The sequence below is a fragment of the Streptomyces sp. PsTaAH-124 genome (assembly GCF_000373685.1).
Lineage (GTDB): Bacteria > Actinomycetota > Actinomycetes > Streptomycetales > Streptomycetaceae > Streptomyces > Streptomyces andamanensis.
The window spans coordinates 1-230686 of the sequence record NZ_KB892202.1 but is presented as its reverse complement, the minus strand read 5'-3'; the positions used below and the strand labels follow the sequence as shown (position 1 = coordinate 230686).

Here is a 230686-nt window from a genome sequence, read left to right as displayed (position 1 = left end):
TGACCGCGCCGGGCCATCCCTGGGCCCGGCGGCGGCGTCCGCTGGAGGCGGCGGAACTGGCCGCGACCCCGCTGATCCTGCGCGAGACGGGCTCCGGGACCCGGCAGGTGCTGGACGCGGCACTGGGCGGGCTGGCCCGGCCGCTGATCGAACTCTCCTCCACCACGGCGGTGAAGGCCGCGGCCGTCAGCGGCGCGGGCCCGGCCGTCCTCAGCGAACTGGCCGTCGGCGACGAGCTGACCCTGCGCCGCCTGGTGACCGTCCCGGTCCGGGACGTCGCCCTCCGCCGCGACCTGCGCGCGGTCTGGCCCACCGGCCACCGCCCGACGGGCCCGGCCCGGGACCTGCTGTCCCTGACCCGGACCTGACCTGGACCGATCCGGGCCTGAGCAGGGCCTGATCCGGACCCGGCCTGATCCCGGCCGGGCCGGACCTGGATCCGGCCGGGAGCCGGTTGGGCGGGTTGCGCCGGGGGCGTTCGAGCGGGCGAGCCCGGTTCGTGCGGGGGAGGGTCCTTGTCCGGCGGGCGGTCGCCGGGGGTGCGGCGTGGGCGCGCTGTGGGTGCGGCGCGGGGGAGTGCTTCCCCGCTCAGTCGCGGCCCGTCCCGGCAGCAGCCGCCGTGACCAGGGCGCCCATCACGCGGGTGTCCTCGGCCATCTCCGGGTGCCACTGGACCCCCAGGGCCCAGGGCGCGCCGGGCGGTGGTTCGAGCGCCTCGACCGTGCCGTCCTGGGCGTGCGCGGAGGCGACGAGGCCGGCGGCCAGGCGGTCGACGGCCTGGTGGTGGTAGGCCGGGACGGTCGTGGGTTCCGGGACGGCCGCCGCGTACCGGGTGCCGGGCACCGGGACGACCGGGTGGGCGCCGAAGACGCCGACGGCCCCGGCGTGCCCGTCCAGGTGCTGCACCAGGGTGCCGCCCAGCGCCACGTTCAGCAGCTGCATGCCCCGGCAGATGCCGAGCAGCGGCACCCCGGCCGCCAGCGCGGCCCCGATCAGGGCGAGTTCCCAGGCGTCCCGGGCCCGCGCGGGCGGCCCCGTGCGAGGGTCGGGCGCGGCACCGTACCGTACGGGCTCCACGTCCGGGCCGCCCGCGATCACCAGGCCGTCCAGCCGCTCCACGGCCGCCGCCGCCCGCTCGGGCGCGTCCGGCGGCAGCATCGCGGCGAGTCCGCCCGCGCGCTGCACCAGCCGCGGGTAGCCGGCCGGCAGCAGCGCGGCCTCCAGCTCCCACACGCCCCAGCGCGCGCCCGGCTCCAGATACGTACTGACGCCGATCAGCGGTCGTCGTGCGCTCGTCGCGGTCATCCGGCCCTCCCGGCTCGCAATGGTGTGCGCCCATACCTAACGCACCCGGGCGCCCTGACGCACCCACGCGCGCGTGCCCGCGTCCCGGCGCCCCCGGACGCCCACGCGCGCGTGCCCACGCCCTCGCCCCCGCGACCCGCCGCACGGTGCCCGCCCGCCGGTCCGGCCGGCCCGCCCCGTTCACGCCAGGAAGCCCCGCAGCAGCGCCGCCGTCCCCGCGCAGTGCTCCCGCGCCCGCTCCCGTGCGCCGTCCGCGTCCCCGGCCAGCACCGCGGCCACCAGCGCGGCGTGCTGGCGCTGCGAGTGCTCCAGGTTGCGCACCAGCAGCGGGATGCAGTCCAGCAGGTCGTTCACCGTGGCCCGGACCGCCGCGTACTGGGCGGCCAGCGTCGGCGAGCCGGACAGCTCGGCCAGCGTCAGGTGCAGCAGCGTGTCCCGGCGCCGGTACTCCGCGGGCGGTACGTCCCGGGTGTGCTCCAGCGCCGCCCGCAGCCGCCGCTCCTGGTCGTCCGTCAGCCCGTGCGCGGCGCACAGCCCGGCCGCGCCCGCCTCCAGCACCTCGCGAAACCGCAGGACGTCCTCCAGGTCGACCGCGGCCACCCGCCGCCGCAGCTCGTCCCCGCCGTCCGTGCCGTCCTTCCCCCTGTCCGCGCGCGGGCGCACGAACGTACCGCCGTAGCGCCCCCGCCGTGCTTCCACGAGCCCCTGCTCATGGAGCACCTTCAGCACCTCGCGCAGGGTCACCCGGCTGATCCCCAGCCGGGCGGCCAGCTCGCGCTCGGCCGGCAGCCGCTCACCCGCCGGCACCAGCCCCAGCCGCACCACCAGCAGGATCTGCTCCAGCGCCTCCTCGAAGCCGTTGCCCGCGCGCACCGGCCGCAGCAGCGCCGTGAGCCGGTCCCCGCCCGCCCCGGTCGAACCCGTGTCCCCAGCCATCCGGCCGCGCCCCCTTCCCAGCCAATGGTCCAGAGCCATACCTTATGGCGCACGGCGTCGGCCGAACGGCCGGCGAAGCCCGAGGAGGCCCGCCCGTGGCAGACCGCACACCCCCGCTCACCGTCGAGGAACTGCGGACGCTCGTCGCGGGCGGCGACATCGACACCGTCGTCCTGGCCTTCCCGGACATGCAGGGACGGCTCCAGGGCAAGCGCTTCGCCGCCCGCTTCTTCCTCGACGAGGTCCTGCGGCACGGCACCGAGGGCTGCACCTACCTCCTCGCCGTCGACGCCGAGATGAACACCGTCGACGGCTACGCCCTGTCCTCCTGGGACCGCGGCTACGGCGACTTCGCCATGCACCCCGACCTCGCCACCCTGCGCCGCCTCCCCTGGAACCCGGGCACCGCCCTGGCCGTCGCCGACCTCGCCTGGCACGACGGCTCCCCGGTGACCGTCGCCCCCCGGCAGATCCTGCGCCGCCAGCTGGACCGGCTCGCCGAGCACGGCTGGCGGGCCCAGGCCGGGACCGAGCTGGAGTTCATCGTCTTCCAGGACACCTACGAACAGGCCTGGGACGGCGGCTACCGCGGCCTCACCCCGGCCAACCGGTACAACGTCGACTACTCGATCCTCGGCACCGGCCGCGTCGAACCGCTGCTGCGCCGCCTGCGCAACGACATGGCGGGCGCCGGTCTCACCGTCGAGTCCGCCAAGGGCGAGTGCAACCTGGGCCAGCACGAGATCACCTTCCGCTACGACGAGGCCCTGGTCACCTGCGACCAGCACGCCGTCTACAAGACCGGCGCCAAGGAGATCGCCGCCCAGGAGGGCGTCTCGCTCACCTTCATGGCCAAGTACGACGCACGCGAGGGCAACTCCTGCCACATCCACCTCTCCCTCACCGACGCCGACGGCACCGGCGTGATGGCCGGCCCGGAACCGGGGGAGATGTCCGAGGTCATGCGGCACTTCCTCGCCGGACAGCTCGCCGCGCTGCGCGACTTCTCCCTGCTCTACGCGCCCGGCATCAACTCCTACAAGCGGTTCCAGCCCGGCTCCTTCGCCCCCACCGCGGTCGCCTGGGGCCACGACAACCGCACCTGTGCGCTGCGCGTCGTCGGCCACGGCCCCTCGCTGCGCTTCGAGAACCGGCTGCCCGGCGGCGACGTCAACCCGCACCTGGCCGTCGCCGGACTCGTCGCCGCGGGCCTGTACGGCCTCGAACAGCGGCTGCCGCTGCCCGAGCCGTGTCCCGGCAACGCCTACACCGCGGACTACGCGCACGTCCCCACGACCCTGCGCGAGGCGGCCGAGCTGTGGGAGAACAGCCCGATCGCGAAGGCCGCCTTCGGCGACGAGGTCGTCGCGCACTACCGCAACATGGCGCGCGTCGAACTCGACGCGTTCGACGCCGCGGTCACCGACTGGGAGCTGCGCCGCTCCTTCGAACGCATGTGAGAGGCCCCGCCTTGCCGAACGAGTTCCAGCCCGAGCACGCACCCGAACTCCTGGTCCTCGACCCGGCCACCGAGGAGACGGTCGCCGTCGTCCCCGCCGCCGACGCCACCGACGTGGACCGCGCCGTCGTCCGCGCGAGCGCCGCCCAGCGCTCCTGGGCGGGCGCCGCCCCCGCCGACCGGGCCCGGCTGCTGCGCCGCTTCGCCGACGTCGTCGACGCCCACGCCGAGGAACTGGCCCAGCTGGAGGTCCGCGAGGCCGGCCATCTCGTCGGCGACGCCCGCTGGGAGGCCGGCAACGTCCGCGACCTGCTGCTGTACGCGGCCGGCGGCGCCGAACGGCTGCTCGGCCGGCAGATCCCCGTGCCCGGCGGCTGGGACGTCACCTTCCTCGAACCGCTCGGCGTCGTCGGTGTGATCGCCCCCTGGAACTTCCCCATGCCGATCGCCGCCTGGGGCTCCTTCCCGGCCCTGGCCGCGGGCAACGCAGTCCTGCTCAAACCCGCCGAGACCACCCCGCTCACCGCGCTGCGCCTGGCGGAACTCGCCCTGGAGGCGGGCCTGCCCGAGCACCTGTTCCAGGTACTGCCCGGACACGGCCGCGTCGCGGGCCGCGCGCTGGTCGACCACCCCGGCGTGGCGAAGATCGTCTTCACCGGTTCCACCCGCACCGGCCGCGAGATCATGGAGCGCTGCGCCCGGCACGTCAAACCCGTCACCCTCGAACTGGGCGGCAAGAGCCCCAACATCGTCTTCGCCGACGCCGACCTGAGGGCCGCCGCCGACCCGTCCTCCTTCCTGGACAACGCCGGACAGGACTGCTGCGCCCGCACCCGCGTCCTCGTCCAGGAGTCCGCCTACGACGAGGTGCACGCGCTGCTCGCCGAGGCGCTGGCCGCCGTCGTGGTGGGCGACCCGGCCGACGAGAAGACCGGGATGGGCCCGCTGATCTCCCGCGCACAGCGGGACCGCGTACGGGCCTACGCGCCGCCCGGCGCACCGGCGCTGCGCGGCACCGCGCCCGGCGGACCCGGCTTCTGGTTCCCGCCGACCGTGCTCACCGGGGAGCGGCCGGACTCCGCCGCCGCCCGCGAGGAGATCTTCGGCCCGGTCGCCGTCCTGCTGTCCTTCACCGACGAACAGGACGCGATCCGCCTCGCGAACGACACCCCGTACGGCCTGTCCGGCTCCGTGTGGACGCGGGACGTGGGCCGCGCCCTGCGCGTCGCCCAGGGCGTCCGGGCCGGGAACCTGTCCGTCAACTCGCATGCCAGCGTGCGCTACTGGACACCGTTCGGCGGGGCCAAGCAGTCCGGTCTCGGCCGCGAACTCGGCCCCGACGCCCTGACCGCCTTCACCGAGACCAAGAACGTCTTCCTCAGCACGGAGGGGCCCGCACAGTGAGCGAAGAGACAGCGGAAGAGACCGCGGAAGAGACAGCGAAGGAGACAGCTCCCGCGGCCGTCTGCCGGCGGCTGGTCGGCCGTACCGCCGTCGTCACCGGCGCGGGCAGCGGCATCGGCCTCGCCGCCGCGCGCCGGCTCGCCGCCGAGGGCGCGCACGTCGTCTGCGGCGACATCGACGAGCGGAGCGGCAAGGCCGCGGCCGAGGCCGTCGGCGGACTGTTCGTCCAGGTCGACGTCACCGACCCCGGCCAGGTCGAGGCGCTGTTCCGGGCGGCGTACGACACCTACGGCAGCGTCGACGTCGCCTTCAACAACGCCGGTATCTCCCCGCCCGACGACGACTCCATCCTGGAGACCGGCCTGGAGGCGTGGAAGCGCGTCCAGGACGTCAACCTCACCTCCGTCTACCTGTGCTGCAAGGCGGCCCTGCCCTACATGCGGCACCAGGGCCGGGGCTCCATCATCAACACCGCCTCCTTCGTGGCCCGGATGGGCGCCGCCACCTCGCAGATCTCCTACACCGCCTCCAAGGGCGGCGTGCTGGCCATGTCCCGGGAACTGGGCGTGCAGTTCGCCCGTGAGGGCATCCGGGTGAACGCGCTGTGCCCCGGACCGGTCAACACCCCTCTGTTGCGGGAGCTGTTCGCCAAGGACCCGGAGCGCGCCGCGCGCCGCCTCGTGCACATTCCGCTCGGCCGGTTCGCCGAGGCCGAGGAGATCGCCGCCGCCGTCGCCTTCCTCGCCAGCGACGACTCCTCCTTCGTCAACGCCACCGACTTCCTGGTGGACGGCGGCATCTCGGGGGCGTACGTCACCCCGCTCTAGGGCCTGTCCGGGGGAAGCGGCCCGGGTGTCGGCCCGGATCCCCGGGCGGGTCGTCGTCGCGCTCACCACCCGGCGGCCACCTGTGACGGCGGGGCGATCCGCCCTACAGTGCCGGGGTGAGCATGACGCCCCCGGCCGGCTGGTACCGCGACCCGTCGGCCCCGCACCTGGAACGCTGGTGGGACGGGACCGCCTGGAGCGAGCACCGGCGCTCACCGGAGACCGTGCCGCTCCCGCTGGTCGTCCCGGCCGCCCGGCGCCCGGCACGCGCCAGGGCGGTGGCGCTGGCCGCCGCCGGGTCCGTCCTGGCCGCCGCGATCGTCACCGGGGCGGTCCTGCTCCACGACGGCGGTGGCGGCGGTGACCGTGGTGACGGCGCGACGCGCACCGCCCCCGGCGGCCCGGCCGCCACGGACACCGCCACCGCTCCTGCCCCGGCCACCCCGGCCACCCCGCCGGACTCGTCCGGTCCGTCCGGCGCGTCCGTGGTGGTCGACCAGCTCAACGGCATCACCCTGCCGCTCCCCGCCGGCTGGGAGGCACCGCGCAACGTCTCCCAGGACGACGTCGTCATGACCACCCACGGCGTCTACGACTGCCCGGCGGGGCGCGGGCTGTGCCGGCACGGCCTGGTCAGCACCCTGACCCCCGCCTCGTCCGACGACGCCCGGCCGAAGACCCTGGCCCGGAACGACATCGCCGACGCGGCCGACGCCGCCTACGGGCGGAACGCGGCGGGCGACACCCCCTACGACGGCATCACCGCCCACCAGGACGTCGCCGCCGGGCCGGTGGCCGTCGCGGGCCGGGCGGGCTACTTCGTGCGCCGCCGGGTCCGTACCGCCAAGGGTCCCGGCGGCTACGTGGAGTCGCTGGCCTTCTCCTCCAGCACGGGCGTCGAGGCGCCCGTCGTTGTCCGCTTCGTCCTCGACGCGGGCCCGGACGGGCCGCCCCTGGCCGACATCGACCGGATCACCAAGGGCATCCGGCCGATCGGCGCCACCGGCGCGGACGGCGGTGTGGGCAGCAGCATCGGCCCGTCGTCGGACTGAGCCCGACCGGACCCCGGAGGGCGGACCGGACCCCGGAGAGCCGACCGGGCCTCAGAGGAAGGTGTGGCCCTCGCCGCGGTACGTCGGCACGGTCGCCGTCACCCGGTCGCCCTCGACGAGGTGCAGCGCGTCGAACCGCTCGCACAGCTCACCGGCCTTGGCGTGCCGGAACCACACCTTGTCGCCGATCAGCAGGTCGTCCGCGGGCGGGCCGAGCAGCGGGGTCTGCACCTCGCCGGGCCCCTCCTGCGGGTCGTAGCGCAGACCCTCGGGCAGATACGGCACCGGCAGCCGGTCCGCTCCGGCCGCCCCCGACGCGGGGTAGCCGCCGCCGAGCACGGTGACCACCCCGACCCCCGGGCGCCGCACCACGGGCTGGGCGAACAGCGCCGCCGGACGGCCCCGGAAGGACGTGTAGTTGTCGAACAGGCGCGGCACGTAGAGCCCCGAACCCGCGGCGATCTCGGTCACCGCCGCCTCCGCCGCGGTGTGCTGCACACTGCCCGTGCCGCCGCCGTTGACGAACTCCAGGTCCGGCGCCACCGCGCGGACCGCCCGCACCACGGCGGCCCGCCGCTCGGCCAGTTCGCGGCGCGCCGCCGACTGCATCAGCCGGATCGCCCGCGACCGCAGCGGCCGCCCCGCCACCGCGTCGCCCACGCCCGCGACATGTCCCTCGTACGCCATGATCCCGACCAGCCGGAACCCCGGCCGCCGGGCCACCGCGCGGGCCATCTCGGCGATCTGGGCGGGGGAGTGCAGCGGGGAGCGGAGCGCGCCGACGCGGAACCGGCCGCCCAACATCCGCAGCGACGTGTCCAGTTCCAGGCACACCCGCACGGTCTCGCCGCCGCCCTCGCGACAGGCGTCGATCAGGTCGAGCTGGGCCGGGTCGTCGACCATCACCGTGACGGCGGCGGCCGGCTTGGGATCGGAGGCCAGTTCGGCGAAACCGGCGCGGTCGGCGGACGGATAGGCGAGCAGGACGTCCTCGAACCCGGACCGGGCCAGCCACAGCGACTCGGCGAGCGTGAACGACATGATGCCCGCGAAGCCGTCCTTGGCCAGGGCCCGTTCGAGCAGGGCCCGGCAGCGCACGGACTTGCTGGCCACCCGGACCGGTTTGCCGCCGGCCCGGCGCAGCAGATCGTCGGCGTTGGCGTCGAAGGCGTCCAGGTCGACGATCGCGACGGGGGCGTCGAGATGGGCGGTGGCCCGGTCGTAGCGGGCCCGGTCGGCGGCGCGTGCGGTCATGCACGCAGCCTGCCAGACAGGATTACCGCAGGGTAGGGGGACGTTACGGGCAGATCCCCCCGGGCCCGCGGTCCGGTTCCCGCCGTCGCGCGCCCAGCCCGTAGAGTGACGCGCACGTGCGGCACGGGGGCGGCACGATCCCGGCCGCGCAGGCGAGCCGGGATGGCTCCTCGTCCGTACGGGTATGCGTGTCCGGTGACGACCAGTCGGCGCCGGGCGGGGCGACGAGGACGACGGCCGGGCACGAGAGCACGGCTCCGGCACAGCGAAACGGGGGGTGCATGAGCACGGAAGCACGCCACGCTCCGATACCTCCGCGCCCCGCGCACCCGCCCCGCACTCCGGCGCATCCGGCCGACGAACCCCGCGCTCCCCGAAGCGACGCCACGACGCCCCCGGGCATCCAGCCGGTGCAGCCGGTGCCGACCGCCTCTCCGGCGCCGGGCGCGCGTCCGGCCCAGGGTGCGGCCACGGCCGTGGGCGGGGCCGTGGGTGGGGCCGTGGATGGTGCCGTCCCGGACAGTCCGCCTCCGCCGCCCGCCTCGGCCCGCTTTCCCGACGCCCCGCCCCGCGTCGGACGCGCGGACGCCGTGCGCGGCGGCGGGGCCGCCCCGTCCGCCGGGGGCGGCGCGGGGGCGCGGGCCGCCTCCCCGCGCGCGCCGCATTTCTCGGCGGGCGCCACGACCGCCACCGGCGGCGAGGACGGCCACCCGCGACCGTCCTGCGCCCCGCACCACCCGGCCCGCCCGACGGCACCGTCGACCGCCGTGCCCCCGCCCGTGCCCCGGCGCGCGGTGCCGGTGCCCGGCGGCGCCCCGGCGCAGCCGGCCGACAGGTCCGCCCCGAACACGGGGACCGTCCCCCCGCACGGCACGCGGCGCGCGGCCGGTGGGCCCCCGGGCTCCGACACCGGCCCGGACCAGGGGCCGCTCCCGGCCGCCGGGCCTCCTCCCGGCGCGGACGCCGCCCCCCGTACCCCGGCCGTCCCGGGCGCCCCCTTCATGCCGACGACGCCCGGCCACGGCGTACCGCCCGCTCCGGCCGCCCGGCCGTCCCGCCCCGGGCCGCCGCGCCCGGCCGTTCCGCCCGCCCGGTACCCCGGCCGCCCCGGCCCACGACCGGCCCACGACGATTTCCCCGGCACCGGAACCGCCACCCGGACCGGCACCGGCACCAACAACGGCACCGGCGAGGCCCCCGCCGCGCCCGGCCCCGCGCTGCCGTGGACCACCTCCGGCGCGTCCGGCACACCCGCGGCTCCCGGCTCACCCTCGGCACCCGGGAGGCGTACGGCATCCGTCGCCCCGACCGCCCCCGGCGCGTACCCCGGCCCGGCGCGCCCCTACGTCCTGTTCGGCGAGCCGGAGGGCTACGACGCGCGCGGGCGCGGGCGTGCCCTCGGGGTGCGGATCCGGCCCCGGGCCGCGCTGGCCGCCGCGTGCGTGGTCCTCGGACTCGGACTCATCGGCGGTGCCCTGACCGGCAGTTGGCTCACCGGCGACTCGGGCGACGGCGGCGGCGCCGGTACCTTCGCCGCGGCGGGCACCCTGTGGCACAGCATCCCGGTCGACCGGCTCTTCCCGCCCACCGTGGACGGCCGGGGCGCCGGACCCGGCGGCGCCGACCGCACCTGGACCCGGATCGCCGTCGCCCCCGACAGCGGCTGCGCCGACGCCTTCGACCCGCTGCTGCGCAAGGCCCTCTCCCCGGTCGGCTGCACCCGCCTGCTGCGCGCCACCTACACCGACGCCACCCAGAGCTTCGTCACCACGGTCGGTCTGCTCTTCACCAAGGCCGACGCCCCGGCCATGCGTTCCCTGGCCGTCCGCTTCCGCGACGAGGGGCTCGACCGGCGCACCGACCTGCTGCCCCGCCCCTATGCCGCACCGGGCACCGTCGCCGCCGCCTTCGGCGACCGGCAGCGCGCGTCCTGGACGGTGTCCGTGCTGACGGAGGCCCCCGTGGTGGTCTACGCCGTCTCCGGCTGGGCCGACGGCCGCGCGGCCGACGCACCGCAGCCCGCCGCCGACGCGATGAAGGCGGGCGCCGCCACGCCCGCCGCCCAGGCGGGACTCGGCCACGAGGCGAAGGGCCTGGCCGACCGCATCGAACGCGGCTTCCGCACCACCGCGGGCCAGGCCACGGAGAAGCCCTCGTGAGCCCCGCCGTCCGGCGCCGCGGCGGCGCCCTGAGCCTGTTCCTGGCCGCCGCGCTCACGCTCGTCCCGGCCACCGCCGCGCACGCGGACGGCATCCGCGCCCAGCAGTGGGCCCTGGACGCCCTGCACACCCAGGACCTGTGGCACCACACCCGGGGCAAGGGCGTCACCGTCGCCGTCCTGGACACCGGCGTCGAGGCCGACCACCCCGACCTCGCGGGCAACGTCCTGCCGGTCAAGGACCTGATCGGGTTCGGCGCGCGGCGCGGTGACGGCACCTGGGCCCGGCACGGCACCGCCATGGCCGGCATCATCGCCGGGCACGGACACGGCTCCGGCGGCTCCGACGGCGTCATGGGCATCGCCCCCGAGGCGAAGATCCTCCCCGTCCGGGTGATCCTGGAGGACGACGACAAGGCACGCGCCCAGGCGCGCACCACCCGGGGCAACGCGCTCGCCGACGGCATCCGCTGGGCCGCCGACCACGGCGCCGATGTCATCAACCTCTCCCTCGGCGACGACTCGGACTCCGCGCACCCCGAGCCCGCCGAGGACGAGGCCGTCCAGTACGCGCTGAGGAAGGGCACCGTCGTCGTCGCGTCGGCGGGCAACGCCGGCGACAAGGGCGACCACGTCTCCTACCCGGCCGCCTACCCGGGCGTGATCGCGGTGACCGCCGTGGACCGCTACGGCACCCGGGCCGCTTTCTCCACCCGCCGCTGGTACGCCGCCGTCAGCGCGCCCGGCGTCGACATCGTCATCGCCGACCCGGACCACAAGTACTACAAGGGCTGGGGCACGAGCGCGGCCTCCGCCTTCGTCTCGGGCGTCGTCGCCCTCGTCGAGGCGGCGCACCCGGGGCTGGCCCCGGCCCAGATCAAGAAGGTCCTGGAGGACACGGCCCGGGACGCCCCGGTCGGCGGACGCGACGACTCCCGCGGCTTCGGCATGATCGACCCCGTCGCCGCCGTCGAGGCCGCCGGCCGGCTGAAGCCCGCGGGCCTGCGCACGGCGGCCTACGGCGGACGGTACTTCGGCCCCGGCCCCGACCCGGCGGGCTCGGACGGCGGGACCGACTGGGCGGGCCTCCTCGCGGGCGGCACAGGCGGCGTGCTGCTGGTCGCGGCGGTCCTCCTGTGGCGCGGCCGGCGCGCACGCGACACCGCAGACTCCGCCGACACCGCCGTCGGCTTCCAGCCGTAGGCCCCCGGCTTTCAGCCGTATACCCCCGGGCTTCCGGCCGCAGGAACCACAGGAACCGCAGGAACCGCAGGAACCAGGGGCGAGCCCCCTGACGCGGTCAGCCTGCGACGGACGGCGCGGCGGCCGGGGAAGGGGAAGGGGGAGGTGGGGGAGTACCCGGGGCGAACACCGACACCGCCGCCCGCGCCGCCTCCTCCACCAGCAGGACGCCCTCCTCCTTCGTCGCGTTGCCGTGCGACAGCACCGCCACCAGCCGGTCGGCGCCGCCCGTCGTCACCCGGCCGATGCTGTTGACCACCCACAGCCCGGTGGTGCCGCGCGGCAGCCAGCCGTTCTTCAGGGCCCAGGCGGAGCCGTCGGCCGCGGCGGACACTCCCCAGTCCTGGCCCTGCGCGATCCGCCCCATCAGCCTCTGGACGTACGCGCGCGAAGCGGCGTCCAGGGGCGATCCGGCCGTCCCGAAGACCTGCCGGAGCAGGGTGACCTGGTCGGCGGCGGTGGTCCGGGTCAGCCCCCACAGCGGGCCCTCGCCGCCCGTGGTCCCCGTCAGCCCGAGCCGGCGGTGCGCCGCGTCCAGCCCGGCGGCCCCGCCGATGCCCCGCCACAGCGCCGAGGCCGCGTCGTTGTCGCTGTGCCCGATCATGGCGGCCGCGTACGTCCGCTCCCGTGCGCTCGGCGGCCGTCCCGCGTCCTGCGCCCGCAGCAGCACGGCGGCCAGGATGCCGACCTTGACGATGCTCGCCGTCTCGAATGCCCCGTCCCCGTACCGGGCGCACTCCCCGGAGGCCGGGTCGCGGACCGCCACCGAGACGGCGGCACCGTCGCCCACCGCCACGGACCGCATCGCCGCCCCCAGCAGCGCGCCGCGGTCCGCCACCGGCTCCCGCACGGCCCCACCTCCGCCCTCCCGCCCGACCCCGCCGCCGACGGTACGCGGCCCCGGATAGGCTCGGAGCCGTGGCGAACAAGAACATCCCGGACCCCGGATTCTCCGACGACGACGGCTCGGCCGACCCCGCGCTGAGCGCGGCGCTCGCCGCCTGGGCCGAGGACCGCACCGCCGTGGACGGTGTGCTGCGCGCCCTCAGGGGCGCCCGGCTGCTGGTGCCCGTCGTGGCCGTCCTCGGCGAGGTGGAGGAGGACGAGAACGGGCTGCGCCGCGAGAAGACCAGCGACATGGCCGTACCGACCCTGAAGGCCGGACACCGCACCGCGCTGCCCGCCTTCACCTCCACCGCCTCGCTGGCCCGCTGGGACCCGGCGGCCCGCCCGGTCGCCGTACCGCTGCATCAGGCGCTCCAGGCCGCCGCGCACGAGAAGGCCGACACGGTGGTGCTGGACCTGGCCGGGCCGGTGGCGTTCGAGCTGACCGGGGCCGCGCTGCGCGCGCTCGCGGAGGGCCGTACGACGGCCGATCCGCTCGCCGACCCGGCGGTCCTGGCGGCCGTACGGGACGCGGTGGCCGCCGAACCGGCGGTGCTGAGCGCCCGCCTGGGGCCGGGGCAGGCGGACGGCACCCTCGCGCTCGTCCTCGACCCGGCCGCCACCCAGGCCCCGGCCGACACCGCCCGCGCGGTCGCCGGCCGCCTGGCCGCCAGCGACGCGCTGAGGGCCCGCCTGGTGCGCGGCCTCGACCTGGCACTGCTGCCGGTCGGGGCGACGCCGCCGGGCGAGCCCTTGTACGTGCGGGGGTAGTCCCCGCTACCCGCGGGGAAGCCCTCGTACGCCTCCCGCGGCCGCGGCGCGCGGGTCAGCCGTAGACCGGGCCCGTGTACTTCTCGCCCGGACCCTGGCCCGGCTCGTCCGGCACGACCGACGCCTCGCGGAACGCCAGCTGCAACGACTTCAGGCCGTCCCGCAGCGGCGCCGCGTGGAAGGAGCTGATCTCGGTCGCGCTCGCGTCCAGCAGCCCGGCGAGCGCCGTCACCAGCTTGCGGGCCTCGTCCAGGTCCTTGTACGTGTCGCCCTCGTCCGTCAGGCCGAGTTTCACCGCGGCGGCGCTCATCAGGTTGACGGCGACCGTCACGATCACCTCGACCGCGGGGACCTCCGCGATGTCTCGGGTCATGGCGTCGAAATCGGGGGTCTCAGGAGGGGTCTCACTCATGCCCCACACGATAGGCGGTCCCGCCCGCCGCGCCCCGATTGGCCCTGGTCCGGCCGGCCTGCTAATCTGGTGGGCGACCGGCTGGACACGCATGCCCCACGGCGAGCGGGCCCGGCCCACAAGTGGAGGCTTCGAGCTCCCACCCGACCGCCCCCCGGGCGGCGGGTCACCGGTCAGACGGCCCCGTCCCAGCGGCGGCGATCCGTCCGAATGCGCGCCCCGCGGCCATCGCGGCGGTCGCTCCGGTAGTTCGAGGAGCCCCGCCTGTGATCGTCCGGGGCATTTTTGTTGCTGCGGCGCGGTTAGGTCTTACGAACACAGACGTACGCGGCTGTCCGCCAGACCGCCGCGTGGTGCTACCGAGGAGGATCCATCAGCGCCGAGCCCCGCATCAACGACCGGATTCGCGTTCCCGAGGTGCGACTTGTCGGTCCCAGTGGCGAGCAGGTGGGCATCGTCCCGCTGGCCAAGGCACTGGAGCTTGCGCAGGAGTACGACCTGGACCTGGTCGAGGTCGCGGCGAACGCCCGTCCGCCCGTGTGCAAGCTCATGGACTACGGGAAGTTCAAGTACGAGTCGGCCATGAAGGCCCGTGAGGCGCGCAAGAACCAGGCGCACACGGTCATCAAGGAGATGAAGCTCCGGCCGAAGATCGACCCGCACGACTATGACACCAAGAAGGGTCACGTCGTCCGGTTCCTCAAGCAGGGCGACAAGGTCAAGATCACGATCATGTTCCGTGGTCGCGAGCAGTCCCGGCCCGAGCTGGGCTACCGGCTGCTCCAGCGTCTCGCGGAGGACGTCCAGGACCTCGGGTTCATCGAGTCGAACCCGAAGCAGGACGGACGCAACATGATCATGGTCCTCGGTCCGCACAAGAAGAAGACCGAGGCGATGGCCGAGGCCCGCCAGGCGCAGGAAGCCCGCAAGGCAGACGCGAAGGCCAACCCCGGCAAGTCGCAGAACGCCGCGGACGCCGAGACGCCTGCCGAGGAGCCCGCCGAGGAGCACGCCGAGGCGTGACCTCCGGGGACCCCGCGTCCCAGGTTGTAACCGAAACAAGAGCGACGCTCCACCGTGCCCGGTTCTCGCGACCGGGCACCGGAGCGCCACCGACGAGGAGAGAACGGCGCTATGCCGAAGAACAAGTCGCACAGCGGTGCCAGCAAGCGCTTCAAGGTCACCGGCTCCGGCAAGGTGCTCCGTGAGCGCGCCGGCAAGCGCCACCTGCTCGAGCACAAGTCGTCCCGTCTGACGCGTCGCCTCACCGGCAACGCCGAGATGGCCCCGGGCGACGCCAAGAAGATCAAGAAGCTTCTCGGCAAGTGACGCAGCGGCGCCCGATCGGCTGATCAGGCGCACCGCACGTCAGGACCGGGACCCAATCGTTTCCGGGCCGTGTGAAGACCCCCACGGCCCCGCTACAAGGAGTCAAACAAGTGGCACGCGTCAAGCGGGCAGTCAACGCCCACAAGAAGCGCCGGGCGATCCTCGAGCAGGCCTCCGGCTACCGCGGTCAGCGCTCGCGCCTGTACCGCAAGGCCAAGGAGCAGGTCACCCACTCGCTGGTCTACAACTACAACGACCGCAAGAAGCGCAAGGGTGACTTCCGCCAGCTGTGGATCCAGCGCATCAACGCCGCTGCCCGCGCCAACGGCATCACGTACAACCGCTTCATCCAGGGTCTGAAGGCCGCCAACGTCGAGGTCGACCGCAAGATCCTCGCCGAGCTGGCCGTGAACGACGCGAACGCGTTCGCCGCGCTCGTCGAGGTCGCGCAGAAGGCTCTGCCCAGCGACGTCAACGCGCCGAAGGCCGCGTGACGCCGCACCGGACCTGAGCCGGTGACCTAAGGACCCGCAGGCTTCACGGCTTGCGGGTCCTGCTGTTGGGGGCCCACGCGCGGCGCACCCGCCACGAGACTTCCTCCGAGAGCAATTCTCCCGAGAGCAATTCGTCCGAAAGCAAGAGGATGCCGCCCGCCACTCCCGAGCTGATCTCCGCCCGCTCCGCCCGCGTCAGCGCCGCCCGGCGGCTCGCCAAGCGGAACTTCCGGGGCAAGGACCGGCTGTTCCTCGCCGAGGGACCGCAGGCCGTGCGGGAGGCCGCCGCGCACCGGACACCGGCCGGCGACGCCACGCTCGTGGAGCTGTTCGCCACCGTCGAGGCCGCCGAGCGCTACCCCGACATCGTGGGCGAGGTCCGCGCCGCCGGTGCCCGGGTGCACCTCGCCGCCGACGACGTCATCGCCGACATCTCCACCACCGTCACCCCGCAGGGACTCGTCGGCATCTGCCGGTTCCTGGACACCCCGTTCGAGGAGATCCTCGCCGCCCGGCCCCGCCTCGTCGCCGTCCTCGCCCACGTACGCGACCCCGGCAACGCCGGTACCGTGCTGCGCTGCGCGGACGCCGCCGGAGCCGACGCCGTCGTCCTCACCGACGCCTCCGTCGACCTGTACAACCCGAAGGCCGTACGCGCCTCCGTCGGCTCGCTGTTCCATCTGCCGGTCGCCGTCGGCGTCCCCGTCGAAGAGGCGGTCGCCGGGCTGAAGGGCACCGGGGTGCGCATCCTCGCCGCCGACGGCGCGGGCGGCGACGACCTCGACGACGAGCTGGACAAGGGCACCATGGGCGGCCCCACCGCCTGGGTCTTCGGCAACGAGGCCTGGGGGCTGCCCGAGGAGACCCGGGCCCTGGCCGACGCCGTCGTGCGCGTCCCCATCCACGGCAGGGCGGAGAGCCTGAACCTCGCCACCGCCGCCGCCGTGTGCCTCTACGCGTCGGCCCGCGCACAGCGCGCCCCCGGAGGATGCCGCTCCGTCACGTCCGGCTAGGGCCTGTCGTCAAATTGCCGTCGTCCGCCCGGAGGGCGGGCCTCGCGGCGTCAGGTGCGTGCTCTCGGCGTGCCGGGACCCGACCCGCGTACTGGACGTACTCGGGTCGGGTCCCGGTGCGGCGAGAGTGCGTGCATGGCGTCGCGGGGCAGGCGGGAATTTGACGACAGGCCCTAGTAGTAGGGTGACCAGCTCGGGGGCCCGCTGCACCATCGGGAAGGTGGGGTAAGGGATGAGTGTCGGCACGAGCGGGGCGATTCCGGACACACACGGCGTACCCCGGCCGTCCGTGCCACCGGACGCGGCCGCCGCGGGGACGGGACCCGACCCCGACGAGCTGCCCGACGGCCTGGTGATCGCCGACGAAACCGGCCGCGTCACCTGTTTCAACGCCGCGGCCGCCCGCATCACCGCCGTCCCCGCCGACCAGGCCCTCGGCCGGCACCTGGAGAAGGCCCTGCCGCTGGAGGACCTGGAGGGCCGCCGCTGGTGGCAGCTCACGGACCCCTACGGCGGCCTCGCCATCCGGGTCGCCCAGCCCGAGCGCAACCTGCTGCTGCCCGGCGGCCGCGAGGTCCTGGTCTCCGCCCGGTACGTCCGCGACCGCCCCGCCGGACCGGTCCGCCGCGTCGTCGTCTGCCTGCGGGACACCGAGGCCCGCCGCCGCACTGAGCGCAGCCACGCCGAGCTGATCGCCACCGTCGCCCACGAACTGCGCTCCCCGCTGACCTCGGTCAAGGGCTTCACCGCGACGCTGCTCGCCAAGTGGGAGCGGTTCACCGACGACCAGAAGCGGCTGATGCTGGAGACGGTGGACGCCGACGCCGACCGCGTCACCCGGCTCATCGCCGAACTGCTCGACATCTCCCGCATCGACTCCGGCCGCCTGGAGGTGCGCCGCCAGCTCGTCGACATAGGGGCGGCGGTCGGCCGCCACGTCCAGGCGTACGTGGCCGCGGGCCAGCCCGCCGACCGGTTCCTGGTCCGCCTGGAGCAGCCGCTGCCCGTCCTGTGGGCCGACCCCGACAAGATCGACCAGGTGCTGAGCAACCTCATCGAAAACGCGGTGCGCCACGGCGAGGGAACCGTCACCATTGACGTCACGCCCGTGGTGTCCCCCCGAGAGGGAGAGGACGCCGGCACGTCGGTCACGGTGAGCGACGAGGGGCCCGGCATCCCGGAGGAGTCCATGAACCGCGTCTTCACCCGCTTCTGGCGGGGCAGCAAGCGCGGTGGCACCGGACTCGGGCTCTACATCGTCAAGGGCATCGTGGAGGCCCACGGCGGCACCATCACGGTCGGCCGCGCGCCGGGCGCCGGCGCGCGGTTCCGATTTACCCTGCCCGTGGGCACCCCGGCACACCTGCTCTGAGCACCGGCCGAGGACCCACGGGCGCATTCGCTTTCCCCCGCCCCGTTAGACTCGGCCTTTGGCACCTTTGCGTCCCAGAAACGGAGACGATTCGTCCATGGGTCGGTGACGGGGACCGTCAGCCTGGTGGCACCTCCCAGCGGCAGCTGGAAGACAATCGGAAGCACGGGAAGAGATGTCGGCACCGAATAAGTCGTACGACCCTGTCGAGGTCGAGGCGTTGAAACCGGAAGAGATCGAGCGCATGCGGGACGAGGCGCTCGCCGCCTTCGCCGCCGCGGACTCGCTCGACGCGCTCCACGAGGCCAAGGTCGCCCACACCGGCCCGGCCTCGCCGCTGGCGCTCGCCAACCGGGAGATCGGCGCCCTGCCCCCGCACGCCAAGGCGGACGCGGGCAAGCGCGTCGGCATGGCCCGCGGCGCGGTGAACAAGGCCCTCGCCGCCCGCCAGGGCGAGCTGGAGGCCGAGCGGGACACCCGCGTGCTGGTCGAGGAGGCCGTCGACGTCACGCTGCCCTACGACCGCGTACCGGCCGGCGCCCGCCACCCGCTGACCACGCTCTCGGAGCGCATCGAGGACATCTTCGTCGCCATGGGCTACGAGGTCGCCGAGGGCCCCGAGGTCGAGGCGGAGTGGTTCAACTTCGACGCCCTGAACATCGGCCCGGACCACCCGGCGCGCAGCGAGCACGACACGTTCTTCGTGCGCGGCGCCGGCGAGGGCTCCGGCGCCGCCGACTCCGGTCTCGTCCTGCGCACCCACACCTCGCCCGTGCAGGCCCGCTCCCTGCTGGAGCGCGAGCTGCCGGTCTATGTGATCTGCCCCGGCCGGGTGTACCGCACCGACGAGCTGGACGCCACCCACACCCCGGTCTTCCACCAGGTCGAGCTGCTGGCCGTGGACGAGGGCCTGACCATGGCCGACCTCAAGGGCACCCTGGATCACATGGTCCAGTCGCTGTTCGGCGAGGGCATGAAGACCCGGCTGCGGCCGAACTTCTTCCCGTTCACCGAGCCGTCCGCCGAGATGGACATGGTGTGCTACGTCTGCCGCGGCGAGTCCGTCGGCAACCCCGACCGCCCCTGCCGCACCTGCTCCTCCGAGGGCTGGATCGAGCTGGGCGGCTGCGGCATGGTCAACCCCCGGGTGCTCACCGCCTGCGGTGTGGACCCCGAGAAGTACAGCGGATTCGCCTTCGGGTTCGGCATCGAGCGGATGCTGATGTTCCGCCACAACGTCGAAGACATGCGAGACATGGTCGAGGGTGACGTCCGGTTCACCCGGCCGTTCGGGATGGAGATCTGATGCGGGTCCCGCTTTCTTGGCTGCGGGAGTACGTCGACCTGCCGGCGACGGAGACCGGGCGCGACGTCCAGGCCAAGCTCATTCCGGCCGGCCTGGAGGTCGAGACCGTCGAGCAGCTCGGCGCCGACCTCAAGGGGCCGCTCGTCGTCGGCCAGGTGCTCACCATCGAGGAGCTGGAGGGCTTCAAGAAGCCGATCCGCTTCTGCACCGTCGACGTCGGCCGGGCCAACGGCACCGGCGAGCCGCAGGAGATCGTCTGCGGCGCCCGCAACTTCGCCGTCGGCGACAAGGTCGTCGTCGTGCTGCCCGGCGCCACCCTGCCCGGCGGCTTCTCGATCAGCGCCCGCAAGACCTACGGCAGGGTCTCGCACGGCATGATCTGCTCCACCGACGAACTCGGCATGGGCGACGACGGCACGCACGGCATCATCGTGCTGCCGCCCGAGCACGAGGTGGGCACCGACGCCATCGAGCTGCTACAGCTCGTCGACGAGGTGCTGGACATCGCGGTCACCCCCGACCGCGGCTACTGCCTGTCGATCCGCGGCGTGGCCCGCGAGGCCGCCATCGCCTACGGCCGCCCGCTGCTCGACCCGGCCCTGCTGGACGTACCGGCGCCGAACGCCTTCGGGCACCCGGTGAAGATCGCCGACCCGTTCGGCTGCGACCGCTTCACCGCGCGCACGGTGACCGGCCTCGACCCCGAGGCGCGCTCCCCGATCTGGCTGCGCCGCCGCCTCCAGAAGGCCGGCATGCGCCCGATCTCGCTCGCCGTGGACATCACCAACTACGTGATGCTGGAGCTGGGCCAGCCGCTGCACGCCTACGACCGCTCCCGCGTCCAGGGCACCATCGGTGTGCGCCGGGCCGAGCGCGGCGAGCAGCTCACCACGCTCGACGGCGTCACGCGCACGCTGTCCGCCGAGGACCTGGTCATCACCGACGACCGCGGCCCGATCGGGCTCGCGGGCGTCATGGGCGGCGCCAACACCGAGATCGACGACACCGAGGGCACCACCACCGAGGTCGTCGTCGAGGCCGCGCACTTCGACCCGGTCGCCGTCGCGCGCACCGCCCGTCGGCACAAGCTGTCCTCCGAGGCGTCCCGCCGCTTCGAGCGCGGGGTCGACCCGCAGGCCGCCTCCGCCGCCGCCCAGCGCACCGTGGACCTGCTGGTCCTGCTCGCGGGCGGCACCGCCGAGGCGGGCGTCACCGAGATCGTCGCGCCGGCCGCGCCGCGCACCATCACGATCCCGGCCGACCACCCGGACAAGGTCGCGGGCGTCGCCTACGGCCGGGAGACCGTCGTACGGCGGCTCCAGCAGGTCGGCTGCGACGTGTACGGCCAGGACGAGCTGATCGTCACGGTGCCGTCCTGGCGGCCCGACCTGACCGACCCGAACGACCTGGCCGAAGAGGTCATCCGGCTGGAGGGCTACGAGAACCTGCCCTCCACGCTGCCCCGCCCGCTGCCCGGCCGCGGCCTGACCGAACGTCAGCGGCTGCACCGCCGCGTCGGCCGCGCGCTGGCCGGGGCCGGTTACGTCGAGGCGCTGAACTACCCGTTCATCGGCGAGGCCGTCCTCGACCAGCTCGGCCTGGAGGCCGACGACCCGCGCCGCCGCCGGGTCACCCTCGTCAACCCGCTCTCCGACGAGGAGCCCGCCCTGCGCACGACGCTGCTGCCGGGGCTGCTCGGCGCGCTGCGCCGCAACGACGGGCGCGGCGGCCACGACCTGGCCCTGTTCGAGACCGGCCTGGTCTTCCGGCCCACCGGCGAGGAGCCGGCGGCGGCCGTGCTGCCCGCCGACCGCAGGCCCACCGACGAGCAGCTCGCCGCCCTGGACGCGGCGCTGCCGCGCCAGCCCCGCCGGGCCGCCGTGGTGCTCGCCGGAGCCCGCGAGCAGACCGGCTGGTGGGGCAAGGGCCGCCCGTCCGACTGGGCGGACGCCGTCGAGGCGGCACGCACCGTTGCCCGCGAGGCCGGGGTGGAACTGAGCGTCCGCGCCGACCAGCACACCCCCTGGCATCCCGGCCGGTGCGCCGCGCTGTACGCCGAGGTGGACGGCGCCGAGACGCTCGTCGGCCACGCCGGCGAGCTGCACCCGCGGGTGGTCAAGGCGATGCACCTGCCGGAGCGCACCTGCGCGACGGAGATCGACCTCGACCTGCTCCAGCGGGCCGGGGAGGGCCTGTTGCAGGCGCCGCGGATCTCCACGTTCCCGGTGGCCACCCAGGACGTCGCCCTGGTCGTGGACCGGCCGGTCCCGGCCGCCGAGGTCGAGGCCGCGCTGCGCGAGGGCGCGGGTGAACTCCTGGAGTCCCTGCGGCTGTTCGACATCTACGAGAACGCCGAGCAGCTCGGCGAGGGACGCAAGTCGCTGGCGTACGCCCTGCGCTTCCGCGCCCCCGACCGCACCCTGACGGTGGACGAGGCGTCCGCCGCCCGCGACGCCGCGGTGGCCCTGGCCGCCGAGCGCACCGGTGCGGAGCTGCGGAGCTAGGCCCCGGCCCCCGGCTCACTCGTTCGGGTGGCAGGGCCGGTGATCCGGCCCTGCACCCTTTCGAGATCGACAGAATCGGACCGGCCCCCTCGGGGCCGGTCCGCGCTGTCAGCGCCTCTTGGGGGGCCATGGTCATGATCCGCATCAGGGCTGGCTCTCCGCGCGGGGTGCGCTCCGGCGCCGTCTTCCTGGCCGTGGGCACCTGCACCGGCCTCTTCCTGCGCGCCCGGCGGACCATGCTGCGCGAGCTGCGCCAGGCGCGCGCGGTCGCGGGCGCCGCGCAGAGCGCGCTGCTGCGCCCCCTGCCGCCCCGGATCGCCGGGCTCGACGTGGCGGCGGCCCAGCTCTCCGCGGACCGGGGCGCGGCCGTCGGCGGTGACCTGTACGAGGTGAGCGCCACCGAGCACGGCGTACGCCTGGTCATGGGCGACGTCCGCGGCCACGGCCTCGCCGCTCTCGGCACCGCCGCCATCGTGCTCGGCAGCTTCCGTGAGGCCGCCCACGACGAACCCGACCTCGCCGGAGTGCTGCGCCGCCTGGACCGGGCGCTGGCCCGCCACCGGCGCGACCGGGACGATCCGAGCCGACCGGCCGCCGAGGACTTCGTCACCGTGCTCCTGGCGGAGATCGCCGAGGACGGCTCCCTGCGCGCCCTCAACTGCGGGCACCCGTGGCCGTACCGGCTGAGCGGGACGGCGGCCCAGCCCGTGTCCCGGGCCGAACCGCTGCCGCCGCTGGGCCTGTTCCCGCTGCCGGCCGCGCTGCCCGCGACGGACCTCGGCCCGCTGCGGCCCGGCGAGACCCTGCTCCTGCACACCGACGGAGTGGCGGACGCCCGGGACGCCCGGGGCCGGTTCTTCCCGCTGCGGGCGGTGCTCGCGCAGACCGCCCGCCTCGGCCCGCTCCCGGCGCCCGTGCTGCTGCGGGCCGTCTTCACCCGGCTGCTGGGACACACCGGCCCCTGCCCCGCGGACGACGCGGCCGTCCTCGTGATCCGCAACGGCCGGGGCGACGGAAGCGGCACGACTCCGCCGTAGCGCCGCGCCGTTGGCCGCCGCCCGCCCCGCCTCGGAGCGTCGGGCAGACGGCGGGGCGGGCGGCGTGTGGCGGGCCGCCGCACTGTACGAGGGGGAGGCGGCGGCCCGGCCGGCCTCTTGACGAGGCATCTCAGTCAACCGGCCGCCCACGCTGAGCGACAGCGCGCGCACCGTGCGGATGCGCGCACTCCGTTCACACCCCGTGTGAACCGCCGCGCACTACGCTGTCCGCACCGAGCCACCCGGGGGGCCGACATGCAGCCCAACACACTGCTCGACGCGATCCTCGACGAGGCGGGCGTCTCGCACGCAGGTCTCGCCGCGCACGTCAACCAGGCCGGCCGGGCGCGCGGTCTCGCGCTCCGCTACGAACACACCGCCGTGGCGCGCTGGCTGAAGGGCCAGCGGCCCCGGGGCCAGGTGCCCGACCTGATCTGCGAGGTGCTGGCCGCCCGGCTGCACCGCACCGTCACCCTCGACGACATCGGCCTGGGCGTGCCCGGCGAGCCGTCCGCCGCGCACGGCACCTCCCTGTCCGGCTTCGTCGAGCGGGCCACCGCCCTGTGGCGCTGCGACGAGCAGCGGCGCCCGCACCTCCTGGGCGCACCCGCCGTCACCGGCACCCCCGCGGTGATGCCGGTGTGGGAGTGGGAGAACCCGCCCGAGGACGTCGACGTCTCCCGGGGCGGCCGGCACCGGGTCACCGCGGCCGACATCGAGATGCTGCGCGCGGCCCGCGCGCACTACGAGCAGATGTACCGCAAGACCGGCGGGGTGGCGACGCACGGCCGGATCGTGGGCTTCCTCACCGCCGAGGCGGCCCCGCTGCTGCGCGGCGGCTACACCGACGCCACCGGCCGCCTGCTGCACCGGGCCACCGGCGGTCTGGTCGCCGTCGCGGGCATCTGCGCCTACGACTCCGACGCGCACGGCCTGGCCCAGCGCTACTTCCACCAGGCGCTGCGTCTGGCCAAGGCCAGCGGGGACCGGGGCCTGGGCGCGTACGTGATAGCGCTGCTGGTCAACCAGGCGCTGTTCATGACGGAGTACCGGCAGGCCGTCGCCTTCGCCGAGGCGGCGCTGCGCACGGCGGGCCGGCACATCACGCCCGCCCTCGCCTCCGACCTCCACGCGATGCAGGGCAAGGCGTACGCCCACCTCGGGGACGGCAGCGGCGCGCTGTCCTGCATCGCCCGCGCCGAGCAGGCCGCCGAACGCATCCGGCGCGGGCACGAACCCGACGAGACCGGCTATGTCCAGCCGGGTCTGGTCAATGTGCAGGTGGCGGAGGCGCTGCTCAGCCTCGGGGAACTGGCCGCCGCCGAGGAGCACGCGGCGGCGGCCGTGCACAACCCGGCGCACGACCGGGGCCGGGTGCACCGGCTCGCCATGCTGAGCACGGTCGAACTGCGCCGCGGGGACGCGGACAAGGCGGTGGCGACGGCGGTGCTGATGACCGAGCAGGCCCGCGGGATGGAGTCCCAGCGGCTGCGGGACCGGCTGCGGGCGGTGCGCGGGCATCTGCTGCGCAGCGGCTGCGCGGGCACCGCCGAGGCGGCCGAACTCATCGACGGGGCGCTGCGCGTGCCCCTGTCCACCGGGGTCACGGCCCGCTGACCCTGCGCCCGCCGCTGCTCCGCGCGCGGCTCGCCGTGCGCCTGCCTGCCGTAGGAGCCCGGCTGCGATATTGCCACTGACCCGACGGAAGGTGGCAGAACCGTGCAGTGGACGAAAGAGAACGAACAAAAGGTGTATGAAAACCGCTGGTTCACCGTCAACCTCGCGGATGTGGCGCTCCCGGACGGCCGGCATCTCGACCACTTCCTGATACGGCTGCGGCCGGTGGCCGCCGCCACCGTGGTGAACGAGGCGGGCGAGGTCCTGCTCCTGTGGCGCCACCGCTTCATCACCGACAGCTGGGGCTGGGAACTCGCGGCGGGTGTCGTCGAGGACGGCGAGGACATCGCCCGCGCCGCCGCCCGGGAACTGGAGGAGGAGACCGGCTGGCGGCCGGGCCGCCTGCACCATCTGATGACCGTCGAACCGTCCAACGGCCTCACCGACGCCCGGCACCACATCTACTGGTCCGACGAGGGCGAGTACACCGGAGAGCCGGTGGACGCCTTCGAGTCCGAGCGCCGCGAATGGGTCCCGCTCAAACTCGTCCCCGACCTGATCGCCCGCGGCGAGGTCCCGGCCGCCGGGATGGCCGCCGCGCTGCTCCTGCTGCACCACCGCGCGGGCGGCTGAACGCCGCGGGCCCGGCAGCCTTCCCGGTGCCGGGCCCGCATCCGGCGCCGCGGCTCCCGCGCGCCCGCCGCAGAGGTACGTACGTCAGCCGTAGGTGTAGAACCCCGACCCGCTCTTGCGCCCGAGCCGGCCCGCGTCCACCATCCGCTGGAGCAGCGGGGGAGCGGCGTACAGGGGCTCCTTGTACTCCTCGTACATCGAGTACGCGACGGAGGCGACCGTGTCCAGGCCGATCAGGTCGGACAGCTTCAGCGGGCCCATCGGGTGGGCGCAGCCCAGCTCCATGCCGTTGTCGATGTCCTCGCGGCTGGCGATGCCCGACTCGAACATCCGGATCGCGGAGAGCAGATAGGGGATCAGCAGCGCGTTGACCACGAAGCCGGAGCGGTCCTGGGCGCGGATCGCGTGCTTGCCGAGCACCTTCTCGGTGAACAGCTGCGCCCGGCTCAGGGTGCCCTCGGAGGTGGTGAGCGCCGGGATCAGCTCGACCAGCTGCTGCACGGGGGCCGGGTTGAAGAAGTGGATGCCGATGACGTGGTCGGGGCGGGCGGTGGCGACCGCCAGCTTGACCAGCGGGATCGAGGAGGTGTTGGACGCCAGGATCGCGTCCGGGCGGGTCACCACCTGATCGAGGACCTGGAAGATCTCGGTCTTGACCTGCTCGTTCTCCACCACGGCCTCGATCACCAGATCGCGGTCGGCGAACTCGCCGAGGTCGGTGGTGAAGGAGAGGCGCGCCTGGGTGGCGTCCCGCTCCTCCTCGCTGATCTTGCCGCGCTCGGCCGCCTTGGCCAGGGAGTTGAACAGCCGGGTCCGGCCGATCTCCAGGGCCTCGCCGGTGGTCTCGGCGACCTTCACGTCCAGGCCGGCCCGTGCGCACACCTCGGCGATGCCCGCACCCATCTGGCCGCAGCCCACCACTCCGACGCGTTCGATGTCGGTCACATCGTCCCTTTCGCTGCTGATCTTCGGCGTGTGGCAGGCGGCCCATGTGTGCGGTGCCTGCTCCGATCGAGCACGTTACCCCCGTCGTGCCGCCGATCGGCGGGCCGGGTCGTGCATGCTGTCCCGGTGCACGGTCCGTGACGGCGCGGATCCACGGCGTACTGGGGGTTTGCGGATGGGCCGAGTGACACGGAGGGCGTTCACCGTGGCCGCCCTGTCGACGCTGGCGGTGTCGCCGGGCGCGACGGCGGCGCCCCAGCCGCCCGGCACGCCCGCGGGCGCCCGCGGCGGGCGCACCACCACCGAGATGCGCGGCATGTGGCTGGCGACCGTGGCCAACCGGGACTGGCCCTCGCGCACCGGACTGACCGTGGCCCGCCAGCGCGGCGAGCTGACCGCGCTGCTCGACGCGGCGGTGCGCCGCCGCCTCAACACGGTGATCTTCCAGGCGCGGCCCGCCGCCGACGCGCTGTGGCCCTCGCCCTACGAGCCCTGGTCGCGGTTCCTCACCGGCACCCAGGGCAAGGACCCCGGCTGGGACCCGCTGGGCACCGCCGTCACGGAGGCGCACGCCCGGGGGCTCCGGCTGCACGTCTGGTTCAACCCGTACCGGGTGGCGCTGGAGGAGGACCCGTCCCGGCTCGCCGCCTCCCACCCGGCCCGCAAGCACCCCGGCTGGACGGTGCCCTACGGCGGGAAGCTCTACTACAACCCGGGGCTGCCCGAGGTGCGCGCCTTCGTGCAGGAGGCGATGCTCGACGCGGTCCGCCGCTATCCCGTCGACGGCGTCCACTTCGACGACTACTTCTACCCGTACCCGGTGGCCGGGCGGACCTTCGACGACGCCGCCGCGTACGCCCGCCACGGCGGCGGCTTCGCGAGCAGGGCCGCCTGGCGGCGCGACAACATCGACCGGCTGGTGCGGGAGATGGCGGCCGGCGTCGCCCGGACCAGGCCCGGCACCCGGTTCGGGATCAGCCCGTTCGGTGTCTGGCGCAACGGCTCGACGGACTCACGCGGTTCGGCCACCAGGGCGGGCGTCCAGACGTACGACGACCTGTACGCGGACACCCGCCGCTGGGTGCGCGAGGGCTGGATCGACTACATCGTCCCGCAGCTGTACTGGAACATCGGCCAGAGCGCCGCCGACTACGCCGCGCTGGTGCCCTGGTGGGCCGAGGTGGCGCGGGGCAGCCGCACCCAGCTGTACGTGGGCGAGGCGCTGTACAAGGAGGGGGACGCGAGTCAGGGCACCGCCTGGCGGGACCCGGACGAGCTGTCCCGGCACCTCACCCTGGCGAAGAAGTACCCGCAGGTGCGCGGGCATGTGTTCTTCTCCGCCAAGGAGGTCGCCGCCGACCCGGCCGGGGCGATGGCGCGGGTCGTCGCCGGTCACTACCGGCAGCCGGCGCGGCCCCCGCACTGAGCCGGGGCCGTCCGGCGGGATTCTCTGGACGCGGATCCGCCCGGACCCGGTCGCGGCGCAACGCGTCCGGGCGGCCGGGCTCGCGCGGCGGATCCGCGCCGGTCACCGCTGGTGCTGGTGCTAGTGCTGGTGCCGGGGTTCCTCGTGATGACGGATCTGGCAGTCGGGGCCCGGTGACATCACGGCCTCGTGCCCGTCCTCGAACCGGACGCGGTAGGGCGGGCTGCCCTCCGTGCCCATCACTTCGACCACTTCGCTGACCTGGTCGTGCTGGCCGACCACCCGGCCGTGCTGCACGAGCTGGTCGCCTTTGGCTGCGCGCATCTGCGGGGCCTCCTCACCATGCGGGGGAGCTGCGGTCCTCGCTCCCGAGTCTACGGCGCGGAGCGCGGCCGGAACCTGGTGTGCGACCGGCGCCGGTGCGGCCCGGTCAGCCGCGCGCCCGCTGGGTGACGGCGATGCACACGAGCACGGCGGCGGCCGTCAGGGGGGCGGCCGGCGTCAGATGCTCGCCGAGCAGCAGCACCGACCACACCAGTGTGAGCAGCGGCTGGGCCAGCTGCAACTGGCTGGCCTTGGGGATGCCGATGGCCGCCATGCCCCGGTACCAGACGACCAGCCCGAGGAACTGCGAGCCCAGCGTCACCCACAGCAGCCCGGCCACCGCGTGCGCCCCCAGCCGCACCGGCTCGTACGCCAGCGCCAGCGCGGCCCCCGGCACGGTCACCGGCAGGCACAGCACCAGTGCCCAGCCGATCACCTGCCAGCCCGGCATGATCCGGGCCAGCCGCCCGCCCTCGGTGTAGCCCGCCGCGCACACCAGCAGCGCCGCGAACAGATACCCGTCGGCGGCCGACAGCGCGCCGCCGCTCTGCTGCACGGTGAAGGCGACCACGGCCGCCGCGCCCGCCAGCGCCGCCGCCCAGAACGTCCGCGAGGGCCGGGCACCGACCCGCAGGGCCGACAGCAGCGCCGTGGTGAGCGGGAGCAGGCCCACGACGACCGCCGCGTGCGCCGTCGTCGACGTCCGCAGGGCCAGCGTGGTCAGCAGCGGGAAGCCGAGGACGACCCCGGCACCCACCACCGCGAGTCCCGGCCAGTGGCGGCGCGCGGGCAGCGGCACCCCCGTCGCGAGCAGGCAGCCGCCCGCGACGAGCGCGGCGAGCACGCTGCGCACGGCCACCAGCGACCACGGCCCGAAGCCCTCCAGGCCCCACGCGGTGGCCGGGAAGGTGAGCGAGAAGGCGACGACGCCGAGGCCCGCCTGGAGGAGACCGGACCGGGGCCCGGAGGAGGCCGGCGAAGCGGCCTGGCCGTCGACCGCTATCCGGCCGCGCGCGGTAGCGCTACTCTGTGCTTCCATGCATGAGCGTAGCAGTGTGGGAGAGCTGGCCCAGCGCCTTAGGCAGGAGCTGGACCGCTACTCGCCCGGTGGAAAGCTCCCGTCCAGCAGGGCGCTGGTGGAGCGCTACCGGGTGAGCCCGGTGACCGTCTCCCGCGCCCTGGCGCACCTGGCGGCCGAGGGTCTGGTCGTCACCCGTCCCGGCGCCGGGGCGTTCCGCGCCGCGCGGCCGGCCGCCCCCGCCGCCGTCGGGGACACCTCCTGGCAGGCCGTCGCGCTCAGCGCGGACGGCGCCGCCGACCTCGTACCGCGCACGGTGGACGCCTCCGGTGTGACCGCCACGCTCGCCGTGCCGCCGCCCGGCGTGATCGAGTTCAGCGGCGGTTATCCGCACCCCTCGCTCCAGCCCGAACGGGCCATGTCCGCCGCGCTCGCCCGCGCGGGCCGCCGCCCCGGCGCGTGGGGGCGGCCCCCGCTGGAGGGCCTTCCCGAGCTGCGCGAGTGGTTCGCGCGGAGCATCGGCGGCCCCGGCGGCACGGTCACCGCGGCCGGGATCCTGATCGCGGCGGGCGGGCAGTCGGCGCTCACCACCGCCCTGCGCGCCCTGGCGCCGCCCGGCGCGCCGGTGCTGGTGGAGTCTCCGACCTATCCGGGCATGCTGGCCATCGCCCGGTCGGCGGGGCTGCGGCCCGTCCCGGTGCCGGTGGACGCCGACGGGGTGCGCCCCGAGCTGCTGGCCGACGCGTTCCGGGCGAGCGGCGCGCGGGTCTTCGTCTGCCAGCCGCTGTTCCAGAACCCCACCGGCGCGGTGCTCGCCCGCGACCGGCGCGCCGCGGTGCTGCGGACCGCCCGCGCGGCCGGGGCGTTCGTCGTCGAGGACGACTTCGTACGGCATCTGGTGCACGAGGACGCGGGACCACCGCCGCCCCCGCTGGCCGCCGACGACACGGACGGCGTGGTGGTGCACGTCGCCTCGCTGACCAAGGCGACCTCGCCCAGCTTCCGGGTGAGCGCGCTGGCCGCGCGCGGCCCGGTCCTGGAGCGGCTGCGCGCGATCCAGGTGGTCGACGCCTTCTTCGTGCCCCGGCCGCTCCAGGAGGCGGCCCTCGAACTGGTCGGCTCGCCCGCCTGGCCGCGCCATCTGCGGGCGCTGTCGGCCGAGTTGCGCGTCCGCCGGGACGCCATGGTGAGCGCGCTGCGGCTGCACCTGCCCGAACTGGCCCCCGACCACGTCCCGTCCGGCGGCTACCACCTGTGGCCGCGCCTGCCGGACGGCGCGGACGAGACCGCCCTGACCGCCGCCGCGCTGCGGGCGGGCGTCGCCTTCACCCCGGGCCGCCCCTACTTCTGTGCCGAACCCCCGGCCGCGCACGCCCGGTTGAGCTTCGCCGCGGTCGGCGGGAGCGCCGAGATCGCCGAGGGAGTACGCCGCCTGCGCAGCGCCTGTTCCGAAGTGCTCGGCTGAGCAACCGGCAACCGGCAACCGGCAACCGGCAACCGGTACGGAACCGGGGCCGGGGGAGGGCGCGCCCCCGGCCCCGCGTGCCGTGAAACCCGCTCGACACCCGGGGACCCGGGCTGGCAGCCTCCCGCCATGACCGACATCCCACAGCCGGCCGACGGCTACGAGATCTCCGCCGACCCCGCCCGCATCGACGCCGCCCGGGTGCACCGCTGGCTCTCCACGGACGCGTACTGGGCGCTCGGCCGCCCGCGCGAGACACAGGACCGGGCCATCGCGGGATCCCTGAACTTCGGGGTGTTCGACACGGCCCGCGGCGAGCAGGTCGGCTACGCCCGGGTCGTCACCGACCTGACCACCTTCGCCTGGCTGTGCGACGTGTACATCGATCCGGCCGTGCGCGGCAAGGGCCTCGGCAGTGCGCTCGTCGCCGCTGTGCGCGAACACCTGCGGCCCCTCGGGGTGCGCCGGATCGTGCTGGCCACGGACGATGCGCACGGCGTCTACGAGAAGCTCGGCTTCCGGCCGCTGGAGCGGCCCGGCCAGTGGATGGCGCTCGCCCTGGGCTGACCGGCGCCCTCAGTCCGCGCCCGCGCCCGGAGCGGCCCGGGTGGCCGCGCTGTCCGGGCCGCCAGGGCTGTCCGAGCCGTCGGGGCCGTCCGGCCCGTCCGGGCCGGTCGGGCACCGGGTGTAGTCGGTGGTGAGCACCAGGTCCTTCGCCGGGCCGCCCACCCGCCACACCGTGCGCCAGTGGTCGGCGTCCCGGACGGTGAACTCGCCCCGGTAGAGGTCCGCCGAGCAGGGATGGTCGGCGACGTACCGGCCCGAGGACAGGTCCAGGTCGTGGAAGGGCCGCCCGTCCGCGAACCGCACGTCCGCGCCGCCCGGCGCGGCGCCGGGCAGGAAGCGCAGGGTGCGCTCGGCGGGGCGGGCCGTGCCCCGCCACTCGAAGGTGCCCGACTCGTGGTGCAGCAGCCCGCCGCCCTCCAGCGCACCGAAGTCGGTCACCCCGGTGAAGGCGCCCTCGTCACCGGTGGCCAGGTCGCGCACCGCCCGCTCGACCCGCCACCGCCCGGCCAGATAGGCCAGCGCGTCCGGCACCGGCCAGTACTCGCCCATCGTCCCCGCCTCCGTCCGCGCGCCGCCGCGCTCCGCCTGGGTCATCCCCTTCAGGATGCGGCAGGGACGGACGCGGATCCTGACCGCCCCTCGCCGAGCGGCAGCAGCCCCCGCTCGGCGAAGACCTTCTTGGCCACGAAGGTGGCGTTGAGGGACTTGGGGAAGCCGCAGTACCCGGCCGCGTGCAGCATCGCCTCGGTGATCTGCTCCGGGGTGAGGCCCACGTTGAGGGCCGCGTTCACGTGCACCTCCAGCTGGGGCTCGCAGCCGCCGAGCGCGGTCAGCATGCCCAGCGTCACCAACTGGCGGTCGCGCGGCGCCAGTTCCTCGCGGGCATAGATCTCGCCGAAGCCCCAGGAGACGATCTGGTGGCCCAGCTCGGGGCTGATGTCGGCGAGCGAGTCGACGACCCGCTGCCCCGCCTCGCCGTCGACGCTCCGCAGTACCTCGAGCCCGTGGGCGAAGCGCTCGTCCCGGGTGGTGTGCTCGCTCATGTCCGCTCTTCCGTCCCCGTCCGCCGCTCGTGCAGCAGCCGTTCATAGTGATCGATCTTGTCGTCCAGCGTGTGGGCGTTGCGCCGCAGTGCCCGGATGCGGTCGGCCAGGCCGGCACGGTGCTCGCGGAGCATCGCCAGCCGCTCGGGCACCGTCGCGTCGCCCTGGGCCCGCAGCGTCGCGAAGCGCTGCATGTCGGCGATCGACATGCCCGTCTCGCGCAGCCGCAGCAGGAACTCCAGCCAGGCCAGGTCCGCCGCCTCGTACCGCCGCTGGTTGCCGGTGGTGCGGCCGACCCGCTGGATCAGGCCGGCCCGCTCGTAGTAGCGCAGGGTGTCGTGCGAGAGGCCCGTGCGCTCAGCGACCTGGGCGATGGTCAGAGTCGTTCCCCGTCCCGCCGGGACGGGCTGTCCGCTGGTCATGGAAGAACCGTAGAACCTGGAGCGCGCTCCAGGTCAAGCATGGCCTCGGGGGCGTCCGCGGCGGCCCCGGCGGGCGCCGGGCGCGGACCCGTCGGCCCGCGCCGATTCAATTAACCCCCGGATCATTTTCCTGACGGTTCGAGTTTCCCTGACGGAAACAGGATGCCGGAGAATACTGCTGCGCATTCGAGTTCGCGGCACCATTTCCGGGCGACGGTACAGCCGACGGGAAGTCCGGGTGTCCGGCCGGCGAATCACCGACGCGCGGAGAGTCAACTCCCCTCCTCCGACGAGACGCCGCACGTGCCGAATTCCCCGGGAGCCTGCCGAGAATGGACCGCCCAACCCTGCCGAGCAGCCCTCGCGGAGCCGCGCGGCGACGAGCGGACGGGAACGGCGCCCCGGTCTCCGTACGCCGGTGGCGGCGCCCCGGGCAGTCCGCCGCCCTGCTCGCCGCCCTGCTCACCGCCGTCGTGTGCTGCGCCGCCGACGCGGTCGCGGGCAGCTACCCCTTCGGGCCCCGCACCCGCGACGTCAACGACCTGGGCAACCAGTACGTGCCCTTCCACGCCCACCTGTGGGACCTGCTGCACGGCCGGGCCGACGGCGGACTGCTCGTCAACTGGCAGTCCGGCTACGGCTCCAGCTTCCTGCCCGACCTGGGGACCTACCTCAGCAGCCCGTTCGCGCCGCTGGTCGCGCTGTTCCCGCGCGACGAGATCGACCTCGCCGTCTACACCGTCACCGTCCTGAAGACCGCCGCCGCCGGTGCCGCCATGGCCTGGCTGCTGCTGCGCCTGCGCCCCGGCCGCTGGTGGGCCGCCGGGCTGCTGGGCGCCGCCTACGCCCTGTGCGGCTGGTCCCTGGCGGACGCCTCCTACAACCCGATGTGGCTCGACGGTCTGATCGCGCTGCCCCTGCTGTGCCTGGTCGGCGAATGGGCGCGGGCCGGACGGCGCCGGCTGCTGGGCGTGGTGATCGTGGCGCTCGCCTGGACGGCCAACTTCTACACCGCCTACATGGCCACGCTCGGCGCCGGACTGGTGCTGCTGCTGCGCCTGTGGCTCGGCGGCGTGCCGCGCCGGCGCGCGCTGACCGCCGCGGGCCGCGCCGCCGCCACCGTCGTCCTCGGCGTGGGCCTGTCCGCGCCGCTGGTCGCGGTGGTCTACCTCGGCACCAAGCACGCCTACCCGGGCCGGGTCACCCACTTCTCGCCGGTGCCCACCGAGGACGTGCTGGCCCGGCTGCTGCCCACCACGTACGGCTTCGGCAGCCCCGCCCTGTTCGTGGGCACCACGGCCCTGCTGCTCGTCCTCGCGCTGCCTTTCCACCGCGCGGCACCCCGGCGGGTGCGCGTCGGCTGGCCCGCGCTGGTGGCCGTCGTGGCGCTGTCGATGCAGTGGACGCCGACCCATCTGGCCTGGCACGCCTTCGCCACCCCGAACGGCAGCCCGTACCGCCAGGCGTTCGTGCTCTGCGCCCTGCTGGTGACCGCAGCCTGGTACACCCTGTCCTACGGCGTCCCGGCCCCGCGCGCGCTGGGCGCGGCGGCGGCGCTGCTCGCCCTGATCGCCGCCGTGGCGAGCGGCAGCGGCCTGGTGCGCCCCTTCGCCTGGCCGATCCTGCTCACGGCCGCCGTCGGCGCCCTCGGCGGCCTCCTGCTGCTCGGCCGCGCGGAACGGGCGGAGCGAGCGGACGCGGCGGAGCAAGCGGACAGGGCGGAGCGGGCGGACGGGGCGGCGGCCGGGACGGACGAAGCCGCGACCGCCGCCATCGACGCGACCGTCGCCACCGACGACGCCGCCGGACCCCCGGCGCCCGCGTCCGCGACGGCCGCCGCCGCGAGGCGCCACCGCGCCGTCCTCGTCGGCCTCGCCGTGGTGCTGCTGACCGGCGCCCAGCTGGGCGAGGCCACCGCGACCTCCGCCGTGGCGACCCGGCTGCGCCTGGGCCACCTGGACGACTACGCGCCCTGGGGGACCCGGCAGCAGCGGCAGGCGGACGTGATCGCGCGGGCCGAGGACTGGCCCCGCTACCGCACCGACCCGGGCCGGGAGCAGACCGTGGGCAACGACCCGATGATGGTGGGCGGCCAGGGCGCCCAGTACTACAGCAGTCTCACCGCGGACGTGCTCAGCCGGATGCTCACCGCCCTCGGCGACGGCTGGACCTCGCGCGGCCGCAACCTCCAGAGCCTGGACAACGCCGTCACGGACGCGGTCTTCTCCGTGGGCGCCCGGGTGCACTCCCCGCCCGACCAGCACCAGCGCTGGAACCCGCGCGACCGCGGCGCGCCGACCGTGTCCCGCCAAGACGTGCCCGCGCTGGTCACCGTCCGGCCGGCCGGTGCCGCCGCAGCCGCCCGCGCCGGTGTCGCGGCCTTCGGTCCCTCGCCGTACCGCAACCAGGAGCGGGTGCTGGGCGCCCGCGTCTACACCGTGCCCGGCTTCACCGTGCGCACCGCGGCGGGGGAGCGGCAGGACCTCGGCGGCGGCGCGGGCGGCGGCGACGTACGGATCGAGGCGGCGCGCCGAGGCACCGCCGGGACGGGCGGCGCGGCGAAGCCGTCGATCACCGCGAGCTGCCCGGCCGGCAGCGAGGTCTATCTGTGGGCGCCGCACTTCTCCGGCACCGCCCGGCTCACCGCCGCCCCGGCGGGCGCCGCCGGACCGGGCGCCGCCTACGGCCCGACCGGCCGGTTCGCGTCGGACGGCGCCAAGATCGCCGCCATGCAGCGGCTCGGCCGGGTCCCGGCGTCCGGGCGGCTGCGGGTCGAACTGGCGCCCAGCAGGACCGGGACCGTCCCGGACGGCGCGGTCGGCTGCCTGGACACCGCCCGGCTGGCCGCCGCCGTACGGCACCTCAAGGCCACCGGCGCGAGCGAGGTGAGCGTCTCCGGCGGCACGCTGCACGCCCGGCTCCCGGCCGGCAGCACCGGCACCGCCGTCGTCGCGGCGCCCCGGATCGCCGGCTGGCGGTGCGCCGCCGACGGAAAGGCCCCGGTGCCCGCCGAGCAGTACTACGGCCTGATCGCCGTGCCGCTGGACGGCTCCGCGACCGGCCTCACCTGCACCTTCCATCCGCCGGGCCTGCGCCTGGGGGCCGCCGTCGGCGGTGCCTCGCTGCTGGTCCTGGCCCTCCTGGGCGTCCTCGGCGCCGTCCGCCGCAGGCGGCCCGCCCACCGTCCCGCCCCGTCCCGTACGCCCACCCACCCGCGCGAGCGCACGACCAGCGCTCTGTGACACCGTCCTCCCTGGGGGGAGAACCATGCTCATCTCGATCGTCGCACCCTGCTACAACGAGGAAGACGTCATAGAACGCTTCCACGAGGCCGTCCAGCAGGTCGCCGACGACCTGCTGCCGCTCGGCCACGACATGGAGTTCGTGTACGTCGACGACGGCAGCCGCGACCGCACGCTCCCGCTGCTCCAGCAACTGGCCGCCGCCGACCCGCGGGTGCGCTACGTCTCCTTCAGCCGCAACTTCGGCAAGGAGGCGGCCCTGCTGGCGGGCCTGCGCCACGCCACGGGGGACTCCGTGGTCGTCATGGACGCCGACCTCCAGCACCCGCCGGAGCTGATCCGCCGCATGGTCGAGCTGCGCGGCCAGGGCTGGGACCAGGTCCTGGCCCGGCGCAGCCGGAAGGGCGACCGGGTCACCCGCACCCTCACCGCCCGCCTGTACTACCGGCTGGTCAACCGCCTGGTCGACGTGGAACTCAAGGACGGCGTGGGCGACTTCCGGCTGCTGTCGCGGCGCGTGGTGGACGCGGTGCTGGAGCTGACCGAGTACAACCGCTTCTCCAAGGGCCTGTTCGCCTGGGTGGGCTTCCCCACCACCACCTTCGAGTACGAGAACGCGGTGCGTGAGCACGGCAGCAGCTCCTGGACGCTGAAGTCGCTGCTGAACTACGGTCTGGACGGGCTGCTCTCGTTCAACAACAGGCCGCTGCGCGCAGCCCTGCACCTGGGCATGTGGCTGCTGCTGTGCGCGGGCGTCTACACCGCGTGGATCGTGGGCGCGGCGCTCGTCAACGGCGTGCAGACCCCGGGCTATGTCACCATCATCGCGGCCGTCACGGCGCTCGCGGGCGTGCAGATGGTCATGCTGGGGGTCATCGGGGAGTACACCGGCCGCATCTACTACGAGGTCAAGGGGCGCCCGCACTTCCTGGTGAAGGAGAGCAACGTGGAGCGGACGAAGGATCTCATTCCCTGATGCGTAACCCGATGGCGAGGCAGGTCGTCACTTTCGCCGTGGTCGGCGCCCTGAACACGGCGACGTACTACCTTCTCTATCTGTTGTTCCTCACACGCCTGCCGTATCTCCTCGCGCATGTCCTGGCGTTCTTCCTCAGCATGATCGGCTCTTTCTTCCTGAACGCGCGTTTCACTTATCGCACCCGGCCGACCTGGCGGAAATTCCTGCTGTTCCCGCTCACCAACGCGGCCAATTTCGTGATCACCACGGCGGGGGTCTATGTGATCGTCGACGTGCTGCACGCCGGGAGCCGGTTCGCCCCGCTGCTCGCGTCGGCGGCGGCGATCCCGGTGACCTTCGTCGTCTCCCGGTGGATCATGCTTCCCAAGGGGGACCCGGTCCAGGAAGGCCGGATTGCATAAACGTGCATCGCTACGTATAGTCATGCCATCGAGGAGGAGGGCTCATGGCTGTACGTGTGGCGATCGCCGGAGCGAGTGGATACGCGGGCGGAGAAGCGCTGCGTCTGCTGCTCGCGCACCCCGGGGTCGAGATCGGTGCCCTGACCGGCAACTCCAACGCCGGTCAACGGCTCGGCACGCTCCAGCCGCACCTGCTGCCGCTGGCCGACCGGGTGCTCGCGCCCACCACGCCCGAGGCGCTGTCCGGCCATGACGTCGTCTTCCTCGCCCTGCCGCACGGCCAGTCCGCCGCCGTCGCCGAGCAGCTCGGCCCGGATGTCCTCGTCATCGACATGGGCGCCGACTTCCGGCTGAAGGACCCGGCCGACTGGGAGCGCTTCTACGGCTCCGCGCACGCCGGGACCTGGCCCTACGGCCTCCCCGAACTGCCGGGCGGCCGCGCCGCGCTGGAGGGGTCCAAGCGCATCGCGGTGCCCGGTTGCTACCCCACCGCCGCCTCCCTCGCCCTGGTCCCCGCCTACGCGGCCGGACTCGTCGAGAACGAGGCGGTGATCGTCGCCGCCTCCGGCACCTCCGGCGCGGGCAAGGCCCCCAAGGCACACCTGCTCGGCTCCGAGGTCATGGGCTCCATGTCCCCCTACGGCGTGGGCGGCGGCCACCGGCACACCCCCGAGATGATGCAGAACCTCGGCGCGGCGGCGGGCGAGCCGGTCACGGTCTCCTTCACCCCGACCCTCGCCCCGATGCCCCGCGGCATCCTCGCCACGTGCAGCGCGAAGGCCCGGGAGGGCGTCGGCGCGGAGTCGGTGCGCGCCGCCTACGAGAAGGCGTACGCCGACGAGCCCTTCGTCCGCCTCCTGCCCGAGGGGCAGTGGCCCGCCACCGGCGCGGTGTACGGCTCCAACGCGGTGCAGATCCAGGTGGCGTACGACCCCGCCGCGCACCGCGTCATCGCGATCAGCGCCCTGGACAACCTGACCAAGGGCACCGCGGGCGGCGCGGTGCAGAGCATGAACATCGCCCTCGGGCTCGATGAGTCCACCGGACTTTCGACGATCGGAGTCGCACCGTGAGCGTCACGGCAGCCAAGGGATTCCAGGCGGCGGGCATCGCCGCCGGGATCAAGGAGAACGGCAACCCGGACCTGGCCCTCGTGGTCAACACCGGGCCGCGCCGCGCCGCCGCGGGCGTCTTCACCGCCAACCGCGTCAAGGCCGCCCCGGTGCTGTGGTCCGAGCAGGTCCTGAAGTCCGGCCGGCTCTCCGCGGTGGTCCTCAACTCCGGCGGCGCCAACGCCTGTACGGGTCCCAAGGGCTTCCAGGACACCCACGCCACCGCGGAGAAGGCCGCCGAGGTGCTCGGGGTCGGCGCCGGTGAGGTCGCCGTCTGCTCCACCGGCCTGATCGGTGTGCTGCTGCCGATGGACAAGCTGCTGCCGGGCGTCGCGAGCGCGGCCGCGGCGCTGAGCGAGCACGGCGGCGAGAAGGCCGCCATCGCCATCAAGACCACCGACACGGTGCACAAGACGTCCGTGGTCTCCCGCGCGGGCTGGACGGTGGGCGGCATGGCAAAGGGCGCGGGTATGCTCGCGCCGGGCCTCGCCACCATGCTCGTCGTCCTCACCACCGACGCCGACCTGGACAGCGCCGCCCTGGACCGGGCGCTGCGCGCGGCAACCCGGGTCACCTTCGACCGGGTCGACTCCGACGGCTGCATGTCCACCAACGACACCGTGCTGCTGCTCGCCTCCGGCGCCTCCGGCACCGTCCCGGCCGAGGACGACTTCGCCGACGCCGTGCGCGCCGTCTGCGCCGACCTCGGCCGCCAGCTCATCGGGGACGCCGAGGGCGCCAGCAAGGACATCCAGGTCGAGGTGGTGGGCGCCGCCACCGAGGAGGACGCCGTCGAGGTGGGCCGCTCCATCGCCCGCAACAACCTCCTCAAGTGCGCCCTGCACGGCGAGGACCCCAACTGGGGCCGCGTCCTGTCCGCGATCGGCACCACCCGGGCCGCCTTCGAGCCCGACCGGCTCAACGTCGCCATCAACGGCGTGTGGGTGTGCAAGAACGGCGGCGTGGGCGAGGACCGCGACAAGGTCGACATGCGTTACCGCGAGGTGCACATCGTCGCCGACCTCGCGGCGGGCACCGAGACCGCCACCATCTGGACCAACGACCTCACCGCGGACTACGTCCACGAGAACAGCGCGTACTCCTCATGACCACGACCCGCAGGCACACGGCCCTGCCGAAGGCGAAGATCCTCATCGAGGCGCTGCCCTGGCTGACCCGCCACCACGGCAGGACGGTGGTCATCAAGTTCGGCGGCAACGCGATGGTCGACGAGGAGCTGAAGGCGGCGTTCGCGCAGGACGTGGTGTTCCTGCGGCACGCCGGTCTCAAGCCGGTCGTCGTGCACGGCGGCGGCCCGCAGATCAGCGCGGCCCTGGACCGGCACGGCATCGTCAGCGAGTTCAAGGCGGGCCTGCGCGTCACCAGCGAGGAGGCCATGGACGTCGTACGGATGGTGCTGGCCGGGCAGGTCCAGCGCGAGCTGGTCGGTCTGCTCAACCAGCACGGTCCGCTCGCCGTCGGCCTCACCGGCGAGGACGCGCACACCATCACCGCCACCCGGCACGTCCCCGAGATCGACGGCGAACCGGTCGACATCGGACGGGTCGGGGAGATCACCGCCATCGACACCGGCGCCATCGAGGCCCTGCTCGCCGACGGCCGTATCCCGGTCGTCTCCTCGATCGCCCGCTCCGAGGACGACGGACATGTCTACAACGTCAATGCTGATACGGCGGCTGCGGCACTCGCTGCGGCACTGGGCGCCGAGACCCTCATGGTCCTCACCGACGTCGAGGGCCTCTACGAGGACTGGCCGCACTCCGACGAGGTGATCAGCAGGCTCACCGCGAGCCAGCTGGAGAAGCTGCTGCCGGACCTGTCCGCCGGCATGGTGCCGAAGATGCGGGGCTGTCTGCACGCCGTGCGCGGCGGGGTGAACACCGCCCGCGTCATCGACGGCCGGGTCCAGCACTCGATCCTGCTGGAGATCTTCACCGACGAGGGCATCGGCACGATGGTCGTGCCGGACGAAGAGGGGGAGTCGTGAGCAACGCGGAACTGACCGCCCGCTGGCAGGGCGCGCTGATGAACAACTACGGCACGCCGCGCCTGCCCCTGGTCCGCGGCGCGGGCACCCGGCTGTGGGACGCCGACGGCAAGGAGTACGTGGACTTCGTCGGCGGCATCGCCGTCAACGCGCTCGGCCACGCCCACCCGGCGGTCGTCGAGGCCGTGAGCCGGCAGATCGCCTCGCTCGGCCATGTCTCCAACCTGTTCGTCGCCGAGCCGCCCGTCGCCCTCGCCGAACGGCTCCTCCAGCACTTCGGCCGCGACGGCAAGGTGTTCTTCTGCAACTCCGGCGCCGAGGCCAACGAGGGCGCCTTCAAGATCGGCCGGCTCACCGGGCGCACCGGCATGGTCGCCACCGAGGGCGGTTTCCACGGCCGCACCATGGGCGCCCTGGCGCTGACCGGCCAGCCCGGCAAGCAGGAGCCCTTCCTGCCGCTGCCCGGCGACGTCACCCATGTGCCCTACGGCGACGCGCAGGCGCTGGCCGCCGCGGTCACCGAGGACACCGCCCTGGTGATCATCGAGCCGGTCCAGGGCGAGAACGGCGTGGTCGTCCCGCCCCCCGGCTATCTGAAGGCGGCCCGCGCCATCACCGCCGCCACCGGCGCGCTGCTCGTGCTGGACGAGGTGCAGACCGGCGTCGGCCGCACCGGGCACTGGTTCGAGTACCAGGCCCACGAGGGCGTCCTGCCGGATGTCGTCACCCTCGCCAAGGGGCTGGGCGGCGGGCTGCCGCTCGGCGCGACCGTCGCCTTCGGCCGGGCCGCCGAGCTGCTCCAGCCGGGCCAGCACGGCACCACCTTCGGCGGCAACCCGGTGGCCTGCGCCGCCGGGCTCGCCGTCCTGGACACCATCGCGGGCGAAGGGCTGCTGGACAACGTCAAGCGGCAGAGCGAGCGGCTGCGCGAGGGCGTCGAGTCCCTCGGCCACCCGCTCGTCGACCACGTCAGGGGCGCGGGCCTGCTCCTGGGTATCGTGCTCACCGGGCCGCACGCGCCGCGGGCGCAGCAGGCGGCCCAGGAGGCCGGCTTCCTCGTGAACGCGCCCGCACCCGACGTCGTCCGGCTGATGCCGCCGCTGAACCTCGGCGACGACGACGTGGACGCGTTCCTGCGGGCACTGCCCGGCATCCTGGACACCACCGACGGGGACGCATGATCCGGAGAATGGGACGACGATGAGTCAGGCACAGGACCACGGGCACACCGACGCGTCGGGCGCCGGGCCCGCCCTGCCGCAGACCCGCACCGCACGCCACCGCCGGATCGTGGACATCCTCAACCGGCAACCGGTGCGCTCGCAGAGCCAGTTGGCGAAGCTGCTGGCGGACGACGGGCTGAGCGTCACCCAGGCGACGCTCTCCCGCGACCTCGACGAGCTGAACGCGGTGAAGATCCGCAACAACGAGGGCGACCTCATCTACGCGGTCCCCAGCGAGGGCGGCTTCCGCACCCCGCGCGCGCCGCTGGGCGAGTCCGCCAAGGAGGAGCGGATGCGGCGGCTCTCCCAGGAGCTGCTGATCTCGGCGGAGGCGTCGGCGAACCTCGTGGTCCTGCGCACCCCGCCGGGCGCCGCCCAGTTCCTGGCCTCCGCGATCGACCAGGCGGAGCTCCAGGACATCCTGGGCACCATCGCGGGCGACGACACCCTGATGCTGATCAGCCGCGACCCGACCGGCGGCCAGGCGCTCGCCGACCATCTGCTGCGCCTGGCCCAGAACGGCCACTGACCGCCGGTGCCGCTCAGCCCGCCTTCGCGGGCGTGGGCGGCAGCGGCAGCGGGAGCCCCGGCAGCCCGTCCAGGCTGGTGGCGATGTGCTCCTTCTTGGTGAAGTACGCGTCCAGCGACTCGTCGTCCTCGCGGGCGAACCGCCTGCGGTGCAGGTCGCGGTCCTCGTCGTAGGTCATGAAGGGCACCGCGTAGCCGCAGGTGTCCCGGATCAGCGCGGCGTGCACGACGACGATCGCGCGCAGTCCGTGCGACGCCGGGTCGATGCCGGGGAAGCGGGCGAGCAGGTCCGGGAAGCGTGGATCGTCGCGGAAGACGGGCTCGCCCCTGCCGTGCACCCGCACGATGTTGGGCGGCCCCTGGAAGGCGCACCACATCAGGGTGATGCGGCCGTTCTCGCGCAGGTGCGCGACGGTCTCCGCGTTGGACCCGGCGAAGTCCAGATACGCCACGGTGTGCCCGTCGAGCACCGCGAGGGAGCCCTTGAGGCCCTTGGGGGAGAGGTTGACCGTGCCGTCGCCGGAGAGCGGCGCGGTCGCGGTGAAGAAGAGGGGCTGCTCCTCGATGAAGGTGCGCAGCCTGCCGTCGATGCGCTCATACGTCTTTCCCATGTCCACCCATTATCCGGGCAACTCTTTCGACTGTCTAAGGAATTGTGGGCTCCGGAACGCCCCGGCCCCCGCCGGTCCGGCCTGCCTCGATTGACTAGCCATGCAGAGATCTGCATAATCATGCATGCCGAGTACGGCTCGTCCACCTACCCTCTCCCTAGGAGCAGCGCAAGTGAGCAGCAACAGCGGTGACGTACGGCTCTGGGGCGGCCGGTTCGCCGACGGACCCGCCGAGGCCCTGGCGAAACTGTCCGCGTCCGTCCACTTCGACTGGCGGCTCGCGCCCTACGACATCGCCGGTTCGCGCGCCCACGCGCGCGTGCTGCACCGGGCGGGCCTGCTCACCGAGGACGAGCTGACCCGGATGACCGCCGGACTCGACCGGCTGGAGGCCGACGTCGCGGACGGCTCCTTCACCGGCACCGTCGCCGACGAGGACGTCCACACCGCCCTGGAGCGCGGCCTGCTGGAGCGCCTCGGCCCCGACCTCGGCGGCAAGCTGCGCGCCGGCCGCTCCCGCAACGACCAGGTCGCCACCCTCTTCCGCATGTACCTGCGCGACCACGCCCGGATCATCGGCGGCCTGATCGCCGACCTCCAGGACGCGCTGATCGGCCTGGCCGAGGCCCACCCGGACGTGGCGATGCCCGGCCGCACCCACCTCCAGCACGCCCAGCCGGTCCTCTTCGCCCACCATGTGCTCGCCCACGCGCAGGCCCTGTCCCGGGACGCCGAGCGGCTGCGCCAGTGGGACGAGCGGACCGCCGTGTCGCCGTACGGCTCGGGCGCCCTGGCCGGCTCCTCCCTCGGCCTGGACCCCGAGGCGGTCGCCCGCGACCTCGGCTTCGAGCACGGCAGCGCGGCCAACTCCATCGACGGCACCGCCTCGCGCGACTTCGCCGCCGAGTTCGCCTTCGTCACCGCCATGATCGGCGTGAACCTCTCCCGCATCGCCGAGGAGATCATCATCTGGAACACGAAGGAGTTCTCCTTCGTCACGCTGCACGACGCGTTCTCCACCGGCTCCTCGATCATGCCGCAGAAGAAGAACCCCGACATCGCGGAGCTGGCGCGCGGCAAGTCCGGCCGTCTCATCGGCAATCTGACCGGGCTGATGGCCACCCTCAAGGCCCTGCCGCTCGCCTACAACCGCGACCTCCAGGAGGACAAGGAGCCCGTCTTCGACTCCTGCGACCAGCTGGAGGTCCTGCTGCCCGCCTTCACCGGCATGACGGCCACCCTCACCGTCCACCGCGAGCGCATGGAGGAGCTGGCCCCGGCCGGCTTCTCGCTGGCCACCGACATCGCGGAGTGGCTGGTCAAGCAGGGCGTGCCGTTCCGGGTGGCGCACGAGGTCGCCGGTGAGTGCGTGAAGGCCGCCGAGGCCGAGGGCAAGGAACTGGACGAACTGACCGACGAGCAGTTCGCCGGGATCTCCGCCCACCTCACCCCCGAGGTGCGCACGGTCCTCGACGTGCCCGGCGCCCTCGCCTCCCGCGACGGCCGCGGCGGCACCGCCCCGAGCGCGGTCGCGGTCCAGCTCGCCGAGATCAAGGCCGACGTGGCCGCCCAGCACGCCTGGGCCGACGCCAAGAAGTAGCCGGTACGTGCCCGAGGGGGCATCGCGGGTACGTTGGGTCGCAGTACGGAGCCGACCCGAACGGAGCCCGCGATGCCCTTCGCGCGACTGGCCGCAGCCACCACCCCCACCTGCCACCTCGGCCTGGGTCTGGCCGCCGTGGGGCGCCCCGGATACATCAACCTCGGCCGGGACCGCGACCTCGGCGCGGACCGCTCCGTGGACGCCCTGCGCGCCCGTACGCACGAACTCCTGGACGCCGCCTACGCCCAGGGGGTGCGCTATCTGGACGCCGCCCGCTCCTACGGCCGCTCCGAGGAGTTCCTCGCCGACTGGCTGCGCGCCCGCCCGGAGATCGACGACGTCGTCGTCGGCAGCAAGTGGGGCTACACCTACACGGCCGACTGGCGCACCGACGCCGAACAGCACGAGGTCAAGGACCACAGCGCGGCCACCTACGCGCGCCAGCGCGCCGAGAGCGCCGCGCTGCTCGGCGACCGGCTCGACCTGTACCAGATCCACTCGGTGACCCCGGACAGCCCCGCCCTGACCGACAAGGAACTGCACGCCCGGCTCGCCGAGGCCGCCGCCTCGGGGCTGACCGTCGGTTTCTCCACCAGCGGCCCCGCCCAGGCCGACGCGATCCGGGCCGCCCTCGCCGTGACCGTGGACGGCGAGCCGCTGTTCCGTACCGTCCAGTCGACGTACAACGCCCTGGAGACCTCCGCCGGGCCCGCCCTCGCCGAGGCGCACGACGCGGGGCTCACCGTGATCGTCAAGGAGGGCATGGCGAACGGCCGGCTGGCCGGCCCCGACGCGCCCGAGGCCCTGCGCGAGGTGGCCCGGAGCACCGGTCACGGCTGCGACGCGGTCGCCCTCGCCCTGATCCTGCGCCGCCCCTGGGCGGGCGTGGTGCTCTCCGGCGCCGCCACCGTCGACCAGCTCGTCTCCAACCTGCACGCCCCGGCCGTCGACCTGGACGACGAGCAGGCGGCCCGCCTCGACGCCCTGGCCGAGGAGCCGCAGGCGTACTGGCGGCAGCGCGGCCGGCTCCCCTGGCACTGACCTCCCACGGCCCACAGCCCTCGACCCACGGCCCACAGCCCTCGGCCACAGCGCCGGGGCCGGACTGCTGAGACGTGCATGCCGCCCATGAGACATCAATGTCTCATTCGGTGTATGGTTGTCTCATGGCTGTCGATCGTGACCACGTGCTGCGCACTGCCGCGGCCCTGCTGACCCGCAAGTCCACCGCGACGATGGACGAGGTCGCCAGGGCCGCCGGGATCAGCCGCGCCACGCTGCACCGGCACTTCGCCGGACGCGACGCGCTCGTGCGGGCACTGGAGGCGCTCGGCATCCAGGAGTGCGAGGCCGCGCTGGACGCGGCCCGCCCGGACGAGGGGCCCGCGCGCGACGCGGTGCACCGGCTGGTCCGCGCGATCGAGCCCGCGGCCGGCCTGCTGTCCTTCCTCTACACCGAGAACCAGCTGTTCGAGGGCGGGGAGGTGAACGCGGGCTGGGCCCGGATCGACGAGCGGATCGAGACCCTGTTCCGGCGCGGCCAGGACAGCGGGGAGTTCCGCATCGACCTCACCCCGGCCTGGCTCACCGAGGCACTGTTCGGCCTGCTGGCCTCCGCCGCCTGGGCGGTGACCGAGGGCCGGGTGGCCCCCAAGGACTTCACGTACATGACGGTCGAGCTGCTGCTCGGCGGCGCACTGCGCGCGGACGCACCACGGAGAGAGGAACCATGACCAGCACCCTGCGGCCGGCCCGCACGACGGAGACGGAGAAGCGACCGGGCCGCTGGCTCGCGCTCGGCGTCCTCGTCCTGGCCGTGCTGCTGGTGGCCGTCGACGCGACCGTCCTCGGTCTCGCGACCCCGTACATCAGTGAGGACCTCAAGCCCTCCGGCACCCAGCTGCTGTGGATAGGCGACGTCTACTCGTTCGTCATCGCCGGTCTTCTGGTCTCCATGGGCAGCCTGGGCGACCGCATCGGACGCAAGCGCATCCTGCTCTGCGGCGCCGTCGCCTTCGGTCTGATCTCCGTGCTCAACGCCTACGCGACCTCGCCGGAGCTGATGATCCTGGCGCGGGCGCTGCTCGGTGTCGCCGGTGCCACCCTGATGCCGGCCACGCTCGCCCTGATCCGCAACCTCTTCCACGACCCGCGCGAGCGCAGCCTCGCGGTCGGCATCTGGGGCGCGGCCGCCTCGGCGGGCATGGCCGTGGGCCCCATCGTCGGCGGGTTCCTGCTCGAACACTTCTGGTGGGGCTCGGTCTTCCTGATCAACCTGCCGGTGATGGCCGTGCTCGTCCTGGTCGGCATCCGGCTGCTGCCCGAGTCCCGCAACCCGAATCCGGGCCCCTGGGACCTGGCCAGCGTCGTGCTGTCACTGGTCGGCATGATCGCCACCGTGTACGCGGTCAAGGAGGCCGCGGCGCACGGGTTCACCTGGCCGGTCCTCGGCGCGGGCCTGCTCGGCGTGGCCGGGCTGTACGGCTTCGTCCGCCGCCAGCTCACGATGCCCGTGCCGCTGCTGGACATGCGGCTGTTCCGCAGCCGCGGCTTCAGCGGCGCGGTCCTCGCCGACCTGCTGACCGTCCTCGGCATGTCCGGGCTGGTCTTCTTCCTCTCCCAGTATCTGCAACTGGTCCAGGGCAGGAGGCCGTTCGAGGCGGGCCTGGCCGAGCTGCCGGCCGCCGTCGGCGCGGTGGCGGCCGGTCTGGTGGCGGGCACCGCGGCCCGGCGCTTCTCGGTGCGGGCGGTGGTCTCCGGCGGGCTGGCCGCGGTCGGCCTGTCCCTGGCCGCGCTGACCACGCTCAGCGGCGCGACCGGTTATCCGCTGCTGGGCGCGGCGCTGCTGGTGGTCGGCGTCGGCGCCGGACTCTCCTTCACGGTGACCGCCGACGTGATCCTCTCCAGCGTGCCCAAGGACCAGGCGGGCGCCGCCTCGGCGGTCTCGGAGACGGCGTACGAACTCGGCGCGGCCCTGGGCATCGCCCTGCTCGGCTCCATCGTGACCGCCGCCTACCGCGGCTTCACCGGCCCGGCGGGCACTCCCGCGCAGGCCCACGAGTCCCTGGGCGGCGCCGTGGAGGCGGCGGCCGGCCTGCCCGCCCCCACCGCCGAGGCCCTGCTGTCCGCGGCCCGCGACTCCTTCGTCCACGGCCTCCACCTGGCCTCGGGCGCGGGCGCGGCCGTCCTGCTCACCGCCGCGGCAGCAGCCTGGTTCCTCCTGAAGAACCAGAAACTCTGATCACTCCGGCAGGGTGAGCGCCCCCAAAGGGGCGCGGGGAACGGCGCGAGCAACCACAACGCACCCGCACCCGCAGACGAAACCGCACGCCCTACGGCGCCCACCCGCCCGATCGCCGAAGGCTCACGCCGCCTTCGCCTTGGTGGCGTACATGTCCACGTACTCCTGCCCCGACAACCGCATGACCTCGGTCATCACCGAGTCCGTCACCGCCCGCAGCACATACCGGTCACGGTCCATGCCCTCGTAGCGGGAGAACTCCATCGGCTCACCGAAGCGCACGGTGACCTTGCCCGGCCGGGGCAGCCCCGAGCCGCCCGGCTGGAGCTTGTCGGTGCCGATCATCGCGAACGGCACGACGGGCGCGCCGGTCATCAGCGTCAGCCGCGCGATACCGGTGCGCCCCCGGTACAGCCGCCCGTCGGGGGAGCGGGTGCCCTCGGGATAGATGCCGAAGACCTTCCGCTCCTCCAGCACCCGGCGGCCGGTCATCAGCGCGGCCACCCCGCCCCGGCCGCCGTCGCGGTCGACCGGGATCATGCCGACACCGGTGAAGAACCAGGCCATCAGCCGGCCCTTGAACCCCTTGCCCGTGACGTACTCGTCCTTGCCGATGAAGAAGACCTGCCGGTCGCAGACGACCGGCAGGATCATCGAGTCGATGAACGTCAGGTGGTTGCCCGCCAGGATGACCGGACCGTCGCCGGGAATGCGCTCCGCGCCCTCCACTCGCATGCGGAACACCAGGCGCATGATCGGTCCGAGCACTGCCTTGATGAACGCGAAGCGGGACAACGGGCCCTCCGGTGCCAAGGGATGCGGTATGTGTCTGTGCAGGTGAGGACGATACTCGCGGCGCGGCCCGGAATGCACATCGGGCGCACCACCTCTTACCCACTGTTGACGTGCGTTCACCTGCGCGGGAGCCGTGTTGCGACGAGATGAACGGCGTACGGCGGTGTGACCGAGGTTACGGGGTGTCATCCCGCGTCACCCGCGCGTTCCGCTCGGCGTCTCCCGTCCGTCACCCCCTCCCCCCTACGATCGGCGCGCACCGACGGGACGAGACCGGACGAGACCAGGAGGCGGTTCATGGGCAGGCAGCAGCCGGAACGGCAGGCGGACACGCGCGAGTCCGGCGAGCGCACGGGCGGGACCGGGCGCCGGGCGCTGCTCGGCGCGGCGGTGCTCGGCGCCGGCGGAGCGGTCCTCGGCATGCCGGGCACGGCGAGCGCCGCGCAGGGCGGACCGGAGCGGGGCGCGGCCGCGCGGCCGGCCGGCCACCGGGGCGGCCTGAAGAGCCTGCCCGTGCCGACGGTCATCGGCCACCGGGGCGCCAGCGGCTACCGGCCCGAGCACACCTTCGGCTCCTACGAGCTCGCCCTCGACCTCGGCGCCCATGTCGTCGAGGCCGGTGACCTGGTGCCCACCCGCGACGGCCACCTCGTGTGCCGGCACGAGCCGGAGATCGGCGGCACCACGGACGTCGCCGACCACCCGGAGTTCGCCGGCCGCAAGACCACCAAGGTGCTCGACGGGGTGCCCACCACCGGCTGGTTCACCGAGGACTTCACCCTCGCCGAGCTGAAGCGGCTGCGCGCGGTCGAGCGCATCCCGGCCAACCGCCCGCACAACACCCTCTACAACGGACGCTGGGAGATCCCCACCTTCGAAGAGGTCCTGAAGTGGCAGGACGAGCAGACCCGCCGCCGCGGCCGCCAGGTGTGGATCTACCCCGAGACCAAGCACCCCACCTACTTCCGCAAGCTGGGCCTCGGCCTGGAGGAGCGGGTGGCGAAGCTGCTGCGCAAGTACGGCAAGGACGGCCGGAACTCGCCGGTCATCCTCCAGTCCTTCGAGCCGACCAGCATCCAGCGGCTCAACCGGCTCGTGGACAACCCGCTGGCCGTGCTGCTGTCGGACGCGGGCAGCCGCCCGTACGACTTCGTCGAGGCGGGCGACCCGCGCACGGTCGCCGACCTCATCACCCCCAAGGGCCTGCGGGAGATCGCCGGCTACGCGCAGGGCATCGGCCCGACCGTGGACCTGGTCATCCCCAAGGAGGCCGACGGCAACCTCGGCCGGCCCAGCACCCTGGTGCGCGACGCGCACGCCGTGGGCCTGGTCCTGCACCCCTACACCATGCGCAACGAGAACCCGTTCCTGCCGCCGAAGTTCCGCAAGGGCACCGCCAAGGACGCCTACGGCGACTCCTTCGGACTGTTCCAGGAATACTTCGCGACCGGTATCGACGGCATCTTCACCGACAACGCGGACACCGGCCTCCTCGCCCGCGAGGACTTCCTGGCCGGACGGTCCGTCAACCGCTGACCCGGCCCGCCCTCGTCGGTGTGAACGCAGGCCGCCCCGGCAACCCGCCGCCGGGGCGGCCGCGTCGTGCCGCATATGACAGACGACCTGCTCGCCGCCCTGCGCCCGCTGCTCGTCGCCGAGGCATCGGCGGAGGCACATGCCGCCGGTACGGAACCCGGCGACCTGGAACAGGCGGTCTGGCTCAGGCTGCTGGAGCACCTGGAGGCGGACGGGCCGCCCCGCGACCCCGGGAACTGGCTGCGCCGCGCGGTCCGCTCCGAGGCACGCAGGACACGACGCACCGTCAGCGTCGAGCGGCCGTACGGCCCGGAGCCCGCCGAGGACAGCGAGCGCGGCCCCGAACCCATGGCGCTGGCCGCCGCGCGGGAGCGCGCCCTGCGCGAGGCGGTGCGCCGGCTGCCCGGCCGCTGCCCCCGGCTGCTGGAGGCGCTGCTGTCCCCGCGGGACCTCACCTACCGGGAGATCGCGGGGGAGTTGGGTATCTCACAGGGCAGTCTCGGACCGGAACGTTCCAGATGTCTGGGATGTCTACGGCGTTTGCTGGCTCCGGAGGTTGCGGCGCGACAAGCCCGGGGATAGGAGTGGGGGACGACAGGTGATCAGGTGAGCGGGAGGCGTGCGCACATGGGCATGAGCGTGACCATCTCGGAGGCGGCCGAGCAGGACGCGGAGCAGATCTTGAAGCTCCAGTACCTGTGCTTCCAGAGCGAGGCGGCGCTGTACGGCAACTACCGCATCGACCCGCTCGTCGAGACCCTGGACGCGCTGCGCCACGAGGTCGCCGACGAGTGCGTCTTCGTGGCCCGCCTCGGTGACGAGGTGGTCGGCTCGGTGCGCGGGCGGGTGACCGAGGACGGCGCCGCCGACATCGGCAAGCTCTGCGTCCACCCCCGCCTCCAGGGGCACGGCATCGGCGCCCGGCTGCTCGGCGCGGTCGAGGCGGCCCTGGCCGAGGAGCGCCAGGTCACCCGGTTCCGGCTGCACACCGGCCGCCGCAGCGAGGGCAACCTGCGGCTGTACCGGCGCGTCGGCTACCGCACGGTGGGCGCCTTCGACGCCCCCGACGGCGTACCGATGATCCTCCTGGAGAAGGCGGCCGGGACCTACGTGGCGACCGCCTAGGACAGATCCTGGCCGCCCGGGACCGGGCGGCGCGGGCGGTTCAGGCGGTGGAGGCGGCGGCCGTCTGCTCCTGCCTGCGGGCCTTGCGCAGCCAGTACAGGGCCGACAGCGGGAGCAGCACCGGGATGAAGAGGTATCCGGCGCCGTAGTCGGACCACACGGTCGCGTCCGGGAACGCGGACGGTTCGGCCAGCGTCCAGGTCCCGACGGTCAGCACACCCACCAGTTCGGCGGCGCAGCACACCAGCGCCGCCGTACGGGCCTTCTCGCCGCCGCGCACCAGCGAGTACGTGATGAAGCCGTACACCAGGCCCGCCACCGCCGACAGCGTGTACGCCAGCGGCGCGCGGCCGAAGTCGGTCGCGATCTGGTAGGCGGAGCGGGACACCGCGCCGACGACCATCACGCCGTACAGCCAGACGAGCAGGATGCCCGGTCCGCTGATCAGCCGGGTCCGCGCGGGCCCGGTCTGCTTCTCCCCGGTCTGCTTCTCCTCGGCCGTGGTCATCTCAGCCTCCCCAGATGTCGTAGAGCCGTACTTCCAGGACGGCGAGGACCACACCGCCGGCCGCGACCGTCACCGAACCCCAGCGGGTGCGCTCCGTCAGCGACATGAACCCGGCCGCCGGGACGCAGGCGAAGGCGCCCAGCAGATACGCCACGAAGATCGTCGTCCCCTGGTCCGGCTTCTCGCCCCGCGCCAGTGCCACGATCCCGATCACCAGCTGGACCAGGGCCAGCAGTGTGACCACGGCCATGCCGATGAAGTGCCAGTCCTTCGTCGGCTGGTCACGGTGGGCGGCCCAGCCGCACCAGGCGGCGAGCAGCAACGCGGCGACGCCGGTCACCAGCGTCAGGGCAGCAAGCATGCTGTGACCCTATTACGGGGCGAAGGCCCCACCGCGCCCGCCCCGGCGCCCCCGCCCGGGGCCGGTCCCGGCGCCCCGCCCGCGCGGCCGTGGCGTTGGCCACAGCGCACCGGGCGCACCGGCCGGCACGCCGTCCCGCCTGACCTCGGGCCGAGCCCGTCCCCGCTGGTCACAGGCGTGCGCCGGGCCTGAGCCGGTCGCCGCCGGAGGGCGTCCATGAACGTCCACGATGCGGACGAGGGTGCCGTGTCAGCAGCGTCGGTCTGGTTTACTGATCGCATGACCACGACGAGCTGCCGCATCCCTGCGACCGAGGCGACGATGACGCCCGGTGCTCGTTGTATGTGTCCCGCGCGTCGAATGTGCGCCTTCTAGAGGGCCCCTGCACCACCTGAGCCTCGCGCCCCGAAGCGAGCGCCCGCTCCTGTCCTCCGCCCGCCCCTGGGCGCGGACGGCCGAGCCCGTGCCTCCGTGCGCACGTTTCCCCCGCCCAGAGCGGGGCAAGTGCCGCGTTCCGGCCGCACCCGACCATGAACGCCGTGCCCGGCGCCCACGACGCGCCGCGCACTCGACAGTGACGGAACCACTCGTGATCACCACATCGGGCCTCACCAAGGTCTACCGCTCACGCGGACGCGAGGTCACCGCCCTCGACGGCGTCGACCTGCACGTCCGCGAAGGCGAGGTGTACGGCGTCATCGGCCAGTCCGGCGCCGGCAAGTCCTCGCTGATCCGCTGCGTCAACCTGCTGGAGCGGCCCACCTCCGGCACGGTCACCGTCGCGGGCCAGGACCTCACCGCCCTCGCCGGACGCGGACCGCGGGCCGGCAAGGAGCTGCGCCGGGCGCGCAGCCGGATCGGCATGGTCTTCCAGCACTTCAACCTGCTCTCCTCGCGCACCGTGCGGGACAACGTCGAACTGCCCCTGGAGATCCTCGGCAGGACCGGCAGGGAGCGCACCCGCCGGGCGCTCGAACTGCTCGACCTGGTCGGCCTCGCCGACAAGGCCGGGGCCTACCCCGCCCAGCTCTCCGGCGGCCAGAAGCAGCGTGTCGGCATCGCCCGCGCCCTGGCCGGCGACCCCAAGGTGCTGCTCTCCGACGAGGCCACCAGCGCGCTCGACCCGGAGACCACCCGCTCCATCCTCCAGCTGCTGCGCGACCTGAACCAGCAGCTCGGCCTGACCGTCCTGCTGATCACCCACGAGATGGACGTCGTGAAGTCGATCTGCGACTCCGCCGCGCTGATGGAGCGGGGCCGTGTCGTCGAGTCCGGCACCGTGAGCGAACTGCTCGCCACCCCCGGTTCCCAGCTCGCCTCCGCGCTGTTCCCGGTGGGCGGCGAGGCCACCGGCGAGGAGCGCACCGTCCTGGACGTCACCTTCCACGGCGAGGCCGCCACCCAGCCGGTCATCTCCCAGCTGTCCCGTACCTACAACATCGACATATCGATCCTCGGCGCCGCCATCGACACCGTCGGCGGTCTCCAGGTCGGCCGGATGCGCATCGAGCTGCCGGGCCGCTACGAGGACAACGTCGTACCGGTCGGCTTCCTGCGCGAGCAGGGTCTACAGATCGACGTCGTCGGCCAGGCCGACCCGCTGGTGAAGGAAGGCGTCCGATGACCTGGTCCGAGATGCACCCGCTGCTGACCCAGGCGTGTTGGGACACGCTCTACATGGTCGGCTGGTCCACGGTGATCGCCGTCGTCGGCGGTCTCCCGCTCGGCGTCCTGCTGGTCCTCACCGACCGGGGCGGCCTGCTCCAGAACCTCCTCGCCAACAAGGTGATCGGCCAGGTGGTGAACGTCGCCCGCTCGATGCCGTTCATCATCCTCATCGTCGCCCTGCTGGACTTCACCCGCTGGATCACCGGCACCACCATCGGCCGCGACGCCGCCATCGTGCCGCTGGCCATCGGCGCCATCCCGTTCTTCGCCCGGCTGGTGGAGACCTCCGTGCGCGAGGTGGACGGCGGGCTCGTCGAGGCCGTGCAGTCCATGGGCGGCAACACCTGGACGGTCGTGCGCAAGGTCCTCGTGCCCGAGTCGCTGCCGTCCCTGATCTCCGGCACCACCACCACGGTCGTCGCCCTCATCGGCTACACCGCGATGGCCGGCACGGTCGGCGCCGGCGGCCTCGGCGACATCGCCATCCGCTACGGCTACCAGCGCTTCGAGACCCAGCTGATGTGGATCACCGTCGGCATCCTCGCCGTGGTCATCTCGCTGATCCAGTTCGCCGGCGACTTCGCCGCCCGCTCCCTGCACCGGCGCGGCGGCCGGTCCGGACCGGCGCCCCGGCTGCGGCTGCTGCGCTCCGGCGGCTCCGCCACGGCCGACGTGAGCAAGGCGGCCTGACCCCTCAGCCGCCGCCGCTCCCGCACCCGTACTCGCACTCGTACGCGCACCCGACTCCCCGTTCACCCCCTACGGGGCCGCACCACCCAAGGAAAGGCACTTTTCGTGCGTAACACCGCCAAGATCACCTCTGCCGTCCTGGCCGCCGGAGCCCTCACCCTCGGGCTCACCGCCTGCGGCGGCTCCGACTCCGATTCCGGCAAGAGCGACGCGAACGCCACGCTGACCGTCGCCGCCACGCCCACCCCGCAGGGCGAGATCCTCACCTACGTCAAGGACCACCTCGCGCAGAAGGCCGGCCTCAAGCTGGAGGTCAAGGAGTTCACGGACTACGTGACCCCCAACACGGCCGTCCAGCAGGGCCAGGTCGACGCCAACTACTTCCAGCACAAGCCGTACCTCGACGACTTCAACAAGAAGAACGGCACCGACATCGTCCCGGTCCCCGGCGGCACCGTGCACCTGGAACCGCTCGGCGTCTACTCCAAGACCTACAAGAAGCTCACGGACCTCAAGCAGGGCGCCAGCATCGCGCTGCCCAACGACACCACCAACGAGGCCCGCGCGCTCAAGCTCCTGGAAGCCAACGGCCTGCTCAAGCTGAAGGCGGGCGCCGGGTACGAGGCGACCCCCAAGGACGTCACCGACAACCCCAAGGGCCTGAAGTTCAAGGAGCTGGAGGCGGCCCAGCTGCCCCGCTCCCTCGGCGACGTGGACGCCGCGGTGATCAACGGCAACTACGCCCTGGAGGCCAAGCTCAGCCCGGCCAAGGACGCCCTGGCCGCCGAGTCCGCCAAGGGCAACCCGTACGCCAACTTCCTCGCCGTGAAGAAGGGCAACGAGAAGGACCCGCGGGTCGAGAAGCTCGCCAAGCTCCTCACCTCGCCCGAGGTCAAGAAGTTCATCGAGGACAAGTACGACGGCGCCGTCGTCCCGGCGTTCTGATCCGTCCCGGCACCGCCGCACCCGGGGTCCGCTTCCGCACAGGGGGCGGACCCCGTGGTGCGTCCGGGGGCGCCGATGCTGCATGCTGGGCAGTTCAGCAGGCCCTGACGGTATTTCCGAAGGTTACGGAGCGGCGCCATGACTAGCACCTTCCCCAACATCTCCATCAGCACGGAGCGGTTGGTGCTGCGCCCCCTCGACGAGGACGACGTCCCCGCGCTGGCCGCGATGATGAACGACGAACAGGTCGCGGCCTGGACCGACATCCCCCAGCCCTTCACCGAGGCGTCCGCCCGCCACTGGATCGGCCGCTACGCCCCCGCCGAACGCACCGCGGGCCGCGGGCTCGACCTCGCGGTCACCGAGTTCCTCACCCAGCGGCTGGTCGGTGTCGTCCAGCTGGCCAAGACCGACTGGCACGTCCGCGCCACCGAACTCTCGTACATCATCGCCCCCTGGGCGCGCGGCGAGGGCTACGCCTCCGAAGCCGCCCTGGCCACCGCCCAGTGGCTCTTCGGCGACCAGAAGTTCGAACGCATCGAACTGCGCACCGCCGCCGACAACACCGCCTCCCAGCAGGTCGCCCAGAAGATCGGCTGCATCAGCGAGGGCGTGCTGCGCAACGCCTGCATAGCCCACCTGCGCACCCAGGACGGCACCTGGACCGACGTACGCACCGACTTCATCGTGTGGAGCCTGCTGCCGGAGGACCTGGACGGCACCGACGAGGAACTCGCCGACAGCAGCGGTTTCACGTCGTTCCCTGACTGGAACTGACCCGGCCGCGCCGCACCGCCCCGCCGCCCACCGCGCGGTCCCGGCGCCGCACCAGGTAACCTCACGGAGCCCGCACACGGGCGTCGCCCGTGACGACCCGCTTCACCCCCTGGAGACTGACAACGATGGCCGACCGGGTCACGGTGATCGGCTGGGACGGTACGCCGCTGACCGAGGCGGCGCGCGGCGCGCTCGGCGCCGCCACCCTCGTGGCGGGCGCGGCGCACCACCTGGCGCTCCCTGAAGTACCCCCCGCCGCCGAGCGCATCCGCCTCGGCAGCGTCGCCCTGGCCGCCCGCCGCATCGCCGGGCACCGCGGCACCGCCGTCGTCCTCGCCGACGGCGACCCCGGCTTCTTCGGCGTCGTCCGCACCCTGCGCGACCCCGAGTTCGGCCTGGAGGTCGAGGTCGCCCCCGCCGTCTCCTCGGTGGCCGCCGCCTTCGCCCGCGCCGGTATGCCCTGGGACGACGCCCAGGTGGTCGTCGCCCACAAACGCACCCTGCGCCGCGCGGTGAACGTATGCCGCGCCCACACCAAGGTCGCCGTACTGACCGCACCCGGCGCCGGCCCCGCCGAACTGGGCCTGCTCCTCGACGGGGTGCACCGCACCTTCGTCATCTGCGAGGAACTGGGCACCGAGCGCGAACAGGTCACCGTCGTCACCTCCGACAAGGCCGCCGACCACACCTGGCGCGACCCGAACGTCGTCATTGTCATCGGCGGAATCGCCGGAATCGGCGGCACCGGCGGCACCGGCGGCAACGGGGCCCGCATCGGCGCCGGGGACGGCGGCTGGATCGCCGGACGCGATCCGGCCGACCCGGTGCGCGGCTGGACCCGGCCCGCCGACGCCTACGACGGACCCCTCGGCGAGGGCGAGACCGAGCTGCTGCGCGCCGCGCAACTGGCCCGGCTCGGCCCGCGCGTCGGCGACCTCGTGTGGGACATCGGCTGCGGCGGCGGCGCGTTCGCCACCGAGGCCGCGCGCGCCGGCGCCGCCGTCATCGCCGTCGACCGCGACCCGGAGGCCTGCGCCCGCACCGAGGCCGCCGCCCGCCGGTTCGGCGTCCAGGTGCAGGTGGTGCACGGCACCGCCCCGCACGTCCTGGAGAACCTGCCCGAACCGGACGTCGTACGGGTCGGCGGCGGGGGAGCGGCCGTTGTCGACGCGGTCGCCGACCGGCGCCCGCAGCGCATCGTCGCGCACGCCGCCAACCGCGACACGGCCGAACGCGTCGGCCGCGGGCTGACCGAACACGGGTACCAGGTCGAGTGCGCCCTGCTCCAGGCCGTCGAACTCGACACCCGCGCCTGGACGGAGACGGAGCGGAGCGTCGCGTTCCTGCTCAGCGGGGTCGCGGACCACGCCCCGTGATCGGATTGTCGGACCGCGCGCGGTAGGCTGGCCGATCGTTGTACCGCACTGGGGGCTCTGGAGCTTCGTTCTCAATGTCCGGAAAACCCACCCGTTGTGCGGGGGGTGCGGTACGGCACAACCGGAGGACGCGCAACGTGGCGCAGTCCACAGCGGGCCGTGGCGGAAGACGCTGTCACGGCGGGCGGACGACCGCGACAATGCCACTCAATGGCTTTGTCGCCTTTTTTGGGTGGGTCGTTCGTGCCGCTGGGCACGGACGCTCGTTCTTCACTGGGGGGCGGTCGGTGCGCCGTTCCCGGTGAGCTGGTCGTAGGAGCACTAACCGATGGGCGAGGGGTACGCATGACCGACACCGGCCAGGTTCCGGGCGAGGGACTGCCGGAGAGCGCAGGCATGGTGGAACAGCCGGGCGTCCCCGCACACGGCGCGTACACCTACCTCTCCGAGTCTCCCGCCGAGGACGAAGACCTGCTGCTGCCGGGCTCCCAGGGCGCGTGGGGCAACGAAGTGCCCCCGCCCGCCCCGGAACCGGTCGTCGAGGCCGTCCACCAGCCGGGCCCGCACGAGACGTCCGGCCGCGACAGCGGCTCGGTCGACCTGAGCGGCGTCCTGCACCCCGACCCCCTGGCGACCCAGCCGGCCGCCCCGGCACCGGCCCCGCGCCGGCCGCTGCACCTCGGCCCGCCGACCCCCGACGCCTCCGCCAGCCCGGTGCGCTCGCTGGCCGACCGCGGCCCGGCCGACGCGCCGGTCCGGCAGTCCGGCCCGGCCCCCGCTGTCCCGGGGCCCGAGTACCTCGACGCGGCGCAGGCGGCTCCGGCCCCCGCCGTGAGCCTGCACGGCGCCCCGCAGGGCGCCGCCCCCTGGGGCGCCCCGGCCGCGCCCACCGCTGCTCCTACGGCACCGCAGGCGCCCGCGGCGGCCCCGGCCGGTGACACGGTCGCTCCGGACGCCGAGCCGGTCGGCCCGGCCCAGGCCGCCGTCGCCCGGCTCACCGCCCAGGCGGGCGCACCGGCCCCGGCCCCGGACGCCCCCGCGGAGGCGGGGCACGCCCCCGAGGCGCAGCAGCCGGAACAGCACGAACCCACCGAACAGCACGAGGCGGCGCCCGAGGCCGTCGCCGTCACGCCGGGTCCCGGCGCGGAACCGGCGCCCGAGGGCGAGCCCGCGCCCGTACCGGAGACCCCCGGGGCCGCCGAGGACACCGCCGCCGAGGGCGTACCGGCGCAGGAGGCCGTCGCCGTCCCCGCCGGGACGGACCCCGCCGCGCCGGACGCACAGGTCCGGACGACCGGTCAGGCACCCGAGCCCGCCGGGACCGAGGAGGCCGCCGCGCAGCCTCAGCAGCCGGCCGAGGCCCAGCAGGACGAGACACAGCAGGTCGCGCCCGCCGCTTTGGTGGCGGACAGCGTGCCCGCGCCCGAAGCGGCGGCCGGGCAGCCCGCGCTCGACGAGACCGCTGTACCCGAGCAGACCGCTGTACCCGAGCAGTCCGCCGTGCCCGAGCCCGGCCGGCACGTAGAGGCTCCCGCTCCCGTGCCGGTGGCCGCCGCAGAGCCGGTCCCCGCGCCCGAGCAGGCGCCCGCCCCGGATCAGCCCGTCCCCGCCGAGGCGGCCCCGGAGCCCGAGCAGGCCGTCGAGCCCGTACCGGCACCGGCGCAGGCCCCGGCCGCTCCCGTCGAGGCCGAGGCCGTACCTCCGCAGGTACCGCACCCCGGTGCTCCCGAGGCGTCCGCAGAACAGACGGCAGAACAGACGGCCGAGCACACGGCCGAGCACACGGCCGAGCAGGAACAGCCGGTCACGGCCCCCGCCCCGCAGCCCGCCGATGCCGCCACCCCGAACCCGGAAGCCGAGACCGGCACCCAGAACCAGGAAGCCCGGATCCCCGAGGCAGCCGAGGCGCCCGAGGACACCCAGGCGCCCGAAGCCGTCGACGGCCCTCCGCAGCTGGTCCCCGCCCCCGAGGAGACCGCCCAGGTCCAGGCCCCGGCCGACGCCTCCGCCGTCGCGCCCGCCGCCCGACCGGACCAGGCCCAGGCCGCCCCGGTCGCCGACGCCCCGGCTCCCGGGGCCGTCACCGAGCCGGTCACCCCCGAGGCGCCCGCCGTGTCTGAGGCCCAGGCAGTGCCTCAGGCACCGGAAGCCTCCCAGGCCCCGGAACCCACCCAGGCTTCGGAACCCGACGCCGCCCCCACCGCAGAGGCCCCGGCCCCGGCCCCGGATGTCCAGCTCCCGTCCACCGGCGAACCCGAGTCCCTGTCGGCCGCCCCCCACGCCGAACAGCCCCCCGCCGCCCCGCAGCAGTCGCCCGTCGCCGCACCGGAGCAGGAAGCGCCCGCTGCGCCGCAGCCGGTCCAGGTGCCGGTGCCACAGCCTGTCGCCGAGGTCCCGCAGGAACCCGTGGTGGCGGTCCCGGCGCCCCGTTCCGGTGACACCGAGCCCGTGGCCACCGCCGCGACCGCCGCCCCCGTCGAGCCCGACCCCGAGGTGGTCCAGCAGGCGGACGACCTGGAGACCCGGGGCGCCGGTCAGGAAGAACACGAGGAGCACGAGCACCGGGCCGCCGAGGCTGCTGAGGTCGCCGAGGGCGCCGAGGGGCAGCCGGAGGACGGCCCCGCCCCCGAGGCGGAGGCCCCCCGGCACGTGGGACCGGCCGCGCCCGGCTACGACGACGCCGAGCGCGAGGCCGTGCTCAAGGTGATGCGCGAACGCCGCGACATCCGCAACGGCTTCCGCGACGACCCCATCCCGCACGAGGTGCTGCTCCGGGTGCTGGAGGCGGCCCACACCGCGCCCAGCGTCGGCCACTCCCAGCCCTGGGACTTCGTCGTCATCCGCTCCGCCGACACCCGCCGGGCGATGCACGAACTGGCCGAGCGGCAGCGCGAGGCGTACGCCAAGTCGCTGCCCAAGGGCCGCGCCAAGCAGTTCAAGGAACTGAAGATCGAGGCCATCCTCGACACCCCGGTGAACATCGTCGTCACCGCCGACCCCACCCGCGGCGGCCGGCACACCCTGGGCCGCCACACCCAGCCGCAGATGGCGCCGTACTCCGCGGCGCTCGCCGTGGAGAACCTGTGGCTCGCCGCCCGCGCCGAGGGCCTGGGAGTCGGCTGGGTCAGCTTCTTCGACGAGCGGGAGATGGTCCGCACCCTCGGCCTGCCCGAGCACCTGGAGGTCATCGCCTACCTGTGCGTCGGCTACGTCGACGAGTTCCCGGACGAGCCCGAGCTGATGCAGGCCGGCTGGTCCAAGCGGCGCCCGCTGTCCTGGGTGGTGCACGAGGAGACGTACGGGCGGCGCGCGCTGCCCGGCGAGGACCCGCACGACCTGCTCGCCGAGACCGTCGCGCAGATCCGGCCGCTGGACGCCAAGGCGCTCGGCGAGGCCTGGGAGCGGCAGAAGCGCATGACCAAGCCGGCCGGTGCGCTCGGCATGCTGGAGATCATCTCGGCCCAGCTGTCCGGCCTGTCCCGGCAGTGCCCGCCGCCGATCCCGGAGCCCGCGGCCGTCGCCGTCTTCGCCGGTGACCACGGCGTGCACGCCCAGGGCGTCACGCCTTGGCCGCAGGAGGTCACCGCCCAGATGGTGGCGAACTTCCTCGGCGGGGGAGCGGTCTGCAACGCCTTCGCCAACCAGGTGGGAGCCGAGGTCTGCGTGGTCGACGTGGGCGTCGCCGCCGACCTCCCGGCCACCCCGGGCCTGCTGCCCCGCAAGGTGCGCGCGGGCACGTCCGACATGACCACCGGGCCCGCCATGACCCGCGAGGAGGCCAAGAAGGCCATCGAGGTCGGCATCGAGACCGCCCGCGACCTGGTGGCGGCCGGCAACAAGGCGCTGCTCACCGGCGAGATGGGCATCGCCAACACCACCGCCTCGGCCGCCCTCATCTCGGTCTACACCGGCGTCGACCCCGCCGAGGTCACCGGCCGCGGCACCGGCATCAACGACGAGACGCTGGCCCACAAGACCGAGGTGGTCCGCCGCGCCCTCGACGTGCACCGGCCCGACCCGGCCGACCCGATCGGCGTGCTCGCCGCGATCGGCGGCTTCGAGCACGCGGCCATCGTCGGTCTGCTGCTGGGCGGCGCGTCGCTGCGTACGCCGGTGATCCTGGACGGGGTCAGCGCGGGCGCCGCCGCCCTGGTGGCCCGCGCCATCGCCCCGGAGGTGCTGGCCGCCTGCATCGCCGGGCACCGCAGCGCCGAACCGGGCCATGTCGCCGCCCTCAACAAGCTCGGTCTGCGCCCCCTGGTCGACCTGGACCTGCGCCTGGGCGAGGGCACGGGCGCGCTGCTCGCGCTGCCGCTGGTGCAGAGCACGGCGCGGGCGATGCACGAGGTGGCGACGTTCGACTCGGCGGGCGTCACCGAGAAGTGACCCGGGAGTCCTGAGCCGGGCGGGTACGCGGCCCCTGCGTACCCCCCGGCCCCGCCGTACCCTGAACCCACGGTTAAAATCCGCACGTCAGGGCCGCTCCGGAGCCGTAGCGCCCGTCATCGTCGCACCGCTTCGACCGCATCCCCACGTCGCCCACCGCCGCCGCGACCGCCGTCCGGACGAGGAGCCGCACCACCATGGCCGAACACCCCGCCTACCCCGTAGGACTCCGCCTGTCCGGCCGCCGCGTGGTCGTCCTCGGCGGCGGCCAGGTCGCCCAGCGCCGGTTGCCGGCCCTCATCGCGGCCGGTGCGGACGTCCTCCTGGTCTCGCCCGCGGCCACGGCCTCCGTGGAGGCGATGGCGGACGCCGGTGAGCTCTCCTGGCTGCGGCGCCCGTACCAGGACGGCGACCTCGCCGACGCCTGGTACGCGCTGATCGCCACCAGTGACCACGACGCCAACACCCGGGCCTCCGCCGAGGCCGAACGGGCACGCGTGTGGTGCGTGCGCGCGGACGACGCCGACGCGGCGACCGCCTGGACCCCGGCCACCGGCCACAGCGAGGGCGTCACCGTGGCCGTGCTCACCACCCGGGCCAGCGGACGCGACCCCCGGCACACCGCCGCCGTCCGCGACGCCGTCGTCGAGGGACTGCGCGACGGCACCCTGGTCGCCCCGCACCACCGCACCCGCACCCCCGGCGTCGCGCTGGTCGGCGGCGGCCCCGGCGACCCGGACCTGATCACGGTGCGCGGGCGCCGGCTGCTCGCCGAGGCGGACGTCGTCATCGCCGACCGGCTCGGACCGCGCGACCTGCTGGCCGAACTCCCGCCGCACGTCGAGGTGATCGACGCCGCGAAGATCCCCTACGGCCGCTCCATGGCCCAGGAGGCCATCAACAACGCGCTCGTCGAGCACGTCAAGCAGGGCAAGTCGGTGGTCCGGCTCAAGGGCGGCGACCCGTACGTCTTCGGCCGGGGCATGGAGGAGGTCATCGCGCTCACCGAGGCGGGGATCCCGTGCACGGTGGTGCCGGGCATCTCCAGTTCCGTCTCGGTGCCGGGCGCGGCCGGCATTCCGGTCACGCACCGCGGCGTCGCCCATGAGTTCACCGTGGTCAGCGGCCACGTGGCGCCCGACGACCCGCGCTCCCTGGTCGACTGGGCCAGCCTGGCGAAGCTCACCGGCACCCTCGTGATCCTCATGGGCGTCGACAAGATAGGCAGGATCGCCGAGACCCTGGTGGCCCACGGCAAGTCCCCCGACACCCCGGTCGCCCTCGTCCAGGAGGGCACCACCGCCGCCCAGCGCCGCGTCGACGCGACCCTCGCGACCGTCGCCGGGACCGTACGCGCCCAGGACGTGCGCCCGCCGGCCGTCATCGTCGTCGGCCCGGTCGTCACGGTCGGCCCCGCCCCCGCCGCCTGACGGCACCCTCTCCCACCGCACCAGGACAAGGCAGCAGCTCCCCGTGGCCGAACTCATCACCGTCGACGACCCCGCCGACCCCCGCCTGCACGACTACACCGGCCTGACCGACGTGGAGCTGCGCCGTCGGCGCGAACCCGCCGAGGGCCTGTTCATCGCCGAGGGCGAGAAGGTCATCCGCCGGGCCGCCGACGCCGGGTACGAGATGCGCTCGATGCTGCTGTCCGCCAAGTGGGCCGACGCCCTGCGCGACGTCCTCGACACGCTCGACGCGCCCGTCTACGTGGTCGCCCCCGACCTGGCCGAAGAGGTCACCGGCTACCACGTGCACCGGGGTGCGCTGGCCTCCATGCGGCGCAAGCCGCTGCCCGCCGCCGCCGACCTCCTGGCCACCGCCCGCCGGGTCGCGGTCATGGAGGCGGTCAACGACCACACCAACATCGGCGCGATCTTCCGTTCGGCCGCCGCCCTCGGCATGGACGCGGTACTGCTCTCGCCGGACTGCGCCGACCCGCTCTACCGCCGCAGCGTCAAGGTCTCGATGGGCGCTGTCTTCTCCGTGCCGTACGCCCGCCTCGACACCTGGCCGCAGGGTCTTGACGCGGTCCGCGAGGCCGGCTTCGCCCTGCTCGCGCTCACCCCCGACGCACAGGCCCGCTCCCTGGACGAGACGGCCCCGCACCGGATGGAACGGGTCGCGCTGATGCTCGGCGCGGAGGGCGACGGGCTCTCCCGCCGCGCCCTGGCCGCCGCCGACACCTGGGTCCGTATCCCGATGTCCCACGGCGTCGACTCCCTGAACGTCGGCGCGGCGGCGGCCGTCGCCTTCTACGCCGTCACGGCAGGCCGCCCGGAGGCGTAGCCCGCCCGCAGGCGTAGCCCGTCAGGAGATGCGGCCCGTACGGAGTCGCGGCCCGCGCGCGACGTGTGCCGCCGGGCCGGGGTCAGTGTCCCGGTGCGGCGGCGGTCTCCGCCGCCTGCCCGTGCTGCTGCTCCACCCGTACGCCGCCCCGCTCGACGCCGAGCCCCCGGGACGGCCCCTGGCAGCCCTGGGCCGCCGCGATCCCGAGCGCGACCAGCAGCGTCACCACCACGAACACGAACAGCCGCTGCCGCAGCAGCCGCGGGTTGGCCGGGCGCAGACCGGTGGACGTGCCGCGCGGGCGCGGGCGGCCGGGACCGCCGCGGGTGCCGGGACGGTTGCCGCCGCCGGGCCGGGACCCGCCCCTGGACGCCGGGACCGGCCGCCCGCCCGCCCGGGACGACGCGCCGGTGGCACGCGGGCCACCGCCGTCCCGGGGAGCGCCGCCCCGCCCGGCCGGGGCGCCGCCGCGCGGCGCGGGCGTCCGGGGCGCGGCAGCCTGCTGCCGCCGCTGCCCGCGCGCCTCGGGATGCCCGCCGCGCTGCTGCTCGGCCGGTCCGCCCCGCCGCTGCTCGGAGTACGGCGACCGCTGGCCCTCGGGACGGGCGGCGCGCTGCTGCTCCGGGTAGGTGGCGCGCTGCTGGTCGGGGTAGGTGTCGGCCATCCGGCCGGTCGGCCGGTCCGCCTCGGCGGCGCGCGGCGAGGGCGGCCGGGGCTCGCCCAGGCCCTGCGCCTCGCGGGCGGCGATCTCCTTGAGCCGCAGCGACAGTTGGAGCGTGCTGGGCCGGTCCTCGGGATCCTTGGCCAGGCACGCCCGCACGAGCGGGGCCAGCGCGTCGGGCACCCCCTGGAGATGCGGCTCCTCGTGCACCACGCGGTACAGCATCACCTCGGAGCTGCCGTGCCCGAACGGCGAGTCGCCCGTCGACGCGTACGCCAGCGTCGCGCCCAGCGAGAACACGTCGGTCGCCGGGGTGACGGCGGCGCCGCGCACCTGCTCCGGGGCGAGGAAGCCGGGGGAGCCGACCGCCGTGCCCACATGGGTGAGCGTCGAGGCGCCGGTCGCCCAGGCGATGCCGAAGTCGATGATCCGCGGGCCCTTGGGCGACAGCAGGATGTTGGACGGCTTCAGATCCCGGTGCACCACACCGGCCTCGTGGACCGCGACCAGACCCTCCGACAGGGCGGCCCCGACCGCGGCCGCCTCGGCGGCGCCCAGCGCGCCCTCGTCGGCCACCTTGTCGTGCAGGGAGGGGCCGGGCACGTACTGCGTGGCGAACCACGGCCGGTCCGCCTCCAGATCCGCGGCCACCAGCCGGGCGGTGCACCCGCCCCGGATCCGCCGGGCCGCCGAGACCTCGCGCGCGAACCGGGAGCGGAACTCCTGGTCCTCCGCCAGATCCGGCCGGATGACCTTCAGCGCGACCCGCTGGCCCTTCCGGTCGGAGCCGAGATAGACGACGCCCATCCCGCCCGCGCCGAGCCGTCGGTGAAGCCTGAACGAGCCGACGACGCGCGGGTCCTCGCGCCTCAGGCGCATCATCGCCATGTTCATCCCCGCTGCCCGGTCCCTGTGACGAGCCACAGCTTACGTTTCCGGGACCGCTCGCGCGCAGAGGCCGCGCCCTCTCGACCCGATCGATTGTCACTGCCGTGCGCGAGAGTTGAGGGGCGGTCAGCGCACGGGCGACCCGCCGGAGCCGCCCGCGGACAAGATCCCAACCGCCCGCGCCGACAGGGGGGTTGGAGATCACGGAGGCCGCCCGCCGGTCCCGGCCGGGACCGCGCGGGAGACGGCCGGGAGAGACCGTGCGGCGTCGTGGCGGGCGGTCGGACGGCGGGCGCACGCGGGGGTCCGGCCCCACCCGGAAGTGAGCGATGTCACCGTCCGTGTCCGGAAATGCCGGGCAGTCCGGGCACCCTCTCCGGGATGACCCGGAGACGGAGGAGGACGTCTCCACCCAGGGGAGTACGCCCCCGGGCACGGCTCATCCTCCGGGAGGCCCGCCAATCGGTACGAGGGCATGACGCCCTGCATCCGCCCCGCCCCTAGATTTGAGGTCAAGCGGCGGGTGCAGCACTCGTCCCCCGAGGTCAGACACCCGCCGCTGCCGATGACAACCGAGACGGTCAGGAGAGGGACCATGGCCCACACGGCACCGCGGACCGCGTTCCGCGTCCCGGGACGCTTCACGCGCCCCCGCCGCACGGGCCGTCGCCACCCGCTGGTGGCGACCGTGATGGCCCTTCCCCTGGCGGCCCTGCTCCTGCTCGTCTTCGACGGGTGGGACACCGTGGCCACACAGGCGTCGTCCGTGGGAGTGATGCTGGGGCGCTGAGCGGCGCCCCAGGCCCGGAAGAGCGGTCCGGGCGGGGACATCGACCCATGAAACCCCGTGGGGACGGGGGTGCGGCGGACGGCAGAATGCCGGCGCAGCTGGGGAGCTGCGCCGGCATTGCCGTGTCCGGCCCCGCCCGCCCACGGGCCACACCCACCGACCTCACTCGCGGGCCTCGCTCACGGACCTCCCTCTCGGACACCGCCGAGGCCCCCGCCCGGCCCGGTGCCCCCGCCCGCGACACCACCCCGTAGGCTCACCGCCCGGCGCCTCACCCGGCCGCCATGCCCGACGCCGCCCGCACCCGGACACGGTGCCCAGCCGCCGCACCCGGACACCAGGGGGAGCCCGTGACCGCCACCACCGCCCCCGTCCCCGTCGGCCCGCCCCCCGCGCTGGCCGCGCAGGTCATCAGGGCCGCCCACCCCGGCGCGCCCGGCTGCGCCCGCCCGACGACCGTCCTGGCCGACCGCCCCGACGCCACGGTGGTCCGGCACTGCGGGACCGTCGCGAAGGCGCACGCACCCGGCACGGACCCCGCCGCGTTCGCCCACCGTCTGGCCCTGGCCGCCCACCTGCCGGACATCCTGCTGCCCCCGCTCGGCCCCGCGCCCGCGGTGTCGGGCGACCGCCTCGTCACCTTCTGGCCGCACGGCACGCCCGTCGACCCCGAGGTCCCGGAGGCCGCACCCTGGGAAGCCACCGCCGCACTCCTCGCCCGCCTCCACCGCACCCCCGTGCCGCCCGGACTGCCGCCCATGCGCGGCCCGGAGAAGACCGCCCGCGCCGTCGCCCGGCTGCGCGCCGCCGCCCCCGGCCACCCGGCCACCGGCCCGGTCCTGCGGGCGTGGGCCGCCCTGCCCGCCTGGGCGCGCGCCGAGGCACCCGCGCCCGGTCCCGCCGCCGTCTGCCACGGCGACCTGCACCTGGGCCAGCTCGTACGCCATCCGGTGCCCGGCGGTCCCTGGCTGCTGATCGACGTCGATGACCTCGGCACCGGAGCGCCCGCCTGGGACCTGGCCCGTCCCGCCGCCTGGTTCGCCTGCGGGCTGCTCCCGCCGGACGACTGGACCCGCTTCCTCACCGCCTACCGGACGGCGGGCGGCCCCGCCGTGCCGCCCGACGGCGACCCGTGGGCCGCCCTGGACACCGCCGCCCGCGCCCTGACCGTGCAGAGCGCCGCACGGGCCGTCGCCAAGGCGGCGGCGGCCGGCCGCGCCCTGGACGAGGTGGAGCGGGCCGTGGTCGACGCCTGCGGCCGAATGGCGCCGCCGCCCGGCGAGTTGGCGGGCGGACCGCACCAGTAGGGTGCAACCGACCGCGGCCGGACGGAGTCTGTCCAGGCGGTACCCCGAAGCAGGACCCACCGGTGAGGAGTTGAGCCGAGCATGCAGTGTCCGAAGTGCCACGCGCCGATGCACACCTACAACCGCAACGGCATCCAGATCGAGCAGTGCAGCGGCTGCCGCGGCATCTTCCTCGACTACGGCGAGCTGGAGGCACTGACCCGCCTGGAGTCCCAGTGGTCGCAGCCCGCCCCGCCGCCGCCCGCCCCGCAGGGCTACCCGGCCCCGCAGGCGTACCCCGCCCCGCCCGCCCCGGCCTGGGGCGCGCCGCACGGCGGTCACGGGCACTACGGACACGGCCACAAGCGCAAGAGCTTCGGCCACATGCTCTTCTCCAGCTGAGCCCCGGCACGCGAAAGCCCCCGGCCGTACGGAACGGCCGGGGGCTTGCTGCGGTGTGGACGATACTGGGATTGAACCAGTGACCTCTTCCGTGTCAGGGAAGCGCTCTCCCGCTGAGCTAATCGNNCNNGNCAGAACCTCGCCGTACGAGACGGCCGGTCCAGTGGACGATACTGGGATTGAACCAGTGACCTCTTCCGTGTCAGGGAAGCGCTCTCCCGCTGAGCTAATCGTCCTTGGAGGTGGAGACGGGATTTGAACCCGTGTAGACGGCTTTGCAGGCCGTTGCCTCGCCTCTCGGCCACTCCACCAGGAGTGCAGGGGACCGGGAGTCCCCTCTTTCCTGCGAGCGGACGACGAGGCTCGAACTCGCGACCTCAACCTTGGCAAGGTTGCGCTCTACCAACTGAGCTACGTCCGCCTGTCGGTGCGGTCCGCTTGCGCGTCCCGGCGACGTGTTGAACTCTAGCGGATTCCCGGGCCAGTACAAAAACGCGTTTGCGCAGCGTGCTGCGGTGCGTCCCCCCGAGGACCTGGTCAGGCCCCCCGCAGGACACGCACGGGCCATCCGGTGGACACCGGTCCTAGACTCGGTGCCGTGCTCGACCTGCCTCCTCTGGCGCGCTTCGGCGACCGCCTCGCCACCGGCCTGACCGATGTCACCGACGACCCCGCGGCCCTGGACTCCACCGGCTTCTGGGCGGTCGCCGCCGACTACGAGGGCCGTCTGACCTGCGCCCGCTTCCGCGACGTACGGCACGCGCCCGTGCCCGCCCCGGTGCCCGGCGCCTGGCGCGGACCAGCCGCCGCCGACTGGACCTCCTCGCTCGACCGCCGCGCGTACACCGCGGGCGTGCGCCGGGTGCGCGAGCACATCGCGGCCGGCGAGGTCTACCAGGTGAACCTCTGCCGGGTGCTGTCCGCGCCGGTCCGCCCCGACGCCGACGTGGACGCGCTCACCGCCGTCCTGGCCCGCGGCAACCCGGCCCCGTACGCCGGAACGATTCGCCTGCCGGAGCACGGCGTGGAGATCGCCACCGCCTCCCCGGAGCTGTTCCTGCGCCGCGCGGGCCGCACCGCGGAGTCGGGCCCGATCAAGGGCACCGCCCGCACCGAGGACGAACTCCTCGACAAGGACCACGCCGAGAACGTGATGATCGTGGACCTGGTCCGCAACGACCTCGGCCGGGTCTGCACCACCGGCAGTGTCACCGTCCCCGACCTGTGCGCCGTCGAGAAGCACCCCGGCCTGGTCCACCTCGTCTCCACCGTCCGCGGCGAACTGCGCCCCGGCACCGGCTGGCCCGGACTGCTCGCCGCCGCCTTCCCGGCCGGTTCGATCACCGGCGCCCCCAAGTCGAGCGCCCTGCGGATCATCGACGCCCTGGAGACCGCGCCCCGCGGACCGTACTGCGGCGGCATCGGCTGGGTCGACGCCGACCGGGGCACCGGCGAACTCGCCGTCGGCATCCGCACCTTCTGGATCGACCGGCCCGGCGGCGGCGCCGGAACGGGCGCCGTGCTGCGCTTCGGCGCGGGCGCCGGCATCACCTGGGACTCCGATCCCGAGGGGGAGTGGCGGGAGACCGAACTGAAGGCGGCCCGGCTGCTCGCGATAGCGTCGGGCACCCACGAGCACGGCGGAGAGGACACGGCACTGTGAAGGTATGGCTCGACGGCGCACTGCGGGACCTGGAGTCCGCGCGCGTCTCCGCCCTGGACCACGGGCTGACCGTGGGCGACGGCGTCTTCGAGACGGTCAAGGCCACCGACGGGAAGCCGTTCGCGCTCACCCGCCATCTGGACCGGCTGACCCGCTCGGCCCGCGGCCTCGGGCTGCCCGGCCCGGACCTCGACGAGGTCCGCCGCGCCTGCGCCGCCGTCCTCGGTGCCCACGCCGTGCCGCTCGGCCGGCTGCGCATCACCTACACCGGCGGCCACGGCCCCCTCGGCTCCGACCGGGGCGAGCACCCGCCCACCCTCGTCGTCGCCCTCGGGGAGGCCGCCCGCCGCCCCGACTCCACCGCCGCCGTCACCGTCCCCTTCACCCGCAACGAGCGCGGCGCCCTCACCGGCCTGAAGACCACCTCCTACGCGGAGAACGTCGTCGCCCTCGCCCGCGCCCGCGCCGAGGGCGCCTCCGAGGCCCTGTTCGGCAACACCGTCGGACAGCTCTGCGAGGGCACCGGGTCCAACGTCTTCGTCGTCCTCGACGGCGAGCTCCACACCCCGCCGCTCGCCTCCGGCTGCCTCGCCGGTGTCACCCGCGCGCTCGTCCTCGACTGGACCGGGGCCCGCGAGAGCGACCTGCCGCTCGACGTCCTGGACCGCGCCGAGGAGGTCTTCCTCACCTCCACCCTGCGCGACGTGCAGGCCGTCCACCGCGTCGACGGCCGCGCGCTGCCCGGCACGGCGGGCCCGGTGACGGCCAAGGCCATGCGGATCTTCGACGAGCGGTCCGGGGACGACCTCGACCCGTGACCGGGCGGCGGTCGCCGGACATCGCGCGCGTCGCGGAAAAAGAGCTGACGCGGGCCGCCGGGGCGGGTAGAAATCCCCTGATGACCACCACCCTGCGGCCCACCGAGCCGCTCCAGCAGCACCCCGACGGAACTCGCTCGCGCCGCTACCAGGTCTGCGTGAACAGCCGCCCCGTCGGCGTGCTCCACCTGGCGACCCACCCCGTCTTCGGGCCCGCCGTCGCCCGGATCCTCGACCTGCGCATCGACGAGCCCGACCGGGGCCGGGGGCGCGGCACGGTGGCCGCGCTGGCCGCCGAGGAGGTCGCCCGCGACTGGGGCTGCCGGCGCGTCGAGATCGCCGTGCCCGCCGCCGAGGAGGCCGCTCTGCGGCTCGTCGCCGCGCTCGGCTACGTCCCGCGCAACCGCGGCATGGAGAAGCGACTCGGCGCCACCGCGCCCGAACTGCCCGCCGGAACCCGCGGCCGGCCGCTCACGGACGCCGAGTACGGCCCGTGGCTGGAGCACGGCAAGGCCGTCTACGCGCAGAGCTGGATCGACCGGGGCGTACCGGCCGACGAGGCGCACGCCAAGTCGGAGGCCGACCACGCCCGGCTGCTGCCCCAGGGCCCGGCCACACCGGACATGCTGATCAGCGTCCTGGAACACGAGGGCACCCCGGTCGGCACCCTGTGGGTCGCGCTCGACGAGGAGAGGGCGTTCGTCTACGACGTCGAGGCCGACGCCCGCTTCCGCGGCCGGGGCCACGGCCGCTCCCTGATGCTGCTCGCCGAGGCCCAGGCCATCGCCGCGGGCCGGTCCGTCCTCGGCCTGAACGTCTTCACCGGCAACACCCCGGCCGAGCGCCTCTACGACTCCCTCGGCTACCGCACGACCCTGCACTCCCTCTACAAGGAACTGCCCTAGCCGCACGGTCGCGGGGGCGGGCGAGGGGTCAGGCCGTGTCCCGGCCGCCCCGGTCCTGCTGCGCCAGCAGCCGGTCGGCGATCTCCTCGACGCGCTCGCGCAGCCCCTCCTGGCCGGTGCCGCCGTCCAGGCGCTCGCCGCCGATCACATACGTCGGTGTGCCCGTCACCCCGATCGCCTTGCCCTCGGCCTGGTCGGCGTCCACCATCAGGATGTGCCGGCCGTCGATCAGCGCGGTGTCGAACTCCTCGGCGTCCAGGCCCAGTTCACGGGCCACCTCGACCAGCAGCGGCTCGCCCCGGCGGTCCAGCTCCGCCACCCGGGCGAGCACCGCCTCCACGTACGGCCACAGCCGCCCCTGCTCGGCGGCCTCCTCGGCGGCCTGCGCGGCGGCGAAGGCGTGCCGGTGCTTGTCCAGCGGGAAGTGCCGCAGCCGCAGCTCCAGCCGGTCGCCGTAGCGGGCGCGCAGGGCATGCAGGTCGTCCAGCGCCGTACGGCAGTCGGGGCACTGGAGCTCGCACCAGACGTCGAGGACCGGGACCGTGGATGCGGGGGAGGTGTCGCTCATGCCACCAGTCTCCCAGGCCCGCGGCGCGGCACCCAATCCCCGCCCGCCGCGACCGGCGCCCCCGCCCGGCTGTCGGCCCCCGCCTGACCGTCGGCCCCCGCCCCGCCGGACACCGCCCCTGACCGGCACCTGCGGAGGAGGCGACCCGGAGATCTCCCTGATCTCGGTCCCGGACGTGGCCCGCGGCCCGGTGGCAGGTGCAGGATGGAAGGGACGAAGGGCCCGGACCGGCTGCCCCGGCCGCCCCGACCGCAGAGCACCGCCTGGAGGACCGGATGATTGCCGAGACCGTCTGTTGCGCCGTCTCCGCGGCCGGGCTGGGCATCGCCGCGGTCACCGCCTACCGCAAGCGGTTCCTCGCGGCCGCCCGGGTCGCCGCCTACTCGCTGGTCCCGGTGGGCCTGGTGATGACCGGGGCCGTCGGCTGGCTGGCCCGCACCGCCTTCAGCCCCACCGCCTGGGCCGGATTCGCCCTGCTCGGCTGCGCCTGGGTGCTCTTCGCGACGACCCGCGCCGTCGAGCGCCGCCGGGGCGGCACCCGCAAGGAGCGCAGAGCGGCGGCCCGCGCCGCGGCACCGGAAGCGGTGGCTCCGGCGGCCTCCGCGCCCTCCCTCGGCGGCGCCCGCAAGCCCGCCGCCCGCCCGTCCGGCGCCCAGGGCTCCCGCCCGGCCTCCGCGTCCGGCGGCGGCGACGACTTCAGCGACATCGAGGCCATCCTCAAGAAGCACGGCATCTGACATCCGAGCGACGCCGGTCCCGGAAACGATCAAGCTCGGACCCGATCCGGAGCGAAGATCACGGAATCCCGCGACGACCCGGACATTCGGTGCGTGTTGATCGCGCCGCGGGTCCTGGCTGGGCCATCATCACCGCGACATGGTGGACACGACCCAGAGCGAGGCCGCGCCGCAGAAGGACAAGCCGCGCGGCTGCCTCTTCGCCCTATCCCAGCCACCGCTGATGATCTTCCTTGCGGTGATCGGGTGTCTGCTGCTCATGGCTGCGTTGCACGACCTGCTGCTGCTGTGAGCCGTACCGTGGTTCCTCGGCGTCACCCGCCGGGGGCCACGACCCACCGGAGCGTCCCCGGCTCAGCCCGCCGCCTCCTTGCGCCGCGCGCGGTACGCGGCCACATGCAGCCGGTTGCCGCAGGTGCGGCTGTCGCAGTAGCGCCGCGAGCGGTTGCGGGACAGGTCGACGAAGGCCCGCCGGCAGTCGGGCGCCTCGCACCGGCGCAGCCGCTCCTGCTCCCCGGCCACCACGAAGAACGCCAGCGCCATCCCGCAGTCCGCCGCCAGATGATCGGCGACCGAGGCTCCGGGGGCGAAGTAGTGCACATGCCAGTCGTAGCCGTCGTGGTCCGTCAGCCGGGGCGTGGTGCCCGCCGCCGCCACCAGCTCGTTGATCATCCCGGCGGCCGTACGGGAGTCCGGGGCGGAGAAGATCCCCGCGAACCGGCCGCGGATGCGGCGCACCGCCGAGAGATCGAACGCGGAGAGCACCCCGACATCGCTCATGTCGTGCCGGCGTACGAAATCCGTCAGCGCGGCGAGATCCGCCAGCCCGTCCGGCGCCGAGTCGTCCTCCGGTGCGGTGTTCACCAGATCCACCACGGTGTCGAGCGCGCACCGGGTGTCGTGGGTGATCAGCACGTTTCGCTCCCTGGCCTGGGGATCGGGCTCACGCCCGCCGATGCAGGCCGATGGTAGCGGCCCCGCCGTCACCCGAGCAGCGCACAGACACGCCACGACGGCCCCCTGCCGTCCCCTGCCGCCCCCGGACGCGCGCGAGCGCACCGGCGGCGGCCCCCCGAGGGGAACCGGCGCCGGTGCGCCCTGTGTGCGGTCGTCCTGGCCCGAGCCGTCTCCCCGAGTGGACGGCAACGGGCAGCTCGAAGGGCCTCGGCGGCTACCGCTAACTCTCCGCGAGGATGTGCGACAGCTCCTGATCGAGATCGAAGTGCCGGTGTTCCGTGCCCGGGGGCACGGCCGCGTCCGTCCGCTTCAGGAAGGACTCCAGGGCCCGCGCCGGGGCCTCGAGCAGTGCCTCGCCCTCCGGAGAGCTCAGGGCGATGCACACGACGCCCTGACCATGACTGCGCGACGGCCAGACTCGGACGTCGCCGGTGCCCGTGGGACGGTGAAGCCCCTCGGCGAGGAGGTCGCGGGCGAACACCCACTCGACGGTCTCCTCGGCTCCGGTGTGGAAGGTGGCGTGCACGGCGTAGGGGTCGGCCGTGTCGTACCGCAGGCCTGCGGGGACAGGCAGGGAGGACTCGCTCGACACAACGAGGCGCAGGTGCAGCTCGCAGCTGACCGTGGTGTTCATAAGCGCCAGGGCCTTTCGCTCAGTGTGCGCTCGGGGATTCGCACGTCGGCGAAATCGACATGCCACCTACGGTGCCGTTGTAAACCCCTCTGAGGGTTTTGCCTGGCTTTACGTAACTCTTCCGGCCGAGAACCCGTTCGGGCGGTACGGCCATTCCGGTGACCGGATTCTCTCCGGTAGGTTCGGACATATGAATACGGGGAGTGACGAGCCGGCCGAGGTTGCCGCGACGCCGGACGGAGCGACGATGGAGAAGGGACCCGAAGAGTCCCGCGACCCCCGCGACCCCCACGGCAGGGCCGGGACGGACGGGGCGCCGGACCGCCGGGGCCTCGGGTCCCGCGCGCCCGAGTTCGTCCGGTCCCGGCGCGTGCTCCACGTCAGCTGGCAGGTCGGCGTCTTCGTCGTCGGCCTGGCGGTCGTCGTCACCGGCGTCATCCTGCTCCCGCTGCCCGGACCGGGCTGGGTGGTCATCTTCGGCGGCATGGCGATCTGGGCGACCGAGTTCGTCTGGGCCCAGCTCGTGCTGCGCTGGACCAAACGCAAGGTCACCGAGGCTGCCCAGCGGGCCCTCGACCCCAGGGTGCGCCGCCGCAACATCGCTTTGACCGTGGCCGGACTCGTGATCATCGCGGTGCTCGGCGGGATCTACCTGTGGAAGTTCGGCCTGGTCATGCCCTGGAGCATCAAGCACCAGTGACCCGGACCGGCCGCCGGTGACCGGCCCGCGAGACCTCCCGGCCCCCGCGGAACCCTCCCGGACCCTGGTCCGGGGCACCGGCTGACATGCGGTAATGTTCTTCCTGCACCCGGGGCGATTAGCTCAGTGGAAGAGCGCTTCGTTCACACCGAAGAGGTCACTGGTTCGAACCCAGTATCGCCCACCCCGGTCCCACGGCCCGTACCTGAACACAGGACGGGCCGTCGGTGTATGCGCACCGAGGGACGCCGATCCATGAAGGCGGACTTTACGGTCCCGCTTTCACCGCCGCGTCCCACCACCGTGTCTCTTTCCGCCGGGAGTTCCGCGAGCGGACTCGCGATGAAAATCTCCTGACGTTTTCCAATACCCCGTCATATTCCCTCGGACGTACAGCACAAGAGGAACCGGCGCCCGTCCCGCGGCCCCGGCCCGGCACCGGGAAAGCGGCCCCCGGGCAGCGGCGCACCGGGCAGACTGAGGACCATGGACTGGACCCACTACCGCTTCCTCAGCCGGTGGCCCCTGCCCGCCCCGCCCGCCACCGTGTACGCGGCCCTGGAACGGGTCGAGGACTACCCGCGGTGGTGGCCGCAGGTGCGCGAGGTCCGCCCGACCGACGCCACCGCAGGCGTCGTCCGGATCCGCTCCCTGCTGCCGTACGACATGACGTTCACCGCCCGCGAGGCGCGCCGCGACCCGGCCGCCGGGATCCTGGAGGTGGCGATGACCGGGGACATCGACGGCTGGGCGCGCTGGACCCTCACCGCCCACGGCACCGGCACCCTGGCCCGCTACGACCAGGTCGTCGACGTGCACAAACCGCTGCTCAGACGCCTCGCGGTGCCCGGCCGCCCCGTCTTCCGGCTCAACCACCGGCTGATGATGAGCGCCGGACGGCGCGGACTGGCCGCGCATCTGGCGACGGTTTGAACGAAGGCCCCCCGGACCTGTATGGTTCAGTCCGTTCCCGGGCGATTAGCTCAGTGGGAGAGCGCTTCGTTCACACCGAAGAGGTCACTGGTTCGAACCCAGTATCGCCCACCGGGAAAGGCCGGTCCGCAGCAGCGGACCGGCCTTCTTCATGTCACCGCCCGCCGCGCCGCCCTGGCGCCGCGGAACCGCACCGCCTCAAGCCGCCGCCGGCAGTTCCGGGCGCAGTGGCCAGGCCGGATCCACGGTCTCCTCCGTGCCGGTACGCGCGAACCACGCTTGCAGGCCCCGGGCCTGCGCCGCGTGCCAGCCCGTCTGCAACGCGTGCAGCTCGGCGGGGGACAGCCGCTCCAGCCGGGCCGCGAACCGGCGGCCGAGCGCCCGGACCACCTCCAGCGCGGCCAGCGCGTCCGCCGCCGCGTCATGCGCCTCCGCCAGCGTCACCTCGTAGTGCGCGCACAGATCGGTGAGCGTGCGCCGGCCCTTGCGGTAGCGGTCCAGGTGCTTGTCCAGCACCCGCGGATCCAGCACGCTCAGCGGCGACGACTCCAGCCAGCGCCCCAGCGAGGATGCCCGGTGCCGCCGCAACTCCCGGTCCAGCAGCGTCAGATCGAACGGCGCGTTCATCACCACGAGCGGGCGGCCCAGCGCGGCCTGTTCCGCCAGCTCCTCGGCTATCTCGTACATCACCGGCGCGGGCCAGCGCCCGTTGCGGTGCAGATGATCCTCCGTCAGACCGTGCACCGCCGTCGCCGCCTGGGGCACCGGCACCCCCGGATTCACCAGCCAGCGCACCGTCCTGGGCCGCGCGCCCGGCGCGTCCTGGACGACGACGGCGGCCGACACGATGCGGTCGGTCTCGACGTCGACGCCCGTGGTCTCCGTGTCGAAGGCGGCCAGCGGCCCCTCGTACCAGCAGCACGTCATGTCGACCACAACTCCTCGCTCAAACAAGGCGGCTGACGTGCCGTCCGCCACCCGAACCGGTGATACCCGGGCTGTTTGCGGCGTACGCCGGAAGGAGACAACAGCAGTACGGGTCTTTGCAGTTCACGGACCCGCTCCGCGAACCGAGGCGCGCGCACCCCGTTCGGTACGTCTCTCTGGATTCCCCTGGTTCTCTCGACTCCCCTGGTTCGGAAGGCTGTCGGTCATGGTGACGGCGCAGCCCGAGCGGAGCGGGCTGCTGCCCGGACGCGCGGGCACCCGACGCGGCACACTCGCCACCACCGCCTGCATGGAGACCTTGCAGGTGGGCTATCTGCACGCCGTCGCCGCCGCGGCCGGCTGCTCCCTGTCCCAGCCCTTCCCGGACAACGGCATCGACTGGCACGTCAGCCACAGCGCCCCCGGACACACCGTCGACGACGAGGTGACCGTCAAGGTGCAGCTCAAGTGCACCTACCAGCTCCCGCCCCACCCGCCGGGCCCGACCTTCGCCTTCACCCTGGACAACGCCCACCTGGCGAAGCTCGCCCGCACCCCGGTCTCGGTGCACAAGATCCTGGTCGTGATGATCGTGCCGCGCTCCCAGGACCAATGGCTGCGGGCCGGACACGACCGGCTCGACCTGAGGCACTGCTGCTACTGGGTCAACCTCGCCGGCCATCCGATCACCGGCCGCCACCGCACCACCGTACGGATACCGACCGCGCGCATCTTCGACGACCGGGCCCTGTGCGAGATCATGACGCGGGTCGGGACCGGAGGCAGACCATGACGCACCGACCCCCGGACCAGCCGTCGCGCGCCGCGCGCCCGCACCCCGCCACCGCGCCCCCGGCCGGTGCCCCGCACCCCGCCGACGTCGACCCGGCCGTGCTCGCCGCCCTGCTGCACCGGCACGGCTGGCAGCGGCGCGGCGGCGCCACGGGACACTACGGCCGCTGGACACCGCCCGGCCCCGGCTCCGCCGCCACCAGCCTGCTGGTGCCCGTCAGCCGCGCCTTCCCCGACAGCGACGACCTGCTCGGCGAGGCGCTGGACGCCCTCGCCCACGCCCGCACACCGTCCGCGTACGCCGTCCTGGCCGCCCTCGCCGTGCCCGGCGACGAGATCCACTGGTGGCGTGACGAACCGGGCGGCCCGGCCGGCACCGCCGCCTGGACCGCCGCGGAACGGCTGCGCGCCGCCGCCCGGCAGACCCTCCTCGCCGCCGCGCTCGCCACCCGCGCCCGCACCGGCTACCACGGCGCACGGCACCGCCGCCCGGCCGCCGCCTGCCTCGACCACGTCCTGGTCGGCTCCGGCAGTGGCGGCACCGGCCTGACCGCGCTCGTCCCCGTGGACCCCGCCCGGCCGCTCGCCGTCCGGCTCCACCGGGCCGTCCACGCCGTCCGCGAGGCCGTCGATCACCGCCGGGCCACCGGCGCCCTGGACGCCTTCGACGGCGCGGTGCGGGCCGGTGCCAGCCGCGAGCTGACCGAGGCGCTGATCGCGCTGGTGCGCGGCAGCGAGGGCGCCCGGATCGCGGTCGACTGGGCACCCGCCGCGGGCGTACCCGAGCACTGCGGGACCGGGCCGGTCGCGTTCTCACCGGGCGACCTGCCCGTGCTGCGCGAGGCCGGTGCCCGCTATCTGCGCGCCGAGCCGTCCGTGCCGGTGCGGATCACCGGCGCGGTGGTCCGGCTGCGCAGACCCCGGCCCTACGGCGAGGGCACCGCGCGGCTGCGCGTCCTCGCGGGCGCCGAGGTGCCCTACGTCCGTGTCGTCCTCGCCGAGGAGGACTACCGCACCGCCGGGCACGCGCACCTGGCCGGACTTCCGGTGCGGATGCGCGGCAGACTGGAGAGCCGCGGCGGCTTCCGCCAGGTCACGGGCGCCTGCGAGGTCGTCCCCGTGCGGGTGGACGACGAGGAGCGGGACCGGCTGATGAAATGGCTGGGGGAGGGGCCCGGGGACCCGGATCTCTTCGGCGGACCGGAGGCCGGAGCGGACGGCGCCCCGCGGGGCTGACGACAACCGCTTCGCGGAGGGCGCCTCCGTCTCGGTACCATCCCAGTCATGCGCGCGCTCCCGGTATGGCGCCGCACCCCCTTCAGTCAGGAGAGACCGGTGTCAGACGTCCGTGTGATCATCCAACGCGATTCCGAGCGGGAAGAGCGCACGGTGACGACGGGCACCACGGCCGCCGACCTCTTCGCCGGCGAGCGCTCGATCGTCGCCGCGCGCGTGGGCGGCGAGCTGAAGGACCTGGCGTACGAGGTCGCGGACGGCGAGACCGTCGAGGGCGTGGAGATCTCCTCCGAGGACGGTCTGAACATCCTGCGCCACTCCACCGCGCACGTCATGGCGCAGGCCGTGCAGGAGCTGTTCCCCGAGGCCAAGCTGGGCATCGGCCCGCCGGTCAAGGACGGCTTCTACTACGACTTCGACGTCGAGCGGCCCTTCCACCCCGATGACCTCAAGGCCATCGAGAAGAAGATGCAGGAGATCCAGAAGCGCGGGCAGCGGTTCGCCCGCCGGGTGGTCACCGACGCCGAGGCCCGCGAGGAGCTGGCCGGCGAGCCGTACAAGCTGGAGCTGATCGGCCTCAAGGGCTCCGCCTCCGCCGAGGACGGCGCGGACGTCGAGGTCGGCGCCGGTGAGCTGACGATCTACGACAACCTGGACGCCAAGACCGGCGAGCTGTGCTGGAAGGACCTCTGCCGCGGTCCCCACCTGCCCACCACCCGGCTCATCCCGGCGTTCAAGCTGATGCGCAACGCCGCCGCCTACTGGCGCGGCAGCGAGAAGAACCCGATGCTCCAGCGCATCTACGGCACCGCCTGGCCGTCCAAGGACGAGCTGAAGCAGTACCTGGAGTTCCTCGCCGAGGCCGAGAAGCGCGACCACCGCAAGCTGGGCAACGAGCTGGACCTCTTCTCCATCCCCGAGCAGATCGGCTCCGGCCTCGCCGTCTTCCACCCCAAGGGCGGCATCATCCGCCGGGTCATGGAGGACTACTCGCGCCGCCGCCACGAGGAGGAGGGCTACGAGTTCGTCTACACCCCGCACGCGACGAAGGGGAAGCTCTTCGAGACCTCGGGCCACCTGGACTGGTACGCCGACGGCATGTACCCGCCCATGCAGCTCGACGAGGGCGTGGACTACTACCTCAAGCCCATGAACTGCCCGATGCACAACCTGATCTTCGACGCGCGCGGCCGGTCCTACCGCGAACTGCCGCTGCGCCTCTTCGAGTTCGGGACGGTGTACCGGTACGAGAAGTCGGGCGTCGTGCACGGCCTGACCCGCGCCCGCGGCTTCACCCAGGACGACGCGCACATCTACTGCACCCGCGAGCAGATGGCCGACGAGCTCGACAAGACGCTCACCTTCGTGCTGAACCTGCTGCGCGACTACGGTCTGACCGACTTCTACCTGGAGCTGTCGACCAAGGACCCGGAGAAGTTCGTCGGCTCGGACGAGGCGTGGGAAGAGGCCACCGAGACCCTGCGCCAGGTCGCCGAGAAGCAGGGCCTGCCGCTGGTCCCGGACCCGGGCGGCGCCGCCTTCTACGGCCCGAAGATCTCCGTCCAGGCCAAGGACGCCATCGGCCGCACCTGGCAGATGTCGACGGTCCAGCTCGACTTCAACCTGCCCGAGCGCTTCGACCTGGAGTACACCGCGGCGGACGGCTCCAAGCAGCGCCCGGTCATGATCCACCGCGCGCTGTTCGGCTCCATCGAGCGGTTCTTCGCGGTGCTCCTGGAGCACTACGCGGGCGCCTTCCCGGCGTGGCTGGCCCCGGTCCAGGCGGTCGGCATCCCGATCGGCGACGCGCACGTCGACTATCTGCACACGTTCGCCGCCGGGGCCAGGAAGAAGGGCCTGCGGGTGGAGGTCGACTCCTCCTCGGACCGGATGCAGAAGAAGATCAGGAACGCGCAGAAGCAGAAGGTGCCGTTCATGGTCATCGCGGGCGACGAGGACATGGCGAACAACGCCGTCTCCTTCCGCTACCGCGACGGCTCGCAGGACAACGGCATCCCCTTCGACGAGGCCATCGCCAGGATCGCGAAGGTCGTCGAGGAGCGCACGCAGGTCTGACCCACGGGAGCAGGCCCCCGGGAGGCACGGCTTCCCGGGGGCCTGCTCCGTCCCCGGGCGGCACGCCATATGCTGCACGCATGACGAGTGAGCCGGAGCAGCAGATCGGAGTGGGGACGCAGGACGCGTTCCAGCGCCTGTGGACGCCCCACCGGATGGCCTACATCCAGGGCGAGAACAAGCCGACCGGTCCAGGGGCCAAGGACGGCTGCCCCTTCTGCGCGATCCCGGCCAAGTCCGACGAGGACGGCCTGATCGTCCGGCGCGGCGAGCAGGTGTACGCGGTGCTCAACCTCTACCCGTACAACGGCGGCCATCTGATGACGGTGCCCTACCGCCATGTCGCCGACTACACCGACCTCACCGCGGCGGAGACCGCCGAGCTGGGGGAGCTGACCAAGCAGGCGATGCGGGCCCTGCGCGCGGCCTCCGGAGCGCACGGGTTCAACATCGGCATGAACCAGGGCTCGGTGGCGGGCGCGGGCATCGCCGCCCATCTGCACCAGCACATCGTGCCCCGCTGGGGCGGCGACACCAACTTCATGCCGGTGGTCGGGCACACCCGGGTACTGCCCCAACTGCTCGCCGACACCCGCAAGATGCTCGCGGAGGCCTGGCCCGAGTAGTCCCGGGCCCGGCCCCCGCCATGCGTGTCGGTGCGTGTCGCGCGGGTGCTACGCGTCGTACAGATCGGCTTTCCTGGGCGAGGCGTCCTGGACCATGCCGCTGAGCACCGAGGAGCGGTTGCCGAACTTCTCGACGTCCACGCCGTTGTCCCGCAGGACCTTCAGCGCCGCCGTGTGCACCACCCGCAGCACGGGCGTGGCGGCGCGCAGCGCGTCGTCGGCCATGAAGCGGTGGCGCCAGGGCTGGTCGGCCCAGGCGTGCCGCAGTCCGAACGGCTCGGGCAGGGCGAGGCTTCCGCCGAGCCAGTTGAGCAGCGGCGGGTACCAGGTCAGCGGGGCGCGGGCGGCGAGCCGTACCACCTCGTCGGTGTCGATCAGGGGCAGCTTGACCTTGCGGGTCTCCCAGAACCGGAAGGCCTTCTGCACCTCCTTCTCCTTGGCCGCGGGCTTGCCGTTGAAGAGCGGATTGACCGGGCCGAGGGCGTGGCCGGTGACCTCGATGCGCAGCGTGTTGTGCAGCACGGTCACGGTGATCATCATGGTGATCACCAGATGGCCGTCCCAGAGCGTCCACTGGACGCCGAGGTAGTGCCGGTCGCCGCTGCCGAACTGCTGCTTGTTGCAGATGTCCTGCACGGCGTGGCTGCGGACGGTGTACGCGTCCACGTCGGTGCCGCCGGGCCGGGCGACCTCCTTGGCGTTCTCCCCGATGGGGGTGACGATCCAGTGGGTGATCGTCGGCTTGGTGAAGCCGCCGGTGTTGATGGAGGTGCGCTCCAGCATGCCGAGGCCGCCCTGGATGGCGTTGATCACGTCCCAGCTGCGGAACGGGTGGAACTCCTTGCCCGGTTCGGCCGAGACCAGGTCCTCGGCGAGCTGCCAGCTGCCCCAGCGGGTGCCCATGCCGAGTATGCCCTTGGGGCCGGCGTAGAAGACCGAGTTGGAGCGCTGTTCGGCACTGAGCCGGGCGAGTTCCTTGCGGATCTGCTCGGCGGCGTCACCGGGGTTGCCGGGGACGGCTTCGGGGATCTTGGCACCGACACCGCCGCCCGAGAGCATGCCGGACCAGCGTTCGCGCAGGTCGCGGGCGGTGCGCTCACAGATCCGCTTGGCCCAGAACCAGCCGGCGACCGGCATGACGACGGCCGCGCGCGCGTACCAGGCCCAGAAGCCGTGGAAGGGCATCTTGACCAGGAAGAGGACGGCGAGTGCGCCCATGGCGACCAGCAGGGTGGTGGCGAGCATCCCGGCCCGCTTGTCCTCGCGGCGGCTCATGGTGGTGCGCAGGACGAACACCAGCAGCCAGACCAGGAAGCCGGGCAGGAACAGCACCCCGCACAGCACCGTCACGGCCGAGAGCCAGTTGTCGCGCTCGCGGCGGATGCGCTGGGCGGCCAGGCAGTGCTCCACGACGACCTGGGGCTCGATGCCGAAGGACTGGATGAGCGGCTTGCGCCCGGCGCCGAGCATGCGGTCGATCACGGCGCGGGAGAACGCCTCGCCGAGCCGGGGGCGGAAGATCTTCGCCCAGGGGCGCGGCGGTTTGACCGTGGACTGGTGCCAGTCGTTGTCGGCTTCCTTGATCTTCTCCACTTCGTCGTCCCGGTAGGCGGCGGCGGCCAGCGCGAAGGTGGCCGCCGTCTGTCCCGCCGCGCCCGAGAGGGGAATCTGAGCCCCTGGACTGAAATCGAATCCGTCCGTCACCGCCGCCCCCACTGCCGCCGATTCTGCATCTGCGGCCTTCCCGACTTCCCTGCCTCGCACACCTGTTGATCAGGTCATCAGCGTATCCGCACCCGCCCTTCCGCACAGGTGGACGGCCGAAGCCGCCCACCTGTGCGGAGCGCGGTGCCCCGTACTGCCCCGCGCGAGCGCTCCGTTGTGCGCCCGGCGCGTCGACTATGAGGCTTCGCGCTCCTGTTGGCGCAGCCGGTCGGCGATCTGCTGCGGCATCGGTTCATGGCGGGCGTAGCGGCGCTCGAAACGGGCCGTGCCGTGCGACAGGGACCGCAGGTCGATCGCGTACCGGCCGATCTCGATCTCGGGCACCTCGGCCCGCACCAGGGTCCGGCCGCCGCTGATCTGCTCGGTGCCCAGCACCCGGCCGCGCCGTCCGGACAGATCGCTCATCACGGCGCCCACGTAGTCGTCGCCGACCAGGACGCTCATCTCGGCCACCGGTTCGAGCAGATGGATCCGGGCGTCGGCCGCGGCCTCCCGCAGCGCCAGCGCGCCCGCGGTCTGGAAGGCGGCGTCGGAGGAGTCCACCGAGTGCGCCTTGCCGTCCAGCAGCGTGACGCGGACGTCGATCAGCGGATGACCGGCGGCCACCCCCTTCGCGGCCTGCGCCCGTACGCCCTTCTCGACGGAGGGGATGAACTGCCGCGGGACCGCGCCGCCGACGACCTTGTCGACGAACTCGATGCCCGAGCCGCCCGGCAGCGGCTCCACCTCGATCTCGCAGATGGCGTACTGGCCGTGGCCGCCGGACTGCTTGACGTGCCGGCCGCGGCCCGCCGACCGGCCGGCGAACGTCTCCCGCAGGGAGACCCGGTGCGGGACGACGTCGACCTGGACGCCGTAGCGGCTGCGCAGCCGTTCCAGGGCCACGTCGGCGTGCGCCTCGCCCAGGCACCACAGGACCACCTGGTGGGTGTCCTGGTTCTGCTCCAGGCGCATCGTGGGATCCTCGGCGACCAGCCTGGCCAGGCCCTGGGAGAGCTTGTCCTCGTCGGCCTTGCTGTGCGCCTGGATGGCGAGCGGCAGCAGCGGGTCGGGCATCTGCCAGGGGGCCATCAGCAGCGGGTCGTCCTTGGCGGAGAGGGTGTCGCCGGTCTCGGCGCGGTTCAGCTTGGCCACGGAGACCAGATCTCCGGCGACGGCGTGCGTCACCGGGCGCTGCTGCTTGCCGAACGGGGTGGACAGGGCGCCGATCCGCTCGTCGACGTCGTGGTCCTCGTGGCCCCGGTCGGCGAGGCCGTGCCCGGAGACGTGCACGGTCTCGTCCGGGCGCAGCGTGCCGGAGAAGACGCGCACCAGGGAGACCCGGCCCACGTAGGGGTCGGAGGCCGTCTTGACGACCTCCGCGACCAGCGGTCCGTCCGGGGCGCACGGCGCCGGGCGGCGCGAGCGGCCGTCGGGTGTGGTCACCTCGGGTGCCTCGTGCTCCAGGGGCGTGGGGAAGCCGCGGACGATCAGGTCGAGGAGTTCCACCGTGCCGATGCCCTGGCGGGCGCCGTCGGCGGCGGGGGCGGCGGCCAGTACGGGGAAGAAGGCGCCGCGCGCGACCGCCCGTTCGAGATCCTTGATCAGGGTCTCCACATCGACCTGCTCGCCGCCGAGGTAGCGGTCCATGAGGGTCTCGTCCTCGCTCTCGGCGATGATCCCCTCGATGAGCCGGCCGCGGGCCTCGTCCATGCGCGGCAGTTCGTCCGCGCCGGGTTCGGACTCCTTGCGCTCCCCGCTCGCGTAGTCGAACAGCTTGCGGGTCAGCAGGCCGACCAGGCCGGTGACCGGGGCGTGTCCGTCGGGGCCCTCGGGTCCGTGCAGCGGCAGGTACAGGGGGAGGACGGCGTCGGGGTCGTCGGCGCCGAACGCCTCGGCGCACACCCGGGTCATCTCCTCGAAGTCGGCGCGGGCGGCCTCCAGGTGGGTGATCACGATGGCGCGCGGCATGCCGACGGCGGCGCACTCCTCCCACACCATGCGGGTGGAGCCGTCCACGCCGTCGGAGGCCGAGACGACGAAGAGGGCCGCGTCGGCGGCCCGCAGACCGGCGCGCAGCTCCCCGACGAAGTCCGCGTAGCCGGGTGTGTCCAGCAGGTTGATCTTGATGCCGTCCCAGGCGACGGGCACCAGGGACAGCTGCACCGAGCGCTGCTGGCGGTGCTCGATCTCGTCGTAGTCGGAGACGCAGCCGCCGTCCTCGACGCGGCCCGCCCTGTTCACCGCCCCCGCCGTCAGCGCGAGAGCCTCCACCAAGGTCGTCTTGCCCGATCCGGAGTGGCCGACCAGCACCACGTTCCGCAGGGAAGCGGGGTGGTCGGCCGCCATCGCCCTGCCGGCGGCTCCGGGATGTGTGTGTGCCTTGTCGCCCATGATCCTGCCCTCCCGTGCACGGTGAGGTCCTGTGGGCGCGGACACGCGGCACCGCGTCACCGGCGGCTCCTGCGACGCCCGCGGTCATTCGAGCTTTGCACTCCCGTCATGCCGCGTCCATACGAAGGACCCGATCCCGCCGCCCGCCCGTGCGCCGCAAGGGCCCGAGGGTGCCCGGACGCGGCCCACGCGCGCGCGTGACTACGATGGGCCAGCCGGTGGCCAGCAGGGGCCGCCCGGCGAAAGCGACCCTCGGGAAGGCCATGCTGAACAAGTACGCGCGTGCATTCTTCACGCGTGTCCTCACACCGTTCGCCGCGTTTCTCATCCGCCGGGGCGTGAGCCCCGACACGGTCACGCTCCTCGGCACCGCAGGAGTGATGGCGGGCGCGCTGGTCTTCTACCCCCGGGGCGAGTTCTTCTGGGGCACGGTGGTGATCACGCTCTTCGTGTTCTCCGACCTGGTCGACGGCAACATGGCGCGCCAGCTGGGCCGTTCCAGCCGCTGGGGCGCGTTCCTGGACTCCACCCTGGACCGGGTGGCCGACGGCGCCATCTTCGGCGGGTTCGCCCTCTGGTACGCCGGGCAGGGCCACGACAACACCCTGTGCGCGGTGTCGATCTTCTGCCTGGCCAGCGGCCAGGTGGTGTCGTACACCAAGGCGCGCGGTGAGGCGATCGGCCTGCCCGTCGCCGTGAACGGCCTGGTCGAGCGGGCCGAGCGGCTGGTGATCTCCCTGGTCGCGGCCGGATTCGCGGGGCTGCACAAGTTCGGGGTGCCCGGCATCCAGTACCTGCTGCCGGTCGCGCTGTGGATCGTCGCCGCCGGCAGCCTGGTCACGCTGATCCAGCGTGTGGTCACCGTGCGCCGCGAGTCGGCCGAGGCGGACGCCGAGGCCGCCCGGCAGGAGAACCAGGGGAGCGGGGCGTCGGCGTGAGCGCCCGGGAGCGCCTGACCGACGCCTTGTACGGGCTGGGCTGGAGCACCGTCAAGAAGCTGCCCGAACCGGTGGCCGTCCGGCTCGGCCGCACCCTCGCCGACCTCGTCTGGAAGCGGCGCGGCAAGGGCGTCCTGCGGCTGGAGGGCAACTACGCGCGCGTGGTGCCCGGCGCGAGCCCCGAGCGGCTGGCGGAGCTGTCCCGCGCGGGCATGCGCTCCTACCTGCGCTACTGGATGGAGTCCTTCCGGCTGCCCGCCTGGAGCGCCGAGCGGGTCCGGGGCGGCTTCGCCCCCGACGACGTGCACCACCTGACCGACGGCCTCGCCTCCGGCAGGGGCGTCGTCCTCGCCCTGCCGCACCTGGCGAACTGGGACCTGGCGGGCGCCTGGGTCACCACCGCGCTGGAGACGCCGTTCACCACGGTCGCCGAGCGCCTCAAGCCCGAGACGCTCTACGACCGGTTCGTCGCCTACCGCGAGGGCCTGGGCATGGAGGTGCTGCCGCACAGCGGCGGCTCGGCCTTCGGCACCCTGGCCCGGCGGCTGCGCGACGGCGGCCTGGTCTGCCTGGTCGCCGACCGCGATCTGTCCTCCTCCGGCGTCGAGGTCGAGTTCTTCGGCGAGACGGCCCGGATGCCGGCCGGGCCCGCGCTGCTCGCCCAGCAGACCGGCGCCCTGCTGCTGCCCGTCACCCTCTGGTACGACGGCTCGCCCGTCATGCGGGGCCGGGTCCATCCCCCGATCGAGGTACCGGCGACAGGCACGCGGCCCGAGAAGACGTCTGTCATGACACAGGCGCTGGCCGACGCCTTCGCCTCGGGTATCGCCGACCATCCGGAGGACTGGCACATGCTCCAGCGCTTGTGGCTCGCGGACCTCGAACCCCGCCCCGCACCGGCCGGGCAGGAGAGGGAGGGGGACGCGGCGTGAGGATCGGCATCGTCTGCCCGTACTCCTGGGACGTCCCCGGCGGCGTGCAGTTCCACATCCGCGACCTCGCCGAGTACTTCATCCGCCTCGGCCACGAGGTGTCCGTCCTCGCCCCCGCCGACGACGACACCCCACTGCCGCCCTACGTCGTCTCGGCCGGCCGCGCGGTCCCGGTGCCGTACAACGGGTCGGTGGCCCGCCTGAACTTCGGCTTCCTCTCGGCCGCCCGGGTACGGCGCTGGCTGCACGAGGGCCGCTTCGACGTGATCCACATCCACGAGCCGACCTCGCCGTCGCTCGGCCTGCTCACCTGCTGGGCGGCGCAGGGCCCGATCGTGGCCACCTTCCACACCTCCAACCCGCGCTCCCGGGCGATGGTCGCCGCGTACGCCATCCTCCAGGCGGCCCTGGAGAAGATCAGCGCGCGCATCGCGGTGAGCGAGTACGCCCGGCGCACCCTGGTCGAGCACCTGGGCGGGGACGCCGTGGTCATCCCCAACGGCGTCGACGTCGGCTTCTTCGCCCGCGCCGAGCCCCGGCCCGAGTGGCAGGGCGGCACGATCGGCTTCATGGGCCGCATCGACGAGCCCCGCAAGGGCCTGCCCGTGCTGATGCGGGCCCTGCCGAAGATCCTCGCCGCGCATCCGCGGGCCCGGCTGCTGGTCGCGGGCCGCGGCGACGAGGAGGAGGCCGTGGCGAGCCTGCCGCGGGAGCTGCGTGCGCGGGTGGAGTTCCTCGGCATGGTCAGCGACGAGGACAAGGCGCGCTTCCTGCGCAGCGTCGACCTCTACGTGGCGCCCAACACCGGCGGCGAGAGCTTCGGCATCATCCTCGTCGAGGCGATGTCCGCGGGCGCTCCCGTGCTCGCCTCCGACCTCGACGCCTTCGCCCAGGTCCTCGACCAGGGCAAGGCCGGTGAGCTGTTCGCCAACGAGGACGCGGACGCGCTGGCCGACGCCGCCGTGCGCCTCCTCGCCGACCCGGCCCGCCGCGCCGAACTCCGCGAGCGGGGCAGCGCCCACGTCCGCCGCTTCGACTGGTCCACCGTCGGCGCGGACATCCTCTCCGTCTACGAGACGGTCACCGCCGGCGCGGCAGCGGTCGCCACGGACGACCGCGCCACGGGGCTGCGGGCGCGGCTGGGCCTGGTCCGCGACTGACCGGGCAGGGCCGCGGGGTGCGGCGGGCGTGCGGGCGGTTCGATGCGGGCGGTTCCGGGCGCGTGCGGTTCGCAGGCCGTGTGGTTCGAGGGCCGTGTGGTCTGACGGGCGTGCGGCCGGAGGCGCGGGCGGTCCCGGCGGCGCATTGCGGGGCGGTCCGGTGGCCGCATCGGCGTGCGGGGGTCGACCTTCAGGGTGCTGTCCGGATGCGGGGGACCCGGGGAGAGACGCGGGGGAGAGGAGCTGCCGGAGCAGGCGCGCCAAGCCCCCGGCTCCGGCCTCCTGACCGGTCGCACGCCCTCCGCCCACCTCGCCCCGTGCCGTCTCGGCCGCGCCGTGTCACTCCCCGCCCCCGAGGGACGGATCGGCGCCCCCACTGCCGCGCGCCCGCGCCCCGCTGCCCGCCCGTCCGGGGACACGCACCCACCGCCCCCGAACCGCTCGGCACACCCCCGTCCGCCCCGACCGGCCGCAGCCCCCCTCCCCGCCCCGGTAGCCTTGCCGCCCGTGATCGCAACGCTCATCTGGATCCTTGTCGCGCTCGTGGCCGTCGGCCTCTATCTGAGCTGGACGGCGGGCCGGCTGGACCGGCTGCACGCCCGGATCGACGCGGCGCGGGCCGCACTGGACGCGCAGTTGCTGCGCCGGGCCTCCGTGGCGCAGGAACTGGCCACCTCCGGCGTGCTGGACCCGGCCGCCTCGATCGTGCTGTACGAGGCCGCGCACGCGGCCCGGCAGTCCGAGGAGGAGCAGCGGGAGGTCGCCGAGAGCGAGCTGAGCCAGGCGCTGCGGGCGGTGTTCGGCGAGGCGCAGCAGGTGGAGGCGGTCCGCGCGGTGCCCGGCGGCGAGGAGGCGGCGCGCGAGCTGGCCGAGGCGGTGCGCCGGGTGCCGATGGCCCGCCGCTTCCACAACGACGCCGTGGGCGCGGCCCGCAGACTGCGCGAGCACCGCAAGGTGCGCTGGTTCCGGCTGGCCGGGCACGCCCCCTTCCCGCTGGCCTTCGAGATGGACGACGAGCCCCCGGTGGCGCTGGTGGAGCGCGCGGCCTAGCGGTCCGCGCCGCACCGCACGGCACTGCCCGTACCGGGGCCGTGCGGGCAAAAGGATCCACCCGCTTGTCATTGGCCCTTGCCGTGGACTGGTCCACTCGCGTTTCCTCTGGGTGCATCAACCCCCTCTTTCCACCCGAGTGAGGTCACCCGTGTCCACCACACTTCCCGATTCCGCCCAGACTCCCGAGACCGGTACCGCGCGCGTCAAGCGCGGCATGGCCGAGCAGCTCAAGGGCGGCGTGATCATGGACGTCGTCACGCCGGAGCAGGCGAAGATCGCCGAGGACGCGGGCGCCGTCGCCGTCATGGCCCTGGAGCGGGTCCCGGCCGACATCCGCAAGGACGGCGGCGTGGCCCGCATGTCCGACCCGGACATGATCGAGGGCATCATCGAGGCCGTCTCCATCCCGGTCATGGCCAAGTCCCGCATCGGCCACTTCGTCGAGGCCCAGGTCCTCCAGTCGCTCGGCGTCGACTACATCGACGAGTCCGAGGTCCTCACCCCGGCCGACGAGGTCAACCACTCCGACAAGTGGGCCTTCACCACCCCGTTCGTCTGCGGTGCCACCAACCTGGGCGAGGCCCTGCGCCGCATCGCCGAGGGCGCGGCCATGATCCGCTCCAAGGGCGAGGCCGGCACCGGCAACGTCGTCGAGGCCGTCCGCCATCTGCGCCAGATCAAGAACGAGATCGCCCGGCTGCGCGGCTTCGACAACAACGAGCTGTACGCCGCCGCCAAGGACCTGCGCGCCCCCTACGAGCTGGTCAAGGAGGTCGCCGAGCTGGGCAAGCTCCCGGTGGTCCTCTTCTCCGCCGGCGGCGTGGCCACCCCGGCCGACGCCGCCCTGATGCGCCAGCTCGGCGCCGAGGGCGTCTTCGTCGGCTCCGGCATCTTCAAGTCCGGCGACCCGGCCAAGCGCGCCGCCGCCATCGTCAAGGCGACCACCTTCTACGACGACCCGAAGATCATCGCGGACGCGTCCCGCAACCTCGGCGAGGCCATGGTCGGCATCAACTGCGACACCCTCCCCGAGACCGAGCGCTACGCCAATCGCGGCTGGTAGCCCACCCCATGAGCAGCGAAGCACCTGTCATCGGCGTCCTGGCCCTCCAGGGCGACGTACGGGAGCACCTCGTCGCCCTGGCCGCGGCCGATGCCGTGGCCAGGCCGGTCAGGCGCCCCGAGGAACTCGCCGAGGTGGACGGCCTGGTCCTGCCCGGCGGCGAGTCCACCACCATCTCCAAGCTCGCCGTCCTCTTCGGCGTGATGGACCCGCTCCGCGCGCGCGTGCGCGACGGCATGCCCGTCTACGGCACCTGCGCCGGGATGATCCTGCTCGCCGACAAGATCCTCGACCCGCGCTCGGGCCAGGAGACCGTCGGCGGCATCGACATGATCGTGCGCCGCAACGCCTTCGGCCGGCAGAACGAGTCCTTCGAGGCGGCCGTGGACGTCCGGGGCATCGCGGGCGATCCGGTGGAGGGCGTCTTCATCCGCGCGCCCTGGGTCGAGTCCGTGGGCGCCGGGGCCGAGGTGCTCGCCGAGCACGGCGGCCACATCGTGGCGGTGCGCCAGGGCAACGCGCTGGCCACGTCGTTCCACCCGGAGCTGACCGGCGACCACCGTGTGCACGCCCTGTTCGTCGACATGGTGCGCGCGATACGGGCGGCGGAGTCCTTGTAGGATCTCCCGGGGTACCTCCCGGCTGCTTCAGGCCCGGGGGCGTTCGTACAGGATGGGTTTACGCGAAGGAGACAGGCAGATGTCCGGCCACTCTAAATGGGCCACGACGAAGCACAAGAAGGCCGTCATCGATGCCAAGCGCGGCAAGCTCTTCGCGAAGCTGATCAAGAACATCGAGGTCGCGGCGCGGATGGGCGGCGTCGACCTGGACGGCAACCCGACGCTCTACGACGCCGTGCAGAAGGCCAAGAAGCAGTCGGTCCCGAACAAGAACATCGACTCCGCCGTCAAGCGCGGTGGCGGTCTCGAGGCCGGCGGCGCCGACTACGAGACGATCATGTACGAGGGCTACGGGCCGAACGGTGTCGCGGTGCTCATCGAGTGCCTCACCGACAACCGCAACCGCGCCGCCTCCGACGTCCGCGTCGCCATGACCCGCAACGGCGGTTCCATGGCCGACCCCGGCTCGGTGTCGTACCTGTTCAACCGCAAGGGCGTCGTGATCGTCCCCAAGGGCGAGCTGACCGAGGACGACGTCCTGGGCGCCGTCCTGGACGCGGGCGCCGAGGAGGTCAACGACCTCGGTGACACCTTCGAGGTGCTCAGCGAGGCCACCGACCTGGTCGCGGTCCGCACCGCCCTCCAGGAGGCCGGCATCGACTACGACTCGGCCGACGCCAACTTCGTCCCGACCATGCAGGTCGAGCTGGACGAGGACGGCGCCCGGAAGATCTTCAAGCTGATCGACGCGCTGGAGGACAGCGACGACGTGCAGAACGTCTTCGCCAACTTCGACGTCAGCGACGAGGTCATGGAGAAGGTCGACGCCTGACGCACGCACGGCGCCACCGGCGGGCCGAGGGACACGTCCCTGGGCCCGCCGCCGTTGTCAGTGGCACCCGATAGCCTGCGCGGACAGGAGATCGAAGGGAAAGATCGCGTGCGCGTACTGGGGGTGGACCCGGGGCTGACCCGCTGCGGGGTCGGTGTCGTGGAGGGGGTCGCGGGCCGGCCGCTGACCATGATCGGTGTGGGCGTGGTGCGGACCCCCGCGGACGCCGACCTCGGACACCGCCTGGTCGCCGTCGAACAGGGCATCGAGCAGTGGCTCGACGAGCACCGCCCCGAGTTCGTGGCCGTGGAGCGCGTCTTCAGCCAGCACAATGTGCGCACGGTCATGGGCACCGCCCAGGCCAGCGCCGTCGCCATCCTGTGCGCCTCCCGCCGCGGCATCCCCGTCGCCCTGCACACCCCCAGCGAGGTCAAGGCCGCCGTCACCGGCAGCGGACGCGCGGACAAGGCCCAGGTGGGCGCCATGGTCACGCGTCTTCTCCGGCTCGCCGCGCCGCCCAGGCCCGCCGACGCCGCCGACGCCCTCGCCCTCGCCATCTGCCACATCTGGCGGGCCCCCGCACAGAACCGGCTCCAGCAGGCCGTGGCCCTGCACACCGCCGCCGCCACCAGGACGGCCCCGCACACGAAAGGCCGTACGGCATGATCGCCTTCGTCAGCGGCACCGTCGCCGCGCTCGCCCCCGACACCGCGGTGATCGAGGTCGGCGGCGTCGGCATGGCCGTCCACTGCACCCCGGGCACCCTGTCCGCCCTGCGGATCGGCCGCCCCGCCAAGCTGCACACCTCCCTCGTCGTCAGGGAGGACTCCCTGACCCTGTACGGCTTCGCCGACGACGACGAGCGCCAGGTCTTCGTGCTCCTCCAGACCGCCAGCGGCGTCGGCCCGCGCCTGGCCCAGGCCATGCTCGCCGTGCACAGCCCCGACGCGCTGCGTCGCGCGGTCGCCACCGGCGACGAGAAGGCCCTCACCGCCGTCCCCGGTATCGGCAGGAAGGGCGCCCAGAAGCTCCTCCTGGAGCTGAAGGACCGCCTCGGCGCGCCGGTCGGCGCCCCCGCGGTCGGCGCCCCCGTGACCCAGGGCTGGCGCGACCAGCTGCACGCCGCCCTCATCGGACTCGGCTACGCCACCCGCGAGGCCGACGAGGCCGTCACCGCCGTCGCCCCGCAGGCCGAGGCCGCCGACGGCACCCCCCAGGTGGGGCAGCTCCTGAAGGCGGCCCTCCAGACCCTCAACCGAGCCCGCTGACGCCACCGAGCCCGCTGACGCAACCGGCGCCCCGCGCCCCGCTAGGAGACATCCGCAGTGAACTGGGACGACACGCCCGACACCACCGCCGCCGAGCGACTGGTGGGCTCTGTCGCCGACCGCGAGGACCAGGCCGTCGAGGCCGCCCTGCGGCCCAAGGATCTCGGCGAGTTCATCGGCCAGGAGAAGGTCCGCGAACAGCTCGACCTGGTGCTGCGCGCCGCCCGCGCGCGCGGCGCCACCGCCGACCATGTGCTGCTCTCCGGCGCCCCCGGCCTCGGCAAGACCACCCTCTCCATGATCATCGCGGCCGAGATGGGCGCCCCCATCCGCATCACCTCCGGCCCCGCCATCCAGCACGCGGGCGACCTCGCCGCCATCCTGTCCTCGCTCCAGGAGGGCGAGGTGCTCTTCCTCGACGAGATCCACCGCATGTCCCGGCCCGCCGAGGAGATGCTGTACATGGCGATGGAGGACTTCCGCGTCGACGTGATCGTCGGCAAGGGCCCCGGCGCCACCGCCATCCCGCTCGAACTGCCCCCCTTCACCCTGGTCGGCGCCACCACCCGGGCCGGACTGCTGCCGCCCCCGCTGCGCGACCGCTTCGGCTTCACCGCCCACATGGAGTTCTACGGGCCCGCCGAGCTGGAGCGCGTCGTACACCGTTCGGCGCAACTGCTCGACGTGGAGATCGAGGCCGACGGCGCCGCCGAGATCGCCGGCCGCTCCCGCGGCACCCCCCGCATCGCCAACCGCCTGCTGCGCCGGGTGCGGGACTACGCGCAGGTCAAGGCGGACGGGATGATCACCCGTGACATCGCCGCCGCGGCCCTCGCCGTCTACGAGGTCGACGCCCGCGGCCTGGACCGCCTGGACCGGGCCGTGCTGACGGCGCTGCTCAAGCTGTTCGGCGGCGGCCCGGTGGGCCTGTCGACGCTGGCGGTGGCGGTGGGGGAGGAGCGTGAGACCGTGGAAGAGGTCGCCGAACCGTTCCTCGTCCGCGAGGGCCTGCTCGCGCGCACCCCGCGCGGACGGGTCGCCACCCCGGCCGCCTGGGCGCACCTCGGCCTCACCCCGCCCGGCTCGCCCGGGGCCGGAAACGGACAACAGGACCTGTTCGGGGCGTGACGGCGATCCATTGGCCCGGGGAGGAACCCAGGTGCCATGCTGAGCGTTGTTCCTTGCACGCGGACTCCCTTAGACTCCGCCGATGCCGCCCTTGTCGACGGCAAGCACACCCCCAACCATCAGGCCGCTTCCCATCGCGGTCGTGTGAAGGAAGTTCCGACCCGTGAGTCTCGTGACCATCCTCCCGTTCATCGTGCTCATCGGGGCCATGTTCCTGATGACCCGGTCGGCCAAGCGCAAGCAGCAGCAGGCCGCCACCATGCGGAACCAGATGCAGCCCGGTAGCGGAATCCGCACCATCGGCGGCATGTACGCGACGGTCAAGGAGGTCAACGACGACACGGTCCTCCTCGACGCCGGGCCGGGCGTGGAGCTTCTCTTCGCCAAGAACGCCATCGCGACCGTCCTGTCCGACGACGAGTACAACCGCATCGTCCACGGCGTCGAGCACGACCTGAAGTCCGACACCGACATCGTTCCCGACGACGCCTCCTCCCTCACCGAGCCCGACGAGCCCGCCGCCGACGCTTCCGCCGCCTCCGACGACAAGCCCATCGACCTCGGCAAGAAGGACGCGGCCGAGCCGAAGGGGGAGGAATCCGCCGACGCCGCCGCCGAGGCGAAGGCGGCGGAAGAGCCGAAGAAGACCGACGGCGACTCCGGGGCGAAGTAGTCACCACCCAGGGCGCGCGGCACCGCCCGCGCGCCCTGGGACGTGTTCACTTCGCGCGGGATCCCGACACCATGTCATGGCCGCACACCAAGCCCACCCGGCGCGGAGCGGCTCGAGAGGGAGTACGAGAAGGTGGCAGCACCTAAGAAGGGCCGGAGCGCGAGCGCCCAGAGCAAGCCATGGCGCTCGCTGGCCCTCATCCTGATCGCCATCGTGGCGCTCACCGGTGGCATGTTCGCCTCCGGGCACACCACCCCGCGCCTCGGCATCGACCTGGCCGGCGGCACCAGCATCACCCTGAGGGCGGTTCCCGAGCGCGGCCAGGAATCCGCGATCAACAAGGCCAACATGGACACCGCGGTCGACATCATGAACCGCCGTGTCAATGGTCTGGGTGTCTCGGAGGCCGAGGTTCAGACCCAGGGCCGTGACAACATCATCGTCAACATCCCCAAGGGCACGAACTCCAAGGAGGCCCGGGAGCAGGTCGGCACCACCGCCAAGCTGTACTTCCGCCCGGTGCTGGCCACCGAGGTCTCCGCCGGCCAGCCCCCGGCCAGCCCGGCGCCGTCCTCCAGCTCCTCCGGCAAGCCCGGCGACAAGGCCACGGACAAGCCCGGCGACAAGGCCACCGGCAAGACCGGCGACGGCGACAAGGACAAGGCGACCTCCGGCTCCTCCAGCCCCTCGTCGGCCGCGACGCACCAGGGCCGCGCCGTCACCGACGGCCTGAAGGCCGACTCCACCCCCTCGACGGGCGCGACGGGCAGCACCGGCTCCGCCAAGCCGGGTTCCTCGCAGAGCCCCAAGGCCCCCGCCTCCCCGTCGGCCGGCGGTGCCACCTCCGGTGACGAGAGCAAGCTCCAGGCCGAGTACGCCGCTCTGGACTGCTCCAAGGAGTCCGTCCGCGCCACGGCCGGCAAGGGCGTCAAGCCCACCGTGTCGACCGTCGCCTGCGGCCAGGACTCGCAGGGCCAGTGGGCGAAGTACCTCCTCGGCCCGGCCGGCGTGGACGGCACCGACGTGAAGAAGGCCCAGGCCGTCTTCAACACGCAGAACGGCTCCGGCTGGACCGTCACCATGGAGTTCACCTCCAAGGGCGCCAAGAAGTTCGCGGACATCACCGGCAAGCTGGCGCAGAACCAGACGCCGCAGAACCAGTTCGCGATCGTCCTCGACGGCAACGTCGTCTCCGACCCGTACGTCCGCGAGGCGCTGACCGGCGGCAACGCCGAGATCACCGGCCGCTTCACGCAGTCCGAGGCGCAGGGCCTGTCGAACATGCTGTCCTACGGCGCGCTGCCGCTGACCTTCAAGGAGGACAGCGTCACCACCGTCACCGCCGCGCTCGGCGGCGACCAGCTGCACGCCGGCCTCATCGCGGGCGCCATCGGCCTCGCCCTGGTCGTCGTCTACCTGCTGATCTTCTACCGCGGCCTGTCGGTCATCGCCATCCCCTCGCTGCTGGTCTCGGCGATCCTCACCTACGTGATCATGGCGCTGCTCGGACCGGGCATCGGCTTCGCGCTGAACCTGCCGGCCGTCTGCGGCGCCATCGTCGCCATCGGCATCACGGCGGACTCGTTCATCGTGTTCTTCGAACGCATCCGGGACGAGATCCGCGAGGGCCGCACGCTGCGGCCCTCCGTGGAGCGCGCCTGGCCGCGGGCCCGCCGCACCATCCTCGTCTCCGACTTCGTGTCCTTCCTCGCCGCCGCGGTGCTCTTCATCGTCACCGTCGGCAAGGTGCAGGGCTTCGCGTTCACCCTCGGTCTCACGACCGTGCTGGACGTCGTCGTGGTGTTCCTGTTCACCAAGCCGCTGATGACGATCCTGGCGCGCCGGAAGTTCTTCGCCAACGGCCACCGGTGGTCCGGTCTCGACCCCAAGGCCCTGGGCGCCAAGGCGCCGCTGCGCCGCACCCGCCGCCCCTCCCGCCCCGCCGGCCCCGTCGACCCGAAGGAGGCGTGAGATGTCCAAGCTCGGCAGCCTCGGCGCCCGACTCCACCGCGGCGAGGTCGGCTACGACTTCGTCAAGAACCGCAAGCTCTGGTACGGCATCTCCATCCTGATCACCATCACGGCCATCCTCGGCCTGGCGGTGCGCGGCCTGAACATGGGCATCGAGTTCCAGGGCGGAGCGGTCTTCACCACCCCCAAGCACATGACCGCCTCGGTCAGCCAGGCCGAGACGTTCGCGGAGGACGCCTCCGGGCACGACGCGATCGTGCAGAAGCTCGGCGACGGCAGCCTGCGCATCCAGATCGCGGGCATCGAGACCGGCAAGTCCGACGAGATCAAGGACGCGCTGGCCAAGGACCTGAAGGTCAACCCCGAGCAGATCAACGCCGACCTGGTCGGCCCCAGCTGGGGCGAGCAGATCGCCAACAAGGCCTGGCAGGGCCTGGCGATCTTCATGGTCCTGGTCGTGATCTACCTGGCGATCGCCTTCGAGTGGCGCATGGCCGTCGCCGCCCTGGTCGCCCTGATCCACGACATCACCATCACCACCGGTATCTACGCCCTCGTCGGCTTCGAGGTCACCCCCGGTACGGTGATCGGTCTGCTCACCATCCTCGGTTACTCGCTCTACGACACGGTCGTCGTCTTCGACAGCCTCAAGGAGCAGACGAAGGACATCACCAAGCAGACCCGCTGGACCTACAGCGACCTCGCCAACCGCTCCATCAACGGCACCCTGATGCGCTCCATCAACACCACCGTGGTGGCGCTGCTGCCGGTGGCGGGCCTGCTGTTCATCGGCGGCGGCGCGCTCGGCGCGGGCATGCTCAACGACATCTCGCTGTCGCTGTTCGTCGGTCTGGCCGCCGGCGCGTACTCCTCGATCTTCATCGCCACGCCGCTCGTCGCCGACCTCAAGGAGCACGAGCCGCAGATGAAGGCCCTCAGGAAGCGCGTCCTGGCCAAGCGCGCCCAGGCCGCCGCCGAGGGCACCCCGGTGACGGCCGAGGGCACCGCGGACGACGGGTCCTACGACGACGACGCCGAGGACGCGGCTCCCGCCGTGGTCGGCCCGCGCAATCAGCCCGCCGCCCGCAGCCGGGGCCGGGGCCGTCCCTCCGGGAAGCGCCGATGACCGACATCCGGGAACTGCTGCTCAGCCGGATCCGCGACGTCACCGACTACCCGGAGCCGGGGGTGGTGTTCAAGGACATCACCCCGCTGCTCGCCGACCCGGCGGCCTTCTCCGCGCTCACCGAGGCACTGGCGGACATCGCCACCCGCCAGGGCGCGACCAAGGTCGTCGGCCTGGAGGCGCGCGGCTTCATCCTGGGCGCCCCGGTCGCCCTGCGCGCGGGCCTCGGCTTCATCCCGGTGCGCAAGGCGGGCAAGCTCCCCGGAGCCACCCTCCGCCAGAGCTACGACCTGGAGTACGGCTCGGCCGAGATCGAGGTGCACGCCGAGGACCTGACCGCCGCCGACCGCGTCCTGGTCGTCGACGACGTCCTCGCCACCGGCGGCACCGCCGAGGCGTCGCTCCAGCTCATCCGCCGCGCGGGCGCCGGTGTCGCCGGTGTCGCGGTCCTGATGGAGCTGGGCTTCCTCCAGGGCCGCGCCCGCCTGGGCACCGCCCTGGACGGCGCCCCGCTGGAGGCGCTGCTCCAGGTCTGAGCACGGCGCACGCACGCGCGCGTACCGCTCGTACGACAGCGCACGGGACGGGCCCGGAGGAATCCGGCGCCCGTCCCGTGCGTTTTCCCCGGTGAACGGCCCGCGCACCGGGCTGAAGGCGATCCGGGAGCCCGGGATCGCTACCATGGGACCTCCGGGGCCTGACCGGGGCACCCGGATCGCGCACGAGGAGTCCTCTTGCCAGACGAGGCCCAGCCACTGACCGCCGCCAAGCCCGAGTCCGCCTCGGCAGCCGCGGCGAAGCCCGCGCCGAACGCGAAGGACGCGAAGAACGACACCCGCGGCCCGGTCGAGCGCGTCTCGTCCGCGCCCGTCGAGAAGACCGCCGAGTCCGTGCGCCCCAAACCGGCCCCTCCCGTGCGCGCCGCCGGCGGCCAGCCCGCCCGCTCCGGCTCCTCCAACCGCGTCCGCGCCCGCCTGGCCCGCCTCGGCGTCCAGCGCGCCAACCCGTACAACCCGGTCCTGGAGCCGCTGCTGCGGATAGTGCGCAGCAACGACCCCAAGATCGAGACGGCCACCCTGCGCCAGATCGAGCGCGCCTACCAGGTCGCCGAGCGCTGGCACCGCGGCCAGAAGCGCAAGAGCGGCGACCCGTACATCACGCACCCGCTCGCCGTCACCACCATCCTCGCCGAACTCGGCATGGACCCGGCCACCCTCATGGCCGGCCTGCTGCACGACACCGTCGAGGACACCGAGTACGGCCTGGACGACCTGCGCCGCGACTTCGGCGACGTGGTCGCCCTGCTCGTCGACGGCGTCACCAAGCTCGACAAGGTGAAGTTCGGCGAGGCCGCGCAGGCCGAGACCGTGCGCAAGATGGTCGTCGCCATGGCCAAGGACCCGCGCGTCCTGGTCATCAAGCTCGCCGACCGCCTGCACAACATGCGCACCATGCGCTATCTCAAGCGCGAGAAGCAGGAGAAGAAGGCGCGCGAGACCCTGGAGATCTACGCGCCGCTCGCCCACCGCCTGGGCATGAACACCATCAAGTGGGAGCTGGAGGACCTCGCCTTCGCGATCCTCTACCCCAAGATGTACGACGAGATCGTCCGCCTGGTCGCCGAACGCGCCCCCAAGCGCGACGAGTACCTGGCGATCGTCACCGACGAGGTCCAGTCGGACCTGCGCGCCGCCCGCATCAAGGCCACCGTCACCGGCCGCCCCAAGCACTACTACAGCGTCTACCAGAAGATGATCGTCCGCGGCCGCGACTTCGCGGAGATCTACGACCTGGTCGGCATCCGTGTCCTGGTCGACACGGTCCGCGACTGCTACGCCGCCCTCGGCACCGTGCACGCGCGATGGAACCCGGTCCCCGGCCGGTTCAAGGACTACATCGCGATGCCCAAGTTCAACATGTACCAGTCGCTGCACACCACGGTCATCGGCCCCAACGGCAAGCCCGTCGAACTACAGATCCGCACCTTCGACATGCACCGCCGCGCCGAGTACGGCATCGCCGCGCACTGGAAGTACAAGCAGGAGGCCGTCGCCAGCGCCTCCAAGGTCCGCACCGACGCGCCCCGGTCCACCGGCAAGGCGGGCAAGGACGCGGCCATCAACGACATGGCGTGGCTGCGCCAGCTCCTCGACTGGCAGAAGGAGACCGAGGACCCGGGCGAGTTCCTGGAGTCGCTGCGCTTCGACCTCTCCCGCAACGAGGTCTTCGTCTTCACGCCCAAGGGCGACGTCATAGCGCTCCCGGCGGGCGCCACCCCGGTGGACTTCGCCTACGCCGTCCACACCGAGGTCGGCCACCGCACCATAGGAGCACGGGTCAACGGCCGCCTCGTCCCGCTGGAGTCCACCCTGGACAACGGCGACCTGGTGGAGGTCTTCACCTCCAAGGCGGCCGGTGCCGGGCCCTCCCGCGACTGGCTCGGCTTCGTCAAGTCGCCGCGTGCCCGCAACAAGATCCGCGCCTGGTTCTCCAAGGAGCGCCGCGACGAGGCGATCGAGCAGGGCAAGGACGCCATCGTCCGCGCCATGCGCAAGCAGAACCTGCCCATCCAGCGCATCCTGACCGGCGACTCGCTGGTCACGCTGGCGCACGAGATGCGCTACTCGGACATCTCCGCGCTGTACGCGGCGATCGGCGAGGGCCATGTCTCGGCCCAGAACATCGTGCAGAAGCTCGTCCAGGCGCTCGGCGGCGAGGAGGCCGCCACCGAGGAGATCGACGAGAGCATCCCGCCCGCCCGCGGGCGCGGGCGCAAGCGCCGCTCCAGCGCCGACCCGGGTGTCGTCGTCAAGGGCGTCGACGACGTATGGGTCAAACTGGCCCGCTGCTGCACACCGGTGCCCGGCGACCCGATCATCGGCTTCGTCACCCGCGGCAGCGGGGTCTCGGTCCACCGCAGCGACTGCGTCAACGTGGACTCGCTCTCCCGCGAGCCCGAGCGGATCCTGGACGTCGAGTGGGCGCCCACCCAGTCCTCGGTCTTCCTGGTCGCCATCCAGGTCGAGGCCCTGGACCGCTCCCGGCTGCTCTCGGACGTCACCCGCGTCCTGTCCGACCAGCACGTCAACATCCTGTCCGCGGCCGTGCAGACCTCCCGCGACCGCGTCGCCACCTCCCGGTTCACCTTCGAGATGGGCGACCCCAAGCACCTGGGACACGTCCTGCGCGCGGTGCGCGGCGTGGAGGGCGTCTACGACGTCTACCGCGTCACATCGGCCCGCAACCGGTCCTAGCCGCCCCAGCGGCCTCCCGGGCACCCGGAGTGCCGGGGAGGCGGCGGCAGACGGCGAGAGGGCCCCGTACGGCGTGTACGGGGCCCTCTCGCCGTCTGCCTGCGCGCCGGGCTCAGCCGCCGAACTCCTGGAGGCCCTTCAGGGCCTGGTCCAGCAGCGCCTGGCGGCCCGACAGCTCCTTGTCCAGCTTGTCGGCCCGCGCGTTGTTGCCCTGCGCCCGCGCCTGCTCGATCTGGCCCCGCAGCTTGTCCACGGCGGCCTGGAGCTGACCGGTCAGACCCTCGGCACGCGCGCGTGCCTCCGGGTTCGTCCGGCGCCACTCGCTCTCCTCGGCCTCCTGGAGGGCCCGCTCGACCGTGTGCATCCGGCCCTCGACCCGCGGGCGGGCGTCCCGCGGCACATGGCCGATGGCCTCCCAGCGCTCGTTGATCGAACGGAAGGCGGCACGGGCGGTCTTGAGATCACCGACCGGCAGCAGCTTCTCCGCCTCCTCGGCCAGCTCCTCCTTCAGCTTCAGGTTCTCCGACTGCTCGGCGTCCCGTTCGGCGAAGACCGAGCCGCGCGCGGCGAAGAACACGTCCTGGGCGCCACGGAAGCGGTTCCACAGGTCGTCCTCGTGCTCGCGCTGCGCACGCCCCGCGGCCTTCCACTCCGCCATCAGCTCGCGGTACCGGGCCGCCGTGGCACCCCAGTCCGTCGAGCCCGACAGCGCCTCGGCCTCGGCGACCAGCCGCTCCTTGGTGCGGCGCGCCTCCTCGCGCTGCGCGTCCAGCTGCGCGAAGTGCGCCTTGCGCCGCTTGGAGAACGCCGAGCGCGCGTGCGAGAAGCGGTGCCACAGCTCGTCGTCGGACTTGCGGTCCAGGCGCGGCAGCCCCTTCCAGGTGTCCACCAGCGCGCGCAGCCGCTCACCGGCCGCCCGCCACTGGTCGGACCCGGCCAGCTCCTCCGCCTCGGTGACCAGCGCCTCCTTGGAGTGCCGCGCCTCGTCCGCCTGCCGGGCGCGCTGCACCTTGCGCTCCTCGCGCCGCGACTCGACGGTCTCGACCAGCTTGTCCAGGCGGGTGCGCAGGGCGGCCAGATCACCGACCGCGTGATGCGCGTCGACCTGCTCCCGGAGGTGGTCGACGGCGGCCTGGGCGTCCTTCGCCGAGAGATCGGTGGTGCGTACGCGCTTCTCGAGGAGGCCGATCTCGACCACCAGGCCCTCGTACTTGCGCTCGAAGTAGGCCAGTGCCTCATCGGGGGAGCCGGCCTGCCAGGAACCGACGACCTGCTCGCCCTCGGCCGTCCGCACGTACACGGTCCCCGTCTCGTCGACGCGGCCCCACGGGTCGCTGCTCACAGCGCCTCCTCCACATGATGCCTGCGGGGGGCTCTGGAGGCTCCCCCGGGCATCGTCCACAGTTTCGTCACGGCCAACATAGGCGACCAGCGGGTTTCCTGTCCGCATCCAGCGCCACCGAAATCGCGCGGTTGACGGTCAGGACTTCGTGACCGTGGCCTTGTTGATCACGACCGTCGCGTTCGGGGCGCCGTCGCCGGCGCCCGAGTTCTCACCCGCGGCGGCGATCTTCTTCAGCACCGTGAGACCCGACTCGGAAATCGTACCGAACGGTGCGTAGTTGGGCGGCAGCTGGCTGTTCTGGTACACGAGGAAGAACTGGCTGCCCCCGGTGTGCTTCTGGCCGGTGTTCGCCATCGCGACCGTGCCCGCCGGGTAGACGTTGCCCTTGAGGCTGGTGTCCTTGAGGTTCTCGTCCGGGATCGTGTAACCGGGGCCGCCCGTGCCCGTGCCGGTCGGGTCGCCGCACTGGAGCACGTAGATCCCGTTCGTGGTGAGCCGGTGGCACTTCGTGTGGTCGAAGAAGCCCTTCCCGGCCAGGAAGTCGAACGAGTTCACGGTGTGCGGCGCGGCGGACGCCTTCAGCGACATGTCGATGTCACCGCATGTGGTGGCGAGCTTCATCGTGTACTTCGCCGACGTGTCGATCGACATCGCCGGCTCCTTCTTCCAGCTCAGCTTCGCCACCGAGCCCGCGGCCGGCTTCGCGCACGGGTCCGCCGCCTTGGGGCTGGCCGACGGGCTCGCGGAGACGTCCGCGCTCGCGTTCGCCTTGTCGTCCTTGTCGCTCTTGAGGGCCCCGGTCGAGTACAGCGCGACACCACCGATGACGACCACGCCGAGCACCGACGCGATCACGGAGTTGCGCGTGCGTGCCTTGCGCCGCGCGGCGGTGCGCCGCTGCTGCTGCCGCAAGAACTTCTCCCGGGCGAGCTGACGCCGCCGCTGCTCCTGGCTGACCACCGGGTTCTCTCCTCATGCGTCTGGAATGTCGACCGGCACCCGCGCGGCCGGTGAGCCGGTCGCCCGTGTGTGCCCCGTACCGTATATGGGTTCGCTGAGGATCCGGCAGCGCCGGTAGTCTCTGACCGCGGGCGCAGTCACCCGATGCCCGCCCGTATCGACACAAACGAAGGACGATCGTGCTCATTGCCGGGTTCCCCGCCGGGGCCTGGGGGACGAACTGCTATCTCGTCGCCCCCGCCGCCGGTGAGGAGTGCGTGATCATCGACCCCGGCCACCAGGCCGCCCAGGGGGTCGAGGAAGCACTGAAGAAGCATCGGCTCAAGCCCGTCGCCGTCGTCCTCACCCATGGCCACATCGATCATGTGGCCTCGGTCGTCCCCGTGTGCGGCGCGCACGGCGTACCGGCCTGGATCCACCCGGCCGACCGGTACATGATGAGCGACCCCGAGAAGGCCCTCGGCCGTTCCATCGGGGCGCCGCTGATGGGCGAGCTGACCGTGGGCGAGCCCGACGACGTCGAGGAGCTGACCGACGGCGCGAAGCTGGAGCTGGCCGGTCTGGAGTTCTCCGTCGCGCACGCCCCCGGCCATACCAAGGGGTCGGTGACCTTCCGGATGCCCGAGGCCGCGGACATCCCGCCGGTCCTCTTCTCCGGGGATCTGCTCTTCGCCGGCTCCATCGGACGCACCGACCTGCCCGGCGGTGACATGGCCGAGATCCTCGACTCGCTGGCCCGTGTGTGCCTGCCGCTCGACGACTCGACCGTGGTGCTGTCCGGCCACGGCCCCCAGACGACCATCGGCCAGGAGCGCGCCGCCAACCCGTATCTGCGGCAGGTGGCCGCCGGCCGCCGCGAGCACGGCGCCGGCGAGGCTCCCCGACGAGGAATGTGACGAGAGACTTCGTGAGCACCTTCAAGGCCCCCAAGGGCACGTACGACCTGATCCCCCCGGACTCCGCGACCTACCTGGCGGTCCGCGAGGCCATCGCCGCCCCGCTGCGCAACTCCGGCTACGGATACGTCGAGACGCCCGGCTTCGAGAACGTCGAGCTGTTCGCCCGCGGTGTCGGCGAGTCCACCGACATCGTGACCAAAGAGATGTACGCCTTCGAGACCAAGGGCGGCGACCAGCTCGCCCTGCGTCCCGAGGGCACCGCCTCTGTGCTGCGTGCCGCCCTGGAGGCCAACCTGCACAAGGCGGGCAACCTCCCCGTCAAGCTCTGGTACTCCGGCTCGTACTACCGCTACGAGCGCCCGCAGAAGGGCCGTTACCGCCACTTCTCGCAGGTCGGCGCGGAGGCCATCGGCGCGGAGGACCCGGCCCTGGACGCCGAGCTGATCATCCTCGCCGACCAGGCGTACCGCTCGCTGGGCCTGAGCGACTTCCGCATCCTGCTCAACAGCCTCGGCGACAAGGAGTGCCGTCCGGTCTACCGGGCCGCCCTCCAGGACTTCCTGCGCGGCCTCGACCTGGACGAGGACACGCTGCGCCGGGCGGAGATCAACCCGCTGCGCGTGCTCGACGACAAGCGTCCCGACGTGCAGAAGCAGCTCACCGACGCCCCGCTGCTGCGCGACTACCTGTGCGACGCCTGCAAGACGTACCACGAGGAGGTGCGCGAGCTGATCACGGCGGCGGGCGTCTCCTTCGAGGACGACCCCAAGCTCGTCCGCGGCCTGGACTACTACACCCGCACCACCTTCGAGTTCGTCCACGACGGCCTCGGCTCGCAGTCCGCGGTCGGCGGCGGCGGCCGCTACGACGGCCTGTCCGAGATGATCGGCGGCCCCGCGCTGCCCTCGGTCGGCTGGGCGCTCGGCGTGGACCGCACCGTCCTGGCCCTCCAGGCGGAGGGCGTCGAACTCCGCCTGCCCCCCGCCACCAGCGTCTTCGCCGTCCCGCTCGGCGAGGAGGCGCGCCGGGTGCTGTTCGCCAAGGTCACCGAGTTGCGCAAGGTGGGCGTCGCGGCGGACTTCTCCTACGGGCACAAGGGCCTCAAGGGAGCGATGAAGAACGCCAACCGCAGCGGCGCCCGCTTCACCCTGGTCGCCGGTGAGCGCGACCTCGCCGACGGCGTCGTCCAGCTCAAGGACATGGAGTCCGGCGAGCAGACAGCGATCGGCGTCAACGAGATCGTGGCGGAGCTGGAGTCGCGGCTCGGCTGAGCGGCCGGAGGAGCGCGCGGCGGGCGCCGGGAGCCTCGACGGGCACCCGGCGCCCGCCGCCGTCGCGGCGGCACGACCGCACGGGCCGCGCCGCCGTCCCCGTCAGCCCGTACGCCGGTCCTTCCAGCGGAACGTCAGCAGGCACAGCACCAGCCCGCCGGCGCACCAGGCCGCCAGCACCAGCGCGATCCGCCCGAACTCCCAGGAGCCCGCCTGCTCCAGCACCCGGGCCGAGTCGGGCAGGAACACCCCGCGCAGGCCCTGGCAGAGCCACTTGAGCGGGAAGAGGGCTCCGATGTCCAGCATCCAGTCCGGGATGGTGCTGACGGAGATGTACACCCCGGAGACGAACTGGAGCACCAGGAACGGCAGGACGACCACGGAGGTGGCGCTCTTCGCCGACCGGGGCACCGAGCTGATCGCGATGCCCAGCAGCGCGCACCCGGTCAGACCGAGCACGAAGATCCAGGCGAAGTGGAACCAGCGGACCGCGTCCGTGGGCAGGTCGACACCGTAGAGCGTCGTCCCGACGAGCAGCAGGACCGCCGTCTCCAGGATCCCGGTGACCAGCACCAGCCAGATCTTGCCCAGGAAGTAGGCGGCCGGGGGCATGGGCGTGCCGCGCAGCCGGCGCAGCGCCTTCTCGTCCCGCTCCACCGCGATCGAGACGCCCAGCGACTGGAAGCTCGTCGACATGATGCCCGACGCCATCATCGCGGGGACGTAGAGCTGCGAGGCGGTGATGCCGGTGCCCTGGACGGCGTCGTGGAAGATCGAGGCGAACAGGAACAGGAAGACCACCGGGAAGGCGAAGGTGAACACCACCTGCTCGCGCTGCCGGAAGAACTGCTTGATCTCCAGGGCGCCCCGGGCCAGTCCCAGCCCCCACGCCCCCGGCGGCCGCGCGTCGGCGCCGCGCGCCAGGGTCCCTTCACCGGGGGCCGCGGTGGTGGTCATCGGGTGTTCTCCTGTCCGGTCAGCCGGAGGTAGACGTCCTCCAGGGTGGGGCGGCTCACCCGGAGCCCGGGTATCTCGCCGTCGAAGCGGTGGATGAGCCCGGCGACGGTCCTGGTGGGCGTCTCGGTCCGCTCGGTGCGCGCGGTGCCGTCGTGCTCGGTCCACTCCACGGTGGCGCCGGTGCCGAAGCGTGCGCGCAGGGCGGCCGAGGTGCCCTCGGCGACGATCCGGCCGCCCGCCACCACCGCGAGCCGGTCGGCGAGCGCCTCGGCCTCCTCCAGGTAGTGCGTGGTCAGCAGGATCGTCGTGCCCTCGGCGGCGAGCTGCCGGATCAGGTCCCAGAACTGCCGCCGGGCCGCCGGGTCGAACCCGGTCGTCGGCTCGTCCAGAAGCAGCAGCTCGGGGCCGCCGATCACACCGAGCGCGACGTCCAGCCGGCGCCGCTGCCCACCCGAGAGGGACTTGATCCGGCTGTCCGCCTTCGCCTCCAGACCGACCAGTGAGATCACCTCGCCGGGGTCGCGGGGCCGGGGGTAGTAGCGGGCGAAGTGGCGCACGGTCTCGCGGACCGTCAACTCGGCGGGGGCGGATTCGTCCTGCCAGACGATTCCGACGCGCGAGCGCCACGCGCGCGTGCCGGTCGCCGGGTCCGACCCGAGGACGGTGACCTCTCCCGCGTCCCGTGAGCGATGGCCCTGGAGGATCTCCACGGTGGTGCTCTTGCCCGCCCCGTTGGGTCCGAGCAGGCCGAACACCTTGCCCTTCTCGATGCCGAGATCGATCCCGTCGACCGCGGTGACGTCCCCGTAGCGCTTGCGCAGCCCCCGTACGGCCACCGCGAGTTCGTTCGATGTCATGTCCAGAGCGTCACCCGGAACGGTGGCTTCCGGCGAAGATTTCGCGTTCTTCGGCGGTCTTAGGCGTTCTTCGGTGTTCTTTCTCGGGTTCCTTATCTCCAGCGAACGGTGGGCACCCGGGTGGGTGCGGCACAATGGCCCTGCCCGAAGAAGGTCCAACTCTCAAGTGACGGAATCGGCGTGATGAGCAAGACGACAGTCAGGGACGTCTCGACGGATCCCGGCCCGCAGTCCGCGGCACCCGGACCGCGCACGGCGGGCGGCAGCCGTGCCTTCGCGCTGCTGCTGGTGATCACCGGTGCCGCCGGTCTGCTCGCCGCCTGGGTCATCACGATCGACAAGCAGAAGATCCTCGAGGGCAAGCTGTCCGGCAAGACGTTCACGCCGAGTTGCAGCATCAACCCGATCATCTCCTGCGGCAGCGTCATGGAGAGCAAGCAGGCCGCCGTCTTCGGGTTCCCCAACCCGATGCTCGGTCTGGTCGCCTACGGCATCGTCATCTGCGTCGGCATGAGCCTGCTGGCCCGCGCCCGCTTCCCCCGCTGGTACTGGCTGACCTTCAACGCCGGCACGCTCTTCGGCGTGTGCTTCGTCACCTGGCTCCAGTTCGAGTCGCTGTACCGGATCAACGCGCTGTGCCTGTGGTGCTCGCTGGCCTGGGTCGCCACGATCACCGCGTTCTGGTACGTCACGTCGTTCAACGTGCGCAACGGCTTCCTGCCTGCCCCGCGCCCGCTGAAGACGTTCCTGAGCGAGTTCACCTGGGTGCTGCCGGTGACCCACTGCGGGATCATCGCCATGCTGATCCTGACCCGCTGGGGCAGCAGCCTCTGGGCCTGAGCCCCCCCCTGCGGTCACGGCCCCGGCGGCGTTGTCAGTGGGGTGCCATAGGGTTTCCGTGTGGAGCCCGACCTGTTCACCGCCGCCGCGGAAGACCGCCAGGAGAAGGACCCGGCCGCCAGCCCCCTAGCGGTCCGGATGCGCCCGCGCACCCTCGACGAGGTGGTGGGCCAGCAGCACCTGCTCAAGCCCGGCTCGCCGCTGCGCCGGCTCGTGGGCGAGGGCGCGGGCGGTCCCGCGGGACCGTCCTCGGTGATCCTCTGGGGCCCGCCCGGCACCGGCAAGACCACCCTGGCGTACGTCGTCTCCAAGGCGACCAACAAGCGCTTCGTGGAGCTGTCCGCGATCACCGCGGGCGTCAAGGAGGTCCGCGCGGTCATCGACGGCGCCCGCCGCGCCTCCGGCGGGTACGGCCAGGAGACCGTCCTCTTCCTCGACGAGATCCACCGCTTCAGCAAGGCCCAGCAGGACTCCCTGCTCCCGGCGGTCGAGAACCGCTGGGTGACCCTGATCGCCGCCACCACGGAGAACCCGTACTTCTCGGTGATCTCCCCGCTGCTGTCCCGCTCCCTGCTCCTCACGCTCGAACCGCTCACCGACGACGACGTGCGCGGTCTGCTGCGCCGCGCCCTCGCCGACGAGCGCGGCCTGAAGTCCGCCGTCGCCCTCCCCGAGGACACCGAGGACCATCTGCTGCGTATCGCCGGCGGTGACGCGCGCCGCGCGCTGACCGCTCTGGAGGCCGCCGCGGGCGCCGCCCTGGACAAGGGCGAGGACGAGATCTCCCTGACCACGCTGGAGGAGACCGTCGACCGGGCCGCGGTGAAGTACGACCGCGACGGCGACCAGCACTACGACGTCGCCAGCGCCCTGATCAAGTCCATCCGGGGCTCGGACGTCGACGCGGCCCTGCACTATCTGGCCCGGATGATCGAGGCGGGCGAGGACCCCCGGTTCATCGCCCGCCGGCTGATGATCTCCGCCAGCGAGGACATCGGCCTGGCCGATCCGAACGCGCTGCCCCTGGCGGTCGCCGCCGCCCAGGCCGTCGCCATGATCGGCTTCCCCGAGGCGGCGCTCACCCTCAGCCACACCACCATCGCCCTGGCCCTGGCCCCCAAGTCCAACGCCGCGACCACGGCGATCGGCGCCGCCCTCGCGGACGTGCGCGGGGGCCTGGCCGGATCGGTGCCGCCGCATCTGCGGGACGGGCACTACAAGGGCGCCGCCAAGCTCGGCCACGCCCAGGGGTACGTCTACCCGCACGACCTGCCCGAGGGCATCGCCGCCCAGCAGTACGCGCCGGACGCCCTCAAGGACCGCGAGTACTACACCCCGGGCAGGCACGGCGCGGAGGCGCGGTACGCGGACGCGGTGGAGTGGACCCGCAAGCACCTCGGTCGGAAGCGGCCGTGAGCACCCTGTAGACTGCCTCGAAGTGCCGAGTCCCGTGCCGTCAGAGCGGGACAGCCGGCCGGAGCCCGGACCGTCGAGGACCGGCTCAAGGAGCGTCGCGCACCGTCGAACGGTGTCGCGGGCAGCCCACCACCACCCGGGGATCCCGGGACGGTCGGTGGGCCACTCGCGTGCTGCACGTATGTGCCCAGACCAGGGAAGCGGCTGCCCGGCAGTCCCTCAGGGACCGACGGGTTCTCCCAGGCTGCGGATGCGACCTCCGTAACCCTGACAAGCCGAGAACTACGAAATGAGAGACAGTGGCGAACCAGTCCCGCCCCAAGGTCAAGAAGTCGCGTGCCCTCGGCATCGCGCTGACCCCGAAGGCCGTCAAGTACTTCGAGGCCCGTCCCTACCCGCCGGGTGAGCACGGCCGCGGTCGCAAGCAGAACTCGGACTACAAGGTCCGTCTGCTGGAGAAGCAGCGTCTGCGCGCGCAGTACGACGTGTCCGAGCGCCAGCTCGTCCGCGCCTACGAGCGTGCCTCCAAGGTCCAGGGCAAGACCGGTGAGGCCCTGATCATCGAGCTGGAGCGCCGCCTCGACGCGCTGGTCCTGCGTTCGGGCATCGCCCGCACGATCTACCAGGCCCGCCAGATGGTCGTCCACGGCCACATCCAGGTGAACGGCCAGAAGGTCGACAAGCCGTCCTTCCGCGTCCGCCCCGACGACGTCGTGCAGGTCCGCGACCGCTCCAAGGAGAAGACGCTCTTCACCATCGCCCGTGAGGGCGGCTTCGCCCCCGAGGGCGAGACCCCGCGTTACCTCCAGGTGAACCTCAAGGCCCTGGCGTTCCGCCTGGACCGTGAGCCGAACCGCAAGGAGATCCCGGTGATCTGCGACGAGCAGCTCGTCGTCGAGTACTACGCCCGCTGATCCCAGCAGGCCGCGCGGTACCTCAGCCCGCCGTCTCCCCGCCCTTCCGGGTGGGCGAGGCGGCGGGCTGCCGCGTGTGCGGGCTCCCGGTCCCGGCCCGCCCGCGCGGCCCCGGCAGCGCCCGCAGCGGCCGCCGTCCCGCCCGGCCCAGGGCCCGTGCCACGGCCGCCTCCCGGCCCAGCCCGGCCCCCTCGCGCACCCGCGCCTCGTAGCGCGCGTCGCCCAGCCGCTCGCGGGCCCGTGCCTCGCACAGCTCGTGCGGCGCGTTGTAGTGGACCGAGCCGAACAGCCGCAGCCCCACCGACGCCCACATGCCGCCCGCGGCCCCCTGGAGCACCGCGGCCTCCGCCGCGTCGCCCTCGCTGACCGTCACCAGCGCCAGCAGCTCCACCGCCAGCACCGAACCGAGCAGGTCGTGGAAGCCGTGGGTGTCGGTGAGGCAGTCGACCAGCAGATCCCGGGCGTACCCCAGCCTCCCCTCGTGCCAGGCGGCGTACGCCAGCACGTACAGCGCGTAGGCGCGCGACCAGCGCTCCCCGTGGTCGTCGCAGACCCGGCGGACGTCCTCGCACAGCCGCACCGCGTCCGCCAGGTCGCCCTGGAAGGCGCGGGTCATCGCCAGTTCGACCTGGCCCATCAGCACCGTGCTGTTCAGCTCGCCGATCTCCCGGTAGCGCTCCAGCGCCGAGCGCAGCAGCCGCTCCGCGCGTTCCATGTCGTCCGTGACCAGGGCCAGACAGCCCGTGCGGTGCTCCGCGTAGGCCAGCGCCGTCGCGCTCGCCGCGGACTCGGCGACGTCGCGGCACTCCTGGAGCGCGGCCAGCGCGGGCCCGGTGTCGCCCTGGAGGATCGCCACGTACGCGAGCACCCACAGCGCCTTCAGCCGGGACGGCTCGTGGCCGCCGTCCAGCGCCACGGCGCGCGCCAGCCAGTGCCGGCCCTCGGCCAGCCGCCCGCACCCGGCCCAGCAGAACCACAGGCAGCCCGCCAGGTACTGGGCCAGGCGCGCCTCGCCGGGGCCGGTCACGCAGTACTCCAGGGCGCTGCGCAGATTGGGCAGTTCCGTCTCGATGCGCGCGGCCACCTCGGTCTGCCGGGGCGAGAACCACTCCAGTTCGCACCAGGTGGCCAGGCCGACGTACCAGTCGCGGTGGCGGCGCCGCAGCCGTTCGGCGTCCCCGGTGGCGGCCAGCCAGCCGGCGCCGTAGGCGCGGACCGTGTCCAGCATCCGCAGGCGCGGTCCCGCCGCGGTCTCCTCACGCGCCACCACGGACTGCGCGACCAGCTCGCCCAGCACGTCCAGGACGTCGTCGGCGGGCAGTCCGAGGCCGCCGCACACGTACTCGGCGGCCTCCGGGTCGAACGGCCCGGTGAACACCGAGAGACGCGCCCACAGCAGGCGTTGCTCGGGTGTGCACAGCTCGTGGCTCCAGCCGATCGCGGTGCGCAGTGTCCGGTGCCGGGGCAGGGTGTCGCGGGGGCCGCCGGTGAGCAGCCGGAACCGGTCGTCGAGCCGTTCCAGCAGCCGGGCCGGGGGCAGCGTCCGCAGCCGCCCCGCCGCCAGTTCCACCGCGAGCGGGAGCCGGTCCAGGCGGCGGCACACCTCCCGCACCGCCGGGTCGGCGGCCTCGACCCGCACGCCGTGCTGGGCGGCCCGCGCGATGAGCAGCCGGACCGCCTCGTCCTCGGCGGGCGGATCCAGCGGGAACAGCCGCTCACCGGCCACCCCGAGCGGCTTGCGTCCCACGGCCAGGACCCGCACCTGCGGCACCCGCCGCAGCAGCTCCGCGACCAGGTCGGCGCAGGCGTCGGCCAGGTGCTCGAACCCGTCGAGCACCAGCAGCAGCCGCGGCCCGGCGGCGGCACGGGCCCCGTCCGCACCGTCCGCCCCTTCCGCCCTGTCTGTCTCGCCCGGCCCGGCGAAGCCCAGGACCCGGGGGAGGGCGAGCAGCGTCTCGCGCGGGGTACGCGCCGTGTGGTCGGTCAGGTCCAGCGCCTCCACCACGGCGTGGTCGACGAGGTCCGCGTCCCGCAGCGGTGCCAGGTCCACCCGCGCCCAGGCGCGCGGCGTCTCCGGGTCCGCCCCGCTGCGCCCGCCGGCCGCCGCCCAGCGCGCCGCGGCCCGCGCCGCGAGCCGCGACTTGCCGACCCCGCCGGTGCCGGTCACCGTCACCAGCCGGGCGGCGCCGAGCGCCCGCGCGAGCGCGCCGAGTTCGGCGCGGCGGCCCACGAACGCGTCGGGCTCGGCGGGCGGACCGGCCGCCGCCCCGCACCACCGCGGCGGCCGGCCGGACGTCGGATCAGGCATGGCGTCTCGCATGGGACACGGAGCGTACTGAAACGTAATCACTCCGTACAATCGCCGGCGGCGGCCGGTCGCGCGCCGGGGGTAATCGGGTACGGAGCCCCACCCGTGTCGCGATAGGCTCGGTGCACGACTTTCTCGATGTTCTCGAAGTTCAGGCACGTTTCAGGGAGCGGGTGCGCGCAGTGTCCGGTGGTGAGGTGGCCGGGATCCTGGTGGCCGTGTTCTGGGCGATCCTGGTCTCCTTCCTCGCCGTCGCGCTGGCGAGGCTGGCCCAGACGCTCAGGGCGACCACCAAGCTCGTGGCGGACGTGACCGACCAGGCGGTCCCGCTGCTGTCCGACGCCTCCCAGGCGGTGCGTTCGGCGCAGACCCAGATCGACCGCGTCGACGCGATCGCCTCCGACGTCCAGGAGGTCACCTCGAACGCGTCCGCGCTGTCGACCACCGTGGCCTCCACCTTCGGCGGCCCGCTGGTCAAGGTCGCCGCCTTCGGCTACGGCGTGCGCCGGGCCCTGGGCGGCCGCAAGGAGGACGTGCCCGCCAAGGCGTCGAGGCGTACGGTGATCGTGGGCCGCACCGTCCCGGCCGCGCGGCGGGGGAAGCGGAACAACCGGGAGAAGTAAGGACTAGCGATGTTCCGCCGTACGTTCTGGTTCAGCACAGGTGTCGCCGCCGGTGTGTGGGCCACCGCCAAGGTCAACCGCAAGCTGCGGCAGCTGACCCCCGAGAGCGTCGCCGCCACCGCGGCGAACAAGGCTCTGGAGACCGGCCACCGGATCAAGGACCGCGCGGTGGGCTTCGCCCTCGACGTCCGCGACAACATGGCCCGGCGCGAGGCCGAACTCGGCGAGGCGCTCGGCCTCGACGCCCCCGTCGACCGTGAACTGCCCCCGTCCCGGCGGCTCGCCGCCATCGAGAACCACCACAGCCCGAAGTACGTCGAGGGATCGACGTACCCGACGTACTCGTACAACCGGAATGAGGACCACTGATGGAGTCGGCTGAGATCCGCCGCCGCTGGCTGAGCTTCTTCGAGGAGCGCGGGCACACCGTCGTCCCTTCGGCGTCGCTCATCGCGGACGACCCGACTCTGCTCCTCGTCCCGGCCGGCATGGTGCCCTTCAAGCCCTACTTCCTGGGCGAGGTCAAGCCGCCGTTCCAGCGCGCCACCAGTGTGCAGAAGTGCGTGCGCACGCCGGACATCGAAGAGGTCGGCAAGACCACCCGGCACGGCACGTTCTTCCAGATGTGCGGCAACTTCTCCTTCGGCGACTACTTCAAGGAAGGCGCCATCAAGTACGCCTGGGAGCTGCTCACCAGCCCCCAGGACAAGGGCGGTTACGGCCTCGACCCCGAGCGCCTGTGGATCACCGTCTACAAGGACGACGACGAGGCCGAGCGCATCTGGCACGAGGTCGTCGGCGTGCCCCGCGAGCGCATCCAGCGCCTGGGCATGAAGGACAACTACTGGTCCATGGGCGTCCCCGGCCCCTGCGGCCCCTGTTCCGAGATCAACTACGACCGCGGCCCCGAGTTCGGCGCCGAGGGCGGCCCCGCCGTCAACGACGAGCGGTACGTGGAGATCTGGAACCTCGTCTTCATGCAGTACGAGCGGGGCGAGGGCATCGGCAAGGACAACTTCGAGATCCTCGGGGACCTGCCGAGCCAGAACATCGACACGGGCCTCGGCCTGGAGCGGCTCGCCATGATTTTGCAGGGCGTGCAGAACATGTACGAGATCGACACCTCCATGGCCGTCATCAGGAAGGCCACCGAGCTGACCGGTGTGGCCTACGGCGACGCCCACGCCTCGGACGTCTCGCTGCGGGTGGTCACCGACCACATGCGCACCTCCGTGATGCTCATCGGCGACGGCGTCACCCCGGGCAACGAGGGCCGCGGCTACGTGCTGCGCCGCATCATGCGCCGCGCCATCCGCAACATGCGCCTGCTCGGTGCCACCGGCCCGGTCGTCAAGGACCTCGTCGACGTCGTCATCGGCATGATGGGCCAGCAGTACCCGGAGCTGGTCACCGACCGCGAGCGCATCGAGAAGGTCGCCCTCGCCGAGGAGAACGCCTTCCTGAAGACGCTCAAGGCCGGCACCAACATCCTGGACACCGCCGTCACCGAGACCAAGCGGTCCGGCGGCGCGGTCCTCTCCGGCGACAAGGCGTTCCTGCTCCACGACACCTGGGGCTTCCCGATCGACCTCACCCTGGAGATGGCCGCCGAGCAGGGCCTCTCGGTGGACGAGGACGGCTTCCGGCGCCTGATGAAGGAGCAGCGGGAGCGGGCCAAGGCCGACGCCCAGGCCAAGAAGACCGGCCACGCCGACATGGGCGCCTACCGCGAGATCGCGGACAGTGCCGGCGAGACCGACTTCATCGGCTACAGCGCCACCCAGAGCGAGTCCACGGTCGTCGGCATCCTCGTCGACGGTGTCTCCTCCCCGGCCGCCACCGAGGGCGACGAGGTCGAGGTCGTCCTGGACCGCACCCCGTTCTACGCCGAGGGCGGCGGCCAGATCGGCGACACCGGCCGCATCAAGGTGGACACCGGTGCCGTCATCGAGGTCCGCGACTGCCAGAAGCCCGTCCCGGGTGTCTACGTCCACAAGGGCGTCGTCCAGGTCGGTGAGGTCACGCTCGGCGCCAAGGCCCAGGCCACCATCGACGTGCGCCGCCGCAAGGCCATCGCCCGCGCCCACTCGGCCACCCACCTGACCCACCAGGCGCTGCGCGACGCGCTCGGCCCGACCGCCGCCCAGGCCGGTTCGGAGAACCAGCCCGGCCGCTTCCGCTTCGACTTCGGTTCCCCCTCCGCCGTGCCGACGGCCGTGATGACCGACGTCGAGCAGAAGATCAACGAGGTGCTCGCCCGCGACCTGGACGTGCACGCCGAGGTCATGGGCATCGACGACGCCAAGAAGCAGGGCGCCATCGCCGAGTTCGGCGAGAAGTACGGCGAGCGGGTCCGGGTCGTCACCATCGGCGACTTCTCCAAGGAGCTGTGCGGCGGCACGCATGTGCACAACACCGCCCAGCTCGGCCTGGTGAAGCTGCTCGGCGAGTCCTCCATCGGCTCGGGCGTGCGCCGTATCGAGGCGCTGGTCGGCGTGGACGCCTACCACTTCCTGGCCCGTGAGCACACGGTCGTCGCCCAGCTCCAGGAGCTGGTCAAGGGCCGTCCCGAGGAGCTTCCGGAGAAGGTCTCCGCCATGCTCGGCAAGCTGAAGGACGCCGAGAAGGAGATCGAGAGGTTCCGCGCGGAGAAGGTCCTCCAGGCCGCCGCCGGTCTGGCCGAGTCCGCCAAGGACGTGCGCGGGGTGGCCGTGGTCACCGGCCGGGTGCCGGACGGCACGACCCCGGACGACCTGCGCAAGCTGGTCCTCGACGTGCGCGGGCGCATCCAGGGCGGCCGGGCCGCGGTGGTCGCCCTGTTCACCGTGAACAGCGGCAAGCCGCTCACGGTCATCGCCACCAACGAGGCCGCGCGCGAGCGCGGTCTGAAGGCCGGTGACCTGGTGCGCACCGCCGCCAAGACGCTCGGCGGCGGCGGTGGCGGCAAGCCGGACGTCGCCCAGGGCGGCGGCCAGAACCCGGCCGCGGTCGGCGACGCCGTGGCCGCGGTGGAGCGGCTCGTGGCGGAAACGGCCAAGTGAGCGCAGCGATGAGGAGAGGCCGCCGGCTCGCCGTCGACGTCGGGGACGCCCGGATCGGGGTCGCGTCCTGCGACCCCGACGGGATCCTCGCCACACCGGTGGAGACGGTCCCCGGCCGGGACGTCCCGGCCGCCCACCGCCGGCTGCGCTCGCTCGTCGAGGAGTACGAACCCATCGAGGTCGTCGTCGGTCTGCCCCGCTCCCTCAAGGGGGGCGAGGGCCCGGCGGCCGTCAAGGTCCGCGCCTTCGCGGGGGAGTTGGCCAAGGGCATCGCCCCGGTGCCGGTCCGCCTGGTGGACGAGCGGATGACCACGGTGACGGCGAGCCAGGGACTGCGGGCGTCCGGAGTGAAGTCCAAGAAGGGACGCTCCGTGATCGACCAGGCCGCCGCGGTCGTCATTCTCCAGCAGGCCCTGGAATCCGAACGGGTGTCAGGCAGAGCACCCGGCGAGGGCGTCGAAGTGGTCATCTGATCGCGGTACGGTAACGTTCCGCGCGATGCGGCGGTCCTCGAACGGCCTCCGCACGGCAAGAGGCGGAACAGAAGCGGGCGTCACGCATCGTGACCACCGCCTCGCGGCGCTAGGGGATCGATGACTGAGTATGGCCGGGGCCCGCACCCCGAACCGTGGCATCCGGAGGACCCGTTGTACGGGGACGGCGGATGGGGAGGTCAGCAGGTCCCCGCGGACCCGCAGTCCCCCTACGGCGGCCTGCCCCAGCACCACCCCCAGGCGCCGCACCAGCACCACGACCCGCAGGCGCAGCAGCACCACGGCGGCTGGGCCCAGGCGCCGCAGCCCGGCTACGACGGGCAGTACCCGCAGTACGGGCACCAGCCCACCGGACAGTCCCCGCACTACGACCCGCACCACGATCCGCAGGGCGGCCGGCCGCACTACGACCCGCACGCCCCGCAGGCCGGCCAGTCCCCGGGCCAGTACCAGCAGGGCGGCTGGGACGGCACCGGAGCGCACGCCCAGCAGCCGTACGGCAACGACCCCGTCGACCCGTACGGCGGACAGTCCCTGGCCTACGGCCAGGAACAGCATGATCTCTACGGCACTCCCGAGGCCTACCCGCCCCCGGAGCCGCCGAACCGCAGAAGTCCCGAACCGGAGCCGCGGACCGACTGGGACCCCGGGCCCGAGCCGGCCCAGGAGGAGGACCACGCCTTCTTCGCGGGCGGTGGCGGGGACGACGCGGACACCGACGACGATCCGGACGCCGACGCACCCGGGCGCGGCCGGGGCCGCGGTGAGCGCACCGGACGCGGCGGCAAGGGCCGGTCGGGCAAGGCCGGCCGGAAAAGACGCAACGGCTGTGCCTGCCTGGTCGTCGTCGCGGTCTTCGGCGGCGGCATCGCCGGCGTCGGCTACTACGGCTACCAGTTCTACCAAAATCGTTTCGGCGCGGCGCCCGACTTCGCGGGCAGCGGCAACGGCGAGCAGGTCACGGTCGTCATCCCCAAGGGCGCCGGCGGATATGTGATCGGCCAGGAGCTGAAGAAGGCCGGTGTCGTCCAGAGCGTCGACGCCTTCGTCTCCGCCCAGGCCGCCAACCCCGACGGCAAGCAGATCCAGGACGGTGTCTACACCCTCCAGAAGCACATGTCCGCCGCGAGCGCCGTGCAGCTGATGCTCAGCCCCAAGAGCCGCAGCAACCTGATCATCGCCGAGGGCTCGCGCAACACGGCGGTCTACTCGCTGATCGACAAACGCCTGGGGGTGCCCGACGGCACCACGGCGAGCACGGCGAAGAAGGACTACAAGAAGCTCGGGCTGCCCGAATGGGCACTGAACCACGCCGACCTCAAGGACCCGCTCGAAGGGTTCCTCTTCCCCTCCAGCTACGCCGTCGCCAAGGGCCAGCAGCCCGAGGACGTGCTGAAGGACATGGTGGCGCGGGCCAACGAGCGCTACACCGCGCTGGGCCTGGCCAAGAAGGCCCAGGGCCTCGGGCTCGACGGCCCCTGGCAGCTGCTCACCGTGGCGAGCCTCGTGCAGGCCGAGGGCACCAGCCACGACGACTTCCGCAAGATGGCCGAGGTCGCCTACAACCGCCTCAAGCCCGGCAACACGCAGACCAACGGCAAGCTGGAGTTCGACTCCACGTACAACTACGTGAAGAACCAGAGCAAGCTCGACCTGTCCATCGCCGAACTGCGCAAGTACAACAACCCGTACAACACGTACTACGTCACCGGCCTGCCCCCCGGGCCCATCGACAACCCCGGCGAGGAGGCGCTGAAGGGCGCCCTCGACCCGACGGACGACGGCTGGTACTACTTCATCTCGATGGACGGCAGGACCAGCAAGTTCACCAAGACACTCGCCGAGCACGAGAAGCTGGTCGACGAGTGGAACCTCTCCAAGAAGAGCCAGTGATCTCCAAGAAGAGCCAGTGATGACGTCATCCCGCCGGGCCGCCGTACTCGGTTCGCCCATCGCCCATTCCCTCTCCCCGGTGCTGCACCGCGCGGCCTACGCCGAGCTGGGGCTCACCGACTGGTCCTACGACCGGTTCGAGACCGACGAGGCGGCCCTGCCGGGCTTCCTCGAAGGACTCGGGCCCGAGTGGGCGGGGCTGTCGCTCACCATGCCGCTGAAACGTGCCGTCATCCCGCTGCTCGACGAGATCAGCGACACGGCGGCCTCCGTCGAGGCGGTCAACACCGTCGTCCTGACCGAGGCCGGCCGCCGCACCGGCGACAACACCGACATCCCGGGCATGGTGGCCGCGCTGCGCGAGCACGGCATCGAACAGGTCGACTCGGCGGCGGTGCTCGGCGCCGGGGCCACCGCCTCCTCCGCGCTGGCCGCCCTGGCACGCGTCTGCACCGGCGAGGTCGTCGCCTACGTCCGCAGCGGCGCCCGCGCCGCCGAGATGCGCGGCTGGGGCGAGCGGCTGGGCGTCGAGGTCCGCACCGAGGACTGGTCGCGGGCCGGACAGGCGCTGACCGCCCCGCTCGTGATCGCCACCACCCCGGCCGGTACCACCGACGCCCTCGCGGCGGCCGTACCCGAACGGCCCGCCGCCCTCTTCGACGTGCTCTACGACCCCTGGCCCACCCCGCTGGCCGCCCGCTGGTCCATGGCGGGCGGCGCCGTCGTCAGCGGCCTCGACCTCCTCGTCCACCAGGCGGTCCTCCAGGTCGAGCAGATGACCGGCCGGGCCCCGGCCCCGCTGGAGGCCATGCGCCGGGCCGGTGAGAAGGCCCTGGCGGACCGCTGACCCTCGGATCACCCGCCCGCCCCGCCCGCTGACACGGCCGCTGACGCGAGCGCTGACAGCCGGATCCTCCCAGCCCGTCCGCCGGGCGGGACGGGGCTCCGGGGCCGGGCGGCGCGTCCCGGCTCCGGGGCGCCCCGGGGGTGCTCCGGGGCGGTCGCGGCGGGTGGGAGGCCCGGCCGCGGCGTACCGCGGCCGGACGCGCGGTGCTCCGGTACGGGCCCGGCGCGCGGCCCGCGCGCTGCCCGCCGGCCGTCCGGCTGGTGGACCGGCGGCGGGCTCGGGCTCCCGGACGTGGGAGGATCGGGGACGGCGGGCCAGGGCCGCGCACCCGGTCGCGCCGTCGCAGTTCGAGGCGCGAGCATGAGGAGCATCGTTGAGCAGGTTGCGTTGGCTGACCGCGGGGGAGTCCCACGGACCCGCACTTGTCGCGACGCTGGAGGGCCTTCCCGCCGGCGTGCCCATCACCACGGACATGGTGGCGGACCACCTCGCGCGGCGCCGTCTGGGCTACGGGCGCGGCGCACGGATGAAGTTCGAGCGGGACGAGGTCACCTTCCTCGGCGGGGTCCGGCACGGACTCACCCTCGGCTCCCCGGTGGCCGTCATGGTCGGCAACACCGAGTGGCCCAAGTGGGACAAGGTCATGGCGGCCGACCCGGTGGACCCGGACGAGCTGGCCGAGCTGGCGCGCAACGCGCCGCTGACCCGGCCCCGCCCCGGCCACGCCGACCTGGCCGGTATGCAGAAGTACGGCTTCGACGAGGCCCGGCCGATCCTGGAGCGGGCCTCCGCCCGGGAGACCGCCGCGCGCGTCGCGCTGGGCACGGTCGCGCGGTCGTACCTGAAGGAGACGGCCGGCATCGAGATCGTCTCGCACGTCGTGGAGCTGGCCGCCGCCAAGGCGCCGTACGGGGTGTACCCGACCCCGGCGGACGTGGAGCGGCTGGACGCCGACCCGGTGCGCTGCCTGGACCCGGACGCCTCCGAGGCGATGGTCGCCGAGATCGACCAGGCCCACAAGGACGGCGACACCCTCGGCGGTGTGGTCGAGGTCCTCGCCTACGGCGTTCCCGTGGGCCTCGGCTCGCATGTGCACTGGGACCGCCGCCTCGACGCCCGGCTCGCCGCCGCCCTCATGGGCATCCAGGCGATCAAGGGCGTGGAGCTGGGCGACGGCTTCGACCTGGCGCGGGTGCCCGGCTCGAAGGCGCACGACGAGATCGTGACCACCGACGAGGGCATCCGGCGGGCCACCGGCCGCTCCGGCGGCACCGAGGGCGGCCTCACCACCGGTGAGCTGCTGCGGGTGCGCGCCGCGATGAAGCCGATCGCGACCGTGCCGCGCGCCCTCCAGACCGTCGACGTGGCCACCGGCGAACCGGCGCAGGCCCACCACCAGCGCTCCGACGTGTGCGCGGTCCCGGCGGCCGGGATCGTGGCCGAGGCCATGGTGGCCCTGGTGCTGGCCGACGCGGTCGCCGAGAAGTTCGGCGGCGACAGCGTGCCCGAGACCCGCCGCAACGTCCGCTCCTACCTCGACAACCTGGCGATCCGATGAGCGGGGCCCCGGCCGTGGTCCTGGTCGGGCCGATGGGCGTGGGCAAGTCCACCGTCGGCCGGCTGCTGGCCGACCGCCTCGGCCTCGCCTACCGGGACACCGACGACGACATCGTGGCCGAGCAGGGCCGCGCCATCTCGGAGATCTTCGTCGACGAGGGCGAGGACGCCTTCCGCGCGCTGGAGAAGGAGGCGGTGCGCCGGGCGGTCGCCGAGCACGGGGGCGTCCTCGCGCTGGGCGGCGGCGCCGTCCTGGACGCGGACACCCGCGCGCTGCTGGCCCCGCTGCCCGTCGTCTGTCTGTCGATGGACGTCGAGGAGGCGGTGCGCCGCACCGGCCTGAACGTCGCCCGCCCGCTGCTCGCCGTCAACCCGCGCAAGCAGTGGCGCGAGCTGATGGAGGCCCGCCGCCACCTGTACGAGGAGGTCGCCACGGCGGTGGTCGCCACCGACGGCCGCACTCCCGAGGAGGTCACCGGGGCCGTCCTGGACGCGGTGGGGCTGAAGGACGCGGCGGCGCCGAAGACCGTATCCCCCGGGGCGGGCGCTCCGGACCCCGGGCAGGAGAACGCGATGACGCAGCAGGTGACCAGGATCCGGATCGGCGGCACCGACGGCACCGATCCCTATGACGTGCTGGTGGGCCGTCAGCTCCTGGGCGAGCTGGCCGGGCTGATCGGCGAGCAGGCGCAGCGGGTCGCCGTCATCCATCCCGAGGCGCTCGCCGAGACCGGCGACGCGCTCCGCGCCGACCTGGCCGGGCAGGGCTACGAGGCCGTCGCCATCCAGGTGCCGAACGCGGAGGAGGCCAAGACCGCCGAGGTCGCCGCCTACTGCTGGAAGGCGCTCGGCCAGTCCGGGTTCACCCGCTCCGACGTGATCGTCGGCGTGGGCGGCGGCGCCACCACCGACCTGGCCGGGTTCGTCGCCGCGACCTGGCTGCGCGGGGTGCGCTGGGTCGCCGTCCCGACCACCGTGCTCGCCATGGTGGACGCGGCCGTCGGCGGCAAGACCGGCATCAACACCGCCGAGGGCAAGAACCTCGTGGGCGCCTTCCACCCGCCCGCGGGCGTGCTGTGCGACCTGGCCGCGCTGGACTCCCTCCCGGTCAACGACTACGTCTCCGGGCTCGCGGAGGTCATCAAGGCGGGCTTCATCGCCGACCCGGTCATCCTCGACCTGATCGAGTCCGACCCGCAGGCCGCGCGCACCCCGGCGGGTCCGCACACCGCCGAGCTGATCGAGCGCTCCATCCGGGTCAAGGCCGAGGTGGTCTCCGCGGACCTCAAGGAGTCCGGCCTGCGGGAGATCCTCAACTACGGCCACACGCTCGGCCACGCCATCGAGAAGAACGAGCGGTACAAGTGGCGGCACGGCGCCGCCGTCGCCGTCGGCATGCACTTCGCCGCCGAACTGGGCCGTCTGGCGGGCCGGTTGGACGACGCGACCGCCGACCGGCACCGCACCGTCCTGGAGTCGGTCGGGCTGCCCCTGCACTACCGCCACGACCAGTGGCCCAAGCTGCTGGAGACCATGAAGGTCGACAAGAAGTCCCGCGGCAACCTGCTGCGGTTCATCGTGCTCGACGGCCTGGCCAGGCCCACCGTGCTGGAGGGTCCCGACCCGGCCGTGCTGCTCGCCGCGTACGGCGAGGTGGGGGAGTAGCTCCCCCGAAGGGCGATCCGTCCGATCCGCCGTGCGGCGGCGGGCACTTCGGGCCGTCCCCGGCCGTTCACCACAGGGCGGCCGGGGACGGTACCGTTCGGTAAGGAGCGGGCACGGGCCCGCTGCCAGCGCCCATGGCCTTGTACGAGACGGAGTGGCACCGGATGCAGCACGCAGTGGGTTCTCCGCTGCCGCCGCCCCACCAGCCGGGGCACGGACCGGCCGCAGGCCGGCCACCGGCCGCACAGCACCCCGGGCCGCACCCGGGCGCCCACCCGGCCCCGGGCCCGGTGCCTCTGCCGCCCCCGGCCCCGGGCCACCCGTCCGCACCCGCGGTCGGTCACCCGGCCGGACCTCCGGCCGGACCCGCGGCGGGGCACGTTCCGCTGCCGCCGGCGCAGGTCTCCCCGGCCCCGGCGCCGCCTCCCGCGCCGGACGCCACCGGCCATGTCCGGCTGCCGCCCGGCGCTCCGGTCGCCATGCCCGCGCCGCCGCCCGCCCAGGCCGTGCCCGACCCGACCGTCACCACGCTCGCGGTGCTCCTCATCGGCCCCGCGGGCGCCGGCAAGACGAGCGTCGCGCGCCACTGGGCCGAGCACCGCCGGGTGCCCACCGCGCACATCAGCCTCGACGACGTCCGCGAGTGGGTCCGCTCGGGTTTCGCCAACCCGCAGTCCGGATGGAACGACAACTCCGAGGCGCAGTACCGCCTGGCCCGCCGCACCTGCGGCTTCGCCGCGCGCAACTTCCTCGCCAACGGCATCTCCTGCATCCTCGACGACGCCGTCTTCCCGGACCGCCCGGTCGTCGGGCTCGGCGGCTGGAAGCGGCATGTGGGGCCCGGACTGCTCCCCGTGGTGCTCCTGCCCGGACTCGACATCGTCCTGGAGCGCAACGCCGAGCGCAGCGGCAACCGCCGCCTCACCGACGAGGAGGTGGCCCGCATCCACGGCCGCATGGCCGGCTGGTACGGCTCCGGGCTGCCCATCATCGACAACTCCCAGCTCGACATACCGACCACGGCCCACGTCCTGGACGAGGTCCTCACCCGAGCCATCGCGAGCCCGCCGAACTGGTAGCCCGGCGGCACGGGAGCGGGCGGGGCGGACCGCCGGGGAGCCGGGGCCCGGATGCCCGGCGACCGGCGGGTCACCGGCGCTCGACACACCACCGCACGGCCGGTTCCCCGAGGCCGACCGGCGTGCGTCGTGCCTTCGCACCTTCCGCCCTGCCGGTGCGCCGGGCGGCCCCGCCACACCGCTGCGGCTCCTGGGGGACGACAGCCGCGGGCCGTCCCAGCGGCAACCGGAGCATCCGGAGTATGCCGTGCGCCCGAGGGCTCCGCCCCGGCACCCCACCGGCGGCACCCGCCGCGCCGCGTGCCCCGCGGCTGTCGTCCCCGTCACCGCCGCGTACCGGCAGCGCCGTTCCACCGGGGCGGGCGAGCGCCTGCGGGGGAGACACGCAGAGCCGCGTGTCCGGCGGCCTCCGGCGGGGTGGGGGCAACGCACGACGGCCTTGCCCCCACCGCGCCGGGCCCCAGCCGGGGCGGCCGGTGCGCGCCCGCCGCACCACCACCCGCCCCCACCCGCACCACCACCCGTACCCACCGCGCACGCGGCCCCGCTCACCGCCCACTCGGCCTCTCCCGAGCGGCACGGTGCGGGCGGAACTCTTACGCTCGGTTCATGTCAGAGGTGTACGCGGCCCGCCGGACCCGGCTACGGGAGCGCTGCAACGCGGGCGGCAGCGCGGCGGCGCTGGTGACTCGTCCCGCCAATGTGCGGTACCTCGCGGGCGCGGCCCCGCACGGTGCCGTCCTGCTCCTCGGAAAGCGCGAGGACCTGCTGGTGAGCCAGAGCCCGCCGGAGGACCGGCCCGGCGAGGGGCGCCCCGACGAGACGCTGCGCACGCAGGTGCTGCCGCAGCCCGGCGGCGACCCGGCCGTCGCCGCCGCCGACCTCGCGGGCTCCCAGGGCGCCGACTCCCTCGCGATCGAGGAGCACCACGTCACCGTCGCCCGGCACCGGGCGCTGGCCTCGGTCGCCCCGGGGCTGCGCATCACCGACCTGGGCAGCGCGGTGGAACAGCTCAGGGTCGTCAAGGACGAGGAGGAGATCTCCTGTCTGCGGATCGGCGCCGAGATCGCCGACCAGGCCCTGGGCGAGCTGCTGGAGTCGATCCTCGTCGGCCGCACCGAACGCCATCTGGCCCTGGAGCTGGAGCGCAGACTCGTCGACCACGGCGCCGACGGCCCGGCCTTCCCCACCTCGGTCGCCACCGGCCCCCACTCGGGCCGCCGCGGCCACCGGCCCACCGACCGCAGGGTGGAGGAGGGCGACTTCCTCTCGGTGTGCCTGGGCGCGGCCTACCGCGGCTACCGCTGCGAGATCGGCCGCACCTTCGTGATCGGCACCTCCCCGGCGGACTGGCAGATCCAGCTCTACGACCTCGTCTTCGCAGCCCAGCGGGCCGGGCGGGAGGCGCTGACCCCCGGGGCGGCCTGCCGCGACGTGGACCGCGCGGCCCGGCAGGTGCTGGACTCGGCCGGGTACACCGAGGGGTTGCAGTCCCTCACCGGACACGGTGTCGGACTCGAAATCGACGAGGACCCTCAGTTGGCGCCCGCGGCCATGGGTAAACTGGACGCTTGCGTGCCGGTCACCGTCGAACCGGGGGTCCACCTCCCGGGCCGGGGCGGTGTCCGGATCGATGACACGCTCGTCGTGCGCCCCGAGGCGGACGGCGGACCCGAGCTACTCACCATCACGACCAAGGAGCTGCTCGCGCTGTAGGAGTGCGCGCGCCGGGGTCGTACGTCAGTCCAGGAGATTCCGCAACCGTGGCTTCCACGAACGACCTCAAGAACGGCCTGGTGCTCAAGCTCGAAGGCGGCCAGCTCTGGTCCGTCGTCGAGTTCCAGCACGTCAAGCCCGGCAAGGGCCCGGCCTTCGTGCGCACCAAGCTCAAGAACGTGCTCTCCGGCAAGGTCGTCGACAAGACCTTCAACGCCGGCGTCAAGGTCGAGACGGCCACCGTCGACAAGCGCGACATGCAGTTCTCGTACATGGACGGCGAGTACTTCGTCTTCATGGACATGGAGACCTACGACCAGCTGATGGTCGACCGCAAGGCCGTCGGCGACGCCGCCAACTTCCTGATCGAGGGCTTCAGCGCCACCGTCGCCCAGCACGAGGGCGAGGTGCTCTTCGTCGAGCTGCCGGCCGCCGTCGAGCTGGTCGTGCAGGAGACCGAGCCGGGTGTCCAGGGCGACCGCTCCACCGGCGGCACCAAGCCCGCCACGCTGGAGACCGGCCACCAGATCCAGGTCCCGCTCTTCATCACCACCGGTGAGAAGATCAAGGTCGACACCCGTACGAGCGACTACCTCGGCCGGGTGAACAGCTAACCGTGGCTGCCCGCAACACGGCCCGCAAGCGCGCCTTCCAGATCCTCTTCGAGGGCGACCAGCGAGATGTCGACGTCCTCACCGTCCTCGCGGACTGGATCCGGCTCTCCCGGTCCGACACCCGGCAGCCGCCGGTCAGCGAGTACACGATGCAGCTGGTCGAGGGCTACGCCGGGCACGCGCGGCGGATCGACGAGCTGATCGCGCAGTACGCGGTCGGCTGGACGCTGGACCGCATGCCGGTCGTCGACCGCAACATCCTGCGGCTCGGCGCCTACGAGCTGATCTGGGCCGACGAGACGCCGGACGCCGTCGTGCTGGACGAGATGGTGCAGCTGGCCAAGGAGTTCTCCACGGACGACTCGCCGTCGTTCGTCAACGGGCTGCTCGGCCGGCTGAAGGACCTCAAGCCCTCGCTGCGCCGCGCGAGCGACGAGGCGTAGGCGAGCAGAGCGCACACACGCCCGAGGGCCCGCAGCGCGACCGCTGCGGGCCCTCGGGCATGTCCGGGTGTCCCCGGGCGCCATGGGCACCTCCGGGCCCGCAGAAAGCCGCCGGGGTGGCCGGAACCGTCAAGTTCCGGCCACCCCGGCGGCACGTTTCTGCTGGTACTGCTGGGACTACGGGGTCTGTGGGGGTCTGGCGTCGCTACCGGGGCCGCTGTGGCGCCTGGTGCCGCTCAGGCCTCCTCGTGGGACGCCACCGCGCGGCGCGCGTCCGCGTCCAGCACGCCCCAGCTGATCAGCTGCTCGGTGAGGACCGAGGGCGACTGGTCGTAGATCACGGCGAGGGTGCGCAGGTCGTCCTGGCGGATCGAGAGCACCTTGCCGTTGTAGTCGCCGCGCTGCGACTGGATCGTCGCCGCGTAGCGCTGGAGGGGGCCCGCCTTCTCGGCCGGGACCGTGGCAAGCCGCTCCAGGTCGAGGACCAGCTTCGGCGGCGGCTCGGCGGCACCGCCGGGGGTGGTGCCCGGCAGCAGCTCCTGCACCGGCACCCCGTAGAAGTCCGCCAGCTCGGCAAGGCGCTGCACGGTCACGGCACGGTCGCCGCGCTCGTACGAACCGACCACGACCGCTTTCCATCGGCCCTGGCTCTTCTCCTCGACACCGTGGAGGGAAAGGCCCTGCTGGGTGCGGATGGCCCGGAGCTTGGCCCCGAGCTGTTTGGCGTATTCGCTGGACATATGGCTCCCCGGACACTGTGTCGACGCGGCCTGGCTGGACTGCCACGCCGGGCGGCTGGTAACTCACTGTGAGGTTACGCAGCGTTACTCTGTCGCGTCAAGCCGAATGGTCCACACCGCCGCTTCCGTGCTATCGGCGGCGCATTGAGCCGACCGGGTGAAGCGGGAGCGGGAGGGGGCGGTCGGAGCGGCGCACGGCACCTGCTACCGTGGATGGCGCAATTCCGACGTCCTTTAAGGTCCGTCCCGTGAGGCGGAGAAGGAGGTCCGTTTCGTATGGACAAGCAGGACACCCACGCAGGTCCGCAGGCGACCGATGCCCGCCCCGTGCTCGAGGGCCCCGACATCGCGCGTGTACTGACCCGTATCGCCCACGAGATCGTCGAACGCGCCAAGGGCGCCGACGACGTGGTGCTGCTCGGCATCCCGACCCGCGGCGTCTTCCTCGCCCAGCGGCTCGCGGCCAAGCTCGCCGAGATCACCGAGCGCACCGTCCCGGTCGGCTCCCTCGACATCACCATGTACCGCGACGACCTGCGCATGCACCCGCCGCGTGCGCTGGCCCGCACCGAGATCCCCGGTGACGGCATCGACGGCCGCCTCGTCGTCCTCGTCGACGACGTGCTCTTCTCCGGCCGCACCATCCGCGCCGCCCTCGACGCGCTGAACGACATCGGGCGTCCGCGCGCGGTGCAGCTCGCCGTCCTCGTCGACCGCGGCCACCGCGAACTGCCCATCCGCGCCGACTACGTCGGCAAGAACCTCCCCACGTCGCTGCGGGAGACGGTCAAGGTCCAGCTCGCCGAGGAGGACGGCCGCGACACCGTGCTGCTCGGTGCCAGGCCGGACGCCCCGGGCGAGCAGCAGCCGTAGCCCACGCGCGCGTACGCATACCGCCGTACGCCCCGCGCGTGTGCCCACGCGCGCCTCTGTGCCCGAATTCTCCCGAATGAACTGCCTTACGGAGCCTGACAGATGCAGCGTCATCTCATCTCGGCCGCCGACCTCACCCGCGACGACGCCGTCCTGATCCTCGACACCGCCGAGGAGATGGCCCGGGTCGCCGACCGGCCGATCAAGAAGCTGCCGACCCTGCGCGGCCGCACCGTCGTCAATCTCTTCTTCGAGGACTCCACCCGCACCCGGATCTCCTTCGAGGCCGCCGAGAAGCGGCTCTCCGCGGACGTCATCAACTTCACCGCCAAGGGCTCCAGCGTCTCCAAGGGCGAGTCCCTGAAGGACACCGCCCAGACGCTGGAGGCCATGGGCGTGGACGCCGTGGTCATCCGGCACAGCGCCTCCGGCGCCCCCTACCGCCTGGCCACCTCCGGCTGGATCGACGCCGCCGTGATCAACGCGGGCGACGGCACCCACCAGCACCCCACCCAGGCCCTGCTGGACGCCTTCACCATGCGCCGCCGTCTGACCGGCCGGGACACGGGCCTCGGCCAGGACCTGTCCGGCAAGCGCATCACCCTGGTCGGCGACGTCCTGCACAGCCGGGTCGCCCGCTCCAACGTCGACCTGCTGCACACCCTCGGCGCCGAGGTCACCCTCGTCGCCCCGCCCACCCTGCTGCCGGTCGGCGTGACCTCCTGGCCCTGCGAGGTCTCCTACGACCTCGACGCCGTCCTCCCGAAGTCGGACGCCGTGATGATGCTGCGCGTCCAGCGCGAGCGCATGAACGCCGCCTTCTTCCCGACCGAGCGCGAGTACTCCCGGCGCTACGGACTGGACGGCGACCGGATGGCGAAGATGCCCGAGCACGCGATCGTCATGCACCCCGGCCCGATGGTCCGCGGCATGGAGATCACCGCCGAGGTCGCCGACTCCCCGCGCTGCACGGTCGTCGAGCAGGTCGCCAACGGCGTCTCCATCCGGATGGCCGTGCTGTACCTGCTGCTCGGAGGCAACGAGCCCGCCGTCACCCACACCCGCACCAACGAGGAGAAGTAAGACCCATGAGCAAGATCCTTATCCGGGGTGCGAAGGTGCTCGGCGGCGAGCCGCAGGACGTGCTGATCGACGGCGAGACCATCGCCGAGGTGGGGACCGGCCTGTCCGCGGCGGACGCCGAGGTCGTCGAGGCCGGCGGCAAGGTCCTCCTGCCGGGCCTGGTCGACCTGCACACCCATCTGCGCGAGCCGGGCCGCGAGGACTCCGAGACCGTGCTCACCGGCACCCGCGCCGCCGCCAGTGGCGGCTACACCGCCGTGTTCGCCATGGCCAACACCTTCCCCGTCGCCGACACCGCCGGCGTCGTCGAGCAGGTCTGGCGGCTCGGCCGGGAGCACGGCTACTGCGACGTGCAGCCCATCGGCGCCGTCACCGTCGGCCTGGAGGGCAGGAAGCTCGCCGAGCTGGGCGCCATGCACGAGTCGGCCGCCGGGGTCACCGTCTTCTCCGACGACGGCAAGTGCGTGGACGACGCGGTGATCATGCGCCGCGCCCTGGAGTACGTGAAGGCGTTCGGTGGCGTCGTCGCCCAGCACGCCCAGGAGCCCCGCCTGACCGAGGGCGCCCAGATGAACGAGGGCGTCGTCTCCGCCGAGCTGGGGCTGGGCGGCTGGCCCGCCGTCGCCGAGGAGTCGGTCATCGCCCGGGACGTGCTGCTCGCCGAGCACGTCGGCTCCCGCGTCCACATCTGCCACCTCTCGACCGCCGGCAGCGTCGAGATCGTCCGCTGGGCCAAGTCCCGCGGCATCGACGTCACCGCCGAGGTCACCCCGCACCACCTGCTGCTCACCGACGAGCTGGTGCGCACGTACAACCCGGTCTACAAGGTCAACCCGCCGCTGCGCACCGAGCGCGACGTGCACGCGCTGCGCGAGGCGCTGGCCGACGGCACCATCGACGTCGTCGCCACCGACCACGCGCCGCACCCGCACGAGGACAAGGACTGCGAGTGGGCCGCCGCCGCCATGGGCATGGTCGGCCTGGAGACGGCCCTGTCGGTGGTCCAGGAGACCATGGTCGCCACCGGACTGCTGGACTGGGCGGGCGTCGCCGACCGCATGTCCGCCGCCCCGGCCCGGATCGGCCGGGCCACCGGCCACGGACGGCCCGTCTCGGCAGGCGAGCCCGCCAACCTCACCCTCGTCGACACGGAATACCGTGGGCAGGTGGACCCCGCGGGCTTCGCCTCCCGCAGCCGCAACACTCCGTACGAGGGACGCGAGCTGCCGGGCCGTGTCACCCACACGTGGCTCCGGGGCAAGGCCACGCTCGTCGACGGGAAGCTCACGTGACACCTGCAACACTGCTCGCAGCCCAGCTCACCACCTCACTCGCCGATGAGGAGAAGTCGGCCTCGGTCACCAACTGGGGCGGACGCATCGGCTGGCTGGTCGGCCTCGCCCTGTTCGTCGCGCTCGTCTACTGGCTGATGCGCGAGGGCTGGAAGTGGCGCGGCACCCTCCAGAGCGACCTGCCCGCCCTGCCCGACGCGCCGGAACACCCCGGCGAGGCGAGACTGACGATGACCGGCCGCTACCACGGCTCCACCACGGCCGGCCAGTGGCTGGACCGCATCGTGGCGCACGGCCTGGGCACCCGCAGCCGGGCCGAGCTGACCCTCACGGACGCGGGCCTGGACGTCGTACGCCCCGGCGCGCACGACTTCTTCGTCCCGGCCGGGCAGCTGCGCGGGGCCCGGCTCGACAAGGGCATCGCCGGCAAGGTCCTCTCCGAGGGCGGCCTGCTGGTGGTGACCTGGGAACACGGCGGCAAGCTGCTCGACTCCGGCTTCCGCTCCGACCGGGCGGCCGAGCACACCGAGTGGGTCGAAGCCATCAACTCCATGACCGAAGCAAGCACCACGGAAGGCGCCGAACGATGACCACCTCCACAAGGGGAACCGAGAGGGTTCCCGCCGTACTCGTCCTGGAGGACGGCCGGGTCTTCCGGGGCCGCGCCTACGGGGCCGTGGGGGAGACGTTCGGCGAGGCCGTGTTCTCCACCGGCATGACCGGCTACCAGGAGACCCTGACCGACCCGTCGTACCACCGCCAGGTCGTCGTCATGACCGCCCCGCACGTCGGCAACACCGGCGTCAACGACGAGGACGCCGAGTCCCGGCGCATCTGGGTGGCCGGCTACGTCGTCCGCGACCCCGCGCGCGTGCCGTCCAACTGGCGCTCCCGCCGCTCCCTGGACGAGGAACTGGCCGCCCAGGGCGTCGTCGGCATCAGCGGCGTCGACACCCGCGCCCTCACCCGCCATCTGCGCGAGCGCGGCGCCATGCGCGTCGGCATCTTCAGCGGCGACGCCGTCCGCGACGACGCCGCGCTGCTGGCCCGCGTCCAGCAGGCCCCCGAGATGGTCGGCGCCGACCTCTCCGCCGAGGTCGCCACCAAGGAGGCGTACGTCGTCCCGGCGATCGGCGAGAAGAGGTTCACCGTCGCCGCCGTCGACCTCGGCATCAAGGGCATGACCCCGCACCGCATGGCCGAGCGCGGCATCGAGGTGCACGTGCTGCCCGCGACCGCCACCGTGGAGGACGTGTACGCGGTCGCGCCCGACGGCGTGTTCTTCTCCAACGGCCCCGGCGACCCGGCCACCGCCGACCACCCGGTCTCCGTCATGCGGGGCGTCCTGGAGCGCGGCACGCCGCTGTTCGGCATCTGCTTCGGCAACCAGATCCTCGGCCGCGCCCTCGGCTTCGGCACCTACAAGCTGAAGTACGGCCACCGCGGCATCAACCAGCCCGTGCAGGACCGTACGACCGGCAAGGTCGAGGTCACCGCGCACAACCACGGATTCGCCGTCGACGCCCCCGCCGACCGGGTCTCCGACACCCCCTTCGGCCGTGCCGAGGTCTCCCACGTCTGCCTCAACGACAACGTGGTGGAGGGCCTCCACCTGCTCGACAAGCCGGCCTTCAGCGTCCAGTACCACCCCGAAGCGGCGGCAGGACCGCACGACGCCGCCTACCTGTTCGACCGCTTCGTTTCCCTGATGGAGGGCCAGCGTGCCTAAGCGCACCGATATCCAGTCCGTCCTGGTCATCGGCTCCGGCCCGATCGTCATCGGCCAGGCCGCCGAGTTCGACTACTCCGGCACCCAGGCGTGCCGCGTCCTCAGGTCCGAGGGCCTGCGGGTGATCCTCGTCAACTCCAACCCGGCGACGATCATGACCGACCCGGAGATCGCCGACGCCACCTACGTCGAGCCGATCACCCCGGAGTTCGTCGAGAAGATCATCGCCAAGGAGCGCCCCGACGCCCTGCTGCCCACCCTGGGCGGCCAGACGGCCCTGAACACCGCCATCTCGCTGCACGAGAACGGTGTCCTGGAGAAGTACGGCGTCGAGCTGATCGGCGCCAACGTCGAGGCCATCCACAAGGGCGAGGACCGCGACCAGTTCAAGCTGGTCGTCGAAGAGGTCCGCAAGAAGATCGGCCACGGCGAGTCCGCCCGCTCGGTCATCTGCCACACCATGGACGACGTCCTGGCGGGCGTGGACGAGCTGGGCGGCTACCCGGTCGTCGTCCGCCCCTCCTTCACCATGGGCGGCGCCGGCTCCGGCTTCGCGCACGACGAGGAGGAGCTGCGCCGCATCGCGGGCACCGGCCTCACCCTCTCGCCGACCACCGAGGTCCTCCTGGAGGAGTCCATCCTCGGCTGGAAGGAGTACGAGCTGGAGCTGATGCGCGACAAGAACGACAACGTCGTGGTCGTCTGCTCCATCGAGAACTTCGACCCGATGGGCGTGCACACCGGCGACTCGATCACCGTCGCCCCGGCGATGACCCTCACCGACCGCGAGTACCAGGTGCTGCGCGACATGGGTATCGCCATCATCCGCGAGGTCGGCGTCGACACCGGCGGCTGCAACATCCAGTTCGCGGTCAACCCCGAGGACGGCCGGGTCATCGTCATCGAGATGAACCCGCGCGTCTCCCGCTCCTCGGCCCTCGCCTCCAAGGCGACCGGCTTCCCGATCGCCAAGATCGCCGCCAAGCTCGCCGTGGGCTACACCCTCGACGAGATCCCCAACGACATCACGCGGGAGACCCCGGCCTCCTTCGAGCCGACCCTCGATTACGTGGTCGTCAAGGCCCCGCGGTTCGCCTTCGAGAAGTTCCCGAGCGCGGACTCCACCCTCACCACCACCATGAAGTCGGTCGGCGAGGCCATGGCCATCGGCCGCAACTTCACCGAGGCCTTCCAGAAGGCGCTGCGCTCCCTGGAGAAGAAGGGCAGCCAGTTCGCCTTCACCGGCGAGCCCGGCGACAAGCGGGCCCTGCTCGAAGCGGCCGTACGCCCCACCGACGGCCGGATCAACACGGTCATGGAGGCCATCCGCGCGGGCGCCACCCCCGAGGAGATCTTCGACTACACGAAGATCGACCCGTGGTTCGTCGACCAGCTCTTCCTGATCAAGGAGACCGCCGACGAACTGGCGGCGGCCCCCGAGCTGACCGCGGACCTGCTCGCCGAGGCCAAGCGGCACGGCTTCTCCGACCAGCAGATCGCCGGCATCCGCGGCCTGCGCGAGGACGTCGTCCGCGAGGTCCGGCACACCCTCGGCATCCGCCCGGTCTACAAGACGGTCGACACCTGCGCCGCCGAGTTCGCCGCGCGCACGCCGTACTTCTACTCCTCCTACGACGAGGAGAGCGAGGTCGCCCCGCGCGAGAAGCCCGCGGTGATCATCCTGGGCTCCGGCCCCAACCGCATCGGCCAGGGCATCGAGTTCGACTACTCCTGCGTCCACGCCTCCTTCGCGCTCTCCGACGCCGGGTACGAGACCGTGATGGTCAACTGCAACCCGGAGACCGTCTCCACCGACTACGACACCTCCGACCGGCTCTACTTCGAGCCGCTCACCCTGGAGGACGTCCTGGAGATCGTGCACGCCGAGCGCCAGGCGGGACCGGTCGCCGGTGTCGTCGTCCAGCTCGGCGGCCAGACGCCGCTGGGCCTGGCCCAGGCGCTCAAGGACAACGGCGTGCCGATCGTCGGCACCCCGCCCGAGGCCATCCACGCCGCCGAGGACCGGGGCGCCTTCGGCCAGGTCCTCGCCGAGGCCGGGCTGCCCGCGCCCAAGCACGGCACCGCCACCACCTTCGCCCAGGCCAAGGCCATCGCCGACGAGATCGGCTACCCGGTCCTGGTGCGCCCGTCCTACGTCCTGGGCGGACGCGGCATGGAGATCGTCTACGACGAGGCCCGCCTGGAGGCGTACATCGCCGAGTCGACCGAGATCAGCCCCTCCCGGCCGGTCCTCGTCGACCGCTTCCTGGACGACGCCATAGAGATCGACGTCGACGCCCTCTACGACGGCGAGGAGCTGTACCTCGGCGGCGTCATGGAGCACATCGAGGAGGCCGGCATCCACTCCGGCGACTCGGCGTGCGCGCTGCCGCCGATCACCCTGGGCGGCTTCGACATCAAGCGGCTGCGCGCCTCCACCGAGGCCATCGCCAAGGGCGTCGGCGTCCGCGGCCTGATCAACATCCAGTTCGCGCTGGCCGGCGACATCCTCTACGTCCTGGAGGCCAACCCGCGCGCCTCGCGCACCGTCCCCTTCACCTCGAAGGCGACCGCGGTGCCGCTGGCGAAGGCCGCCGCCCGGATCTCGCTGGGCGCCACCGTCGCCGAGCTGCGCGAGGAGGGTCTGCTGCCGAGGAACGGCGACGGCGGCACCATGCCGCTGGACGCGCCGATCTCCGTCAAGGAGGCCGTGATGCCGTGGTCGCGCTTCCGCGACATCCACGGCCGCGGCGTCGACACCGTCCTCGGCCCGGAGATGCGCTCCACCGGCGAGGTCATGGGCATCGACTCCGTCTTCGGCACGGCCTACGCCAAGTCGCAGGCGGGCGCCTACGGCCCGCTGCCCACCAAGGGCCGCGCCTTCATCTCGGTCGCCAACCGCGACAAGCGGTCGATGATCTTCCCGGCCCGTGAGCTGGTCGCCCACGGCTTCGAACTGCTCGCCACCTCCGGTACCGCCGAGGTCCTCAAGCGCAACGGCATCAACGCCACGATCGTGCGCAAGCAGTCCGAGGGCACCGGCCCCCAGGGCGAGAAGACCATCGTCCAGCTCATCCACGACGGCGAGGTCGACCTCATCGTCAACACGCCCTACGGCACCGGCGGCCGCCTCGACGGCTACGAGATCCGTACGGCGGCCGTGGCCCGGTCCGTGCCGTGCCTGACGACGGTCCAGGCGCTCGCCGCCGCCGTCCAGGGCATCGACGCGCTCAACCACGGCGACGTGGGCGTCCGCTCGCTCCAGGAACACGCCGGGTTCCTGATCGCGGCCCGCGACTAGCAGCAGCCCCGAGGGGGACACCGGAAACGGTGTCCCCCTCTTCATGAGGTCGTCATGAGGACACAGTGATGTACAAGCTCTTCTTCCGTCTCGTCTTCCGGCGGATGGACCCCGAACAGGCCCACCACCTCGCCTTCCGCTGGATCCGCCTGGCCGCCCGCGTGCCGGTGCTGCGCACCTTCGCCGCGGCCGTCCTGGCCCCCCGCCACCAGGAGCTGCGCACCGAGGCCCTGGGCCTGCGCATGCACGGCCCCTTCGGACTCGCCGCCGGCTTCGACAAGAACGCCGTCGCGATCGACGGCATGTCGATGCTGGGCTTCGACCACGTCGAGATCGGCACCGTGACCGGCGAGCCGCAGCCCGGCAACCCCAGGAAGCGGCTGTTCCGGCTGGTCGCCGACCGCGCGCTCATCAACCGCATGGGCTTCAACAACGACGGCTCGCTGGCCGTCGCCGCCCGCCTGGCCTCCCGCACGCCGGTCTTCCGCACCGTCGTCGGCGTCAACATCGGCAAGACCAAGGTCGTCCCCGAGGAGGAGGCGGCCGGTGACTATGTGAAGTCCGCCGAGCGCCTCGCCCCGTACGCCGACTACCTGGTCGTCAACGTCTCCTCGCCCAACACGCCCGGACTGCGCAACCTCCAGGCCACCGAGGCGCTGCGCCCGCTGCTGAGCGCGGTGCGCGAGGCCGCCGACCGGGCCGTGCCCGGCCGCCGGGTGCCGCTGCTGGTCAAGATCGCGCCCGACCTGGCCGACGAGGACGTGGACGCGGTCGCCGACCTCGCCGTGGACCTCGGCCTGGACGGCATCATCGCCACCAACACCACCATCGCGCGCGAGGGGCTCGGCCTGCGGTCGGGCCCGGAGCTGGCCGCCGAGACCGGCGGGCTGTCCGGCGCGCCGCTCAAGGAGCGCTCCCTGGAGGTGCTGCGCCGCCTCTACGCGCGCGTGGGCGACCGGATCACCCTGGTCGGCGTGGGCGGTGTCGAGACCGCCGAGGACGCCTGGCAGCGCATCCTGGCCGGCGCCACGCTGGTCCAGGGCTACAGCGCCTTCGTCTACGAGGGCCCCTTCTGGTGCCGCGCGATCCACAAGGGCCTCGCCGCCCGCCTGCGCACCAGCCCGTACGCCACCCTCGCCGACGCGGTCGGCGCCGACGTGAGGACGTCCGCATGAGCCCCCTGGAGCCCTTCGGCGCGCGGCTGCGCCGCGCCATGGACGAGCGCGGCCCGCTCTGCGTCGGCATCGACCCGCACGCGTCGCTGCTGGCCGAGTGGGGTCTGAACGACGACGTGGCCGGTCTGGAGCGGTTCAGCCGCACCGTCGTGGAGGCGGTGGCCGACCGGGTCGCCGTCCTCAAGCCGCAGAGCGCCTTCTTCGAGCGGTTCGGCTCGCGGGGCGTGGCGGTGCTGGAGAAGTCCGTGGAGGAGGCGCGGGCGGCCGGAGCGCTGGTCGTCATGGACGCCAAGCGCGGCGACATCGGCTCGACCATGGCCGCCTACGCGGAGTCGTTCCTGCGCAAGGACGCGCCGCTGTTCTCGGACGCGCTGACCGTCTCGCCGTACCTGGGCTACGGCTCGCTCAGGCCCGCCGTCGACCTGGCGCGGGAGAGCGGCGCCGGTCTGTTCGTGCTGGCGCTGACCTCCAACCCGGAGGGCGCCGAGGTGCAGCACGCCGTCCGCCCGGACGGGCGGACCGTGGGCGCGACCGTCCTCGCGCACCTGGCCCGGGAGAACGCGGGGCAGGAACCGCTGGGCTCCTTCGGCGCGGTGGTGGGTGCCACGCTCGGCGATCTGTCCTCGTACGACCTGGACATCAACGGGCCACTGCTCGCTCCCGGCATCGGCGCGCAGGGCGCGACGCCGGCCGGCCTCCCGGCGGTCTTCGGGCCCGCGGTGCGCAACGTGGTGCCCAACGTCAGCCGGGGTGTGCTGCGGCACGGTCCCGGCGTGGCGGCGCTGCGGGACGCGGCGGACCGGTTCGCGGCGGAGATCCGGGCCGCGGTGGCCGCCGTCTGAGGCCCTTCGCGGAGCCTTCGGGGACGTCCCGGGTCTGGATCCACGGCGAAAACCGAGGCAATATGTCCTAAATGTCCGACCTCACCAAGGCTGACCAGGACTTTTCCGCTGTTCTCGCTGACTCTGGCGCCCTCGACCGCTAGTCTCCGTCGAGTGGGGGCGCCTCCCACGCCCTTCAAGGCAGTGGGGGCAGCGGGCAAGCGTGTTGCTCGTGGCCCCCCAGGTGTGGGGCGACTAGGTTCCTCACCGGTCCGTATCCGACAGTTCGACATCCGAGGTGACGTAGGCGTGGCTCTTCCGCCCCTTACCCCTGAACAGCGCGCAGCCGCGCTCGAAAAGGCCGCCGCGGCTCGCCGGGAGCGGGCCGAGGTCAAGAATCGACTCAAGCACTCCGGCGCCTCCCTGCACGAGGTCATCAAGCAGGGCCAGGAGAACGACGTCATCGGCAAGATGAAGGTGTCCGCCCTTCTTGAGTCCCTGCCGGGCGTGGGCAAGGTCCGCGCCAAGCAGATCATGGAGCGACTCGGCATCTCCGAGAGCCGTCGTGTGCGCGGCCTCGGCTCCAACCAGATCGCTTCCCTGGAGCGTGAGTTCGGCAGCACCGGTTCCTGAGCCCCCGGGACCCCGCGACCGGGGTCCCGGGCACTCCGGGATTGCTGGAATAATCGCTGCATGGCTGTAACACCCCGGGGGACGACCCCCGTACCCCCGGACGCACGTCCGCGGCTGACCGTGCTCTCCGGCCCCTCCGGGGTCGGCAAGAGCACGGTCGTCGCTCATATGCGCAAGGAACACCCCGAGGTCTGGCTCTCCGTGTCGGCGACGACCCGCAAGCCGCGCCCCGGTGAGCAGCACGGCGTCCACTACTTCTTCGTCACCGACGAGGAGATGGACAAGCTGATCGCCAACGGCGAGCTGCTGGAGTGGGCCGAGTTCGCCGGCAACCGCTACGGCACGCCGCGCGCGGCGGTGCTGGAGCACCTGGAGGCGGGGGTGCCGGTCCTGCTGGAGATCGATCTCCAGGGTGCCCGACAGGTCCGCGAGTCCATGCCCGAGGGCCGCCTCGTCTTCCTGGCCCCGCCCTCCTGGGAGGAGCTGGTGCGCAGGCTCACCGGCCGGGGCACCGAGCCGCCCGAGGTGATCGAGCGCCGGCTGCGGGCCGCGAAGGTCGAGCTGGCCGCCGAGTCCGAGTTCGACGAGACCCTGGTCAACACCTCCGTCGAGGACGTGGCGCGCGAGCTGCTAGCCTTGATGGACGTCGTGTGATCGTCACGATCATCCCGGCTGATTCTTTCCCATCCATCGGAAGGTAGAGCGTGTCCTCTTCCATCTCCGCGCCCGAGGGCATCATCAACCCGCCGATCGACGAGCTCCTCGAGGCCACCGACTCGAAGTACAGCCTCGTGATCTACGCGGCCAAGCGGGCCCGCCAGATCAACGCGTACTACTCGCAGCTCGGCGAGGGCCTCCTCGAGTACGTCGGTCCGCTCGTCGACACCCACGTCCACGAGAAGCCGCTCTCCATCGCCCTGCGCGAGATCAACGCGGGTCTGCTGACCTCCGAGGCCATCGACGGCCCGGCCCAGTAAGGCGACACGGTAGAGCAGGCGCGCATTCGTCGTATCTGCATACCGCAGCAAGTTTTTCCACAGGCCCGGCAGCGACTGCCGGGCCTGTGGTGTGTCATAGAAGGCGTGCGCCGCACCGGGCGCACCGGGGCCGATTCCGGGGAGAGACGGTGGACAAGCCGAAGGTCGTTCTGGGGGTCAGCGGCGGCATCGCCGCGTACAAGGCGTGCGAGCTGCTGCGCCGGTTCACCGAGTCCGGGCACGAGGTGCGCGTCGTCCCCACCGCCTCGGCGCTCCACTTCGTCGGCGCCGCCACCTGGTCCGCGCTGTCCGGCAACGCCGTCGCCACCGAGGTCTGGGACGACGTCCACGAGGTGCCGCACGTGCGCATCGGCCAGCATGCCGACCTGGTGGTCGTCGCCCCGGCCACGGCCGACCTGCTGGCCAGGGCCGCCCACGGCCTCGCCGACGACCTGCTGACCAACACCCTGCTCACCGCTCGCTGCCCGGTGGTCTTCGCCCCCGCCATGCACACCGAGATGTGGGAGCACCCGGCCACCCGGGAGAACGTGGCGACGCTGCGCCGCCGCGGCGCCGTGGTCGTCGAGCCCGCCGTCGGCCGGCTCACCGGCGTCGACACCGGCAAGGGCCGGCTGCCCGACCCGGCGGAGATCTTCGAGGTCTGCCGCCGGGTCCTCGCCCGCGGCGCCGCCGCTCCCGACCTCGCCGGACGGCATGTCGTCGTCAGCGCGGGCGGCACCCGCGAGCCCCTGGACCCGGTCCGTTTCCTCGGCAACCGCTCCTCCGGCAAGCAGGGCTACGCGCTGGCGCGCACCGCCGCCGCCCGGGGCGCCCGGGTCACCCTCGTCTCGGCCAACGCCGAGCTGCCGGACCCGGCCGGGGTGGACCTCGTCCGGGTCGGGACGGCCGTACAGCTGCGCGAGGCGGTGCTGAAGGCCGCCGCGGACGCGGACGCCGTGGTGATGGCCGCCGCCGTCGCCGACTTCCGGCCCGCCGTCCACGCGGCCGGGAAGATCAAGAAGAAGGACGGCCAGGAGCCGGAACCGGTCGCCCTGGTGCGCAATCCGGACGTCCTGGCGGAGATATCGGCCGACCGGGCGCGGCCCGGACAGGTGATCGTCGGCTTCGCCGCGGAGACCGACGACGTCCTCGCCAACGGCCGCAAGAAGCTCGCGCGCAAGGGCTGCGACCTCCTCGTGGTGAACGAGGTGGGGGAGCGCAGGACCTTCGGCTCCGAGGAGAACGAGGCCGTGGTGCTGGCCGCCGACGGCGGCGAGACCCCGGTGCCGCACGGGCCGAAGGAGGCCCTGGCCGACATCGTGTGGGATCTCGTGGCCGCCCGGCTCGGCTGACCGCCACGCCGCTTCGCACATGACTCGAACACGCGGCGCCGCCGCTCAGGGGCCCTGTTCAAGGGCCCCGGGCGCGGGGCAGAATGCCCGTGCCGCAGGTCACAGCACTCCCGAGTGGCGAGACAGGTGGGCCGGCGGCCGAGTGCGACCGATAAACTGTTTCTCGGACGGACCGGGCGCAGCCTCCGTGCCGTCCGCCCATGATCAGCCAGCAGCCGCTGCAACCCCAGGGAGCGTTGTGTCCCGTCGCCTGTTCACTTCGGAGTCCGTGACCGAGGGTCACCCCGACAAGATCGCTGACCAGATCAGCGACACCATCCTCGACGCGCTGCTGCGCGAGGACCCGTCCTCCCGCGTCGCCGTCGAGACGCTGATCACCACCGGCCTGGTGCACGTCGCCGGTGAGGTCACGACCAAGTCCTACGCGGACATCGCGACCCTCGTCCGCAGCAAGATCCTCGAGATCGGCTACGACTCCTCCAAGAAGGGCTTCGACGGCGCCTCCTGCGGCGTGTCGGTGTCCATCGGCGCGCAGTCCCCGGACATCGCACAGGGCGTCGACGCGGCGTACGAGGCCCGCGTCGAGGGCGACGACGACGAACTGGACCGGCAGGGCGCCGGTGACCAGGGCCTGATGTTCGGCTACGCCTCCGACGAGACGCCGACGCTGATGCCGCTGCCGATCTTCCTCGCGCACCGCCTGTCCAAGCGTCTGTCCGACGTGCGCAAGAACGGCACGATCCCCTACCTGCGCCCGGACGGCAAGACCCAGGTCACCATCGAGTACGACGGCGACAAGGCGGTCCGCCTGGACACGGTCGTCGTCTCCTCGCAGCACGCCTCCGACATCGACCTGGAGTCGCTGCTCGCCCCCGACATCCGCGAGTTCGTCGTCGAGCCGGAGCTGAAGGCGCTCCTGGAGGACGGCATCAAGCTGGACACCGAGGGCTACCGCCTGCTGGTCAACCCGACCGGCCGCTTCGAGATCGGCGGCCCGATGGGCGACGCTGGACTGACCGGCCGCAAGATCATCATCGACACCTACGGCGGCATGGCCCGCCACGGCGGCGGCGCCTTCTCCGGCAAGGACCCGTCCAAGGTGGACCGCTCGGCCGCGTACGCCATGCGCTGGGTCGCCAAGAACGTCGTGGCCGCCGGCCTGGCCGCCCGCTGCGAGGTCCAGGTCGCGTACGCGATCGGCAAGGCCGAGCCGGTCGGCCTGTTCGTCGAGACCTTCGGCACCCACAAGGTGGAGCCCGAGAAGATCGAGAAGGCGATCGAGGAGGTCTTCGACCTCCGTCCGGCCGCCATCATCCGCGACCTCGACCTGCTCCGTCCGATCTACTCCCAGACCGCCGCCTACGGCCACTTCGGCCGTGAGCTGCCCGAGTTCACCTGGGAGCGCACCGACCGCGTGGACGCGCTGCGCCAGGCCGTCGGCATCTGACCGGTCCCTCGCACACCACCTCGGCTCCCAGGACCTGACCCGACCCGGTCACGGCCCTGGGAGCCGTCGTCGTTGTCAGTGCCGTTTGGTAGGAATGCAAGCGTGAGCAGCGAGAACGGGTCGGGGGCGGGCGGCGCCGAGGGTGCGCCGCCCGAGCAGCTTGCGCTGATCCGCGAGAGCGTGCGCAAGGCCAAGGAGCCCCGCGCCAAGCCCCGGACCTGGCGCGGCGCGGCCCTGGCCCCGCAGCTCCCGGTCGCCCGGGTGCTCGTCGACAAGGGCGTGCTCCACCTCGACCGCACCTTCGACTATGCGGTCCCCGCCGAGCTGGACGCGGACGCGCAGCCCGGGGTGCGGGTCCGGGTGCGGTTCGGGGCCGGACGGCACCGGGTGCGCGAGGGCCGGCGCGAGGGCGGCGGCCTCATCGACGGCTTCCTGGTCGAGCGGCGCGCCGAGTCCGACTACTCCGGGCCGCTGGCCGCGCTCGCCCAGGTCGTCTCGCCCGAGCCGGTGCTCGGCGAGGAACTGCTCGCGCTGGTGCGCGCCGTCGCCGACCGCTACGCGGGCAGTGTCGCCGACGTGCTCCAGCTCGCCGTGCCGCCGCGCAGCGCACGGGCCGAGCGGCGGCCGTCCCCGGAGCCGCTGCCCCCGCCCCCCGCCCCCGACCCCGGTTCCTGGACCCGGTACGAGCACGGGGCCGCCTTCATCGAGTCGCTCGCCGCGGGCGGCACCCCCCGTGCGGTGTGGAACGCGCTGCCCGGACCGCGCTGGAGCGAGGAGACGGCACGGGCCGTCGCCGCGACGCTCGCCTCCGGGCGCGGCGCGCTCGTGGTCGTCCCGGACGGCCGGATCGCCGCCCGCCTGGACACCGCGCTGACCGGCCTGCTGGGCGAGGGACGGCACGCGCTGCTCACCGCCGACGCCGGACCCGAGAAGCGCTACCGGCAGTGGCTCGCGGTGCGCCGGGGCTCCGTAAGGGCCGTGGTCGGCACCCGCGCCGCCATGTTCGCCCCGGTCCGCGACCTCGGACTCGTGGCCCTGTGGGACGACGGCGACGACAGCCACAGCGAACTGCACGCGCCGCAGCCCCACGCGCGCGAGGTGCTGCTGCTGCGCGCCGCACAGGACCGGTGCGCCTTCCTGCTCGGCGGCTGGAGCTGCACCGTCGAGGCGGCCCAGCTCGTCGAGACCGGCTGGGCGCGGCCCCTGGTGGCGGCGCGCGAACAGGTGCGCCGGGCGGCCCCGCTCGTGCGCACGGTGGGCGACGGGGACCTCGCCCGGGACGAGGCCGCCCGCGCCGCCCGGCTGCCCTCGCTCGCCTGGCGGACGGCCCGGGAGGGGCTGCGCCACGGCCCGGTCCTGGTGCAGGTGCCCCGGCGCGGGTACGCGCCGCGGATGGCCTGCGCCCAGTGCCGGGCCCCGGCCCGCTGCCGGCACTGCGCGGGCCCGCTCCAAGGTCAGGACGCGGGGGTGCTGCGCTGCGACTGGTGCGGGCAGGAGGAGTCCGCCTGGCACTGCCCGGAGTGCGGCTCCCCGCGGCTGCGCGCCCAGGTGATCGGCGCCCGGCGCACCGCGGAGGAACTGGGGCGGGCCTTCCCCGCCGTACCGGTGCGCACCTCGGGCCGCGAGCATGTGCTCGACACCGTGCCGGGGACGCCCGCGCTGGTGGTCAGCACACCGGGCGCCGAACCGGTCGCCGAGGACGGGTACGCCGCCGCTCTCCTGCTGGACGGCTGGGCCATGCTGGGCCGTCCGGACCTGCGGGCGGGCGAGGACGCCCTGCGCCGCTGGATCGGCGCGGCCGCGCTGGTACGGCCGCAGGAGGCGGGCGGCACCGTGGTCGTCGTCGCCGAGCCGACCCTGCGCCCCGTGCAGGCCATGGTCCGCTGGGACCCCGCCGGCCACGCCCTGCGGGAACTGTCCGAGCGGGCCGAGCTGGGCTTCCCGCCGGTGTCCCGGATGGCCGCCGTCACGGGTCCGCCGGAGGCGGTCGCGGACTTCCTGCGCGGGGTCGCCCTGCCGCCGGCGGCCGAGATCCTCGGCCCGGTGCCGGTACCGGCCACCCCGGCCGGACGCCCCCGGCGGCCCGGCGCGCCGCCCCCCGGCGAGCACTGGGACCGGGCCCTGGTCCGGGTGCCGCCCGGCAGCGGCTCCGCGCTCGCCGCGGCCCTGAAGTCCGCGCAGGCGGCCCGGACGGCACGCGGAAGCGACGCGGCGGTGTGGGTGCGGATCGATCCGCCGGACATCGGCTGACGAGTACGCGGGCGCGGGCCGGACCCGGTGTGCCCGGCAGCGGATCCGGGGCCGGAGGCAGGGGGAGCGACGGCGGATCAGGGACCGCGGGTAGGGGGATGCGGGGGAGTGGGGGTGCTCGGCGCGGCGTGGGGACGCGACGCGGTGACGAGACGTGACGGGGTGTGACGGAGTGTCAGCCGTTGCGGGGGCCCGGGAAGGCAGTGGGCCTGACGTCCTCCCGCAGTGCGGGGCTGCCCGCGGTCGGCTGGGTCGGCATGGAGCGGGCGGCGGGGACCGTGGGCACGGAGGAGATGGCCGGACCCACGTTGACCGGGCGGGGACCGGGGGTCTCCGGCGTCCGCTCGGGCTCCGCTGCCGCCGCCTGCGCCGCGGCCCGGCGTGCGCCGTATCGGCGGTGCACGGCCTGCTTGGTGACGCCGAGCGCCGAGCCCACGGCGTCCCACGAGAAGCCGAGCGAGCGGTCGAAGTCGACGGCCGCCGTGACCAGGGTCTCGACGCTGTCCCGCAGCTCCTGCGCGAGGCGGACCGTGGGGGCGGGCGCGCGCCCGTAGACGACGAAGCCCGTGGAGGGGCCGGTGCGGCGCGGGCGGTAGACGTTGCCCAGCTGGGCGGTGAGCGTGCGCAGCGCGTCCACCTGCCGGCGGACCCGCTCGATGTCCCGCACCAGCAAGTGCAGGCTGGCACGGGCCTGGGCGTCGTGGGTTGCGTGGTCGGCCATGAACAAGCCTCTCGAACCGGCGTTGAAAGGAAACGGGCCGTACGAGCGGCCCCTTTTGGTCAACTCTCACTTGACCAACGCGTTTTCGGCCCGCTGGTCACGCTCTGGGGGCGTAAGAGCATGTGCGTACGCCCCCTGCGCGGCGGGCGTGCGCTGCGGGACGGGGTGCGCGCCCGCCGCGCGGACAGGCGGGCGCCGCCGGGTGGGAGGACCGTGCGCGGCCGGAGGCGGCGGCGCACGGTCCCGGGGCTTCCCCGCCGTGGCCGTGGCCGCGGTCGTCCGTGGTCATAGACTTGTGGGCCGCGCACCCCACCCCGACCGAGAGGCCCGCACCCGCTCATGAAGCTCGTCTTCGCCGGTACCCCCGAGGTCGCCGTTCCCGCCCTGGACGCCCTGATCGCCTCCGGGCGGCACGAGGTCGCGGCCGTCGTCACCCGCCCCGACGCCCCGGCCGGCCGGGGCCGCAGGCTGGTCGCGAGCCCCGTCGCCGACCGCGCGGAGGAGGCCGGGATCGAGGTGCTCAAGCCCGCGAGGCCGCGCGACCCCGACTTCCAGCAGCGGCTGCGGGAGATCGCCCCGGACTGCTGCCCGGTCGTCGCCTACGGCGCGCTGCTGCCGCCGAGCGCCCTGGAGATCCCCGCGCACGGCTGGGTCAACCTGCACTTCTCCCTGCTGCCCGCCTGGCGCGGTGCCGCGCCGGTGCAGCACAGCCTCATGGCGGGCGACGAGATCACCGGCGCCTCCACGTTCCTCATCGAGGAGGGCCTGGACTCCGGCCCGGTCTACGGCACCGTCACCGAGCTGATCCGGCCCACCGACACCAGCGGCGACCTGCTCACCCGGCTCGCGTTCGCCGGTGCGGGACTGCTCGGCGCGACCATGGACGGCATCGAGGACGGCAGCCTGAAGGCCGTGCCGCAGCCGGCCGAGGGCGTCACCCTGGCACCGAAGATCACCGTCGAGGACGCCCGGGTCGACTGGAGCGCGCCCGCGCTGCGCGTCGACCGGGTCGTGCGCGGGTGCACGCCGGCGCCCGGCGCCTGGACGACGTTCCGCGGCGAACGCCTCAAGCTGATCCAGGTCGCCCCCGTGCCCCAGCGCATCGACCTCGCCCCGGGGGCGCTCGCCGTGGGCAAGAACGACGTACGCGTCGGCACTGGCTCCTACGCCGTGGAGCTGCTGTGGGTCCAGGCCCAGGGCAAGAAGCCCATGCGGGCGGCGGACTGGGCCCGCGGCGCCCGCATCACGGAGGGCGAGACCCTCGGCGGCTGACCGGCTGACCGGCTGACCGGCTGACCGGCTGACCGGCTGACCGGCTGACCGGCTGACGGTCCCGGTCGGCCGACGAGCCGGTCACTCGGTGGCTCGGCCATCCGGCAGCCCGGTCATCCGTCCGCCCGGCCGGGCGGGGCGTGCGGGGCGGTGTGAGGGCCGGGGACGGCGGCGGGCCGGGGGCGGCGTGCCCGCGGCCGGTCGTCCGTAGTCCTGGCTCGGCCAGCGCGGCAGCGGGGGGGGGAGAGAGAGACAGACCCGGGAGGCAAGGGCCCGTAGGCCGGAACGGCACCCGGAAGTCGGAGCGGACCCGGGGGCTGGAGCGGCCCCGGAGCCCGGAACGGACCCGAGGGGCCGGGCGGCCCCGGAGCCCGACGTGGAACCAGGTGCTGGAGCGGCACCGGAGCCCGCAACCGACCGNGGGCNANGGCTGCCCAGGAGAACCAGGGCCCGGAGCCGCACCGGAAGCCGGAGCAGACTCAGGTACCGGCGGACGCCCCAGGTACCGGCGGACGCCCCACGTACCGGCGGAGGATCCAGAGGCCGGAGTCGGCCCGGGGGTCGGAGCGGGGCCGGTGCACGGGCCGTAGGCTGGGCGGACAGCGCATCCGGGCCACCCGCACCGGCGGCCCGGGTCCCAGCCGGGGCGTCCGTGCGACGGCGGCCCCAGACATCCGGAGCACCTTTTCGTGAGCGACACCCCCCGTCGGCCCCGCAAGCCCGCCAAGCCCTACCGCCGGCCCCAGAAGGACCCCGTCCGCATCCTCGCCTTCGACGCGCTGCGCGCCGTGGACGAACGGGACGCGTACGCCAACCTCGTCCTGCCGCCGCTGCTGCGCAAGGCGCGCGAGAACGGCGACTTCGACGGGCGGGACGCCGCGCTCGCCACCGAGCTGGTCTACGGCACGCTGCGCCGCCAGGGCACGTACGACGCGATCCTCGCCGCCTGCGTGGACCGGCCGCTGCGGGAGGTCGACCCGCCCGTCCTGGACGTACTCAGCCTCGGCGCCCACCAGCTGCTCGGCACCCGTATCCCGAGCCATGCCGCCGTGTCCGCCACCGTGGAGCTGGCCCGGGTCGTGCTCGGCGACGGCCGGGCCAAGTTCGTCAACGCGGTCCTGCGCAAGGTCGCACGCACCGACCTCGACGGCTGGCTGGAGACGGTCGCCCCGCCCTACGACGAGGACCCCGAGGACCACCTCGCCGTCGTCCACTCCCACCCGCGCTGGGTCGTCTCCGCCCTGTGGGACTCGCTCGGCGGCGGACGCGCCGGTATCGAGGACCTGCTGGACGCCGACAACGAGCGGCCCGAGGTCACCCTGGTCGCCCGGCCCGGCCGGGCCACCACCGACGAACTCCTGCGCGAGGAGGCGGCGCTGCCCGGCCGTTGGTCCCCGTACGCCGTGCGGCTCACCGAGGGCGGCGAGCCCGGCGCGGTGGACGCCGTGCGCGAGGGCAGGGCGGGCGTCCAGGACGAGGGCAGCCAGCTCGTCGCCCTGGCCCTGGCGAACGCGCCGCTCGACGGACCGGACCGCGCCTGGCTGGACGGCTGCGCCGGACCCGGCGGCAAGGCGGCCCTGCTCGCCGCGCTGGCCGCCGGGCGCGGCGCGGTGCTGCTCGCCTCGGAGAAGCAGCCGCACCGGGCCGGCCTGGTCGCCAAGGCACTCGCCGGGAACCCGGGCCCGTACCAGGTCATCGCCGCCGACGGGACGCGGCCCGCCTGGCGGCCGGGCAGCTTCGACCGGGTCCTCGTCGACGTGCCGTGCACCGGCCTGGGCGCGCTGCGCCGCCGTCCCGAGGCGCGGTGGCGGCGCCGCCCCGAGGACCTGGAGGGCTTCGCCCCGCTCCAGCGCGGGCTGCTGCGCACGGCGCTGGAGTCGGTCCGGGTGGGCGGGGTCGTCGGCTACGCCACCTGCTCGCCCCACCTCGCCGAGACCCGGGCGGTCGTCTCCGACGTGCTCAAGCAGTTCCCGGAGACCGAACTGATCGACGCCCGGCCGCTGCTCCCCGGCGTCCCCGCGCTCGGCGAGGGCCCGGACATCCAGCTCTGGCCGCACCTGCACGGCACCGACGCGATGTACCTGGCCCTGATCCGCCGGACCGGCTGAGCCCCGAGGCCGCCGGGCCGCGTACCGGCGGTCCTCCGGGGGCCGTGCCCCGGGACCGCCGTTACGGCCCGGCGCCGCGGCATGGCAGGCTTGGGGCATGGCCGTGCAGATCAACCCCAGCATCCTGTCCGCGGACTTCGCCCGCCTCGCCGAGGAGGCGAAGGCGGTCGAGGGCGCCGACTGGCTCCACGTCGACGTGATGGACAACCATTTCGTCCCCAACCTCACGCTCGGCGTGCCGGTCGTGGAGTCCCTGGCGCGCGCGACGGACACCCCGCTGGACTGCCATCTGATGATCGAGGACCCGGACCGCTGGGCGCCGCAGTACGTGGAGGCGGGCGCCTCCTCGGTCACCTTCCACGTGGAGGCCGCCGCCGCGCCCGTGCGGCTGGCCCGGGAGATCCGGGCCAAGGGCGCGCGGGCCTCGATGGCGCTCAAGCCCGCCACGCCCGTCGAGCCGTACGAGGACCTGCTGCCCGAGCTGGACATGCTCCTGATCATGACGGTGGAGCCCGGCTTCGGCGGACAGGCGTTCCTCGACATCATGCTGCCGAAGATCCGCCGCACCAGGGAGCTGATCGCCCGGCACGGCCTCCAGCTGTGGCTCCAGGTGGACGGCGGGGTGTCGGCCTCGACGATCGAGCGGTGCGCGGACGCCGGAGCGGATGTCTTCGTCGCCGGTTCGGCCGTCTACGGCGCCGAGGACCCGGCCGAGGCGGTCCGTGCCCTGCGCGCCCAGGCGGAGAAAGCGACCGCTCAGGCGTCCTGGGTGTGCAACCACTGAGCATCAGGTACGTGAACGGCTCTCATCAGGGCTGATCGACAGCGCCGAATCTGCAAGGATGAACGGCGAATGCACGTGTGAACAGCAGTCGTGTGAACGGCAGTGAGGAGAACGCCGTGTCGGGTATGTCGGCGGGCCGGTCAGCAGTGCGGATGGGACCCGCTGAGCTGGTGCAGGCGGCGGCCATGGCCCGCCGCTTCTACCTCGAGGGCAAGTCCAAGATCCAGATCGCTGAGGAGTTCGGCGTCAGCCGCTTCAAGGTGGCCCGGGTCCTGGAGACCGCCCTCGAACGGGATCTGGTGCGCATCGAGATCCGCGTCCCGGCCGAGCTGGACGCCGAGCGCTCCGACGCGCTCCGTGCCCGCTACGGCCTCAGGCACGCCGTCGTGGTCGAGTCCCCGGCCGAGGCCGAGGAGACCCCGGACCCGGAGAACCTGGGCGAGGTCGCCGCCGACCTGCTCGGCGAACTGGTCGACGAGGGCGATGTGCTGGGCCTGGCCTGGGGCCGCTCCACCATCCACATGGCGGCGGCGCTGGACCGGCTGCCCCCGTGCACGGTGGTGCAGCTGACCGGCGTGTACGACGCGGGGACCTCCGAGCGCGGCTCGGTGGAGGCGGTGCGCCGCGCGGCTCAGGTCTCCGGCGGCGACGCCCACCCCATCTACGCGCCGATGCTGCTGCCGGACGAGGCCACCGCCGCCGCGCTGCGCAACCAGACCGGCATCGCCCGTGCCTTCGAGTACTTCGACAAGGTCACGGTCGCCTGTGTGTCCATCGGCTCCTGGGAGCCGGGCATCTCCACGGTGCACGACATGCTCAGCGACGAGGAGCGCGCCCACTACGCCTCGCTCGGCGTCGCCGCCGAGATGGCCGCGCACCTCTTCGACTCCGAGGGCCGCCGGATCGGCCGGGACCTGGGGGAGCGCTGCATCACGGTCACGGCCGACCAGCTCCGCCGGATCCCCGAGGTGGTCGCCATCGCGGGCGGCCAGCGTAAGGCGGCGGCGATCGACGCGGTGCTCCGCTCCGGCCTGGTCACCAGCCTGGTCACGGACACCTCGGCCGCCGACCATCTGCTGGCGGCCGGACCGGCCCCCAAGTCCGCCCTGAACCGCTCGGACCCGGACGGCGTCTGAGCGCACAGCCCCCCTAGGGGGCCTGGAGCAGGCCGCCGGAGGACGGCCGTGGGAGCATCGTCGGCATGCTGCTGCGGTCCGTCCCCCGCCTGTTCGCGGGGATCCTCGTCTGTCTCTCCGTCCTGCTCTCCGTCCTGCTGGCCGGGTGTTCCACCGCCCAGGGCCCGGCCTCGCCGGCGTCCTCGCGGTCCGCCTCCTCCGGCCACGGCAACCCCTCCACCGGATCCGGCACGGCCACCCCCTCCTGGGCCCGTGGCATGGCCACCGTCCAGGTGTCCCGGCTGCCGTCCGAAGCCCGGCAGACCCTGGCCCTGATCGACAGGGGCGGCCCGTTCCCGTACACACAGGACGGTGTGGTCTTCGGCAACTACGAGCACCGGTTGCCCCAGCACCAGCGGGGCTACTACCACGAGTACACGGTCAAGACCCCTGGCGCGCGCACCCGGGGCGCCCGCCGTCTGATCACCGGGCAGCACGCCGAGCTGTACTACACCGACGACCACTACGACACCTTCCGGGCGGTACTGCGATGAGTGAAGACCTGACCGGGCGGCTGGTGGTCGCCCTGGACCTCGACGGCGTCACCGACAAGGCGGGCCTGATGGACCGCGCCGCCCGCGCCCTCGCGCTGCCCGGCTGGTTCGGCCGCAACTGGGACGCGCTGGCCGACTCCCTGGGCGATCCCTCCGTATGGCCGGAAGACGCCGCCGGGCGCGGGCTGCTGCTCGTCGTCGTGGGCTGGCGGGCCTACGCCGAGGCCCGTCCCGAGGAGTGGCGCACCGCGCGGGAGGTGTTCGCGGAGGCGACGGAGCGCACCCCCGCGCTCACCGTCGCCCTCGGCCTTGGAGTTTCCTCCTAAGGCCCCGCTGACCAGCCTGGATGTTGTGACAGGGCATGACGGGCCATACGGCATGGGACAATGAAGTACGTGCTCTTTCCCCCTGGCTGACCTGTCCGGGGGCCACCTCTGATCGACTGGGATGTGCAGCACGTGCGTTTCCTCAACGACATCCAGCCCGCGTACGACCTGACGTACGACGACGTGTTCATGGTGCCGAGCCGCAGCGCGGTCGGCTCGCGTCAGGGCGTGGACCTCAGCTCCCCGGACGGCACGGGCACCACCATCCCGCTCGTCGTCGCCAACATGACCGCCATCGCCGGCCGCCGCATGGCCGAGACCGTGGCCCGGCGCGGCGGCCTGGTGGTCGTCCCGCAGGACATCCCGATCGAGGTCGTCACCGAGGTGACCTCCTGGGTCAAGGGCCGCCACCACGTCCTGGACACCCCCATCGTGCTGGCCCCGCACCAGACGGTCGCCGACGCCCTGGCCCTGCTGCCCAAGCGCGCGCACAACGCCGGTGTGGTCGTCGACGAGGAGCACCGGCCCGTCGGCGTGGTCACCGACCGGGACCTCACCGGGGTGGACCGCTTCACCCAGCTCGAAGTGGTGATGAGCAAGGACCTGCTCCTGCTGGACGCGGACATCGACCCGCGCGAGGCGTTCAACCGGCTCGACGCCGCCAACCGCCGCTACGCGCCCGCCGTCGACCGGGACGGCCGCCTCGCGGGCATCCTGACCCGCAAGGGCGCCCTGCGGGCCACGCTGTACACCCCGGCCGTGGACGCGCAGGGCAGGCTCCGGGTCGCCGCCGCCGTCGGTATCAACGGCGATGTGGCGGGCAAGGCCAAGCAGCTCCTCGACGCGGGCGTCGACACGCTCGTCATCGACACCGCGCACGGTCACCAGGAGTCGATGATCAGCGCGGTCCGGGTGGTCCGCGCCCTCGACCCGCAGGTGCCGATCGTGGCCGGGAACATCGTCTCCGCCGAGGGCGTCAAGGACCTGATCGACGCGGGCGCGGACATCATCAAGGTCGGGGTGGGCCCGGGTGCCATGTGCACCACCCGCATGATGACCGGTGTGGGCCGGCCGCAGTTCTCCGCCGTGCTGGAGTGCGCGGCCGAGGCGAGGAAGTACGGCAAGCACGTGTGGGCCGACGGCGGCGTGCGCCACCCCCGCGACGTGGCCATGGCGCTGGCCGCCGGAGCGTCCAACGTCATGGTCGGCTCCTGGTTCGCGGGCACCTACGAGTCGCCCGGCGACCTCCAGCAGGACGCCAACGGCCGCCTCTACAAGGAGTCCTTCGGCATGGCCTCCGCGCGCGCGGTGCGCAACCGCACCTCGGAGGAGTCGGCGTACGACCGGGCCCGCAAGGCGCTGTTCGAGGAGGGCATCTCCACCTCCCGGATGTTCCTCGACCCGGACCGCCCGGGTGTCGAGGACCTGATCGACTCGATCATCGCGGGCGTCCGCTCCTCCTGCACCTACGCCGGTGCGAACTCCCTGGAGGAGTTCGCCGAGAAGGCGATCGTCGGCGTCCAGAGCGCCGCGGGCTACGCCGAGGGCAAGCCGCTGCACGCCAGCTGGAGCTGACCGGCGCCCGTCCGAGCGAGGCCCCCGCTGTCCCGGTGACGGGAGAGCGGGGGCCTTCCGCATGCCGGGCACACCCGGACAGTCCCACCCGTCCCGCACGCAACGGACGAAAGCACCGGCGCAACGAACACCCGCGCCGGGCCCCGGAACGCAACGATCATGCGGAAAGACGCAAGGTTGCTGCATTACGCTTGTGAAGCGCAGCCTCATAAGGTCTGCGCTGTACATGGCGTGGCAGGGACCCCGCTCGGTGGGTCCCCGCGGGACGGGGCGCCACCGGTCCCGCCCGCTCCGGCAATCGCAGCGACAAGGAGCCGCGCGTGCTCGACCAAGGCGCACCCCCGGACCGCAGCACCACCGTCCCCCCGTCTCTCGGCGCCCGCCTGATGCGCCGCAAGCCGGTGGAACGCCTGGTCGCAGAGGGCGGTCAGGGTGAGGGCGGAACGCTCAGGCGGTCCCTGGGGCTGTGGCAGCTCACCATGATCAGCATCGGCGCCACCCTGGGCACCGGCATCTTCGTGGTGCTCGGCGAGGCCGTCCCCAAGGCCGGGCCCGCCGTCACGCTGTCCTTCGTGATCGCCGGTCTCACGGCGCTCTTCTCCGCCCTCTCCTACGCCGAGCTGGCCGGCACCATCCCGGTCTCCGGATCCTCGTACTCGTACGCATACGCAACGATGGGCGAGCTGATCGCCTGGATCTGCGGCTGGTGCCTGGTCCTGGAGTACGGCGTGTCGGTGGCCGCCGTCGCCGTCGGCTGGGGCGAGTACCTCAACGAGCTGCTCAAGGGCACGATCGGCGTGACCATACCCGCGGCCCTGTCCGCGCCGCCCGGCGACGGCGGGGTCTTCAACCTGCCCGCACTGCTCGTCGTGCTGCTCGCGATGGTCTTCCTGCTCGGCGGCGCCAAGGAGTCGGCCCGCGCCAACACGGTCATGGTGTGCGTGAAGATCGCCGCGCTGATCCTGTTCTGCGCCATCGGCGTCCAGGGCTTCCGCTCCGGCAACTACTCCCACTTCATGCCACTCGGCATGGGCGGTGTCAGCGCGGCGGGCGCGACGCTGTTCTTCTCGTACATCGGCTTCGACGCCGCCTCCACCGCCGGTGAGGAGGCCAAGAACGCGCAGCGCGACCTGCCCCGCGCGATCATGCTCTCCCTGGTCATCGTCACCGCGCTGTACGTCCTGGTCGCCGCCGTCGCGGTGGGCGCCAAGCCCTGGCGGCAGTTCAACGACTCGGAGGCCGCCCTCGCCCAGATCATGCGCGACGTCACCGGCCAGAGCTTCTGGGGGACGCTGCTGGCCTTCTGCGCGGTCATCGCCATCGCCAGCGTCGTGCTGACCGTGCTCTACGGCCAGACCCGCATCCTGTTCGCCATGTCCCGCGACGGCCTGGTGCCCAAGGCGTTCTCCCGTGTCCACCCGAAGTCCGGCGCGCCCCGGGTGAACACGCTCATCGTGTCGCTGTTCTGCGGTGTGCTGGCCGCCGCCATCCCGCTGGGCCAGCTCGCGGACGCCACCAGCATCGGCACCCTCTTCGCCTTCGCCCTGGTCAACGTGGCCGTCGTGGTGCTGCGCCGGACCCGGCCCGCCATGCGCCGCACCTTCCGGGTGCCGCTGTCGCCGGTGCTGCCCGCGATCGGCTTCGTGCTGTGCGTGTGGATGATGGGCAGCCTGTCCACCGTCACCTGGGTGGTCTTCGGGATCTGGATGGCCGTCGGGCTCGTGATCTACTTCCTGTACGGCCACCGCCGTTCCCGTCTCGCGGCCGGTTCCGGCCCCGCGACGGCAGCCCAGTAGACCGGACGACCGGACCCGAGCCCGGAGAAATGACCCGCGCCCCGTGCTGAACGAACTCGACGAACGCATCGTGCACGCCCTCGCCGAGGACGCCCGCCGCTCCTACGCGGACATCGGGCAGCTGATCGGACTGTCCGCGCCCGCCGTCAAACGGCGGGTGGACCGGCTGCGCGCCACCGGCGCCATCACCGGGTTCACGGTCCGCGTCGACCCGGCGGCGCTCGGCTGGCACACCGAGGGCTTCGTGGAGATCCACTGCCGGCGCAACACCTCGCCGGAGACGATCCAGCGCGGCCTGGAGCGCTACCAGGAGGTCGTGTCCGCGTCCACCGTCACCGGTGACGCGGACGCGATCGCCCAGGTCTTCGCCGCCGACATGCGCCACTTCGAACGGGTCCTGGAGCGCATCGCGGGCGAGCCGTTCGTGGAGCGCACCAAGTCGGTCCTGGTCCTCTCCCCGCTGCTGCGCAGATACTCCTCGGGCTCACCCACCTGAGGCCGCCCGTCGTCGGCCGCGGCCACCACCGCGTCCGCCGCGCAACGAATCGCCGCGGGCGCCGTCCGGGGCGCAACGGATCGCCCGCACAGACGCAACGGTCCCGTCTTGTCCCTGTGACCAGGCGAAACGTACCGTCGTTCCGGCCCCCCGACCGCGCCCCGCACCTTCCCTAGGACCGCCATGCCGCCGCTGCGCACCGCCCTGCTCCAGAGCTCCGGCCGCCCCGGCTCCGTCGCCGAGAACCTGAAGGTGCTCGACGCCGCCGCCGGCCGCGCCGCCGAGGCCGGTGCCGGGCTGCTGGTCACCTCGGAGATGTTCCTGACCGGGTACGCGATCGGCGACGGCGTCGCCCGGCTCGCCGAGCCCGCCGACGGGGAGGCGGCCGACGCCGTCGCCGAACTCGCCTGCCGGCACGGCCTGGCCGTCGCCTACGGCTACCCGGAGCGGGCCGCCGAGGCCGTCTTCAACTCCGTCCAGCTGATCTCCGCCGACGGCACCCGGCTGGCCGGCTACCGCAAGACCCACCTCTTCGGCCCCTTCGAGCGCGAGGTGTTCACCCCCGGCGACGAGCCCGTCGTCCAGGCCGAACTGGGCGGCCTGAGGATCGGCCTGATGATCTGCTACGACGTCGAGTTCCCGGAGAACGTCCGCGCGCACGCCCTGGCCGGCACCGACCTCCTGGTCGTCCCGACCGCGCAGATGCACCCGTTCCAGTTCGTCGCCGAGTCGCTGGTGCCGGTGCGCGCCTTCGAGAACCAGCTCTACGTCGCCTACGTCAACCGGGCCGGGCAGGAGGGCGACTTCGAGTTCGTCGGCCTCTCCGTCCTCGCCGGACCCGACGGCACCGCCCGCGCCCGCGCCGGCCGCGGCGAGGACCTGGTCCTCGCCGACGTCGACCCCGCCGTGCTCGCCGCCTCCCGCGCGGCCAACCCGTATCTGAGCGACCGCCGCCCCGGCCTCTACGGCTCCCTCGGCATCCCCGGCTGACACCCGCCCCGCCCCCGCCACCCCGCGATCTTCCCCGTGCAAGGAGTCCGTACCCCATGACGTCCACCGTGCCCAACGCCGTCGAGCACGCAGACGAGCAGCAGCCGCCGATCACCATGTTCGGCCCGGACTTCCCGTACGCGTACGACGACTTCCTCGCCCACCCGGCCGGGCTCGGCCAGATACCCGCCACCGAGCACGGCGCCGAGGTCGCGGTCGTCGGCGGCGGCCTGTCCGGGATCGTGGCCGCCTACGAGCTGATGAAGATGGGCCTCAAGCCCGTCGTGTACGAGGCGGACCGGATCGGCGGCCGGCTGCGCACCGTCGGCTTCGAGGGCTGCGACGAGTCGCTGACCGCCGAGATGGGCGCGATGCGCTTCCCGCCCTCCTCCACGGCGCTCCAGCACTACATCGACCTGGTGGACCTGCGCACGCGTCCCTTCCCCAACCCGCTCGCCGAGACCACCCCCTCCACGGTCGTCGACCTCAAGGGCGAGTCGCACTACGCCGAGACCGTCGACGACCTGCCGCAGGTCTACCGGGACGTCGCGGACGCCTGGGGCCGGTGCCTGGAGGAGGGCGCCGACTTCTCCGACATGAACCGCGCGCTGCGCGAGCGGGACGTGCCGCGCATCCGCGAGATCTGGTCGCGCCTCGTCGAGAAGCTCGACAACCAGACCTTCTACGGCTTCCTGTGCGACTCCGAGGCGTTCCGGTCCTTCCGGCACCGGGAGATCTTCGGCCAGGTCGGCTTCGGCACCGGCGGCTGGGACACCGACTTCCCGAACTCCATCCTGGAGATCCTGCGCGTCGTCTACACCGAGGCGGACGACCACCACCGCGGCATCGTCGGCGGCTCGCAGCAGCTGCCGCTCAGGCTGTGGGAGCGCGAGCCGGAGAAGACCGTCCACTGGCCGTACGGCACCTCGCTGAAGTCCCTGCACCCCGGCGGCGAGCCGCGCCCGGCCGTGACCCGGCTGCACCGCACCGCGGGCAACCGGATCACCGTGACGGACGCCGACGGCGACATCCGCACCTTCCGCGCGGCGATCTTCACCGCCCAGTCCTGGATGCTGCTGTCCAAGATCCAGTGCGACGACGCGCTGTTCCCGATCGACCACTGGACGGCGATCGAGCGCACCCACTACATGGAGTCCAGCAAGCTGTTCGTGCCGGTGGACCGGCCGTTCTGGCTGGACAAGGACGAGCACACCGGGCGGGACGTCATGTCGATGACGCTGACCGACCGGATGACCCGCGGCACGTACCTGCTGGACGACGGCCCGGACAAGCCCGCCGTGATCTGCCTCTCCTACACCTGGTGCGACGACAGCCTGAAGTGGCTGCCGCTGTCCGCGAACGAGCGGATGGAGGTCATGCTCAAGTCGCTGTCGGAGATCTATCCGCGGGTCGACATCAGGAAGCACATCATCGGCAACCCGGTGACCGTCTCTTGGGAGAACGAGCCCTACTTCATGGGCGCGTTCAAGGCCAACCTGCCCGGCCACTACCGCTACCAGCGCCGTCTGTTCACCCACTTCATGCAGGACCGGCTGCCCGCGGAGAAGCGGGGCATCTTCCTGGCGGGCGACGACATCTCCTGGACGGCGGGCTGGGCCGAGGGCGCCGTCCAGACCGCGCTGAACGCGGTCTGGGGCGTCATGCACCACTTCGGCGGGGCCACGGACGCGGCCAACCCGGGCCCCGGCGACGTCTACGACGAGATCGCGCCCGTCGAACTCCCCGAGGACTGAGCCCGGCCGCGGGCCGTCACAGCCCCGCGGCCCGCGCTTTCTCGTACAGCTCGGCGGCCACGTCCTTCAGCTCACCGGCGTCCCGCAGGGTGCTCTGGAGATCGACCAGGATCTCCTGCATCCCCAGCTCCACATAGGGGAACAGGTCCTCGACGATCTGGTCGACGCTGCCGTGGAAGTGCGCCCGGCCGGTGCCCTCCTGGGCCTTGGCCGCGTAGCGGGCGTTGGCCCGCAGCACGGTCCGGATCGGCTGCTGCCGGCCGCGCTCGGCGGCCAGGTCCTGCAAAGCGTGCCACTGCGCGGTCACCTGGTCGATGCCCATGCTGGTCGGCAGCCAGCCGTCCGCGTGCTCCACCAGCCGCTCGCGTGCCTTGCGGCTGCCCGCGGCCAGCAGGATCGGGATGGGCCGGGCGGGCTTGGGGCCCACCACGGCCGAGTCGATCCGGGTGACCGGGCCGTGGTGGCGCACGGGGTCCGGGCCCCACACCGCGCGGCAGACGTCGATGACCTCGTCCAGCACCCGGCCGCGCTCCTCGATCGGGCGGACGCCCGCCGCCGCGTACTCGTCGGTCGACCAGCCGGTGCCGAAGCCCGCGATCACCCGGCCGCCGCTGGCCGCGTCCAGCGAGGCGAGCGAGCGGGCGAGCTGGAACGGCACGTGCAGCGGCGCCACGAGCACGCTGGTGCCGAGGTCCACCCGCTCGGTGGCCGCCGCGGCGAGGGTGAGCGTGACCAGCGGCTCGGCCACATGGCGGTAGGCGTCGGGCCAGGGCAGGCCCTCGATGCCGTACAGGCCCTGGGTGGCGGGCTCGGGGAACAGCGCCCGCTCGTACACCCACAGGCTGTCGTAGCCGATCCCCTCCGCGGCCCGCGCCACGTCGGGCACGTCCCTGCCGAGGTCGTACTGCCGGTTCTGCGGAAGGCCCAGTCCCAGACGGGTCGCCATGGCGATGCGCTCCTTCGTGCTGCCGGTGATCACCGGTGTCCCGGTGCAGAAGAGCCAACGTACCGGGGGGACAAGGGAGTTCCGGGGAACCGGGGCGGGCCGGGCGGGTGTCAGCGCGGCAGCGGGGTGAGCATCATGCGCGCGGTGAGGCCGACTGCCGCGTCCAGCCCGCGGGCGCATTCCCCGGCCAGCTCGGGCACGCGGCGCAGCGCCCACAGCGTCCGCGCGGCCGTCCAGGCGGCGTCCAGCGCCTGCCGCGGGTGCCAGGCGCCGAGCAGATGGGTGAGCGGGTCGGCGATCCGCAGCAGGTCGGGGCCCGGCACCAGGTCCTCCCGGGCGCGTTCCTCCAGCGCGGCGAGGAGATCGCCCACGCGCTCGAACCCGCCCTCCAGCCCGGCCGGTTCGCACCCCAGGGCGGCGCAGGTGTCCACCACGGCGAGCGCCAGATCGTGCCCGGTGTGCGCGTGCAGGCCCGCCAGGGCGAACTGGAGCGGCCGTACGCCGGGGTGCCGCCGCGCCTGGAGCAGCGGGCGCCAGCAGTCCGGCGCGCGCCGCGGACCGGCCGCCGGGTCCACGGCGGCCAGATACCGTCCGGCGAGCCGGGCGTGCAGCGCGGCCGCGGCCCGCGCGGTGGCGGGCCGCCCGGCCGCCGGGCGGCGGGCGGCCTCCTCGGCGACCGCGAGGTAGACGCGGTGGAAGACCGCGACCCCGTCCCGCTCCGGCGGTCCGGCGGCGCTCCCGCGCAGCCGCGCGAGGACGGTGTCCACGGCGGCCGCGGTGTCGGTGGTCCCCGCGGCGTCCGGGCGGCGGGTGAGTGGTGCCGTTTGCCCCATGCGGGCAGCGTCGCAGCCGCGCACCCCCGCCGGTGCCGACGGGCCGGACGCTTCCCCGGAACGGGGGAACGCCCGCCCGGTCCGGGCCCGGTCCGCCGGGTGTCCGGCTACGGTGCGGCCGGTGCCCGCCCACGGAGCGCCCGGTGCGCGGCTACGGCGCGGAGGTTCCCGCGTCGCCGCCGGGGCGTCCCGGCGCGTCGTAGGAGGAGGTGCCCTCGTCGAGCAGCGGCTCCTGCTGCTTCAGATGCGCCGGGGCGAAGGCGCGCAGGGCGTGGTAGCCGGTGATGACGACGACCGTGCCGAGGGCGATGCCGCTCAGGGAGAAGGTGTCGGTGAACTTCATGCTGACGTTGCCGACGCCGATGATGATGCCCGCGGCGGCCGGCACCAGGTTCAGCGGATTGCGCAGGTCGACCCGGGCGTTGCTCCAGATCTGCGCGCCGAGCAGGCCGATCATGCCGTACAGGATGACGGTGATGCCGCCGAGCACACCGCCCGGGATCGCGGCCACGACCGCGCCGAACTTCGGGCAGAGCCCGAACAGCAGCGCGAACCCGGCGGCGGCCCAGTAGGCGGCCGTGGAGTAGACGCGGGTGGCGGCCATGACGCCGATGTTCTCGGAGTACGTGGTGTTGGGCGGGCCGCCCACCGCCGTGGACAGCACGGAGGCCACGCCGTCCGCCGAGATCGCCGTGCCCAGCTTGTCGTCGAGCGGGTCGCCGGTCATCTCGCCGACGGCCTTCACATGGCCCGCGTTCTCCGCGACCAGCGCGATGACGACGGGCAGCGCGACCAGGATCGCCGACCAGTGGAACGCCGGGCCGTGGAAGGACGGCAGCCCGACCCAGTCGGCCTTGCCGACGCCCGAGAGGTCCAGCCGCCAGTGGTCGGTGAGCTTCCCCGACCCGTCCACGGAGTGGATCCTGCCGAAGACCCGGTCGAAGACCCAGGAGATGCCGTAGCCGAAGACCAGCCCGAGGAAGATCGCGATCCGGGACCAGAAACCCCGCAGGCAGACGACGGCCAGACCGGTGAACAGCATCACCAGCAGGGCGGTCCACTGGTCCTGCGGCCAGTAGGTGGAGGCGGTCACCGGGGCCAGGTTGAAGCCGATCAGCATGACGACGGCGCCGGTGACGATCGGCGGCATCGCGGCGTGGATGATCCGCGCCCCGAACCGCTGCACCGCCAGGCCGACCAGGAACAGCACGGCGCCGACGACCAGGACCGCGCCGGTCACCGTCGCGCTGGTGCCGCCCTGCGCCCGGATCACCGCGGCGACCCCCACGAACGACAGCGAGCAGCCCAGGTAGCTGGGCACCCGGCCGCGGGTGGCGAGCAGGAAGATCACGGTCGCCACGCCCGACATCATGATGGCGAGGTTGGGGTCGAGGCCCATGAGCACGGGGGCCACGAAGGAGGCGCCGAACATGGCCACGACGTGCTGGGCGCCGAGCCCGACCGTGCGGGGCCAGGACAGCCGTTCGTCGGGCCGGACCACCGCTCCGGGTGCGGGCGTGCGCCCGTCACTGTGCAGTTTCCAGCGCACGCCGAGGTCCATGGTGGGGTTTCGCTTTCTCTGTACGTGAAGTCGGTCGAGACCATTGTGCGGGTGGCGGGCGGCTGACCAGCACCTTCCCCGCCACCCAAGGTGAGCGACCGCTTAGAATGCGGGCGGACCACCCCCGGCCCGTACGTCCAGGAGCACCGCCGTGACCACCGCAGCACCCGACCTGTCGTACGGACGGCTGGTCCCCGTCGCCGTCCACTTCGACGGCCTGGACGCCCTGGGACTGCTGCACCACGCCCGCTCCCCCCTGCTGGTGGAGCGGGCCTGGTCACAGCCTGTGGCACGGGCACGGCCTCCGCTTCGAGGGCGACCGGACGGCGGCGGGCGACGCCTGCAACGCGGTCAGGGAACTGCGGATCACCTATGACGCGCCGGTCACCCGGCCGGGTGAGTACGCCGTCCACCTGTGGCTCGACCGGCTCGGCACCACCGGTCTCACCCACGGCTTCCGCTTCTGCTCGGCCGACGGCGCGCTGACGTACGCCTCGGGCAGCCGCGTCCTGGTCCGGCTGGACGCGGCCACCCTGCGGCCCGCCCCCTGGAGCGAGGGGTTCAGGCGCGCGGGCCGGGCACTGCTGCGTCCGGCGCGGTGATCTTCGGACGGTCCCGGTCACCGGCCCGCAGCACCCCGGCGAAGACCGCGAGACCGCAGGCCAGCACGGTGACGAGACCGAACGACACCACCAGGCTGGTGGCCTGGGCGAGCCCGCCGATCGCACTCGGCGCGACCAGCCCGGAGGTGTACGTGATGGTCGCCACGCCCGCGATGGCCTGACTGGGGTTCGGCCCGCTGCGGCCCGCCGCGGCGAAGCAGAGCGGCACGACCACCGCGATCCCGAGCCCCATCAGCGCGAACCCGCCCATCGCCACGGCCGGGTGCCCCGCCAGCACCACCAGCAGCCCGCCCACGACGGCCAGCAGGCCCCCGGCCCGCACGGTGCGCACCGAGCCGTATCGGTCCACCACGCGGTCGCCGGCGATCCGGGCGATGGCCATGGTGAGCGTGAAGCCCGTGGTGCAGGCCGCGGCGAGCCCGGCCGAGGTCTCCAGCTGATGGCGCAGATACACCGCCGACCAGTCCAGGCTGGCGCCCTCCGCGAACACCGCGCAGAACCCGACCGCGCCGATCAGCAGCGCCGACCTGGGCGGCAGCGCGAACCGCGGCGGCGGCTCCTCGTCCTCGGCCGGCTGGAGGTCCAGCACCCAGGTGCAGGCGACCAGGCCGAGGACCGTCAGCACACCGGCCGCCAGGACATGGTGCAGACGGGCGTCCGTGCCCAGGTGCGCGGCCAGGGTGCCGGCCGCCGAGCCGATCAGGGCACCCGCGCTCCACATCCCGTGCAGCCCGGACATGATCGACCGGCCCAGCCGGTTCTCCACCTCCACACCGAGGGCGTTCATCGCGACGTCCGCCATGCCGGACGAGGCGCCGTAGACGAACAGCGCCAGGCACAGGACCGGCAGGTTCGGGGCGAGCGCGGGCAGGACCAGGGAGAGCGTCCACAGGGCCAGCAGGCCGCGCAGCGCGGTGCGGGCGCCGAAACGGTGGCTGATGCCGCCCGCGAGCGGCATCGCCAGGGACGCGCCCAGCGCGGGGAAGGCGAGCGCGAGGCCCAGTTGCCCGGCGCTGACCGAGGCATGGTCCTGGATCCATGGCACCCGGGTCGCGAACGAACCGGTCACCGAGCCGTGCACGGCGAAGACGGCCGCCACGGCGTACCGGGCGCGTCTGACCTCGCGCTGGTGGTGGACCACTGCTGTCATTCTCCGGCCCCTCCCGGGCTGTGTGCTCTCCGGCCGACGTGCGGACGTAAACTATCAGGGACCCTGCCTGATAGATAGGGGTTATGCGGCCGCTCACCACGCGCGCGGCCCGGCCCCCCGGATCTGGGAGGATTCCGGCCATGCCCGCATCCCCGAGCACCGCCCGAGCCATCAACGACCGGCTCGCCCTGCGCCTGTTGCAGCAGGAAGGGCCGTTGACGGCAGGGCAGTTGAAGCAGTTCACCGGGCTGTCCCGGCCCACCGTCGCCGACCTGGTCGACCGCCTGACGGCCTCCGGTCTGATCACCGTCGTGGGGGAGTCCGGCGAGCAGCGGCGCGGCCCCAACGCGCGGCTCTACGGCATCGTCGCCGACCGCGCGTACCTCGCCGCCCTCGACGTCCGCACCGACAGCGTCGCCGTGACCGTCTCCGATCTGCTCGGACGGGAACTGGCCGAGGCGTCGGCGCCGGTCGGCCCGGACACCGGCACCGGCCCCGCGGTCGAGCAGGCCGTCACGCTCGTGGAGCGGGCCGCCAAGGAGGCGGGAGCGCCCCGGCTGCACACCGTCGGCATCGGCGCGCCCGGCCTGATCGACCCGGTCACGGGCGAACTGCGCGACTCCACCGGCCTGCCCGAGTGGCACCGCCGGCTGGTGGCCGCCCTCCAGGAACGGCTGCCGCGGGCCCGGGTCATCGTCGAGAACGAGACCAACCTCGCGGCCCTGGCCGAGCAGCGCGACGGGGCCGCCCGCGGGCGGGACACCTTCGTCCTGCTGTGGCTCGGTCACGGCACCGGCGCCGCGGTGGTCCTGGACGGGGCGCTGCGGCACGGCGCGTCGGGCGGCACCGGCGAGATCGGCTTCCTGCCCGTGCCCGGCACCGGCGGCCTGCCCTCGGCGACCGACTGCACGGGCGGCTTCCACTCGCTGGCGGGCTCGGCGGCGGTGGTGGAACTGGCCGCCGAGCACGGGCTGGCGGGCGCGCCCTCAGGACGTGAGCCGGCTGCCGCGGAACTGGTGCGCGGCGCGGTGCGCGGCTCCTCGCCCGGGGCCGGGCGGTTCTTGGACGCCCTCGCCGACCGGCTGGCGCTCGGGGCGGCCTCCGTGGTGGCCGTGCTGGACCCCGGGTGCGTGGTGCTCGGCGGGGACACCGGCCGGGCCGGCGGCGAGGCGCTCGCCGCCCGGGTGGCCCGGCGCATCGCCCGCATGTCACCGCTGCCCACCCAGGTGCGGCCGAGCACCCTGGGCGGCGCGGCCGTCCTGCGCGGAGCCCTCCTGACGGCCCGCGACCGCGCCCAGGAGGTGCTGTTCGCGCCGCCCGGCACGGCGGGCACACCGGTCCGGCCGGTGTGAGGGCGCCCCGCGCGGACCCCCCGACCCAGCCACCCCCGCGCGCGGACGACCTGCCCCGCCGTCTCAGCCGCGCAGTCCGGTGCCGCCGAAGCGCGCCGTCAGATACTCCTCGAAGGTCCGCCTGCCGACCGCCCGGTCCGGAGCGAGGTGGCCGCCCTCGCGGTAGCCCCGGTAGACCCGGCCCGCCAGCGGGACGTTCAGGACGGGGCGGTGGCGGCCCGTCGCCCTGAGATAGGCGCGGGCCAGGGATTCGACGCCGCGGACCTCGGGGCCGCCCATGTCCGGCACCCGGCCCGCCGGGGCGCCCGCCGCCAGTTCGGCCAGCCGTCCGGCGACCTCCGCGACCTCCACCGGCTGGTCCCGCACCCCGGCCGGGAGCAGCATCACCGGCGGCCTGGCCAGCTTCCCGAGGAGAGCGGCCACGAGGTCGTGGAACTGGGTGGCGCGCAGCACGGTCCAGCCGAGACCCGACTCCTCGACCAGCCGTTCCACGGCCCGCTTGGTCTGGTAGTAGCCGAGCGGCACGTGGTCGACGCCCACGATGGAGACGTACACGAGATGGGAGACCCCGGCGCCGCGCGCCGCCGCGAGCAGATGGGCGGCCCCCTCCTCGTCGCCGCCCCGCGTCGAACTCGCGCAGTGCACGACCGTGTCCACGCCCGCGACGGCCGCGTCCAGCCCCGGGCCGCCCTCGCGCAGGTCGACGCCGTACGGCCGGGAGTGCCGGCTGAGCACGCGCACCTCGTGCCCGTCCGCGCGCAGCCGCTCGGCGACGAGCGCGCCGAGGGTTCCGGTGCCGCCGGTCACCAGGATCGTGGTCATGAGGTCCCGTCCCTTCCCTGACGTCGTGCGAGGTCCGTGACGTCGTACGAGGTTCAGCTTGTCCGGCTTCGGGCCCGCCCGCACCCGCGCCGCGCGAGTGGCCCTGCCGTGACCCGAACTGGCGTCCGGTGCCGCCCTGTTGACCCCACTGGTCTAGTCCTTTTAGTGTCTGACTCAGGAACAGACCGGCCCGGCGGCGGTGACGACGGCCCTTGCCCGCCGCCGGGCCTTTCACGCGCGCGCCCGGCGCGCCCCGGCACGCGCGCCCGCGCCGAGGGCGGTGCTGCACTCTGTGAGCGAGCCCACACCGATCGTCCGGATGGACGTCCACCGGGCGTGGCACACTGGCCGTGTACCAGTAGCAGCGCACTCCGGGGTCGGTGAAAGTCCGAACCGGCGGTTACAGTCCGCGACCCGGTCGCTTCCAGCGGCCGGTTGACCAGGTGAAATTCCTGGACCGACGGTTAAAGTCCGGATGGGAGGCAGTGCGCGGCGAGCGGGCACATCTGTGCGCGTCGCCGTCTACGGGCCCGTTTGGCGACGGGTCCGCTCCGGCGTCGTCGCCCGGCGTGTGGTCCCCTCGTGTGCTCTGCCGTCCCGGCAGCCCCGGAGTCCGTGCCCGAAGAGGCAGGAGGACCCGGGAAGTGTTCACCGGAATCGTCGAAGAGCTGGGCGAGGTCACCGCCGTCGAGGACCTCGGCGACGCCGCTCGCTTCCGTCTCCGCGGCCCCGTCGTCACCGAGGGCGCGCGGCACGGCGACTCCATCGCCGTGAACGGCGTCTGTCTCACCGTCGTCGAGCACGACGGCGAGGAGTTCACCGCCGACGTCATGGCGGAGACCCTCGAGCGCTCCAGTCTCGGCGTCCTCACCGCGGGCTCCCGGGTCAACCTCGAACGCCCCACCGCCGTCGGCGCCCGCCTCGGCGGCCACATCGTGCAGGGCCACGTCGACGGTACCGGCGCCATCCTGGAGCGCACGCCCTCCGAGCACTGGGAGATCGTGAAGATCTCGCTGCCCGCCCCGCTCGCCCGCTATGTCGTCGAGAAGGGCTCCATCACCGTCGACGGCATCAGCCTCACCGTCGTCGAGGCCGGCGCCGAGCACTTCACCGTCAGCCTCATCCCCACCACCCTCGCCCTGACCACCCTCGGCATCAAGCAGCCGGGCGACCCGGTCAACCTGGAAGTGGACGTCGTCGCCAAGTACGTCGAGCGGCTGCTCGGCGACCGCGCCCCGGGGGCCGACCGGTGAACTGGCTGAACTCCGAGGCGTTCACCGCGTTCGGCCAGCACATCAAGTGGTCCGACATGATCGGCAACATCATCGGACTGCTCGGTCTCGCCTTCGGCTGGCGCCGCTCGATCTGGACCTGGCCCACCCAGTTCCTGTCCGGCGCGATCCTCTTCGCCGCCTTCGCCACCGCCCACCTCTCCGGCAGCGCGGGCAAGCAGATCGTCGTCATGGTCGTCGCCGGCTACGGCTGGTGGCGGTGGAAGCGCGGCCCGCGGACGGGCGCCGACGGCCACATCGCCGTCCGCTTCGCCACCTGGCGGGAGCGGGCCGCCCTGCTCGCCGTCGCCGCCGTCGGCACCGTCGCGGTCGCCTCCCTGTTCGAGGCGTACCCGTCCCTGTCCTGGGACCCCTGGCCGGACGCCTACATCTTCGTCGGCACCGTCGTCGCCATGTACGCCCAGGCCCGCGGCATGGTCGAGTTCTGGCTCGCCTGGCTGCTCGTCGACGCCGTCGGCGTCCCGCTGAACTTCGCCAACGGCTTCGCCTTCTCCGGCTTCGTCTACGTCCTCTACGGCGCGCTCGTCCTGTGGGGCCTGCGCGACTGGTGGCTGCGCTCCCGGCACGGCGCGCGGCCCGTACCGGAAGGAGCGCCCGCATGAGCGCCCACCCGTCCGCCACCGCCACCGCCCCGAACGAGGCGCTGCGCGCCGCCCCCGCGGTCCCCCCCGTCCTCTACAGCACCGACAACATCGAGGACTTCGCCCTCGACCCGGTCGAACAGGCCGTCGCCGACATCGCGGCCGGCCGTCCCGTCGTGGTCGTCGACGACGAGAACCGCGAGAACGAGGGCGACCTCGTCGTCGCCGCCGAGAAGGCGACCCCCGAGATCGTCGCCTTCATGATGAGCGAGTGCCGCGGTCTGATCTGCGCCCCCATGGAGGGCGAGGAACTCGACCGGCTGCGTCTGCCGCAGATGGTCGAGGACAACACCGAGTCGATGCGGACGGCCTTCACGGTCTCCGTCGACGCCACCGCCGCGCACGGCGTCACCACCGGCATCTCCGCCGCCGACCGCGCCACCACGCTCCAGCTCCTGGCGAGCGGCGCCGCCGAGCCCACCGACCTCGTGCGGCCCGGCCATGTCTTCCCGCTGCGCGCCCGGCCCGGCGGCGTCCTCGCCCGTGACGGCCACACCGAGGCCGCCGTCGACCTCGCCCGGCTCGCGGGGCTGCGCCCGGCCGGCGCGATCGTCGAGATCGCCGGTGAGGACGGCCGGATGCTCCGCCTGCCCGACCTGGTCCTGTTCGCCCGAAAGCACGGTCTGACCATCATCTCCATCGAGGACCTGATCGCCTACCGCCGCGGCAGCGAGCCCACCGTCCGCCACGAGGCGGAGGTCAGCCTCCCCACCGCGCACGGCACCTTCACCGCCCACGGCTTCCGCTCCGCCGTCGACGGCGTGGAGCACATCGCCCTGGTGCACGGCGAGATCGGCACCGGCGAGGACGTCCTGGTCCGCGTCCACTCCGAATGCCTGACCGGGGACGTCTTCGGCTCCCTGCGCTGCGACTGCGGTCCCCAGCTGGACGCCTCCCTGGAGCGCATCCAGCGCGAGGGCAGGGGAGTGGTGGTCTATCTGCGCGGCCACGAGGGGCGCGGCATCGGCCTGATGTCCAAGCTGCGCGCCTACGAACTCCAGGAGCGCGGCCGCGACACGCTGGACGCCAACCTCGAACTCGGCCTGCCCGCCGACGCGCGGGACTACGGCGCCAGCGCGCAGATCCTGCGCGACCTCGGGGTGCGCAGCGTCCGCCTGATGACCAACAATCCCGACAAGACCGAGGCGCTGACCGGCCACGGCATCCAGGTCACCGGCCGGGAGCCCATGCCCGTCCAGGCCGGCGAGCACAACCTCCGCTACCTGCGCACCAAGCGGGACCGGATGGGGCACGACCTGCCCTGGCTGGACGCGTCCACCGCGTCCGCCTGCGGCAACCAGTAGACCTGCGCGGGCCGGCCGGGACCGGCACGGGCGAGAACACCAGCACGGAGGAGACACGTGAGCGGCAAGGGTGCACCGGAACTGTCCGTCCGCAACTGCGGCGACCTCAGGGTCGCCGTCATCGCGGCGCAGTGGCACGAAAAGGTGATGGACGGACTCGTGGACGGCGCCCTGCGCGCGCTGCACGAGCTGGGGATCGACGAGCCCACGCTGCTCCGGGTCCCCGGCAGCTTCGAACTCCCGGTGGTGGCCAAGGTGCTCGCCGGACGCGGCTACGACGCGGTCGTCGCCCTCGGTGTCGTCATCCGCGGCGGCACCCCGCACTTCGACTACGTCTGCCAGGGCGTCACCCAGGGCCTGACCCAGGTCTCCGTGGACACCGGCGTGCCCATCGGCTTCGGCGTACTCACCTGTGACGACGAGGAACAGGCGCTGGACCGGGCCGGTCTGGAGGGCTCCCGCGAGGACAAGGGGCACGAGGCGGTGACCGCGGCGGTGGCGACCGCCGCCACGCTGCGTTCAGTATCCGAACCCTGGCGGTGACCAGGGGACCGGAGCGCGTAGGGTAAGCAGCACCATGTCCAAGAAGACGTTCGAGGAGCTGTTCACCGAGCTCCAGCAGAAGGCCGCCCACGGCGACCCCGCCACCTCCCGCACCGCCGAACTGGTCGGCAAGGGGGTCCATGCCATCGGCAAGAAGGTCGTCGAGGAGGCCGCAGAGGTCTGGATGGCCGCCGAGCACGAGGGCAAGGAGGCCGCCGCCGAGGAGATCTCGCAGCTGCTGTACCACGTCCAGGTGATGATGGTCGCCCGCGGCATCTCGCTGGACGACGTCTACGCCCACCTGTAAGTCACCGCACTCCGCCCGCACATCCCCTCAAGCGAAGGAAGCCGACCTCATGCTGCGCATCGCCGTCCCCAACAAGGGTTCACTCTCCGGCCCTGCGGCGGACATGCTGCATGAGGCCGGCTACCAGCAGCGCCGCGAGGCCAAGGAACTGCGCATCGTCGACCCGGTCAACGAGGTGGAGTTCTTCTACCTCCGCCCCCGCGACATCGCGATCTACGTCTCCTCCGGCCGGCTGGACATCGGCATCACCGGCCGCGACCTGCTCGTGGACTCCGGTGCCGACGCCGAGGAGATCCTCCCGCTCGGCTTCGCCCGCTCCACCTTCCGCTTCGCCGCCAAGCCGGGCACGGCCGAGAGCGCGCGGGACCTGAAGGGCCGCACGGTCGCCACCTCCTACGAGGGCATCGTCGCCGGACACCTCGCCGAGCACGGCATCGACGCCTCCGTCGTCCACCTCGACGGCGCCGTGGAGACCGCCATCGAACTGGGCGTCGCCGAGGTCATCGCCGACGTCGTCGAGACCGGCACCTCCCTGCGCAACGCGGGCCTGGAGGTCTTCGGCGAGCCGATCATGAAGTCCGAGGCCGTCGTCATCCGGCGCACCGGCGCCGACACCGAGGACCCCAAGGTCCAGCAGTTCCTGCGCCGCCTCCAGGGCGTCCTGGTCGCCCGGACGTACGTGATGATGGACTACGACTGCCGGGTCGAACAGCTGGAGAAGGCCGTGGCGCTCACCCCCGGTCTGGAGTCCCCGACCGTCTCCCCGCTGCACAACGAGGGCTGGGTCGCCGTGCGCGCCATGGTCCCGGCCAAGGAGGCCCAGCGGATCATGGACGACCTGTACGCGATCGGCGCCCGCGCCATCCTGACCACGGCCATCCACGCCTGCCGCCTCTGAGGACGACCGACCGATGTCCGACCTGCCGCCCGCCCTCCCCGTCACCTTCCGGCCGGGGCACACCCGCGTGGTGCTGCTCTCCGCGGGGGCCGCGATCTTCGTCGTGATCGCGGCCGTGGCCGTCCTGCTGGAACAGCTCACCCCGGGCGAACGCATCAGCTTCGTCCTCACCGGCGCCCTGCTGTCCGGTGTGCTGGCGCTGCTGGCCCGGCCGAAGGTGGTCGCCGACGACTCCGGCGTCACTGTGGTGAACATCGCATCCCGGCGTCATCTGGAGTGGCCGCAGGTCCTCCAGGTGAATCTGCGGCCCGGCGACCCCTGGGTGTTCCTCAACCTGAGCGACGGCACCAGCCTGCCCGTACTGGGCATCCAGCCCGGAATCGCCAGGCAGCGGGCCATCGCCGACGCCCGCGCGCTGCGCGCCCTCGTCGAGTCGCACGCCCTCGCGGACCCGGAGCAGACCCGCGGCGCGTGACCCGCACCCGCCTCCGGGGTGAACCTCCGGGACGGCTCGGGAGCCTCCGGCCTGACGCATCCGGCCCGGACTTGATTAATCTGGTGGGCGGAGACGTGTCGCTGCGTCCCCGCCCCTGAGCGCCGCCCGGTGCCAGGGGTTCCTGCTACCCGAGGAGTGACTCCCTCCGGCGATGGACGGATCGTCCTGTAGTACCTGCGCCGCCCCCTGCCGACATAGCGCGCACCGCGCCCCCGCGGTCCGCACGCGCACACAGGCGGCGGCATCATGACCCTCCCCCTGCTGCTCCTCGGAGCGGCCCTCCTGCTGATCCTCGCCAACGGCTTCTTCGTCGCGGCGGAGTTCGGCCTGGTGACGGTCGAGCGCCCGGACGCCGAGAAGGCCGCGGCCGACGGCGACCGACGCGCCCGTACGGTCGTCGAGTCGCTGGGCGAGCTGTCCTTCCAGCTCTCCGGCACCCAGCTCGGCATCACCATCACCTCCCTCGTCGTCGGCATGCTCGCCGAACCGGCACTGGCCGAGCTGCTGCACGGCCCCATCACCGCGACCGGTCTGCCCGCGGGCGCCGTCTCCGGTGTCGCCGTGGTCGTCGGCATGCTGCTCGCCTCCGCCCTCCAGATGGTGATCGGCGAGCTGGTGCCCAAGAACTGGGCGGTCTCCCGGCCGTTGCAGGTCGCGCGGTTCGTCGCGGGCCCGCAGCACCACTTCTCGCGGCTGTTCCGCCCGGTGATCGCCGCGCTGAACACCGTCGCCAACCGGCTGGTACGGGCGCTGGGCGTGGAGCCCGCCGACGAGCTGGCCTCCGCCCGCACCCCCGGCGAGCTGGTCTCGCTGGCCCGGCACTCGGCCCAGGCCGGTGCCCTGGAGCAGGACACGGCCGACCTGTTCGTCCGCACCCTGTCCCTGGGCGAGCTGACCGCGCAGCACGTGATGACGCCGCGCGTGAAGGTCAGCGCCCTCCAGTTCTCCGCGACCGCCGAGGACGTGGTCAACCTCACCCGGGCCACCGGACTGTCCCGCTTCCCCGTCTACCAGGAGAAGATCGACGAGGTGGTCGGCATGGCCCATCTCAAGGACGCCCTCGCCGTCCCGGCGCACGAGCGGCTGCGCACCCCGGTCGGCCGTATCGCCCGGCCCGCGCTGCTGGTCCCCGAGACCCTGCCGGTGCAGCCGCTGCTGGCGCAGCTGCGCAGCGAGCAGCCCATCGCGGTCGTCGTCGACGAGTACGGCGGCACCGCGGGCGTCGTCACCCTGGAGGACATCGTCGAGGAACTCGTCGGCGAGGTCCGCGACGAGCACGACGCCAAGGACGTGCCCGAACTCGCCCCGGTCCCGCCGGAGGACGGCCGGCCCGCCTGGGACGCCGACGGCGGCTGCCGGGTCGACCTGCTCCGCCGTATCGGCCTGGACGCGCCCGAGGGCCCGTACGAGACCGTCGCCGGGCTGGTCGCCGATCTGCTCGGCCGGATCCCGGTCCCCGGCGACCGGGCCGAACTGCCGGGCTGGCGCCTGTCCGTGCGCCAGGTCGGCCATTACCGCGCCGAACGGGTCCGCCTGGTCCGCACGGCCACCGCGACCGACACCGCCGAGGCCGTCACGGAGGCCGCCCGATGAGCGTGCTCCAACTGGTCCTGGCCGCCCTGCTGGTGCTGGCCAACGGCTTCTTCGTCGGTGCCGAGTTCGCGCTCGTCTCCGTGCGCCGCAGCCAGATCGAACCGCTCGGCACCGCCCGCGCCCGCCAGGTCCTGCACGGCCTGGAGCGGCTGCCGCAGATGATGGCCGCCGCCCAGTTCGGCATCACCGTCTGCTCGCTGACCCTGGGCGCCGTCGCCGAACCCACGGTGGCGAAGCTGCTGGAGCCGGTCTTCACCTGGATGCGCCTGCCGCACGGCGTGGTGCACCCGCTGGGCTATGTCATCGCGCTGGCCGCCGTGGTCTTCTTCCACCTGGTCATCGGCGAGATGGTGCCGAAGAACCTGGCGATGGCCGCCCCGGAGAAGGCCGCGCTGTGGCTCGGCCCCGGCCTGGTCGCCTTCGCCCGCCTCTGCAAGCCCGTCACCGTCGCGCTCGGCGCCTGCGCCCAGGGCATCCTGCGGCTTTTCCGGGTCGAGCCCAAGGACGAGGTCGAGGCCGTCTTCACCAGCGAACAGCTCAACCGGCTGGTGGAGGACTCCGGCCAGGCCGGGCTCCTCGGCCCCGAGGAGCAGGAGCGCCTGGAGGACGCGCTGGAGCTGGGCTCCCGGCCGGTCCTGGACGTGCTGCTGCGCCGCGACGCCCTGGTGACGGTCAGCCCGTCGGTCACCCCCGGCGAGATCGTCGCGCTCACCGCCCGCACCGGCTACTCGCGTTTCCCGGTCGCCGCGGGCAACGGCGCCTTCATGGGGTACCTGCACGTCAAGGACGTCCTCGACCTGGAGGAATCCGACCGGGCCGTCCCGCAGCGGATATGGCGCCCGATGACGACGCTGAGGTCCGAGCTGCCGCTCGACGACGCGCTGACCGTGATGCGCCGCGCCGCCACCCATCTCGCCCAGGTGGCGGACGCCACCGGCAAGGTGCTCGGCGTGGTCGCGCTGGAGGACGTCCTGGAACTGCTCGTCGGCGAGGTCCGCGACCCCGCCCACCGCGCGGCCCCGGAGATCCGCCTCACCGAACCCCGCCCCAGCGGTGCACAGGCTCTCGCGACCTGAGCCGGACGCACACCCGCCCGAGCCCGCGGCCGCCCGGCCGCGGGCTCGCGCGCGTCCCGGACCCGCCGCGCCGCGCGCGCCGTCACAGGGCCGACGGATCCTGCGGGCCCCGGCCCGACAGCACCTCGCCGTACGCCTGCATCAGGTCCGGCAGCCGCAGGGTCGCCAGGTCGTCGCGGGTCAGGGTGCCGGGGTAGACGGACAGGCGCAGGTCGCGATAGGCGCAGCTCTTCTCGTACAGGGTGCGCAGGAACCTGCCGTTGCCGAGTTCGTCGATCCAGCCCTGGTCGACCACGTGCGCGGCGATCGAGCCCAGCTCGTCCAGCGCCTCCTCGTCCCACAGGTCGCCGTTCTCCGCGGCCAGCACCTTGCCTATCGCGGTCAGCTCGCCGGGGCGGTACGAGGGGAAGTCCACGCGGCTGGTGAAGCGGGACGAGAGACCGGGGTTGGCGGCCAGCAGGCGGTCCATGCCCTCGGGATAGCCGGCGAGGATCACCACCAGGTGGTCCCGGTTGTCCTCGGCCCGCTTCAGCAGCACCTGGAGGGCCTCGTCGCCGTAGGCGTCGCCCTTGCCGTACCCCGAGTTGGACAGCGAGTACGCCTCGTCCACGAAGAGCACCCCGCCGATCGCGGAGTCGATCAGCTCGTTGGCCTTGACCGCGGTCTGGCCCAGATACTCCCCGACCAGGTCGGCGCGCTGGGCCTCCACCAGATGGTCGCCGCCGAGCAGGCCGAGCGCGTAGAAGACGCGGCCGAGGATGCGGGCGACGGTGGTCTTGCCGGTGCCGGAGGGACCGGAGAAGACGAAGTGTCGTTTCGGCGGCTGTACGGGCAGCCCCTGTCCGGCGCGCAGCCGAGCCATGTTCAGCTGTGCCGACAACGCCTTGACCTGGCGTTTCACCGGCTCAAGACCCACCATGCGCTCCAGCTCGGCGAGCGCCTGCTCGAGTAACGCGGGGTCGGTGGGACCGCTGGGCAGCGGACCGCCCGCGCCCGTGCCGCGCTCGCGTACCGCGGGTCCGGCCGGCGGCGGGAACGGTCCGGCGGCGGGCGGATCGGGTTCGTCCAGACGCAGATCCCGGCCCTCGGTGCCGAACAGCGGGTCCAGCACGTCGGGGCCGTCCACGCTGTCCTGGCCGGCTCCGGCGAGGGTGACCGCGGCGAAGTCGGCGGCCTCGTCGTCGTAGCCGTCGCCCTCGGCGATGGCGGCGAGCCGTGCCGAGGTGTCCATGAAGGCCGGGTCGACCCGGTGCACCGCCCGGTACAGGGGGAGCGCGGCGGCGCTGCGGCCGGTGCCCTCGTGCGCCCGCGCCAGCCAGTAGCGCAGCTCCTTGCGCTGCGGCTGCTCGCTGCGGCACCGCATCAGCGCGGCCGACAGCAGCGGCTCGGCCTGTCCGTACATCTCCAGCCTGACCCGGGCCATGCCGCCGAACAGCCCGGCCTCTATGCCGAGCATCGCGTCGTCGACCAGCGGGTCGGTGTGCCGTACGAGCTGCTCCCAGTCCTTGACCAGATAGGCCCGGCAGGCGTGCAGGAACCGGACCTGGGCGTCGGTGTCCACCGGCGGCAGCCCGGCCAGCGCCCGGTCCAGCTCGGGCACATGGCGGCCGTCCAGCCAGTGCGAGGCGTGCGCGAGCAGCAGGTCGCGGGGGCTCTCCAGCACCGGCTGCACCCACCAGCCGAGCCAGTACCAGGAGTTGAGGGTGCGGCGGTGCCGGGTGCGCTGCTCGCCGAAGCGGTCGCGGTGGCGGAACATCCGCAGCAGCGCGGTCGTCGTGTCGACGCGCAGCGCGTGCAGCCCGAGCCAGCCGTCCGCCATCGCCGGATCCAGCTCCACCGCGGCCCGGAACTCCTCCTCGGCCTGCGGATAGGCGCCCATGGTGTAGGCGTCCACGCCCCGCAGCCAGGCGAGGTCGGCCGGGGCCTCGGGGCCCTGCGTGCCGAAGTCCATCACGTCCCCCACAGACCGTGCCCCCGTAGGTTGGCCGCCGGACGGTCGCCCGGTGGCCGCCTTGGTCGAACCGCTGTGCCGCGGACCGGAGTTGCAGGTGCGCGCAGCAGTCGTTCGAAGGCCGCACCGAGGGCATCGTACCTGCGGGGCCGTCGCCCGCCGAAGGGTGCGGTGCACGCCGTTCGACGCGCGGGGGGAGGGGGAGGGGAGACGGGAGGAGAGACGGGAGGGGAGGGGACCGGGAGAAGAGCGGGAGCAGGACCGGAGCGGAGACCATACATCCGATGTAGTGACCGAGGGTGACCGAATGGAGCCGTCCGGCGTCCGGATAGCGGTGTCCGGGCAGAACGAAGCCCCCGGTCACGGGGGAACAACCGGGGGCTTCGCGTCAGTGGGCCGGTCTTCGATGACCGCACATTGAGAACGTAAGACCTGTACGGGCCCCCGGTCAAGCGAAGTTGGGACACTGGACCAAGTTCCTCCACAGGTGCCTTCACAAGTTCAGCACATTGCCTCCGGGTCCTCACCCTGCGTAGCGACTTGGTCCGGACCAGCCGTCCCGGCGGGGCCGGGCCGCAGCTCGTACCCCTCGGCGGACCGGCGCACCAGGAGATCCGCGAAGGGCCGGGACGGGTCGGCCTCGAAATGCCGGCGCTCCGCCTCGACCCACCCGGACCAGAACTCGCGCTGCTCGGCGCCGTCCCGGGCCCGGCCGCGGGCCCAGGACTCCTCGCGCGGCAGGTCCATCCAGAGCAGCCGGGCCAGATGCGGGCGCAGCGCCCGGCGGCCCGCGCCCACCCCCTCGACCAGGACGACCGGCGCCGGTGCCAGCGTGCGCGAGGCGGGGCCGAAGCGCCGTGCCCGCCAGTCGTAGGGCGCGTAGCGGGCGTTCTCGCCCCGGGTGAACGGACCGATCACCTCGCGCAGCAGTCGCGCGTCCCATCCGAACAGTTCCGCGTGGCTCGCGACGTCGTCCAGGTGCAGGACCGGCGCACCGTCGAGCGCCGCGGACAGCCGGGCGGCGAAGGTGGACTTTCCCGACCCCGCGTGCCCGTCGACGCCGATCAGGCGGACGGGGCCGCAGGACGGGGGGAGGCGGCGCAGCCGGGCGGCGAGGGAGTGCATGGCTGTTCCCGGGGTGAGCGGTGCGGGCGGAGGCGCGGGTACCGACGTGATGGCATATTTACCGGGAACATTCTAGTGACCGGTCATACCGGACGTGCGCGACACCGCCGTGCGCACATTCGGGGAACGCGCGTCGGAACACCCTCAAGTCCCCCTCGCCGCACCGGCAATCACGGGACGAACATGTCGAGAATCGCGTTCCGGTTGTGCCTTGTGCTGAGTAAAGTGCCGTGAGCGCACCGTGAGGCTTCGGGCGGGAACGGCAGGGGGAAGATGACCGCTGGGTTATTCGACGGGCAGTACGTCTGGCACCCGGCGGCGGACGACCGCGTACTCGCGAGTGTGTGCGTGGACATCCGGGCCGGCCGCTGGGCGAGTGCCCGTACGGCTCTCGCCGAGACACGCGCCGACTTCGGGCTGCGGGCCCACCGCTCCCTGGTGCTGGCCTCGGAGGCCGCCGACTCCGATCTCGCCGAACGCTGGCTGGCCGAGGAACCCGGCCCCGAATCCGCCCTGATCTGGGCGCGGGTGGCGGTGCACCGGGCGCTGCGCGCGGCCGACGCCCGCGACGAGCGGGCCGCCGCGCTGGAGCGGATAGCGCTGTCGGCCTGCGACCGGGCCTCGGCGGTGGACCCGGCCGACCCCACGCCCTATGCGGCCAAACTGGCCATGGCCCGGCTGCACCGGCTGCGCGACCCCGCGCCGCAGGGCCTGCTGACGGCTCCGCCCGGACCCTGGCGGCTGTTCGCGCACATCCTCTCCCTCGACCCCTGGCACCGCGAGGCGCACCACCGATTTCTGGCCTTCTTCTTCACCCGGCACGGCGGTTCGGTCAACGCGGCCTGGGACGTGGCCGCCTTCCTGAGCCAGCGCGCGCCCGCCGACTCGGCGCTGCGGCTGCTGCCGCTGGTCGCGCTGGTGGAGAGCTACGACCCCTCGCAACTGCTCGCCGACCGGGTCTGGGAGCAGCCGCAGTGGCGCTCCGCCGCGCTGGCGAGCTACCGGAACTGGCTGCCCGCGGTGTCCGGTTACCGGTTCACACCGGTGCTGGACCTGGCCTATCTGGCGCATGCGCTGGTCCTGGCCGGCTGCGAGTTCGAGGCCCGTGCGGTGCTCACCGCCATGGGCCCCTACGCATCCCGGATGCCGTGGTGCGTCTTCGGCGACCCCGTGGAGCAGTTGTCCCGGGCGCGGCGGGCCTGCGGCCTGCCGGTGCCGACCTCCCCCTGAACCCCTGCCCGACCCCCCACCGAGAGAGAGGCCGACCGTGTCGGAACGGATACAGCTCCCACGTGCGAGAAACCGTGGCGCAGCCGCCGCCCCGGGCGCGTTCGACGACGACGCGACCCTGCACGCGATGGGTTATCCGAGAAAACTCACCCGCCGTTTCAAGGCGTTCGACAATTTTGCGATCTCCTTCACCATCATCAATATAATCTCCGGTATTTTCTCCTCCTTCGGATTCGGAATGAACGCGGGCGGTCCGCGCATTCTCGTATTCGGCTGGATCGGCGTCTCGGTCATGGTGCTCTTCGTCGGCGCCGCCATGGGCGAGGTGGCCTCGGCCTATCCGACGAGCGGCGCGCTGTATTTCTCGGCGGGCAAACTCGCCCGCCGGCACAAGGGCGCCTGGTCCTGGTACACCGGCTGGCTGAACTTCGTCGGCCAGGTGGGCGGCACCGCGGCCACCGGGTACGCGGCGGCCACCTTCATCCAGGCGTTCATCGCGCTCCAGTGGTCCGACTACCGGCCGACCGCCCACCAGACGGTGCTGATCACCGCGCTCATCATCGTGCTCCAGGGGCTCGCCAACACCTTCACGGTCCAGTTGGTCGCGGTACTGAACCGGATCTCCGTGTGGTGGCTGCTGATCGGGATGGTGGTCATCGTCACCGCGCTGATCGCCGTCCCCGCTGATCACCGTCCGGCGTCGTTCGTCACGCATTTCGCGAACAACACCGGTTTCACAAGCGGACTTTACGGCGGGTTGCTCGGTCTGCTGGTCACCAGCTGGACCTTCACCGGCTTCGACGGCAGCTTCCACATGTCCGAGGAAACGGTGCAGGCGACCGTCAACGCGCCCCGGGGCATCGTCCGCGCCATCGGCTATTCCGCGATCACCGGTCTGATCCTCATGCTCGCGCTCGTCTACAGCATTCGGGACTACGCGCATGTGGCGAGCACGGACGCGCCGCCCGTCCAGATTCTCATCGACGCGCTCGGCCTGGGCACGGCCAAGGCGCTGCTGCTGATCGTCATCGGGGCCATGCTCTTCTGCGGACTGGCCAACCTCACCAGCAACACCCGGCAGATCTTCGCCTTCTCCCGGGACGGAGCCATGCCCGGCTCCCGCTGGTGGCACTCGGTCTCCCCGCGCACCCGCACCCCCGTCAAGGCCGTCTGGCTGGCGGTCGCCTGCTCGCTGGCGCTGATCCTGCCCGGCTGGTGGTCGCACACCGCCTTCACCGCCATCGTCAGCGTCAACGTCGTCGGGCTGTTCCTCGCCTACGCCGTCCCGATCCTGCTCCGGCTGCGCCTGGGCGACGAGTTCCAGCGGGGCCCCTGGCACCTGGGCCGCTGGAGCCGTCCGGTCGGTGTCGTGGCCGTCACCTGGATCGCGCTGAGCAGCGTCCTGTTCATGCTCCCGCAGGCGTCGCCGATCACCGCCGACTCCTTCAACTACGCCCCGATCGCCCTCGGCGTGGTCCTGCTCGTCGCCACCGTCTGGTGGTTCGCCACGGCCCGCCGCCGCTTCCAGGGCCCGGTCAGCTACGGCCGCCCGGACGAGGTCGCGGCGATGGACCTGATCTGAGGGGGCGCGTACGGGTGCCCGGCGGATCCGCCGGGCACCGTGCCGTGCCCGGTGCCCCGGCGGACCGGGCCCTGCGCGCGGGGCCGCCCGGCCCCGCGAGCGCCACTCCCACCCGAGTCCCCGACCTGCGCCGATGCGCGACCCATGCCAGTGGTGGAGACCAATATTGCTGGGCGTGGCGTGCGACGAAGTGCTGGCAGGAGGCGGTCGCCGCCGCCATAGTGGGCGCATCCCGTGCACGGACCGGTCACCCGCCCCGACTCGGACACCTGGGGGTCTTCCACCCATGAGCGGACTCGAACAACCCTCCCGCCGATCCGTCCTGGCCGTCGCGGTCGCCGCCGCCGTGACGGGCACGGTCACCCCGGCAGCCGCCGCACCGCGCAGGGCCGCGGACTCGGCCGGCCCCGGCATCCCCTCCGGCGCCGGGCACACCCCGGCCCGCCCCGTCGACTACCGCGCCTGGACGACGTACAGCGACTGGCGCGGCGGCACCGGGCACGGCACCCGGGTGTCGCCCGGCCCTCGCGCGGGCCTGGAGATCGCCGCCCCGGCGGGCACCACCGACTACACCGACCCGCACACCGGCACCACCGCCCGGTGGGAGTACGCCACCTGGACCGGCCCGCGCCACCGCCTCGCCGTCCCCGCCACCGAGGCGATCGCCTCCTGGAACGCGCACACCCCGCCCGGCACCTGGCTCCAGGCGGAGCTGCGGGGCACGTACTCCGACGGCACCGACACCCCCTGGTACGTGATGGGCCGCTGGGCCGCCGGTGACCAGGACATCAAGCGGACCTCCGTCGACGGCCAGAGCGACGGCAGAAGCACGGTCTGGACGGACACCCTCTCCGTGGACGACCCGGCCTCCGGCCTGCGCCTGGCCTCCTACCGGCTGCGGCTCACCCTGTACCGCAGGCCCGGCACCCGTCTCACGCCGACCGTCCACCGGTTCGGCGCCATGGGCTCCGACGTGCCCGACCGCTTCACCGTCCCCGCCTCCGCACCCGGCGCCGTGGGCACGGAACTCGGCGTCCCGCGCTACTCGCAGGAGATCCACGCGGGCCAGTACCCGCAGTACGACAACGGCGGCGAGGCATGGTGCAGCCCGACCTCCTCGCAGATGGCCGTGGAGTACCTGGGCGGCCGGCTCACCCCCGCCCAACTGGCCTGGGTCGACCCGTCCTACGCCGACCCGCAGGTCTGCCACGCGGCCCGCTCCACCTACGACAGCCAGTACGAGGGCTGCGGCAACTGGCCCTTCAACGCGGCCTACGCCGCGACGTTCGACGGCCTCCAGGGCGTGGTCACCCGGCTCGGCTCGCTCACCGACCTGGAGACGCTGATCGCGGCCGGTCTCCCGGTCGTCACGTCCCAGTCCTTCCTCAAGTCCGAGCTGACCGGCGCCGGTTACGGCACCTCCGGCCATCTGATGGCGGTCGTCGGCTTCACCGCCGAGGGGGACGTGATCGCGAACGACCCGGCCTCGCCCGGCGACGAGGCGGTACGGCGCGTCTACCGGCGCCGTGAGTTCGAGAACATCTGGCTCAGGACCAAGCGCTACAACGACTCCGGGAAGGTCGTCTCCGGCAGCGGCGGCGTCTGCTACCTGTACTTCCCCGTGCGCCTCACCCCGCGCAGGCGCCGGGCGCTCCAGGCGGTGGGCGTGCGCTGACCGGCGGCGCACGCGCGCGAAGGCCCCGGGTGACCGGGGCCTTTCCTGTGACCGCCGGGCCTTTCCTGTGACCAAGCCCACCGCCGCCGCGGGCTCCGGCGGTGGCAAGGTGGACGGGAGGCGGGCGCAGTGCCCGCGGGGGAGTCCACCCGGCCCGTCAGACCCTGCGAGAGATCATGAGCGCTCCATCGGCCACCGCCGCCGCACCCGCCCGCGTCCGCACCGGCGGCCCCCAGGACGACGGCGACGGCGCCAAGGTCCTCGAACACGTGCTCGGCTGGACGCTGGTCGTCGTGATCGCCATGCTCGTGGGCCAGCTCGGTCTCCTCTGACCCGGCCGCACTCCCGCCGCCCCCCCCTTCCGCCCGGCCCCGGTCCGGCCATCGGCCGACCCCTGTCCGGCCGTCGGTCCACCCCTGCCGCACCCCTCGCGGGCTCCGATCCGTCCGCTGCCCGGGAGCACGGTTCGGCCTTTCTTGAAGTAAGCGGTCGTTAACCGGTGACTCCATGCCTCCGATCGGGCATACTCACAGCGCACAGCCGCTGGTCAGCCGCTTCCCGTGACCCGGGAGGGCAGCCGTCGGCAGGCCCGAGGAGACCCCCGGCGGAGCCGCCCCACAGGGTGCTTGTCCGCCAGTGCCCGACAGGGAGGAGAGCGTCGCCATGCCCGACCGCGCCCCGCAGCCGGTGGACCGGCAACTGCCCACGGACGAGGCCCGGGAGCTGATCTCGCTCGTCCGCGACATCGCCCAGCGCGAGATCGCCCCGAAGGCGGCCGAGGAGGAGGATGCCGGACGCTTCCCGCGCGAGGTCTTCGCCCTGCTGTCCCGCTCCGGACTGCTCGGCCTGCCCTACGACGCCGAGCACGGCGGCGGCGAGCAGCCCTACGAGGTCTATCTCCAGGTCCTGGAGGAGCTGGCGGCGGCCCGTCTCACCGTGGGCCTCGGCCTGAGCGTGCACACCCTGGCCGCCTACGGGCTCGCCACGTACGGCAGCAAGGAGCAGCGCGCCGAGCACCTGCCCGCGATGCTCGGCGGCGGACTGCTCGGCGCCTACGCCCTGTCCGAACCCGCCGCCGGTTCCGACGCCGCCTCGCTCAGCACCAAGGCGGTCCGCGACGGCGACGGCTGGGTGCTCAGCGGCACCAAGTCCTGGATCACCCACGGCGGCATCGCCGACTTCTACACGGTCATGGCCCGCACCGGCGGACCCGGCCCGCGCGGGATCACCGCCTTCCTGGTGCCCGGCGACGCCGAAGGGCTGAGCGCTGCCGCGCCGGAGAAGAAGATGGGCCTGAAGGGCTCGCCCACCGCGCAGCTCCACCTCGACGGGGTGCGGGTCGGCGACGACCGGCGGCTCGGCGAGGAGGGCCAGGGCTTCGCCATCGCACTGGCCGCGCTCGACTCGGGACGGCTCGGCATCGCGGCCTGCGCCATAGGCGTGGCGCAGGCGGCCCTGGACGAGGCGGTCGGGTACGCCACCGACCGGCACCAGTTCGGGCGGCCCATCGCCGACTTCCAGGGGCTGCGCTTCATGCTCGCCGACATGGCGACCCAGATCGAGGCGGGCCGGTCGCTCTACCTGGCGGCGGCCCGGCTGCGCGACGCCGGCAAGCCGTTCTCCCGGCAGGCCGCCATGGCCAAGCTGTTCTGCACGGACGCGGCGATGAAGGTGACCACCGACGCCGTCCAGGTGCTCGGCGGATACGGCTACACCGCGGACTTCCCGGTCGAGCGCTATCTGCGCGAGGCCAAGGTGCTCCAGATCGTCGAGGGCACCAACCAGATCCAGCGCATGGTCGTCGCCCGGCACATCGCCGGACCCGAGACCCGCTGAACCGCCCGCGGCGGGGTCCGGCGGCGAGCCGCCGTCCGGACCCGTCCGGGGCAGCGCACACGCGCGCACAGATCCGGCACCAGGGCGTGCCGGTACGTGCCGGTACGCGCCCATGGCACGGGAAGGTGCCGCGGAAGGCCGCGGCGGCCGTGGAGAGCGACGGAAGAGTGGTGGAGGCCGGGGGGCCGGGGGGTGCCCGGCCGCTCAGGCGGCCTGGCGGCGCATCACCGGCGCGGGCATCCGCAGCGGGCGCGAGCCCGGACCGCCGACGTGCGAGAAGGGCTGCATCCGCCAGTCGAGCCCCTGCGGGAGCGTCAGCAGCAGGGCGGTCTGCTGCTCCTGCGGTCCGGCGGACTCGTCCGCGGGCCGGGCCTCCGTGGCGTTGCGCCCGGTGCCGGCGCAGACGGTGAGACCGAACGGGTTCCACGGCGAGGCGCACAGCGCGTGCTCCGGCAGGATCTCCTCGTCCGCCAGCAGCGCGATGGGCTGCGCGCACTCCGGGCAGACCACCCGGAACATCTCGAAGGTGTCGTAGGCGTCGAAGTCCTCGCCGAACTCGTCCGGTTCGACGCCCTCCGGCTGAGGCGCGATCACCGGCTGCTGCCGCTTGGGCACGGATCGACCAGGGCGCTTAAGACTCTGCATGGGATTCTCCCCCTAAGGCTGGGCCGTGAAGGCGCTGCGGCCTCGACCACAGCAAGCACTTCCCGTCCGGTCTCGGCGGTAATCACGAGGACATCACGAAGCGCGCCCGGGTGTTTGTGGCGTTGGTCACATGCCACGCACAGGTGCCCGCCGCGTCCCGTTTGTCCTCCGGTGCGCCCCGGTCGGCGCCCCCTGCCGGACGGATCCCGGGCCGACCGGGCCCGAAGGCGGCGCGACCCGGGCCGCCGAGGTATCCGGAGAGATCAACCGCACTGTAGGTTCTTGCGCCATGGAGGAGCTGGACCGACAGATCGTGCAGCTGCTCGTCAAGGACGGGCGGATGAGCTACACCGACCTGGGCAAGGCCACGGGCCTGTCCACGTCGGCCGTGCACCAGCGGGTGCGGCGGCTCGAACAGCGTGGCGTCATCCGCGGGTACGCCGCGGTCGTCGACGCCGAGGCCGTCGGGCTGCCCATGACCGCCTTCATCTCGGTCAAACCCTTCGACCCCAGCGCCCCCGACGACATCGCGGACCGCTTGGCCGGTGTGCCCGAGATCGAGGCGTGCCACAGCGTGGCCGGCGACGAGAACTACATCCTCAAGGTGCGCGTCGCCACCCCGCACGAACTGGAGGAGCTGCTGGCCCGGGTGCGGACCCTGGCGGGCGTGTCGACCCGTACGACGGTGGTCCTGTCCACTCCCTACGAGGCGCGCCCCCCGCGGATCTGAGCCGGCCCGGCACGCGGGGCCACCGGCCCTGCGTGCGGGAGCGCGCGGGCGAGGCGCGAGACTGGTGCGCATGAGTGAGCGCACCGCCGAACCGCAGACCGTCCTTCTCCGCCGCGGCGAGGTCCACAGTCCCGCCGACCCGTTCGCCACCGCCATGGTCGTCGAGGCCGGACATGTCGCCTGGGTCGGCTCCGAGGGCGCCGCCGACGCCTTCGCGGACGGTGTCGACGAGGTCGTCGACCTGGACGGCGCCCTGGTCACCCCGGCGTTCACCGACGCCCATGTGCACACCACGAGCACCGGTCTCGCGCTCACCGGCCTCGACCTGTCCGACGCGCCCTCCCTGGAGGCGGCCCTCGCCCGGGTGCGCGACTTCGCCGCCGCCCGCCCCGGCGACCGGGTCCTGCTCGGCCACGGCTGGGACGCGGCCCGCTGGCCCGGCGGACGCCCGCCCACGCGCGCGGAGCTGGACGAGGCCACCGGCGGACGCCCGCTCTACCTCAGCCGGATCGACGTCCACTCCGCGGTCGTCACCACCGCCCTCCTCGACCTGGTACCGGCCGTCTCCGGGCCCGTGGACGGCCCGCTGACCGCCGGTGCCCACCACGCGGTGCGGGCCGCCGCGTTCGGCGCCGTCACGCCCGCCCAGCGCACCGCGGCCCAGCGTGCCGCGCTCGCCCGCGCCGCCTCCCTCGGCATCGGCTCCGTGCACGAGTGCGGCGGTCCGGACATCTCCTCCGAGGACGACTTCACCGGCCTGCTCGCCCTCGCCGCCGAGGAGCCCGGCCCCCGGGTCGTCGGCTACTGGGCCGAGGAGGACGTCGACAAGGCACGCGGCCTCGGCGCGCTCGGCGCGGCCGGGGACCTCTTCGTCGACGGCTCCATCGGCTCGCACACCGCCTGCCTGCACGCGCCGTACGCCGACGCCGGGAGCACCGGCACCTCCTACCTGGACGCGGACGCCGTCGCCGCCCACGTCACCGCCTGCACGGAGGCCGGTCTCCAGGCCGGGTTCCACGCCATCGGCGACGCCGCCGTCACCGCCGTCGTGGACGGGATGCGCGCCGCCGCCGAAAAGGTGGGCCTGGCCCGCGTGCGCGCCGCCCGGCACCGCGTCGAGCACGCCGAGATGCTCACCCCGCAGACCATCGCGGCCTTCGCCGAGCTGGGGCTCACCGCGTCCGTGCAGCCCGCCTTCGACGCGCTGTGGGGCGGCGAGGACGGCATGTACGCCCGGCGGCTGGGCCCCGGGCGGGCGCGCGCCCTGAACCCGTTCGCCGCGCTGCTGCGGGCCGGTGTCCCGCTCGCCCTGGGCTCCGACAGCCCCGTCACCCCGCTGGACCCGTGGGGCACCGTCCGGGCGGCGGCCTTCCACCGCACACCGGAGCACCGGATCTCGGTGCGGGCCGCGTTCACCGCCCACACCCGCGGCGGCTGGCGGGCCACCGGCCGCGACGACGCCGGTGTCCTGGTGCCGGGCGCGCCCGCGGACTACGCCGTGTGGCGCACCGGCGAGCTGGTCGTCCAGGCCCCCGACGACCGGGTCGCCCGCTGGTCGACCGACCCGCGCTCGGGCACCCCGGGCCTGCCCGACCTCGGTCCGGGCCGCGAGCTTCCCGTCTGCCTGCGGACGGTGGTGGGCGGCCGGACCGTCTTCGTACGGCCGGGCGAGTGATCTACGGGGGCGGCGCGGCGGCGGTGATCGCCCGCCGCCCCGTCGCGCGACCTGCGCATCCTCGGCACCCGGCGCACCGATGGGGCCGTCCGGGCAGGTCAGCTCCGTGTTTGACAGGCGACGGCAGGTGGCCGGTAGGTTCTGCCGGGTCCACCACCGGACGCACGGCCGGGGAACGTCCGTACCCGCGTCGCAGCGCCGCTGGGTCAGGGACGGTGTGCCGCACCGGGTCACCGTCGCTGGGAGCCAGGCTCAGCGTCCGCGTCGGCGGGGGAACGTTCCGGGCGGTCGGCGAGGTGTGACCCGGGTGGGGCCCGGTCGCTCAGTAGACAACGGCTCTCGGTCGATCCGCAGCCAGCGGGTCCCAGGTCGGCCCGAAGGGCGCCGGGCCCTCTCTCCGCACCTCTCCGAGCTCTTCCGGAACCTCTCCGAAAAAGAAGATTCTTACCCCGCTCCGACGGAACCGACACCCCGGAATGCACGTCGCGTCGCATCAGCCCAGGCCGTGGCCACTATGGTGGTCCCCTGCGTACGGACATGAAGGGGCAGCAGTGAACCACGGCGACGGCACCCTCGCGGCTGGGGCCAAGGAGAGGCGGTTCGGTCCGCTCGGTACGGCACTGGTGATCATTCCGACCTACAACGAGGCGGAGAACATCAAGTCGATCGTGGGCCGGGTCCGCAAGGCCGTTCCCGAGGCGCACGTCCTCGTGGCCGACGACAACAGCCCCGACGGCACCGGCAAGCTCGCCGACGAGCTGGCCGGGGAGGACGGGCGGGTCCACGTCCTGCACCGCAAGGGCAAGGAAGGGCTCGGCGCCGCCTATCTCGCGGGCTTCCGCTGGGGCCTGGAGCGCGACTACGGCGTGCTGGTCGAGATGGACGCCGACGGCTCCCACCAGCCCGAGGAGCTGCCCAGGCTGCTGACCGCCCTGAAGGGCGCCGACCTGGTCCTCGGCTCCCGCTGGGTGCCGGGCGGCCGCGTGGTCAACTGGCCCAAGTCCCGCGAGTTCCTCTCCCGCGGCGGCAGCACCTACTCGCGGCTCATGCTGGACGTCCCGATCCGCGACGTGACCGGCGGCTACCGGGCGTTCCGGCGCGAGACCCTGGAGGGTCTCGGTCTGGACGAGGTGGCCTCCCAGGGGTACTGCTTCCAGGTCGACCTGGCCCGGCGCGCCATCCGGGCCGGCTTCCACGTCGTCGAAGTGCCCATCACCTTCGTGGAGCGCGAGCTGGGCGACTCCAAGATGAGCCGCGACATCGTCGCTGAGGCGCTGTGGCGGGTCACCTCCTGGGGCGTGGGGGAGCGCGTGACCAAGCTCACCGGCCGGGGCGGCGGCACCCGCTCGTAGGGCCCGGTCCGGCGTCGGTGCCCTTGGCCGTCCGGCCGCGGGCACCCGCTTATCCCGTGCTGAGCCGGGCCCAGGCACACTGGGAGTATGACGACAGGCGCTCCGACCTCCCCGCACTCCACCACCAGGCCCCGGCGCTCGCGGCTGCGCAGGTTCCTGCCGCTGGGCGTGGCCGTGTGGCTGGTGCTGGAGATCTGGCTGCTGACGCTCGTGGCGGGCGCGGCCGGCGGGCTGACCGTGTTCCTGCTGCTGGTGGCCGCCTTCGTGCTCGGCGCCGTGGTGATCAAGCGGGCGGGCCGCCGCGCCTTCCGGAATCTCAACGAGACGCTCCAGCGCGGCACCGCGCCCTCGGACCGGCGCGGGGGCAACGGCCTGATGATGCTGGGCGGCCTGCTCCTGATGATCCCCGGCATGATCTCGGACGTGGCGGGTCTGCTGCTGCTTCTCCCGCCGGTCCAGCGGGCCGTCGGCCGCCTCACCGAGCGCACGGTGGAGCGCAGGCTCCGCACGGCCGGTCCGGGCACCCTGGGCGACGCCTTCCAGCAGGCCCGTATGCACCGCCCCGACGGCAAGGTCGTCCAGGGCGAGGTCATCAGGGACGACCGGCCCGCCGACGCCCCGCGCGAGCAGCACCCGCCGCTGAACCGCTGACCGGGCGGAGAACCGAGAGAACCGGAACCGGAGAACAGAACAGGACGGGCGCCGTACGTGGATCACGTACGGCGCCCGTCCTGCTTGAGGTGCGCTGGTAACCGGCTCACGCCGCGCGGGACTACGCGCTCTTGCGGCTGTCCCGGGGATGAACAGCGATGTTCATCGCCCCGGACCGCAGCACGGCGAGACGCTCCTCGAGGACCTCTTCGAGCTCCTCGCGGGTGCGCCGCTCCATCAGCATGTCCCAGTGCGTACGCGCCGGCTTGGCCTTCTTCTCCTCCGGGCCGTCGCCGTCCACCAGGAGTGCCTGGGCCCCGCAGACCTTGCACTCCCACTCCGGCGGGATCTCCGCCTCGACCGAGAAGGGCATCTCGAAGCGATGCCCCTTCTCGCATGCGTACTCCACGGCCTGGCGCGGGGCCAGGTCGATGCCGCGGTCCGTCTCGTAGCTGGTCACCACGAGGCGCGTGCCGCGAAGAGCTCGCTCACTCATGAATCGTGCCTCCCGGGCTTGTCGCCCACAGGACAGGTGTCGCTGTCGTCGTCATCCGGTCAACGTCCGGTCGGCGGTAAAGATTCCCGTTCCGATGTCCCGTTCCGGGTCATGTGTCGCCGTCGTAGCCGCAGCCTTGTCAACCAGTGCATTACCCACCGGCGCCCGGTTTGTCACATCTGCAAGGAGATGTCACCCAGCGTTTCGGCATCTTTGACGCGCAGTAACGGTACGCCTGGCAGGCCAAACGCGTACACTACAGCGCTTTCGCCCTCAGTGCTAAATCCGGTCGGGCACCGGATTCCCCGCGTCCTGGATCGCCCGCCCCACCGGCACCCGCGCGAGCAGCACGAACCCGATCACGAAGAACACCACCAGCGAGACGATCGCGTCCCGGTAGCTCCCGGTCAGCTGGTAGGTGAGCCCGAACAGCAGCGGCCCCAGCCAGCTCATCCCCCGGTCGCTCATCTCGTACGCCGAGAAGTACTCCGCCTCCTTGCCCGGCGGCACCAGGTGCGAGAACAGCGACCGGGACAGCGCCTGACTGCCGCCGAGGACGAGTCCGATCCCGGCCGCCAGCACGAAGAACCACACCGGCGCGCGGGCCGGCAGGAAGAACCCGGCGGCCAGGATCACCGTCCAGGCGGCCAGCGACCCGAGGATCGTGCGCCGGGCCCCGTGCACCCGGGCCAGCCGTCCCATCCCGAGCGCCCCGGCCACCGCCAGCACCTGCACCATCAGCACCGCCGTGATCAGCGTCGACTGGCCGAGCCCCAGCTCCTCCGAACCGTACACCGACGCCTGCGAGATCACCGTCTGGATGCCGTCGTTGTAGACGAGGTACGCCAGCAGGAAGGCCAGCGTGCGCGGCTTGCCGCGCATGTCTCGCACCGTGGCCGCGAGCTGGCGCCAGCCGTGCCGCCCGGACGGCGCCGGCCGGTCCGTGCGCCGGTCGCGCAGCCGGTTCAGCGGCACGAGGGTGAAGACGCCCCACCACAGCCCCGCCGAGGCCAGGCAGATGCGCACCGCCATCGCCTCGGACACCCCGAAGGAGTCGTGCGCGGTGAACAGCACCAGGTTCGCCACCAGCACGAGCGACCCGGCCGCGTAGCCGAACGCCCAGCCCCGGGAGGAGACCGCGTCGCGCTCGTCGGGGGCCGCGATCTGCGGCAGGTAGGAGTTGTAGAGGACCATCGAGACGGCGACCGAGGCGTTGGCCACGATCAGCAGCCCGCCACCGAGCAGATAGCGGTCGCCGTCCAGGAAGAACAGGCCCGCCGTCGCCGCCGCGCCCACATAGGCGGCGGCCGCCAGCAGCGGCTTCTTGCGGCCGGTGCGGTCCGCCGCGGCGCCCGCCATCGGCATGAGCACGATCGCGACCACCACGGAAACCGAGACGCAGTACGCGAAGAACGACCCGGCCCGCACCGGGACGCCCAGCGGGTGCACATACCCGTCGGCGTCCGCGGCGGCCCGCGCCACCGTGGTGAGGTACGGCCCGAGGAACACGGTGAGCACGCTGGTCGAGTAGACGGAGCAGGCCCAGTCGTAGAAGTACCAGCCGTGCTGCTCGCGCCGCCGCGCGGCGCCGTCGCCGTCCTCGGGGGGCGCCGCCGCGCTCCGCCCAGGGGGGACGCCCATGGACCCCACGGTGCCGGTACCCACCAGCGCCCTCGCCTTCCCGCCGTTGCCGCCGTGCCGCCCGGGACCCGGTCGTGCCGGACTCAGACCCAGACGCCCCGCTCCTGGAGGACCGTGCGCAGCGTGTCGATGTGATCGGTCATGATGCCATCGACGCCGAGGTCCAGGAGCCGGTGCATCTCCGCCGCCTCGTTGACCGTCCACACATGCACGTGCAGCCCCCGCGCATGGGCCGCGCGGACGAAGAGCCGGTCGGCCACCGGGACACCCGACCGGGACACCGGTACCTGCACGGCCACCGCCGAGCGGCGCGGCGCGAGCGGCACGCCCCAGGAGCGCAGCCGCAGTTCCAGCACCGCGCGCGTGCCGTACGACGTGGCCAGGCGCGGTCCCGCCAGCCGCTGCGCCCGCACCACGCGCGCCTCGGAGAACGATCCGACGCACACCCGCCCCCAGGCGTCGGCGCGGTCGAGCACGTCCAGCAGGGGCAGCAGCGCGGGCTCCGCCTTGACGTCGACGTTCCAGCGCACCTCGGGGAAGGCGGCCAGCAGGTCCTCGAAGAGCGGGACCGGCTCGCGGCCCGCCACGCGTGCCCGGCTCACCTCCCGCCACGGCAGCTCGGCGATCCGGCCCGCGCCGTCGGTCACCCGGTCCAGCGTCGCGTCGTGGAAGGCGACCAGACGTCCGTCGGCGGTGGCGTGCACATCGGTCTCGATGTACCGGTAGCCCCGCTCCACCGCCCGCCGGAACTGGGCCGCCGTGTTCTCCAGACCGTCGGCCGCCCCGCCGCGGTGCGCGAAGGCGATCGGGCCCGGATGGTCGAGATAGGGATGGCGTACGTGCGTGGTCACGGACGCAGTATCACCCGTTCGGGTGTACCGGCGGCAACGGCGGCGCCGCTGCCGGGAGCCCCGGGCACGGCGAACAGGCGCAGGAAGAACTGGGCCAGCGGCCCGATGGAGACCGTGTACAGCACGGTGCCCGCGCCGATGGTGCCGCCGAGGGCGAAGCCGGTGGCCACCACCGCCACCTCGACGGCCGTGCGCATCAGCCGGATCGACCGGCCGGTGCGCCGGTGCAGCCCCGTCATCAGCCCGTCCCGGGGGCCGGGCCCGAAGCGGGCGGAGATGTACAGACCCGTCGCCACGCCGTTGAGCAGGACACCCGCCACCAGCACCGGGATCCGCACCGCCAGGGCGTGCGCGTCCGGCACCAGGGCGAGGGTGCCGTCCATGGCCAGGCCGACGACGAAGACGTTGGAGACGGTGCCGAGGCCGGGCCGCTGGCGCAGCGGGATCCACAGCAGGAGCACCACCGCCCCCACCGCGATCGACACCACTCCGATCGTGAGCCCGGTCAGCTCGGCCAGGCCCTGGTGCAGGACGCCCCAGGGTTCCAGGCCGAGTCCGGCCTCCACGAGGAGCGCGGAACTGGCGCCGTACAGCGCGAGACCGGCGTAGAGCTGGACGAGACGCCGCCCGAGGCGGTCCGGCATGGACAAAGTGACCCCCTGATGGTGAAAGTGGCCTGACCCGTGCCACTCTGTGGCGTGGGGAAGAGCCCCATCCATGGCCAATTCGGGGAAGGTGGACTGGTCGGCATGGCACAGTGGACCTCTGCGGTGGGCGCGGCGCAGCTCGCCCGGCAGCTCGGCTCCCAGCAGGACCGCCCGGCGGGGCCCGGTTCCCGCCGGCCGCCCGCCTACCGGGCGCTCGCGGACGGCATCCGGCTGCTGGTCCTGGAGGGCCGCGTCCCGGTGGCCGCCCGGCTGCCCGCCGAGCGCGAACTGGCCCTGGCCCTGTCCGTCAGCCGCACCACCGTCGCCGCCGCCTACGAGGCGCTGCGCACCGAGGGCTTCCTGGAGTCCCGGCGCGGGGCCGGCAGCTGGACCGCCGTCCCCGCCGGGAACCCGCTGCCCGCGCGCGGGCTCGAACCCCTCCCGCCGGAGGCCCTGGGCTCGATGATCGACCTGGGCACCGCCGCGCTGCCCGCGCCCGAGCCCTGGCTCACCCGCGCCGTGCAGGGCGCCCTGGAGGAGCTGCCGCCCTACGCGCACACCCACGGCGACTATCCGGCGGGGCTGCCCGCGCTGCGCGCGATGATCGCCGACCGGTACACGGCCCTCGGCATCCCGACCATGCCGGAGCAGATCATGGTCACCACCGGGGCCATGGGCGCCATCGACGCGATCTGCCACCTCTTCGGCGGCCGGGGCGAGCGCATCGCCGTGGAGTCGCCGTCCTACGCCAACATCCTCCAGCTGATGCGCGAGGCGGGCGCCCGGCTCGTGCCCGTCGCCATGGCCGAGGGCCTGACCGGGTGGGACGTCGACCGCTGGCGCCAGGTGCTGCGGGAGGCCGCGCCCCGGATCGCCTACGTCGTGGCCGACTTCCACAACCCGACCGGCGCCCTCGCCGACGAGGACCAGCGGCGCCGTCTGGTGGAGGCGGCCCGTTCGGCGGGCACGGTGCTCGTCGTCGACGAGACCATGAGCGAGCTGCACCTCGATCCCGGCGTGGAGATGCCGCGGCGGGTGTGCGGCTTCGACCCGGCCGGGTCCACGGTGATCACCGTGGGATCGGCCAGCAAGGCGTTCTGGGCGGGCATGCGGATCGGCTGGGTGCGCGCCGCCCCCGACGTGATCCGCAGCCTCGTCGCCGCGCGGGCCTACGCCGACCTGGGCACCCCGGTGCTGGAACAGCTCGCCGTCAACTGGCTGTTCGGCACCGGCGGCTGGGAACAGGCCGTCGAACTCCGCCGGGCCCAGGCCCGCGACAACCGCGACGCACTGGTCGCGGCGGTCCGCCGCGAACTGCCCGCCTGGGAGTTCGAGGTCCCCCGGGGCGGTCTGACCCTGTGGGTGCGCACGGGCGGCCTGTCCGGCTCGCGCCTGGCGGAACTGGGGGAGCGGGTGGGCGTCCGCGTCCCCTCCGGGCCGCGCTTCGGCGTCGACGGCGCCTTCGAGGGGTATGTCCGGCTGCCGTTCACCGTGACGGGCGCGGTCGCGGAGGAGGCGGCGGTCCGCCTGGCGGCGGCGGCCCGGCTGGTGGAGTCGGGCGCCTCCGGGGGCGGCGAGTCGCCGCGGACGTTCGTGGCGTAGCGCGCGGACCGGGGCCCGGTGGCCGCGTGGCCGGGGACCGGGCTGCCGGGCGCTGTGACGGATGCGGTCGCGGAGGGGGCGGCGGTCCGGCTGGTGGAGGCGGATGCCTGCGGGGGCGGCGAGTCGGCCCCGGACGCGGCCGGGGAAGGCCGCCGCCCGGCGGTTCAGGACGGCTCGCCCACGGCCGCCTCCGGCGCCAGCGCTTCCTCGGCCGCTTCCATCGCCGCCTCCGTCCCCTCCGCGTCCGCCGTCTCCGTCGCCTCCGCCGGCTCCACGGACTTGGTGAACCTGGCGGACTTCGCGGATCTGGCCACCGCCTCGGGAGGCTCCGGGACCGTCTCGCCGTCCGCCGGAGTGGTCTTCGGCGGCAGCAGATCCTGCACGGCCGTGCGCAGCGCGTCCCCGGCGGAGTCGTCGTACGGGTCGGGGGTCGCCGGCACCTGGAGCCGGTGCACGGGCCCGGTGCCCAGCCGGGCGTACCCGCGTCCGGGCGGTACGACCGGCGGCGGCGTGGTGTGGGGCGGCGCCCCGAGCACCGCCTTGAGCTGTTCCGCCGTGGCGGGCCCGAGCACGACACGCGCGCGCGTGTGCTGGCGCAGCGCGTCGCTCAGCGCCTCCGCGCTGTCGAACTGCTCGGCGACGACGACCGTGACGTCGACCGCGCGGCCGTGCCGCAGCGGCACCTGGAGCAGCGCCTGCGGGTCCTCCCGGCCGTCCGCCGCGGCCAGGTGCGTGAACGCGGTCGGCCGGTCCAGCAGCAGCCACAGCGGACGACGGGTGTCCGCCGGCGGCGGGTGGCCCGCCTGCCGCGCCCGGTTGACCGCGATCAGCCGACGCTCGGTCTCGGTGGCCGCCCATTCCAGGCTCGTCCGCACCCCCGACAGGCCGCACTCGACGGCGAGCACGCCGTCCCGGCCGGTCAGGCAGGCGTACTCGCCGGTGCCGCCGCCGTCGACGATCACGACGTCGCCGTGCCGAAGCGCCTGGAGGGCGAGCGAGCGCAGCAGCGTGGAGGTGCCGCTGCCGGGCTGGCCCATGGCCAGCAGATGGGGCTCGGTGGAGCGCAGCCCGGTGCGCCAGACGACGGGCGGCACGTCGTGCTGCTCCTCGCCGTAGGTGAGGGGGAGCGTGCGCTGCACTTCGCTCGGGTCGGTGAAGCCGAGCACCGTCTCGCCGGGCGCGGTGACGAACCGCTGGGCGGCGATGCCGGTGGGCAGCGGATCCAGCGCGGTCAGGGACAGCTCGTTGCCCTCCTCGTTCCAGCCGAAGAGGTACTCCCGGTCGCGGCCCGCCTTGGCGGTCAGCAGATGCTCGATCCGCGCGCGTGCCTCCGCCTCGCCGTCGGTGAAGTAGGCCGGGTAGCGGATCAGCAGCCGGCGCAGGCGGCCGGAGTCGTCGAAGGCGGAGGAGGGGAACGCCTTCTCCCACTCCCCGCCGTGCGCGTACAGCGGGGACGGGTCCTCGGCCGTGGAGAAGTACGGGACCAGGGCCTCGTAGAGCGTGCTCAGACGCTGGTTGCGCGGCTCCTCGGCGGGGTCGGGGCCGGGCGGGGTCCGGTCGCGTCCGTGCCAGGCCGCGGCCGCGGTCACCACGAGGGCGGCGAGCAGCGGGCCGTACGGCACCAGGGCCACCGTCAGGATCACCGCGGCCACCAGGAACAGCAGCGGTCCCCGCCGGTCCTTGGGGGTCTCCGCCCATCTGTGCCGCCCGGCCGCGGCGAGCCGGCCCAGACCCCGGGCGATGGTGATCAGCGGATGGAGGATGTCCGTGGCGCTGTCGGCAGCCGTCCGGGCCAGCTCCCGGCTCCGGGCGAGCTGCGCGCCGCCTGTGCTCAGAATGCGGGGGAGGGGGCGCCGGGCCACTGCTGCCTCCTGGGAGTGCGTAGGGGAGACCGGGTTGCCCCCGGCACGTGGACGGAGCGGGCCGGGGGCGAAGTCCTCGGGGACCGCGGGGACCGCGGGATCCTGGACGTCCTCGGGGCGGGCGTCAGAACCGCATGCCGCCGAGCAGGCTGGCCAGGCTCTCGCCGCCGGCCCGGATGCTCGGCGCGATCGCGGTGCTCGCCAGGTAGAAGCCGAACAGCGTCGACACGCACGCGTGGGACGGCTTGAGCCCGTCCTTGCGGAAGAAGACGAAGCCGATGACGCCGAACAGGACGACGCCTGAGATGGAGAGGATCATGTGAGATCTCCTGGTGTCGAAGGGGGACGGTCACCCTGAGTCCTTCCAGGATCACAGCATGTATCTGTATGACAAAAGGTGCAACCGGGTGAAATGCTCGGTATCGCCCCCGGTCGGCGGACCCGGTCCCGGGCGCGGTGTCCGGGGCGGCCGACGGAGCCGCCGCCCGCGCCGGGGTCCGCGGCGATCTTCACCTCCGGTGCGGCGCGTCGCGCACGGGACGAGCCAGTACCCTGTCGATTCACCCGGACGGCCGAGCACCGCTCACGGCCGTACGCTTGCTCCCCGCACGTCACCAGCAGTCACCCACAGTCCCCGAAGCCCGCAGTGAGAGGTGGTCCGCCCGATGAGTGAAGCCCCCGACCCCGAGGTCGTGGAGCTGGCGACCAAGATCTTCGATCTGGCCCGGCAGGGGCGGACCGAGGCGCTCGTCGCGTACGTCGACGCGGGCGTCCCCGCCGACCTCACCAACGACCGGGGCGACTCCCTCGTGATGCTCGCCGCCTACCACGGCCACGCCGACGCGGTCCGCGCCCTGCTGGCCCGCGGCGCCGACGCCGACCGCGTCAACGACCGCGGTCAGACACCCCTCGCGGGAGCGGTCTTCAAGGGCGAGCAGGGCGTGATCGAAGCCCTGCTGGAGAGCGGCGCCGACCCGGCGGCGGGCACGCCGTCGGCGCTCGACACGGCCCGCATGTTCGGCCGCACCGAGCTGCTGGAACTGTTCGGCCGGCAGTGAGCGCGGCGGGCCCCGACAGCCGGGAGGGGCCCGCCGACCGGCGACGACACGGAAAACGGGGGAGGCGGTACAGGGCCGCCGGAAATTTCGGTCGCGGCAGCGCAGACACCGGGCCATCATGACGTCGTGATTCACGGACGCGATGGCTGGGCAGGTGTTGCCGCACCGCGCGGGCCGTGAAGCGGCCCGTATGGGCCACCGACGAGAGGCAGAGGAAGATGGTCTACAGCAAGCCAGAGACGGCGGGTACCCCGACGTGTTGTCACGCGGCCAGCTAGTGCGTGTTCCCCGGTTGCGTCGACGCTTGATGTGAGGCTGTTTCCCATGTTCGATCCGGTCATAGCGCCCAGCGGCACGCTGCTCGGCCTGCTCCAGCGGGGCCGCGGCGACGGCACACTGCACGCGCTCACCGCCCCCCGCGCCGAGGCGCTCGCGGCACTGAACCACTGCGTGCTGCACGACCCCCGCCACGACTGGCAGGTGGAGAACCGCTCCCTGTACTACGCCCGGCTCCTGCTCGACCTCGGCGGCGAGCTGGACGCGATCGAGGCGCACCTGTTCGACCCCGAGGACGCCCTGGACACCGAGGAGTCCCGCACCGGACTCGCCCTCGCCGTCCTCGGGCACCTCGCCTCCTACGGCCGCCGTGACGCGCTCGCCCTGCTGCGCCGGTACGCCGCCACCGGCACCAACTGGGCGTGGGCCCTGGACGAGCTGGCGCTGCGGGACGACGACGCGGGCCTGCGCGCCCTGGCCGCGCCCGTCCTCGCCCGCTTCTCCGCCGACGCCGAGGGCGAGGCCGCGCTGGCCGCCGCCGTCCGCGACGCCTTCGAGCCCCGGCCCTGGCGGCTGTGGGCCGAGGATCCCCGCCCGGCGATCGCCGGACGGGTGCGCGCCGCCCACGAGACGGGCTGTTTCGACCGCTGGCAGCGGCAGCTGAGCCCCACCGGACCCCGGCCGGGCTGGAGCGTACGCGCCGTGTTCGAGTGGGCCCAGCAGGGCGCCGAACGCGGCGCGGCCCTCCATGTCCCCGCCGCCCGCTGTCTGGCCGCCGTGGCGGGCCCCGACGACCGGCCCGAGATCCTCCGGGCCGCCCGGCAGGGCACCGACGGCGCCCGCTGCACCGCCCTGCGCTACCTCGCCGACGGCAACGACCCCGACACCCTCGCCCTCATCGAGGCGGCCGTGTCCGACGGCACACCCGCCGTCGTCGAGGCCGCCGTCGACGCCTTCGAACGCATGCGCAGCGTCGCCGCGGTCGACCGGGCGCGCGCCTGGGCCGGCCGCCCCGACCCGCTGGGCGCCGCCGCCGGACGCATGCTCGCCTGCCGGGGCGGAGCCGGCGACCGCGACCTCGTCCTGGCCGCCCTGCGCGAGGCGGTACGCGGCGAAGGGCCCGACGCGCCCACCCTGTGGACCCTGGTGGACGGCGCCGGACGGCTCGGCATCGCCTGCGCGGCCCCCGTGCTGCGGCACGTCTACCGCGAGACCGCCTCCTCCCATCTGCGCGGCCGCGCGGCCCGCGCCCTCGCCGCGACCGACCCCTCCTTCCCCGCCGGGTTCGCCGTCGAATGCCTGTGGGACTGCGAGGAGAGCACCCGCGAGGTGGCCGCGCGGAACGCCGAGACCGCCGACCTGCGCGTCGTCGAGCAACTGCGCAGGCTCGCCGCCGACCCGGCCGAGGAGGCCGAGGTCCAGACCGCCGTACGCAGCAGGATCGAGCCCGACGTCGCCACGGGGTGAGCGGCCCGCGGGGGCCCGGCGCGACCGGCCGGAGCCCCCGGACCGGGTCCGGCCGGGGCGCCCGGAGCAGGCGCGGCGCACCGCCGCCCGGAGGCGCCGTCCAACGCTCACGGGACGTTCCCCGGCCGGACAGATCGACGTCGACGCGTCCACGTCCGGCCCGGCGACAACCCGGGTATGCGTGTCGTCATCGTCACCGAGTCCTACCCGCCCGATGTGAACGGCGTGGCCCACTGCGCCCACCAGACCGCCCGCCACCTCGCCGAACGCGGCCACGACCCGCTGGTCGTGGCCCCGGCCGCCGCTCCGGGCGGTCCCGGCCCGACCGGGGAGTGCCCCGGCGTCCGCACCGTCCGGATCCCTTCCCTGCCGCTCCCGGGCTACCCCCAGGTCCGTGTCGCCCTGCCCAGCCGACGGGTCGCGGCGGCGCTCACCGCGCACCGCGCCGACCTGGTGCATCTGGCCGGGCCCTTCGTGCTCGGCGCGCGGGGCATGGCCGCCGCCGCCCGCCTCGGCATCCCGGCCGTCGCCGTCTACCAGACCGACCTCGCCGGATACGCCCGCACCTACGTGGGCACCGGCGAGGCCGCCGCCTGGCGGCGGCTGCGCGCCGTCCACTCGGCCGCCGACCGCACCCTCGCCCCCTCCGGCGCGGCCGTGCGCGACCTGCGCGCCCACGGCGTGCCCCGCGTCCGGCTCTGGCCGCGCGGCGTCGACACCGTCCGCTTCCACCCCGCCCACCGGGACGGGGCCCTGCGCCGTGCGCTCGCCCCGCACGGCGAACTGATCGTCGGCTACGTCGGGCGGCTCGCCCCCGAGAAGCGGATCGGGCTCCTCTCGGAGGTCTGCCGCCTGGCCGGGGTCCGGGTGGTGGTCGTGGGGGACGGGCCCAGCAGGCCGCACCTGGCCGGAGCCCTGCCGGGAGCCCTCTTCACCGGCCCCCGCACCGGCCCGGAGCTCGCCCGGTACTTCGCCTCGCTGGACGTCTTCGTGCACACCGGCCCGTTCGAGACGTTCTGCCAGACCGTGCAGGAGGCCATGGCCAGCGGGGTACCGGTGGTGGCGCCCGCCGCCGGCGGCCCCCTCGACCTCGTCGCCCACGGCAGCACCGGGCTGCTCGTCCCGCCGGGCGACGCCGCGGCCGTGCGCGACGCGGTCCGCGCGCTGGCCGCCTCGCCCGCCCGGCGCGCCGCGTACGGGGCGGCCGGCCGCGCGGCCGTCGAGGGCCGCACCTGGACCGCCGTCGGCGACCGGCTCATCGGCCACTACGAGGACGTGCTCGCGGCCCGGCGCACGGCGGTGGCGGCGTGAGCGCCGGGCCGCTGCGCATCGTCCGGCTCGCGAACTTCGTCACCCCGGCCTCCGGCGGACTGCGCACCGCGCTGCGCGAACTCGGCAAGGGCTACCGGGCGGCCGGTCACGAACCGGTCCTGATCGTGCCCGCCGACCGGCACACCGACCGGGAGACCGCACAGGGCCGCGTGATCACCCTGCCCGGACCGCCGCTGCCCGGCACCGGCGGCTACCGCGTGCTCACCGACCGCCGGCGGCTGGCCGCCCTCCTGGAGGAACTGGCCCCCGGCCGCCTGGAGGTCTGCGACCGCACGACCCTGCGCTGGACCGGCCGATGGGCGCGGCGGGCCCGGATCCCGGCCGTCATGGTCTCCCACGAGAGCGCCGACGGGGTGCTGCGCACCTGGGGCCTGCCCGAGCACCTGGCCCGGCGCACCGCCGACGCCGTCAACACCCGTACCGCGCACGCCTACGCGCGGGTCGTGTGCACCACCGGGTTCGCCGAGCGCGAGTTCCGCCGGATCGGCGCGCGCAACGTCGTCCGCGCCCCCCTCGGGGTGGACCTGGCGGAACGGCATCCCGGGCGGTACGACGCGGGGCTGCGCGCCCGGCACGCGCGCGGGGACGAGGCGCTGCTGCTGATGTGCTCCCGGCTGTCGGTGGAGAAGCGGCCGGGCATCGCGCTGGACGCCCTCCAGGCACTGCGGCGGCGCGGAGTGCGGGCGGTGCTGGTGATCGCCGGGGACGGCCCGCTGCGCGGCCGCCTGGAACACCGCGCGCGTGCGCGTGGCCTGCCGGTCGTCCTCCTCGGGCACGTCGGTGACCGGGAGCTGCTGAGCGCGCTCCAGGCGTCCGCCGACGTGTGCCTGGCCCCCGGACCCGCCGAGACGTTCGGGCTGGCCGCCCTGGAGGCGCTGGCCTGCGGCACTCCGGTGGTCGCGAGCGCGTCCTCCGCGCTGTCCGAGGTGATCGGCGCGGCCGGGGCCACGGCGGCCGACCACGGCGAGGCGTTCGCCGACGCGGTGGAGTCCCTGCTCGCGCTCGCCGGTCCCGAGCGGCGGGGGCGGGCACGCGCGCGTGCCGAGCGCTTCGGCTGGCCCGCCGCCGCTGCCGCCTTCCTCGCGGCCCACGACGCGCCGCCCGCGCCCGCGCTCGCCCGTGCGGCGCTCGCTCGTGAGACGCCGGATCGTGAGGTGCCCGATCGTTGAGCGATCCCGCAATACGCCTGTTGTCTCGTCCTCCTGTCTGCGATTGAATTCCGCGCATGGGAGACCAGCTGACGCCCTTGGCCGACGACCGCGCCCTGCTGGGCCGCACCAGCACCGCCGAGCGGGTCTCGGACATTCTCCGGAGCCGGATCGCCGAGGGCTTCTTCCCGCCCGGCACCCGGCTGTCGGAGGACGGCATCGGCGGCGCCCTCGGCGTCTCCCGCAACACCCTGCGGGAGGCGTTCCGGCTGCTCACCCATGAGCGGCTGCTCGTGCACGAGTTGAACCGCGGTGTCTTCGTCCGGGTGCTCACCGTCGAGGACGTCGAGGACATATACCGCACCCGGCGGCTGGTCGAGTGCGCCGTCGTCCGCGGCCTCGGCGAGCCGCCGTACGCCCTGGACGGCGTGGCCGCCGCCGTCGCCGAGGGCGCGCGGGCCGCGCGCGAGGCCGACTGGAAGACGCTCGGCACCGCCAACATCCACTTCCACCGGGAACTGGTCGCCCTCGCCGGCAGCGAGCGCACCGACGAGCTGATGCGCAGCGTCTTCGCCGAACTGCGCCTGGCCTTCCACGTCGTGGACGACCCGCAGCGGCTGCACGAGCCCTATCTCACCCGCAACCAGCACCTCCTGGACATCCTGCGCGGCGGCGACCGGCACGCGGCCGAGCAGGAGCTGGCGGTCTACCTCGACGACTCGCTGGACAAGGTCGTCGAGGTGTACCGGCGGCGGGTCGGCGCACCGGCGTAGCGCGGCGCACCGGTCACCGTCCCGGACTGCGGGCGCGGGCCGCGCGCCGGGGTGCGTCTGCGCCGTTTGGGACGATGTCAGACCGAGGACCTAGTCTGTGCACCGTGACTTCGCCTGCACCGACGGACAGCGTTCCGCCCCAGTTCAGCGCGGGGCCGCGCCCCGCACCGGGCCCGGCCGCCGACGAGGGACTGGCGCGGCGGCTGCGCGCGCTCGCCTGCACCGCGCCGCTGCACGACCTCGACACCCGCAAGGCGAATCTGGCGGGGGAGTACTCGGTGTACGGCATGGCGGAGGTCGCCCTCGCCGCCATCGACCTCGTCACGCTCAACATGGACTTCGACACCGGCGCCGACCACGACCAGATCGTCGCCCGGCTCGTCCCGCGCGTCGCCGCCCAGGCCCCGCGCCGCCCCGCCGCCGAGCACGAGCGGGTGGCCCGCTGGGTCCTGGAGAACCTGATCAACGTCGGCAGCGCCGACCGGGGCTTCCGCGCCGTCTACGGCACCTTCGCGCAGGACGGCAGCTACGTCCGCCGGGACTACGACTTCAAGCTGATCGAGGAGGTCCCCGGCCCCGGCGGCAGCGTCTATCTGCGCACCACGGACGAGGCGGTCAACGTCCTGGTCGGCGCGCTGGACACCGACGTCACCAGCGCCCAGATCGCCGCCGAGGTCAAGCTCGAGGTGCTCATCAGCCGCGGCCGGCTCGCCGACGCCCAGCTCGCCGCAGAACAGGCCCGCTACCGGACCGTGCAGTACTCCGAGACCCTGCGCCGCGCCCTCGACGCCACCCGGCGCAACGTCCGCGCGGTGGACTGGCTCAGCGCCGTGCCGGACATGATCGCCGAGGCCCTCGACCACGTCGCCGACCGCTACCGCCACGAGAACGCGATCCTGACCAACATCCGCAAGGCCCGCGACGAGACCGAGGAGCCCGAGCACAAGCGGCGCGCCGCCGAGCTCGTCGACATCGTCAAGGACTGCATCCGCCGCCACACCCAGCTCCAGTCCCGGCTGCTGGAGGCGGGTCCGCTCTTCCGCGCCGAGCAGGACCGGCAGGCGTTCGCCACCCCGCTGTCCACCTCCGGGACCGACCTCTACGGACATCTGCTCGCACCCACGCTCCCGTTGCCGCTGGAGGACGCCCTCCGCGTCACGGACGCCTTCTTCGCGCGCGGCACCGGACTGCGCACGCCGGTCTCCGTCCGCGTCGCCGACCTCGTCGACATCCTGCTCACCCCGCCCGTGGAGCGCGAGCACCTGGGCGCCGAGATGCCCGAGCCCGATCTGATCGCCACCCCGGACGACAGCCGGTTCAGCGAGGAGCAGCTCGCCGCCGCCATGGAACTGCTCGACCTGCCCGCCGACGCCCCGCGCCGCCTGTCCGGGCTGCTGGCCGAGGCCCGCCGCACGGACGCCGACCTGCCCTACCTGGTCGCGCTGCTGGCCGTGCACGCGGCCAGCCCGCCGGTCGGCACCGCCTACCGCCAGGGCGAGCAGCAGCTGCTCTTCGCCGTGGACGACGGCACCGCACTGGACGACCCCGAGTTCGGCGGCGCCGACCTCATCGTCGGGACGGCGCTGCTGGACGCCGCCGGAATGGCTGCGGACCGGACGGAAGCAGCATGAGCGCGCACGACGGCGACCACCGCGACCCCTGCGGCAACGGTGCCGCCAGTACCACCAGCGTCGCCGGTGCCGCCGGCGCCGACATCGACAAGGAGCCCCAGCCGTGAGCGAGCACGTCGAGTGGAGCGAGGCGGAGACCACCCCCGCCCCGCAGCCCTCCGGCGCCGTCACCCCCGCCGACGCCGCCGACGCGGCCCGGCTCGTCGCCTTCGGCCTGCAACCCAAGCTCCAGCCCGCCCGCGACCAGGAGTACGCCGACCTGCTCCGCCGCCACCGCGAGGACCCGGCCTTCGCCCGCCTCGCGGACGCCGTGGCCGCCGGACTCGGACTGGTCGTCCTGGAGGTGTCCCCGCGCGCGGGCATGGCGGTGACCGCCGCCGAGGACTCGGTGTTCGCCGTCCGCATGGGCGACTACGCCCGGCGGACCGCCGCCGACTCCGGCGACCGCTTCCTGCACGGCCTCGCCCACCTCGCCGTGGCCGCCCTCGCCTTCCCACGCCCCGAGGACCTGGCCGACGACGCCTACATCGGTCGGGTCACGGTCAACGGCGTCGACGCCTTCGTCCGCCAGGCCTGCCGCCGCCTGGAGGAGCGCGCCGAGGAACAGGGCGAGAACACCGACCCCGTCACCGACGCGCCCGGTCTGGAGGCCGCCTGGCGGATCTGGGCCCGGCGCAGCGCCACCGGCGCCACCAAGGACGCCCGCCGCCCCGCCGCCTCCACCACCGGCATCGTCGCCAAGGCGCTGGCGTTCCTCACCGACTCCGGGTTCCTCCAGCGCACCGGCGACGAGAGCGGCGGCACCTACCGCACCACCGCCCGCTACCAGCTCCAGGTACGCGACATGGCGGGCGCCGCCGCCCTGGCCGAACTGCTCGACCTCGGCGTCGTCCCGGTCACCGACGGCACGCCGAGCCTGCTGCCCGCCGAGGACACCGACGACCTGGAACTGGTGGCCGACGCCGGACTGCCCTTCCACAGCCCCGCCCAGCCATGAACCAGCACAGAACAAGCCCGCGCAGAACGCGCCGGTACTGAAACACGGCAGCCGACGCTGATCCGGCACCGGACCGGCGCCGCTCCCGCACCACCCCCCCCGAACTGCCAGAAGACTGACGAGAGTCCGCCATGTACGAGCTGTCCCGGGTCCGCCTCTACTCCATCGGTCCGGCCGGTGCGCGCTACGCCGACACCGTGCTCGACCTGCGAGGAGTGGGCGAGCCGGTGCCCGACCCCGCGCCCACGCAGGCGGAGTTCTTCGAGGACGAGCCGGTCGGCCCGCCGCGCCGCCCCGCCCCCGCGGGCGTGCTCTTCCTGGAGAACGGCGGTGGCAAGTCGGTCCTGCTCAAGCTGATCTTCTCCGTGATGCTGCCCGGCCACCGCAACACCCTGGGCGGCGCCAGCTCCGGCGTCCTGCGCAAGTTCCTGCTCGCCGACGACTGCGGGCACGTCGCGCTGGAGTGGCAGCACGTGCTGACCGGCGAGTGCGTCGTCGTCGGCAAGGTCAGCGAGTGGCGCGGCCGCCAGGTCTCCAACGACCCGCGCAAGTTCGCCGAGGCGTGGTACTCCTTCCGGCCCGGCCCCGGCCTCACCCTGGACAACCTCCCGGTCGCCGAGGCCACCTCCGTGCGCCCCTCCGCGGAGGGGACCTCCGGGGCCCAGGGCAGGCGCCGCACCATGAAGGGCTTCCGCGACGCCCTGACCGAGGCGGGCAAGGCGTACCCGCACCTGGAGGTCCACTGGGAGGAGATCCACGACCGCTGGATCGAGCACCTCGGCGACCTCGGCCTTGACCCCGAACTCTTCCGCTACCAGCGCGAGATGAACGCCGACGAGGGCGAGGCCGCCGGACTGTTCGCGGTGAAGAAGGACTCCGACTTCACCGACCTGCTGCTGCGCGCCGTCACCGACACCCGCGACACCGACGGACTCGCCGACCTCGTCAGCGGCTTCGGCAACAAGCTGGGCCGCCGCGCCGAACTCATCGCCGAACGCGACTTCACCGCGGGCTCGGTGGACCTCCTCGGCCGGATCGTCGACGCCGCCCAGGCCCGTAGCCGCGCGCGTGAGATCCACACCGGAGCCGAGCGCCGCACCCGCACCCTGGCCCGCCGGCTCTCCGCCCGCGCCGTCCGGGAGCGGCTGCGCGCCGCCGACCTCGCCCAGCGCGTCACCGCCGCCGCCTACGCCGTCACCCACCGCGAGGGCGCCCGCGAGCGCAGCGCGCTGATCGCCGCCGAACTCGCCTACCGGCACGCCTCGCTGGCCCTGGCCGCCGCCGAGAAGACCGCCGCGGCGCAGAAGCGTGAACTGGCCGACGCCCGCACCCTGCACTCCGCCTGGCAGGCCGCCGAGGCCGTGCTGCGCCACCGCGCCGCCGCCGACCGCGTCACCCGCGTCTCCGCCGCCATCCAGGAGGCCGAACGGGACGCGGCCCCCGCCCTGGCCGCCCGCGCCAAGGCCGCCGTCGACCTCGTACGGGCCCTGCACACGGCGGCGCAGAGCGCCGAGACCCTTGCCAACGAGGGCGAGGAGCGCTCCGCCCGGCTCCAGGAGACCGGCGAGGCGGCCCACCGCGACGCGACCGCCGCCGCCACCGAGGCGCAGCGCGCCCGCAGCGAGACCGGCCACCTGCGCCAGCGGCTCACCGAGGTCGAGCAGGAGACCGCCGAGGCCGTCCGCGCGGGCTGGCTCGACGACAGCGCCCCCGACGCCGACCCGGCCCGCGCCGCCCTCGCCGCCAGCGACGCCGAGAAGACCGCCGTGGCCGCCTGGGACGAGGCCCGCGAGGTCGCCCGCAGGACCACCGAACACGCCCGCGAGGCCGCCTCGGCGGAGTCCCGCGCGGAACTCACCGCCGCCCGCGCCGCCGACGCGGCGGCCGCCGCGGGGCGGGCCCACGACGCCGAACGGCGGACCGCCGAGGCCCTCGCCGCCGAGCCCCGCCTCGCCGAGCTGCTGAGCCTGCCCGCCGCCCCGCCCGTACGCGTCGGAGTCCCCGGCCCGCGCACCGGCCCCGACGACACGGCAGGAACGGCGGCCCCGGCCGCCCAGACGGGCGCCCCCGCCGCCGAGCCCCGTCACCCCGCCGACGGCCCCCTCGGCCCCGAGGACCTGGACCGCTGCGCCGACGACCTGCGCGCCCTGCTCGACGAGGCCGTCTCCACCGCCGAACGGCACCTGTTCGACCTGCGCACCGCCGCCGCCGACGACTCCCGGATCCTCGGCGCGCTCGGCGACGGCGGCCTGCTGCCGCCCGGCCCCGACGTCCTGGCCACCGTCGAGTTCCTCGGCGAGCACGGCATCCCGGCCCTGCCCGGCTGGCGCTACCTCGCCCAGGCCGTCGACCCCGCCGACCACGCGCGCGTCCTGGCCGCCCGGCCCGAACTGGTCGACGGCGTGATCATCACCGACCCGGACACCCACGCCCGCGCCCGCGACGCCCTCGCCGACGCCGCGCTGCTGCCCCGCTCCGCCGTCGCCGTCGGCACCGCCGCCGCTCTGCTCGCCCCCACCCCGGCCGCCGACGACACCGCCACCGGCGTCTTCCTGGTCCCGCCGAACCCCGCCATGCACGACGAACACGCCGCCGACGAGGAACGGCAGGCACTGCGCGCGCGGGCGACCGAACGGGACGAGGAGATCCGCGGGCTCGCCGCCAGGCTCGGCAAGGACCGCGAACTGGCCGCCCGGCTCGCCTCCTGGCGCACCGGCTGCCCCGCCGGGCGGCTGGCCGAACTGACCGCGGCGGCCGAGCAGGCCCGCGCCTTCGCCGAGGAGGCCGAGGCCGAGCTGGCCGAGGCACGGACCGTCCGCGCGGAGGCCGAGGAGAGCGCCGCCGAGGCCACCCGCGTGCGCGACGAGCGCCAGGAGAGCGCCCAGAAGGCCCGGCGCGCCGCCGACGCCCTCGCCGGACTCGCCTTCCGGCTGCGCGAACGCGCGGGCTGGCAGGCCAGACTCCGCGAACTGGCCGACGAGAGCGCCGAGGCGGAGGCCCGCGCCCAGAGCTGCCTGGACCGCGCCCGCGCCGCCGACGAGGACCGCCGGGCCGCCCAGCGCGCCGCCGACGACGCCCGCCGCACCGCCCGCGCGCTGCGCGCCGAGCGCTCCGAGATCGCCGGCGCCCCCGACGACGTGCCCGAGAGCGACGACGACACGCCGAAGGCGTCCCTGCCCGCGCTGCGCGAGGCGTACCGCGCCGCCTCCCAGGTGTACGAGAAGGTCGGCGTCGGCGCCGACCTGCGCGCCGAACAGGCCCGCGCCGAGAGCGACGAGAGCGCGGCCCGCGCCGAACTGGACCGGCTCAGCAACAAGGTCCGCACCCGCGCGGAACAGCTCCTCCAGTCACCCGACGGCTCCGACGGACCCTCCCGGCAGGCCGCCGCCGCCCGCGCGGAGGAACTGGTGCAGCTCCTGGAGACCCGCATGTCGTCCGCGAGCGAGCAGCTCGGGCGGCTGCGCGGCGAGGCCGAACGCCTCGCACCCGAGGACGGCGGGACCCACACCGAGCTGCCCGAGGACCTGCTCCCGCGCGACGCCGAGCACGCCCAGGCCCTGCTGCGCACCGCCACCGGCGAACTCGCCACGCACACCGGGGAACTGGCCGGGGCCCGCGAGGCCCACGGCGAGCTGCTGGAGTCCCACCGCGCCGCCGAGGACGCGGCCGGCGGCTTCGACGAGATCGCCGCCATGCTCCGCGACCTGCTGCGCGAGCCGAGCGGCGACGAGGAGCAGGAGGAGCCGGAGCCGTACCCGGGCAGCCCGGAGGAGGCCCGGCAGGCGGCGGCCGAGGCCCGCCGCTCGCTGCGCGGCTGCGCCGCCGACCTGTCCGCCGCCGAGTCCGCCGTGCGCGAGGCGAGCGACATCCTGGTCCGGCACGCCAACTCCACCCGCTACGAGCAGGTCCGCACCCCCGCCCGGCAGCAGATCCGCGAACTGCCCGCCGCCGCCCTGCCCGAGCACGCCCAGAAGTGGGCCGAGGCCTTCGCGCCCCGGCTGCGCGTCCTCACCGACGAACTGGCCCAGCTGGAGCGCAACCGCGACTCGATCGTGGACCGGCTGCGCGGCCTGGTGGAGTCGGCGCTGGCCACGCTCCGCTCCGCCCAGCGCCTGTCCCGCCTGCCGGAAGGGCTCGGCGAGTGGTCCGGGCAGGAGTTCCTGCGCATCCGCTTCGAGGAACCCGACCAGGCCACCCTCACCGAGCGGCTCGGCGAGGTCATCGACGAGGCGACCCGCGCCGCCGTGAAGAAGAACTCCGACCTGCGCCGCGACGGCATGTCCCTGCTGCTGCGCGGAGTGGCCGCCGCGCTCCGCCCCAAGGGCATCGCCGTGGAGATCCTCAAGCCGGACGCCGTGCTGCGCGCGGAGCGGGTCCCCGTCGGGCAGATGGGTGACGTCTTCTCCGGCGGCCAGCTGCTCACCGCGGCCATCGCCCTGTACTGCACGATGGCGGCGCTGCGCTCCAACGACCGGGGCCGCGACAAACACCGCCACGCGGGCACCCTGTTCCTGGACAATCCCATCGGCCGCGCCAACGCCACCTATCTGCTGGAGCTCCAGCGGGCCGTCTCGGACGCGCTCGGGGTGCAGCTCCTCTACACCACCGGCCTGTTCGACACGACCGCGCTCGCCGAGTTCCCGCTGGTGATCCGACTGCGCAACGACGCCGACCTGCGCGCCGGACTGAAGTACATCAGCGTGGAGGAGCATCTGCGGCCCGGTCTGCCCGAGCAGCCCACGGGCGACGAGGCGGCGCACAGCGAGATCACGGCGACGCGGATGTACCGCCGCCCGGCCTGACATGGCCTGACGGGCCTGACCGGCCGGGCCCGCGGCGCACCCCGGAGCACGGGAGCCTCCGGGGTGCGCCGCGGCCACCAGGGGTGCGGCACGGCCGCTAGGGGTGCGAGAGCCGTCCCGCGCCGCCCTGGCGGCGTATGCGCTCCTGGGCGCGCTCCGCGGCCCGTGCATCCCGCCGGGCGCGGCGCCGCTCGCGCCTGAGGGCCCGCGCGGTGCTGCTCGGCGTGGAGACGACGCCGTTGCGCTGCTTCCACACCTGGCGGGTCACCCAGACGTCCAGCGCGGCCCAGGTCGCCACGACCGTGCTGGCCACACCGCTGATGACCATGGGAAAGGCCAGCCAGGACCCGGCCAGCGTGCACAGGAACGCCACCACGGCCTGGATGAGGGTGAGCGCGATGATCAGCACCGCGCGCACGGCCGCCTCGCGCACCGGGTCCGGCATCCTGCGCCGCCGCGCGGGCTCCTCGATCCACAGCGGCTTGTACACCGGCCGCTGCTCCGGCCCGCCCTCGTACGCCGCGCCCGCTCGCCCGCCATGGCGGTGCCGCTCGCCCCGGGCCGCCGGAATGTCCCGATCGGATGCCTCCCAGGCCGCCCACCCCGCCCGTACCCCGCGCGCCGCAGCACTGTCGGCCGCTTCCGCGCGCCGCCCCGCCGTGCCCATCAACCCGTCACTCCCCACCGCCAGCAGACCGCTCGCCCCGGTGCCCGAAGAACCGGCTCCCCATTGGCTGCCCGGCTTGCGCTGTTCTACGCCGCACGGGTGCGGGCCGCGGCCCCAGTGGCCGATTCCGCCCCATGCCTCATGGAGTAGGACGAACGGCACGTCGTGAAGATTCCCGGAAAGGGAACGATCTCGGCCAACCGATCAGGGCGTCCGGCCTGTTCCGATGGCCTGTCAGTTTCGTGTTCCGGGCCGTCATCTCCCGCAATGCCCGGACAACTCGCCCTCTGGTGCCGCTGATGCGGACGTTCGCCCTCCGGCCGCCCCTTCGAGTTACCTGTGTGTCGGTAGTAGGCTCGCGCCGTTTGTTGACGCACATGTGTACCCCCTGACGGAGGGGGTCGAGCTGGGGGAGGCCATGCGCTTTCGCGGGAAGTCCATCCGCCGGAAGATCGTGGCGCTTCTTCTCGTGCCGCTGCTCTCCCTGACGGCCGTCTGGGCCTTCGCCACACTGATCACCGGACGGCAGGCCGGCCGGCTCTTCGACTCGTCGACCGTGGTGGAGAAGGTCGTCTACCCCACCGAGGACACGGTGCGCGTCCTCCAGCAGGAGCGCCGCCAGACCCTCGTCCATCTCGCCGACCCGCGCGCCGCCGACGGACTCGCCGCGCTGCGGCGCAGCCGGACCGCCACCGACCGCGCCGTCGGCGAACTCCGCCGGAACGCGAACGACGGCGACGTCCGCGGCGCGCTCGGCGCCGGTGACGACGGCCGGCTGACCGCCGTACTGGACGCCCTGGACGGACTCGACTCCCTGCGCCGCAGCGTCGAGGACGGCACCGTCCGCCGCGGCCAGGCCCTCGATCTCTACAACCGCCTGGTCGACCCCTGCTTCGGCCTGCTCGCCGGGCTCCGGGTCGTGGACGACGCCGAACTGGACAAGCAGTACCGCGCCCTGGTCGACCTCGACCGCGCCCGCGAACTCCTCTCCCGCGAGGACGCACTGCTCGGATCCTCCCTGGTCGTCGGCACCGTCACCCGCGACGAGGCCCGCGGCGTCTCGGCCCTCGTCGCCCAGCGGTCCCTGCTGTACGAGGTGAACCTGCCGCTGCTGCCCGCCGCCGAGCGGAGCCGCTACCAGAGCTTCTGGGTGAACGCCGCCTCCGCCCCGCTGCGCACGGCCGAACAGGCGGCCGCCGCCACCACGTCCGGCACGCCGCACGGGGTGAGCGCCAAGAGCTGGGACGACGCCGCGGCGAACGCGCTCGCCGACCTCGGCACCATCGGCGACCGCGCCGACGACCGCTTCGAGGACCGGGTCGGACCGGTCGCCATGAGCGTCATCCTCCAGGCCGCCGTCGCCGGTGTCCTCGGCCTGCTCGCGCTGCTCTTCTCGCTCTACCTCTCCGTGCGCATCGGCCGCGGACTCGTCCGCGACCTGCGCCAGTTGCGGCTGGAGGCCCATGAGGCGTCCGGCGTCCGCCTGCCCGGCGTGATGCGCCGGCTGTCGGCGGGCGAACAGGTCGACGTGGAGACCGAGGCGCCCCGCCTGGAGTACGACAAGAACGAGATCGGCGAGGTCGGCCAGGCCCTCAACACCCTCCAGCGGGCCGCGGTGGAAGCCGCCGTGAAGCAGGCCGAACTCCGCGCCGGTGTCTCCGAGGTCTTCGTCAACCTCGCCCGCCGCAGCCAGGTCCTGCTGCACAAGCAGCTCACCCTCCTGGACACCATGGAGCGCCGGACCGAGGACACCGAGGAACTCGCCGACCTGTTCCGCCTCGACCACCTGACCACCCGGATGCGCCGCCACGCCGAGGGCCTGGTGATCCTCTCCGGGGCGGCCCCGTCGCGGCAGTGGCGCAAGCCGGTGCAGCTGATGGACGTCGTCCGCGCCTCCGTCGCCGAGGTCGAGGACTACGAGCGCATCGAGGTCCGCAGGCTCCCCAAGGTCGCCCTCACCGGCCCCGCCGTCGCCGACCTCACGCACCTCGTCGCCGAACTCCTGGAGAACGCCACGGTGTTCTCCCCGCCGCACACCGCCGTGCAGGTCGTCGGGGAGCGGGTCGCCAACGGGTTCACCCTGGAGATCCACGACCGGGGCCTCGGCATGTCCGCCGAAGCGCTGCTGGACGCCAACCTGCGGCTCGCCGAGACCCCCGAGTTCGAACTGTCGGACACCGACCGGCTCGGGCTCTTCGTGATCAGCCGGCTCGCCCAGCGGCAGAACGTCCGCGTGTCCCTCCAGCCGTCGCCGTACGGCGGCACCACGGCGGTGGTCTTCATCCCGGACGCGCTGCTGACCGACGAGGTCCCCGACACCAACGGCATCGGCTTCCGCCTCGACCGGCCCGCCGCCAAGGCCGCCGACTCCGAGGAGAGCCGCCGGGCCGCCCTCTCCCAGAACCCCGTCCCGCTCCCCGGCCTGCCCGTGTCGCTGCTGGACGGACCGGTGGAACTGGAGGCGCCCGTCGACCTGGACGCCATCGCGGGGTTCGAGGAGTTCCCCGGCGCCCTCGGCGACGAGGACAGCGAGCGCGGCGGCCTGTTCCGGCCCCGGTCCGCGTCCCGGCCGCAGCCGAACGAGCCCGCCGCGCGCCGGGCGGACGGTCCCGGTGCGGGCACCGGCCCGCGCGGCACGGCGGACCGGGTACCCGGCGACGAGAGCCCGGACGGCCCGGTGCCGCTCACCCGGCGCCGGGCGCCCAAGCTGGTCAGCTCCCACGGCCGCCCGGTGACCGAGGCGCGGTCCCGCCGCGACGGCGCGGACCGGCAGGACACCGCGCGGACCGGCCGCACCGAGCCCGCTGCCGCCGCCGGACTGCCGACCCGCCGCCGCGGTGGCACACCGCCGCCGCGCACCACCGAGCCGGACCCCCGCGCCGGGCAGGACACTCCCCGGGCTCCGGCGGGCGCGAGCGGGGAGAGCGGGCGTCCTCCCGCCCTTCCCCAGCGCGCCCGCCGCGCCGCCCTCGCCCCCGGCGACCGGGACGGCACAGATGGCACGGACGGCACGGACTGCATCGAAGCCACGGCGGCCACACCGGTCGCACGGGCCACACAGGCCACACCGGTCAGGGCAGCCGCTGCGGACGCAGACGTCACAGCGGACGCCGCAGACACCGCGGACACCGCCCGGACCGCCACGGCGGGGCGGACCGCCGCGACCGGGCGGACCGGCGGGGGCCCGGACGGACCGCCCGCCGGCGCCGGGGCGCTGCCCCGCCGCGTCCGGCAGGCGAGCCTGGCCCCCCAGCTCAGACAGACTCCCGCGCCGCGCACCGGGCCCCGGGCCGAACCGGACGAACGGGACGCCGACGAGGTACGCGACCGGATGGCCGCGCTCCAGCGCGGCTGGCGGCGCGGCCGCGAGGAGAACGCCGTGGGTGACGACGCCCACGACGGCAGCACCGCACCACGAACGACTAAGGGGGACGGTCGATGACCGCACCGAAGGCGACCGGCCACACCGCCACCGGCAAGAAGGAACTGAACTGGCTCCTCGACGACCTCGTGGACCGGGTCGCGAGCATCCGCAAGGCCGTCGTGCTCTCCGGGGACGGCCTGGCGACCGGGGTGTCCAAGGACCTGACCCGCGAGGACAGCGAGCACCTGGCGGCCGTGGCCTCCGGCTTCCACAGCCTCGCCAAGGGCGTCGGCCGGCACTTCGAGGCGGGCAGCGTCCGGCAGACGCTCGTCGAACTGGACGACGCGTACCTGTTCGTGACCGCCGCGGGTGACGGCAGCTGTCTCGCGGTGCTCGCCGACGCGGACGCCGACATCGGCCAGGTCGCCTACGAGATGACCCTCCTGGTCAAGCGGGTCGGAGAGCACCTGGGCGCCGCCCCGCGCACCGACCTGCCGGCCGGCGGGTAGTGGGATGACATGAACGGAGACGGTCAGGCACCCAGCCACTGGTTCGACGACGAGGCCGGACCCGTGGTCCGCCCGTACGCCATGACGCGGGGCCGTACCAGCCACGCGGCACAGCACCGCCTCGACCTGATCGCGGTCGTCGTCACCGAACCCCACGTGGACGACGCGGAGGAGGACCACTCGCTCTCCCCGGAGCATGTGGACATCGTCGAGCTGTGCCGCCGCACCCCGCAGTCGGTCGCCGAACTCGCCGCGGAACTCGACCTCGCCATCGGCGTGGTGCGGGTCCTGATCGGAGACCTCGTGGACCAGGAGTACGTCCATGTGAGCCGGCCGGTGCCCCCGGCCGAGCTGCCGGACGAGAGTGTGCTGCGTGATGTGATCAACGGCCTGCGGGCGCTGTGAGCGTCCCGGCGGCCGGCCGGCCCAGGCCGGAGAAGAGACCCATGCCGAGCAGGAGAAGAATTCGATGATCTTCGGGCGTTCCGAGCGCGGCAAGCCGCCCGTCGAGCCCCTCACGCTCAAGATCCTGGTGGCCGGCGGCTTCGGCGTGGGCAAGACGACCCTCGTCGGCGCGGTCAGCGAGATCAGGCCGCTGCGCACCGAGGAACTGCTCACCGAGGCTGGCCGCCCGGTCGACGACGTCAGCGGGGTGGAGGGCAAGCACACCACCACGGTGGCCATGGACTTCGGCCGGATCACGCTCCGCGAGGACCTGGTGCTCTATCTGTTCGGCACCCCCGGGCAGGAACGGTTCTGGTTCATGTGGGACGAGCTGTCCGAGGGCGCGCTCGGCGCGGTCGTGCTCGCCGACACCCGCCGCCTGGAGGACTGCTTCGCCGCCGTCGACTACTTCGAACGCCGGGCCATCCCGTTCGTCGTCGCCGTCAACTGCTTCGAGGGAGCCGCCCGTTACCCGGCGCGGACCGTACGGGACGCGCTCGACCTGGACGACGGCGTCCCCCTGCTGCTGTGCGACGCCCGCGAGCGCGAGTCGGCCAAGGAGACCCTGATCGGCGTCGTCCAGCACGCCATGGCGTACACGGCGGCCCGCCGCCGGGCCGTCTCCGGCTGAGGCCACGTCCACGCGCGCGCGTGCGTCACGGATCTCCCGCACGCGCGCGTGCCGGACGTACGGCGCCGACGGTCACGCGCCGTCGTCACCGTCCTCCAGCCAGCCGAAGCTCTTCTCCACCGCCTTGCGCCAGTTGTGGTACTCGCGCTCGCGCACCCGGTCCTCCATGGAGGGCGTCCACTCGGCGTCCTTCTGCCAGTGCGACTTCAGCTCGTCCAGGTCGTTCCACACGCCGGTGGCGAGCCCGGCCGCGTAGGCGGCTCCCAGACAGGTCGTCTCGGAGACCTTGGGCCGGATCACCGGCACGCCGAGCACGTCCGCCTGGTGCTGCATCAGGAGATTGTTCTTGGTCATCCCGCCGTCCACCTTCAGGGCCGTCAGGCGCACCCCGGAGTCCTGGTACATGGCGTCCACCACCTCGCGGGTCTGCCAGCTGGTCGCCTCCAGCACGGCGCGCGCCAGGTGGGCCTTGGTGACGTACCGCGTCAGGCCGGTGACCACGCCCCGCGCGTCCGCACGCCAGTAGGGCGCGAACAGACCGGAGAACGCGGGCACGATGTACGCGCCGCCGTTGTCCTCGACACCGGCCGCGAGGGGCTCGATGTCGTCGGCGGTGCCGATGATGCCGAGCTGGTCGCGGAACCACTGCACCAGCGCGCCCGTGATCGCGATGGCGCCCTCCAGGCAGTAGACCGGCGCCTCGTCGCCGATCTTGTAGCCCATGGTGGTGAGCAGTCCGTTCTTGGACGGCACGGGCCGGTTGCCGGTGTTCAGCAGCAGGAAGCTGCCGGTGCCGTAGGTGTTCTTCGCGTCGCCCACGTCGTAGCAGGCCTGCCCGAACACGGCCGCCTGCTGGTCGCCCAGGGCCGAGGCCACCGGCACGCCCGCCAGGTGGCCGACCGCGGTGCCGTACACCTCGGACGAGGAGCGGATCTCCGGGAGGATCGCCTCGGGCACGTTCATCGCCGCCAGGATGGCCGGATCCCACTGGAGGGTCTCCAGGTTCATCAGCATGGTGCGGCCCGCGTTGGTGACGTCCGTGACGTGCCGGCCGCCGTCCGTGCCGCCGGTCAGGTTCCAGATGAGCCAGGAGTCGATCGTGCCGAAGGCGATCTCCCCGCGCTCGGCGCGGTCGCGCAGGCCGGCCACGTTGTCCAGCAGCCAGGCGGCCTTGGGACCGGAGAAGTAGCTGGCCAGCGGAAGCCCGGTCTGCTCCCGGAACCGGTCCTGCCCCTCGCTGCCGCCCAGCCGGTCGCACAGCGCCGCGGTACGGGTGTCCTGCCAGACGATCGCGTTGTGCACGGGCTTGCCGGTCGCGCGGTCCCACAGGACGGTCGTCTCGCGCTGGTTGGTGATGCCCAGCGCGCTGAGCTGCCCGGCGTGCAGCCCCGCCTTGGCCGTGGCGCCCGCGACCACCGCCTGCACCTTCGTCCAGATCTCGGTGGCGTCGTGCTCGACCCAGCCCGGCTTGGGGAAGATCTGGCGGTGTTCGCGCTGGTCGACGGCGACGATGGCACCGCGCCGGTCGAAGACGATGCACCGGCTCGACGTGGTGCCCTGGTCGATTGCGGCCACGTACTTCTCGGCGTTGTCCGTCATGGCTACCCCTTGGAGACGCGGTTCCGGCGGATCGCGCGGCCGGAACCCCACCGGAGGAACGACCGGGCACCGGGCCGCTGCGGCCTCCGTGCCCTCACTCGTACGAGTGTGTCCCAGCGGGGCGGAACCCGCTCGGCACGACCACCGCGCCCCCGGCCACCCCACCCGCGCCCCGGCACGAACCCGGCCACCGCCCACGCCCCCGACCGCCCCGTCCAGCCACGACTGTCCCGCCGTCCCGGCATCCCGGCGGGACTGTCACCCGGCCTGCGGCACCGTGGCCGTCCGCCCGCGGCGGATTGTGTGGCCGGGCCGGGGCGCCCGGCCGACGACCCAGCTGGGGCCCTCCAGGGCCTTCGCCGCCCGCTTGAGCGGGGTCAGGCAGGCGGCTGCCTGCCGGTGGTCGGCCACGCTTCCCGGCTCGCAGACGACCGTGGCCAGGGACAGGGTGACCGGCGTTCCGCCCGCCGACCAGGGCGGGTCCAATACGGCGGCCGCCAGCGGATCGAGCGCTTCCGGGTCCGCCAGCAGCAGGAAGTCGTCGCCGCCGATATGTCCCACGCGCGTGGTTCCGGACGCGGCCTGCTCCAGGCTCCGCCCCACCGACCGGATCAGCTCGTCCCCGGCGGCGAACCCGGCGCCGTCGTTGACCTGCTTGAAGCGGTCGATGTCCAGCCAGCTCAGCGAGAACGCCCGGCCGGAGCGGATCCGCCGGTCCACCTCGGACGTGATCGCGTCCGAGCCGGGCAGCCGGGTCAGCGGATTGAGCCCGGCCGCCTCCTCCACCCGGGACTCGGCCAGGGCCCGTACGAGGTCCGCCGGCCGTACGACGCCCACGCACCGCCCCCGGCGGTCGACCACCGCCACGTCGTCGGAGGTCCGCTCCTGCGTGCCGCGCGCGATCATGTCCAGCACCTCCCAGGCCGTCGCCTCGACGTCCACCGTGCGCGGCGGATCGCCGAGCCGGGCGGCCGGGCGGTCGGCGTACAGGGCGTGGCCGTAGCGCCCCGACATCATCAGCAGGAAGCGGGACCGGTGCACGGACCGCAGCGGCACCCCGTGACCGTCCACGAGCAGCACGCCCGTCACCTCGGGCGCACCGGTGAGCAGCGCCCGCACCCGGCCCGCCGGGACGTCCGCGGGCAGGAGCGCGGCGGGCCGCAGGAAGGGGCGCAGCGACGGCCCCGGGCCCGGCACGGCCGGGGCGAGGTCGGGGGAGCGGGGCGGCACGTACACGTCTGCCACGGGCCGCCGGGCCGGTGGCGCGAACAGCTCGCCCTGCGCCCACTGGGCCCCGGCGGACACCGCGAGCGCGCACTGCCGTTCGGTCTCCACGCCCTCGACGGCCAGCAGCGCCCCCGACTGCTCGCACAGCGTGCGCATCGCCCGTACCGCCGCCGGCCGGGACAGCAGCGAGGAGTCCAGTTTCACCAGGTCGGGGGCGAGGTCGACGAGCAGGCGCAGCGGCATGTCGCCGTCCCCGACCCCGTCAGCGCCGATCCGGAACCCCCGCTCCCGCACGGCGGACACGGCCTCCAGCAGGGCCGGGCGCGGTACGTGCGCGTACGGCGGTACGACGTCGAGCGTGACCTCCCACGGCAGGCGGCCCGCCCGGCGCACGGCCTCGTACAGGGCGGGCAGGCCGCCGAGGTCGGCGAGCGTGCGGGCGAACACATTGATGTGCAGGGGCAGCAGCGTCTCCGTACGGGCCGCCGCGCGCAGCGCCGACACGGTCAGCCGGCCGTCCAGCTCGGGGTCGCGGAGCGCCTCGGCGAGCACGTCACCGGTCTCCGGCCGGGCCAGGACCTCCAGGGCCACGACCCCTCCGGTGGCCAGGTTGACCACCGGCTGGAAGGCGAAGCGGAGCGAGTCCGCCCAGGGACGCATGGGATGCACGGCAGCATGATGGCGCCGCGTGCGGCGGCGCGGGCCGCGTTCATGAGACGTTCACGTGAGGTCACCCGTCGGCGGCACCCCGTAGGCGGAGCGGCTTCCGGGCGTTCCGCTTCCCCGGCGGGCCGGACCCCGCTAGATGTAGGAGACATGACACGACTGTCCCGGGCCGCGCGCACCGCCGTCACCGCCCTCGCCGCCCTGCTGACCCTGACCGCCGCTTCCGCGACGACCGCCGCCGCACCCCGGACCCGTACCGTCCCGGACCCGCGGGCGCCCGCCGACTTCGTGGCCCTGAGCGACATCGACCCGACGATCCTCCAGGAGATGCGCTACTTCACCCCGCACAACTTCATGGGCGAGCCCGTCGACGGCTACCGCCGGCCGATGTGCCTCCTCACCCGCCCCGCCGCCCAGGCTCTGCACCGCGCCCAGCGCCGACTGCTGCGCCGGGGCCACACCCTCAAGGTGTACGACTGCTACCGGCCGCAGCGCGCCGTCGACCACTTCGTGCGCTGGGCCCGCGACCTCGACGACCAGTCCATGAAGGGCGAGTTCTACCCGCGCGTCGACAAGACCCGCCTGTTCGACGACGGCTACATCGCGGCGAAGTCCGGCCACAGCCGCGGCTCGACCATCGACCTCACCGTCGTCCCGCTCCCGGTCCGGCCGACCCCTCCGTACGACCCCGCCCGGCCCCTGACGCCCTGCTACGCACCGCGCGCGGAGCGCTTCCCGGACAACTCCCTGGACATGGGCACGGGCTTCGACTGCTTCGACACGCTCGCGCACACCCTCGACCCCCGGATCCGGGGCCGGCAGCACGCTCACCGGATGCTGCTCAAGGACACCCTGGAGCGCGTCGGGCTCGTGAACCTGCCCGAGGAGTGGTGGCACTTCACCTACCAGCCCGAACCGTACCCGGACACCTATTTCGACTTCCCCGTCTCCCGGGCCTCGCTCACCAGCGGCCCGCGCTCGGATGCCGGGCCCTCCTGACACAGGACGACCGGTCGGGATCGGATACAGTCCGCGCGTGTCCGAGAATCCACACCCGACTGTCAACTCCGTGCCCGATTCCCACTGTTCGGGCTGCGGAGCGCCCTACGGAGAGCGCATCTCCGGCTGGCCCCGCACCTGCCCGGCCTGCGGGGCCGTGGCCTACCGCAACCCGCTGCCGGTGGCGGTGGCCCTCCAGCCCGTCTACGACCCGAAGGGCACCGCCCTGGTGGTGATCACCCGCACCATCGACCCCGCGCGCGGCGGCACGGCCCTGCCCGGCGGCTACGTCGACGACCGCGAGGACTGGCGCCAGGCCCTCGTGCGCGAACTCAAGGAGGAGACGGGCATCGACGCCGCCGCCCGCGACGTACGGCTCGCCGACGCCATGAGCGCGCCCGACGGCCACCTCCTGCTCTTCGGGATGCTCCCCGAACGCCCCGCCGAAGGGCTGCCGGAGTCCGCCGCCACCGACGAGACGTCCGGCTGGCACCTGCTGCGCAGGCCCGAGGAACTGGCCTTCCCTCTGCACACCCTGGCGGCACGGGCCTGGTTCGAGGGCCGCTACGTCTGACCCGTCCAGTCCTCTCCCGTCACGCCCCGTCTCCCGTCCCGGGCCGGTCCGGGCCACCGGCCCACCGCCCGGCCCGCCTCGGCCCGGCCCGGCACGGCCCGACTCAGTCAAGCCCCCGCACCCGCACCGGACGCGACGGCGCCACCGCACCGTCCTCCCGCTCCTGCTCCACGACCACCCGCCGGCCCTGCCCGCGGACGGAGTACCGCTCGATCGCGGGCTCGTCCCAGCCGTCGCCCGCGTCCGGCACCACCAGCCCGCCCCCGCCACGCCCGGGGGCGGGCGCCCACACCTCCAGTTCCACCTCGTCCGTCCCGCCCCGCACCGGGAGCACGGCACCCGCGCGCGCGAACACCGGGATCCGCCCCAGCGGCGCCTCCACGACCGCCTTCCCCGGCCCCACGTACGCCCGGCCGGTCGCCGTGTCGTACCAGCGGCCCCGCGGCAGCCGCACCGTCCGCCGCTCCGCGCCGGGCTGGAGCACCGGCGCCACCAGCAGCGCGTCGCCCAGCAGGAAGGCGTCCCCGCAGTCCCGCAGCGCCCGGTCCTCGGGGGTGTTCCACCACACCGGGCGGACGTACGGCGCGCCCGTGCGCCGGGCCAGATGCGCCAGTGTGACGAAGTACGGCAGCAGCCGGCGCCGCTCCAGCAGCGCCGCGCGCGCGTGCTCCAGCACCTCGGGACCGAACTCCCACGGCTCCCGCCGCCCCGCCCGCAGGCTCGCGTGCGTCCGGAACAGCGGCAGATACGCGGCCAGCTGGAACCAGCGCAGGAACAGCTCGGGCGAGGGACTGCCGTCGAAGCCGCCCACGTCGGGCCCCGAGTAGGGCACCCCGCACAGGCCCAGGCCCAGCACCAGCGACAGCGACGCCCGCAGTCCGGGCCAGCCCGTGGCCACGTCCCCCGACCAGGTCCCGCCGTAGCGCTGTAGCCCGGCCCAGCCCGAACGCGAGAACACGAACGGCCGCTCCCCGGGCACCGCGGCGCGCACGCCCTCGTACCCGGCCTGCGCCATGCACAGCCCGTACACGTTGTGCGCCTCGCGGTGGTCGCCGCCGCGGCCCTCCAGGGCGTGCCGCGCCGACCGCGGCAGCGTGGTCTCGCCGAAGGCCGCGAAGGACGTCGGTTCGTTCATGTCGTGCCAGAAACCGGAGAAGCCCTGGGCCAGCCGCTCCCGGTACAGCCCGCCCCACCACGCGCGCACACGCGCGTGCGTGAAGTCCGGGAAGACCGTCTCTCCGGGCCACACCACACCCCGTACGACGTCCCCCGACGCATCCCGCACGAATGCGTCCTGCGTCGTCCCCGAGTCGTACACGGCGTCCCCCGGCGCGGCGCGCACCCCCGGGTCGACGATCGACACCAGCCTGATCCCGTCCCGGCGCAGCTCCTCCGCGAGCACCGGCAGCTTGGGGAAGCGCTCCTGGTCGACGGTGAAGACCCGGTGCGCGTCCAGGTGGTCGATGTCCAGGTGCACGGCGTCCAGCGGGAGACCGCGCTCCTGGTAGCCCGCGACGATCCGGCGCACCTCCTGCTCGCTGCCGAAGCCCCACCGCGCGTGCTGGTGGCCGAGCGCCCACGCGGGCGGCAGCGCGGCCGCTCCGGTGAGCGAGGCCCAGGTGTGCAGCACGCGCGCGGGAGTGCCGACGACCACCCAGCAGCGCAGCGGTCCGCCGTCCATCCGCAGCTCGCTCGCGCCGGGCCGGTCGTGCCCCGAACCGGCGCCCTCCTCACCCTCGCGCAGGACGACGGTGCCGTCCCAGGAGTTGTCGTGGAACACCAGGTGGGTGCCCGCGTCCGCGACGACCAGCTGCACCGGCATCGTGAGGTACAGCGGATCGTCGCCGGGCCCGAACGGGCGGCCGGGATCGGTGTTCCACAGGCGGTAGGCGCCGTCGCGCAGACGCGGACCCGACGCCCGCGCGCCCAGGCCGAAGAACCGCGCGTCCGCCGTCACCCGGGACCGCTGCATCCAGCGCGCCGTCCCGCCGCCGACCGGCTCCCACCAGCGGGGCGGCAGATCGCGGCGCAACGGCACACCGCCGGGCGTGCACACCTCCACGGCGCCGTGCCGCGAGACGGTGACGGTGACCCGCTCGGCCACCACTCGCCAGCCGCCGTCCTTGTCCGGCTCCAGCACCGCCCGCGGGTCGGGCTCGGGACCCTCCCCGGCCAGGGCGTACGACGGCAGGGGAGCGGCCCCGTCCCAGCCCCAGAAGACCGCGCCGTTCGCCGCGACGAGCAGGCGCAGCTCCGAGCGGCTGAACCGCACCACACCGCCCCCCGGGCCGGGCAGCGCGTCCAGCACCTCACCGGGCACCCGCGCCCGCTCCGCGCCCCGCGGGGGCAGGCCCTCGGCGTCGGCACGCCGCCGACGCCAGGCGGCCCGTACGGTGCGCACCCCCTGGGCCGCCCCCGCGGAGCCGACCGCCTTCACCGAACGCACCAGGTCACGACCGTTCATGCTGATCACCCTGCCATTGACGGCGCCGCGCGGAGGTGTCGTTCAACTGCCGTTCACCCAGGCTCGGGCCACATCTTCACGACAGGGACTATGTGGGGCCAACCCTGGTGCGGAAGTCGATCACATGGCATCGTCCGTGTCAGCCGCGTCACGCGCACACCCCAGCACGTGCGCGGACCGACGCACACGACGCGCAGAGTCCGGGAGCCGCCCATGTCGACCGTGAACCCCCTGCCGCTCTGGCAGCCCGATCCGCAGCGGATCGCCCAGGCCCAGATCACGCAGTTCCAGGCGTGGGCGGCCGCACACCACGGAGCGCCCGCCGAGGGCGGCTACCCGGCCCTGCACCGCTGGTCCGTCGACCACCTGGAGAGCTTCTGGCAGGCCGTCACCGAGTGGTTCGACGTCCGCTTCAGCACCCCCTACGCGCGCGTGCTGGGCGACCGTACGATGCCCGGGGCGCAGTGGTTCCCCGGCGCCACCGTGAACTACGCCGAGCACGCCCTGCGCGCGGCCGCCACCCGCGCGGACGAGCCCGCCCTCCTCCAGGTGGACGAGACCCACGAACCGCGCCCGGTGACCTGGTCCGAGCTGCGCCGCCAGGTCGGCTCGCTCGCCGCCGAGCTGCGCGCCCTCGGCGTACGCCCGGGGGACCGGGTCAGCGGCTATCTCCCGAACATCCCCGAGGCCGTCGTCGCCCTGCTCGCCACCGCCGCGGTCGGCGCCGTCTGGACCTCCTGCGCCCCCGACTTCGGTGCCCGCAGCGTCCTCGACCGCTTCCAGCAGGTCGAACCGGTCGTGCTGTTCACCGTCGACGGCTACCGCTACGGCGGCAAGGAGCACGACCGCGGCGACGTCGTCGCCGAACTGCGCCGCGAACTGCCCACCCTGCGCGCCGTGGTGCACATCCCGCTGCTGGGCACCGCCGCACCGGAGGGCACCCTCGCCTGGTCCGACCTGACCTCGGCCGACGTCGAACCCGTCTTCGAACAGGTGCCCTTCGACCATCCGCTGTGGGTGCTGTACTCCTCGGGCACCACGGGCCTGCCCAAGGCCATCGTGCAGTCCCAGGGCGGCATCCTCGTCGAGCACCTCAAGCAGCTCGGCCTGCACTGCGACCTGGGTCCCGGGGACCGCTTCTTCTGGTACACGTCCACCGGCTGGATGATGTGGAACTTCCTCGTCTCCGGCCTGCTGACCGGGACGACGATCGTCCTGTACGACGGCAGCCCGGGGTACCCCGACACGGGCGCCCAGTGGCGCATCGCCGAGCGCACCGGGGCCACCCTCTTCGGCACCTCGGCCGCCTATGTGATGGCCTGCCGCAAGGCGGGGGTGCACCCGGCGCGCGACCACGACGTGTCGCGGATCCGGTGCGTCGCCACCACCGGGTCGCCGCTCCCGCCCGACGGGTTCCGCTGGCTGCACGACGAGGTCGGCGACGACCTGTGGATCGCCTCCGTCAGCGGGGGCACCGACGTCTGCTCCTGCTTCGCCGGGGCCGTGCCGACCCTGCCCGTCCACATCGGCGAACTCCAGGCCCCCTGCCTCGGCACCGACCTGCGGTCCTGGGACCCGGAGGGGAGGCCCCTGGTCGACGAGGTCGGCGAGCTGGTCGTCACCAACCCCATGCCCTCGATGCCGATCCACTTCTGGAACGACCCGGACGGCAGCCGCTACCACGACAGCTACTTCTCCGTGTACCCCGGCGTATGGCGGCACGGCGACTGGATCACCCTCACCTCCCGCGGCTCCGTGATCATCCACGGCCGCTCCGACTCCACGCTCAACCGCCAGGGCGTGCGCATGGGGTCCGCCGACATCTACGAGGCCGTCGAGCGGCTCCCCGAGATCAGGGAGTCCCTGGTCATCGGCGTCGAACAGCCCGACGGCGGCTACTGGATGCCGCTCTTCGTCCAGCTGGCCCCCGGAGCCGTCCTGGACGACGCGCTGCTGGACCGCATCAAGCGGACCATCCGCGAACAGCTCTCCCCGCGCCACGTGCCCGACGAGGTCATCGCGGTCCCCGGCGTCCCGCACACCCTCACCGGCAAGCGCATCGAGGTCCCGGTCAAACGCCTGCTCCAGGGCACCCCGCTGGAGAAGGCCGTCAATCCCGGCTCCGTCGACGACCTCGGCCTGCTGCGCTTCTACGAGGAACTGGCCCGCAAGCGCGCCTGACGCGGACGGACCGGGCCCGCGCGGACCCGGTCCGCCGCCCGCCGGTCAGCCGCCGTAGGTGGCCTCCGACTCGTCCAGCACCGCGGCGAAGTCGGAGGCCAGCCGGGCCGCGTCCGCGGGTTCCAGGCCGGCCACGGAGATCCGCAGCCCCGGCGGCGACGCCAGCCGGAACCTGGCACCCGCCGCGACCCACCAGCCGTAGGACCGCAGCCCGTTCACCACCGCCGACTCGTCGGCCACCGGAACCCACACGTTCATCCCGCTTGCCCCGTGGGCCGCGATGCCCCGGTCCGCCAGCTCCCCGAGCAGGGCGCCGCGCCGCACGGAGTACGCCCCACGCGCGCGGGACACCAGCGCACGCGTGTCCTCGTCGGTCAGCAGCCCGTGCACCGTCTCCTGGAGCAGATGACTGACCCAGCCCGAGGTCAGCAGCAGCCGCCCGTCGTGCCGGGCCAGGGTGACGGCGTCGCAGGCCGCCACCGCACAGCGCAGGTCCGCCCCGAGGAACTTGCTCACCGTCCGCACATGCACCCACCGGGACAGGCCGGCGGAGCCGAGGGCGTGCAGCGGTACGTCCGCCACCGCCGACGTGTGGTCGTTCTCCAGGACCAGGACGTCCGGCTCCGCGCGCAGCACATCGGCGAGCGCCGCGCGCCGCTCGGCCGAGAAGCACCCGCCGTACGGGTTCTGCCCGCGCGGACTGCACACCACGGCGCGCGCACCGGCCCGCAGCGCCCGCCGCAGGGCCTCGGGCCGCATCCCCTCGTCGTCCACCGCCACCGGCACGCTGCGCAGCCCCAGCGCGGTCACCAGGTCGAGCAGGTGGTGGTAGCCCGGGTCCTCCATCGCCACCGCGTCGCCGGGACGCAGCTCCACGGAGAGCAGCCGGCCCACCAGATCCAGCGCGCCGTGCGCGAAGGTCACGTGCTCCACCGGCACTCCGTCCGCGCCGAGCCAGTCGCGCACCGTGTCCTCCAGCCGGGGCAGCCGGGGGGACGAGCGGTGCGAGCGCGCGCCGGGCGCCAGCCGGGACGGCGGTGCCAGAGCGGGCAGGAACGCGGGATCCGGATGCCCGCCCGCCAGGTCACGCAGCCCTTGCGGGACCCTCGGCGGCCGCCGTGAGGCCACCGCGGGGGCGGGCGCCACCACGGTCCCGCCCCGGCCGCGGGTCACCACGATGCCCCGCCCTCGCAGCTCCTTGTACGCCGTTGCCACCGTCCCCGGGCTCACCGCCAGTTCGTCCGCGAGCCGCCGCACCGGCGGCAGCGCCGCGCCCGGCGCCAACGCCCCCTCGGAGACGGCGTGTTCCACCGACGAGGCAATCGCCTTGGCCGTCGCCCCACTGATCGCATAATGTACTGCCACGTTAATCATTGTGTATCAATACATAATGTCAGGCAAGGGGGAGCAGTGCGCATCACTCGCGGTACGAGAACCAAGGGCACCGGCACCACACCGACCACCAGGACAGGACGCCCGCGCGTACCCGGCGGCCCCGACGGCCGCCGCATGCTCCTCGTCGCCCTCGTCGACCGCACCGGCAGCGGACTGTGGGCCTCCGTCTCCGTCCTCTACTTCACCTACGTCTCCGGACTCTCCCTCGCCCAGGTCGGCACCCTCGCCGCCCTCGCCGGAGCCGTCGGCATCGCCGGCGCCCCCCTCGGCGGCCGCCTCGCCGACCGGTTCCCGCTCACCCGCGTCCTCATCGCACTGCAACTCCTGCGCGCCGTCGCCTCCCTGGGCCTGCTCACCACCGACGACTACGGCCTGCTGCTCGTCTTCTCCGCCCTCGGCGGCCTCGGCGACCGCGCCGCCAGCATCCTCACCAAGCTCTACGCCACCCGCGTCTCAGGCCCCGACCGCGTCCGCTACCAGGCCCTCAACCGCACCGCGGCCAACGCGGGCTGGGCCCTGGGCGGCCTCGCGGCCGCGGGCGCCCTCGCCGTCGGCACCACCGCCGCCTACCGGTGGCTGCTCCTCGGCGACGCCCTCTCCTTCGTCGCCGTCGCACTGCTCACCCTGCGCTGCGGCGAACCCCCCTCGCCCTCCCGCACCGTCACCGCCACCGGCACCCCCGCTCCCACCGCCCGGCCCGCCACCCCGTGGCGGGACCGCACCTACCTCGCCTACGTCGCCACCGAGACCGTCCTCTTCCTCGACGACGCGGTCTTCAAGGTCGGCCTCCCCCTGTGCATCGCCCACAGCAGCGACGTCCCGCACGGCCTCGCCCCGCTGCTGATGGTCCTCAACAACGTGATGGTCGTCGCCCTCCAGGTCCCCCTGGCACGCTTCGGCGCCACCACCGCCGCGGCCCGCACCCTTCTGCTCCCGCTCTCGGTCGCCTACGCACTCGGCGGCACCGCCCTCGCCCTCTCCACGGCCGGCGGCACCCGCACGGCGGTCGCGCTCCTCACCGGCGCCGCCGCGGTCTTCACCCTCGCCGAGATGCTCCACGCCACCGTCTCCTGGGAACTGTCCGTCGCCCTCGCCCCCGGCACGGCCCAGGGCACCTACCTCGGCGTCCACGGACTGGCCCAGGCCGCCCAGCGCAGCATCGGCCCCCTCGCCGTCACCGCGGCCCTCGCCACCGGCCCCGCCGGATGGGCCGTCTTCGGCGGCGGCATCGCCCTGACCTGCGTCATCCAGCACCGCACCGTCCGCGGCCGCCTCAGCGGACCCCCGTTGTCAGTGCCCCCGGTTACGGTGAGTGAGCATTGATCGACCGTGCACACACGGCACACCATGGGGGAAACATGGCGCACACCGACCACCGGACCATGCGACGCGCCCTGCGCCGCGAGATCGCCGGCACCATCGGCCTGCTCACCGACGCACAGGACTTCCGCGCCATGCGGCGCTACCGGAGCTTCGTCTTCGACGACCACAGCACCTACCTCCGTCACGTCGAAGCACTCCTGAGGGTCAGGGCGGCCCAGGGCGGCCACACCACCGTCGCCCTCTTCGACCCCGAGGAATACGCCGCGTTCTGCGCGCGGACCGGACTCGACCCGGACACGGGCGCCAGCCGCGCCCGCTTCACCGCCGAGCTGGCCGGCGCGGGCCCGGCCCTGCCCTACGACGGCAGGCCGCTCACCGAACTCGTCCCCGCCCTCGTCGACGAGGCCGTCCGCCAGGCCACCTGGGAGTACGCCTCCACCCTCCTCGCCCGGCTCGGCCCCTGCGCCGCATGCGGCGAGGACATCGGCCGCGCCGCCTTCGCCAGGGCCGCCGGCCTCCTCGTCCGCATCCTCGACACCGCCCCGCCCGGCAACCGCCACCTGGTGTGCAGCGTCTCCACCGCACCCGAGACCCTGCTCGCCGCGCTCCGCGCCGACGACCAGGACGGTGACGGTCCGCCGGGCGACACCACCCGCCTCGACGAGGCCGAAGCCCTCGAATTCACCACGGTCCTGGCCCTCGGCCTCGCCACCCGCAGCCCCGGCGGACTCGTCATGCGCACCACGGCACCGGGCACACCCGACCGGGTCTACGGCTGGCGCCTGCGCGGCGACCGGCTGCACCCGCTCACCGCCGCGGAGGTCTTCGACGCCTACTGCACCGACATCGAGTCCGGCGACCTCGTCGCACCCGAGTCCGGCGTGGACTACACGACACCCCCCGACCTCGGGGACGAAGGACCCACACCCCCGCACCGGCACTGAACAGCACCGGCACCGGCACCGGGCACACCGGACACACGAGGGGCGCTCCACCCGAAGGCGGAGCGCCCCTCACGGACCGGCCGGAGCGCCGACCGGTCCTCTCACCGTCCGCTCACTCGCCGGACAGCACCGCCTGCGCCGCCTCGCGCGCCTCCTCGGCACTGTCCGTGGCCCGCGCCGCAGCCGCGGCACGCTCGCACTGCGCCAGCGTGTACTTGGCCAGCGCGGCCCGCACATACGGAAGCGACGCCGCACCCATCGACAGGGAGGTGACCCCCAGACCGGTCAGTACACACGCCAGCAGCGGATCCGCGGCCGCCTCACCGCAGACACCGCAGCTCTTGCCCTCGGCCCGCGCCGCCTCGGCGGCCAGCGCGACCAGGTCAAGCAGCGCAGGCTGCCACGGATCCTGCAACCGCGACACCGCACCCACCTGACGGTCGGCGGCGAAGGTGTACTGCGCGAGGTCGTTGGTCCCCAGCGACAGGAACTCCACCTCCTGGAGCACCGACCGCGCCCGCAGCGCCGCCGACGGGATCTCCACCATCGCACCGAACTTCGCCCGCAGCCCCGCCGCACGGCAGGCGTCCGCGAACGCCTTGGCGTCGGCCCGGTCGGCGACCATCGGCGCCATGACCTCAAGGTGCACCGGCAGCCCCTCGGCCGCCCTGGCGAGCGCCGCCAGCTGAGTGCGCAGCACCTCCGGGTGGTCCAGCAGCGTCCGCAGACCACGCACCCCCAGAGCGGGGTTCGGCTCGTCCGCGGGCGTCAGGAAGTCGAGCGGCTTGTCCGCGCCCGCGTCCAGCACCCGTACGACCACACGGCCCTCGGGGAACGCCTCCAGCACCTGCCGGTAGGCCTCGACCTGCTTCTCCTCGGACGGCGCGTTCCTGCTGTCGTCCAGGAACAGGAACTCGGTCCGGAACAGACCCACGCCCTCGGCGCCCGCCTCGACCGCCGCCGGGACGTCCGAGGGCCCGCCGATGTTGGCCAGCAGCGGCACCTTGTGACCGTCGGAGGTCGCACCCGGACCCGTGGACGCGGCCAGCGCCGCCCTGCGCTCGGCCGCGGCCGCCTCCAGCTGCCCCTTCTTCTCCTCGCTCGGGTTCACGAAGATCTCGCCGGAGCTGCCGTCCACGGCGATCACCGTGCCCTCGGCCAGCTCACCGGCCCCCGGCAGCGCCACCACGGCCGGCACCCCGAGCGCCCGCGCCAGAATCGCGCTGTGACTCGTCGGCCCGCCCTCCTCGGTGACGAAACCGAGGACCAGCGTCGGATCGAGCAGCGCGGTGTCGGCCGGCGCCAGATCCCGCGCGACCAGCACATACGGCTCGTCACTGTCCGGCACGCCCGGCATCGGCACGCCCAGCAGACGCGCGACGATACGGTTCCGCACGTCGTCGAGGTCCGCCACGCGCCCCGCGAGGTACTCACCGGCACCCGCCAGCAGATCCCGGTACGCGGCGAACGCGTCGTACACGGCGCGCTCCGCGGTGCTGCCGACGGCGATACGCCGGTCGACGTCCGCGATCAGCTCCGGGTCCTGCGCCATCAGGGCCTGCGCCTCCAGCACGGCCTGCGCCTCGCCGCCCGCCAGGTTGCCCCGCGCGGTGAGGTCGGCGGCCACGGCGTCCACGGCCTGGCGGGCGCGCCCCTGTTCACGCTCCGCCTCGTCCGCCGCTATCTGCTTCGCGGGCGGCTCCAGGACCGCCGTACCCATGTGCCGAACCTCGCCGATCGCCACACCGTGGCTCACACCGACGCCTCGCAGCGTTGTCTCCATCTCACCCGTCTCCGTTAATGCGGCGCATGCCGCCGTGGTGGTCGTTCTGTGCGCCGTCCGGCGAACGGCGGGGCGGTCAGCTCCAGGAGAAGAGGCTGTCGCCGGCCTTCACCTCGCCGCTCTCGTGCAGGTCGGCGAGGGACTCCGCCGTGGCCTCGAGCGCGACGACGGGACATACGGGGGACTTGCCGGCGGCCTCGACGGCGGCGGGGTCCCAGCGCACCACGGCCTGGCCGCGGGTCACCGTGTCGCCCTTGTTCACGAGGAGCTCGAAGCCCTCGCCGTTGAGCTGAACGGTGTCGATACCGAGGTGGACGAGCACGCCGTGGCCCTGCTCGTCGACGACGACGAAGGCGTGCGGGTGCAGCGAGACGATGACACCGTCCACGGGGGCGACGGCCTCGGAGGGCTCACGCACCGGGTCGATGGCGGTGCCGGGGCCGACCATGGCGCCGGCGAAGACGGGGTCCGGCACGTTGGCCAGTCCGATGGCACGTCCGGCGAGCGGGGACGTCACGGTGGTCATGGGAAGCCTCCCAGGGGTGGAGATTCGTAGGGCCGTCACTGCCTGTACCGGACGGCGTGCTGTCCAGCAGCGTATGTCACGGTAAGTGCCGGTTCCGGCCGAGAGCTTACGACAGCTCACCTTAGTGGTCTAGACCACCAATCCCATGGATTTGCACCCGCTCCACGGGCCCCTGTACAGTCGTACTCCTGCCTGGGGGTGAGCGACGCGAACAAGCGTCCTTGACCCGAGCGGAACCCAACTCGTCAGATCCTATCTCTGGATCCCCTTCCGCATGCTCGCGGGACGGTGGTCAAGAGGGCCGGAAAAGCCTGATAGGGTTTGGAACACCGAAGGGAAGCGCCCAGAGGAAAGCCCGAGAGGGTGAGTACAAAGGAAGCGTNCGTTCCTTGAGAACTCAACAGCGTGCCAAAAGTCAACGCCAGATATGTTGATACCCCGTCTCCGGCCGTCATGGTCGGGACGAGGTTCCTTTGAAGAAAACACAGCGAGGACGCTGTGAACCGGGGGAACATTCCTTCCCCTTGGTTCCGCTCTCGTGCGTGTCAACCGGCTGAATTAATTTTCTGGCCGAGTAAACATTCACGGAGAGTTTGATCCTGGCTCAGGACGAACGCTGGCGGCGTGCTTAACACATGCAAGTCGAACGATGAACCACTTCGGTGGGGATTAG

Annotated in this window: 201 protein-coding genes, 6 tRNA genes, 1 rRNA gene, 2 pseudogenes and 1 riboswitch (1 of these 211 cut by a window edge); of the genes and pseudogenes, 156 read left to right on the top strand and 54 right to left on the bottom strand. The window is 73.5% G+C overall.

The annotated features are described in order from the left end of the window. On the top strand, positions 1–368 hold the 3' end of the coding sequence (locus tag B086_RS0130980; protein ID WP_026252944.1) for a LysR family transcriptional regulator. The gene continues 580 nt to the left of window position 1, outside the view; only the last 368 of its 948 coding nucleotides appear in the window; its start codon lies beyond the left edge, outside the window; the stop codon is at positions 366–368. Between the two features lie 220 nt (positions 369–588). Here the strand turns inward: B086_RS0130980 and B086_RS0130975 are convergent, their stop codons facing one another. Continuing rightward, positions 589–1305 carry a gamma-glutamyl-gamma-aminobutyrate hydrolase family protein gene (locus B086_RS0130975; protein ID WP_018570318.1) on the bottom strand — a complete coding sequence of 239 codons (717 nt, stop codon included), beginning with the start codon at positions 1303–1305 and terminating at the stop codon, positions 589–591. A gap of 180 nt (positions 1306–1485) precedes the next feature. Then, positions 1486–2241, bottom strand: a complete 756-nt coding sequence (locus B086_RS0130970; RefSeq protein WP_018570317.1) for a FadR/GntR family transcriptional regulator — start codon at positions 2239–2241, stop codon at positions 1486–1488. 95 nt (positions 2242–2336) lie between these two features. Here B086_RS0130970 and B086_RS0130965 point away from each other — a divergent pair, with 95 nt between their 5' ends. The 4 genes from B086_RS0130965 to B086_RS0130950 all read left to right on the top strand — a co-directional run bounded on the left by B086_RS0130965 (position 2337) and on the right by B086_RS0130950 (position 6983). Continuing rightward, positions 2337–3701 carry a glutamine synthetase family protein gene (locus tag B086_RS0130965; RefSeq protein WP_018570316.1) on the top strand — a complete coding sequence of 455 codons (1365 nt, stop codon included), beginning with the start codon at positions 2337–2339 and terminating at the stop codon, positions 3699–3701. A gap of 11 nt (positions 3702–3712) precedes the next feature. Continuing rightward, positions 3713–5104, top strand: coding sequence for an aldehyde dehydrogenase family protein (locus B086_RS0130960; RefSeq protein ID WP_018570315.1), 1392 nt, complete (start codon positions 3713–3715; stop codon positions 5102–5104). A gap of 71 nt (positions 5105–5175) precedes the next feature. Continuing rightward, positions 5176–5931, top strand: a complete 756-nt coding sequence (locus tag B086_RS0130955) for a 3-oxoacyl-ACP reductase (RefSeq protein WP_026252943.1) — start codon at positions 5176–5178, stop codon at positions 5929–5931. Positions 5932–6053: 122 nt separating this feature from the next. Next, on the top strand, positions 6054–6983 hold the full coding sequence (locus B086_RS0130950) for a DUF2510 domain-containing protein (RefSeq protein WP_018570313.1): 930 nt from the start codon (positions 6054–6056) through the stop codon (positions 6981–6983). Positions 6984–7034: 51 nt separating this feature from the next. Here the strand turns inward: B086_RS0130950 and B086_RS0130945 are convergent, their stop codons facing one another. Further along, entirely contained in the window at positions 7035–8237 is a 1203-nt protein-coding gene (locus B086_RS0130945) for an amino acid deaminase/aldolase (protein WP_018570312.1), read from the bottom strand. A gap of 1001 nt (positions 8238–9238) precedes the next feature. Here B086_RS0130945 and B086_RS43355 point away from each other — a divergent pair. Together B086_RS43355 and mycP are read left to right on the top strand one after the other, a co-directional pair. Continuing rightward, complete coding sequence (locus B086_RS43355) at positions 9239–10396, top strand: hypothetical protein (RefSeq protein ID WP_234029407.1); 1158 nt, start codon at positions 9239–9241, stop codon at positions 10394–10396. Beyond that, complete coding sequence (gene mycP / locus B086_RS0130935; RefSeq protein WP_018570310.1) at positions 10393–11598, top strand: type VII secretion-associated serine protease mycosin; 1206 nt, start codon at positions 10393–10395, stop codon at positions 11596–11598. The genes B086_RS43355 and mycP overlap by 4 nt, the downstream gene beginning before the upstream one ends. 97 nt (positions 11599–11695) lie before the next feature. On the opposite strand, the gene B086_RS41255 is transcribed toward mycP, so the two are convergent. Further along, positions 11696–12487: a serine hydrolase gene (locus B086_RS41255; protein WP_018570309.1), complete on the bottom strand. Its 792-nt coding sequence runs from the start codon at positions 12485–12487 to the stop codon at positions 11696–11698. Positions 12488–12555: 68 nt separating this feature from the next. On the opposite strand from B086_RS41255, the gene B086_RS0130925 reads away from it, so the two are divergent. Then, the gene (locus B086_RS0130925) at positions 12556–13293 is read left to right on the top strand and encodes an SseB family protein (protein WP_018570308.1); all 738 of its coding nucleotides are present in this window, start codon (positions 12556–12558) and stop codon (positions 13291–13293) included. 55 nt (positions 13294–13348) lie between these two features. Here the strand turns inward: B086_RS0130925 and B086_RS0130920 are convergent, their stop codons facing one another. Next, a complete protein-coding gene (locus B086_RS0130920; protein ID WP_026252942.1) occupies positions 13349–13705 on the bottom strand; it encodes a DUF1844 domain-containing protein in 357 nt (118 codons plus the stop codon). 372 nt (positions 13706–14077) lie between these two features. On the opposite strand from B086_RS0130920, the gene infC reads away from it, so the two are divergent. The 10 genes from infC to B086_RS0130865 all read left to right on the top strand — a co-directional run bounded on the left by infC (position 14078) and on the right by B086_RS0130865 (position 25010). Beyond that, positions 14078–14728: a translation initiation factor IF-3 gene (gene infC / locus B086_RS0130915; RefSeq protein ID WP_078510143.1), complete on the top strand. Its 651-nt coding sequence runs from the start codon at positions 14078–14080 to the stop codon at positions 14726–14728. Positions 14729–14839: 111 nt separating this feature from the next. Next, complete coding sequence (rpmI, locus tag B086_RS0130910; protein WP_007829094.1) at positions 14840–15034, top strand: 50S ribosomal protein L35; 195 nt, start codon at positions 14840–14842, stop codon at positions 15032–15034. Between the two features lie 110 nt (positions 15035–15144). After that, positions 15145–15528, top strand: coding sequence for a 50S ribosomal protein L20 (gene rplT / locus B086_RS0130905; protein WP_006141703.1), 384 nt, complete (start codon positions 15145–15147; stop codon positions 15526–15528). A 149-nt stretch (positions 15529–15677) separates the two neighbouring features. Further along, positions 15678–16541, top strand: coding sequence for a TrmH family RNA methyltransferase (locus B086_RS0130895; protein WP_018570304.1), 864 nt, complete (start codon positions 15678–15680; stop codon positions 16539–16541). 232 nt (positions 16542–16773) lie between these two features. After that, on the top strand, positions 16774–17913 hold the full coding sequence (locus tag B086_RS0130890) for a sensor histidine kinase (RefSeq protein ID WP_018570303.1): 1140 nt from the start codon (positions 16774–16776) through the stop codon (positions 17911–17913). Between the two features lie 175 nt (positions 17914–18088). Next, positions 18089–19219, top strand: coding sequence for a phenylalanine--tRNA ligase subunit alpha (gene pheS / locus B086_RS0130885; protein ID WP_026252941.1), 1131 nt, complete (start codon positions 18089–18091; stop codon positions 19217–19219). Beyond that, positions 19219–21723 (top strand): phenylalanine--tRNA ligase subunit beta, encoded by a 2505-nt coding sequence (pheT, locus tag B086_RS0130880; protein ID WP_018570301.1) that lies wholly within the window; start codon positions 19219–19221, stop codon positions 21721–21723. Before pheS ends, pheT begins: the two co-directional genes overlap by 1 nt. Positions 21724–21857: 134 nt before the next feature. Further along, positions 21858–22760, top strand: coding sequence for a PP2C family protein-serine/threonine phosphatase (locus B086_RS0130875; RefSeq protein WP_234021311.1), 903 nt, complete (start codon positions 21858–21860; stop codon positions 22758–22760). A gap of 255 nt (positions 22761–23015) precedes the next feature. Then, positions 23016–24377, top strand: a complete 1362-nt coding sequence (locus B086_RS0130870) for a hypothetical protein (protein WP_018570299.1) — start codon at positions 23016–23018, stop codon at positions 24375–24377. A 102-nt stretch (positions 24378–24479) separates the two neighbouring features. Beyond that, the gene (locus B086_RS0130865; RefSeq protein ID WP_078510141.1) at positions 24480–25010 is read left to right on the top strand and encodes an NUDIX hydrolase; all 531 of its coding nucleotides are present in this window, start codon (positions 24480–24482) and stop codon (positions 25008–25010) included. Between the two features lie 84 nt (positions 25011–25094). Here the strand turns inward: B086_RS0130865 and B086_RS0130860 are convergent, their stop codons facing one another. After that, complete coding sequence (locus tag B086_RS0130860) at positions 25095–25955, bottom strand: 3-hydroxybutyryl-CoA dehydrogenase (protein ID WP_018570297.1); 861 nt, start codon at positions 25953–25955, stop codon at positions 25095–25097. A gap of 175 nt (positions 25956–26130) precedes the next feature. Here B086_RS0130860 and B086_RS0130855 point away from each other — a divergent pair, with 175 nt between their 5' ends. Further along, entirely contained in the window at positions 26131–27381 is a 1251-nt protein-coding gene (locus B086_RS0130855) for a glycoside hydrolase family 10 protein (RefSeq protein WP_026252940.1), read from the top strand. Positions 27382–27501: 120 nt separating this feature from the next. Here B086_RS0130855 and B086_RS0130850 read toward each other — a convergent pair whose 3' ends face one another. Both B086_RS0130850 and B086_RS0130845 read right to left on the bottom strand, forming a co-directional pair. Continuing rightward, on the bottom strand, positions 27502–27705 hold the full coding sequence (locus B086_RS0130850; protein WP_018570295.1) for a DUF1918 domain-containing protein: 204 nt from the start codon (positions 27703–27705) through the stop codon (positions 27502–27504). A gap of 106 nt (positions 27706–27811) precedes the next feature. Further along, positions 27812–28744 (bottom strand): DMT family transporter, encoded by a 933-nt coding sequence (locus B086_RS0130845; protein ID WP_018570294.1) that lies wholly within the window; start codon positions 28742–28744, stop codon positions 27812–27814. Between B086_RS0130845 and B086_RS0130840 the strand changes: the two genes are divergently transcribed. Together B086_RS0130840 and B086_RS0130835 are read left to right on the top strand one after the other, a co-directional pair. Continuing rightward, positions 28743–30188: a PLP-dependent aminotransferase family protein gene (locus B086_RS0130840; protein ID WP_026252939.1), complete on the top strand. Its 1446-nt coding sequence runs from the start codon at positions 28743–28745 to the stop codon at positions 30186–30188. The two genes, B086_RS0130845 and B086_RS0130840, sit on opposite strands and share 2 nt — an antisense overlap. Positions 30189–30317: 129 nt before the next feature. After that, entirely contained in the window at positions 30318–30755 is a 438-nt protein-coding gene (locus B086_RS0130835) for a GNAT family N-acetyltransferase (protein WP_018570292.1), read from the top strand. A gap of 114 nt (positions 30756–30869) precedes the next feature. Here the strand turns inward: B086_RS0130835 and B086_RS41250 are convergent. The 3 genes and pseudogenes from B086_RS41250 to B086_RS0130820 form a co-directional block, all read right to left on the bottom strand. Then, positions 30870–31304: pseudogene (locus B086_RS41250) on the bottom strand (DUF6314 family protein); the annotation flags it as partial. A gap of 50 nt (positions 31305–31354) precedes the next feature. Beyond that, positions 31355–31798 carry a carboxymuconolactone decarboxylase family protein gene (locus B086_RS0130825; RefSeq protein ID WP_018570290.1) on the bottom strand — a complete coding sequence of 148 codons (444 nt, stop codon included), beginning with the start codon at positions 31796–31798 and terminating at the stop codon, positions 31355–31357. After that, positions 31795–32220 (bottom strand): MerR family transcriptional regulator, encoded by a 426-nt coding sequence (locus B086_RS0130820; protein ID WP_018570289.1) that lies wholly within the window; start codon positions 32218–32220, stop codon positions 31795–31797. Before B086_RS0130820 ends, B086_RS0130825 begins: the two co-directional genes overlap by 4 nt. A 332-nt stretch (positions 32221–32552) precedes the next feature. Here B086_RS0130820 and B086_RS0130815 point away from each other — a divergent pair, with 332 nt between their 5' ends. Genes B086_RS0130815 through B086_RS0130780 form a run of 8 tightly spaced genes read left to right on the top strand, consistent with a single transcriptional unit; the run spans position 32553 to position 41714 of the window. Further along, positions 32553–35462 carry a YfhO family protein gene (locus tag B086_RS0130815; RefSeq protein WP_018570288.1) on the top strand — a complete coding sequence of 970 codons (2910 nt, stop codon included), beginning with the start codon at positions 32553–32555 and terminating at the stop codon, positions 35460–35462. Positions 35463–35487: 25 nt separating this feature from the next. Then, positions 35488–36438 carry a glycosyltransferase family 2 protein gene (locus B086_RS0130810; protein WP_018570287.1) on the top strand — a complete coding sequence of 317 codons (951 nt, stop codon included), beginning with the start codon at positions 35488–35490 and terminating at the stop codon, positions 36436–36438. Next, positions 36438–36842, top strand: coding sequence for a GtrA family protein (locus B086_RS0130805; RefSeq protein WP_018570286.1), 405 nt, complete (start codon positions 36438–36440; stop codon positions 36840–36842). Before B086_RS0130810 ends, B086_RS0130805 begins: the two co-directional genes overlap by 1 nt. 44 nt (positions 36843–36886) lie before the next feature. Further along, positions 36887–37915, top strand: coding sequence for an N-acetyl-gamma-glutamyl-phosphate reductase (gene argC / locus B086_RS0130800; protein WP_026252938.1), 1029 nt, complete (start codon positions 36887–36889; stop codon positions 37913–37915). Next, entirely contained in the window at positions 37912–39063 is a 1152-nt protein-coding gene (gene argJ, locus B086_RS0130795) for a bifunctional glutamate N-acetyltransferase/amino-acid acetyltransferase ArgJ (RefSeq protein ID WP_018570284.1), read from the top strand. The genes argC and argJ overlap by 4 nt, the downstream gene beginning before the upstream one ends. Next, positions 39060–39962 (top strand): acetylglutamate kinase, encoded by a 903-nt coding sequence (gene argB / locus B086_RS0130790; protein WP_018570283.1) that lies wholly within the window; start codon positions 39060–39062, stop codon positions 39960–39962. Before argJ ends, argB begins: the two co-directional genes overlap by 4 nt. Next, positions 39959–41143, top strand: a complete 1185-nt coding sequence (locus B086_RS0130785) for an acetylornithine transaminase (protein ID WP_018570282.1) — start codon at positions 39959–39961, stop codon at positions 41141–41143. Before argB ends, B086_RS0130785 begins: the two co-directional genes overlap by 4 nt. 19 nt (positions 41144–41162) lie before the next feature. Then, a complete protein-coding gene (locus tag B086_RS0130780) occupies positions 41163–41714 on the top strand; it encodes an arginine repressor (protein WP_018570281.1) in 552 nt (183 codons plus the stop codon). Between the two features lie 13 nt (positions 41715–41727). On the opposite strand, the gene B086_RS0130775 is transcribed toward B086_RS0130780, so the two are convergent. Beyond that, positions 41728–42324 (bottom strand): pyridoxamine 5'-phosphate oxidase family protein, encoded by a 597-nt coding sequence (locus B086_RS0130775; protein WP_018570280.1) that lies wholly within the window; start codon positions 42322–42324, stop codon positions 41728–41730. A gap of 172 nt (positions 42325–42496) precedes the next feature. Between B086_RS0130775 and argH the strand changes: the two genes are divergently transcribed. From argH to B086_RS0130755, 4 genes are all read left to right on the top strand, one after another. Next, positions 42497–43924: an argininosuccinate lyase gene (gene argH / locus B086_RS0130770; protein ID WP_018570279.1), complete on the top strand. Its 1428-nt coding sequence runs from the start codon at positions 42497–42499 to the stop codon at positions 43922–43924. Between the two features lie 72 nt (positions 43925–43996). Then, positions 43997–44968 (top strand): aldo/keto reductase, encoded by a 972-nt coding sequence (locus B086_RS0130765; protein ID WP_018570278.1) that lies wholly within the window; start codon positions 43997–43999, stop codon positions 44966–44968. A 125-nt stretch (positions 44969–45093) separates the two neighbouring features. Then, complete coding sequence (locus B086_RS0130760) at positions 45094–45660, top strand: TetR/AcrR family transcriptional regulator (protein ID WP_018570277.1); 567 nt, start codon at positions 45094–45096, stop codon at positions 45658–45660. Beyond that, the gene (locus B086_RS0130755) at positions 45657–47168 is read left to right on the top strand and encodes an MFS transporter (protein ID WP_018570276.1); all 1512 of its coding nucleotides are present in this window, start codon (positions 45657–45659) and stop codon (positions 47166–47168) included. The genes B086_RS0130760 and B086_RS0130755 overlap by 4 nt, the downstream gene beginning before the upstream one ends. 123 nt (positions 47169–47291) lie before the next feature. Here the strand turns inward: B086_RS0130755 and B086_RS0130750 are convergent, their stop codons facing one another. Continuing rightward, entirely contained in the window at positions 47292–47963 is a 672-nt protein-coding gene (locus B086_RS0130750; protein ID WP_018570275.1) for a lysophospholipid acyltransferase family protein, read from the bottom strand. A gap of 297 nt (positions 47964–48260) precedes the next feature. On the opposite strand from B086_RS0130750, the gene B086_RS0130745 reads away from it, so the two are divergent. The 3 genes from B086_RS0130745 (at position 48261) to B086_RS0130735 (ending at position 50624) form a co-directional block, all read left to right on the top strand. Further along, positions 48261–49499, top strand: coding sequence for a glycerophosphodiester phosphodiesterase (locus tag B086_RS0130745; protein WP_018570274.1), 1239 nt, complete (start codon positions 48261–48263; stop codon positions 49497–49499). Between the two features lie 75 nt (positions 49500–49574). After that, positions 49575–50081, top strand: coding sequence for an RNA polymerase sigma factor (locus B086_RS0130740; RefSeq protein ID WP_018570273.1), 507 nt, complete (start codon positions 49575–49577; stop codon positions 50079–50081). 45 nt (positions 50082–50126) lie between these two features. After that, positions 50127–50624 carry a GNAT family N-acetyltransferase gene (locus B086_RS0130735; protein WP_018570272.1) on the top strand — a complete coding sequence of 166 codons (498 nt, stop codon included), beginning with the start codon at positions 50127–50129 and terminating at the stop codon, positions 50622–50624. 40 nt (positions 50625–50664) lie between these two features. Here B086_RS0130735 and B086_RS0130730 read toward each other — a convergent pair whose 3' ends face one another. Together B086_RS0130730 and B086_RS0130725 are read right to left on the bottom strand one after the other, a co-directional pair. Then, positions 50665–51132, bottom strand: a complete 468-nt coding sequence (locus B086_RS0130730; protein ID WP_018570271.1) for a hypothetical protein — start codon at positions 51130–51132, stop codon at positions 50665–50667. A gap of 1 nt (position 51133) precedes the next feature. Beyond that, a complete protein-coding gene (locus tag B086_RS0130725; protein ID WP_026252937.1) occupies positions 51134–51493 on the bottom strand; it encodes a hypothetical protein in 360 nt (119 codons plus the stop codon). 589 nt (positions 51494–52082) lie between these two features. Here B086_RS0130725 and B086_RS0130720 point away from each other — a divergent pair. The 8 genes from B086_RS0130720 (at position 52083) to B086_RS0130680 (ending at position 63627) form a co-directional block, all read left to right on the top strand. After that, positions 52083–53117 (top strand): methionine ABC transporter ATP-binding protein, encoded by a 1035-nt coding sequence (locus B086_RS0130720; protein WP_018570269.1) that lies wholly within the window; start codon positions 52083–52085, stop codon positions 53115–53117. Further along, positions 53114–53851, top strand: a complete 738-nt coding sequence (locus B086_RS0130715; RefSeq protein WP_018570268.1) for a methionine ABC transporter permease — start codon at positions 53114–53116, stop codon at positions 53849–53851. Before B086_RS0130720 ends, B086_RS0130715 begins: the two co-directional genes overlap by 4 nt. 105 nt (positions 53852–53956) lie before the next feature. Next, a complete protein-coding gene (locus B086_RS0130710) occupies positions 53957–54796 on the top strand; it encodes a MetQ/NlpA family ABC transporter substrate-binding protein (protein WP_018570267.1) in 840 nt (279 codons plus the stop codon). A 138-nt stretch (positions 54797–54934) separates the two neighbouring features. Continuing rightward, on the top strand, positions 54935–55573 hold the full coding sequence (locus B086_RS0130705; RefSeq protein WP_026252936.1) for a GNAT family N-acetyltransferase: 639 nt from the start codon (positions 54935–54937) through the stop codon (positions 55571–55573). A 125-nt stretch (positions 55574–55698) separates the two neighbouring features. Then, positions 55699–56949: a precorrin-6y C5,15-methyltransferase (decarboxylating) subunit CbiE gene (gene cbiE / locus B086_RS0130700; protein ID WP_018570265.1), complete on the top strand. Its 1251-nt coding sequence runs from the start codon at positions 55699–55701 to the stop codon at positions 56947–56949. A gap of 345 nt (positions 56950–57294) precedes the next feature. After that, positions 57295–61335, top strand: a complete 4041-nt coding sequence (gene cobT / locus B086_RS0130695) for a nicotinate-nucleotide--dimethylbenzimidazole phosphoribosyltransferase (RefSeq protein WP_018570264.1) — start codon at positions 57295–57297, stop codon at positions 61333–61335. 197 nt (positions 61336–61532) lie between these two features. Beyond that, positions 61533–62765: a uroporphyrinogen-III C-methyltransferase gene (cobA, locus tag B086_RS0130685; RefSeq protein WP_018570262.1), complete on the top strand. Its 1233-nt coding sequence runs from the start codon at positions 61533–61535 to the stop codon at positions 62763–62765. A 43-nt stretch (positions 62766–62808) separates the two neighbouring features. Then, positions 62809–63627 (top strand): TrmH family RNA methyltransferase, encoded by an 819-nt coding sequence (locus tag B086_RS0130680; RefSeq protein ID WP_018570261.1) that lies wholly within the window; start codon positions 62809–62811, stop codon positions 63625–63627. Positions 63628–63709: 82 nt separating this feature from the next. On the opposite strand, the gene B086_RS41245 is transcribed toward B086_RS0130680, so the two are convergent. Continuing rightward, positions 63710–65182 (bottom strand): serine/threonine-protein kinase, encoded by a 1473-nt coding sequence (locus tag B086_RS41245; protein ID WP_018570260.1) that lies wholly within the window; start codon positions 65180–65182, stop codon positions 63710–63712. A gap of 589 nt (positions 65183–65771) precedes the next feature. On the opposite strand from B086_RS41245, the gene B086_RS0130670 reads away from it, so the two are divergent. From B086_RS0130670 to B086_RS0130660, 3 genes are all read left to right on the top strand, one after another. Next, a complete protein-coding gene (locus B086_RS0130670) occupies positions 65772–65966 on the top strand; it encodes a hypothetical protein (protein ID WP_018570259.1) in 195 nt (64 codons plus the stop codon). A 350-nt stretch (positions 65967–66316) separates the two neighbouring features. Then, entirely contained in the window at positions 66317–67273 is a 957-nt protein-coding gene (locus B086_RS0130665; protein ID WP_018570258.1) for an aminoglycoside phosphotransferase family protein, read from the top strand. Between the two features lie 81 nt (positions 67274–67354). Next, positions 67355–67654 (top strand): zf-TFIIB domain-containing protein, encoded by a 300-nt coding sequence (locus tag B086_RS0130660; RefSeq protein WP_018570257.1) that lies wholly within the window; start codon positions 67355–67357, stop codon positions 67652–67654. Positions 67655–67710: 56 nt separating this feature from the next. Here the strand turns inward: B086_RS0130660 and B086_RS0130655 are convergent. The 4 genes from B086_RS0130655 to B086_RS0130640 all read right to left on the bottom strand — a co-directional run bounded on the left by B086_RS0130655 (position 67711) and on the right by B086_RS0130640 (position 68075). After that, positions 67711–67782, bottom strand: a tRNA-Val gene (locus B086_RS0130655). 36 nt (positions 67783–67818) lie between these two features. Next, positions 67819–67890 (bottom strand) — tRNA-Val (locus B086_RS0130650). A 1-nt stretch (position 67891) separates the two neighbouring features. After that, a tRNA-Cys gene (locus tag B086_RS0130645) sits at positions 67892–67965 on the bottom strand. 37 nt (positions 67966–68002) lie between these two features. After that, positions 68003–68075, bottom strand: a tRNA-Gly gene (locus B086_RS0130640). A gap of 177 nt (positions 68076–68252) precedes the next feature. Here B086_RS0130640 and B086_RS0130635 point away from each other — a divergent pair. The 3 genes from B086_RS0130635 (at position 68253) to B086_RS0130625 (ending at position 71040) form a co-directional block, all read left to right on the top strand. Continuing rightward, complete coding sequence (locus tag B086_RS0130635; protein WP_018570256.1) at positions 68253–69317, top strand: chorismate-binding protein; 1065 nt, start codon at positions 68253–68255, stop codon at positions 69315–69317. Further along, entirely contained in the window at positions 69314–70135 is an 822-nt protein-coding gene (locus B086_RS0130630) for an aminotransferase class IV (protein ID WP_018570255.1), read from the top strand. Before B086_RS0130635 ends, B086_RS0130630 begins: the two co-directional genes overlap by 4 nt. A gap of 80 nt (positions 70136–70215) precedes the next feature. Then, positions 70216–71040, top strand: coding sequence for a GNAT family N-acetyltransferase (locus tag B086_RS0130625; RefSeq protein ID WP_018570254.1), 825 nt, complete (start codon positions 70216–70218; stop codon positions 71038–71040). A 28-nt stretch (positions 71041–71068) separates the two neighbouring features. Here the strand turns inward: B086_RS0130625 and B086_RS0130620 are convergent, their stop codons facing one another. After that, positions 71069–71608: a DsbA family protein gene (locus B086_RS0130620; RefSeq protein WP_018570253.1), complete on the bottom strand. Its 540-nt coding sequence runs from the start codon at positions 71606–71608 to the stop codon at positions 71069–71071. Between the two features lie 275 nt (positions 71609–71883). On the opposite strand from B086_RS0130620, the gene B086_RS0130615 reads away from it, so the two are divergent. Continuing rightward, entirely contained in the window at positions 71884–72345 is a 462-nt protein-coding gene (locus B086_RS0130615; RefSeq protein ID WP_018570252.1) for a hypothetical protein, read from the top strand. 139 nt (positions 72346–72484) lie between these two features. Next, entirely contained in the window at positions 72485–72637 is a 153-nt protein-coding gene (locus tag B086_RS45160; RefSeq protein WP_018570251.1) for a hypothetical protein, read from the top strand. 62 nt (positions 72638–72699) lie between these two features. On the opposite strand, the gene B086_RS0130605 is transcribed toward B086_RS45160, so the two are convergent. Next, a complete protein-coding gene (locus tag B086_RS0130605) occupies positions 72700–73260 on the bottom strand; it encodes a CGNR zinc finger domain-containing protein (protein WP_018570250.1) in 561 nt (186 codons plus the stop codon). 262 nt (positions 73261–73522) lie between these two features. Further along, on the bottom strand, positions 73523–73936 hold the full coding sequence (locus B086_RS0130600; RefSeq protein ID WP_004002642.1) for an SsgA family sporulation/cell division regulator: 414 nt from the start codon (positions 73934–73936) through the stop codon (positions 73523–73525). 190 nt (positions 73937–74126) lie between these two features. Between B086_RS0130600 and B086_RS0130595 the strand changes: the two genes are divergently transcribed. From B086_RS0130595 to B086_RS0130580, 4 genes are all read left to right on the top strand, one after another. Further along, on the top strand, positions 74127–74636 hold the full coding sequence (locus B086_RS0130595; RefSeq protein ID WP_026252935.1) for a TIGR02611 family protein: 510 nt from the start codon (positions 74127–74129) through the stop codon (positions 74634–74636). A 112-nt stretch (positions 74637–74748) separates the two neighbouring features. Continuing rightward, positions 74749–74820 (top strand) — tRNA-Val (locus B086_RS0130590). 302 nt (positions 74821–75122) lie between these two features. Continuing rightward, positions 75123–75569, top strand: a complete 447-nt coding sequence (locus tag B086_RS0130585; RefSeq protein WP_018570248.1) for an SRPBCC family protein — start codon at positions 75123–75125, stop codon at positions 75567–75569. A 39-nt stretch (positions 75570–75608) separates the two neighbouring features. Then, a tRNA-Val gene (locus tag B086_RS0130580) sits at positions 75609–75680 on the top strand. 87 nt (positions 75681–75767) lie between these two features. Here B086_RS0130580 and B086_RS0130575 read toward each other — a convergent pair. Then, on the bottom strand, positions 75768–76496 hold the full coding sequence (locus tag B086_RS0130575; protein ID WP_026252934.1) for a 3'-5' exonuclease: 729 nt from the start codon (positions 76494–76496) through the stop codon (positions 75768–75770). A gap of 226 nt (positions 76497–76722) precedes the next feature. Between B086_RS0130575 and B086_RS0130570 the strand changes: the two genes are divergently transcribed. From B086_RS0130570 to B086_RS0130555, 4 genes are all read left to right on the top strand, one after another. Continuing rightward, positions 76723–77289, top strand: a complete 567-nt coding sequence (locus B086_RS0130570) for a DUF4365 domain-containing protein (RefSeq protein WP_018570246.1) — start codon at positions 76723–76725, stop codon at positions 77287–77289. Beyond that, positions 77286–78524, top strand: coding sequence for a hypothetical protein (locus B086_RS0130565; protein WP_018570245.1), 1239 nt, complete (start codon positions 77286–77288; stop codon positions 78522–78524). The genes B086_RS0130570 and B086_RS0130565 overlap by 4 nt, the downstream gene beginning before the upstream one ends. Before the next feature lie 99 nt (positions 78525–78623). Beyond that, on the top strand, positions 78624–80600 hold the full coding sequence (gene thrS / locus B086_RS0130560; RefSeq protein WP_026252933.1) for a threonine--tRNA ligase: 1977 nt from the start codon (positions 78624–78626) through the stop codon (positions 80598–80600). Positions 80601–80680: 80 nt separating this feature from the next. Further along, positions 80681–81226 carry an HIT family protein gene (locus B086_RS0130555; protein ID WP_037874226.1) on the top strand — a complete coding sequence of 182 codons (546 nt, stop codon included), beginning with the start codon at positions 80681–80683 and terminating at the stop codon, positions 81224–81226. Between the two features lie 48 nt (positions 81227–81274). Here B086_RS0130555 and B086_RS0130550 read toward each other — a convergent pair whose 3' ends face one another. Then, entirely contained in the window at positions 81275–82930 is a 1656-nt protein-coding gene (locus tag B086_RS0130550) for a hypothetical protein (protein WP_026252932.1), read from the bottom strand. A 195-nt stretch (positions 82931–83125) separates the two neighbouring features. Continuing rightward, positions 83126–85324, bottom strand: a complete 2199-nt coding sequence (locus B086_RS0130545) for an elongation factor G-like protein EF-G2 (protein ID WP_018570241.1) — start codon at positions 85322–85324, stop codon at positions 83126–83128. 206 nt (positions 85325–85530) lie between these two features. Here B086_RS0130545 and pgsA point away from each other — a divergent pair, with 206 nt between their 5' ends. From pgsA to B086_RS0130465, 15 genes are all read left to right on the top strand, one after another. Beyond that, positions 85531–86262, top strand: a complete 732-nt coding sequence (gene pgsA / locus B086_RS0130540) for a phosphatidylinositol phosphate synthase (RefSeq protein WP_063725615.1) — start codon at positions 85531–85533, stop codon at positions 86260–86262. Beyond that, positions 86259–87194 carry a phosphatidylinositol mannoside acyltransferase gene (locus B086_RS0130535; RefSeq protein WP_018570239.1) on the top strand — a complete coding sequence of 312 codons (936 nt, stop codon included), beginning with the start codon at positions 86259–86261 and terminating at the stop codon, positions 87192–87194. Before pgsA ends, B086_RS0130535 begins: the two co-directional genes overlap by 4 nt. Then, a complete protein-coding gene (locus tag B086_RS0130530; RefSeq protein WP_018570238.1) occupies positions 87191–88354 on the top strand; it encodes a glycosyltransferase family 4 protein in 1164 nt (387 codons plus the stop codon). Before B086_RS0130535 ends, B086_RS0130530 begins: the two co-directional genes overlap by 4 nt. A 507-nt stretch (positions 88355–88861) precedes the next feature. Next, a complete protein-coding gene (locus B086_RS0130525) occupies positions 88862–89404 on the top strand; it encodes a membrane protein (protein WP_018570237.1) in 543 nt (180 codons plus the stop codon). A 217-nt stretch (positions 89405–89621) separates the two neighbouring features. Continuing rightward, the gene (gene pdxS / locus B086_RS0130520; RefSeq protein ID WP_234021320.1) at positions 89622–90470 is read left to right on the top strand and encodes a pyridoxal 5'-phosphate synthase lyase subunit PdxS; all 849 of its coding nucleotides are present in this window, start codon (positions 89622–89624) and stop codon (positions 90468–90470) included. A gap of 8 nt (positions 90471–90478) precedes the next feature. After that, positions 90479–91090, top strand: a complete 612-nt coding sequence (gene pdxT / locus B086_RS0130515; RefSeq protein WP_018570235.1) for a pyridoxal 5'-phosphate synthase glutaminase subunit PdxT — start codon at positions 90479–90481, stop codon at positions 91088–91090. 79 nt (positions 91091–91169) lie between these two features. Next, entirely contained in the window at positions 91170–91922 is a 753-nt protein-coding gene (locus B086_RS0130510; RefSeq protein WP_018570234.1) for a YebC/PmpR family DNA-binding transcriptional regulator, read from the top strand. 108 nt (positions 91923–92030) lie between these two features. Further along, on the top strand, positions 92031–92588 hold the full coding sequence (gene ruvC / locus B086_RS0130505; protein ID WP_018570233.1) for a crossover junction endodeoxyribonuclease RuvC: 558 nt from the start codon (positions 92031–92033) through the stop codon (positions 92586–92588). Continuing rightward, positions 92585–93190, top strand: coding sequence for a Holliday junction branch migration protein RuvA (ruvA, locus tag B086_RS0130500; RefSeq protein ID WP_018570232.1), 606 nt, complete (start codon positions 92585–92587; stop codon positions 93188–93190). Before ruvC ends, ruvA begins: the two co-directional genes overlap by 4 nt. A 57-nt stretch (positions 93191–93247) precedes the next feature. Further along, positions 93248–94318, top strand: a complete 1071-nt coding sequence (ruvB, locus tag B086_RS0130495; RefSeq protein WP_018570231.1) for a Holliday junction branch migration DNA helicase RuvB — start codon at positions 93248–93250, stop codon at positions 94316–94318. Positions 94319–94481: 163 nt separating this feature from the next. After that, positions 94482–94991 (top strand): preprotein translocase subunit YajC, encoded by a 510-nt coding sequence (gene yajC, locus B086_RS0130485; protein WP_026252931.1) that lies wholly within the window; start codon positions 94482–94484, stop codon positions 94989–94991. Between the two features lie 132 nt (positions 94992–95123). Continuing rightward, positions 95124–96962 (top strand): protein translocase subunit SecD, encoded by a 1839-nt coding sequence (secD, locus tag B086_RS0130480; protein WP_026252930.1) that lies wholly within the window; start codon positions 95124–95126, stop codon positions 96960–96962. Between the two features lies 1 nt (position 96963). After that, on the top strand, positions 96964–98088 hold the full coding sequence (gene secF, locus B086_RS0130475) for a protein translocase subunit SecF (protein WP_018570226.1): 1125 nt from the start codon (positions 96964–96966) through the stop codon (positions 98086–98088). Beyond that, positions 98085–98624, top strand: coding sequence for an adenine phosphoribosyltransferase (locus tag B086_RS0130470; RefSeq protein ID WP_018570225.1), 540 nt, complete (start codon positions 98085–98087; stop codon positions 98622–98624). Before secF ends, B086_RS0130470 begins: the two co-directional genes overlap by 4 nt. Positions 98625–98822: 198 nt before the next feature. Further along, a complete protein-coding gene (locus B086_RS0130465; RefSeq protein WP_018570224.1) occupies positions 98823–101342 on the top strand; it encodes a RelA/SpoT family protein in 2520 nt (839 codons plus the stop codon). 112 nt (positions 101343–101454) lie between these two features. Here B086_RS0130465 and B086_RS0130460 read toward each other — a convergent pair whose 3' ends face one another. Continuing rightward, positions 101455–102684 carry a DUF349 domain-containing protein gene (locus B086_RS0130460; RefSeq protein ID WP_018570223.1) on the bottom strand — a complete coding sequence of 410 codons (1230 nt, stop codon included), beginning with the start codon at positions 102682–102684 and terminating at the stop codon, positions 101455–101457. A gap of 138 nt (positions 102685–102822) precedes the next feature. Continuing rightward, positions 102823–103647: a peptidylprolyl isomerase gene (locus tag B086_RS0130455; protein ID WP_018570222.1), complete on the bottom strand. Its 825-nt coding sequence runs from the start codon at positions 103645–103647 to the stop codon at positions 102823–102825. Positions 103648–103826: 179 nt separating this feature from the next. On the opposite strand from B086_RS0130455, the gene B086_RS0130450 reads away from it, so the two are divergent. Together B086_RS0130450 and hisS are read left to right on the top strand one after the other, a co-directional pair. Next, on the top strand, positions 103827–104543 hold the full coding sequence (locus B086_RS0130450; RefSeq protein ID WP_018570221.1) for an MBL fold metallo-hydrolase: 717 nt from the start codon (positions 103827–103829) through the stop codon (positions 104541–104543). Positions 104544–104554: 11 nt separating this feature from the next. Beyond that, complete coding sequence (gene hisS, locus B086_RS0130445; protein WP_018570220.1) at positions 104555–105817, top strand: histidine--tRNA ligase; 1263 nt, start codon at positions 104555–104557, stop codon at positions 105815–105817. A gap of 102 nt (positions 105818–105919) precedes the next feature. On the opposite strand, the gene B086_RS0130440 is transcribed toward hisS, so the two are convergent. Continuing rightward, entirely contained in the window at positions 105920–106774 is an 855-nt protein-coding gene (locus tag B086_RS0130440; RefSeq protein WP_018570219.1) for an ABC transporter permease, read from the bottom strand. Beyond that, positions 106771–107631, bottom strand: a complete 861-nt coding sequence (locus B086_RS0130435) for an ABC transporter ATP-binding protein (RefSeq protein WP_018570218.1) — start codon at positions 107629–107631, stop codon at positions 106771–106773. The genes B086_RS0130440 and B086_RS0130435 overlap by 4 nt, the downstream gene beginning before the upstream one ends. Positions 107632–107814: 183 nt before the next feature. Here B086_RS0130435 and B086_RS0130430 point away from each other — a divergent pair, with 183 nt between their 5' ends. The 3 genes from B086_RS0130430 (at position 107815) to rpsD (ending at position 110801) form a co-directional block, all read left to right on the top strand. Further along, on the top strand, positions 107815–108471 hold the full coding sequence (locus B086_RS0130430) for a vitamin K epoxide reductase family protein (RefSeq protein ID WP_018570217.1): 657 nt from the start codon (positions 107815–107817) through the stop codon (positions 108469–108471). Positions 108472–108531: 60 nt separating this feature from the next. Beyond that, a complete protein-coding gene (locus B086_RS0130425; RefSeq protein WP_018570216.1) occupies positions 108532–109887 on the top strand; it encodes a replication-associated recombination protein A in 1356 nt (451 codons plus the stop codon). A 299-nt stretch (positions 109888–110186) separates the two neighbouring features. After that, complete coding sequence (gene rpsD / locus B086_RS0130420; RefSeq protein WP_018570215.1) at positions 110187–110801, top strand: 30S ribosomal protein S4; 615 nt, start codon at positions 110187–110189, stop codon at positions 110799–110801. 22 nt (positions 110802–110823) lie between these two features. Here the strand turns inward: rpsD and B086_RS0130415 are convergent, their stop codons facing one another. Then, positions 110824–113109: an ATP-binding protein gene (locus B086_RS0130415; RefSeq protein ID WP_086024319.1), complete on the bottom strand. Its 2286-nt coding sequence runs from the start codon at positions 113107–113109 to the stop codon at positions 110824–110826. 173 nt (positions 113110–113282) lie between these two features. On the opposite strand from B086_RS0130415, the gene B086_RS0130410 reads away from it, so the two are divergent. The 12 genes from B086_RS0130410 to nusB all read left to right on the top strand — a co-directional run bounded on the left by B086_RS0130410 (position 113283) and on the right by nusB (position 127081). Then, positions 113283–113732: a DUF948 domain-containing protein gene (locus tag B086_RS0130410; RefSeq protein WP_199790792.1), complete on the top strand. Its 450-nt coding sequence runs from the start codon at positions 113283–113285 to the stop codon at positions 113730–113732. Between the two features lie 9 nt (positions 113733–113741). Next, positions 113742–114101: a hypothetical protein gene (locus tag B086_RS0130405; protein ID WP_018570212.1), complete on the top strand. Its 360-nt coding sequence runs from the start codon at positions 113742–113744 to the stop codon at positions 114099–114101. Further along, positions 114101–116773 (top strand): alanine--tRNA ligase, encoded by a 2673-nt coding sequence (gene alaS, locus B086_RS0130400; RefSeq protein ID WP_018570211.1) that lies wholly within the window; start codon positions 114101–114103, stop codon positions 116771–116773. The genes B086_RS0130405 and alaS overlap by 1 nt, the downstream gene beginning before the upstream one ends. 8 nt (positions 116774–116781) lie before the next feature. Next, positions 116782–117246, top strand: coding sequence for a Holliday junction resolvase RuvX (ruvX, locus tag B086_RS0130395; protein ID WP_018570210.1), 465 nt, complete (start codon positions 116782–116784; stop codon positions 117244–117246). Between the two features lie 120 nt (positions 117247–117366). Further along, the gene (gene mltG / locus B086_RS0130390; protein WP_086024306.1) at positions 117367–119160 is read left to right on the top strand and encodes an endolytic transglycosylase MltG; all 1794 of its coding nucleotides are present in this window, start codon (positions 117367–117369) and stop codon (positions 119158–119160) included. Positions 119161–119179: 19 nt separating this feature from the next. Further along, positions 119180–120007, top strand: a complete 828-nt coding sequence (locus B086_RS0130385; protein WP_018570208.1) for a shikimate dehydrogenase — start codon at positions 119180–119182, stop codon at positions 120005–120007. 373 nt (positions 120008–120380) lie between these two features. Then, complete coding sequence (gene aroC / locus B086_RS0130380; protein WP_026252928.1) at positions 120381–121565, top strand: chorismate synthase; 1185 nt, start codon at positions 120381–120383, stop codon at positions 121563–121565. Further along, on the top strand, positions 121562–123229 hold the full coding sequence (gene aroB, locus B086_RS0130375) for a 3-dehydroquinate synthase (protein ID WP_078531242.1): 1668 nt from the start codon (positions 121562–121564) through the stop codon (positions 123227–123229). Before aroC ends, aroB begins: the two co-directional genes overlap by 4 nt. 164 nt (positions 123230–123393) lie before the next feature. Continuing rightward, the gene (locus B086_RS0130370) at positions 123394–124308 is read left to right on the top strand and encodes a Pro-rich N-terminal domain-containing protein (protein WP_026252926.1); all 915 of its coding nucleotides are present in this window, start codon (positions 123394–123396) and stop codon (positions 124306–124308) included. Positions 124309–124917: 609 nt separating this feature from the next. Beyond that, positions 124918–126024 carry an aminopeptidase P family protein gene (locus B086_RS0130365; protein WP_026252925.1) on the top strand — a complete coding sequence of 369 codons (1107 nt, stop codon included), beginning with the start codon at positions 124918–124920 and terminating at the stop codon, positions 126022–126024. Between the two features lie 47 nt (positions 126025–126071). After that, positions 126072–126638, top strand: coding sequence for an elongation factor P (gene efp / locus B086_RS0130360; protein ID WP_018570203.1), 567 nt, complete (start codon positions 126072–126074; stop codon positions 126636–126638). Positions 126639–126640: 2 nt separating this feature from the next. Next, on the top strand, positions 126641–127081 hold the full coding sequence (nusB, locus tag B086_RS0130355) for a transcription antitermination factor NusB (RefSeq protein ID WP_018570202.1): 441 nt from the start codon (positions 126641–126643) through the stop codon (positions 127079–127081). A gap of 236 nt (positions 127082–127317) precedes the next feature. Here the strand turns inward: nusB and bldD are convergent, their stop codons facing one another. Further along, positions 127318–127821, bottom strand: a complete 504-nt coding sequence (gene bldD / locus B086_RS0130350; RefSeq protein ID WP_018570201.1) for a transcriptional regulator BldD — start codon at positions 127819–127821, stop codon at positions 127318–127320. A gap of 276 nt (positions 127822–128097) precedes the next feature. Between bldD and pyrR the strand changes: the two genes are divergently transcribed. From pyrR to B086_RS0130280, 14 genes are all read left to right on the top strand, one after another. Continuing rightward, positions 128098–128694: a bifunctional pyr operon transcriptional regulator/uracil phosphoribosyltransferase PyrR gene (gene pyrR / locus B086_RS0130345; RefSeq protein WP_018570200.1), complete on the top strand. Its 597-nt coding sequence runs from the start codon at positions 128098–128100 to the stop codon at positions 128692–128694. Positions 128695–128796: 102 nt separating this feature from the next. Continuing rightward, entirely contained in the window at positions 128797–129777 is a 981-nt protein-coding gene (locus B086_RS0130340; RefSeq protein ID WP_018570199.1) for an aspartate carbamoyltransferase catalytic subunit, read from the top strand. 5 nt (positions 129778–129782) lie between these two features. Continuing rightward, positions 129783–131069, top strand: a complete 1287-nt coding sequence (locus B086_RS0130335; protein WP_018570198.1) for a dihydroorotase — start codon at positions 129783–129785, stop codon at positions 131067–131069. Further along, positions 131066–131659 (top strand): hypothetical protein, encoded by a 594-nt coding sequence (locus B086_RS0130330; protein ID WP_018570197.1) that lies wholly within the window; start codon positions 131066–131068, stop codon positions 131657–131659. The genes B086_RS0130335 and B086_RS0130330 overlap by 4 nt, the downstream gene beginning before the upstream one ends. Next, complete coding sequence (gene carA / locus B086_RS0130325) at positions 131656–132798, top strand: glutamine-hydrolyzing carbamoyl-phosphate synthase small subunit (protein WP_018570196.1); 1143 nt, start codon at positions 131656–131658, stop codon at positions 132796–132798. Before B086_RS0130330 ends, carA begins: the two co-directional genes overlap by 4 nt. After that, positions 132791–136099, top strand: coding sequence for a carbamoyl-phosphate synthase large subunit (gene carB / locus B086_RS0130320; RefSeq protein ID WP_018570195.1), 3309 nt, complete (start codon positions 132791–132793; stop codon positions 136097–136099). Before carA ends, carB begins: the two co-directional genes overlap by 8 nt. A 68-nt stretch (positions 136100–136167) precedes the next feature. Next, positions 136168–137274: a quinone-dependent dihydroorotate dehydrogenase gene (locus tag B086_RS0130315; protein WP_018570194.1), complete on the top strand. Its 1107-nt coding sequence runs from the start codon at positions 136168–136170 to the stop codon at positions 137272–137274. Continuing rightward, entirely contained in the window at positions 137271–138116 is an 846-nt protein-coding gene (gene pyrF / locus B086_RS0130310; RefSeq protein ID WP_018570193.1) for an orotidine-5'-phosphate decarboxylase, read from the top strand. Before B086_RS0130315 ends, pyrF begins: the two co-directional genes overlap by 4 nt. Positions 138117–138404: 288 nt before the next feature. Continuing rightward, positions 138405–138728 (top strand): integration host factor, encoded by a 324-nt coding sequence (locus tag B086_RS0130305; protein WP_003977346.1) that lies wholly within the window; start codon positions 138405–138407, stop codon positions 138726–138728. 60 nt (positions 138729–138788) lie between these two features. Beyond that, positions 138789–139382, top strand: coding sequence for a guanylate kinase (gene gmk / locus B086_RS0130300; RefSeq protein ID WP_051115955.1), 594 nt, complete (start codon positions 138789–138791; stop codon positions 139380–139382). A 50-nt stretch (positions 139383–139432) separates the two neighbouring features. Next, positions 139433–139705: a DNA-directed RNA polymerase subunit omega gene (rpoZ, locus tag B086_RS0130295; protein ID WP_018570191.1), complete on the top strand. Its 273-nt coding sequence runs from the start codon at positions 139433–139435 to the stop codon at positions 139703–139705. Positions 139706–139854: 149 nt separating this feature from the next. Further along, positions 139855–141057: a bifunctional phosphopantothenoylcysteine decarboxylase/phosphopantothenate--cysteine ligase CoaBC gene (gene coaBC / locus B086_RS0130290; protein ID WP_018570190.1), complete on the top strand. Its 1203-nt coding sequence runs from the start codon at positions 139855–139857 to the stop codon at positions 141055–141057. Positions 141058–141295: 238 nt separating this feature from the next. After that, positions 141296–142504, top strand: a complete 1209-nt coding sequence (gene metK, locus B086_RS0130285) for a methionine adenosyltransferase (RefSeq protein ID WP_026252923.1) — start codon at positions 141296–141298, stop codon at positions 142502–142504. Between the two features lie 102 nt (positions 142505–142606). Beyond that, on the top strand, positions 142607–144754 hold the full coding sequence (locus B086_RS0130280; protein ID WP_018570188.1) for a primosomal protein N': 2148 nt from the start codon (positions 142607–142609) through the stop codon (positions 144752–144754). A 175-nt stretch (positions 144755–144929) separates the two neighbouring features. Here B086_RS0130280 and B086_RS0130275 read toward each other — a convergent pair whose 3' ends face one another. After that, the gene (locus B086_RS0130275) at positions 144930–145475 is read right to left on the bottom strand and encodes a hypothetical protein (protein WP_018570187.1); all 546 of its coding nucleotides are present in this window, start codon (positions 145473–145475) and stop codon (positions 144930–144932) included. A gap of 339 nt (positions 145476–145814) precedes the next feature. Between B086_RS0130275 and fmt the strand changes: the two genes are divergently transcribed. The 11 genes from fmt (at position 145815) to B086_RS0130220 (ending at position 158245) form a co-directional block, all read left to right on the top strand. Beyond that, a complete protein-coding gene (gene fmt / locus B086_RS0130270) occupies positions 145815–146747 on the top strand; it encodes a methionyl-tRNA formyltransferase (RefSeq protein ID WP_018570186.1) in 933 nt (310 codons plus the stop codon). Between the two features lie 689 nt (positions 146748–147436). Beyond that, positions 147437–148855 carry an RsmB/NOP family class I SAM-dependent RNA methyltransferase gene (locus tag B086_RS0130265; protein ID WP_018570185.1) on the top strand — a complete coding sequence of 473 codons (1419 nt, stop codon included), beginning with the start codon at positions 147437–147439 and terminating at the stop codon, positions 148853–148855. A gap of 97 nt (positions 148856–148952) precedes the next feature. Beyond that, positions 148953–149639 (top strand): ribulose-phosphate 3-epimerase, encoded by a 687-nt coding sequence (gene rpe, locus B086_RS0130260; RefSeq protein ID WP_018570184.1) that lies wholly within the window; start codon positions 148953–148955, stop codon positions 149637–149639. A gap of 92 nt (positions 149640–149731) precedes the next feature. Then, entirely contained in the window at positions 149732–150775 is a 1044-nt protein-coding gene (locus B086_RS0130255; protein ID WP_026252922.1) for a sugar-binding transcriptional regulator, read from the top strand. 65 nt (positions 150776–150840) lie between these two features. Further along, on the top strand, positions 150841–151308 hold the full coding sequence (locus B086_RS0130250; RefSeq protein ID WP_018570182.1) for a ribonuclease domain-containing protein: 468 nt from the start codon (positions 150841–150843) through the stop codon (positions 151306–151308). After that, complete coding sequence (locus B086_RS0130245; protein WP_018570181.1) at positions 151305–151634, top strand: barstar family protein; 330 nt, start codon at positions 151305–151307, stop codon at positions 151632–151634. Before B086_RS0130250 ends, B086_RS0130245 begins: the two co-directional genes overlap by 4 nt. Positions 151635–151757: 123 nt before the next feature. Further along, complete coding sequence (locus B086_RS0130240) at positions 151758–153209, top strand: GuaB1 family IMP dehydrogenase-related protein (RefSeq protein ID WP_018570180.1); 1452 nt, start codon at positions 151758–151760, stop codon at positions 153207–153209. Between the two features lie 320 nt (positions 153210–153529). After that, a complete protein-coding gene (locus B086_RS0130235; protein WP_018570179.1) occupies positions 153530–155005 on the top strand; it encodes an amino acid permease in 1476 nt (491 codons plus the stop codon). A 43-nt stretch (positions 155006–155048) separates the two neighbouring features. Further along, positions 155049–155501: an Lrp/AsnC family transcriptional regulator gene (locus tag B086_RS0130230; protein ID WP_018570178.1), complete on the top strand. Its 453-nt coding sequence runs from the start codon at positions 155049–155051 to the stop codon at positions 155499–155501. Positions 155502–155693: 192 nt separating this feature from the next. After that, complete coding sequence (locus B086_RS0130225) at positions 155694–156491, top strand: carbon-nitrogen hydrolase family protein (RefSeq protein ID WP_026252920.1); 798 nt, start codon at positions 155694–155696, stop codon at positions 156489–156491. A 56-nt stretch (positions 156492–156547) separates the two neighbouring features. Continuing rightward, on the top strand, positions 156548–158245 hold the full coding sequence (locus B086_RS0130220; RefSeq protein WP_018570176.1) for a flavin monoamine oxidase family protein: 1698 nt from the start codon (positions 156548–156550) through the stop codon (positions 158243–158245). 16 nt (positions 158246–158261) lie between these two features. Here B086_RS0130220 and B086_RS0130215 read toward each other — a convergent pair whose 3' ends face one another. The 3 genes from B086_RS0130215 to B086_RS41240 all read right to left on the bottom strand — a co-directional run bounded on the left by B086_RS0130215 (position 158262) and on the right by B086_RS41240 (position 161585). Then, a complete protein-coding gene (locus B086_RS0130215) occupies positions 158262–159191 on the bottom strand; it encodes an LLM class F420-dependent oxidoreductase (protein WP_026252919.1) in 930 nt (309 codons plus the stop codon). A 110-nt stretch (positions 159192–159301) separates the two neighbouring features. After that, entirely contained in the window at positions 159302–160024 is a 723-nt protein-coding gene (locus B086_RS0130210) for a DUF5995 family protein (protein ID WP_018570174.1), read from the bottom strand. Between the two features lie 151 nt (positions 160025–160175). After that, a complete protein-coding gene (locus tag B086_RS41240; RefSeq protein WP_018570173.1) occupies positions 160176–161585 on the bottom strand; it encodes a uracil-xanthine permease family protein in 1410 nt (469 codons plus the stop codon). A gap of 151 nt (positions 161586–161736) precedes the next feature. Between B086_RS41240 and B086_RS43340 the strand changes: the two are divergent. Beyond that, positions 161737–162187, top strand: a pseudogene (locus B086_RS43340) (acyl-CoA thioesterase). Here B086_RS43340 and B086_RS0130200 read toward each other — a convergent pair. Next, positions 162147–163358 (bottom strand): MFS transporter, encoded by a 1212-nt coding sequence (locus B086_RS0130200; RefSeq protein ID WP_026252917.1) that lies wholly within the window; start codon positions 163356–163358, stop codon positions 162147–162149. The pseudogene B086_RS43340 and the gene B086_RS0130200 sit on opposite strands and share 41 nt — an antisense overlap. 140 nt (positions 163359–163498) lie before the next feature. On the opposite strand from B086_RS0130200, the gene B086_RS0130195 reads away from it, so the two are divergent. After that, complete coding sequence (locus tag B086_RS0130195) at positions 163499–164710, top strand: ROK family transcriptional regulator (RefSeq protein ID WP_026252916.1); 1212 nt, start codon at positions 163499–163501, stop codon at positions 164708–164710. Between the two features lie 63 nt (positions 164711–164773). Here B086_RS0130195 and B086_RS0130190 read toward each other — a convergent pair whose 3' ends face one another. Further along, positions 164774–165532 (bottom strand): SDR family oxidoreductase, encoded by a 759-nt coding sequence (locus tag B086_RS0130190; RefSeq protein WP_018570170.1) that lies wholly within the window; start codon positions 165530–165532, stop codon positions 164774–164776. Between the two features lie 362 nt (positions 165533–165894). Beyond that, a riboswitch (FMN riboswitch) is annotated at positions 165895–166025 on the top strand. Positions 166026–166176: 151 nt separating this feature from the next. Here B086_RS0130190 and B086_RS0130185 point away from each other — a divergent pair. The 9 genes from B086_RS0130185 (at position 166177) to B086_RS0130145 (ending at position 173682) form a co-directional block, all read left to right on the top strand. Further along, positions 166177–166785 (top strand): riboflavin synthase, encoded by a 609-nt coding sequence (locus B086_RS0130185; protein ID WP_018570169.1) that lies wholly within the window; start codon positions 166177–166179, stop codon positions 166783–166785. Further along, positions 166782–167426: a nicotinamide mononucleotide transporter family protein gene (locus B086_RS0130180; protein WP_018570168.1), complete on the top strand. Its 645-nt coding sequence runs from the start codon at positions 166782–166784 to the stop codon at positions 167424–167426. The genes B086_RS0130185 and B086_RS0130180 overlap by 4 nt, the downstream gene beginning before the upstream one ends. Continuing rightward, entirely contained in the window at positions 167423–168769 is a 1347-nt protein-coding gene (locus B086_RS0130175; RefSeq protein WP_018570167.1) for a bifunctional 3,4-dihydroxy-2-butanone-4-phosphate synthase/GTP cyclohydrolase II, read from the top strand. The genes B086_RS0130180 and B086_RS0130175 overlap by 4 nt, the downstream gene beginning before the upstream one ends. Positions 168770–168826: 57 nt before the next feature. Next, the gene (gene ribH, locus B086_RS0130170; RefSeq protein ID WP_018570166.1) at positions 168827–169312 is read left to right on the top strand and encodes a 6,7-dimethyl-8-ribityllumazine synthase; all 486 of its coding nucleotides are present in this window, start codon (positions 168827–168829) and stop codon (positions 169310–169312) included. A 34-nt stretch (positions 169313–169346) separates the two neighbouring features. Next, a complete protein-coding gene (locus B086_RS0130165) occupies positions 169347–169619 on the top strand; it encodes a phosphoribosyl-ATP diphosphatase (protein ID WP_018570165.1) in 273 nt (90 codons plus the stop codon). A gap of 49 nt (positions 169620–169668) precedes the next feature. Further along, entirely contained in the window at positions 169669–170517 is an 849-nt protein-coding gene (gene hisG, locus B086_RS0130160; RefSeq protein ID WP_018570164.1) for an ATP phosphoribosyltransferase, read from the top strand. A 13-nt stretch (positions 170518–170530) separates the two neighbouring features. Continuing rightward, positions 170531–170992 carry a PH domain-containing protein gene (locus B086_RS0130155; protein WP_018570163.1) on the top strand — a complete coding sequence of 154 codons (462 nt, stop codon included), beginning with the start codon at positions 170531–170533 and terminating at the stop codon, positions 170990–170992. 267 nt (positions 170993–171259) lie between these two features. Next, on the top strand, positions 171260–172606 hold the full coding sequence (locus tag B086_RS0130150; protein WP_018570162.1) for a hemolysin family protein: 1347 nt from the start codon (positions 171260–171262) through the stop codon (positions 172604–172606). Next, positions 172603–173682 carry a hemolysin family protein gene (locus tag B086_RS0130145; RefSeq protein ID WP_018570161.1) on the top strand — a complete coding sequence of 360 codons (1080 nt, stop codon included), beginning with the start codon at positions 172603–172605 and terminating at the stop codon, positions 173680–173682. Before B086_RS0130150 ends, B086_RS0130145 begins: the two co-directional genes overlap by 4 nt. Positions 173683–173764: 82 nt before the next feature. Here B086_RS0130145 and B086_RS0130140 read toward each other — a convergent pair whose 3' ends face one another. Both B086_RS0130140 and B086_RS0130135 read right to left on the bottom strand, forming a co-directional pair. Then, positions 173765–175633: an AAA family ATPase gene (locus tag B086_RS0130140; protein WP_018570160.1), complete on the bottom strand. Its 1869-nt coding sequence runs from the start codon at positions 175631–175633 to the stop codon at positions 173765–173767. A 501-nt stretch (positions 175634–176134) separates the two neighbouring features. Beyond that, positions 176135–176758, bottom strand: coding sequence for a uridine kinase family protein (locus B086_RS0130135; protein ID WP_018570159.1), 624 nt, complete (start codon positions 176756–176758; stop codon positions 176135–176137). 273 nt (positions 176759–177031) lie between these two features. On the opposite strand from B086_RS0130135, the gene B086_RS0130130 reads away from it, so the two are divergent. From B086_RS0130130 to B086_RS0130110, 5 genes are all read left to right on the top strand, one after another. Continuing rightward, positions 177032–177988 carry a hypothetical protein gene (locus B086_RS0130130; RefSeq protein WP_026252914.1) on the top strand — a complete coding sequence of 319 codons (957 nt, stop codon included), beginning with the start codon at positions 177032–177034 and terminating at the stop codon, positions 177986–177988. Between the two features lie 37 nt (positions 177989–178025). Further along, positions 178026–179570, top strand: a complete 1545-nt coding sequence (locus B086_RS0130125; RefSeq protein ID WP_026252913.1) for an amino acid permease — start codon at positions 178026–178028, stop codon at positions 179568–179570. A 286-nt stretch (positions 179571–179856) separates the two neighbouring features. Further along, on the top strand, positions 179857–181245 hold the full coding sequence (locus B086_RS0130120; RefSeq protein WP_018570156.1) for a peptidase C39 family protein: 1389 nt from the start codon (positions 179857–179859) through the stop codon (positions 181243–181245). Between the two features lie 176 nt (positions 181246–181421). Next, complete coding sequence (locus B086_RS44310; protein ID WP_018570155.1) at positions 181422–181577, top strand: SCO1431 family membrane protein; 156 nt, start codon at positions 181422–181424, stop codon at positions 181575–181577. 331 nt (positions 181578–181908) lie between these two features. Next, positions 181909–183081: an acyl-CoA dehydrogenase family protein gene (locus tag B086_RS0130110; RefSeq protein ID WP_018570154.1), complete on the top strand. Its 1173-nt coding sequence runs from the start codon at positions 181909–181911 to the stop codon at positions 183079–183081. 204 nt (positions 183082–183285) lie between these two features. Here the strand turns inward: B086_RS0130110 and B086_RS0130105 are convergent, their stop codons facing one another. After that, positions 183286–183726, bottom strand: coding sequence for a hypothetical protein (locus tag B086_RS0130105; RefSeq protein ID WP_026252912.1), 441 nt, complete (start codon positions 183724–183726; stop codon positions 183286–183288). 289 nt (positions 183727–184015) lie between these two features. On the opposite strand from B086_RS0130105, the gene B086_RS0130100 reads away from it, so the two are divergent. From B086_RS0130100 to fxsA, 4 genes are all read left to right on the top strand, one after another. After that, positions 184016–184456, top strand: coding sequence for an Lrp/AsnC family transcriptional regulator (locus tag B086_RS0130100; protein WP_018570152.1), 441 nt, complete (start codon positions 184016–184018; stop codon positions 184454–184456). 70 nt (positions 184457–184526) lie between these two features. Beyond that, complete coding sequence (locus tag B086_RS0130095) at positions 184527–186131, top strand: amidohydrolase (RefSeq protein ID WP_018570151.1); 1605 nt, start codon at positions 184527–184529, stop codon at positions 186129–186131. 551 nt (positions 186132–186682) lie between these two features. Further along, on the top strand, positions 186683–187483 hold the full coding sequence (locus B086_RS0130090) for a polyprenol monophosphomannose synthase (protein ID WP_018570150.1): 801 nt from the start codon (positions 186683–186685) through the stop codon (positions 187481–187483). Between the two features lie 87 nt (positions 187484–187570). Further along, on the top strand, positions 187571–188134 hold the full coding sequence (gene fxsA, locus B086_RS0130085; RefSeq protein ID WP_018570149.1) for an FxsA family membrane protein: 564 nt from the start codon (positions 187571–187573) through the stop codon (positions 188132–188134). A gap of 121 nt (positions 188135–188255) precedes the next feature. Here the strand turns inward: fxsA and B086_RS0130080 are convergent, their stop codons facing one another. From B086_RS0130080 to B086_RS0130065, 4 genes are all read right to left on the bottom strand, one after another. Beyond that, positions 188256–188630: an RNA polymerase-binding protein RbpA gene (locus B086_RS0130080; RefSeq protein ID WP_003977404.1), complete on the bottom strand. Its 375-nt coding sequence runs from the start codon at positions 188628–188630 to the stop codon at positions 188256–188258. 279 nt (positions 188631–188909) lie between these two features. Further along, positions 188910–190271 (bottom strand): MFS transporter, encoded by a 1362-nt coding sequence (locus B086_RS0130075; protein ID WP_026252911.1) that lies wholly within the window; start codon positions 190269–190271, stop codon positions 188910–188912. Positions 190272–190354: 83 nt separating this feature from the next. Further along, the gene (locus tag B086_RS0130070; RefSeq protein ID WP_018570147.1) at positions 190355–191122 is read right to left on the bottom strand and encodes a glycerophosphodiester phosphodiesterase; all 768 of its coding nucleotides are present in this window, start codon (positions 191120–191122) and stop codon (positions 190355–190357) included. Beyond that, positions 191119–191766: a YczE/YyaS/YitT family protein gene (locus tag B086_RS0130065; RefSeq protein ID WP_018570146.1), complete on the bottom strand. Its 648-nt coding sequence runs from the start codon at positions 191764–191766 to the stop codon at positions 191119–191121. The genes B086_RS0130070 and B086_RS0130065 overlap by 4 nt, the downstream gene beginning before the upstream one ends. 105 nt (positions 191767–191871) lie before the next feature. Between B086_RS0130065 and B086_RS0130060 the strand changes: the two genes are divergently transcribed. Beyond that, positions 191872–193371 carry a PLP-dependent aminotransferase family protein gene (locus B086_RS0130060; protein ID WP_026252909.1) on the top strand — a complete coding sequence of 500 codons (1500 nt, stop codon included), beginning with the start codon at positions 191872–191874 and terminating at the stop codon, positions 193369–193371. Positions 193372–193535: 164 nt separating this feature from the next. Here B086_RS0130060 and B086_RS0130055 read toward each other — a convergent pair whose 3' ends face one another. Together B086_RS0130055 and B086_RS0130050 are read right to left on the bottom strand one after the other, a co-directional pair. Next, complete coding sequence (locus B086_RS0130055) at positions 193536–195233, bottom strand: ABC transporter ATP-binding protein (protein WP_018570144.1); 1698 nt, start codon at positions 195231–195233, stop codon at positions 193536–193538. Between the two features lie 124 nt (positions 195234–195357). Next, a complete protein-coding gene (locus B086_RS0130050) occupies positions 195358–195552 on the bottom strand; it encodes a hypothetical protein (protein ID WP_018570143.1) in 195 nt (64 codons plus the stop codon). A 346-nt stretch (positions 195553–195898) separates the two neighbouring features. Between B086_RS0130050 and B086_RS0130045 the strand changes: the two genes are divergently transcribed. The 8 genes from B086_RS0130045 (at position 195899) to B086_RS0130005 (ending at position 208717) form a co-directional block, all read left to right on the top strand. Continuing rightward, complete coding sequence (locus B086_RS0130045) at positions 195899–196291, top strand: ankyrin repeat domain-containing protein (protein ID WP_018570142.1); 393 nt, start codon at positions 195899–195901, stop codon at positions 196289–196291. Between the two features lie 324 nt (positions 196292–196615). After that, positions 196616–198034: a hypothetical protein gene (locus B086_RS0130040; protein WP_018570141.1), complete on the top strand. Its 1419-nt coding sequence runs from the start codon at positions 196616–196618 to the stop codon at positions 198032–198034. A 177-nt stretch (positions 198035–198211) separates the two neighbouring features. Continuing rightward, positions 198212–199345, top strand: coding sequence for a glycosyltransferase family 4 protein (locus tag B086_RS0130035; RefSeq protein ID WP_018570140.1), 1134 nt, complete (start codon positions 198212–198214; stop codon positions 199343–199345). Then, positions 199342–200535 carry a glycosyltransferase gene (locus B086_RS0130030; RefSeq protein ID WP_018570139.1) on the top strand — a complete coding sequence of 398 codons (1194 nt, stop codon included), beginning with the start codon at positions 199342–199344 and terminating at the stop codon, positions 200533–200535. The genes B086_RS0130035 and B086_RS0130030 overlap by 4 nt, the downstream gene beginning before the upstream one ends. 56 nt (positions 200536–200591) lie before the next feature. Beyond that, complete coding sequence (locus B086_RS0130025; protein WP_018570138.1) at positions 200592–201287, top strand: GntR family transcriptional regulator; 696 nt, start codon at positions 200592–200594, stop codon at positions 201285–201287. A gap of 104 nt (positions 201288–201391) precedes the next feature. Continuing rightward, a complete protein-coding gene (locus B086_RS0130020; RefSeq protein ID WP_018570137.1) occupies positions 201392–202918 on the top strand; it encodes a hypothetical protein in 1527 nt (508 codons plus the stop codon). Between the two features lie 103 nt (positions 202919–203021). Further along, positions 203022–203915: a hypothetical protein gene (locus B086_RS0130010; protein ID WP_018570135.1), complete on the top strand. Its 894-nt coding sequence runs from the start codon at positions 203022–203024 to the stop codon at positions 203913–203915. A gap of 131 nt (positions 203916–204046) precedes the next feature. Then, the gene (locus B086_RS0130005; protein WP_018570134.1) at positions 204047–208717 is read left to right on the top strand and encodes a hypothetical protein; all 4671 of its coding nucleotides are present in this window, start codon (positions 204047–204049) and stop codon (positions 208715–208717) included. A 97-nt stretch (positions 208718–208814) separates the two neighbouring features. On the opposite strand, the gene B086_RS0130000 is transcribed toward B086_RS0130005, so the two are convergent. Continuing rightward, positions 208815–209384, bottom strand: coding sequence for a hypothetical protein (locus B086_RS0130000; RefSeq protein ID WP_026252908.1), 570 nt, complete (start codon positions 209382–209384; stop codon positions 208815–208817). A gap of 418 nt (positions 209385–209802) precedes the next feature. Between B086_RS0130000 and B086_RS0129995 the strand changes: the two genes are divergently transcribed. From B086_RS0129995 to B086_RS0129980, 4 genes are all read left to right on the top strand, one after another. Continuing rightward, positions 209803–212826 (top strand): nitrate- and nitrite sensing domain-containing protein, encoded by a 3024-nt coding sequence (locus B086_RS0129995; protein WP_026252907.1) that lies wholly within the window; start codon positions 209803–209805, stop codon positions 212824–212826. Continuing rightward, entirely contained in the window at positions 212823–213257 is a 435-nt protein-coding gene (locus B086_RS0129990) for a roadblock/LC7 domain-containing protein (protein ID WP_018570131.1), read from the top strand. The genes B086_RS0129995 and B086_RS0129990 overlap by 4 nt, the downstream gene beginning before the upstream one ends. Positions 213258–213266: 9 nt before the next feature. After that, entirely contained in the window at positions 213267–213662 is a 396-nt protein-coding gene (locus B086_RS0129985; RefSeq protein ID WP_018570130.1) for a DUF742 domain-containing protein, read from the top strand. Between the two features lie 64 nt (positions 213663–213726). Beyond that, positions 213727–214332: a GTP-binding protein gene (locus tag B086_RS0129980; RefSeq protein WP_018570129.1), complete on the top strand. Its 606-nt coding sequence runs from the start codon at positions 213727–213729 to the stop codon at positions 214330–214332. A 72-nt stretch (positions 214333–214404) separates the two neighbouring features. Here the strand turns inward: B086_RS0129980 and glpK are convergent, their stop codons facing one another. Next, on the bottom strand, positions 214405–215931 hold the full coding sequence (gene glpK / locus B086_RS0129975) for a glycerol kinase GlpK (RefSeq protein ID WP_018570128.1): 1527 nt from the start codon (positions 215929–215931) through the stop codon (positions 214405–214407). 258 nt (positions 215932–216189) lie between these two features. Then, positions 216190–217818: a GGDEF domain-containing protein gene (locus B086_RS0129970; protein ID WP_018570127.1), complete on the bottom strand. Its 1629-nt coding sequence runs from the start codon at positions 217816–217818 to the stop codon at positions 216190–216192. A 156-nt stretch (positions 217819–217974) separates the two neighbouring features. Between B086_RS0129970 and B086_RS0129965 the strand changes: the two genes are divergently transcribed. Beyond that, positions 217975–218823: a M15 family metallopeptidase gene (locus B086_RS0129965; protein WP_018570126.1), complete on the top strand. Its 849-nt coding sequence runs from the start codon at positions 217975–217977 to the stop codon at positions 218821–218823. Positions 218824–218860: 37 nt separating this feature from the next. Further along, positions 218861–219397: an NUDIX domain-containing protein gene (locus B086_RS0129960; RefSeq protein ID WP_018570125.1), complete on the top strand. Its 537-nt coding sequence runs from the start codon at positions 218861–218863 to the stop codon at positions 219395–219397. Between the two features lie 103 nt (positions 219398–219500). Here the strand turns inward: B086_RS0129960 and B086_RS0129955 are convergent, their stop codons facing one another. Continuing rightward, entirely contained in the window at positions 219501–221861 is a 2361-nt protein-coding gene (locus tag B086_RS0129955; protein WP_018570124.1) for a TIM-barrel domain-containing protein, read from the bottom strand. Between the two features lie 213 nt (positions 221862–222074). On the opposite strand from B086_RS0129955, the gene B086_RS0129950 reads away from it, so the two are divergent. Next, positions 222075–224042: an acetoacetate--CoA ligase gene (locus B086_RS0129950; RefSeq protein WP_018570123.1), complete on the top strand. Its 1968-nt coding sequence runs from the start codon at positions 222075–222077 to the stop codon at positions 224040–224042. Between the two features lie 45 nt (positions 224043–224087). On the opposite strand, the gene B086_RS0129945 is transcribed toward B086_RS0129950, so the two are convergent. Then, a complete protein-coding gene (locus B086_RS0129945; protein ID WP_037874224.1) occupies positions 224088–225407 on the bottom strand; it encodes an aminotransferase class I/II-fold pyridoxal phosphate-dependent enzyme in 1320 nt (439 codons plus the stop codon). Positions 225408–225452: 45 nt separating this feature from the next. On the opposite strand from B086_RS0129945, the gene B086_RS0129940 reads away from it, so the two are divergent. Next, positions 225453–226760 (top strand): MFS transporter, encoded by a 1308-nt coding sequence (locus tag B086_RS0129940; RefSeq protein WP_324604705.1) that lies wholly within the window; start codon positions 225453–225455, stop codon positions 226758–226760. Positions 226761–226795: 35 nt separating this feature from the next. After that, positions 226796–227704 carry a hypothetical protein gene (locus B086_RS0129935; RefSeq protein WP_018570120.1) on the top strand — a complete coding sequence of 303 codons (909 nt, stop codon included), beginning with the start codon at positions 226796–226798 and terminating at the stop codon, positions 227702–227704. 112 nt (positions 227705–227816) lie between these two features. Here the strand turns inward: B086_RS0129935 and ptsP are convergent, their stop codons facing one another. Next, complete coding sequence (gene ptsP / locus B086_RS0129930; protein ID WP_018570119.1) at positions 227817–229487, bottom strand: phosphoenolpyruvate--protein phosphotransferase; 1671 nt, start codon at positions 229485–229487, stop codon at positions 227817–227819. A gap of 76 nt (positions 229488–229563) precedes the next feature. Next, positions 229564–230013, bottom strand: a complete 450-nt coding sequence (locus tag B086_RS0129925; RefSeq protein WP_018570118.1) for a PTS sugar transporter subunit IIA — start codon at positions 230011–230013, stop codon at positions 229564–229566. Positions 230014–230594: 581 nt separating this feature from the next. On the opposite strand from B086_RS0129925, the gene B086_RS0129920 reads away from it, so the two are divergent. Then, positions 230595–230686 (top strand): 16S ribosomal RNA (locus tag B086_RS0129920); the annotation flags it as partial.

Coding starts and splice junctions, on each gene's coding strand:
- B086_RS0130975 (WP_018570318.1), bottom strand. CDS start 1,305: ATGACCGCGACGAGCGCACGACGACCGCTGATCGGCGTCAGTACGTAT.
- B086_RS0130970 (WP_018570317.1), bottom strand. CDS start 2,241: ATGGCTGGGGACACGGGTTCGACCGGGGCGGGCGGGGACCGGCTCACG.
- B086_RS0130950 (WP_018570313.1), top strand. CDS start 6,054: ATGACGCCCCCGGCCGGCTGGTACCGCGACCCGTCGGCCCCGCACCTG.
- B086_RS0130945 (WP_018570312.1), bottom strand. CDS start 8,237: ATGACCGCACGCGCCGCCGACCGGGCCCGCTACGACCGGGCCACCGCC.
- B086_RS43355 (WP_234029407.1), top strand. CDS start 9,239: ATGCCGACGACGCCCGGCCACGGCGTACCGCCCGCTCCGGCCGCCCGG.
- B086_RS0130920 (WP_026252942.1), bottom strand. CDS start 13,705: ATGAGTGAGACCCCTCCTGAGACCCCCGATTTCGACGCCATGACCCGA.
- rpmI (WP_007829094.1), top strand. CDS start 14,840: ATGCCGAAGAACAAGTCGCACAGCGGTGCCAGCAAGCGCTTCAAGGTC.
- B086_RS0130895 (WP_018570304.1), top strand. CDS start 15,678: ATGCCGCCCGCCACTCCCGAGCTGATCTCCGCCCGCTCCGCCCGCGTC.
- B086_RS0130890 (WP_018570303.1), top strand. CDS start 16,774: ATGAGTGTCGGCACGAGCGGGGCGATTCCGGACACACACGGCGTACCC.
- pheS (WP_026252941.1), top strand. CDS start 18,089: ATGTCGGCACCGAATAAGTCGTACGACCCTGTCGAGGTCGAGGCGTTG.
- pheT (WP_018570301.1), top strand. CDS start 19,219: ATGCGGGTCCCGCTTTCTTGGCTGCGGGAGTACGTCGACCTGCCGGCG.
- B086_RS0130875 (WP_234021311.1), top strand. CDS start 21,858: ATGATCCGCATCAGGGCTGGCTCTCCGCGCGGGGTGCGCTCCGGCGCC.
- B086_RS0130870 (WP_018570299.1), top strand. CDS start 23,016: ATGCAGCCCAACACACTGCTCGACGCGATCCTCGACGAGGCGGGCGTC.
- B086_RS0130855 (WP_026252940.1), top strand. CDS start 26,131: ATGGGCCGAGTGACACGGAGGGCGTTCACCGTGGCCGCCCTGTCGACG.
- B086_RS0130850 (WP_018570295.1), bottom strand. CDS start 27,705: ATGCGCGCAGCCAAAGGCGACCAGCTCGTGCAGCACGGCCGGGTGGTC.
- B086_RS0130840 (WP_026252939.1), top strand. CDS start 28,743: ATGCATGAGCGTAGCAGTGTGGGAGAGCTGGCCCAGCGCCTTAGGCAG.
- B086_RS0130845 (WP_018570294.1), bottom strand. CDS start 28,744: ATGGAAGCACAGAGTAGCGCTACCGCGCGCGGCCGGATAGCGGTCGAC.
- B086_RS0130835 (WP_018570292.1), top strand. CDS start 30,318: ATGACCGACATCCCACAGCCGGCCGACGGCTACGAGATCTCCGCCGAC.
- B086_RS0130825 (WP_018570290.1), bottom strand. CDS start 31,798: ATGAGCGAGCACACCACCCGGGACGAGCGCTTCGCCCACGGGCTCGAG.
- B086_RS0130820 (WP_018570289.1), bottom strand. CDS start 32,220: ATGACCAGCGGACAGCCCGTCCCGGCGGGACGGGGAACGACTCTGACC.
- B086_RS0130815 (WP_018570288.1), top strand. CDS start 32,553: ATGGACCGCCCAACCCTGCCGAGCAGCCCTCGCGGAGCCGCGCGGCGA.
- B086_RS0130810 (WP_018570287.1), top strand. CDS start 35,488: ATGCTCATCTCGATCGTCGCACCCTGCTACAACGAGGAAGACGTCATA.
- B086_RS0130805 (WP_018570286.1), top strand. CDS start 36,438: ATGCGTAACCCGATGGCGAGGCAGGTCGTCACTTTCGCCGTGGTCGGC.
- argC (WP_026252938.1), top strand. CDS start 36,887: ATGGCTGTACGTGTGGCGATCGCCGGAGCGAGTGGATACGCGGGCGGA.
- argB (WP_018570283.1), top strand. CDS start 39,060: ATGACCACGACCCGCAGGCACACGGCCCTGCCGAAGGCGAAGATCCTC.
- B086_RS0130780 (WP_018570281.1), top strand. CDS start 41,163: ATGAGTCAGGCACAGGACCACGGGCACACCGACGCGTCGGGCGCCGGG.
- B086_RS0130775 (WP_018570280.1), bottom strand. CDS start 42,324: ATGGGAAAGACGTATGAGCGCATCGACGGCAGGCTGCGCACCTTCATC.
- B086_RS0130765 (WP_018570278.1), top strand. CDS start 43,997: ATGCCCTTCGCGCGACTGGCCGCAGCCACCACCCCCACCTGCCACCTC.
- B086_RS0130760 (WP_018570277.1), top strand. CDS start 45,094: ATGGCTGTCGATCGTGACCACGTGCTGCGCACTGCCGCGGCCCTGCTG.
- B086_RS0130755 (WP_018570276.1), top strand. CDS start 45,657: ATGACCAGCACCCTGCGGCCGGCCCGCACGACGGAGACGGAGAAGCGA.
- B086_RS0130745 (WP_018570274.1), top strand. CDS start 48,261: ATGGGCAGGCAGCAGCCGGAACGGCAGGCGGACACGCGCGAGTCCGGC.
- B086_RS0130740 (WP_018570273.1), top strand. CDS start 49,575: ATGACAGACGACCTGCTCGCCGCCCTGCGCCCGCTGCTCGTCGCCGAG.
- B086_RS0130735 (WP_018570272.1), top strand. CDS start 50,127: ATGGGCATGAGCGTGACCATCTCGGAGGCGGCCGAGCAGGACGCGGAG.
- B086_RS0130730 (WP_018570271.1), bottom strand. CDS start 51,132: ATGACCACGGCCGAGGAGAAGCAGACCGGGGAGAAGCAGACCGGGCCC.
- B086_RS0130725 (WP_026252937.1), bottom strand. CDS start 51,493: ATGCTTGCTGCCCTGACGCTGGTGACCGGCGTCGCCGCGTTGCTGCTC.
- B086_RS0130715 (WP_018570268.1), top strand. CDS start 53,114: ATGACCTGGTCCGAGATGCACCCGCTGCTGACCCAGGCGTGTTGGGAC.
- B086_RS0130705 (WP_026252936.1), top strand. CDS start 54,935: ATGACTAGCACCTTCCCCAACATCTCCATCAGCACGGAGCGGTTGGTG.
- cbiE (WP_018570265.1), top strand. CDS start 55,699: ATGGCCGACCGGGTCACGGTGATCGGCTGGGACGGTACGCCGCTGACC.
- cobT (WP_018570264.1), top strand. CDS start 57,295: ATGACCGACACCGGCCAGGTTCCGGGCGAGGGACTGCCGGAGAGCGCA.
- cobA (WP_018570262.1), top strand. CDS start 61,533: ATGGCCGAACACCCCGCCTACCCCGTAGGACTCCGCCTGTCCGGCCGC.
- B086_RS41245 (WP_018570260.1), bottom strand. CDS start 65,182: ATGAACATGGCGATGATGCGCCTGAGGCGCGAGGACCCGCGCGTCGTC.
- B086_RS0130670 (WP_018570259.1), top strand. CDS start 65,772: ATGGCCCACACGGCACCGCGGACCGCGTTCCGCGTCCCGGGACGCTTC.
- B086_RS0130660 (WP_018570257.1), top strand. CDS start 67,355: ATGCAGTGTCCGAAGTGCCACGCGCCGATGCACACCTACAACCGCAAC.
- B086_RS0130625 (WP_018570254.1), top strand. CDS start 70,216: ATGACCACCACCCTGCGGCCCACCGAGCCGCTCCAGCAGCACCCCGAC.
- B086_RS0130620 (WP_018570253.1), bottom strand. CDS start 71,608: ATGAGCGACACCTCCCCCGCATCCACGGTCCCGGTCCTCGACGTCTGG.
- B086_RS0130615 (WP_018570252.1), top strand. CDS start 71,884: ATGATTGCCGAGACCGTCTGTTGCGCCGTCTCCGCGGCCGGGCTGGGC.
- B086_RS45160 (WP_018570251.1), top strand. CDS start 72,485: ATGGTGGACACGACCCAGAGCGAGGCCGCGCCGCAGAAGGACAAGCCG.
- B086_RS0130600 (WP_004002642.1), bottom strand. CDS start 73,936: ATGAACACCACGGTCAGCTGCGAGCTGCACCTGCGCCTCGTTGTGTCG.
- B086_RS0130595 (WP_026252935.1), top strand. CDS start 74,127: ATGAATACGGGGAGTGACGAGCCGGCCGAGGTTGCCGCGACGCCGGAC.
- B086_RS0130585 (WP_018570248.1), top strand. CDS start 75,123: ATGGACTGGACCCACTACCGCTTCCTCAGCCGGTGGCCCCTGCCCGCC.
- B086_RS0130575 (WP_026252934.1), bottom strand. CDS start 76,496: ATGACGTGCTGCTGGTACGAGGGGCCGCTGGCCGCCTTCGACACGGAG.
- B086_RS0130570 (WP_018570246.1), top strand. CDS start 76,723: ATGGTGACGGCGCAGCCCGAGCGGAGCGGGCTGCTGCCCGGACGCGCG.
- B086_RS0130565 (WP_018570245.1), top strand. CDS start 77,286: ATGACGCACCGACCCCCGGACCAGCCGTCGCGCGCCGCGCGCCCGCAC.
- B086_RS0130555 (WP_037874226.1), top strand. CDS start 80,681: ATGACGAGTGAGCCGGAGCAGCAGATCGGAGTGGGGACGCAGGACGCG.
- B086_RS0130545 (WP_018570241.1), bottom strand. CDS start 85,324: ATGGGCGACAAGGCACACACACATCCCGGAGCCGCCGGCAGGGCGATG.
- pgsA (WP_063725615.1), top strand. CDS start 85,531: ATGGGCCAGCCGGTGGCCAGCAGGGGCCGCCCGGCGAAAGCGACCCTC.
- pdxS (WP_234021320.1), top strand. CDS start 89,622: ATGGCCGAGCAGCTCAAGGGCGGCGTGATCATGGACGTCGTCACGCCG.
- pdxT (WP_018570235.1), top strand. CDS start 90,479: ATGAGCAGCGAAGCACCTGTCATCGGCGTCCTGGCCCTCCAGGGCGAC.
- B086_RS0130510 (WP_018570234.1), top strand. CDS start 91,170: ATGTCCGGCCACTCTAAATGGGCCACGACGAAGCACAAGAAGGCCGTC.
- ruvA (WP_018570232.1), top strand. CDS start 92,585: ATGATCGCCTTCGTCAGCGGCACCGTCGCCGCGCTCGCCCCCGACACC.
- secF (WP_018570226.1), top strand. CDS start 96,964: ATGTCCAAGCTCGGCAGCCTCGGCGCCCGACTCCACCGCGGCGAGGTC.
- B086_RS0130470 (WP_018570225.1), top strand. CDS start 98,085: ATGACCGACATCCGGGAACTGCTGCTCAGCCGGATCCGCGACGTCACC.
- B086_RS0130440 (WP_018570219.1), bottom strand. CDS start 106,774: ATGACCACCACCGCGGCCCCCGGTGAAGGGACCCTGGCGCGCGGCGCC.
- B086_RS0130435 (WP_018570218.1), bottom strand. CDS start 107,631: ATGACATCGAACGAACTCGCGGTGGCCGTACGGGGGCTGCGCAAGCGC.
- B086_RS0130430 (WP_018570217.1), top strand. CDS start 107,815: ATGAGCAAGACGACAGTCAGGGACGTCTCGACGGATCCCGGCCCGCAG.
- B086_RS0130415 (WP_086024319.1), bottom strand. CDS start 113,109: ATGCCTGATCCGACGTCCGGCCGGCCGCCGCGGTGGTGCGGGGCGGCG.
- B086_RS0130405 (WP_018570212.1), top strand. CDS start 113,742: ATGTTCCGCCGTACGTTCTGGTTCAGCACAGGTGTCGCCGCCGGTGTG.
- alaS (WP_018570211.1), top strand. CDS start 114,101: ATGGAGTCGGCTGAGATCCGCCGCCGCTGGCTGAGCTTCTTCGAGGAG.
- ruvX (WP_018570210.1), top strand. CDS start 116,782: ATGAGGAGAGGCCGCCGGCTCGCCGTCGACGTCGGGGACGCCCGGATC.
- mltG (WP_086024306.1), top strand. CDS start 117,367: ATGACTGAGTATGGCCGGGGCCCGCACCCCGAACCGTGGCATCCGGAG.
- B086_RS0130385 (WP_018570208.1), top strand. CDS start 119,180: ATGACGTCATCCCGCCGGGCCGCCGTACTCGGTTCGCCCATCGCCCAT.
- aroB (WP_078531242.1), top strand. CDS start 121,562: ATGAGCGGGGCCCCGGCCGTGGTCCTGGTCGGGCCGATGGGCGTGGGC.
- B086_RS0130370 (WP_026252926.1), top strand. CDS start 123,394: ATGCAGCACGCAGTGGGTTCTCCGCTGCCGCCGCCCCACCAGCCGGGG.
- B086_RS0130365 (WP_026252925.1), top strand. CDS start 124,918: ATGTCAGAGGTGTACGCGGCCCGCCGGACCCGGCTACGGGAGCGCTGC.
- bldD (WP_018570201.1), bottom strand. CDS start 127,821: ATGTCCAGCGAATACGCCAAACAGCTCGGGGCCAAGCTCCGGGCCATC.
- pyrR (WP_018570200.1), top strand. CDS start 128,098: ATGGACAAGCAGGACACCCACGCAGGTCCGCAGGCGACCGATGCCCGC.
- B086_RS0130340 (WP_018570199.1), top strand. CDS start 128,797: ATGCAGCGTCATCTCATCTCGGCCGCCGACCTCACCCGCGACGACGCC.
- B086_RS0130335 (WP_018570198.1), top strand. CDS start 129,783: ATGAGCAAGATCCTTATCCGGGGTGCGAAGGTGCTCGGCGGCGAGCCG.
- carA (WP_018570196.1), top strand. CDS start 131,656: ATGACCACCTCCACAAGGGGAACCGAGAGGGTTCCCGCCGTACTCGTC.
- B086_RS0130315 (WP_018570194.1), top strand. CDS start 136,168: ATGTACAAGCTCTTCTTCCGTCTCGTCTTCCGGCGGATGGACCCCGAA.
- pyrF (WP_018570193.1), top strand. CDS start 137,271: ATGAGCCCCCTGGAGCCCTTCGGCGCGCGGCTGCGCCGCGCCATGGAC.
- gmk (WP_051115955.1), top strand. CDS start 138,789: ATGGCTGTAACACCCCGGGGGACGACCCCCGTACCCCCGGACGCACGT.
- B086_RS0130275 (WP_018570187.1), bottom strand. CDS start 145,475: ATGGCCGACCACGCAACCCACGACGCCCAGGCCCGTGCCAGCCTGCAC.
- fmt (WP_018570186.1), top strand. CDS start 145,815: ATGAAGCTCGTCTTCGCCGGTACCCCCGAGGTCGCCGTTCCCGCCCTG.
- rpe (WP_018570184.1), top strand. CDS start 148,953: ATGGCCGTGCAGATCAACCCCAGCATCCTGTCCGCGGACTTCGCCCGC.
- B086_RS0130250 (WP_018570182.1), top strand. CDS start 150,841: ATGCTGCTGCGGTCCGTCCCCCGCCTGTTCGCGGGGATCCTCGTCTGT.
- B086_RS0130245 (WP_018570181.1), top strand. CDS start 151,305: ATGAGTGAAGACCTGACCGGGCGGCTGGTGGTCGCCCTGGACCTCGAC.
- B086_RS0130220 (WP_018570176.1), top strand. CDS start 156,548: ATGACGTCCACCGTGCCCAACGCCGTCGAGCACGCAGACGAGCAGCAG.
- B086_RS0130215 (WP_026252919.1), bottom strand. CDS start 159,191: ATGGCGACCCGTCTGGGACTGGGCCTTCCGCAGAACCGGCAGTACGAC.
- B086_RS0130210 (WP_018570174.1), bottom strand. CDS start 160,024: ATGGGGCAAACGGCACCACTCACCCGCCGCCCGGACGCCGCGGGGACC.
- B086_RS41240 (WP_018570173.1), bottom strand. CDS start 161,585: ATGGACCTCGGCGTGCGCTGGAAACTGCACAGTGACGGGCGCACGCCC.
- B086_RS0130200 (WP_026252917.1), bottom strand. CDS start 163,358: ATGACAGCAGTGGTCCACCACCAGCGCGAGGTCAGACGCGCCCGGTAC.
- B086_RS0130195 (WP_026252916.1), top strand. CDS start 163,499: ATGCCCGCATCCCCGAGCACCGCCCGAGCCATCAACGACCGGCTCGCC.
- B086_RS0130190 (WP_018570170.1), bottom strand. CDS start 165,532: ATGACCACGATCCTGGTGACCGGCGGCACCGGAACCCTCGGCGCGCTC.
- B086_RS0130175 (WP_018570167.1), top strand. CDS start 167,423: ATGAGCGCCCACCCGTCCGCCACCGCCACCGCCCCGAACGAGGCGCTG.
- B086_RS0130165 (WP_018570165.1), top strand. CDS start 169,347: ATGTCCAAGAAGACGTTCGAGGAGCTGTTCACCGAGCTCCAGCAGAAG.
- hisG (WP_018570164.1), top strand. CDS start 169,669: ATGCTGCGCATCGCCGTCCCCAACAAGGGTTCACTCTCCGGCCCTGCG.
- B086_RS0130155 (WP_018570163.1), top strand. CDS start 170,531: ATGTCCGACCTGCCGCCCGCCCTCCCCGTCACCTTCCGGCCGGGGCAC.
- B086_RS0130150 (WP_018570162.1), top strand. CDS start 171,260: ATGACCCTCCCCCTGCTGCTCCTCGGAGCGGCCCTCCTGCTGATCCTC.
- B086_RS0130145 (WP_018570161.1), top strand. CDS start 172,603: ATGAGCGTGCTCCAACTGGTCCTGGCCGCCCTGCTGGTGCTGGCCAAC.
- B086_RS0130140 (WP_018570160.1), bottom strand. CDS start 175,633: ATGGACTTCGGCACGCAGGGCCCCGAGGCCCCGGCCGACCTCGCCTGG.
- B086_RS0130135 (WP_018570159.1), bottom strand. CDS start 176,758: ATGCACTCCCTCGCCGCCCGGCTGCGCCGCCTCCCCCCGTCCTGCGGC.
- B086_RS0130130 (WP_026252914.1), top strand. CDS start 177,032: ATGACCGCTGGGTTATTCGACGGGCAGTACGTCTGGCACCCGGCGGCG.
- B086_RS0130120 (WP_018570156.1), top strand. CDS start 179,857: ATGAGCGGACTCGAACAACCCTCCCGCCGATCCGTCCTGGCCGTCGCG.
- B086_RS44310 (WP_018570155.1), top strand. CDS start 181,422: ATGAGCGCTCCATCGGCCACCGCCGCCGCACCCGCCCGCGTCCGCACC.
- B086_RS0130110 (WP_018570154.1), top strand. CDS start 181,909: ATGCCCGACCGCGCCCCGCAGCCGGTGGACCGGCAACTGCCCACGGAC.
- B086_RS0130105 (WP_026252912.1), bottom strand. CDS start 183,726: ATGCAGAGTCTTAAGCGCCCTGGTCGATCCGTGCCCAAGCGGCAGCAG.
- B086_RS0130100 (WP_018570152.1), top strand. CDS start 184,016: ATGGAGGAGCTGGACCGACAGATCGTGCAGCTGCTCGTCAAGGACGGG.
- B086_RS0130095 (WP_018570151.1), top strand. CDS start 184,527: ATGAGTGAGCGCACCGCCGAACCGCAGACCGTCCTTCTCCGCCGCGGC.
- fxsA (WP_018570149.1), top strand. CDS start 187,571: ATGACGACAGGCGCTCCGACCTCCCCGCACTCCACCACCAGGCCCCGG.
- B086_RS0130080 (WP_003977404.1), bottom strand. CDS start 188,630: ATGAGTGAGCGAGCTCTTCGCGGCACGCGCCTCGTGGTGACCAGCTAC.
- B086_RS0130075 (WP_026252911.1), bottom strand. CDS start 190,271: ATGGGCGTCCCCCCTGGGCGGAGCGCGGCGGCGCCCCCCGAGGACGGC.
- B086_RS0130065 (WP_018570146.1), bottom strand. CDS start 191,766: ATGCCGGACCGCCTCGGGCGGCGTCTCGTCCAGCTCTACGCCGGTCTC.
- B086_RS0130060 (WP_026252909.1), top strand. CDS start 191,872: ATGGCACAGTGGACCTCTGCGGTGGGCGCGGCGCAGCTCGCCCGGCAG.
- B086_RS0130050 (WP_018570143.1), bottom strand. CDS start 195,552: ATGATCCTCTCCATCTCAGGCGTCGTCCTGTTCGGCGTCATCGGCTTC.
- B086_RS0130045 (WP_018570142.1), top strand. CDS start 195,899: ATGAGTGAAGCCCCCGACCCCGAGGTCGTGGAGCTGGCGACCAAGATC.
- B086_RS0130040 (WP_018570141.1), top strand. CDS start 196,616: ATGTTCGATCCGGTCATAGCGCCCAGCGGCACGCTGCTCGGCCTGCTC.
- B086_RS0130035 (WP_018570140.1), top strand. CDS start 198,212: ATGCGTGTCGTCATCGTCACCGAGTCCTACCCGCCCGATGTGAACGGC.
- B086_RS0130025 (WP_018570138.1), top strand. CDS start 200,592: ATGGGAGACCAGCTGACGCCCTTGGCCGACGACCGCGCCCTGCTGGGC.
- B086_RS0130005 (WP_018570134.1), top strand. CDS start 204,047: ATGTACGAGCTGTCCCGGGTCCGCCTCTACTCCATCGGTCCGGCCGGT.
- B086_RS0130000 (WP_026252908.1), bottom strand. CDS start 209,384: ATGGGCACGGCGGGGCGGCGCGCGGAAGCGGCCGACAGTGCTGCGGCG.
- B086_RS0129995 (WP_026252907.1), top strand. CDS start 209,803: ATGCGCTTTCGCGGGAAGTCCATCCGCCGGAAGATCGTGGCGCTTCTT.
- B086_RS0129990 (WP_018570131.1), top strand. CDS start 212,823: ATGACCGCACCGAAGGCGACCGGCCACACCGCCACCGGCAAGAAGGAA.
- B086_RS0129985 (WP_018570130.1), top strand. CDS start 213,267: ATGAACGGAGACGGTCAGGCACCCAGCCACTGGTTCGACGACGAGGCC.
- B086_RS0129980 (WP_018570129.1), top strand. CDS start 213,727: ATGATCTTCGGGCGTTCCGAGCGCGGCAAGCCGCCCGTCGAGCCCCTC.
- glpK (WP_018570128.1), bottom strand. CDS start 215,931: ATGACGGACAACGCCGAGAAGTACGTGGCCGCAATCGACCAGGGCACC.
- B086_RS0129970 (WP_018570127.1), bottom strand. CDS start 217,818: ATGCGTCCCTGGGCGGACTCGCTCCGCTTCGCCTTCCAGCCGGTGGTC.
- B086_RS0129965 (WP_018570126.1), top strand. CDS start 217,975: ATGACACGACTGTCCCGGGCCGCGCGCACCGCCGTCACCGCCCTCGCC.
- B086_RS0129955 (WP_018570124.1), bottom strand. CDS start 221,861: ATGAACGGTCGTGACCTGGTGCGTTCGGTGAAGGCGGTCGGCTCCGCG.
- B086_RS0129950 (WP_018570123.1), top strand. CDS start 222,075: ATGTCGACCGTGAACCCCCTGCCGCTCTGGCAGCCCGATCCGCAGCGG.
- B086_RS0129935 (WP_018570120.1), top strand. CDS start 226,796: ATGGCGCACACCGACCACCGGACCATGCGACGCGCCCTGCGCCGCGAG.
- ptsP (WP_018570119.1), bottom strand. CDS start 229,487: ATGGAGACAACGCTGCGAGGCGTCGGTGTGAGCCACGGTGTGGCGATC.
- B086_RS0129925 (WP_018570118.1), bottom strand. CDS start 230,013: ATGACCACCGTGACGTCCCCGCTCGCCGGACGTGCCATCGGACTGGCC.